This is a genomic window from Aquimarina besae, assembly GCF_042434905.1.
Lineage (GTDB): Bacteria > Bacteroidota > Bacteroidia > Flavobacteriales > Flavobacteriaceae > Aquimarina.
Genome location: NZ_CP170199.1, coordinates 694,557 through 925,242, shown reverse-complemented (window position 1 = coordinate 925,242; position 230,686 = coordinate 694,557). Strand labels below are relative to the sequence as shown.

The following is a 230,686-nucleotide window of genomic DNA, read 5'->3' as shown; positions in this document are numbered from 1 at the left end:
TCTGGAATAACCATATTAAAATTAAGATACCCATCCCGATCCACATAGATAAATATGTGCCATGAACGTTAGTCCACTCTTCAATGTGACTACGCAACTCCCAGGGAGATATGTCATTGTCGTTTATCTGGGCATAGAAGTTAAAATAAAGAAATAGCAAAAGAACAAACAGCGAGATTACGTAGACTAGAAGGATTTTATATAATTGGTCTATTTTCAATACCGCAGTTTTTTTAATTAATAAAACCAGCACTATCAAAATTACAGGCGATAAACGCAAAATGTATTTGAATCCTAGCCTTACGTCATTTGAATAAAACAAACTTAAAGAAGAGATAAAAAGGAGAGAACCAAGAACCATCAAAACTTTTGTTTTCTTAATACTCCAATACTTCTTGCCATCAATAAAAAAATAAATTATCGACAGAACACTCATTATGATAATTAATGTGCTTTGCACTCCTTTTGGAAGTATTGGAAAAGCAGCCAATACCATCAATAGTAAGAATTGAATATCACTATAATGATTAATAAATTTATGTTTCATTGTTTCCTGTAGTCGATCATCCTGTTTTCAGAAGATTTTTTCAATTTACTTAAGCATTCTTAGCTAGTTGGTTTAAAATCTTTATATGCTTTTGAATCGATTGTTCCCAACTAAAATTCTTAACGTGTTCAATTCCCTTTTTAATCATTTCTGATTGTAATTTCTTATCGTTAACCAGTAAAGTGATTTTTTCTTTTAATTCTGCAAAATTTGACGGGTCAAAGTACAACGATGCCGCGCCTCCTATTTCAGGTAAACTTGTTCTGTCTGAACTCAAAACAGGCACAGCGCAACTCATTGCTTCTAAAATAGGCAATCCAAAACCTTCATAGAGTGAAGGAAAAATAAACATTGTTGCTTGATGATACACAATCGGGACTTCTTGATCTTTTATACATCCCGTAAAATAAATGTCATTTTCCAGATTATGTTCTTTTATAAACTCAAAAACTTTATAATCATTAGTAATAAAACCTTCTTTTTTACCAAGGATCACCAATTTATATGTAGTTCTAACAGATTTATCAAGTTCTTTATATGCTTGCAATAACGTGATCAAATTTTTATGCGGTTTTACGTTTCCAACAAATAAAAAATACGATTTCGGTAAAGCCAACGAACAGTCTTCTGTATTTATTGATTTACCATAATTCTGTTTTACACCACAATGAACGACACTTAGTTTTTGTTTTTCTGCCTTAAAATGTCTTAAAATTTCTGATTTAGAAAACTCTGAAACCGTAATAATATAATCACTCTTCCTGACAGCATTCTGATATAAAACCTTTGCCCAAAGTCTTTTTATTCTACTAAAGTTAGAAGGGTTTGACATATGATTTACATCGTGGATGGTGACTATTCTTTTTTTTGATTTAATCGAAAATAAGGGAGCATTAAAATGGGGAGTCCAAAAAACATCGCATTCAGGAATTACCGAGGAATAGTATAACTGTTCTAGAAAACTATACGTTTTATATGGAAAAGTAATTACATGAACTCTATTCTTCCATTTGAATTCATCAATTCCTTCTTTATTCACCAAAACAATAACTTCATCAAATGAAGAAATGATGCCTGGTAATATATTTTTTATATACGTCCCAATCCCAGAATTATGAATTAATCGAATATCAACAACTAACCGCATCTATTTTATTTTCTTTCGTTAATATTAAACCAAATAATATCCAAGGATATAGAAAATATATCTGCACTCCAAAGCAGAATAACATAAGAAAGCCTACTAACAGTAATTTTAGGTGATTACGATGCTTTAATGTTTTATACCGATGCCAAATAATGAAGAAAAAAAACAATAGCCCAAGAAAACCATTGTCTACTAATATATCAATTAATCCGCCAAATCCGTGTGCATCTTTAATTCTAATCTCTTCTGGAGGTAGCGGAAAAAAACCTCGGTACTCTTTGTTGTTACGTAACAATGGGTAATTGCCTGTTCCAATTCCAAAAAACGGGTGATTTGCTACTATTTTTGGTACTATAAAAACTCCTGAAATTCTACCCATAATAAGGTTTGGATCGGTGGGCCGAATAATAACAGCCTGTTCCACTCTACCTATTTCGCGAACATACATACTCCCAATATTTATGAACAAAAAGTAAAAACCTATCGCTCCTATTATAACCAGGGGATAGACGAATGACTTTATTTTTTTTCTTAAAAAATCATAGTTTTCTATACCTATCCATAACACGGTACATAGAAATCCCGATTTCGACTGTGCCATAAATAATATCACTACAACTAAAAAAAGTCGTTTAATATCTCTTTTTTTTGACTTTTTAAAAAAGCTGGTCAATATAAAAATAAAACTAAGCATCAATCCGAAGGGTCCACCTTCAACAAAATATCCTCTTAGTCTTATATCATAATTATATACTAATCTAGTGTCATTTACGCTCAAAACATCAATCAAAACTAACACGTAAACTAGTGCAAAAATTACAGTAATGATTATGTTTAGATCAATAAACTTTAAAAGATAATAATGAAAGGTGTTCTTTTTCTTGAGTACTTCAAAATATAAAACAACAAAATTACAGAGTACCAAACAAGTTACTAACTCCACATATCTTCCTATAGTTATTAAATATGGTTGTTTAAGAAATGAATTTCCTAAGTGTTCGAAATCAGAGAAATAGGTAACACAGAGTGAAATAAGTGTTGTAACTGTAAAAAAGGCTAAAAGATATACTACATATTTATGGATCTTTTTTGAAAAAATAAAGGGAGCTAAACCTAACAATAGAAGCTCAGAAATCTTTATCAATCCAACTTTCACATCTGTAAATTGAACACAAAAAGTTAGAAATAACAGCAATAGAATGCTAAGTATCTTATCTTTACTTTTCAAAATATTTAAGTGGTAAGTACCAATTTTATAATCTTAGGAATACGATTAAAGTTGCCCGAAAGTAACCTCCTGAAAACTGTAACGGTCAAAATAAATAATTTTACTGACCAAAGGTAATTTTTATAATGTCTTTTTGAAAATAAGATTCTGCTTTGAAGGGAAGTCAAATCGATAAACTCAGGTTTTTCTTTTTTATCGGTAGCTAGTGTTGATTTTCCGTGCTTATGATAAACTCCTCGAACGTCTAGTATTTCTACTCTGCCCCCTACTCGCTTAGCATTTTCAGCCAAATCTATTTCTTCATAAAAGAGAAAATATGATTCGTTCATTAAACCCACTTCTTTTAAAAAATCATGGGAGAACATCATAGAAGCTCCAACAGGATAATCTAGTTGGAAAGATTTAAAATTTAAATCCTCTTTTATAGACGTATTACTTCCTATGTGATAAGTAATACCGGTAAACCTATTATATTTTCCACCAATTGCCTGCATTCTAGTGGGCTCGTAATATTCTATTAAAGGTGTTCCAAATAATATTTTATCAGTATCTGAAGTATATTTATTGAGTTCTGTTACTAAATTACTTGCGGTGTCAGGCCCTAATATTGTATCATTATTAAGTAGCCATATAAAATCTTCAGCTTTTCCAAATTTTTTCACATATCTCAATGCTATATTGTTCGCTGCAGCGAAGCCTTTGTTTTCTTCCGCTTTTATAATTAAAAGTTTGTTTGTATATTTTCTAATTATAGACTCTTTTTCTGAAACTAAGCTGTAATCAATTGGTTTAGCTGTTATTGGTAATACAATTTCAGAATAAAGCGTTTTTATTTGATTCTTAGAACTACCATCTGCCCAGCTACTTAATTGAATCACATCGTCATCTGAAGTACTATTATCTATCAAAAGTACTTGAAAGTTACTGCATCTTTGTTTAAGGATTGACTCCAAGCATTCAATTGTATCTTGATATCCGTTAAAGTTAATTAATACTATGTATAGCTTATTTATCAAATTATAAGGGTTTGCTTCATACTCTATAATTTTTTGCGCTTTTTGTAAAGTGAAATTAGTACCGTTGCTATTGTATTCTATAATATAAAATCATTCTTTCTCTGTATGATTGATGTTCAGTAAAAGATTAATTAAAGCCATATCCCAGTTACCATTAAATCTTACATGTTTTCAATTGTCAAATCGGCAATCAGAACATTTTTAGTTACATATATAATTTCAACATCGTATATACTTAAAAGTTTTTCTAAAATTAGAAATAGCTTATGATACGATTAATTTTCGTTATTAATTTACTTTTACAACTAATAAAAAATCACCCCAACAGAACTGTCTCGAGTATTACTTCTTCTGAACTTTTAACAAAAATTGAGTGGTAAAAAATTGAGTAAACATGCCTAATGTAAATTTATTTATAGTCGATGCTTTAGATTTTATAATTTTATTGTTGGGTATTATAGCTTCTATTTTCAAATCTTTATGTGAATCGAACAATGCTATCATATCCGATTTGCAAAAAAATCTAAAATGTGTACGATCAAAAATACCCTCATCTTCATATTTAAAGCTTCCTTTTATAAAAATTTTTATAAAAGCAGAATAATTTCTAATGTTTGGTAAACTTACCAAAAAACTCCCGCCATTTACTAAGTGTTCTTTTAATTGGTTAATTACTTGTTCTGGGGTTTTTAAATGTTCTAAGACATCTGCCAATATAATTATGTCGTATTTGACAGAGGTTTCAATTCTGGTTTCTTCAATATCAAGAATTTGAATAGAATCAAAATTTTCTTTACAATCAATAATGTCAATAATATCAATTAGATGTATTTCTGAGGCTATCCCTTTTTCTTTAAGATATAATAAAGTGTTGCCTTTTCCAGCGCCTATTTCAAGAATTTTTAAATTTTTGTGATCCTTAATAAAATCTACTATATCTATTCTAACATTAGAAAAATACTCATGCTCCTTTTCTAAATATATTTTTTCTAACATAAAATAATACGTTTAATGAGACTACATAACTAAATTCTACAAAAACAATTGTGTAAAACGCTCCTTTTGCTCCATAAAATTTTGATAAAGCTAAACAGGTAATAATCCCAACTACAGGAACAAACAGAAATGTTTTCATAATTGCCTTTCTTTGGTCCATTGCTACTAATAATAAATAAATAGGGCAATTGAAAAGAACGAGTATAATTCCAGCACAGGCTGTTTGAAGCAAATGTATGGATAAATCAAAGTAATCTTTTACAAAATATCTAACAATTTCTATCTGAAAATTGATAACAATTAGTGTTATAATCAATATAAAACCGACAACAAAGATATAAGTGTTTTTAATTGATACTATTGCTTCTTTCAGGGACTTTTCCACTTTAAATGAAATTCTAGGTAGCATTAGGTTAATATAAATAGAGAAAGGAGCCCGCATAACATTGTAGATCTTTTCTATTGCTGCAAAAACCCCCACTATTTCGGCAGAAACAAAAAAACCAAGAATGATAGGATATAAACTGGTGGAAACATAAATACTAATATTAGAAACAAAATAATGTATACTTTCATTGATTTCAGATATAAAATCAGAGAAAGTAAACTTAATAGCGGAAAGAGGAATTCTTCTTTTTATTAAGTATAATGAAAGTAATCCAGCTGCTATAGCTCCTAAACCAAAAACAAAATTGATGTAAATATAATCGCCAGTACTTTTAACGAATAACAATATTCCTATTAGATATATCGTTTTGTTCAAAATTGATACACCACATAGCGGTTTGATCATTTGAAGTCCCTGAAGGCCCCAATTCAAATTAAAAATAGACGACAATGGAATCGCCATAGAAAGGGAAAACAACACGCGATGCTCCCAAAGGTACGGAACCAATACAACTAGTAAACCAGATAGCAAAAGTAAGCCCAAAAAAAGTATCAACTTTGTATATAAAGCTTTACTTATAATTTTTCCTTTTTCGTCATCAGATTTACTTTTAGACAGACTATTAACTCCTGATATTGTATACCCATAATCAATGATCAATGATAAAAAAAAAGTAGCCGAAAATGCTATGACTGACAACCCATAATTATTCAACCCTACGGTCTTAATAATGTATGGAATAATCACTACAGGGACTAATAAAGAATATGCACTGCTAAATCCGAGAAAAACTGATCCTGATAGAAAATATGTAAGATCTTTGGATAGGGGTTTCATCGGTAATTATTGTTGGGTAGAATCTGAATAGCTATCTATCATCTGATTTTGTTTCTTTCTTTTTGAAAACATCATCCTTGATCTTATCAACTTTGCGCTTAAATAGAATTCTTCTTTTAATATTTGCGAAGCTATAATTAAAACGATAAAAAATGTATGCTAGAATTATAAAAAAACTTATTAAAAAAAGAGCTAAATAAAAATTATAAGAGGTGCTACCTAAAATAACCATTAATATGACAAAAATTAAATTAAAGCCTCCTATAATAAAACTAGCTTGCTTGTGAGAAAGTTTAAAGCTGTCGATTAAGATATGATGGGTATGATTTCTGTCTGGAGAAAAGGGACTTCGCTTATTGGATACTCTAATTGTAAAAACCCTTGCCGTATCGAACAATGGAACGATAAGAATACTTATTGCTATCAGCGGAACATTTTCTAATAAAAAAGGTAAGCTATCGTATGATTCTGGTGATAATGCTAGAAATTTCAGGGTGAGTATACTAATCATAAATCCTACAATTAATGAACCAGTATCTCCCATGAAAATTTTCTTTTTAGAAGACAAGTTATAGCTTAAAAATGCTATTAATGAACCGTTCAATGTAAGTGAAATGAGTGTGTAAAAATATTCTTTAGTTAAATAAAAAATTGTAGTATAAATAACCAAAATAACAATACCGACAACCGAAGCTAGTCCGTCTATCCCGTCGATTAAATTATAGGCATTTATTACAGTCAACATCATAAAACCACCGAGTAGATAATAAAGATAAACAGGAATTCCCTGAATCCCCAAAAACCCATTTAGCGATAATATTTGAAAGCTTTGATTACTCAGTATAAAAGCAATAGCCACTAATTGAGCTGCCAGTTTTGTATATGGAGAAAGCACAACAAGATCATCTTTTAGCCCGATTACCAGTAAAATTGTTAACCCAGGAATAATGTATATGGCTTCATCATATTTATCTAAAGTATGAAGAAAAAACAAACCAAAAACAAGACAATAAAAAAAAGCTATTCCTCCTAAAGTTGGTGTCCTTTTTACGTGCGAACTTCTAATGTTAGGATCATCCATTAAATTTTTATATTTAACTAAACCAATAATTTTTGGCATAGTAAAATATGTGAGGCAGTAAGCGCCTAAGAAAAATGCAAGAGGGAAATATAATTGCAACACTAAATCATTATAACATTCTTGACAAAAGTAGCAATTAATAATGTAGAGAACATCATCTTATTTGAATTTCCATTTAAAACTATATTTGACAAGAGAATCAATGTGAATAATCAAAAGTTTTAATCTTTTAGCTGAACCCTTTTCAAAATAATGTACAATCCTAACCAGAGGATTAAAACAAACTTCATATCCTTTTTTAATTGTTTTTCTGCAGATATCAATATCTTCAAGATACATGAAATACCTTTCGTCAAAACCTTTAATATCCAGTAAAACTTTGGTTCGAAACAACTGAAAGCAACCTGAAATTGAATCAACCAACATTGGCTCGTTCCATTCTTTATCTAAATAATGGTATCTATTATATCTTTTTAAAAAAAGCCGATTTAAAAAAGAAATTCTTCTTATAAAAAAGTCCTGAAATCGAGGAAACTTTCTTATGGAATGTTGCAGTCTTTTATCTGGATAAACAATTTTAGGACCAACAACTCCAACAGAAAGGTTGTTTTCCAGATAATCCATGAGATATGGTAATACATTACTATCAAAATAAACATCAGGATTAAGAATTAAATGATATTTTGAAATATCGGCAATATCCTTCATTATTATATTATGCCCTGCGCCAAAACCAAGATTTTTTCCAGCATGTATATAACTTACATTTTCGCCGTAGTTTAGTTCTTTAGATAAGCTTTTAGTTTCCGAGTTATCAATTAAATATAAATGTTTATCACAATCGGTTGCCAAAAAACTTTCAATTGCCTTTTTTAATTTTTTAATTTCGTTATTATATAGAACTATTGAGGCTGTAAGCATGTCTTTTTGTTTCAAAGTATTCTAAAAATAGCGTATTAAAAAAAGTAAAGAAAATAATTCCGACATTTCTACTAAATATATTCTCAAAAAATAATCCAATTACGATTATTAATACCAGGCAAATGTAAGGATAACAATTATATTCAAGTCCTTTCATTATAAAAAACAATATCATCGTTAACAGAGCTAGTAAACCAAAAATTCCCGTTACTAACATTGAATGAAAAAAATAATTGTGGGAGTTATATGTCCTGATTTCATAGGCATTGGTATCAAAATCAGAAAAGCAATAATCCAATTCATTTTGTGTATCTCCTATCCCAACTCCAAAAACAACATTTTCTTTAATAATTTTTAATGAACATTTATAAATCCCAATTCTGATATTAGTGGAATTATGATTTAATCCTACAGGAGGCTTAAACTCTGTATACTTGATTTCATCAATGAACCTTGAAGAAATATATGAAATCTTGGTTATTGAGATTACACTAATTCCAATAAAAAAAACAACTAAAGCCCATTTTATACTTTTGTTTTTTAAACGATATATATATATCATAACCGATAAAAATAAAGCCAAAATCCCAACTCTTGATGATAAAATTATAATAGTTGCTACCAACAAAATAATAAGGCCTACCCTCAACGAAAGAATTAAAACAGATCTAGCATTTAATTCAATTTTTTTTAAACCATCCAATAATAGGATTATTCCAAAGGCAAACCATAAAGAAACGTAGGTTGGATGTAATGACTCATATTCAAAATTTAAAATTGCATCTCTAAAAGGAAGGTCGTAGAATTTTGCATCTCTTAAATTTAAATAAAGTCCTAAATCATAAAAATTGTAATGTATATATATAACACAAAGAAAACAAGCTAGTAGATATGAATTAATCACATACTTTAGTTCTCTTCCGGAAAAATTCCCTGAAAGAAAAAAAAACGCAATTGGAAATAATACCAAAGGAAGCAAATGCTGTATACTCCTGATTCCATAGGATATATTTTCAGTATATAAAAAACTAAACAAAAAAGGGTAAATTAGGAAAGTTGTGACAAAGAAAATTTTACCTCTATTCTGGAATCTGCTCTTTAATTGTTTTCTACTTTCTCTACTGTTTAAAGATACAATTAAACCATAGATCAAAAATAGTATAAGCGAAATAGAATTGTAATTAAGCTTATAAAGAGGAAAAAAAGCAATGACACAAAGGAAAAATGTTCGCAATCCAAAATCCTTAAGTTTTATATTACTGATCATACAAAATCTTATTTAAAAGTTGTGTCCAACCTTTGGTAAATGGTTCCTTAATTCTTTCACTTTTATTTCCAGAAAATTCTATCGTTCGGTCAATAAAACTGATCATCAGATCCTTTAGTTCATCTGGTTTACTGCTGTCAAAAAAAGCTACACGCTCATAATCACCCAAAGTTTCTTTTGCGTATGATTCATTGGCTAATAACATCGGCTTTAAAGTTTCTTTGTATTCTGTGATTGGCAAACCCCATGTTTCTAATTTCGATGGAAATATCAAACAATCCGAATATTTGTAATATTCATAAACCTCTTCTCGAGAAAGCAATCCTAAAAAATTAATTCCTTTATGATTAGTATACTTATCATGGATTTCTTTAGAATATGTATTCAATGATCCATTTATTGTAATATGAATTTTACATTTCTTTTTATAGTTGGATGGAAGCAACCTATATGCTTCGCAAATAATTTCAAAATTCTTGAATGGCCTGGGAAAACTAGGGTAAAAAAAGTTAACCAAATTATTATCTAACTCTAAGTTAATTTCTTCAGTAGATTGATTTATAACTTGCTTAACATCCGGATACGCTACTAAAACATTTTTTAGATTCCAAAACTTTATAAATTCTTTTCTAATCCAGTTTTGTTGAACTATAACATATTTGTTCTTTTTAATACTTATTCTATACAGATGCTTATAAAAGCTGGAAAATAGAAAAGTTTTTGTGTTTTTTATAATGTCCTTTTTTTCTGTTGTATAAAATGGTGTTGGATTATGGCAATAAACAAATCTATTTTTGCATTTAACATTGGGGGTTATATCGTGCATAGATAACCAATAATCCGGTTTAAGTTTTTTAGAAAAGAAGTAAAAGTAAATATACTCATAAAATAACCTTATGAACCATGATTTTTTGGATAAAGGAAATTCGATGTAATGAATATTTGAAGAACTATACAGGCTTTTATTGTTGACTAAAGCAATGATCTCATAATCATCTGAGTAATTATTTGAAAGCTCTGCCAAACAATCATTCATAACAGACAATGGACCTCCGGAAACGAAATTTATTGCAGAAACAACTATTTTCTTTTTCAAAATCAAAATATTAAACGGTATTTATTTTTTTATTCCTTCCCATTTCTTCGTGCTATCATCATATCTTTTTATGGTCTTTGCAGGAGACCCCACTATAATCTGATTTTTTCCAAAATGTCCACTTACAACCGAATTAGCCCCAATAATACATCCTTCTTCAATGATTGTTCCTGGAAGGATTGCAACATTCTCAGCAATCCAGACATTTTTTCCGATTATAATATTATCCGCAATAGACTTACGTTCTTTTGGTATTGAATAAGGAGTGTCTTGATTTTCATTTTTATAATTTCCGTGATTGTGATCAATAATTACAACATTACTCCCTACTAAAACATTATCTCCAATCACTACACTTTTTATTACACCTACGTGTACATTGAAATTAAAGTTGACGTTATTGCCTATAATTAGTTCAGGGTCTCCATCAAATCCAACAATTGGGTGCCTAACAAAAGACTTGTCTAAAACCTCTATTCTAAGATTAATTCCTGCATTAAAATTTTTGCCAAAAATAACGTATTTCTTACCAACTATATAAGCTGGTTGACGAATTAATCTAATTTGCTTAGGAAAAAATATTTTGGTGATTATTATATCCCTAATTAATCTAAATACATCTAAAAAATAATATTGACTAAATAACCTTATTAGTTCTTTCATTGATTGTGTTTTCTTTTTTTGAAAAATAAAATACCATAAGAAACATTATAAAACCTAAAGATGTATAATGTCCTTGTCTTAATAATCTTAAAATTATCAAAACCAAAATACCATTATTAAATACCCATAAAAAACTTGGATTAAACTGTAAAGTGCAAAAACGAATTCTATTATGCAGAATAAAAAAAATAAATACCAATAATCCCGTTAAACCTGTTTCAGCCAAAAGTCTTAACAAAAGACTATTGGCGTCTTTTTTATTCAATTTATACATATCTCTTATTGAGGTTTTGGGAATAACCTTATTGATATATTGATTATAATTATTTTCATAGGTTCCTATCCCAGTCCCTAAAAGTAAATCATTCCTCAATGTTTCTTTCGTAACTCTATAATTGCTGTATAGAGCATATGTACTTAGATTAGTATTGTTAATATCTTGTTTTGATATATTTTCTGTTGCAAACAAATAATAGGTGTCATCTACCCTTCTCTTTACTTCTGGCATTTTATAGACAAAAAAGCCAATAACAGGTATTGATACAATTATGAATATTAAATAAACTGGTCGTTTTAAAATCGGGTATTTACTAAAAATTATAATACTTAAAGCAATCAAAATTCCTAAATATCCTATGGATGATTTTGATAATAAAAGAACAAACAATACTATAAAGCAAAGTCTTCTTGATATCATATTACCTATTCCAAAAATCCGAGCTAAAGCAGCAAAAACTGCTGGCATTATGACATAAGCTAAAAACGAAGGTTCCTCAAACCATGCTTGGATCCTTGCATTGTCTAAAGAATCAAAATTACCCAAATCAAAACCTAAAAAAGAAAAATCAGCTAAACTACTTAAACCAACTTTAATCAAAAAAAATTGTAGAAGAGCAATTATGCATATTAAAGAAGCAATGGATAAATAGTCCTTGAAAATTCTTTTAATATCAAATTTATAAGCATTGATTAAAAGATAACAAAATATTAATTGATAACTTATTAATATTAATTGTTTAAAAAAACCAAAGATGTATCCCCCTTTTAGTAAAGGAACCAAAAACAATAATCCCCATAAAAAAATTAATAATAAAAGCGTCTTTATATATATTCTTACTTTTCTGAAAGTAATTAAATAATATGTTATAAAACCTAAATATAATAAGTAGTTGAAGCGAAAATCGAAACCCAAATTAATTGGTAAATAAAGATTCTCCAAAAACAGAAATAGAAATCCAAGTTTATTTATGATCTGTTTCATAATACTTAAGATTAGGATCTCGCATTAACTTAAATACCATAGGAATTCGATCAAATTGCTTCCTTTTTATTCTATTCAACACAAAAAAGATAAACGATAGAAATAGTATCGGCAGCTTATATGGATAAAACTTTTTGGTGAATAAAATTTTACTTCTTATACCATAAAAATCTGCCATTTTACTTGTTCCGCCTCCAGAACTGCCTCCACCTTTATGATATACTATAGCCTCTGAAGAAAATACAGATTTGAAACCTCTTTTATTTCCTCTCAAGACCCAATCGTATTCTTCAAAATAAAGAAAATATCTTTCCTCCATTAATCCTACTTTTCTAATAAAATTCAAATTTAAAAACAAGGAAGCTCCAATTGGATAATCAAAACTCACCTCCTTATCAAAGACTTTATTTGCATCTTCTCCATTTTGCAAAATTGTAATTTTCCCAATCCAGTGATTATATTTACCTCCGATGGATTGTATTAATTCCGGTTTTTCATATTCTAAAAGTCTTGCACCAACAATTCCTGTATTAGTTTTATTATTAATAGTTTCTAATAGCTTAAATAGTGTGTTTTTAGGAACTACAGTGTCATTGTTCAATAACCATATTTTATCTTGTTCATCTGCAACTCTGTTAATATATTTTAATGCAACATTATTCCCTGCAGAAAAACCCTTGTTTTCTTTAGCTTTTACAAGAAGGAGTTTTTTATCCTCAAAAGAGTTTGGTTCAAGGTTCTTTTCTTCAATTAAAACATAGTTAATTGGCTTGCTTTCAAGCGGGTATACCAGTTCAGGAAATGATGTTTCAACATTAAAGTCATCACCATTTGCCCAAGAAGTTATCTGATCTAAAGATTCACTTGTGGGAGAATTATCAACCAGAATAATCTGGAAATTTGGATGATCTGTTTTTAGTACACTTTCAAGACATTCTATTGTATCTTTCCAGGATTTGTAATTGAGTATCACAATATATGTTTTGATGATCGACTCCGTCATTTAACTATTTTTCAAAAAATTATTAGTCAGCTATTCTTTTTCTTTTCCAAAGAACTCAAAGTCATCAGCATAGAAACCGTATATGTAGTCCATTTCATTTTCCAAAACATATTTTTCGTCTTTACCCTCATCAAAATTTACGTGATAGACATATGTTTTAATTCCGTTCTCTTTAACCCTTAGAAGAAAGTCTTTATTTGATGCTATATATCTTCTAGAAACAGCAATATCTTTAACCTCTAACCATCTTAACATTGAGATTTTATTTTCTCCCAAATTATTAATAACCGTTTGTGAAGGCATCGCAGATCTAATCCCGATGTTTTGAGCTTCTTTTACGGCTTCATATGTAAATAATTCCATCATTAATCTTTTTTTATCTATAAAAATCTCTGAAAATTCTTTAGGATTATTTACTTTATCGGTCACTAAAATTGCATCAGGATGGTCGGCAAACCACTTATTCACAATCTCCATGTTCATTGGAGAATATTTTTCTTTTATTCTCTGACTCATAAAATATTCTTCAGTTACATGGTCTTTCCCATTGTTGCCAGTTATTTTTGCCCAAAAAGCCCAGTCATGAGCAGCTACATATTTCCCATCAGAAGTTTTGATAAAATCTAACTCAAATAATCTTATCCCTTTACTATAACTTAGATTAAGTGCTTCTAAAGAGTTTGTATAAGTGTGACCGTCTATTTTTCCGCCAGCGTGGGCAATATATCTAGTCGTGTCTTTATAAATATTCTTTTGGTATTTTTGATTTTCAGTTATTCGTTGAAACACCTCGTTATCCTCTTTTTGTTTTTTAAGACCTGAAGTATTAATACTAGTTATTCCTGAAATATTATTCTTATCAGTAAGATAAGTTATTTTGTCTCCTTTTATATAATCTGTAAGAAAAGAAATATTATGCTTTACTGAAGCTCCTTCAAGCAATATTTTAGGAATGTCAATTTGGTAAAGGCTCTTAGAATTATCAAAACTTATTGAATTTTTTTTGGCATTTGTTAATAAAAACAATCCTCTTTCACCTGTCCCGTCAAAAACAGAAGGATCACCCATTTTTAAATGATCCGGATAAATATATACTATTGTGTTTTCTAAGAGTTCTTCTTGTTCCATGAATTTGATAAAGTCTCCGACCAAGTGGTCCGTAGCAGCGACCATAAACTCAAGGCTGGTATCCTTAGGCTCAATGAACTCTTCCATTCTCTTATCATATACACCATTGGGAAAATGAGTAGAAATAGTTGATATAAATAAACTATATGGTTTTTTCGTTTCTTTGAATGAAAGAAGAGTTTTTTTTGCCTCTTCGAACAAATCTTTGTCATTTATGTATTTAGTCGATAAATTCCTTCTATCAATTATATTATTGAATTTATAGGCTTTTAACAAATCTTCAGTTCCCGCAAACTTTGCATTTCCAATTAGGAAAGTGTCTGTATAGCCCGCTTTTTTCAGAACGTGATTAACACTTGAAATATCACTATCATAAGAGGTTTGAAAAATAGAATTTCCATGGATATTAAAATAAGCGGGGAAACCTGTTAAAGATGTATATAAAGAACCTAAGGTCCAACCACTGCCAGGTGTCTGTTCCATATCAAAATATGTCCATTTCTTCCTTAAATCACGTAAATTTGGCGTTAGATGTGATTTTTCTTTACTTAGATATCCTTTTTCAAAAGATTCCAAAGAAATTACAATTATATTTTTTCCCTTTTTTGCTTTTATGGCTTGGGGTATAATATAATGCTTTATATTAAGACTATTTAATGCACTATTGAACCCTTCATTCTCTACATTCAGTATCCGCGCCAGATTGATGGTACTGCACACCATACCTCCTTTAAAACTTAGAAGTGGTATGAAAAAAATCGCAAGTACAAGTTTTTTATAGTTGCTCAAATATTTGTTCATTTTACAAATCTTTCCATAAGAAAAATATAAAATACAACAAATAAAAATCAACATAATCAATGACAAAAGTAATTGAGATCCAAATAAGCTTTTCATTTCAGCAATATCATCATAATTAAAGTGTAAATAAAAACTATATCCTATGAAATCTCCAGTTATATAGACAGAAATCAATTGAAGCAAAATGAAACTACTTAATAAAAATGAAACCAGAATTCTTAAAATTACTACTTTTATAAAAGATACAATAATAAAAGATAATCCTAATAGAGCTATGAAGTTGATTATTGTGTAGATCATTTATTTATTCTTTTGAATAACATTTATTTAACTAAAAAGAATGCAAAGATAAATTGTTCTGTTCTTATTTTTCTCCGATTTTTATCTATGATTATGAGCACATATTGATTCTGAATTTAGTCTTCCCACTCAAATATTAAACCTTCTGAGGTTTTGACATAATAGCTATTTATCAATTCTGAATTATATGTAGGTTCAACATCAACAGTATAAATTGTTGCCTCCTCTGCTCTTTTATATAAGAATTCTATTTCCAATTTATCTCTGATTATACCTTCTTCTGATGCTATTTCAATATTAAGTTCCTCAGATGAAATTTTTAATTCGTCAAAAAAATTATCTCTCCTAATAAAGTCAGTTGAAAGTGAAACGTATGATTTCCTTAAAATATACTTAAAAAAACCTTTTCCGGAAAGAATAACTTTTTCGAAATCTCCATACTTGTCCATTTCAAAAGAAAAGTCACCTACATAATAAAAAGATGCACCTGTATGCCCTGCGGACGTGCTACCAAAATAGTCACCAATTATGTCGCCCGACCCTGAAGTAGTTCCAACGGTTTCTTCATATATTTCCACTGTTTCACAAACCTCAGGACATATATATCCATCGTACGAAGTTGCCTCATTCAAAAAATTCTCTTTCATTCTTTCAAATGACGCAACAACTTTCTGAACATCTTCTAAAGTTTCCAATTTGTACGTATCAATTTCTATTTCTTCTTTGATTCTATCATCAGAATAATCACAAGAATAGAAACTTAGAGCTGCTATAATTATTGCAATCAGTTTTTTCATGAAAATTATTAGTTAAACTGATTTTCCTCAAACGCTTTATAAGTAGCGTTGACAATCTCCATGGCTTTGGCATTTCCTTGGTTAATTCTATCTTGGTTTAATTTTCTATGAGCCAAAATGCTAGATATTTTTTCTAAAACTTTATCTAAATCCATGTTAGTTTTGAAATATGTTAATAAATCTAAATTGAAATCTCTCAGATTTAGAATTGAAAGCATATTTTCTATCTTATGTTCATAAGACAATGCATAAAATGGAACTTTATTGTTGATCGAAAAAACAATGGTATGATATCTAGCTCCTATTACGAATTGAGAGTTTGCAATAATCTCCTGCTGTATGTCTGAGTTGTAACGATCATCTATAATAGTTATCCTGTCACTATTTACTTCTTTTGCTAATCTTGTCATATATTTATGATCGTTCTCATCAGCAAACATTTGTGGTAATAGTACAACATCGAGATTTTCCTTATTTAAAATATGATCTATAATGCCTTTATATAGTTCATCCATCCTGTTTTTATCAATGGTTTTAAAATAGGTATGCCAGCGATATAGTTCATTAGGAACTACAACTACATATTGTTTTGTTTTTAAATTATCATATACTTTTGGGATTTCAACACTCTTTTTAACTAAATATGTTGTGTCTATTGCTTTGTTGTATGTTAATCCTATAGAGTCTGCAAAACCGTGACTTTTGTCATCCCTAAGTGATAAGAATTTTGCATATTTTAGTACTTCAATTGCTCTCTTTTGAAAGATATTAGGCAATCCATCTAACGGACCAAAAGAAATCGAATAAATTGATAGGGGCTTACCAGCTTTTTTTACCATCAATAACCTCCACAAATAGTACCAGTCTTGATAAGGGCCTAAATTAATTCCCCCCGGAGCACTAATGATCGAATCGTATGATTTAATCAAACTATTCTGCTTTCTAAGTGCATTACTGAACAGATGAAAAAAAGAACTAATTGATGGAATAAAAACGCTCATCCTAATCATTAGTTTGTCGATCTTTCCTAGAGGAAAATGAAAGTGATTTATATCCTTCAAATCTTCCATCCCATTTCCTATATGTGCATCTTGACTTAATTTAAAATACCAATTATATAAGATGTCAACCTTTACATTATTATGATTTTCCTTTATCTTTCTTATCAAAGCCATTCCTGCAGATTCATCTCCGTGGTTACAGGTATGTTGATTAAGTAATAATATTTTTTTCATCTTTTAAAGTTTTTATCTTGGTTATTTTTGATTTAAAGTTTCTCGTCTATGATGTTCTTTTATTCCAGATTTGAACATAAAAATTCTTATGGATATAATAAGTAAATCTACCATTAAAAGTGTAAATACAATTAGTAATACATTTTCAATTTTAATCACGATCAGCACTATTGATATTGTTATGTATAAAACAAGAGGATAAACCTGAGATAGTGCCAAATTTCTTGTTTTATTTATTACTAAAAGACCATTTAATCCTAATGCATTCAGAATTGTATATGTGATTATCAAAAAGCTCATTAAAAAATATAATGGGTTTGCAAAATCGAATTCCTTCAGTTCTGAGAAATATCCAAAAATTAAATCTTTTAATAAAAAAAGGAAAATTACAACGCTTATTCCAGCAAAAAGACTTAACAAACTGCTTTTTTTCCAAAGTTGAATAAATTTATTAAAATTCATTACAAAATATATAGCAAGCCTAGGATGAAAAACCTGGTTAATTATCATTACCATTTGTTTTCCAAACGATACTAATTTTTCAATTGAACTATACACTCCAACAATTTCATAAGGAAATAACATCTTCACAATTAATACAGGTGTATTTTGAAAAATATTTGATGCAATTGTTGAAATAAACACAGAGCTCCCTTCTTTTAGATAATAGGATATCTCTTTTAATTTAAATTCGAATTTTATATTAAAGAAAAATACCGCACAAAGCATAGACACTAAACCAGCTGTAATTACCCCTGAAGATTTAAATAGTGTTACATATTTGAAATCCAAGTTAATTTTAATAATTATAATAATTCCAACTACATAGATTGTGTTTGCAATAAGGTTTGTGATAGCTATAAATCGCATTTTCTCTTTTCCTTGAAAGAACCAATCAACATTTAAGATTCTAGCCAGTATCATCCCTGAGCTGTAAACAAAGATGATTTTATAATCCCGGTAACTTTCATTATAGTCTATTATAAAATAGAAAACTAATAACAGAATTATCGTAAGAACAGATTTTAGAAAAAAAATAGAAGAAAAAATAACATCCTTTTTTTCTTTATTCTGGGCAATAAATTTTACTCCAGAAATATTAAAGCCGAAATCTGCCAAAGAACAAAACAACAATGCCAATACGAATGCTGTTGAAATAATCCCATACTTTTCAACACCAAATTCACTCAAAAGTAATGGAAAGCTTATTAACGGACTTAAATAGTTAAAAAACTGCGCAAGGCCCAGTGAAAAAAGACTCTCAAATAAGCTTTTATCAAGTCTTATTTTATTTTTCATTTACAGATTTAAAAATAGATCTATACAAATCTTTGGTCCAGCTTGGAATTATTCCTCTAATACCATAAACCAAGTATTTATATCTTAATATTGGGAATGCAAGTTTTCTTTTGAAATGTTGAAAATTATTTTTTTCTAATGCTTCCGTAAAATATTTATCAACAACATCCAAAAACTTCATACGATAATTCTGAACTTTAATATATTTATGATCATCAAGTTTGGCATCTTGAGGATCCACTCTTTTTTGTGGCGCCCATATTCCTTCTTGGCGGAGTTTATGAAGTCGATATGCAAGTCCTTTTCTACGATGTCGAAAACTCCCTCCTTGCGATGCCATCACAATATCTTTATCTATTACGTCAAATTGAAGTTTTTTATCATTAATTCCTTTTTTAATAAGACTATCTATAGTTTCATTTCTCGTCAAAACTAGGTTGCTTCCCTTCCAGTCTTTTCTATACTTTGCGGCCCAGGCATCTCCAAACACTACATCAGATGTTTCTGCAAGTACGTCGTCACAATAATCGCAAGCCTTATACTTAAAGAATCCAAGTCCCCAATCTGTTCCATACAATTCGCTGGCTGTTTTAGAAACTTTTTGCAAAATCTTATCGCCCTTTTTGTAGGTTATTTTAATAGCATATAAAGCCGCTGAGGAAGATGGAACTTTATGCCTAAAATCTATATTAATAACATCTTTTGGGTGAATCCCCTGTTGCCACGCAAATAAAGAAGTAAAATTTTTACTCTTTAAATGCCCACATACGATCCCGATATAATAAACAATCCTCTTTTTGATTTCTTTATCATTTTCCGAAAGATTTCTTGCTGCTTTGATAAAACAAGGGACACCAACAATGGCATATCTTTTATCTGTGTTTTTAATCTTCTTCATTACCTCAGACATTTCCACAGGATAGTATCTAGATTTTGCTCCCTTTCTCATCTCCAGCAGGTTTTCAGAAATGGCAAATTCAAAAATAGTGTCATCCTTGCTGTTTGCCTCTTTGACATGAATAACAGCATCGATCAAATTTTCTTCCATAAGAATACTTAACAACCAAGATACTCCTCCTCCTGAACTACCTGCTTCTCTAAAGCTGCCTTCATCCACATAACCCGCATAGGAATTTAAATAATAGCCCAGCTCATTATCTTTTGTTATATCTTTTATTTCTGAAAAGTACTTATCGCCAAGTTCATCTTCATTCATTGAAGCCGATGTAAAAGGACATACTTTATCGGGAAGTTCGTCATTTGCATCTAAATTTGTGTTAACGGCCTTATATCTTCCTTCTTTTGTAGTTTCTATAGTATAGTTAGAATTATTTACTGCCGCACAAACTCCGCAACCTATACAATAATTTCCTTCTAATACTTTATCTATTGTTATCATCAAACTAATTTATCGATTAGGTGCATTGGGTGCCTAATTTTCTTTAGAAAATTTACTTAAGTTTTAACAAACACCTTCTTAAACTATCCCTCCAATGAGGAATTTCAATATCCATTTTATGCTTTATTTTGGATTTATCCAAAACACTGTAATGTGGTCTTTTAGCTGGAGTCGGATACTCTTCGCTTTTTATGGGGTTTACTTTAATTTTATTGTTTGCTTCTTCAAAGATTGCTTTTGCGAAATCGTACCAGCTGGCAACTCCTTCATTACTGAAATGATAGACTCCATAACAGCTGCTTTTACTTGTAATTATCTTTAAGATTGCCGTTGCCAGATCTCCTGCATAAGTAGGTGTTCCGATTTGGTCATAAACAACACTTAATTCTTCTCTTTCTTTTCCTATCTTGAGCATGGTTTTTAAAAAGTTATGGTTGTGCTCAGAATATAACCAAGAGGTTCTGATAACAAAATGCTCCTTAGTCATGATAGCTTCTTTTTCTCCATTTAATTTGGTCATCCCATAAATACCTAATGGATTGGTAACATCCTCTTCTTTATATGGAACTGACTGTTGGCCGTCAAAAACAAAATCCGTAGAAACCTGTATTAATATCGCTCTATGGTCTTTACAAAACTTAGCAAGATTTTTAGCTCCTTCTTCATTTACGTCTTTCGCCATTTGGGGTTCTGCCTCTGCTTTATCTACAGCAGTATAGGCTGCACAATTAACACAATACTCTATTTGATAAGTGCTAAAAAAATCTTTAACTTCATTTTCTTTAGTAATATCGAGCTTATCTGAATCAACAAATAAAAAATTAAAATCTTTTAGATCTTTAATAGCATCCCTAATACAAGAAGCTAATTGACCCTTACCTCCTGTAACCAAAACATTTTTCATATTCTAGCATTTTCAAATAGCGGTAACACTTTATCTTTATCGGATACTATCAATTGATCCATTGGGAGCTTCCAATCGATATTAAGAGATGTGTCATTATATATTATTCCTCCCTCTGCCGCTTTATTGTAAAAATTATCACACTTATAAAAAAAGTGAGCTATATCGCTTAATACCACAAAACCGTGTGCAAATCCCCTGGGAATAAACAGTTGTTTTTTGTTTTCTTCTGATAATTCTACAGCGATGTGTTCTTTAAAGGTTGGAGAGTTTTTGCGTAAATCTACAGCAATATCCAAAACTCTGCCTTGTAAAACCCTCACCAATTTTGCTTGAGCATATTCTCCAAGCTGATAATGAAGCGCTCTAACAACTCCTTTAGATGAAAATGATTGGTTATCTTGAACAAAATTCACTTCTTGCCCAATTAAATCATTAAACTTATTTTGATTATAACTTTCAAAAAAAAAGCCTCTATCGTCCTTAAAAACTGTAGGTTCTAAAATAAAACAACCTTTTAGTTTTGTCTCTTTTGCAATCATTTCTATTCTTCTAAAATACTAGTTAGGTGTTTTCCGTATCCACTTTTTATCAAAGGTTTAGCCAATTGCTCCAACCGCTTTTTTGATATATAATTCATTTTATAAGCTACTTCCTCTATAGAACCAATTTTTAACCCTTGTCTTTCTTCAATTACCTGAACAAACTGAGAAGCCTGCATTAAAGAATTGAAAGTTCCTGTGTCTAACCAAGCTGTTCCTCTGTCCAAAATACTTACGTTTAGTTTTCCTCTTCTCAGATATTCTAAATTAACATCGGTAATTTCAAGCTCTCCTCTATGACTTGGTTTAATATTTTTTGCTATGTCGATTACTTCATTATCATAGAAGTATATGCCTGGTACTGCAAAATTGGATTTTGGATTTTTAGGTTTTTCTTCAATTGAAATAACTTTATTTTCTTTTTCAAACTCTACTACACCATATCTTTCAGGGTCATGTACGTGATACGCATAGATTATACCTCCATCCGGATCATTGTTTCTCTGTAAAAGATCTGCCAAACCCGTGCCATAGAAAATATTATCTCCTAGAATTAAAGCTACTTTATCATCTCCAATAAAGTCTGCTCCAATTATAAATGCCTCTGCCAATCCATTAGGGTTTTCTTGAACTGCATATTCAAACCTACACCCATATTTTGAGCCATCTCCCAAAAGTTTTTCAAATAAAGGCAAGTCGAATGGCGTAGAAATAATCAAAATTTCCTTGATTCCGGACCACATCAACGTAGACAAGGGGTAATAGATCATTGGCTTGTCATAGATAGGCATTAACTGCTTACTGACTGCTAAGGTAAGTGGATGTAATCTTGTTCCAGAGCCTCCCGCTAGAATGATTCCTTTCATATACTATAATATTTTTTTAAGTACCAATCAATAGTTTTTTCGATACCGCTTTCAAAATTCTCATCTGCTTTCCATCCCAGTTGATTTTCTATCTTTGAGGCATCAATAGCATATCTCAAATCGTGACCTGGTCTATCTTTTACGTACGTAATTAGTTCTTGATAAGATTTTCCGCTATTTCTGGGTATCCTTTGATCTAACAATTCGCAAATCTTCTTCGCTATGTAATTGTTATTTCGTTCATTTCTTCCTCCTATATTATAGGTTTCTCCTGAAATTCCATTCTTATAGGCCAGTTCAATTCCTTTACAATGATCTAATACATATAACCAATCCCTTACATTAGTTCCATCACCGTAGATAGGAATATTCTCTCCAGAAACAGCCTTTCTGATAATTGTTGGTATCAGTTTTTCATCGTGCTGTTTTGGTCCATAGTTATTAGAGCAGTTTGTCGTAACCACGTTCATCCCATAAGTATGAAAATAGCTCCTAACAACCAAATCAGAAGAAGCCTTAGAGGCACTATAAGGACTATTTGGTGCATAAGGAGTAGTTTCAGTAAAAAGCCCTTCTTTACCTAGGGTTCCATAAACTTCATCTGTAGATACGTGATGAAAACGACAACTTTTAAAACCTTCTTTATATTGATGAGGAGCATTCATCCAATGATTTCTGGCAACATCGATTAAAGTAAAAGTACCAAATACATTTGTTCTTATGAACTCATCAGGATTAGATATCGAATTATCTACATGTGATTCTGCAGCAAAATGAATAACACCGCCAAATTCGTATTTTTTGAATAACTCTTCAATAAGGGGTCTATCACATATATCTCCCTTAACAAATATGTAATTTTCTGATTTTTTTAACTCTGATAGGTTTTCAGTATCTCCAGCATATGTTAGTTTGTCAATATTTACTATTACGGTATCATTATTACATTCTAAAAAAAAAGGAATAAAATTAGAGCCTATGAATCCCGCTCCTCCAGTAACTAATATTTTTTGCATATTATCTATTTTCTATTGATAAGAAGATTTATATTTTTTTAAATACTTATTCAACGCTAAAAGTATCAAGACTAAAAACACTAACAATATTAAGCCAATAGGCAATAAAACCTTCTTTTGTAATAATAAGTCATTTACCAATGCTCCTTTATTAGGAAAATCAGATATTACATTAATAATATTTTCTGAATCCGCTTTTTCTTGATTTAGTCTTATTATTGCTGTATTGAGTTGTTTAGCTTCATTTAATAATGCAATTTCTGAGCGATCTAAGTCATTGTTTTCTGAACTTAGATTAATACTGGTACCTGTCGAACTTTCAGGTTTCTTAATCTCTAGCAACTTTAAATTCTGATAAAACGTTTTAAGAGAGTCTACTTCAACCAATTGTTTTCTTGTTACAGAGTCACTAATTTTTAGATTTAAATCATTCGTTTTCTTTTGGACTTTAAAATAATTATTGTTTTCGATAGAACGAACTATCGCATTTTGACATTTTTTTGCTACTTCTGGATTAATGGCCCTTAATTCAATTTTATGAAATCTGGCGTTAATGTTATTAAAATTTTTCAAATAACTTTCATAACTCAAACTAGATCTAGAAACTGAGTCCAAGGTAGAAACAAAATCACTGAATTGTTTTAATTTTTGATTATCATCAGAAAATGCTTCAATTTCAATTTTTGTTATAGTTTCTGCCTCTTTGTCGGATATTTTTAAAGAAGCCGCTAATGTTTTAAACGCTTTTTCTTTTGCTAATTCGTTATAAAATTCAATATTATTATACAATTGTTGCGCACTATTAAAGTTAGGCTCCACAATCATCGAAGACCTGTATATAGGTTCAGAAACTGAATCCCAGAACCAGCCAACAGCTCCGCCTATGACGCCTGCTATTACAAATTTCAGAAAATGCTTCTGAATAAATAACAGAAAAAGTATTATTAAATGAAAAAGTCCTTTAAAAATAGTTCCAATAAATCTAAAAACCTTGCTAATTGCCTCTCCAACAAGTCTAAATAATTGTTGTAGGTCAATCTCTTCAGATATTTTTTCTTCGTTCGTACTCATAATAATAATGCAAGATTATAATAAAAGACTTTATTACGCCAGCGCAAAGGTAATGTCTTTTGAGAAATTATCGCAGTCGTCTTGAATTTAATTATGTTTGCTTTAATAATATACAAACCTCTTTAAAAAAATTACCGTTAATCCTCTTTATTCATTAATAAAACTATTTATTTTACGAGAAATACTCAAAAACAAAAATACTATTGAAGTTCCAATGCATAGTGTTATAGGTAATAACAATATTAATCTTCTATGCACACCAACTGGTCGAGGAATAATATTACCATACTCAATCACCTCAAAAAGTTCTTTATCCAATGTTAGGGTTCTTTCTTGTTGGCTAATTACGTTTAATAAATCATCCTTTCTTTTCAATAATGATGAAATAGTAGGGATTTCTGATTCTTCAGCGTACACCACGATTTCTTTCTCTTGCTTACCTTGATTTTTATTCAATTTATCCAAATATTCCTCTACGTAAAGTAAGGTCTCTTTATTTTTTTCTAAATTATACTTTGTCTGTTGGAGCCTTAACGATAACTGTTTATTATAATACTCATTTGAACGAATATAAGATAGTAATGCTTTTGAAACCTTTTTGTTATCAGGAGATTCGCTATTAAAATGAAATTTTAATTTGTGGTACTTGTAGAAGTCTCTATATTTTTCATCCTCTAAGGTTTTCTCATCATATTCTTCTATAATATGATGAAAATAATCCTGATCTCCATATTTTAAATGCAATCCATCCAACACGTCGGTTGCCTGAATTATTGGTTCTAATGTTATTTCTTTTATTCTGGATACCTGAGATGAATCTATTTGTAATCTTTCCAGAAAAGCCTTGTCTTTTAAATTCCTTTTTAAGCCGTCTATAAAACCGTAGATATATTTGTTGGTTTCGTATTTAGGTTCTATTATGACTTCTTGAGAAAATGTTTTGCTTATCTTCAGCTTTTTGTCTAGAAAATATCCTGCAATGGCTGCTGCAATGAATAAAACGGAAAACAAAACAAAGTTCCTTTTATAGAACAAGACAACTCCTACCAAACCTTTTAATATGCCTTTAAAAAAACTTTTAATAGCATTAAATAGTGGTTTAACATCTATTATTTCGTCATCGTTATTTAATTGTTCCTGAGTCATATTAATTAAGCTTCCTTAAAAATCTGTTCTAAAATTTTCTCCGTAATTAGATACGTTGGTTTTACTCCTGTGGTACCTAATCCTCCTGAGGCCAGTGTGCTTCCTGTTTCTAAGGGGTTGTCTGATGCGTAGTAGGCATAATTAACTTTAACATCCGCACTAATACTACCGCGTAGTTTTGACGCAGACTGAATCGCTTTTTGGTAATGAGCACCTTCCATTTCCAATCCAATTACATTCCAAGTAGAATCGTGAAAAAACTTCAATATGTCCCTGTTCTGTAGCGAAGTACCTAATACGGTTATCATAGATCCATCATAAATGTCAATCCCGTGCCCTTCTAAATCTTCTTTTTTTAAACCGTTATCAAAAGGATAGTTGTCTGCTGTTCCTTCGAACACGTGAGCAGAAGGTATCATAATATCGCCTTTACCTCCTTCCAGAATACCTGCTTTCCCCATTAGAGAAACAGATTTTACATCCAAATGTTTTCTTCCTTCAGTTTTAACATACGGTTTTAGAAGTTCATCCATAGTTTCATACGCTTGTTCTCCAAAAGCATAATCCATTACTATAATCACCGGTTTATCTTCGGTTTTTACATTCGATATAAGCGAAGCGTATGTGCCTTCTGTATATTTTGATATGTCAAATATTTGCACATTGATATTGGTTCCGCTTTGATCCTCAATGTAGGTCATCCCTTTTTGGAGGGCTATTTTTTCTACTTTTGCTCTTAATCTATCATTTTTACTCTCACTTAGCAGCTCATAAACTTCAAAGGTAGTTTTATTCTTAAGCTCTGCTTTAAGTGCTAAAGGAGTATACAGTGTATTCATTACACTATGCATATTCGCACTGATGATGTGTATTGGTCGATCAAGAAGGTTAAGATCTTCGAGTTTACTCTTAATCGTATTTGCCCACCGTTCTCCGTGAATATGATGACCCAAGCGTTCTCTTAAAACCGGGCTAAACGTCACAATTCTCTTGTTTCCGTTTACAAATTCATCAATTGCCAATTTACCAAGCCAGTAAATGATATGCAGAAATCTTTCTTTATTTTCAGGGCACGAAAAGCTATCATAAATAGAAGTAACTTCCTGAAAAGTTCTACCTAAAATATTTGCTGTGTGTGTCAATGCTACTTCTCTTTCGGCTTTGGTCAGCTCCTTTTTCGAGGTTACAGCATTTTCCAACTTATCCCAATCTCGTGTAACATTTCCTTCCTCATTGATCACCACTCGATTCATTATTTTATGAGATTCAATAAACAGAAAGGTGAGATGTGTAAGAATATCATAGATTTCAGATCGTCCTCGAGTAATCTCAATGTTCATCTGCTCTTCATCTATTCTGTAGCAATTTCTTCTTCTTTTTGGTGGAACAATTGCCTTAAAATGTGAGTTTTTATAACCTTCTTCACTGGTAAGGTTAATATAACGACATTCTTCTATTCCGATTGGTAATCGATCAATTACATACAACAAACCATCTAATTCTACTTTTTCTTCGGCCACAGAACCATAAATTTCGGGGCGCAGTGTAAGTAACCCTTCTCTTAAAGTATCTCCAGAAACTCCCATAGGTTTGTAAAAACCTCGATTGAATAGATGCCGCATTGTAATATACATACGTTCTATAGCGCTTGAGCTTTCCTGTGCTCTTGTTCTTCCTTGTAGTTTCAGATTTGTCATAAAATTTTTCCGAACAAAGATATAATTTATTTATCTATCGTAATTGATAAGGAATCTACAATCTTTCTGTCATTAGAAAGTCTTGGTAGTTTGTTTTGGCCCCCTAATTTTCCTATGGATTTCATATAACTGTTAAACCCATTAACAGGAACCTTTCTGACTTTTAGTGTTCTTAACACATTCCCCACAATCAAATCATCATAATATGTGTTTTGTTTTCGTAAAGAATTGTCAATCTGTAGTGCAAATTCTTCAAGATCCTGTGGGGATTCCTGAAACTCTACAAACCATTCGTGATAAGGTAATTCTGAGTCATCAGGATTAATTTGGGGTGCTACGGTAAACTCCTTGATCATAGTACCGGTCATCTCTGAGGCTTCTTTAATTGCTTGTTCTACTTCTTTACCAATTACATGTTCACCAAATGCAGAAATAAAATGTTTAATTCTACCTGAAACCACCAATCGATAAGGTGAGGTACTGGTAAACATGATTGTATCTCCAATATTATATGCCCATAATCCAGCGTTAGAGGAAATAAGCATCACATAGTTTACCCCGACTTCTACATCTCCAATGGTCAACCTTCTGGGATCTTCTTCAAAAAACTCTTCCGCCTTTACAAATTCATAAAACATTCCAGAATCCAACTGTAAAAGCATTCCTTTTTCATTTTGTTTATCCTGAAACGCAAAGAACCCTTCAGAAGCAGGATATAACTCAATACTGGCAACTTTTCTTCCTATCAGTTTCTCAAAAGTAGCTTTATAAGGTTCATAATTTACACCACCGTAAATAAATAATTCAAAATTCTTAAATAGTTCTCCTATTGGTTTTCCTGTCCTTTTCTTTAGTTTTTCAAAATACATTTGAACCCAAGGTGGAATTCCACTTATGATGGTCATATTTTCGTTTACCGTCTCCTCGACTATGGCATCCACTTTTGTCTCCCAATCATCGATACAATTTGTTTCCCAACTTGGTAATCTGTTTTTTTGAAGATACTTTGGAACATAGTGGGCCACGATCCCAGAGAGTCTCCCCAGGTTAATTCCGTTTTTTTCTATAAGCTCAGGGCTTCCCTGAAGAAATATCATTTTTCCATCTACAAATTTAGACTTTCCGCTTTCTGCAATGTAACACAAAATAGCATTTCGCGCAGCGCTAATATGAGTTGGCATAGACTCTGAAGTTAAAGGAATGTATTTGACGCCACTTGTAGTTCCAGAAGTTTTTGCAAAATAAATTGGTTTTCCGGGCCATAAAACATCACTTTCTCCTTTTACAACACGATCTACATAAGACCGTAGTTCTTCATAATCCCTGATGGGAACATTTTTTACAAAATCCTGATGAGTTTTTATGTTTTTAAAATGATGATCCTCTCCAAAAGCTGTATTCTGGGCGGATGTTATTAATTTATCAAAAACTTGTTTCTGGGTTTTTACCGGATTATTTGCCCATTTATTTATCTTTTTACGGATATGTTTTGCAAAAATCTTTGCCCCTAATGATTTAATAGACATTATATGTTGTTATTCAAAATCAATAAATTTTGATGGATCTGTAGGATATCCATCTCTCCATAACTCAAAATGTAAATGTGGTCCTGTCGAAAGTTCGCCCGTTGATCCTGCAGTTGCTATTACTTCTCCTGCCTTTACTAACTCTCCCTGCTGTTTTGTAAGAGAGGCATTGTGCTTATAAACCGTTAATAAGCTATTTCCGTGTTCCAATATGATCACATGACCCGTCTCCGAAGTCCATTCTGCAAAAATTACTGTTCCGGCAGCAGCGGCTTTGATTGGTGTGTCTTTAGGTACCGCAATATCAACCGCATAATGTCTTTTATTTACGTCATAAGTGTCTGTCACGCTTCCTTTCACTGGCGGAAATAAAGAGAAATCAGTACTCGACTTCTCACTCTCAAACAAGCTGTATTTATCTTCTCTGGAAACTTCTTCTCTAAGCTGCATATCCTGTTCTGACGGACTTAGATCAACTTCTTCCGGATTTAATTTTTGGGATTGTACGGCAGAATCAATATCAAATTCGACTGTTTTTACATCACCTGTAAGTACTTTTTTGATAGAACTATAATATTTCTCATTAATACTCAGCACCGTTTCTAAGGAATCTGCAGTAGAAACTAATCTCGTTGCTTTTTGATTCAATGAAGTAGAAGAATATCCGGGTATATATTCTCTTAATGGTGTAAAGGCAATCAATATGGTAGTACAAGAAATCAATACGATTGAAGTAATCATTACAAGAACAAAAACATTTAGCCGTGTTAGCTTAAAGGATATACGTTCTTCAAAAGTATCTTCATTGAGAATTACTAAGCGATACTTATTCAGCAGCTTTTTGGTAATTCTTTTTGGTTCTTTTTTCTTTTTAGCCATAGATTATACTATCAGGGCAATTGTGTTTGATACGCAAATATACATATTCTGTTTACGGATAAAAACGCTAAATATCATATTAGAACGTAAATTGAAAGTGAATAGTTTTGCATGAAGGTGTGAATATTCTCTTAAAAGCCGGATTTAGCAGTTCAAAAGTGCCTTTTTTAGCTAAATCTTGTTAACTTTGTAATCTAATTTTAAGAACATGATGTCATTAAGTGTATTTTTAGGAATGTTAGGACCTTGGCAAATCGCATTGATCGTGGCTGTGGTTTTACTTTTGTTTGGAGGTAAAAAAATTCCAGAATTGATGAGAGGTTTAGGAAGTGGAATCAAAGAGTTTAAAGATGCGTCTAAAGAAGATGAAGATCCTAATAAAATAGAAGAGAAAAAGTAATTTTCAACTTTTATATAATATTGAAAACCCATCCTTATAAAGTGGATGGGTTTTTTGTTTTTAATCAATCAGTGATAATTGAATTCTTTTTCTAGGTAAATCCACACTCATAACCGTAACCATTAAATGTTGGTTTAACTGTACTACCGCATTTACATCACTGATATATTCGTTAGCAAGTTTTGAAATATGTATCAGTCCACTTTCTTTAATTCCGATATCTACAAAACATCCAAAATTGGTAATGTTATTTACGATACCTGGTAATTTCATTCCGGCTTTTAAGTCTTCTATTGTTTTTACATTAGGATCAAATTCAAAAACAGTAGCTTTCTTTCTTGGGTCAACTCCTGGTTTTTCTAACTCTTTTACTATATCTGTTAATGTTGGCAATCCTACATCCTCGGTAATGTAATCTTGAAGTTTAATCTTGGTAATAGCTGTTTTGTTTCCTATTAGCTCTTTTAGAGGAACTCCAACATCTTTAGCCATTTTCGAGACTAATTGATATCTTTCAGGATGTACCGCAGAATTATCCAATGGGTTTTTAGGATCTGATATCCTTAAAAAAGCTGCGGCTTGTTCAAACGCTTTACCTCCTAATCGTGGAACTTTTTTTAATTCTTCTCTAGACTCGAGTGCACCATTTTCTGATCGATAGTTTACAATATTATCGGCAAGTTTATCTCCGATCCCAGACACGTAACTCAATAACGGAGCACTAGCTGTATTTACGTTAATTCCCACACTGTTTACACAGTTCATCACTACGGTATCAAGTTCGTTTTTTAATTTATTTTGATCTACATCGTGTTGATATTGCCCCACTCCAATTGATTTTGGGTCTATTTTTACCAGTTCTGCCAATGGATCTGCCAACCGCCTACCAATAGATACTGCTCCTCGAACCGTTACATCATAATTCGGAAATTCTGCTCTCGCAATTTTAGAAGCTGAATACACGGATGCACCACTTTCATTGACCATAAATACCTGGATTGAGGATTCGAATGGGATTTTTTTGACAAACGCTTCTGTTTCTCTGGCAGCGGTTCCATTCCCTACGGCAATCGCTTCAATTTTATAGGCATTTACCAAGGTTTTGATCTTTTTTATGGCATTGGTAGTCTCTCGTTGTGGTGGATGAGGATAGATATTTTCATTATGTAATAAATCGCCTTGTTCATCCAAGCATACCAATTTACATCCAGATTTAAATCCTGGATCTAAAGCTAATATTCGTTTTTGACCCAACGGTGAAGCCAGCAGCAATTGTTTTAGGTTTTGAGCGAATACCTTAATCGCATCATCATCTGCTTTTTCTTTAGTTTGATTTAGTACTTCTGTTGAAATTGCAGGTGCTAACAATCTTTTATAAGCATCTGCGATTGCCAAAAACATTTGATCCGTACATGCTTCTACGTTTGATTTGATCATAATATCATCAATAATATCTAAAGCATCATTTTCGGGAACAGTAATTTTTACTCGTACGATTTTTTCGTTTTCAGCCCTAAGAATTGCTAATAATCGATGTGAGGGACATTTGTGCAATGGTTCTTCCCAGTCAAAATATTGCTGATATTTCTGTGCATCTTCTTCGTCTTTCTTGGATTTAACCACGGTAGATGAAATGGCAGCTCTACGTTGATACAATCTGCGCAATCTATTTCTTACTTTTTCATCCTCATTGATCCATTCTGCAATAATATCTCTTGCTCCCTGTAGTGCCAGCTCTTCATTAATAATCGTATTATTAAGGTATTGAGAAGCTATAAACAGAATTTCTTCCTCTCGTTGTTGCATTATAATTTTAGCTAGTGGTTCTAGCCCTTGTTCTTTGGCAACTGTAGCTTTAGTCTTACGTTTTTTCTTATAAGGTAGATATAAATCCTCAACTTCTGAGACTGTTTGAGCAACTTCAATTCGTTTTTGCAGTTCTGGCGTTAATGCTTCTTGTTCTTGAATATTTGCAAGTACACTTTCTTTTCTTTTTTGTAAAGCTTCAAATGCGGTTTTATGCTTTACTATCTCACCAATCTCTACCTCATCGAGATTGCCGGTTATTTCTTTACGGTATCTGGATATAAAGGGAATAGTAGCACCATCATCCAAGAGCTCAATGGTTCTAGTAATTTGTTTTTCCGAAACGGGAACCTGTTTTGCAATAAAAGAAACAATATTCATTGGTTACATTTTTGAACCGCTAAATATATTATAAACCTCCTCCAAAATCAAAACATATTGGAATTGTCGTATAAAGAATTACTAATGAAATTCAATAGTTTTAATAATTGCTTCTAATTCGAACATGTAATTCCTTTTTCTCACAGAAGGAGCTAATACAAAACCTTCTATTACCAGTTGTCTGTTGTTTTCAACATCATCTATTACGTAGTTCACAAAAGGGCCGGCCATATATCGATCTTTGATTTCCCAGGTTCCTTTCGTTTCAAATGCAAATTTATTATCTAATGATGTTTCAAATAAATAGGGTGCGTAGGCTTCTTCTGTAATAAATTTGCCAGAATTGGTAGGTATTTTTAATACCCCTATAGAATCTCTTACCTTTATAATCTTTGCTACAGTATTGGAGTCTTTTGATATTGTTCCTAACGGAAGTTCATAAATCATAAGATTGGTATCCCCATTTTTAATATCCTTGCGTAACCAAAAGAATTTGTCCTCTTCTTTAGCGATTCGATACGCTGAAGGTATTTTGAGCGTAATGCCCATCTTTTCTTTTAGCTGGGGAATGTATTCTACTGATTTTTTAATTCTAAATTGTTTTTCTTTGGTTTCTACCTTTTTATATTTGGCAATCATTCCCTCTGATCTTTCTTGTATCAGTCTAATAATCTCATCATTATTCGTTCCGTTTATTACGTACCCTAATTGGGGAGTAGCATATTTATTAGTTGCAACGTATACTTTTGACTCGTCTCCTATCTGAATTTTAAGAAATAATCTATTTCTTCTAGAAATACCCGTAAAGCCTTCTGGAGGTAATTGCCTCATAGAAAACAACGGTTCTTCTTGTGGTAAGCCTGGCACCTCTGCTCCAAAATACTTGCGTATGGTATCGCCTAAACTACCTTTCCATAAATCATTCTCTATTACTACTGCTAGTTCATTAATTTTACCTACTGATTGAGCAAGGGAACCGTTTATTTTTTCGGAGGTGTCTTTTTTCTTTTCTGTACAACTAATTATACATAGAGATATAATAAAGACAAGTGTAAATTTTTTCATCTGTTTTTTTTTATTGCTTTTCTATCTGTCAGATGGAATTTGCCAACAATACTTTCGGTATATACAAACCGCGTTTTAAGGCTTATTTCATAATACAAATATACTTGGGATGAACTAATATTAAAATAATTATCTGCAGATTACAGATATCATACTGCCTATAACATCATAAACCGTTCCAATTGCACATTACAATGTAAAAAATTATGATTGTCTGCTTTTGCATCATTATTGCATTTTTAGCCAGTAAGTATTTGTTTTCAGAATCTCATTCTGCAATTAAACCTAATTTGTGATAGCACCTAAAATAACTTCAGGTTGCTATCGTAACTTATTATACGTTACGAATAATCGAATAAAATCAATACCTCTTGATTTAAAAAATTGGAAATTGACTTGGTGTTTTTCGGATTGTATAGGAGGGTATTTAGGACTTAGACAGCTTTAATTTCATACCCGGTTTGATTCCTGTGCCACTAATATTATTCCAGCTTCGTAAATTCTCGATAGAAACCCCTTTAAACTTTTGTGAAATACTCCATAAAGTGTCTCCAGCTTTTACTGTGTATGTTTCTGAGCTTCCTGTATCATTGCTTACAACAGCTTTTTGGGTGGTTTCTTTCTTTGGAGTTCTATCTACGACAGGACGTCTAGGATAAATAGTTAATCGCTGCCCTACTCTAAGATTATTGCTTCGTAAACCATTCCATCTTTTAATCTGACTTACCCTAACTCCATATCTTCTGGCTATTTTTCCTAAGAAATCTCCACTACGTACACGATACCGTATTTTATCATTTGCTTCAAAAAATTTGGGAAGTGGTTTCTCCCGCTTATTAAATTCTTCTTGTGCTAATGTATAAATTTGATTTTCATTTGCTACGAATTTACCAACCTGGTCCAGTGGTAAACGCAATACATAATTTTCGTCTTTAATATACGGAATGATATCCAGTTTATAAGATGGGTTTAAAAACTGTAATTCTTCAATATTAATATCCATCACTTCTGATACTTGATCCAACGTGATCATTTGCTTAACCTTTATGGTATCCGTCTCAAAATACGCAAACTCCGGTCTTCTTGGTTTAAATCCGTGTTCTTCTGCGTATTCAAAAATATACATGGTTGCCAAGAAGGCGGGTAAATATCCTGCGGTCTCTCTAGGCAGGTTATGTCTTATGTTCCAATAATTGGTGTATCCTCCACTACGTCTTATTGCTTTGGTTACATTTCCCGGTCCGGAATTGTACGATGCCAAAGCTAAATCCCAGTCACCAAATACACGATAAAGGCTAGCCAAATATTTGCATGCTGCTTGAGTAGCCATAATTGGATCCATGCGTTCATCTACATACGAACTTACCTCTAATCCAAACATTTTTCCGGTACCAAACATAAATTGCCAAAGTCCTGTAGCTCCAACTCTGGATTTGGCTCTAGGCTTTAAAGCAGATTCTACTATTGCTAAGTATTTTATCTCTAAGGGAATATTCTGATTATCTAATTCTTGTTCAAAGAGCGGAAAATAGAATTCGCTTAAGGCCATTAATCTTTCCAGATGTTCGTGACGATTTTTAAGGTAATTCTTAATCACACTTTCTAAAGAAGGATTATACTCAACATTAAAAGGTGTCCGTGCGTTAAGTTCTGCCAATCTTGCTTTTAGGGTGTCCGTAGGAAGATCTACATACTCCACCGGTTCGTATTCTAATTCAGTGACTGATTTGTAAATTGTATCAAAAAGACTGGAATTATATAATTCTTGTTTCCAGATGGAATCCAGTTGTGCTATTTCTGGGTGATCCTTTATGTCATATATAACACTATCTTTAATGCTTGTTTTGTTGAAAGTACTTGTTCTTAGTTCACCTACAGTGCTGATGACCTTAGTGGTATCCACTACTTGCACAGTATCCTTTTGAAGTGTTAGTTCTTTGTCCAGTGTCATTATTCCGGATGCTTTCGTTTCTTGGTTTGCGGGTGATGGGATCGTATCCTGCTGAGCTTGCAGCGTAACCATGTAAAAAAGAAAACTAAGACAGAACCAACAATTTTTACTCATTTCGGATATTGTATACATTTATTTCAACTAACGGATATTTTAGGACGATTAGTGTTGCAGTTATATGAGTTATCAACAACACTGCTGCGAAAATCGTGTTTTTTTTCTAAAATCCAAAAAATCAATTAGTTAAAAACACAAAAAAATCAGTCTAAACGACTGATTTTTAATAAATTTAGGTTTTATTAAGGGTTTTCTTACAGAAACTTATCTCTTTTGTTAATATCCAAGAATAAAAAAACCAATTCATCAAATCAGATTTCACTATTCATCTAGATAAATTCAGCAACTATTTTTTAGATTGTTACATACACATCTAAAAATAGCTTTTCAATTAATTTTCAATCGCGGCAATACCGGGAAGCGTTTTTCCTTCAAGACTTTCTAACATTGCTCCTCCACCTGTAGAAACATAACTTACTTTTTCACCAAATCCAAACTGCTTTACCGCAGCAACCGAATCTCCACCCCCGACGAGAGAGAATGCTCCCTTTTCAGTTGCTTCTGCAATCGAATGACCTAGTGTAATGGTTCCATTAGCAAAGTTTTCCATTTCAAAAACCCCTAATGGTCCATTCCAAAGGATGGTTTTCGAATTCAATATCACTTCGTGAAAATTCTTTAAAGTTTCTGGTCCCGCATCTAATCCTTGCCAACCATCAGGAATAGTATCTACGCTCATTGCTTTTGTGTTGGCATTGTTATCAAATGCATCTGCACCTATCACATCTACTGGTAAATGAACCTGTACTCCTTTTTCTGCTGCTTTTTTTAGAATTTCTAAAGCTAACTCTTGCTTATCATCTTCACATATAGAGTCTCCTATTTGACCTCCTTGTGCTTTAATAAATGTATAAGTCATTCCACCCCCTACGATTAGGTGATCAATTTTGTCTAAAATATTCTCTATAATAGTAATTTTAGAAGATACTTTAGAACCTCCTAAAACGGCTGTAACGGGCTTTTCTCCACTTCTTAATACTTTGTCAATGCTTTCGATTTCTTTTGCTAATAAACTTCCAAAACATTTGTTGTCAGGAAAGAACTGTGCTACAATCGTAGTAGAAGCGTGTGCTCTGTGCGCAGTACCGAACGCATCATTAACATAAATATCTCCCAATCTTGATAATTGTTCAGCAAAATCAGTGTCTCCGGCAGTCTCTTCTTGATGAAATCTTAGATTTTCAAGTAAAAGAACTTCGCCCGGATTTAGCTGTGCAACCGCGTCTTCAGCTTCTTGACCAACACAGTTCGATACAAACTTAACTTGCACACCGATTACGTCTGCTACCGTATCTACAATATGGTTTAATGAAAATTCTTGCTGCACTCCTTTCGGACGACCCAAGTGAGACATTAAAACTGCACTTCCGCCATCTTCTAAAATCTTAATAATTGTAGGTTTGGCAGCCTGAATTCTAGTATCATCAGTTACATTAAAATTTTCATCTAACGGAACATTAAAGTCTACTCTGATTAATGCTTTTTTATTTTCAAAATTAAAATCGTTGATTGTCTTCATCGGGTTGGTTTCATATTTCGCAAACGAAAATAATTCTATTTCATCAAAAACTAAATGAAAAAGGATCAATTTCTTTGGTAAAGTTTCACTTTTATTGATTTTTAACAAAAAGACAATATTAACTGATAAAATCTCATTGGGTTTATATCCGAATTCCGCTACCAATATTGTCCATTATTAATTTATATTTGCTTTATGCTTTTTTCAGAAATATTAGGGCTTACTCACATTAAAAGTTATTTAACCAACAGTGTAGAACGTGGTCGTATACCTCATGCGCAGCTTTTCGTTGGGCCTAATGGTAGTGGCACTTTACCAATGGCCATAGCATATGCCCAATATATTTTGTGTCAAAATAAAGATGGTGAAAATACTGGAGGTATTTCATCTTGTAATGTAAAATTTGATCACCTGGCACATCCTGATTTACATTTTGCGTATCCGGTTGCCACAAATGATAAGGTAAAAAAGCATCCAACAGCCAATCACTTTGCTGAAGAATGGAGAACTTTTGTTAAGGAAAATCCATACGGAAGTATTTTTGACTGGTATCTTCTATTAGGAATTGAGAAAAAACAAGGGCAGATAGGTGTGGATGAAGCATTAGATGTGGTAAAGAAACTATCCTTAAAAAGTTATGAAGGCGGCTACAAGGTAATGCTGATATGGATGGCTGATAAAATGAACATAGCCGCGTCTAATAAATTATTAAAACTTATAGAAGAGCCTCCGGAAAAAACAGTTTTTATTCTAATTACTGAAGATGAAGAGCAGCTTATACAAACTATAAGATCCAGATGTCAGGTTTTGCATTTTCCTCCACTTGGTGAACAAGTTATCAAAGATGCTATAAAAGAATCCGGAAACATTTCTGACGCAGAAGCTCTAAAAATTGCTCATCAGGCTAATGGTGATTTTAGTAAAGCGTTACATTTATTACATCACGATGGCGGCGATGAACAATTCGAAGATTGGTTTATTCAATGGGTTCGAACGGCTTTTAGAGCAAAAGGGAATAAATCTGCCGTCAATGATTTGATCAACTGGAGCGAGTCGATAGCGTGGTCTGGAAGAGAGACGCAAAAGAAATTTCTTAATTATTGCCTTGATTTTTTTCGACAAGCTTTATTGTTAAACTACGGCGCAGGGGACTTAGTGTTTTTAGAACCACAAACTAATGGTTTTAAACTTCAAAATTTTGCGCCTTTTATTCATGGAGGCAATATTATGGATATAAGTAATGAACTTCAAGATGCTATTTATCACATAGAACGTAATGGTAATGCGAAAATCATTTTGACCGACCTTTCTATCAAACTTACCCGATTACTTCATAAAAAAGCTGTTTAATGCTTTTTTGAATATTTTTTATTCTTGTTGTTTATTACGACTTTTAATATTCGTTATCACATTCTAAAACTAAACTCAACTTTATGGATAATTTTATGACTCACATTGTTTCGATAACAATCTTATTATTCTTGCTGATTACATTTCTACAATCTGGTATTGATAAAATCACTGATTGGAAAGGAAACCTAAGCTGGTTAAAAGATCACTTTTCGGAAACCTTCCTGGGCACGATAGTACCCCTTCTTTTAGGCACAATTTTGATTATTGAGATTATTACCGCTATTTTCTGTATTATGGGTGTCTATCACTTAATTGCGGATAATCATACCGGATTTGCATCCGGAGCTATGTTCTCTGCCTGTATCACTTTGCTTATGCTACTCTTTGGTCAGCGAGTTGCAAAAGACTACCAAGGTGCTTTAACCATCACCTGTTATTTTATCGTTGCTATTTTTGGGTTATATATCGTGAACTCATAAAAGTTAGAAAAACAAAAGAGCACTTAACAGTGCTCTTTTATTATACTTTAATAAGTACATCCACATTTACTTTGTCTACAACCAAAGTCTATTCCTAAGGTGATCATATGGGACCCTGCGGCATTACTTGCATCAAAAACTTCGTTTACATTTACTTGATATCCATAAGCAACATAAAAATTTGATTTCTTGATACCAATCATTGGTGATACAGAAAGTGGTTTAAAATCCTGATCTACCAAAGATCTCATACTTATTCCCGCCCAATAGTAATCACCGCGGTGTAGCTTTCTTACCTTTATATTTAAATCGGCTGTACTTCGACCGTCTCCGGCAAAATTTTGATACAATACGGATGGCTCAATTTCGATATCACTGAAGCGATCGTAAAAAGTATATCCCGAATACACATAGTAATTTTGAATCGAAGCTGGTTCTGTGGGATTAAAGTCATCTATTTCTTTACGCAAAAGATTTACCGCATTAGCACTTAAGAAAAACCTTCCCAATCGATACAACACTCCAATATCAAAGTTTGAATTGTTTACCGTAACATTTTCCAAAGATTGACTAGGCGGTTGATTAGGATCTCCGTCATTAAACTCTGATGTATCGATACCAAACTGAGTAAACTTATAACTGATTCCGAAGGATAAATATTGATTTGTATACTCATTTAGTGTCAGGTGATGCGCAAAGGAAAGCTGAACACCTTTTTGCGTGGTAAAACCATTTTGATCATTAAATAAGATCGCACCCACACCAGAACGATCCGATATACGACCATCTACAGAAATTGACTGAGTACCCGGAGCATCTGCAATATCAACCCATTGCTCAAATCCTGAAGCTCTAACCTGCCAGCAATCCCCAATACCCGCATAGGCACTAGAAATTAAATATGGATTATCAGCGATGTATTGATTCTGAACAGGTGCAAAAAACTCCTGAGCATAGCTTCTACCTCCTGCCATAGTTATTAATAAAACTATGGCACTTATCATATGTCTTGTGTACGTTCTCATACTTATTATCTGTATAAAGTAAAGTGACCTGTAAACTCTCTATTATCAATATCATTCAGGATAATCGTAAACCAATAATCTCCTGATGGCAACATACTGCCCTGATAAATACCATCCCAACCTTCTTGCTCTCCAACAAACTCGGCTAACAATCTACCGTATCTGTCAAATACTCTCACTTCCATATCGCTAAAGAAGAAAGGATCAGTGTTTGGATTAGCACTATCTTGTCTTGGATACCAAGTATCGTTTGTTCCATCTCCATCTGGAGTAAAGTAATTAGGGATTACGATATTGATGTACGTTAATTCCTGAACTGCTATTACCTCACAAGCCATATTATCAATTACCCGTAGCGCATAATCAGCTGTTTCGTCTATAGAGAAGGTATTATCATCTAATTCTCTATAGTCTGCATCAGTTAAATCATTAACCGTTAATCCATCCGGTACAATTGCAACGAAATATGTGTAATCTCCACTACCACCGGTTACGATGATTTCATACTCGTTAGGATCTTGTGGATTATTAGTCATCTGTGCAACTGGTGATGTCATCGGTACATATTCCTCTACTGTAATTGTTCCTAAATCCTCTACACATCCTGTTGGTGTATATGTCATAGTACCTTGATATTGTCCTGGTTGTACAATAAATGTCGGAGATAGACTATCACCAGGGCTAACTCCCCCGTCTAAGGAAACCAAATTATAAAGTATATCTGTGTCAACTGAATCCTCTCCTAGTATGAAGTCTATGTAGTATACCGGTGGCTGATTTATAGAGCCGTCAGTATTTATTACAGGACAATCAATTCTAGAACTCATTATACCGTTAAGAATAGCTCCCTCTGGTATATCTACAGGTAATTCAAGAGGACAGTTGTTTGCATCCAAAATGTAAATTGTGGTAGTTCCTCCCGGAAGATCCATATAGGTAAACATTCCTTCTACAAAATCTGCAGGATTGTTAGTGATACTTGTTCTGTATGGCGTTGTACCACCTGTTACCTCAATAGTTACAGCACCATCACTGTCACCAAAACAAGTCTCCGGCGTAACCGATCCAACAATGTTCGCCATTAGCTGATCAGGTTCTCCTATCGTCACATCATATACTTGTCCACATCCGTTAGAATCCTGTGCAAATACTTGATACACTCCCGGAACAAGATTTGTAAATGTATGCTGATTAGGTACATTATCAGAATCATCTCTAAAAAATTGATCAGGATCAGTACTTATAGCAAATGAATACAATCCTGTACCGCCTACAGCAAATACCACAACGGATCCATTATCCTCTCCGAAACATACTACATCATTTACCTCCGGTGGAATGTTTTCAAACTCCGCAGGATTGTCGATACTAAAGTCGGCCTGAGAAACACAATCTCTATCACTTCTTACTACATAGGTATAGTTTCCTGGAGGAAGATCAGTGAATTCACTATTATTCTGTGGCCCCCATGTCTGAGCAGTATCATTATTTGTCAACTCAAATATGTAGTCTCCAATACCGCCGGTTACCCTTGCGTCTATCACTCCCGTAGATTCATTAAAACAATTAATGTTTGCTGCAGAGGTATCCAATGTAATCGCTATCTGATTTATTGGTATCACAGGAACTGGTGAAGATAACTGAGATCTACAACCATTTACATCTTCTACAAAGAATTGATATTCTCCGGCTCCGAGACCTATGAAAACTCCAGATCCACCGTTTGCCACCTGGTTACCGTCTTGATCTATATAGTAGTACTCTGTTATAGCAACATCACTAGTTCCGCTAACTGTTACATCAATTGTGTTGATATTACAAGTAACTTCAGTAACATTATCAATACTTACAGTAACCTCATTAGGCTCATTAATTACAGCAGTAGTTGTTGCGGTACAGTTCAGGTTATCAGAAACTGTAACTGTATATGTTCCTGCACCTAAGTTATTAAATACATTCACAGACTGTGGACCACTGGTTGTTACACCATCAGGGAACGTCAATGTATATAAATACGTTCCAGGACCCTGACCTCCACTTGCAACTATAGTTATACTTCCGTCAGTATCTTCAAAACAAGTTACACTACTATCCGCAATTGGATCTACGATGATCGCATTTGGTGATTGTATAGTAAATTGTTCATCATCTGTACATCCCTGACTATCCTCGGCGGTAACCGTATATAATCCAGCAGTTAAGTTTTCAAACAAACCTGTAGTATTTGTTATAGCTCCGGGAGTTAACGTATACGTTACTGCTCCTTGAGCTCCTGTAACAGATGCCTGGAATGAACCATCGGCACCAGGAACACAAGATTCTACAACATTAATTGGAGAAATTGCAGTTACAATCGGTGCACCAGGCCCCATTACCGCAACAGCATTAGATCTCTCCGTACATAATGGATTTGCCGTCTCTGTTATCTCAACAATATACACTCCTTGTGGTAATGTTACCGGTAATATATAAGGATCGGGGTCTGTTGTCGTATCACCTGTTCCTGTAAATGCTGTTGGATTTCCATTTTCATCTAGGATGGTGAAGTTATATGGTCCAGAATAACCCGTTATCGAAATATTAATCGTACCATCTGCATCACCAAGACAAGATTCTGGTGTTTCTTGTGCTGCTACCAACTGAATAAAATCAAATTCATCAATTTCGTGTGTTACTGTAATAGTACAATTTGTAATTTGATCTGTTATTCTGAAAGTATAAATACCCAATGGTCTTGGTAATACAAAATTGGCGGTAAAAGTACCTGCCGGTGTATCGACAGGAGCTGGTGGATTTATTACTGTGCCTGCATTATCGATAAGTTCGAATAAGAAATCACCAGATCCTCCTTGTACTGACACCGTAACTTCTTCATCCACTGCGCACGTTATATCTGTAACAATAGTAACGGCTGGGTTTATCATTATTGGGAAAGGCGCTATAGTTTCAGTAATAGTAGTAGGAGCTGTCTCACAACCATTATTATCTGTAACAGAAATCAAATAATCACCCTCTTCATCAGCAGTGATTAGATATTGTACTCCGGCTGCAGTTCCATCCGCATCCGTAATATCCAGCTCAGTAACCGTAACTCCAGATGGTGTAACATAAGTAATACTGTAAGGTGCTGTACCATCAGTAATAGTTACTGTGATTATAGGGAATATCGAACTATTATCTGCAGCACAACCATAAGCACTTTGCGCTGTAGCCACAGCTACCTGAGTTGCATTAGCTACAGTAACCGGAATCTGACCGGAACAACTTCTATCCGAAGTTACCACCACAATATAATCTCCAAACGGTAAATCCGTAAATACAGGATTATCAACCTGATCAACTCCAACTTGAGCACCTGGTACACCTGCATTATCTACAAATATTTGATATGTATATGGACCATCTAAATCAGTGCCAGCCTGCAATGTGACTGTTACGGTTCCGTCTGTCGCTCCAATACAACTAACAGCAGTTGACACAGCTGAAGGAATTGGATCCAACGGAACAGTAAGTTCCGGTACATCAATTGTTATAGTACACGGAGCCGTAATCGTAGGAATATTAATATCTGTAATTTCCACTATATAATCGCCCGCTGCAACAGGGGTGAATATATTATTTCCTACCTGTGGTCCAGCTACAATTGCATTGGTAGCTTCATCCCTAAGCGTAAATGTAAAGTTACCTGGATTAACACTAAAGTCTGATCCACCGCTAACTGTTACTGTGATCGTACCATCCGTATCTCTACAAGTAGGATCCGCGGTAAAGTCAGCCGTTCCAGTTAATTCTGGTAAAATCGTAATGGTTTCCACGTTCGATGGACATCCGTTCTCATCATAAGCTGTCACCGAATACGTTCCCGGTGTTGAAACGGTAAACGTATGTGCTGTAATCCCATTATTCGCATCTTCGATTACACCTCCATCCAACTGGAATCTTAACTCTCCTGAACCTGGTGGCGAAGCCACATTGCTAGTTCCTGAAGCAGCTATCACATAGCTACCGTCGTGTGTACAAACATCATCTACTGTTAATGGATTTAAAACAGGGTTGTCTGTTCTATTCACCGTTTCTACAATAGAAGGAGGGTTAGAAATACAACCATTCGCATCCACTACACTAATCGTATAATCAGTACTGGCTCCAATAACTGGTAAGTCAAAGATTCCAGTTGTACTTGTAGTTGTAAATGTTCCACCGCTTGGTACATCTGTCGCTGTAAAAATATATGGAGGTGTTCCTCCTGATGCGGTTACTACAACTCTACCGTCATCGTTACAATTAGCATTGATATTTGAAGTCAGCGCCAATAATAGTTCCGCTGGCTGTGTGATCGTAACAACGTTAGACACATCATTACAAGTTGAAACAGGATCAACTACAGCAACCTCAATGTTTCCGGCTTCTAAGCTTCCTATTGATAAAGGATTCGCTACCGTGGTATCACCAGAGCCTGTGATTACTGTACCTGTAGTCGTATTTGTAACGGTATAATCATAAGGTCCGGTATGACCTGTTACCGTTAACTCTATGTTTCCTGTAGCATCCCCGAAACATAAAATATCAGGAGCAACTACGGCTATATTAGCCTCAATCGTATCATAAGGACCTATTTCATAAGGTAATGTTTCTATCGAACATTGAGTTCCTTGATCAAACACTCTGAACGTATAATTACCAACTCCAGGCAAAAAGAATGATGCACTGGTGGTAGTAGCGCCTCCAGAAGGGACTCCTAATTGAGACGGTACTGCTCCATTTACCTCTATGAAATCAAATGGCCCTGTTCCTCCAGTAACTGTTACTGTTACTTCTTCTGTATTGGTTGTACAGTTAATACCCGTAACTAGGTTTACAACCGCATCTGTCATGACAGGAAATGCCGGAATATTTAAAGGTGTTAATATTGTTGGACAATTGTTTACGTCAAACACGGTAAACGTATAGTTCCCAGCTTCATTTGCGATAATTTGAACACCAGCTAATCCGGTATCTGTATCTAAAGTTGTAGGATCTAAAGGACCAACTACATTTCCTGAAGGGTCTGTATACGATAAGGTATAAGGCGCATTACCTCCAGTAAAATTATCCACTGTTATGACGGGAAGATTAATATCAGCTCCTGTACATCCGTATGGTGTTTCTAAAACAACAGTTGCAGTAGGATCTGTTGGTTGATCTATTATATAATCAGCAGTATTTGTACAAATCACATCCAGGGATCCGTTAGGTTTTGTAACCGTAACCTGAACTGTATACGTTCCAATTCCTAAACCAGAGAAAACCGGGCTTGTCTGTAATGGTCTCGTAACAGGTCCTGCTATAATTTCGTACTGATAAGTCACGGCAGGATCCGCTTCTGTCGATGCAGCTGTTAATGCAGCTGTTATCACACCATCTGTATCACCTATACAAGTAACAAATGTAGTTTCTGGCACTAACACTGGTGGTGTTGGTGCATCTATGCTTACAGGAGCAGAGAACGAACAGAAAGGTGCTGTTCCTCGTCCATCATCGGTTGCCACAACGATATAATTTCCTGGTGCTACTCCTGTATAAATTCCGGTAGCATCACCTGTTGTGTTACCTGTTGGTGTTCCTGTTCCATCTTGTAGTACGTATGTAAGTGTACCTATTGCTGCACCAGAGGTAATTGTTGTCGTAATTTCACCAGTTGGGTTTTCACAATCAGGAGCAGCTGTAAATGCAGCACTAATTACTAATGCATCATATACTGTAGCAGTTGTGTTAACTGAACATCCAGATTCGTCTGTAATAGTAATTGTATAGGTTCCTGGAGTTGATACAATAAATTGGTGATTATTATTATCAATACTACCAGTTACAGCTGTTCCTCCGTTGATTTGATACAATAATGTTCCTAAACCTGTACCATCAACATCAATGATATTACTATTATCGTATGCACAATCGTCAATGAAATTTGCCACTACCGTTGGTAACGGATTTACTACTACAGTAACATCCACCGGACCAAAACTACATCCGTTAAGGTCTGCCACCCAAATGTCAAAATCACCGGCAACATTGCCAAGATCGATGACATTACTCGTTAAAGGATAAACACCCGGATCTCCTGCGCCGTCTGCAACTACAGCATACGTATATCCATCATCTGTTGGAGGTATTGTGAATTGAGTTCCTCCATCAGTATCCATAATTACTTGTGCGTTCGTTCCACAACTATTAGCTGCAGTAAGATTTGTTGCTACAGAAGTTAGTGGATCTGGAACTGTAATCTCAAAATTTCGTCTCGTTGAGCAACTAGTTCCATCTACTTCTTCTACGACTACATAATATCTTCCCGGAGGAAAATCGGTAATGGTTACAGGCACATTTGCACCTGTAAGTCCTGTTGCATTTCCAGAATACACTGTTGGTGCAAAGGTGACATCGAGTGAAATATTTGTAAACTGGTCAAAAACTTCCCAACGTACTTCGGTCACAGCCGATGCTGGAGGTTCCGGTGGAGAAGTTGTATATCCCGAAATATCAAAACTTATTGATCCGTTATTTAATGCCGGTGTCTCATTACAAGTAACATCTGTCTGAGTAAAATTGATAATATCAGGATCAGATATTGGGGCCACAGGAGATACTAATTCTTGATATAGACAATTTGTGAAATTATCCCGAACTTCTAAAATATAGGTTCGATTAAAATCTAATCCATTATAGACATGATCTCTTATTGGGGTATTAGCATCTACAGCTGTTGCTCCGCCAACAAGGTCATTTAACGGAACAAAATCTCCTAATCCCGGAGAAGGTTCTCCTACGATACGAATATCAAATCCTGGTGGTGGGTTTGCTGGAGGATTTATACCAGAACCTCCCTGCACATCTATTTCAAAAGTTACACCGCTGATACAATCACCAAATGTAACCACATTCTGTACTAAATCATTTGGTGGTGAAAAGATATTAAACGGTCCAATAGGATCCGGATTAGAAACACAACCATTTACGTCTTCTACAAAAATGAAATACTGTCCAAAGTCTAATCCTTCAAAACGAACGGTTGTTGATGCAATCGTTGTTGGATTAGGAGTCGAAGCAGCCGTAGCTGATGGAACAAGTGGTGTAACAGATACATTGCTTGCATCAACTAACGTATATGTATATGGTCCAGTTCCTCCGGTAATTGTCAGATCAATTGCTCCTAGCTGAGTAATTATTACCGATCCACCACAGGTAACTGGTGTTTCAACTCTGCTTACTTCCACAATTTCGGCTGGTTCAATAACATTCACTGTACCGATTCCCGTTGGTAACGGATATAAACATCCTCGGCTACTTCTTACCGTATAATTATATGCTCCAGCAGCTAGGTTTGGAAAACTAATCTGTGTACCAGTAATCGTAACAAAACCTGCGCCGTTAAAATCTATTTCATACGGTGTTTCCGTTCCAGTTACAGTTACAGTTACCGTTCCTGTATCTCCAAAACAATCTACTGTAACATCTGGTGCCGTAATGGTTGGTGGTACAGGATCTGTCACCGTAAACGGAGAGGTTGTAAACGTACATCCTCGATCATCTGTCACTCTGAACTCATACGTTCCTGCACCCGATGTAGCAATATAATCAGGGAAAGGAGCAACACCGTTAGTAACGTGATCTATAAAGGCTCCACCGTTAAATGAAACTGCTATATCGTAAGGCGTATAACCACCGTTCACCACAAATGAGAACGAAGCATCCTGAGGAACCCCTGCAGCATTACAAGTAATATCCGCTACCTGAGTAACATCAAGTGTCACTGCTTCTGCAATAGTTTCGGTAAGTATTACCGGACAACCATTACTATCTGTAATTGTTATCGTATATGTTCCTGCTTGTGTTAATGCGGGAGTTGTTGTAAAAGTTGTTAATGCCCCAACATTGGTGTCTGGAATAACAATAGTTCCACCAAGAGCAACATTATAAATGTAATCCGGGGTTCCGGAATTAGTACCATCGATATTGATGGTAAAACTTACAGTCCCATCATCCAAACAAAAATCTGAGCCTGGATCAATAGCTGCCGCTATCTGTGGAAGCTGATTAATGTCCAAATTCTGAGGCGCTGATACACAACCATTGCCATCTGTTACTATAATTTGATATCCAGTCCCATTAGGAACATTAATATAAGGGTCTGTAATTGGTTGACTAGGTCCTACGGGAGTCCCTCCAGAGTCATTTAGCACCCAAGTATAACCACTTCCGCTTCCTCCGGTAACATTATCTATTGTAACTGTGTTCGTGTTAGCAACACAATCCTGTATAACCGGATCAATGGTGAAAGTGATAACATCAGGTTCTCCTATAACCACTTGAGCTGTATCTGTACAACTCGTTCTTTCGTCTGTAACTAAAATGTCATATGTTCCTGCGGCTAAAATATCTCCGGTAACAATAGTTGCCGTATTTTGACCTGTGCCTTGAGCGACGATAGTAGCTCCAAGGGAAACTTCATATGCATACGTTTCTGTTGTTAAATCAATTCCGGAAACTGTTAATGATAACTCTCCGTTACTTTGACCATTACAAACTGGCTCATTAACAACGGTTGCATTTACCGCTATGAAATCTATATTTGGTACTGTGAAGGTTTCTGTGTATACACAACCATCAGTATCCGTTCTTGCCAGAAATGTATAGGTAACTCCTGAAGTTAAACCTGTGAACACATTAGATGGTTGAGGACCAACTGTTATTGGTGCTGTAATTTCGTACTCTACTGTGCTCGTACCATCCAAAGTGGCAGTAACAGTAACATCTGCAGTTAGTGCAGGACATTGAACCTGAGTAGCAGCAAATGAGAGATCAGTAACTTGTACTAGTGGATCTATGGTTAGCTGACCCAAATCTACCGGACAAGAAATAGTATTAGCATCTCTTATGTACAATGTATAGGTACCATCTGTTAAACCTGTAAATATTCCCGTGGTATTGCTATAATCCACTCCATCTATACTGTAAGCATATGGAGGGGTTCCGTTTGCCGGATTAGATACAGTAATGGTACCTAACTGAGGCGTTGTACTAGAACCCGTAGCATCACAACGATATTCCTGAGTGATTGCAATATCTGCTGTAATTGGAGTTGGTGCCGTAATCGTAGCATCTACATCTAATGTACAAGCTGGAGTTGCTCCAGATCCGTCTGTAATCGTAATTACGTGGTTTCCAACAGGAACATTATTAAATACAATAGGACCAGTACCTGTAGGTCCTTGTGTTGTAGTTACATCTCCATCCAAAATATAAGTAAATGGTCCTTCGCCAGCAGTAACCGTAATTTCTATGCTACCATTATCTGTAGGACAGTTTGGATTTGTAACTACAGGAGTGCTAGTGGCAATAGGCTCGTATGCTGTAACCGTAACTGGATTAGAAAATGCAGTACATCCTTGGTCATCGGTAACCTGAATTACATAATCACCAGGAGTATTTACCGAATGAGGAGATGTAATATTTGCTTGTACTAACGTAGGAGGTGTTCCTTGTGCATACAAATCAAATTGAGTATACACTGTGCTTCCTCCGGCAGGAGTAAAAGTTATACTAGCATCTTCGTTACAATTAATATCATTTGCCAAAGCCGCTGTAATCGTTAACTCTTGATTTATTGTGAAAGGTAATGCAGCTGTAGAACAATTTGTAGCTGTATTCGTTACAACCACCGTATAACTTCCAGGAGTTAAATTAGGAATTTCAAATGTATTTGCCGGTGCTCCTAAGAAGGTCACTGCGACACCTGTTCCTCCATTTAAACTATATTCGAAAGGACCTAAAGGTGCAGGTATACCCGGAGTGATGGTAATCCATTGCGTTGCTTGATCTGTTCCATCATAACATGGATCTCCTCCGGTTGCTAAAGCTATAGTTGGAGAAGCAGATTGCACTATTGTTTCGGTATTATTAATCTCACAGGCAGCTGCAGAATTCCCATCTCTAACAAAAATAGTGTAGGTATCCACTGCAAGTCCTGTAAAAATGTTACTAGTGTTAGGGTAATCTACAATTACTGTTCCACCACTATCTACTAGTCTGTATTGATAATTTCCTCTACCACCACTAGCTGTTACGGTAATAGTTCCTGTATTTGCCCCACAATTAGTCTCAGTGGCAGTAGTTGTAAAAGTAAGTGGTGTTGCTGGTTCGGTAACATCTACCGTAGCAGTATCAGAACAGTTTAAAGGGGATCCTGAACCTCCTGGATTATTATCTGTAACCGTTATCGTATAATTTCCTGCAGCAAGTCCTGTTACATTGATTGGACTTGCAGTAATCCCGGTTCCTGAATCAACAACAGTTCCTGTAGATGTAAGTGTGACTGTGTAATCAAATGATGTGCTGTTCGTTACATTGAAAGACAAAGCTCCATTACTTTCTCCAACGCAAACAACAGGAGTAGTTTCTACTGCATTTGTGATATCTATTGGATCTATAATATCTACCCTATAATCATCGACAAATGTACACTGATCATCACTTCTTCTTGCGGTAACAGTATATGTGATTCCTTGAGCTATTGTATAACTATTTGTTGTTAAGAAACCTGTATTTCCTGTTGCAGCAGTGCCTGTTGCAGGATCTGGGGATACGTCGTATTCATACACCACTCCTGCAGCTATATCAGCTGCTGATAATACCGGCTGTGCTTCAAAACTTACCAGAGAACTTTGACTATTACAATCACCGTCTCCCGGAGTAAAAGCAATTGCTGTAATTGGTACAAGTGCCGGCACATCTATAGTAAATGGCACAGCACAATCTCCACTACCTTGATTTCTTATATACACTGTGTAAGATCCGTCTGTGCTTACTGTTATGTTAAATGGGGTTGTTGTTATGTTCGTGAAGTTAACATTATCTAAGCTCCACTCATATGTACCAGAACCGCCGGCGATATTGTCTACCTGAATAATCGCATCCTCGCTTCCGACGATACAACTTAAAGGTCTGTCTAAAGTAACATCAGCTGTAATTCCTGTTGGAGAGTTTATAGAAAAGCCGTATTGTGTAACTGGGCATATTGTTGGCTCCGGTGCTGGGAACGTACAATCCGCATTAGTAATCGCCGGTGTAGTATTAGCGTGAACTACCTGTACTACATATGAATTGCCATCTGCTACTCCTGTAAAGGTTATTGATTGGCTATTTGATGTTACATCATCAACCAAAGTCCATAAACTTGGGTCTTCATCGTTTAAGGGATCTGCAGGATCACTGATGCCATTACCACAATTAGGATCTGCCGCACAATCCCATAATTGGTATGTATATACTCTTCCGGCAACAGTTGGTGAAACATCCACCCGGATCAAACCAGTGTCACCCGGACAAGCAGGTTGTGTTACTGTAACATTATCAATAACAATAGGTTCATACGGAGTAATGTTATCAATGCTTGCAGAAATAACACAGGAAGGTTCACCACTTGGAATATTTTGATCACTAACTCTAAACGTATAAGTTGTAGAAGGGTCAGCAGGAGAAGGAATCTCAAAAATATTACAGGGTATAAAATTCCCATCACCATTGTCAAATAGATAATTTCCAGAACCATTTAAAACATTTACCTGAACTAATGCTCCACTATCACAAGTTTCCGGAGCTATCAAAACTACCTCTGCATCAAATGCCGGTGCCGGATTAATTGTAACTGTAGCATCGAACACACACTCTGGTGTAGGTCTATTTGAGATTACCTCTACCGTATATGTTCCTGCTGGTAAATTATTCTGTGTATAATTACCATTATTAGCGCTACTATTGGGCACAATTATAGGATCTGCTGCTCCAAGTGCAGGGCTCGAAATTGTGTATTGATATTCAGGAATACCTCCTGTTACACTTATATTAATTCTACCAAAACCTGTTCCGTTATTATCATTTACACAGCTTGGATCAACACCAACTACGCTAAATGTAGGATCTATAGAAGGTACATTAATTGTTGCTGTATATTCACACCCTGGGAAAGTAGTGTCAATCGCATAAACCGTTACATCTCCTGCGGTAGAAATTGGAAAAACACCTGTGGTATTCGTATAAGGTCCACCAGAAGTTAAACTAAATGCAAAATTCGTTGGTACGTTCACCACACTCACGCTACCATCGTTACCACACTCTATTGGGTTCATAGTAAGTTGTGGCTGATAATCATTCTTAAATACACTAAAGTAGAATGGAATAATACATCCACCATCAAACTCGGCTAGAATTCTATAATCTCCAGCTTCAGAAACAGTATAGTTTGAAGTGTCCCCACCAGTAACTTCTACCCAATTAGTATCTGTACAATTTCCATCTAATAAAGAACACGGGTCATTTGGGTCTAGTACACAAGATCCTGATGGATTAAGTCGTTGCCAAGAGATATCATCCAAACTAGAAGGATCAAAGTTTGTTTCTAGCAATAAATCCTGATCACCACACAATAATATCTGTGGTATCGGAAGTCCACTACAATCTTCTGTAACTACAGTTGTTCCATTAACGTAATCCAAAATAGGATTAGTAATATCTCTAAAGTCTTCTACGTTGAATCGCTCTGTTAGCGTCATACACTGAGGTTCTACTCCGTCTGTATCCTCTTTAACTACGGTATATACACCTGTTTGAGGGTTAGGAACCTGAAAGAAGTTAACGGTTGTTACTACGGGTGTAGTAATTCCCGGACCTGTCCAAGTATACTGGTTATAACCAGTACCTGCTACTAATAATAAATCATCATTACAAAAAGTAACATCCAGTTCACAGGCCGGAACATTCACCAGAATATTAGTAGTTTCTCCGGGAGCCTCTCCACAGTCTCCTAATTCAGCGCTACTTAAGGTTGATCCATTAGTTCCAGATATCAATCCGGTATATGTAGCCGTAGCAGAATTGGTAATTTCATCAGAACAAGCGTCTCTAAGTTCTTCACAACTACTTACTAGTTGAGCTCTAAATCGAATAAAGATAGGTGCATCACCCTCTCCTATAGGTTCATCATTAGGGGTTTCTACAATGCTAGAAGGAATATTAAATTGCAATACTCCAGGCGTTATTTCGGTATAGGTAACTCCGGGAGGTAATGTGGCGTCTACAACTCCTAATAAGTTCGTGTTTGCGGGTAATACATCTGTAATTATTACAGATCCGTCTACGAAGTCCTCATTTCCTATATTTTCAATTTCCAAATCATAAAACAACTCATCACCTAGCTCTACGTTTTGACCGGTAATTTCTGTAACTCCATCGGTAGCAAATGCTCTTTTAATAATTCTTAATTCAGGTTCTATAATCGTTACAGAAAAAGAATTAAAGAACACACTATATCTATCTCTATCGGTGGTTAATTGAAAAGTTGCCGAGGTCTGGCCGTTTCCAATTAAGGAATTGTTATTGTTTGGCAAATCAAAAACATCAACATCAAATCCTTGTGTATTTTCTGAATTAGGCAATCTATCCGTAATATAGGCACCATCAACAGAAATCGATCCATTAAAAAAGTTTCCAGCCGGATTTACGTTCCCAGAACCCTGACCCAATGCTGTAAAGTTATTATTAGTATTTAATACTCTCAATCGATCTCCTCCTAAACTAGTGTCTCCTTCTAATGAGGCTACCGCATATCTCACTCCCACCGGTTGATTTCCTTGAAGGGTTGTAAAACCACTATACGTAAACTCTACCGGGTCATCACCTCTAAATATTTGAACAAACCCGTCACTTACACTTATATATTTCGCTTGATCTTCGGGATCTTCATATACAGCTACTAATAACCAACCCCCACAAGCACCATCTCCACCACTTGTAAAACCTTGGGTAGCATTCATATTCGCAACCGTGTACCTTCCGAAAGGATTAGCAGGATCCAAAAGATTGGTAACCTCAGCATAACAAACATATGGAACCTCATCGTTTGCAACATCACCTAATGGATTAGTACCATTAGTCCTATATCCGTCAAAACGAGTTACATCTGCAGTTACATCGACGTAATTACCACCCGGAACTTTAAATTTTATATCTCTGAAATCCGCAGGTGCAGGCCCATCTTTTCTTGGATCCGTAAGAGGTAAACCTGTTAATTGTGCGTTTCCTGTAGTAGATAGGGTAGCCAAAACTACGTGATTTTCTGCCTGTAATAAGGGTATTAAATCTCCATTATTAAAATTCGCATTGTCTATATCGTCATCACCTATGGAAACTGAAGGAATCACGATCTGAGTGGATCCATTTCCTGTCATTCTTGGTAAACGTCCTCCATCGTTAACAACGACAACCCCAACTGCACCAGCATTCTGAGCATTTACCACTTTTTCTCTCATAGAACAACTACCGCCCTCTCTTATTACTGCAATATTACCAGCTAATTCTGTCGCATTTGTAATACTACAACCGTTTACGGGTTGGGCAACTACCAAATATGAAGTAACTGGGCTTCTCTGTATATCAGAATTGTCATTATCAAACTCGCTATTTCTTGCAGTATACTCTTGCGCCAACGGCCCATTATTAATAATCAGTACCGTATTTGTATCCGAATTTGTTGAGATTTCATTATCGTTAAAATCATTAGGGCTATCTTGCCTGGCCATATAATAATTAGCGGACCAGTACAACCCTGCATAAATCAGCGTACTACATTCTTCTCTGGGAGCGGTTAAACCCGCTTCACTGGAGCTAAATGTTGTAGGGTCATTATCCACATCAATAAAAGCAGTGTAATAATTACCGTTATTGTCATTACCGTTGTAGTTTCTATTTGGATTGGTAAAGGTATTTCCACTAGCATCTTCTATAACTCCTACAATATCATTACCGGTAACAGTTAGGTTACCCCTGGTATTGTTAAATTCTATTCTCTCTTGAAATGGAACAGTTTCCTGTGCGTTCATCTTGCTTATGGCACCAATAACAATGATCATTATTATTAGTACAGCTTTTTTGGGTAATCGTGTTTTCATAAGCTGCTTATTTTGAGTTGTGTCGTTCATTCTAATACTATTTTGGGGTGCTTACTACTGTATTTTTAATATATAAAGATCTCCGTTATAGGTGTTGCCAACATTAGAGAACAGGCTTTGTTTTGCTTGATCTAATGTGTCAAATCTATCTAAATACACATATATATAATTATCTTTTGGATTCCTGAAAAACTTGGGCTCTAAACCTTGAGACTTAAGTCTATCCATTCCTCTTTCAAAATAATTCTCTCTCTTAAAAATGTTCGTAATCAAGTAGTAACCATTTTCTATATTATGACCTCCGATATACGATAGACTCTCTGTTAGTACAGTGTCATCTTTAACCGTGTCCTTAATCAATCTGGTTTCTTGCACTAATCGTTTTAAAGATTCTACCCTATTCTTAGCAATATTTAATATCCACATATCGCCAAAATATTTATTCCCGATATTATTTAAATAATTCTCGGCAGCATCGGTTTTGTTGTCATAATATTCTATCGCAACATATTGATACTGATTTTCAGGATTTAAAATGATTTGCGCATCGTTAAAACCAAGATCTTTTAACTTATTGGTAAAACTTTCTGCATACGTTCCTCCTCTAAATACGTTACCTATTAAATAGAATCCTTCCGGATATCCAGGGATAAATTTAGTGGCATATTTTGCTTCAGGTCTTGTTGCCTCTGCAAATTTGATAAACCTATTTTTAGAAGTAAGTCTTTTTGAACTCGTAGGATCATTAGAGTTTTTCACCTCCTCGGCTTCATTGTTCATGTTTACCAAGGACTCTAAAAGCTTATTAAACTCTCTTTTATCTAGATTTACCGAAGATGTTAATAAAGAATCCCTTGATGCTATTAACCTATCCGTAATTCTACTACTATTCTCTAATTCTTTTTGAATCTCTTCAAGGTCCTCACTACTTTCTTCTGATGCAGCCTCTGCTTCTTGGCGTTGTCTCTCTTCTTCAGCTAACCTTGCAGCTTCTGCTTCCTGACGTTGTCTCTCTTCTTCAGCTAATCTTGCAGCTTCAGCTTCCTGACGTTGTCTCTCTTCTTCAGCTAATCTTACAGCCTCAGCCTCCTGACGTAATCTCTCCTGTTCAGCTAATCTTGAAGCTTCAGCTTCTTGACGTAATCTCTCTTCCTCAGCCAATCTTGCAGCTTCTGCTTCCTGGCGTTGTCTCTCTTCTTCAGCTAATCTTGCAGCCTCTGCTTCCTGACGTAATCTCTCCTCTTCAGCTAATCTTGCAGCCTCAGCCTCCTGACGTAATCTCTCTTCCTCGGCCAATCTTGCAGCCTCAGCCTCCTGACGTAATCTCTCTTCCTCGGCCAATCTTGCAGCCTCAGCCTCCTGACGTAATCTCTCTTCCTCGGCCAATCTTGCAGCCTCAGCCTCCTGACGTAATCTCTCTTCCTCGGCCAATCTTGCAGCCTCAGCCTCCTGACGTAATCTCTCTTCCTCGGCCAATCTTGCAGCCTCAGCCTCCTGACGTAATCTCTCTTCTTCAGCTAATCTTGCAGCCTCAGCCTCCTGACGTAATCTCTCTTCTTCAGCTAATCTTGCAGCTTCTGCTTCCTGACGTTGTCTCTCCTCTTCAGCTAATCTTGCAGCCTCTGCTTCCTGACGTAATCTCTCCTCTTCAGCTAATCTTGCAGCTTCAGCTTCTTGACGTAATCTCTCTTCCTCAGCCAATCTTGCAGCCTCTGCTTCTTCGTCTTTTTGAACAGAAACTTCTCTTTCTAACGTTTTCTGAGATTCTTCTATTCTTCTTTGCTCTTCTATCTCTCGCTCCAGCTTTTTCTGAGAAGCTAATCTTTCTTCTTCAGCTTTTTGCTCAGCCATTTCAAGCTCTAATTTCTTCTGCGCAGCCAATCTTTCCTCTTCAGCTTTTTGCTCGGCCATCTCTAGTTCTAATTGCTTCTGAGCGGCTAATCTCTCTTCCTCTTGTCTTAACGCTTCCGCCTCTGCCTGTTTCTTTGCTTCTTCTGCCGCAGCAATTTGTTGCCTTTCAGTCTCAGCTTCTTGTTCTGCCAACCTGATCGCTTCTTGTTCTTGTCTTTTTGCTTCAGCTTCGGCTTCAGCAGCAGCTTCTTGTTGCTCTGCTTCAGCTTCTCTTGCAGCTTCTTCAGCAGCTATTCTAGCTTCTTCAGCTTGTCTTCCGGCCGCTTCTTCAGCATTTTTCTGCTCTTGCATTTCTAATGCTAACCTTTTCTCTGCAGCCAACCTTTCTTCTTCAGCTTTTTGCTCGGCCATCTCTAGTTCTAATTGCTTCTGAGCGGCCAGCTCTTCTCTTTGCTTGTTTAATAATTTTACTTCTTCTTCACGCTGTAAAGCCAATTGTCTTGCTTTTCTTGCTTCTTCTTCTTTCGCCTCCTGAATAGATCTTTCTAATTTATTCATAGATCTCTGGGCTTCAGTTAACGAATCACCTCTAGAGTTTTGTAATTCTCTAATTATTTTATTTTGATCTAAAATTTCTTTCTTCAGTCTTCTTATTTCAGAATCTCTTTGTAGTGAGCTCTTAGACGAGAAGTTTCTTCTCTTTTTTCTCTTTTCTTCTTGTCCGAAATTGTATGCCAAAGCAACCTCCCAAGAAGAACCAAATTCTGCGGTTGTTCCACTTCCACCAATACCGGGTTCTACAGAAAGTCCTACAGATACTACTTTTGATATATTTGCTCCAACTCCTATAGCACCTCCATAAAAACTGTTGTATCCTAATTGGGCCCACCCATACTTGGGTATCTCAAATAAAACGTTTCCTCCGTATCGTAAGTCGAGTTCTCCGGGTTTAGAAGCGTATACCATTCCTCTAAGTTCATTGTCTGTTCTCCAGTCCAATTCTGTGGTATACATTACGTGTCCTAAATATTCGAAATTGTCGGTTAATAACTCGCTTGCTGTAATGTTATAAGCGACTAGATTACCAACAGCGACACCGACATCAAAATTACCGTAATTAAAATTTACTCCTGGTTTTAATAAAAAGACAGAACTACTTTCAAAATTATCCGTAATAGGATCACTTATTTGTGCTTGATCTAATTTGCTCTTAAGCGAGGATTGTAGGTATTGTAGATTCACTCCAAAGGTGAAATTCATATCCCTGTTTAGTTCTAAATTATAGGCATAGTTTAAGGTACCTCCAAAATAACGTAACACACCTAGACTTTGTTGATAAAGACCAATTCCTATTCCGGTTTTTTCATCAAATCTGGCATTGTAATTTAAAACATATGTCTGCGGATTATCCTGAAAAGAAATTCGTTCATTACGGTTATATACATTTACCGAATTTTTATTTTCCCTAACCAAAGAAAATGTAGGATTAAACAAAAATCTATTGTACTTAATAGAATTGTGAAGAGGTACTTCGACAGGAAGTGCTTGCGACGTAATAGGGGTTGTTTCCTGACTGTAAATGAGATTTAAGCAGGTACTACATAGTATTATAAAAAGTATTTTTTTAATCATAAATTATCTCATTACAGTAATTGTTCCTTTTCTAACTACTTCGCTGTTTCTTTTAATAATGTAATAATAAATCAACTCATCAGCTCCTGATGCTGAGTTTGAAGGCCAATCAGCATTATATCCTCCGCTCTTTTGAAAATCCAACTTTCCATTAGAAGAATATATGCTCACCTCTACACCGCTTTCGCTAAACGAGTTTGGTAGCACCCAAACATCGCTGGATGAACCTCTACCTTGTGTTATAACGTTTGGAATTACCTCGGATTGTGCTCCAGGTCCTCTAACCGAAGCGATTAAAGTATCCGTGGTACATAAAGAAGAGCTTATTCTTGCAAAATAATCACCTTCTTCTGTAACTGTAAGGATATTTGTGGCTTCACCTTCTATTAAAGCTTCTTGCCCATTCTGAATCACATACCACTCATACGTAAAATTGTCACTAAATGGTGCTGTCAATACTACAGATTCTCCAGCTTCTAAAACAGGTGGTGTAATGTCCAAAATAATATTATTAGATAAGAAATCAATAGGCAACTGGTTGGAAGTCTGATCCGGCAATCCGGCGGGTCGATAACTAGCTCTAAGTTCAAAAATTCCTCCATTATCAGCACGGCTTACATCAAACGACAAAGAAGTCTCACCTGTGGAGACTCCATCCTGAAACCATTCAAAATCGAATAAACCAAGTTGTTCATCTGTGAGAGGAACCCGCCTATTACCTCCGATAATACCAACCATTTCCAGTAAAGATATTGTTATGACATCCTGATCACAATCCACGACCTCTTCGGGGGCAATTACAATCTCAAAAATCTCTGTAGAAAATATTTCGGTTTCCGTTACCAAAAAAGTATTACAGGGATCATCTGCTTCAATTTCTACTCTATATTCACCCAAGCTAGTAATACTATCAAAAGTGAGCGTTTGCTCTGTAAGTTGACTTTGTGTTAAAACATTTCCGTTTACAAGAAATCTGTATTGACTTCCTAATGGAGCATCAGTTTCTAAAGTAAGGGTTAATACTTGATTAGGTAGAAATATGAGTTCCTCCGGGAAAGGCACGGTTATATTTGAACCTTCATTGGTCACAGTAACAGGGTCAGTAGTAAAAGTACAATCTTCACTTAAAACAATTTCTAAGGTATACTCTCCTCCAAAATTATTGTTAGGTAAGGTAATCCTTGTACTTATTTCGCCTTCCAACGGAACACCATCCTTATACCATTGATGTCGTCTACGTTGATCTTCTTCACTAGCTCGTAATACCTTAACCTCTTCTGGACAGAATGAAAAGTCCGGAGCATCCGTAACTATACTAATATCTCCAGTGTTTACTATTTCAGCTCTTATTATATTAGATTTATTGAATCTAAAGGTATTATTACACAATCCAACAGGTACAACTGCTTGATATTGTCCCTCTTCTGTGATTAATAAAGTAGGACTATTTTCTCCCGGAATCACAATACCATCTTTTGTCCATTCCCAATTGAAATCATTGGGATCTAATGGATCATCATTTTCATCAAGTACTACGACTCCAATTTCTTTAGCAAAAGAAGCAACATCACAAAAAATAACACCCCTACCACCATTTAAACGGATTAAGAGATTATCATCATCAAAAAAATGAAATGGTATCGGTTCTGAAACTTGACCTATTATATCCGCTTCAGTGGCTATTACCCTTACTCTGTAATCGTCGCTATTTGCGTTGGTAGGTACCTCTACACCGGTAAAAAGAATTGTAGTGGCTCCTCCAGCCGCTTCATTAGGTCCCAAAATACGGCCCAATTCTATGATATCCGATTGATTAGCAAAAGAGCCTGAAGGATCCGACAATTCCAGTAAAAATTCATTATTTGATGGCAAAGCTGGCCCAGCACGTAACTGTGCCTCAAACTCAAAAGTGACACCTGGTTTTCCACATGTTTGCTGTGGATTTTCGGTAAGAGCAGGAGGACCAATAGTTCGTTGCGCCTGAAGAACTTGAAATCCAAGTAACAGGACTATGGCGACGACTGTGAGGTTAAGCTTTTTTTTCATGGGTATCACATCAGTTAAATTTATGTGAACATCTGCATCATCATCAAGCGATTTGGGGCGCATGTTAATAATGTTGTTAATATAATTATTGTAAAGTCATAAAAATATGAATTAAAAATTTATATCAAACCGATTTTTCGATTTTTTTTGTAATAATATTCTTACTTGTTTTTGAAGGGTATGATTACATGTCTAAAAAGCCTTATTTCATCGACGTCATATAACGTCTAAAAAACTACTAGTCAATACATTAAATATATAATAGGAGTCTTTATACTTCCAAAAAAAACGTCTGTTTTCAATGATTATTCGTCAAAAAAATCAGATTTTTCGATTAGAAAACTTTAAAAAAATATAAAAATGATACGTTTATTGATTGAAAAAAAACTCTGAAAAAGACAGTTTTTGCCGATTAAGTGTCCTCTTTTTATATATTATTCAAAAATTTTTTGTTGATGTTTTTTGGAGAAAATTCACCTTTTTTCTGATATATAGATCATGGAATATTCGTTCTCTTTTGGCGTATTTTATTAGCATATTCATCGCCGTGATAGAACTGTTCATAATTAGCGCTTAAAAGATCAGATAAACCAGTGCATTTCAAGGGAATTTTCCCGTGTTTAAATCATAAAAAAACCATTAAAATTAATTTTAATGGTTTCTTAAAATTTAATCTAATTCTTACTTTCCGTTGACTTCTCACCGTTTAATTCTTCAATAATCTTATCCGTTAAGTCCAATTCTTCTTTTGCATAAAAAATATTCTTCACCTCAGTTTCTCCATAGATGTACGTATATCCATTCTTTTTACCATAATCCTTGATAAAACTTTCTACTTTGGATATAATTGAATCTATTTCGACCTGACTTCCTTGCTGTATTTCTTGCATTCTGGTTTGTTGCTCTCTTTGCAGCGTCTGTTGTTTCACCATTAACTCTTGTTCCTTCTTTTCTCTATTGGCTTGAGACATTGATTTCATGATATTTTGATATCCCTGAACTTCAATCTGAAATTGCTTTGCTTTTTCCTCAAGCTCTGCTCTTACTTCATTATTCTTCTTGGTCCATTTCTCCTTAGCAGTTTTCATCTCATTAAAATCGGATACTACTTTGGTATTATTTACATAACCCGTTTTTTCAGTTTGCTGATTGCAAGAAGTCAATCCGATTAACGCGATTGCTATCCATATAAAATTTCTCATTTATTTAAAATTTAATTCTGCGCAAAAATATCAAAGTTCAGTTGATGTAATACACTTAACTACATCAAATTCTTCAGCTATAAGAAAAAACAATATTTTTTACTCTTTTAATAATTAAAATCAATTAAAATTGAATAAAAATAACTGCTTTTAACGTGTTTTAAGAAAAAATCCAGGATTATATACCTCAAAAGACCTTAAGGGCTCTAAAAAACGACGTAACGAAGAAATTACCCATTTTTCAGTATATAAATATGTGAGGAATACTGTTTTGATCTTTTTGCTTTTATATTTGAAAGCAAACCTATCCTAAAAGCATTCATAAAATTCATTCTTCCATTTTTATATTTTTCAGATAAAAGGGATACATAAAAAGAATCAAAAATTAAAGGAAGCGTTTTTTTCAATAGCATTCCCTCTTTACCAAAAAGCTGTTTTATAGAATTTTCTGAAAAATGCCATAAATGTCTAGGCACATCATAAGCTGCCCAATAAGATTGATAATACTTGGCATCATATGATTTAAAGTTAGGAACGGCAATAATTGCATATCCTCCAGGTTTTAGCAAGCGCTTTAATTCTTCTATTTGCTTTGGCACATTAGGAACATGCTCTAACACGTGCCACATAGTAATAATATCAAACGTATTTGACTCTAAATTTGCGGTATCTGATTGTAGTGTTATTCCTTTATCTTTTGCCAACGCTTTAGCCTCTTGATTGGGTTCAACACCAGCCACCTGCCACATTTTACTCTTGGCTTCGACCAGAAAGTCTCCAGTACCTGCTCCTATATCCAACAAGCTACCCACTCCACCGTTTAACTCCTCTATCAGCCTTACTTTTCTATTCAGCGCATATTTCTTTACCGTGTGGTATAATTTTTCAAAGAAGCTTCTCTTACCATCAGTATGAGAAATATAATCTTCGCTTTCATAATATTTTGCTAAATCTGATTCATCAGGTCTAGGACTTGTTATCAATAAATCAAGATTTTTGTCCTTGTATAAAACAAAACTTTCTTTTGATACAGTATGATCCTTACACTCTAAATAAAAATCCAATTCTTCTTTTTCCATTACCGATCCGACGATATATTAATATAATCCTGTTCTCTTATGTTATTCTTGATATTTAATAAAAAAGATTTTGTTTTACTAGAGAATAAAGATTTTCTTGAAAGACAATTTTCTCCATTAGGGTCGAACACTTCAATTTTTACGAAAGTCTCCAGTTTTCCGTTTTCTATTTTTGGATCATCACCATTCGTTATAGTTTTCGTAAAATCAACATACTTATTTCGATCTGTAGATATATCTACTTTAATATTGAAAATAATTTCGTGTTCATCAAACAGTTTTGTGTCAAAATTTGAGATTTTCTTATCTTCAGACACGCCTAATTGATTTCTTAATGACAGTTCGGTTTGTACAGGCGATAAATTAGATTTAAAAAGAAAATATTCCACTCCATGCCAATCCTCGGTTTCGATCCGGTAATTTTCCATTTGTGGAACGGTGTTAATGGAAATACAAGACGTAAAAAAAAGAACAGTTCCCATTGTCATTAATAAATACCTCATTTCTTAAAACTTATTTATCTTCTAAAACAAATTGTTCCACGTGGAACTATGACTTAGTTGCATCGTACATTTTAACACCTAAAAGATCACTTAATTCACTTGCTTTTTTTAACGCCTTAGTATAATTATTAGTACTAAAAACCGTTGTTTTTCTGTTTTCTGTAAAAAACCGGACAACCGTTTTTTCATGTCTTTCTTTTGTTCCTAATGCACTCACCGTAGCCCAATCATTATTTATACTAAAAGAACCAGAAAACACCGATATGTAATCTGGAAACTCAAAACTTAAATTAGACTCAAAAAGAACCAAACCAAAAACCGCATATAACTTTTTATTCTTAAAGTCTTTATTGATTTTATAAGAAACTGAAAAAACCATCATAATTAAAGAACCCAGAAAGAATACCACCCTCGGCAAAAGAGGTGTTGAACCAAAAAACAACATAACAGAAGCAACAATCAAAATTATCCCAGTCAACATCTTCGCCTTAAGTGCTCGTTCTTGTTTACAGATTACGCACTCCATTATCTACCCATATACACTAATAAAACCGAAATATCACTCGGGGAGACACCGCTGATTCTTGATGCTTGCGAAATCGTAGCTGGTTTAATTTTTGTCATTTTTTCGCAAGCTTCATACGAAAGTGATTTAAGTTTGGTATAATCAAAATCTTTAGGAATCTTTATATTCTCTAAACGATTTAATTTATCAGCATTATTTTTTTCCTTTTCAATATATCCTGAATACTTGACTTGTATTTCTGTTTGTTCTAAAACTTCTTTATCCAAATCATTTTCATTAATGTATGCATCCACCTTCTTAAATTTTTTCATATCCTCGAGTGTAATCTGAGGCCTTGCAAACAACTTAAACATTTTACCACTTTGATTTATTGGCGAAGATTCTTTTTCTTCTAAAACCGGATTTGCTTCTTGAGGTGCTACACTAGTTTCTTTAAAAAAGTCTACAAACGCTTGCGACTTTTCTTGCTTCTCCTCCATTCTTTTCATCCTCTGATCTGACGCTAATCCAATTTTATGAGCCATCGGTGTCAATCTGAAATCTGCATTATCTTGTCTCAGTAATGTTCTATATTCTGCTCTGGATGTGAACATACGGTATGGCTCTTCTGTACCCTTTGTGATCAAATCATCTATCAACACTCCGATATAAGCTTCACTCCTTTTAATAGTAAAAGGTTCTTGTTCCTTGACTTTTAACGCTGCGTTTATGCCCGCCATTAATCCTTGTGAAGCTGCTTCTTCGTAACCTGTTGTTCCATTAATCTGACCCGCAAAAAATAACCCTGATACCAATTTGGTCTCCAACGTATGCGTCAATTGTGTTGGAGGAAAATAATCGTACTCGATTGCATAACCCGGTCTAAAAAACTTTACGTTTTCAAAACCCACGACGGAACGTAGAGCTTTGAATTGTACATCCTCTGGCAAAGAGGTTGAAAAACCATTTACGTATACTTCGACTGTGTTCCAACCCTCAGGCTCAATAAACATCTGATGTCTGTCTTTATCAGCAAATCTGTTTATTTTATCCTCGATTGAAGGACAATATCTTGGACCAATACTCTTTATTCTACCATTAAACATAGGCGAACGATCAAAACCCTCTCTTAAAAGATCATGGACTTCAGGAGAGGTGTATGTCATATAACACGACCTCTGATTAGTCAAGGGCCTAGATAAATCAGAATAACTAAACTTTTCTGGATTTTCGTCTCCAGGTTGCTCCACCATTTTACTATAATCTAAAGACCTACCATCCACTCTAGGTGGAGTACCTGTTTTCATTCTTCCCGAATCAAAACCAAGATCCACTAATTGCTCTGTTATACCTGTTGCGGCACGTTCTCCAGCACGTCCTCCTCCAAACTGTTTTTCTCCTATATGAATCAAACCATTTAAGAACGTTCCATTGGTTAGCACTACTGATTTTCCTCTTACCTCTATACCCAAAGATGTTCGAACTCCCTTGATCTGATTATTTTCTACAATCAATCCACTTACCATCTCTTGATAAAAATCCAAATTTGGAGTCTGTTCTAACAACAACCTCCACTCTTCAGCAAATCGCATACGATCACTCTGAACCCTTGGGCTCCACATCGCAGGACCTTTTGACTTATTCAACATTTTAAACTGTATCGCTGTCCTGTCACTAACGATTCCACTATACCCTCCTAGCGCATCAATTTCTCTAACAATTTGCCCCTTTGCTATACCACCCATTGCAGGATTACAACTCATCTGCGCTATATTCTGCAGATTCATCGTGATTAATAATGTACTGCATCCTAAATTAGCGGCGGCGGCGGCTGCCTCGCTTCCAGCGTGTCCAGCACCCACGACTATAACATCATACTCTTTGTCAAACATATTCTTTAATCATTTGTTCCACGTGGAACGTCAATTTTATTAAAATTTGTTCCACGTGGAACAAATTAAGACAGAAAAACTATTAATGTTCCACGTGGAACATTAATAGTTTTTCGTCTTCCTTTTGTCTCATTAGAGTTTTATCCTCATCCGTCTTATCCTTGTAACCACACAAGTGCAACACGCCATGAATTATAACTCTTTTTAACTCCTCTTCGTCAGAAACTAAATATATACTAGCGTTTTCTTTAACCCTTTCTGTTGAAATAAATATATCTCCGTGCAACTCCTCTCCTAAACTATTGTCAAAACTTATGATATCCGTAAAGGTGTTGTGATTCAGGAATTCTTGATTAATTTTGAGTAAATAATTGTCATTACAAAAAATGAAACTAAGCTCCCCTTCTTTTCTAGATTCAGAGACAATTACCTTACGGATCCAACCGGCTAACGCCTTTTCATTAAGATCTAATTCTACTTCTTCATAAAAAAAATTAATCATAGCCTTTCTTAAAATATTCCTGAACCTTGCGTTTGTAATTTTGCCGCAAAGGTAATACTTGTCTGTTTAATATTTCTGTTGTATTGAAATATTGTTTTGCCTTGTTTAATTCTTCTATTTTATCATTTTCATAACGTCGTTTATTGCTTTTACTTTCTCTTCTTTCTTCCTCTCCCTGTTCTATTGTTGCATCCTCGAGTTTTAAAAGTTCATGCTTTAGATTTAGCATTTTGCTAAGTGTCCCTTCATTGAAACCTTTTTCTAAAAGTTCTTGTTCTACCTGTTCCATTCTTCTCAATAGATCACTACCAATCCTATTTCCTTTTCCAGCTCCTTTTAATTTCTCTTGCAAAGCATTTCTCAATTCCTGTTGTTGTTTATAAATTTCATATAGCTCTCCGTTCATCTCTTCTTTCTGAATTTCTGAATTTTTTTCACCATCCCCAGAGCCATTTCCATCTTTTCCTTCCTTACCACTTTTTTCTCCCTCGTTACCTTTTCCACTTTCCCCACTCTTGCCATCTTCGCCTGTCTTACCGCTATCTCCTTCACCCTTCTTTTCACCACTTTTTTCTCCCTTTCCTTTTTTTGAGCCTTCTTTCATTTTTTCATTCAACTCGCCTTGCTTTTTGATAATATCCGGTAATTGAAAGCCTCTAGATTTACTTCCTCCCTTTCCCTTTCCTTGTGACATGCTATTCTGCATATTGTCCAAAGCTTTGCTTAAAAAATATGCTAGATCATTCGCTCCTGTAACTACATATTGCTGATTCGCCACACCCTGAATCGATTGATTGTCTGCTAATCTCTCTAATGATTTATCAATATTAAATTCTATATCTGTTAACTTCTCAGTAACCTTGTCAGAAATTTTTGGTGTCCTTAATGCTAGCGAGTATAAACTATCATCTATATGGATAAAATTCTCACGCAATACACTTTGCTTTTTTAGCTTACTTGAATAAGTTGGATTATCAATACTTATTCCTTTAAAACCCTTCATTAGGTCCTCTTGTCCTATTGAAAAATCTACCAAATTATCCAAAATCTGACGAAGCATTTCTATATCTTCCTGTTGCTGTTCTCCTCCTCCCATTTCCATTTGCCTCTGCATTGCATCACTCATCTCCTTCATTTTTTGAGCCGCGCTTTTTTGGTTTTTCTTCGCCCCTTCCTTATTGTCTTTATTCAACTTATCACTAGCCTCCTCTTGTTCTTTCTTAATTTCCTCTTCATCACTTGGATCCTGATCTAAATTCATAGGTTTCTTTAGATCCTCATTTTCCTTGCGCAGTTCCTGCATTTCTTTTTGAAAATTCTCAAACTCTTTATTTAGCTCATCCTGCTTATCTTTCGTGTTTTGCTCATCTATTTTATCTGACAACGCCTCTTGTTCCTTAGACATCTCATTAAGCTTACTAGCCAACTTCTCATGCTTTTCTATTACATAATACCTTTTTGTAAGTTCCAATAATTGTTCTAAATTCTTCTTTAAATTTTTGTTCTCCTTGGACAATTCTTCCAACTTTTCTGTTAACTCTTCCTTTTGTATTTTTTCTGTTAGCTTCTCTATCTCCTCTAATAATTTCTCATTCTTCTTTAATCTTTCCTCATTCCGTTCCAGCATTTCTTTCAACGCATCCTTAAAAGGTTCTTCTTCTTTCTTTTCTTTGAATTGGTTCAAATTATCCTTTAATTGCTTTGAAAAATTCTGCATCATCTTCTCTTGTTCTTTCTGCCTTTTCAAATAATCCTCTAGCTTCTTTTTATCGTTGTAATCTAACTGCTTTTTTTCTTTCTGTAGCTTACTCAAGGTTTTAAGATCCTCTTCTTGATCTGTAAATTTTTTCAACGATTTATTTAAACCTGATATTGCTTCACTTTGCTGTTCTAACCTTTTGTTTTCTTCTTCCTTATTGGTTAACTTTCTAAAACTAAAAACTTGACTCTTTGTGCTTTTATACCCGTGAATAACATCATTGTCAAAAATTTCAAAATAGAAGCTGTAATCTACTCCATCCTGTAGACTAAGATCTCCTGGAAAAACATATACAAACTCGTCGAAAACCGAAGTGTTTACGTTCAAATCCTCTGTGTACTTCACATCCTCAAATTCCGAATTATAATAAACCAGTCGTAACCTACTTAGACCATAATCGTCGCTAACCCTTCCGTAAAAATATAGCGTACTGTTATCTAATGTGTCTTTTTCTGATGTTAGGTTAAGCTCTGGAAACTGATCTTTTATTACATTTAAATTGAACGATAAATTATCATAATTAGGAACATTGTTATTTGATGTTCTTATCTCATAATCCAAATCGCTATATACCTGTTTATCATAGAAAAAATCTGTTGATGTTTTATTGAAATCTATAACTGAATCTTTCACCACTAAATTGACCCGATCCGTATTCCTAGTTTTTACCTTCCACACCACTTTTGTTCCTTCAGGTACTGTAGCATTGCCCGAACTTTTCAACTCCTCATCCTTTTTGCCTGTATATTGAGGATAGTCTAAACTCATCACAAAATCCAAAAGCACAGGCACAGATACAACCTTAAGCTCAAGTTCTTTAGATGTAACCTCATTAGAAGACAATGTAAAACTAATTGTCTCTTTTGGCTGTACAAATACATGTTGAAACTCGCCCGTTCCCATATTCTTTAAAAAATATATCTCGTCATTATAAGTAATTGTTACATTCTCAGGCACTATATCGCCAAGGGTCTTAACCTTTAGAACATAATCCTTGCCTTCCAAGGCCTTTAATTCCTGATTGACCACCAGAAACTGAAATGGTGCTGGTGGTGTATATGCAGTTTCATAATTGATTACCCTTTGATAACTATCAGAAAACCAATTGTTATGATTAAATAAACTTACTAGTAAAAAAACTAGAGGAATCACGGCATACTTAATGTATTTCTTATTATTCCTAAAACTTACAGCAAGCTTAAATGGTATAGGTTTTAACTGTTCGGATCTTTGCTCAATACTAGCCACCAAAAGTGAAGAAGATGTATCACTCTTGCCAAGCTGTAATAAGTTTAATAGTTTATCATTTACATCGGGAAAATGATTTCCTATTATTTTTGAGGCACCGATATAATCAATGCCATTTGTTAATTTTAATAGTTTTCCTGTTGGAACAACAATAAATTTAAAAAACAGGGAAATTTCCACCACCACAAACATCCAGAACAATACCGTTCTCCAAGTACTATTCAACCATAAAAAATACTCTATCAACAGTGTAAATAAAAAATACAAAACGCCCGCCGAGAAAAAAAGGATAGCTCCTTTGATGAGCTCATTGAGGTAATATTTTTTTATAAACTTTTCTAATTTGTCTTTTATGACATCAAAATTATTCATTCCTCTTCTTTTCTTTTTTCAGTAATTTATAAAACTACAACTTTATTTCTTATAGATTTGTTATATTTATTATAATTCAAACCCCTAGCAATTAACTTATTATGAGAGATCTAAAATATATATCCGCTTACTCCATCCCTGTCGTTGCTTTTTTAAGTATTTGGTTGCAAGGAGTATATACATATTTGACACCAATATATGTCTTCGGCTTGATACCTATCATTGAACTCTTTACCCCTTCATCTGAAGAAAACCTAGATGATGACACCAAATTATCTAAATCCAAAAAACGTCTTTTTGACTGGTTGCTATACATCAACCTACCCATCATTTATTCAATATTATTCTATGCATTATATACGACTACCTCGTTTCATTTGGCTACCTATGAAATAGTTGGTATTGTAATTTCTACAGGTCTTGTTTTGGGAGCAAACGGAATTAACGTAGGACATGAACTCGGTCATCGTTTTTCTAAAGAACGTTTTATTGCAAAAGCACTTCTGCTTCCTTCTTTATATATGCATTTTTACGTGGAACATAATTTTGGCCATCACCAAAAGGCCGCGACTAATGAAGATCCGGCTACGGCACGATATAACCAACCCATTTATTTTTTCTGGTTTACCTCTGTCATTGGACAATATATAAGTGCTTGGAAAATACAAATCAATCTATTAAAACAAGACAGCCGATCCTTTATATCCTTAAAAAATGATATGTTTTGGTATCTTATCATTTATTCATTTTATTTAAGTGCCTTATTCATTGTTTTTGGTTTATCTGGAATGATCATTGCTATCTTGTCTGGTGTTGTAGGATTTTTATTACTTGAAACCATTAATTATATCGAACATTACGGTTTGTTAAGAAAGAAAAATAAAACGGGTAGATATGAACGTGTACGTGAAATTCATTCCTGGAATTCTAATCACTTGCTCGGACGAATATTACTTTTTGAACTTACCAGACATAGTGATCATCATTATAGAGCATCCAAAAAATATCAACTTCTTGATCATCATGAAGAAAGTCCTCAATTACCTTTTGGATATCCAACATCTATGGTCCTATCATTATTTCCGCCTCTTTGGTTTGTTTTAATGAATAAACGTGTGCCTGATGAAATGAAACCGCAGCGATAATGTTTTAATTTATTAAAACAATTCTTTTTATATCACTTATTTAAGATTGTATCTTTGTCGTCTCTTTTGTAAACCTTTTTTAGGTATAAAACACAAGATCATGACAAAAAATACTAGAGTAAGATTTGCACCCAGTCCAACAGGACCATTACATATTGGTGGTGTAAGAACCGCTTTGTTTAATTATCTTTTTACTAAAAAGAATCACGGGACATTTGTTCTTCGAATAGAAGATACTGATGAAAAAAGATTTGTTCCAGGGGCAGAAGATTACATTATAGAAGCACTACATTGGTGCAATATTCCTTTTGATGAAGGACCAGGAAAAGATGGTGGTTTTGGTCCCTATCGACAGAGCGAACGTAAACATTTGTATAAACAATATGCTGAACAATTAATCCAAAACGGTCACGCTTATTATGCATTTGATACTGCAGACGAACTTGATGCACACAGAAAGCATTACGAATCTGAAGGAAAAACTTTTATATACAACTGGCATAATAGAGAAAAATTAAATAATTCATTGTCTTTATCCGAAGATGAAGTTCATCAAAAAATCAACTCGGCTGACCCTTATGTAATCCGTTTTAAATCTCCAACAAACGAAACGTTGCACTTAAAAGATGAAATACGTGGTGACATTAAAATAGATACCAATGTTCTAGATGATAAAGTATTATTCAAAAGTGACGGTATGCCGACATATCATTTAGCAAACATTGTTGATGATCATCTAATGGAAATCACTCACGTTATTCGAGGTGAAGAATGGTTGCCTTCTCTTGCCTTACACGTATTGCTTTATCGATGTTTTAATTGGGAACCGCCTAGTTTCTCTCATTTACCCTTGATTTTAAAACCAAATGGAAAAGGAAAATTAGGGAAAAGAGACGGTATAGAAGGAGGATTTCCTGTATTTCCGTTGCAATGGACTGATCCTAAAAGTAATGAAATCGCATCCGGATATCGTGAAGATGGCTACCTGCCAGAAGCTGTTATTAATATGCTTGCCTTCTTGGGGTGGAATCCAGGAACAGAACAAGAACTCTTCTCTCTTGAAGAATTAACTAATGAATTTGATTTAGCAAGAGTTCATAAGGCAGGAGCTAAATTTGATCCGAATAAATCAAAATGGTTTCAACAACAGTATTTTCAACAACTCGATACTTCTGTACACGTCGAACACTTGAAAAAATTACTTTTGGATAAGAATATTTCTACTTCGTTTGATCTTGCAAAAATTGTTAATCTGGTTAAAGAAAGAGCGGTGTTTTCTAAAGATCTTTGGGATCTAAGCTCGTTTCTATTCATCGCACCCGTAACATATGACGAAAATGCTGTTAAAAAAGCATGGAAAGAAGATACTGCCAATTTAATGCAAGAACTCAATAGAGTAATTAATGACATTAATGATTTCTCTTCTGAAAATGTTTCAACTATTGTAAAAGGATGGATCAAAGCCAAAGAGATTGGTTTTGGAAAAATCATGATGCCACTACGAATTGCTCTGGTGGGATCGCTACAAGGGCCTGATCTTTTCGAAATTAGTAGTATTATCGGTAAAGAAGAAACCATAAAAAGAATAAAATTCGCTATTGAAACATTATAGTGTTTTTACTCGCAACTCATATCAAACCCCATTATCTAAGTTGAGATAGTGGGTTTTTTGTTTAAAATTCCCTGTAACATTTTATAACATTTAGATACTTATATCATATATAATCTAAATAATTTAAGCTATGGGAAAACAATATAAAGTTCTTAAAAGATCCAATCTATGGTCTACCGAAAAACTGCGTAAGGAAGTCGAAGAAACTTTAAACAAAGCTTCTCAGGAAGGCTGGGAAATTGTATCCGTAGCTTTTGGAACTTCCAGTAGTTCGGGAATGTCTACAGCTATGATAACTATTGCCAAATAAGATTGTTGAATGACTTTTTATCTTTACATTTAATACAAACTATTAACCTTATAATTTACTCAAATGAATTACTACATTATACCATTGGCTATAATAGGACTCTTCCTATTCTTCAAATTTTTCTTTGTCGTTAAACAACAAACATCAGCTATTATCGAAAGGTTTGGAAAATTTCATAGCATTCGTAACTCTGGGTTACAGATGAAAATTCCTCTTATTGATAACATAGCTGGACGAATCAATCTTAAAATTCAACAACTTGATGTTCTGGTAGAAACCAAAACGAAAGATGATGTATTTGTTCGTTTAAAAATTTCTGTACAATTTCAGGTTATCAAAGAAAAAGTATATGATGCTTTTTATAAACTAGAAAATCCACACGATCAGATTACTTCTTATGTATTTGATGTCGTTCGTGCAGAAGTTCCTAAAATGAAACTTGATGATGTTTTTGAAAGAAAGGATGATATTGCTATTGCTGTAAAACAAGAATTGAACGAAGCAATGATTAATTATGGATATGATATTATCAAAACCTTAGTTACTGATATCGATCCTGACTTACAGGTAAAAGAGGCAATGAATAGAATTAATGCAGCAGAAAGAGAAAAGGTTGCAGCAGAATATGAAGCAGAAGCAGAGCGTATCAAGATTGTTGCTAAAGCACGTGCGGAAGCAGAAAGTAAAAGATTACAAGGACAAGGTATTGCCGATCAAAGAAGGGAAATTGCCAGAGGTCTAGAAGAAAGTGTTGATGTTCTGAACAATGTAGGTATTAATTCTCAAGAAGCTTCTGCTCTTATTGTTGTAACACAACACTATGACACCTTACAATCTATAGGTGAAGAAACCAATAGCAATTTAATACTATTGCCAAACTCTCCACAGGCTGGCAGCGACATGCTAAATAATATGATCGCTTCGTTTACAGCTTCTAATCAAATAGGAGAAGAAATGAAAAGACAGAATGCAAAAAAAGGCTTGACTAAGAAAAAACCTGATACAGAAAATTAACTTATATTCTATTTAAACCCGGTCATATGTTCTGACCGGGTTTTTTTTCACTAATTTTGTCTCTAATTAAAATAAAACCTTTTAAGAGCTTTTTTTTATTTGAGACACAACATTATATACCGCAGTTTTTATCTTCTCTTAAAGTCTCTTATATAAATCTAATTTTAATAACAAAAAACAATTATAATTATAAAACAATAGTTATTCTTTATGGTTTAAAAAAGAGTAACTTTACAGAAATGAAAATGAAAATGAAAAATTACCTGCTTATATTTTTACTTGTGTCCGGAACCGTGTTTTCGCAAAATTTAAACGAGCTAAAAAAACAAGCATTAAGAGATGCTAAAATAGTTTCTAAAGCTTCTCTCAAAAAAGATGTAAATACTCTTTTAGAATATACGCATCCCAAAATTTCTAAAAAATACGGTCGAGAGCAACTTCAAAATGATATTAACCAAGTTTTCCAAACGATGACTGCTCAGAAAATAAAGATTGTAAGCTCTGAAATTGATGAGGTAGCAGACATAAAAAAAGAAAAAAAGGAATATCGTTGCCTTGTAAAAAACACCATTAAAATGGATTTTAATGGGCGGTTTATTACTTTAAAAAGTTCCTTATTTGGATTTTATGATAAAAAGAAAGAAAAGTGGTACTTTATAGAATCAAGAAAACTACTAGATAACGAAGAAACAAAGAAGATATTTAAGAATTTTGAGACAGAAATTGATATTCCACAGGATGAACAAATAGTTGATAACTAAAACTATTTGTCAATCTTTACAGTCAAAAACTGATTGCTGAACATCATATTCCTTTATATTGAAAATATCTAATACTGAATGGTATATTACATCGGTTGTGATGCTTTCATCTTCTCTTTCTATTAATATATCTATTTTGTTATTATAGTAATTTTTAAAAGAATCCGAGTACCATACTAACATAGCAGGATTGGTAAGACTCTTATAATGTGAATGTAACCATTTACCATCCTCTCCTAACGCTTCTCCGTGATCTGATATATATAGCATAACAGAGGGCTCTTTTTGATGCTGCAAAATCCCTATTACAGCATCCAAAAAATTATCAAGATACAGTATTGTATTATCATAAGAATTGATCATCTGATCCTTCGTCAAAGAAGGTATATATTTGCTATCCACTACGGGTCTATATTGCCTGTATTTATCTGTATACTTGTCTTCATACCACCAGTGACTTCCTATCATATGTAATGAAAATAAACCAGTATCACTTAATGAAATTTTTTCGCTTAATAATGGAAGTAAATCCAGATCCTGTTTTTTATTAAAACTCCAAAAAGATCTTAACTCGTCGATAATAAAAACCTCTTTATTGGTCTTTACAATTGGTTCATACGAACTTTCCAGAAGCTGATTTCCTATCCATTGCGTAGAAATATTCCTGGAATTGATCATATCGAAAAGAGACGTTATAGAATCTTGTGAATGATCATATATATTTCTGTTGGTTAAAATATAAGGTAAGCTTAAAGCCGTATTAGTTTTATTAGTAAATACCTTATCAAAACTAACAATATTGTTTCTGTTAGCTAATTTTGGCATTGTTTTTCTAAAATACCCATTTAATTGTAGATGGTCTGCTCTTACTGATTCTCCAATTATTAAAACAACTTTAATCTTATTCTGGTCAATATCATCAACTTTTTTAATTTTTTTAAGTGGTAACTCTTCTTGATTAAAATATGCAGCCAAACTATAAAATAATGAATATGGAAGTTTCGTACTAAAACTTTGAAGCCTGATCTGATCTACCCAGAAAAACATACAAACTAGCCCAACACTTATGGGTAAAAAGACCCTATAGCCCATTCTTTTTTCTAATCTATCATAAAACCTAAAAATTAGCACTAATACCGCTATTAAAAAGAGTATGTACAACACTAACTGCCAACTTATAAGATCTTTTACAATGTATGATTTTGTGGTAAACACAGCATTTATGAGTGCAGAAGAAACAGAAATATCGATACTATACACCCAAAAAGAAATAAATCCTAATATCAAAAACACCAAAGAAAAAACAACTTTAAAAAGTACTCTTGATAAAGAAAAAATATACAGTACGCCTGCAAATGTTGATTGAATTATTAATAAATGTATGAGATATGCAATAACATCCTTTCCTCCTTTAAGAGGAATGTGATAATATGACGAACACGTAATAAAAAGAGCAAAGATTATGTTTAAAAACAAATGAAAAATTATTACTTTCCTATGCTCTTTGACCATCATCACTATAATGTTATAATGAGAATTTAGAAGCTATGTCGCTCGCCTCTTTACTTAATAATTCGTTTGCATCTTGTTTACCCTTTATGATAAATTCTTTGGCTAGCTGGTCCGGCTCAATGTTTTTAGTTTCTAATGCAACTCCTAATGCAATAGTAGTTACGATACGAGTCCCTATTTTTTTTGCAGCAGTCCCATACAAAGGAACTAATTCCTCCAGATCAATTTCTTGAGCTGCTTCCATAATCTTCATTTTAAGCGCTTCTCTTTTCTTTTCTGGTAGGTTAGTATACTTCTTCCCTGCTCTTTTTATTTCGTCAATTGCAGCTATTCCCTGCTGCTTACTTGCTTGTTCTTTGTTGGTTGTTTGAATATTTTCTTTGGGCTTAACTTTAGCCCACGTATCTCGCAGACCCACTGTCTTATTAAAGACTAATGATTCTGATGTACTGTCAGGATCTACGTTAAAATAACCCAATCTTTGAAACTGAAATTGATCTAACGGTCTTGCATTTTTAAGACCCGGTTCTACATATCCTGTAATTACTTTTAAAGAATCAGGATTAAGAAATTCCATAAAATCTTTATCCTTATGACTATCTGGAGCTTCATCATTAAATAAACGATCATATAACCGTATCTCTGCGGGTAAGGCATGTTTAATAGAAACCCAATGTAATGTCCCTTTAACATTGCGCTTAGATTCTACCGTACCACTACCCGATCTGCTTTTTGGGTCATACGTACAACGTATTTCCATTATTTTGCCATTCTCGTCCTTTACAACACTTTCACCCTTAATTATATATGCATTTTTAAGACGCACTTCTTTACCTATTGTTAATCTAAAATACTTGCGCCCTGCTTCTTCTTTAAAGTCTTCTCTCTCTATAAATAATTCTTTAGAAAACGGAATTTCTCTAGATCCTGCGTCTTTATCTTCTGGGTTATTTTCTGCTTCTAACCACTCCTCTTTACCTTCAGGGTAATTTGTAATTACCAATTTCACCGGATCAATAACTGCCATTACTCTTGGAGCAGTCTTATTAAGATCTTCCCGTACACAAAACTCTAACAATGAAACATCAATTACATTTTCTCTCTTGGCCACACCTACAGTTTCTACAAACTTTCTTATTGAAGCTGGTGTATATCCTCTTCTTCGTAAACCGGAAATCGTAGGCATCCTGGGATCATCCCAGCCATTTACTATTCCTTCATTTACTAATCTGAGAAGTTTTCGCTTACTCATGATTGTATAACTAAGGTTTAACCGCGCAAATTCTCTTTGTTTAGGTCTTATATTATCCGTATAAATTTGATCTAAAAACCAGTCATATAGTTTTCTGTGGGGCTTAAATTCTAATGAACATAAAGAGTGTGAGATATTCTCTATATAATCACTTTCCCCGTGCGTCCAATCATACATAGGATATATACACCAAGTATCACCTGTTCTATGATGTGACTTTTTTAATATCCTATACATCAAAGGGTCACGCATCAACATATTGGGATCAGCCATATCTATCTTTGCCCTCACCACGTGCTCACCTTCATCAAACTCTCCAGCTCTCATTCTTTCAAATAAATCCAGATTTTCTGCTACTGATCTATCTCTATAAGGGCTATTAATACCAGGCTCTGTAGTGGTTCCTTTTTGTGCTGCAATTTCTTCAGAAGATTGACTATCTACATATGCTTTACCATCCTTGATTAATTGTACGGTCCAATCGTATAATTGCTGAAAATAATCAGAAGAATAACACTCTTTATCCCATTGATATCCTAACCAAGCAATATCTTCTTTAATTGCATCAACATATTCCTGCTCTTCTTTGGCCGGATTTGTATCATCAAATCGTAAATTTACAGGAGCATTATAGTCAAGTCCTAATCCAAAACTTATTCCGATTGCTTTTGTATGACCTATATGTAAATAACCATTAGGTTCAGGAGGAAATCTAAAACGTAGATCCTTTGGATCCATTCCATTTGCTAGATCTTCTTCTACAATATGCTCTAAAAAATTGAGTGATTTTCTTTCTTCTGTCATTGGTTAAAAATAAAATACAAAACTACCTAATATTTCTAATGATACACAACAATAATACGAGAACTCTTTAATTACAAAAATACTGATTTATAAAAGGGTTATTTTCCTTTACTACCTTCATAAAGATTCGGTACCTTTGTAAAAAAATCTGTGGGATTAATTACACTAAAAAATATCAAGATATACGCGTATCATGGATGTTTGGTAGAAGAAAAAAAAATAGGTTCTGATTATCGTGTAGATCTAAAAATAAAAGCAGATCTTAATCGGTCGGCACAAACAGATCGCCTTTCGGATACTGTTGATTATGTGCATCTTAATCATATTGTAAAAGAAGAAATGGCTATTCGTTCTAAATTACTTGAGCACGCAGCAGAACGTATTTTAAATCGTATAATCAAGGAGCTACCACTAGTTGATAAAGCTACTGTGGATGTTTCTAAGATCAACCCACCAATTGGAGGAAATGTACAAATGGTTACAATTACCAGAAGTAAAAAAAGGTAAATACATCTGAAGTATTCATAAATTTTTTTACATTTGCCCTCTAAGACAAAAAAGGGTGTCGTGGCCGAGTGGCTAGGCAGTGGTCTGCAACACCATCTACAGCGGTTCGAATCCGCTCGACACCTCAAAAAAAATCCTGTAAAATATTACAGGATTTTTTTATTCTATACTAGAGCCAGGTCTTATCTTTTCTATCTTATCTTGAATTTTCTTTTCCATCGTATCCGGTATCACTCCTTTTAAAATCAAGAATATTCCAAAAACCATCATAATCATGCTAATTCCCCTTTTGATTATATAGGTCCGTTTCGGGGTTAATTTCCTTTTTAATCGTTTAGCTAAAAGCATTTTAAGCACATCTACAAACAAATATGTACTTAAAACCATCACAAAAAACAGAATAATTCTATTGGTATCCATGTCCATTTGTGGTCCTGCAACGACAATGATTCCTATCCAAAATGCCAAGACACCAATATTTATAAAGTTTAGTAAAAACCCTTTAAAAAAGAGTACGATATAGTTGTGTTTATTAATAATTTCTACTGATGTATCTCGTAGTTTATTATAATTTTTTCTTTCTTTAACGAAAGAAATAATACCATATGTAGCCAAAAGCATCCCACCAAAAACAAATAAGGCGGGATCGTCTTTTATTTTTTCTAATATCTGATTGGTACTAAAATATGCTATTAAGATAAATACTATATCAGCAAAAATAACTCCAAGATCTACGGCTAAAGCAGCTCTAAACCCTTTTATAGCAGCTGTTTCAAGCAGGACAAAAAATACAGGCCCAATCAAAAAGGCTAGTATAAATCCTAAAAATATTGCTGCTTGAGCGTCTTGAAACATAGAGTGTATAAGCGTATTTCTTACAAAGTTAGAAAATACTGCTTAGTTTACCTCTATAATTTTGCCCCCAAAAACTTTTTTTCCATCAACTTCTTTTGGATTTCCATAGATTCTTATAGTTCCTCCAGCTGCTGTATTTGCTTTTACATAGTCACTTGCATATACATTTGCTCTTCCTCCTGCACTTATCTTTACCTCTGTTCTTTGCGTTTTAAGATCCTCTGACATATACTGACCGCCTGCTTTTACAATCACTTCTTGCTCATCTGCCGTTCCTTCTAAATGTAACTCTCCACCACTTACGGCTCTAGCAAATAATCTATTCGTTTTAATTTCTGCGTAAACATCGCCACCTTCTTGCGCTCTGATGTCTAAATTATTTGCTTCAATAGTTCCCTTAACTATAATCTTTGCTCCTTCATTAACATCTAGTTTAGATATGTCTGTATAGTAAACCGTCACCTTAGTATCGTTATCATCCCATGTATTGCTAAGAGACATCTTAATTTTTAATATATCATCTTTTAATACAACATCTACCTCTTTCCTGCTAATGCCGGAAATTTCTACCTTATTTTCTGATCCCTTTAAAAGTTTCACTTCTATTTTATCAAAAACCTTGAGCTCATTAAAATCTCCAACATTTTTTGTAATCACTTTTTGTGCATTTAATGCAGCTACAACAAAAAACAAAGAGAGAAATACTACTTTTTTCATTGCCTTCGTAAATTTAATTTTGATTTATGTTTATTTATTGATTAAAATAACGATAGAATACATCAAATATTCTATTACTCTTTACCTCCTAATAAAGTAAAATCTAAGTGTCGCTTCACAAGATCTGCGTTCTTTACTTTTACATATACCTCATCTCCCAACTGATATACTTTTTTAGAATGTTGTCCTATCACAGCATATTCATCTTGATCAAAAACATAATGATCATCATTCATATCTTTTAAGCGTATCATTCCTTCACATTTATTACTTATAATTTCTACATATATTCCCCATTCGGTTACACCAGAAATTACTCCTAAAAATTCCTCATCCTGATGATCCTTCATGAATTTAATCTGCATATATTTTATAGAATCCCTCTCAGCACTTGCTGCCAAATTTTCCATGGAGCTGCTATGATTACATCTTTCTTCATATTCTTCTTCTGATGCAGATTTTCCATTATCCAGATAATGTTGAAGCAAACGGTGTGCCATCACATCAGGATAACGTCTTATGGGAGAAGTAAAATGAGAATAATAGTCGAATGCTAACCCATAATGACCAATATTATGTGTAGTATACTCCGCTTTACTCATACTTCGTATGGCTAAAGTATCCACAAGATTCTGTTCCTTTTTTCCTTGAACATCCCTTAATAAACCATTTAGAGAGTTGGTTGTAGTTTTACGGTCTCGTAAATCCAATTTGTATCCAAAACGGCCAATAATATTTTGTAAAGCTGCTAGTTTTTCATCATTAGGCTCATCATGCACCCTATAAACAAATGTTTTCTTTGGATTTTGTTTTCCAATGAATTCTGCTACCTTTTTATTAGCGAGTAACATAAACTCCTCAATAAGTTTATTAGCATCTTTAGAAGTCTTAAAAAACACTCCTACAGGATTGTTTTCTTCGTTTAAATTAAACTTAACTTCTACTTTATCAAAAGAAATTGCTCCTTGTCTCATTCGTTTCGTACGCATGATCTTAGCTAATTCATCCAGTTTCAGTACTGCATCTGCTATTTTTTGATCTGTATTATATTCTTTTCCTGTCAAAGAAATTTCTTTAGGAATTGTAATTTCCTTATTTTCAATTATATGCTGAGCTTCTTCATAAGCAAAACGAGCATCAGAATAGGTAACTGTTCTACCAAACCATTGACTTTTAATTTCTGCTTTATGATTTATTTCAAAAACAGCTGAAAATGTGTACTTTTCTTCGTGTGGTCTTAGAGAACAAGCATTATTTGATAAAACTTCCGGAAGCATAGGAACTACTCTATCCACTAGATATACAGAAGTTGCTCTTTCATAAGCTTCTTCATCCAAAACTGTTCCTGGTTTTACATAATGTGATACATCTGCTATATGTATTCCTATTTCATAATTTCCATTTTCTAAAACCTCAAAAGATAATGCATCATCAAAATCCTTAGCATCTTTTGGATCAATAGTAAAAGTGAGCGTTTTACGCATATCCCTTCGACTTTTGATCTCAGATTCTTGGATAGAAGTATCTAATTCATTAGCAAAAGCTTCTACCTCTAGGGGGAACTCATACGGTAATCCGTATTGAGCTAAAATAGAATGAATTTCTGTATTGTGCTCGCCTGGTTTACCAAGTACTTTAATAACTTTTCCAAATGGGGAATCTGCTTTCTCTGGCCAGTCCTCTAATTTTACCAGTACCTTATCACCGTCTTCTGCCTTGTTTATTTTGTTTTTAGGAACAAAAATATCTGTATACATCCTGCTGTCTTGCATATTTACAAATGCATAGTTCTTTTGTATTTCGATAACTCCTACAAACTCATCTTTCTTCCTAGAAACCACTCTCGTAATTTCTCCTTCACTTTTACCCCTACGCTTTCTTTTGTATACATAAACTTCTACTTCATCCCCGTTCAATGCTTTATTTAGATTGTTATTAGGTATAAAGATATCCTCTTCAAGATCTTCTACAATTACATAACCCGTTCCTTTCGAGGTAATTTCTAATTTACCAGAATATGTATTAATATTTGGTACAATTTTAAATTTTCCTCTATCTGCTTCTTCTATCTGTTTTTTTGCAGCCAGCTGGGATAATTTTTTTATAATTTGATTCCGACTACTTGGATCATCAACTCCAAACTTTGCAGCAATTTGCTTATAGTTAAAAGTTTTAGTTGGTTCTGATTTAAGTATTTTGAGTATTCCTTGGGTAATATTTTCAATTTTAGGAGACTTTTTTCCTTTTCCTCTTCTTCTTTTTCTTTTCATTAATGTCTTTTAAATAAATACAATATAAAATTACAGCTTATCTTTTAACCTATGTTATTTTGGTTATAAACTTTTACTAAATATTGAATTTTATTCTTGTTTATAGTTAAAAAAATACATCATCTGTAAATCAATAACTTACAAATGACAATTATCAACAATTTTTCTTGTTTTTCTTAAAATTTACTTAATTTTAAAATACCAAGATTTGTTTTTCTTCGTTTGGTACTAGTATATGAATTATAAAGTCAAAAAAATCCATAAGATCATATTCTTATTTACCCTAATATTTTTATTAGGCCTCTATTACTCTACACTTTATATAGGAAACACAATGGATCAACAACCAGATACGGATAGAAAATCAGAAATAAATGGTGTGATCAATTCTGATAAGGAAGCTACACAGATTAACTAAATTTTCATATTATTTGTATATTTAGATAATCATCTATTATCTGGATTATTTCTATGAAAGATTTTATTACAATTGCCACCTTTACATATCCAAACGATTATGCAATATTACGACTTCTTTTGGAAAGAGAAGGTATTTCTTATTTTTTCGAGAATGAAACGATGATAGGAGTGTTTCCGTTTTACTCCAATGCTCTTGGAGGAATTAATCTAAAAGTACATCGCAAAGATCAAATTAGGGTTCAACAGATAATAGATGATCTTAACGCTAATTCACATCTTAGAATTATATAATATATAGATGATAGTTTTCAACATATATTACATATAAATATCTTTCTTTTTTAAATTTTAAAATAAATAATGATGATTATCATGTGATGTTGATAGCGGTATAACTTTATCTAATTTTATTTGTTTATTTACTTTAAGCAATTTTTCAGATTGATATCAACAGGATATGAATAACGTAAATGCTTGAAAATCTTATAAATTTTAAATTTAATTAACAGTTGTTGATATATTATAAACACAACTTTTTATTTATAATTTTACGGTAAAACCATAGTTAATAACAACAACTTTTTATTTCAAAACTCATCAATAGAAACTCATTAAAAAATTTTGATTTAAAGGTATTGATGGTGTATTGAAATTATAATTCATAACACCAAAAAAAGTTCCTCAATTTTAGCAACTATTTATTCACATCTGATGTTAACAGGAGGTAAGGGGTTATTAACATTAAGATAGCTTAGGTTTAATTTATTGATTTTTTGAAGTTTACTTTTTCTGATTAAAGTATCTTTGTAATTAACATATAAATAGAATCCTTAAATAATTTTAAAAGCATAAAGTTGTGAAAATAGCTATTGGAAATGACCACGCAGGAACCGAATATAAATTTGGAATAATATCGTACTTAAAGTCAGAAGGTATAGAGGTAGTAAACTATGGTACTGATGAAAATAGTAGTGTCGATTATCCAGACTTTGTTCATCCGGTAGCAAAGGATGTAGATACCAATGCTGTTGATTTTGGTATTCTTATTTGCGGAAGTGGAAACGGTGTTTCAATGACAGCAAATAAATATAAAAATGTACGTGCAGGATTATGTTGGACTAAAGAAATTACTGAATTAACAAGACAACATAACAATGCAAATATTATAAGTATTCCAGCGAGGTTTACATCATTACCACAGGCTATAGAAATGGTAAAAACGTTTTTGAATACTGGGTTTGAAGGCGGAAGACATCAAAATAGAGTAAATAAGATTTCTATGTGTTAATTAAAAGATAGATGGAAAAAAATCATGCTCATAACCACCAGTCGTATCCAAAACTAAGTGGGCGTAATTTATTAGTTTCCATTTTATTAAATATTATTATTACAGTCGCACAGGTTATAGGTGGTTTAGTTTCCGGAAGTCTTTCTTTATTATCGGATGCACTTCATAACTTTAGTGATGTACTTTCACTAGTCGTAAGCTTTTTTGCTAATAGATTAGCGAAAAAAGAAGCTTCTATACAAAGAACTTTTGGGTTTAAAAGAGCAGAAATAATGGCTGCGTTTGTAAATGCAGCAACCTTAATTATCGTAGCAATCTTTTTGGTCATTGAAGCCATAGAGCGATTACAAAATCCACAAGAAATTACTACACAAACTGTAATTATATTATCTTCTCTGGCTATTGTTGGTAACGGTATAAGTGTTTTATTATTGAAAAAGGATAGTAAAGTAAATATGAATATGAGATCAGCATATTTACACCTTATTACCGATATGATGGCTTCGGTAGCAGTTTTATTAGGAGGTTTATTAATGAAGTTTTATCAATTATTTTGGATAGATAGTGTACTTACTTTTATAATTGCTATATATTTAATAGTTGTAGGGTATGATTTACTAAAATCATCTTTTAAAATATTAATGTTATTTACTCCAGAAAATATTGCTGTAAAAGAGATTGTAAACGTTGTGAATAGTTTACCAGAAATTAAAAGTATACATCATGTCCACGTATGGCAACTTAATGAAGAAGAAACACACTTAGAGGCGCATATCGATTTTGAAAACGATATTCACGTATCTCGGTTTGGAGAAATACTCCATTTGGTTGAAGATGTGTTAGCGTCACGGTTTGGTATTAATCATGTTACTTTGCAACCTGAGTTTAATAAAAATGATAGTAAAGATATTATTGTGCAAGACTGATGTATGGATATAGATTTTAAAATTAAACGATTTAATGAATTAGAGCTGTTAGAGTTATATAAAATTCTGCGCTTACGCGCAGAAGTATTTGTAGTAGAGCAAGATTGTGTTTACCAAGATGTTGATGATAAAGATCAAAAAGCACTACATGTCATTGGATATAAAAACAATGAAATTATAGCATACACAAGAATATTTAATTCAGGAGATTATTTTGATAAAGCAAGTATTGGTCGAGTAGTGGTGTCAGAAAATCAGAGAAAATATGGTTATGGGCACGATTTGATAAAGAAAAGCATAGAAGGAATAAAAGAGCAATTTAGAACAGACCAAATTAAAATATCAGCTCAGTGTTATCTGAAGAAGTTTTACGAAAAACACAGTTTTAAACAAATAGGGAATGAATATTTAGAAGACGGTATTCCGCATATTGCGATGATAAGATCATAAACAACAAAAGCCAGCTAAATGTTGCCGGCTTTTGTTGTTCATTATTTTAAAATCTTTTCATATTTGGCGCTATTTCCAAGAATTTCCTTACTCTTCTCTATTTCGGGGTTATGCTTTATGTAATAGTCATAAAGTCCTTCTCTATAAGCATATCGTTTTACAATTTCATCAGTAAGTAGATTGGCTATTTCAGTTTTGTAGGTGTCCAGACCCTTCTCTTTTGATGCTTTTATAGAGGCTAGCAAAGCATCATAACTTTCTGAAATATCTTTATCCAGCTTGTCTCTTCTGGCCACTTCCAGGGATTTTTTAAGAGATTTCTCGGTAGCAGTTTCATAATCAAAACCATTTTGTTTTACAAAACTTTTAAAATCTTCATAATCTTTATCAGTCAATTTAAATTTTGAGATATCATCTATTTTATGAGAATAGTAGTATTTAGTGCCATAATCAAATATGGCGTCCGATTGTAGTAATGATGTTGTGATATTACTAAACTTTGATGTTTCCATTTCTATATCAGGCTGTATTCCACCTCCATCATAAACAGTTCTACCATTTTTAGTTTTAAAAGCTTTAAAATCTTTTTCGCTTATACGAACAGCTTTGTTATTTTCATCTCTATTCCAATAATCTAATGCTTGAATACATCTTCCACTAGGCGTGTAGTAGCGTGATATGGTTATTTTTAACTGTGTACCGTAAGTTAGTTTTTTTGGTCGTTGTACTAACCCTTTCCCAAAACTTCTGGCACCAATAACAATACCTCTATCTAAATCCTGAATACTTCCGGCAACAATTTCGCTTGCAGAAGCACTTCTACCATTTACCAATACCACCAATGGAATTTCTATATCTATTGGAGTTTTTTTAGTGAAGTATTCTTTGTTGTATTTCTTTACAACTGATTTAGTGGTAGTAATTAACTCTCCCTTTGGAACAAAAATATTGGTAACATTAATAGCTTCGCTTAGTAAACCTCCCGGATTTCCTCTTAGGTCAAGAATAATTTTATCTGCACCTTTGGCTTTTAGATCTTTTAAGGCTGAAACCGTTTCTGAAGATGCTTTATTATTGAATTTAGATAATACAATGTATCCTGTGTTATCATCCAACAGAGTAAAGAATGGAACCGCTTTTACCTCAATTTCTTCTCTGGTAAGAATGGTTGTTTTTGTCTGATTTTGTCTTTTGTAAGTAATTTCTACCTCAGTACCACTAGCCCCTTTTAGAAGTTCTCCCGCATCTTCTTCAAAATCTGAAACTACTACGTCACCAATCTGAATAATCTCATCTCCTGCTTTGAGACCTGCTTTGTCTGCAGGATAATCTTTATAAGGCTCTACAATAATTATTTTGTCTTTAACAGTCTTTACTGAAGCTCCAATACCAGTATATTCTCCTGCATTTCTAATTTTAGAGGCCTCAACATCTTGTTCGTTCCAATACTTAGTATAAGGATCCAGATCATCTAACATAGCTTTAATAGCAGTATCCATAAGTTCTGCAGGATTGGTTTCATCTACATAATTCATGTTTAGCTCTTTAAACATGGTTGTAAAAATTTCAATCTGTTTTGCAATTTCAAAAAAATCAGACTTGAAACTTACCGTAGATAGTAGAACAATAATTGCAATAGCAGGATAAAGGATTTTCTTTTTCATAGGTTTCATCTTTCTCATTTTCATTAATAACCATAACCCCACATTAAGGAGTTTTGATTTCTTTAGCGATAAACTGCTGTAATATTTCTTTTAATTTAGTTTCAATCAATTTATAATCAGGCATTTCTTTTCCTGTGTACAAAAACATAAAAGTAAACTGATGAGTAGTGTTGTCGATTACAATATACTTATTTTTTCTATAACTTTCACGTAGCAAACGTTTTATACGATTTCGATTTACAGCACTTTTAAAATTACGTTTACTAACCGATACTGCTGCCTGAATTGGAGTATCATTTTCTAGTGTTGTTTGGCGGTAAATTAAGCGAATAGGATATTTAGAAATACTTTTTCCTTCAGAAAAAAGAAGCTCTATTTCTTTTTTACTTTTTAGCTTTTCATTTCTACCAAAAGTTGTTTTCATATCAGGGTAAAAGTAGCATTAAGATTTTAGATATGTTATTCTTAAAATAAAAATCCATTGTCATGAAATTACAACAATGGATTTTATATCTAAAAGTAAAAGCTGTTTTATCGTTTATTAAAAACTATGGCTTTAGTTCTGGAAGCAGAATTTAATTGAAGGATATAATTCCCTTGATTTAAATCGCTTACGTTAACTTGTTTATTTGCGTTTAGCACACCGGTTTTAACTTTTTTACCGTCAATGCTAAATACTGAATAGTCTAAATCTCCTTGAACAAAGGAATCTTCTATTACAATATTGATCACATCATTTGCCGGTATTGGCCAGGCAACAAAGCTATCGTTGGAAGCATCAAATTCATCAACAGAAAGAGAGGCTTCTAAAGTTCCCTCATACATTCCATTTCCGTGAGTACCTATTAAAAGTTTATTATTAGATGGTTTATATGCTAAAGCGCTGACCACAGCAAAACCAATTTGATTAGGACCTTCTATTTCCCAATCAACATTAACTGGATCTGTAGAGCTGTATAATCCTCTAGCAGTTCCTACAAAATATCTTGTCTCATTATCTACTTCTGTGATTGCAGCAGATCGTATAGAGAATGCATCTAAGTTTCTTTCTGCTACAGTCCAGGTTGGTCTACCGGCAGTAGCATTGGTAGTTACATAAATATTAGTAACTCCATAATTAGAATAAGTAACCATCGCTATATCATTATTATTAGGGTGTACAGCAATACCACTAACTACGCCAGTAGCACCTGGAGGAGTAACATTTCTTAAAGAAGTAAGAGTTCTATTTAATGGATCATTTAACTTAAATAGAGAACCAGAATTAAGACCAATTAATAAAAAACTATCTGTACTATAAGCACCCCAATTAGCGACCATTTGTGTAATATTTTCTCCAGAACGTAAAGCGCCTAAATTTGTCCAAGTAGCAGATGTAACATCACTTGATGCGTTAGTTCTGTATAGATTATCTCTACCAGCATAGTATAATGCATTATTATTACTAGGATCTAAATAGAAATACGTAACGAATTGGCTATTTGATCCAGCTGGAGTAATCTCTTCTCCATTCGGACAATCTCTAAAAATTGAACCATTTTGAAAACCAAAAAAGAAAGGCACACATTCATTATCTCTTGATATTGCTACTGCTACACCATCTCCACCAGCGATACTAAACATACTATCATTATCTTGAAGCCCTAAACTTGTTCCTCCAGCAGTAGTTCCATTATCCTGTGCTCCACCAATAATAATGTCAGATTCTGCATTAGGATCTGTAGCCACGTGATAATATTGGTATGTTTGATAATTATTGTTTCTACTTCTCCACGAAATGATTTCTCTGTCTAGATCAGCGAAATGAATACCCCCATCTGTACCACTAAATAAAATATCGGGGCTGTTTGGGACAAACTCTAACGCATGAATATCAGGGTGGTGATTATCTCCTTGTCCTAGGTCATACAAATTGTAACTTTGATTATCTCTATAGCCACCAATTCTAATAAAACTTGGATCAGTGGTTATATTTTTTATTCTATAAGCATTTGTTCCTCCTATTATAACATAGTTTTCATTATCGGGTTTAACACTTACAACAAGGTCATAACCCCCTTGAATGGCTATCGGATCATTTCCAGCTAAGTCTCCTCCTGGCTCATCTGGCATTGTATATGTTCTATCTACCCAACTATTTGTGCTGTCGTTCCATTGCCATAGCCCAGCTTCAAATACCCCTCCATTAGTGGTAAAAAATGCATATAAAATATCTTCGTTTGAGGGAGCTATAGCCATTACTGTCCTTCCACTAGCTCCAAAACCAGGAGAAGTATTAGATCCAATTCTGGTATATGTATCAATTCCGTTATCGGATCGCCATATACCTCCAGTGGCCGTTGAAGCTCCAGAAAATGCAGCATACACAATACCGGTACTAGTAATCACTAAATCAGAAAAGAAGTTTCCACCCGAATCTAACTCAACAGTCCAAGTATTGCCATCAAATCTTCTAATTGCTCCGCCAGCACCGGCGTAGAGATCACCAGTAATTGGATGTACAGCAATTTTATACATAAAATCAAAAGGAGAGTCATTCTCTTCCTGTACAGAAGCAGTGCTTTGTATTTGACTCCAAGTTAAACCATTATCTACAGATTGCCATATTCCTTGACCTAAAAAAGTAGCACCAGAAGCAGAAGCAGAATTACCTTGACTCTCTCCTGTCCCATAGTACCAAATATTTTCAAAACCGCTTCTAGGATCTTGAGCTATTGTAGTTACATTATGGATTTCATTATTAGAAGAAACTTTCGTCCAATTTAATCCTCTATCTGTACTCCGAAAAACACCACTACTTACGCCTCCCGCAATTATGGTATTACCTGTTGCATCTGCTCTATCAAACACTAAAGAACGTGTTCTACCTCCAAGATTAGAAGGCCCTCTTGAAATATAAGAAGCGCTCGTTTTAGCATTAGAAGTTTTTGCATTAATCATCATATTATTTGAGGCAATTATTTCTGTATCTTTTTCTTCTTTAGGAATTTTTCCTGTAATTGGATTCACCTGAAGATTGAATTCGTGCTTCCATCTTTCTTCTGTAAAACGTCGACGATCTTCCATCGTTTTCATTTTTTTAGGCCCTTCTTTTTTTATAGGGACAAACACTTTACTAGTTTGATTAGTATCTATTTGATTTTTATTTAAATAATCAAATAGAACAATAAGAGAAATCAAAACTAGAGAAATGGGTATTAGTAATTTTACCTTTTTCATACGTAATAATTTAATTTATATTTACAATTTTTGTTTTTTGAAAATGAAGAACAAATTAATTTTTATTGATTTCCTACCTTCCTTTATAAGGAAAAGAAGAATTATTTTCCCAACTTTTGTATATAACAATTTATGTACTCAAAATCCTAAGAAGGATTAGAATTATTTTTTGGAACAAAAAAAACTAACATATAATTTTATATTTGCTTATTTGAAAGATGTTAGCACCAATTACTTTTATTGAGTAAAGTTATTATTTGCTCTATTTATATCTGCCATTCTGTTTGTTTTATCAATTACAATTGATTTTATGGCCGATTTAGGTTTAGGAATTTCAAAAGTATACGATGGGTTTGTCCAAGGCCAATCGGATAAAAGTGTTCGTTTTATTTGAGGAAATGGATTTTCTTTTTCTTTTCTCATCATTCTTATAGGAATGTAGAAATTTTCTTGAGTACCATCTGTATATTCTACATAAAGATCAATAGGCATAGGCATCAAACCAATGCGTTCTATTGTTATTGAAGTTTTATTTTCTTTTTCTGAAACTTCTTTAATACCATAATCGATGGTATTCGTGGTTTGCGTCCAATCGGTCAAATACCAATCTAGTTGCATTCCAGAAACTTTTTCGGCGACTCTTTTAAAATCGTTAGGAGTAGGATGTTTAAACTTCCATTCCTCGTAATATTTTTTGATGGTTTCTGTAAGGTTTTCCTCTCCGATAACGTATCCAAGTTGTGCCATAAAAACAGCTCCTTTTGCATATGCAGAAGCACCATACGCTCCATTTAGGTTGTATCGATCAGCGTGTGTGGATTGGGGTTGTTCTACTCCGGATGTTGCTAGTTGAAGATAACCCTGGTACATTCCTTCTAATGGATTAGGACTGTTTTGTTTCATTACTTCATCCATTGCCAAGGTAGAGATGTAACTAGTAAAACCTTCATCCATCCATTCGTGCTTAGCCTCATTTGTAGCGAGTATATGCTGGAACCAGGCATGTGCCATTTCGTGAGCTGTAACACCAACCAAACTTCCAAAGCTTCTTCCACCAGTAATCAAGGTACACATTGCATACTCCATCCCACCGTCTCCTCCTTGTATAATAGAGTACTGATCATACGGGTATTTACCTATGTTAGCGCTAAAATATTTCATTAACTCTACAGATTTAGGCTGTAGTTTTTTCCAGTTTTCAAGATATTCTTCTTTATTTTTATATAAAAAATGAAGTGTTGGTCCATCTGGAACTTGTACTGAATCATGAACATATTCTGGATCGGCAGCCCAAGTAAAATCATGGACATTGGGTGCAATAAAATGCCAAGAAAGTTTTTTACCCTTTCTTTTTACTTTTGTTCCAGGTTTTTCATATCCGTATCCTATTTCCTCTGGGTTTTGTAGGTATCCTGATCCTCCTAAAATATAATTCTTATCGATATTGATAGTCACATCAAAATTACCCCATACTCCGTGAAATTCTCTGGCAATGTAAGGATCTGCGTGCCAACCCTCAAAATCATACTCGGCCATTTTTGGATACCATTGAGTCATAGATAAGGCTACATCTTCTTTACTGTTACGTCCTGATCGGCGAATTTGATTTGGAACCTGTCCTTCAAAATCCATTAAAAAAGTTACTTTTTCACCCGGTGCAATAGGTTTATTCAAAGTCACCTCCAGAACAGTACCAGCTGTTTCGTATTGCACTTTTTTTCCATTTTGTTGTAAAGAGGAAACTTTTAAGTATCCGATTTCTTCTGGTGCAAGTTTACTTATTCGATCCATAACCCTAGGATCCGGATCTGCAATATTTCTCGAACGAATATCCATTTCACTTCCTGGTTGAAAAGCGTTGAAGTACAAATGATAAAACACCTGAAATAATGAATCAGGAGAATTATTGGTGTAAATTAATTCTTGTTTTCCGGTATATTGATAATTTTCAACATTCATATCCACGCTCATTTTATAATCAACGTGTTGTTGCCAATAACTTATACTGTTCTGTGCCGAAACACTTAAAAAGGAAAAAAGAAATCCTATTGAGACTATTTTAAACATATTGTACATTTCTTTTATTTAGATAATTTTTCGGCCAGAATAAGGGCATTATAAAGATTCACCATTTTACCGGATTTTGATAACTCGGTAAACTTATCAGATTTCGTTCCGTCTCCACCAACTACAACAGATGCTGTTGTGCTCAAACCACTGTCCATGAGTATTTGTTTTACCTGAGAGGCTTTTAATTTTGGATAATAAGAACGAATAAGTGCAGCAACACCGGCAACTGCTGGCGCGGCCATAGAGGTTCCTTGAAGATACTCGTAAGTATTGGATGGAGTAGTAGCCCATATTTTTACACCAGGAGCAAAAGCATCTACATTGTTCTTTCCATAATTAGAAAAATTTGCAACCAGATTAGAGCCGTATTCATAATTTAAAGCACCTATTGTAATAAAATTATCTGAAATTTCTGAAGAATTATCTGTTTGATCATTGGGATATACTGCTTTTTGATCTAAATCTATTCCTTCATTTCCGGCAGCATTAACAATTAGTACATCTTTTTCACCTGCATATTTTATAGCTTCTCTTACCCATTCAGGATGGGTAGAATAATATTTACCGAAACTAGTGTTTATAACTTTTGCACCATTATCCACTGCGTATCGAATGGCTAAGGCGATGTCCTTATCATATTCATCTCCGTTTGGGACGGCTCTAATAGCCATTATTTTTACGTTTTGTGCGATACCATTAACTCCTTTTCCATTATTTCGCTCTGCAGCAATAATACCTGCAACGTGAGTTCCATGTTTGATGCCTTCTTTTTCAGGATTAGGCCCCATAACTTTGTTGTTTCCATAGTCGGTATCCGTAATGTCGTCTACATTATCCCCAACCTTTTCTCTTCCATCAAAGTCCAGATTAAGATGGTAATTTAACTGTTCTGTAAAATGATCAATACCTTCTTTCAAGTTTTTGATTAAATCTGGAATAGTTTCGTCTTTTTCTAAAAATCCAAACATTTGTGAAAGAACAGCTACATATTGTTGCATTTCAGGGGTTTCTGCCTTTACAGATAATAATTCCTGCTGAGAATAATCTTCTTTCCCTAGAACTTCAGAAATTTTTTCATGAGAGAGTTGAACTTGCTGTAATATTTGTTCGTATCTCGTTTTATTGCTAAGAGCTTCTTGATATTCTTTTTCAAATTCTGCTTTTGCCTCTATGTATGTTTGATACTCCTCTTTATCGGAAGGATTAATAGAAGCTAAATTTTTTCCTTCATATTTCGGCTTCAGCTTTTTCACAATTCTGGTATACTCTAGATTTTCATTTTCAGAGTCACCTAAAAAGTTCCATCCATGGATATCGTCGACATATCCATTTTGATCATCATCTTTTCCGTTATTTTTGATTTCCTTTGGGTTTGTCCAAATAACACCATCAAGATCTTCGTGTTCTATATCTACTCCACTATCAATTACGCCAACAATAACCGTTTGGCCTTTTTTGTTTTTGATTATATCCGTGTATGCTCGGTTAACACTCATACCAGGAATTGTATCGATAGTCAAATCTGCAGCATTCCAGTTTTTTAACTGGGCTTCTGTTAATACCACCGTTTTTAAAGGAATAGTGTCAATATTTTCTATCGGAGTAGAAATTATAGTGGGTGCTCCACAACTGCTCAACAAAATAGATGAAGAAATTGAGGCAATAAGTAATTTATTCGATTTGGGAATCATAGCATTTTTAATTAAATATTTCATTACAAGTAAATGTTTCTTTATATCGTACACCTTTTTCGGTTTGTTGTACAGTTATAATTTCATTATGTGCATCGTGTTCCATAAAAAGGTACCAATTATTCATAGCCGCAGTTTCCAAAAATAATTTTTTTTCAGGTAGTGTTAATAAAGGTCTGGTATCATATCCCATAACGTATGGCAATGGAACATGTCCTGCAGTAGGCAATAAATCTGCCATAAACACGATCGTTTTTTCTTTATATTTTATATGAGGGATCATTTGTTTTTCTGTGTGTCCATCAACAAATAGCACGCCAAACCCTAATTCGGTATTTTTTTGGAATGTTTCTCCGGTTCTATGGATATAATTGAGATGCCCACTTTCTTGAATGGGCATAATATTTTCTTTCAAAAAAGACGCTTTTTCTCGGGCATTAGGCTCTGTGGCCCAGTGCCAATGATTTTTATTGCTCCAAATTTTAGCATTTTTAAAAGCTGGTTCATATCCTGTCTTACTCTGATTCCATTGAATTACTCCACCACAATGATCAAAATGTAAATGAGTTATAAAAACATCTGTTACATCATCTCTATGAAACCCTTTTTCTTTTAAAGATGTCTCTAAATTATCGTCTCCCCAAAGAGAATAATATCCAAAAAACTTCTCTGACTGTTTGTTCCCCATTCCAGTATCTATGAGAATTAACCGATCACCATCCTCAATTAGTAAACATCTCGCAGCGATATCAATCAGGTTATTGGCATCTGCAGGATTTGTTTTATTCCATAAAACTTTTGGCACTACACCAAACATAGCGCCACCATCTAGTTTAAAGTTTCCTGCTTTTACTGCATGTAATTTCATGTTTATGGTTTTAGATGTCGAATAGAACTCTCTGTAAGATTATTTACCATGAAAATCAATAGTTTTCTGTTGGTTTGTTTCGTGATAATTTAAAAATCTTTGCAAAATAGAAAAAATGGCAAGGATCAGGATTTAATTTGTAGACTTTTTAACAATATTTCAGTTTTAAAGAATGTAAGGATATGATTTTTGCGTCGGAAACGCTATATTATTCATTTCAAAGTTGATGAGGTGAAAGAAACCGATGTCATATGAATGAAAAGATACTTATATGCTTTTAATTTTTATTAGAAAGTATAAAATAATAGAAAACTGCCCTATACCGCATAGATTACAAAGTTTTGATAGAGCACAGAATTGTTCTCATAGAAAAGGATAAAATTAGGAAATGAAGATATATTTGTAAAAAAATCACGATATTTTGCTGCTTTAAGCAAACTAACTAAACAATATGGTAGAATTAGCAGGTATTATTATTTTAGGAATTTTAGCTCAATGGGTAGCTTGGAAGTTTAAGATTCCGGCAATTTTACCTTTAATTTTAATCGGACTTTTGGTAGGGCCTCTGGCTACTTTGTATACTGCAGACGGTACTAAATTAATTCAACCTATATATAATGGAGAAGAAGGTTTGTTTCCAGGAGAGAGCCTGTTCTATTTTGTTTCATTGGCAATAGGGATCATATTGTTTGAAGGAGGTTTAACGCTAAGAAGAAGTGAGATACTAAATGTAGCACCGGTAATTTTAAAACTTATTACACTAGGAGCTGCAGTAACCTTTTTTGGAGCGGGCTTTGCAGCTCATTTCGTATTTGATTTAAGCTGGCCTATTTCTTTTTTGTTTTCTTCGTTGATCATTGTTACCGGTCCAACTGTGATTACACCTATTTTGAGAAACATACCATTAAAAAAAGATTTATCTGCAGTCTTAAAATGGGAGGGTATTTTAATTGATCCGATAGGCGCTTTGGTAGCCGTATTAGTTTTTGAATTTATTAGTGTTGGAGAAGGAGAAACATATACTTTAACAGCGTTAATAGAGTTTGGAAAAGTGGTTTTATTTGGCTTTACTTTTGGTTTTACTTTTGCACATGCATTGGCTTTTGCCATTAAGAGAAAAGTAATACCCCATTATTTATTAAATGTTTTCACACTTGCAGCTGTGCTTGCGGTTTTTGTTCTATCCGATCTTTTTGCGCACGAATCCGGACTACTTTCTGTAGTAATTATGGGAATGGTTTTAGGAAACATAGAACTCCCGAATATTGATGAACTCCTTTATTTTAAGGAGTCACTTAGTGTTTTATTAATTTCTATACTTTTTATACTTCTTGCAGCAAATATTAATGTAGATGATTTGGAGTTGGTATTGAATTGGAACGAAGTTGCATTATTTGCCACTGTGGTTTTTATTATTAGGCCATTGGGTGTCTTTTTAAGTTCCATAAACTCTGGTCTAAAACTCAACGAGAAGTTGTTTATCAGCTGGGTAGGACCAAGGGGTATTGTTGCAGCTGGTATCGCATCTTTATTTGGTTTGAAGTTGGCAAGGCAGGGAGAACCTGGAGCAGAATACATAACACCATTGGTCTTTATGATTGTTTTAGGAACCGTTCTTCTAAACGCGACAACAGCAAGGGTATTTGCTAGAATGGTAGGGGTTTTTCTAAAAGAATCAGAAGCTATCCTGATCATTGGGGCGTCCAAAGTTTCCAGAATAATAGCAGCATACTTAAAAGAAAATAATCGTCAAGTAGTTGTGATAGATAGCAATAAAGGAAATATTAAAAAAGCTAAAAATCTGGGCTTAGAAGCCATTGAAGGAAACATTTATAGTGATAAACTTCAGAATGATATTGAGTTAAACGATGTAGGATATTTGATGGCGCTTACGGGAAACAGTGATATCAATAAATATGCGATTAATAAATTCAAAGATCAATTTGGAGAAAATGGCTCTTTCAGATTAGTAAGCTCTGAAGAAATGAATGATCCGGATAATAACCCAAATGAAGGTTTATTTTCTCATACAGGCGGATACAATAAACTGATAGATCTTGCGGAGAAATACCCTGAGATTAATGAAATAAAAGTTGATGATAAAGAGCATTATAAGAAGTTGATTAGTATTACAAAGAAAGACAATGAAATAGTACCTCTTTTTATTAAAGATCCTGAAAAAGGAATTCGAATCATATCAGCTTTCAGCGAAAAACTAGAAGATATTAAAGAAGGTAGTATATTAGCCTATTTAGGTAAATCAATTGATATAGAGGAGGTAAGTTAAACACGACAAAAAACACTTTTGTCCGTTAAACAACACAAAATTAACAGAATTTTTTGTTAATTATAAATTAATCTTCTATATTCGCCTTCGAAAAATTTAAATTTTTAAAACCCAAATTATGAAAAAACTTATGTTTGTTGCCGTTTTCGGTATGGCTTTAGGATTCACTTCTTGTGGAGCAGATGATGTAGTAGATTTTGCTTGTGACCAATTTAGAGATGAATTAAGAGAAAGCGTGCAGGCTGATATAGATGCATATAATGCTGATACGTCATCTACGGCATTATGCGAAGCTGCCAGAGATGCCATTGAATCTTATAGAAGCAATGAGTGTGGAGATAATGCATTTGATGCTGTTTTAAATGATCTTGATTGTACCAGTGGAAACTAATCAACAAAGATTATAATAAAAAGGTGATCATTTCGATCACCTTTTTTTATGTTCTAATCTGTCTCTTTAATCAGGTAAACATATACCGGAAAATGATCACTATATCCTCCTGTGTAGGCTCCATTGGCAAAACTCCTGTATGGATACCCTTTATATCTTCCTCGAGGATTAGCCAGGTAATTCTTATTAAAAACACCGGCTTTATAGTATTTATAGGAACTATAGTCTTTGTCTAAAAGTCCTTTAGAAACAATAATCTGATCAAAAAGGTTCCAACTATCTCTCCAGGCAAGAGAACCAATTCCTTTTTTAGCCATGTTGTACATTGGATTATACAACCCTTTTAATTTTACGTCTTCTTTTTCTGATTTTGCACCAAGTACCTTTTTAACGCTTTTGTTATTTGGATCATCATTCAGGTCACCCATGGTGATGATTTTAGCGTAGGGATCTATATCAAAAAGTGAGTCAATAATCTTTCGGTTCAAAGCTGCAGCTTTTTCTCTTTTGTAACGACTGCGAGCTTCACCACCGCTTCTGGATGGCCAGTGGTTAACAATGACATGAATCAGATCACCATCAAGATATCCACTGACTAATAATTGATCCCTGGTATAAACCCGTTTTTTTTCATCACCATTATTATAGATTAATAATTCGTGTACGCTAGTGTTTACTGGCCTAAACAATGATTTTTGATATAGTAAAGCTACATCAATTCCTCTTCGGTCGGGAGAATCAAATTGCACAATACCATAATCTTTTGGTAAAAGAACAGGTTCGTTGACTAAATCCTCAAGTACCTTTCTGTTTTCTGTTTCCGCCACCCCTATAAGAGCAGGAGCATTTTTAGCAACATCAGATCCAATTTCAGAAATGACCTCGGCCATGTTCTTTAATTTATCTTTATAGATTTCTTCTGTCCAGTGATCTTTTCCGTTCGGTGTCCTATCATCATCATATGTAATAGGGTCATCCTCAGTGTCAAAAAGATTTTCGACGTTATAAAAAGCAATTGTATTAACTTTATATGTTTTCTTTTCTTGCGAAAAAAGAAACATAACCGGGCTTAATACGAAAGCTATAGCAAGTAAATAATTAGATTTCATTATATAATTGAGTATTAACTTTTTGTAAAATGTGGTCAAACTTCACGCCAAAATTAGCTTTTCTATTTAAAAGATGTACTTTTGCGCGGCAGAAATGTTAAATTTTTAACTAAAACAACAATTAATGAAAGTGTCACAACTCAAAAAGAATCTATTCTTTTTAATGATTTTTTTAGGTTCTGTTGCCATGTCTTATGCTCAGCAGACAGGACTAAAAGGTAAAATTGTTGACGCATCTACAAATGAAAATCTTCCACTAGTAGCAATTACGATCGAGGGAACTTTGGTTTCTGCGACCACAAATGCTATGGGAGAATTTGATTTTGCAGGCGTACAACTACCATTAGGAGAACAAATAGCGGTAATATCCAAAGATGCGTATGTTACCAAACGTTATCCTATCGTAATTAATGAAGGAAGTGTACTGGATCTAGGCGCAATAGAACTGGATTATGATCTTACTCAAGAAGAAATTCAGTTAGGAACCATCAGTCTTACCGATAATGAACTTGATGATGGTGATGACGATGCCTCAGCAAATGTATCGGGATTACTACAGGCTTCTAGAGATGTATTTCTTAGTGCGGCAGCATTTGATTTTAGTGCTACCTTTTTTCGTCCAAGAGGTCTTGGTAACGAGAATGCAAAGGTGCTGATCAACGGTATGGAGATGAATAAACTAAATGATGGAAGACCACAATGGAGTAACTGGGGAGGATTGAACGATGTACAACGTAACCAGGAATTTTCTATGGGGATTTCTGCAAACGATTATACATTTGGAGATTTAGCCGGATCTACAAATATTATTATGAGAGCTTCCCAATTCCGTCAAGGAGGAAGATTATCTTATGCGGCTTCAAACAGGAGTTATACCGGTAGAGTAATGGGTAGTTATAGCTCTGGTTTAATGAGTAATGGCTGGGCTTACACTATTTCTTTGGCTCGTAGAATGGGTCAAGAGGGGTTTATCGATGGAACTTTATATGATGCCAATTCAATTTTTGCTTCAGTAGAAAAGAAGATTAATGATAAACACAGCCTTAATTTAACCAGTTTTTATACACCAAATAGAAGAGGAAGGTCAACTGCTATTACAGAAGAAGTTTTTAACCTTAAAGGAAGACAATATAATCCTAATTGGGGGTATTTTGATGGAGAAAAGAAAAACTCCCGAGTTCGTGAGATTGAAGAACCTGTATTTATGTTGAATCATTTCTGGAACCTTACAGATAAGACCACCCTTAACACGAATATTGGGTATCAAACAGGTAAAATAGGAAACAGTCGTATAGATAATGGAGGAACGGAATTAGTAAATTTCAACGGCGTAGAGTCTTTCAGAGGCGGAGGAGCAAGTAGAGATACCAATCCAATACACCCAAGTTTCTTACCTAGCTCTTTTCTAGATGATCCCAATCCTACACCGCTGGATTATCAGAATGCATTTTTAGCACAGCAAGAGTTTGTTAGAAATGGTCAGTTAAACTGGAACCAGTTAATTCAGGCGAATCAATTAAATGCCCGAAACGGCATTAATTCTACCTATATTCTATATGAAGATAGAATTGATGACACGCAGTGGACGTTTAACTCTATAGTTAATAGTCAGGTGTCAGATAATATCACAGTTAATGGATCGGTAAATTACAGAACATTAAAAAGTGAAAATTTTGCAGAGGTAACAGATTTGTTAGGAGGAAGAGGGTTTTTAGACGTGGATCTGTTTGGAGCACAACAAGATAATGATGTTCCTGAAGAGCAAAGATTGACAGGAGAACAGTTAGCAGACAGGGCACAGAGTGATTTAAGAAATCGCAATAGAGTGGTTGGTGTTGGTGATCGTTATGATTACAATTACGAAATTGATGCGGATGTGATCAGTGGTTTTGCACAAGCACAGTTTAAATACAACAGAGTAGATTTCTTCGTGGGAGCAAATGTTTCTCAGACGACTTATCAAAGAAATGGTTTGTTCGAAAACGGATATTTTCCGGGTGAAGGGCGATTAGGGTCTTTTGGTAAAAGCGATAAGTTAGAGTTTACCAATTATGGAGCTAAAGGAGGATTTACTTATAAAATAAATGGACGTAATTTAATCGATGTTAATGGAACGTATTTTACAAAAGCACCAACTATTCGTAACTCTTTTGCCAACTCAAGACAGAACAATAGAACAATTGATCAGTTAATTAGAGCAGAAAGAGCTTTTGAGGAAGCACAAGTAGCTTCTGGTCAGTTGGAAAACATTAATATAGGTTCTTCTGAGCAAGAAAGCGAAAAAGTACAGTCTGTAGATGCTAGTTATATTCTAAGAACACCAAAATTAAAAGCAAGATTAACGGGTTATTATACAAAAATAGAAGACGCAACAGAGTTATCTTTCTTCTTTACACAGGCGATTTCAGGATCGGATGTTGGATTTGTACAGGAGATTCTTACTGGAGTAGACAGACAACACATCGGTGCAGAATTGGGTATTGAATATCAAATTACTCCAACCATCAAATTAAAAGGTGCAGCTGCTTTAGGGCAATTTACCTATGCCAACAATCCTGATTTATTTATTGCAAGTACTAGTAGTGACTTCTTAGGTGAGTCTGCAGGAGATTTAGATCGTGTAAAATATGTAGGTAAATCTTCTTTAAAAGATTACCGTATTGCAGGAGGACCACAAAACGCAGCACAACTAGGTTTTGAGTATAGAGATCCTAATTTCTGGTGGTTTGGTACAACGGCAAATTACTTCTCGAATGCATATATTGATGTAAGTCCTTTTGCAAGATCATCAAACTTTGGTGAGGATGTAGATGGTTTGCCATTTAATGATTATGATGAAAATATTGCCAGAGAATTATTAAGACAAGAGCAATTTGATGATTACGTATTGGTGAATGTTGTAGGAGGTAAGTCTTGGAGAGTAAAAGACTATTATATAGGATTCTTTGCAACTATCAATAACGTTTTTGATAAACAATACGTAACAGGAGGTTTTGAACAAGCTAGAAATGCTAACTATAGATTAGCACTTGAAGAATCACAGAGGGATACTCCTGTTTTTGGTCCAAGGTATTTTTACGGATTTGGTACTTCGTATTACCTTAACGTATATGTAAGATTTTAATGATGAACACAACAAAAAAAAGTATAAAATGAATTCAATTAATTTAAAAAAACTAATAAGCGTTTTGGTTTTGGCAGTTACATTTACTGCGTGTGTACAAGACGATGATTTTAAAACTCCTGTGTTGGCTATAGAGGAGCCAAATATTAATCCAAATTTAATCGTAGAGTTAGATGGTATACTAGGAGAAATAGCACAAGCCGATGGAGATCCTGTTAATTTTGAAGATTCTGATAAATTCGTAGCAGGATATGTAGTATCTACTGATAAGGCGGGTAACTTTTTTGAAGAATTAGTAATCCAGGACAGACCAGAAAACCCAACAGCAGGGATCAGAGTATTGATAGATGTAAATCCCTTATTTACAACTTATGAGTTTGGAAGAAAAGTATATATAAAATTAGAAGGATTGTCTGCCGGTATCGAAAATGGAGTTGCCACCTTAGGAGTGCTTTCTGGTGATGAGGTAGAACAGATCCCTTCCTTTTCTCAAGAAGAGATAATTTTAAGATCTGCAGAGGTTGCAACGATCACCCCTTTAGAAATTACTTTTGAGGATTTTTCTGACGAGTTAACCAATTTATTTGTGAAGATTAACAATGTTCAGTTCAATAGAAATGATGTTTTAGGAGAAGACACACTTACTTTTGCCGGAGAACCAAGTGATAATTTCGATGGAGAGAGAAATTTAGAAAGTTGCGATAGTGGAGCTACTGCTATTTTAAGCACCAGTACGTTTGCGGATTTTAAATCATTAGCGTTACCAGCACAGCAAGGAAGTTTTGAGGGGGTTTTAACTAAAAACTTTTTTGGAGACACGTTTAATCTGGTACTAAATGATGTAACCGGTTTAGTGTTTGATAATGAAAACCGTTGTGACCCTAATGTATTAGAATGTGACGGACCGAGCGGTGGATCGAATATTATATTTGAAGAAGATTTTACTGGTTTAAGTATTAGTGATTTAGAAAACTCAGGTTGGTTGAACGTAAATGTTACCGGAGGAGACTTGGATTATGTTATAGGAAGTTTTAGTGGTAATCAATACGCTCAGATTTCAGGGTTTAACTCTGACGAAAATCCATTCGAGGTTTGGTTAGTAACACCAGAGATAGATTTAACAGCCTCTACGGCAGAAGAATTGTCTTTTGATATTCAGGCTAATTTTGATAATGGAAATATTCTTACCGCTTTTATCACTAATAATTTTACTGGAGATATCACTACTACAGAGTGGTCTCAGTTAGACGCTACTATCCCTAACGGTAATCCTAGCGGATTTGGAAGTTTTGAATCTGTAGGACCTGTTAACATTTCTTGTATTGAGGGTAATGTTCGTATTGCTTTTCGTTATGCAGGAGCAGATCCGGGACCAACTACGAGATATCATATAGATAATATCGAGATTTCAGGAAATTAAGAATAATTTCTGGTCTTTTAATAAAACAGTAAAACTCCTTGAAAAAGATATTTCAAGGAGTTTTTTTTGGTTTTAGGGTAGTATGCTAATAGTCGAAAGTAACAGTGTAAGCACTGTTGTTTTTTGTTTTTACTCGCATTCTAAATTGATAACAAGGGTTTTTAGTATGTGAAAAACTCTGATTGTTCGAAATTGACTTCCATTCATTCTGTATGGTTGCCCAACTGCTGTTGCTGTATGCTTTATACTTTAGGCCATAATATACTCTTCTCCAGAAATTATGTCTGGCAATCTCAGCGATCTGAGCTTCCCCAACAGAGCTGTAGTGTGTGTAATATTGCCAGCTGGCTTTTGCTACATTGTTTTGAGGATGATCAAAATTGATAGCATATTTTGAGCTAGGATTGGCTTTTATAAGCTGTATTAATTCAAAAGCAATGTCATTTCCGGTTTCTTCAATTTCGCTTTCTTTTTCATCACTTAGATCCACAGATTTATCAGGCTGTGTTGCGTCAAGTTTATTATGACGCTCTAAACTTTGCTGTAACGTTTCATCCTGACTAATTTCCGTCAAGGTTAGATTAGCATTAGAGTAATTGATCAAGGCGTTTTTGTTGTTTGCATAAATTCTTACAATCCCTGTACTCCCTTCTTCAGAAGTAATACTTACATCTTTATAAAAATCATAAATATTCTTTAAAGAAAACTCAGATGTTATAGCTGATTCGTCTATAACGTCGTTAGATTCATCTTGGTCACAAGAAGCAAAGAACAATAAACCGATGATGGGTAATGCATAAAATAATTTTTTCATTTGTTTGGTTTTTTAGAATAATTAAATTGATGTTTAGTGTTTGGGTACTGATATACCCGCTTTTTCACAGAATCAAACAAGAGGATTACATATTCAGAAACTTTTTTGGCGCCAATTATGTTTCTAACCTAATAGATGGTTGATCATTGTAAACCTTATCATCATACAAGTGAAATAAAAACTATAAGTACTTCCTTATAGATTCTGAATCAAAAGTAGAATCAGGTTCGTAATTACCAAAGATGAATTTTCAACAAAGGGAAATTTCCGCTTATCAAAACACTGAATCACAAGCTTTTAGTGTTTTTGATAGGGTTGGATACCTATGTAAAAAGGGTTGAACAACCCATATCTACCCAAGCTAAAACCCTTTACAAAAAAGAGGTATTCGTTAGCTATTTTTATGAGGGAAGAACGTATTTGAGTAAAAAAGAAAACGCCTAATGTTGTTTAAGACATACATAGACAGGAAAATGGTCACTATACCCTCCTTTGTATTTTCCTCCAGCGTAAGTTCTAAAAGGATTTCCTTTGTATCTACCCTTATAAATCTTTAGAAAGCTATCATCAAAGATATTAGCTTCAGAAAAATTGTGAGTGGATTTTTCGTATTTATGAAAGTTATTACTAAAAATGATCTGGTCAAATAAGTTCCACTGACTTCTATAATTTAGTGTTCCGCGGTAGCGTGTATGTAATTTTTCCATAGGATTATAAAAATCATCCATCACCAAATGTTGTTTTACACTTTCCCTATTGGGATCATCGTTAAAATCACCCATAATGATAATTTTTGCCTCAGGATCGTGATCTGTAATCTGGTTGATAATTTCGCGGTTTCTATCAGCAGCAGCAATACGTTTATATGAGGTTAGCTCTGCACCGTCTCTGCGAGAAGGCCAGTGATTTACCAAAATGTGAATTTGTTCTTCGTGTAAAGTTCCTGTAACCCATAAGATATCGCGAGTAAAATCACGTTCGCCAAATTCATTATGAACCAAGACTTGTACACTTTCTGAATTTATGACAGTAAAGCTGTCTTTTTGATAGAGGAGACCTACATCGATTCCACGTTCGTCTGGTGATTCGTGATGTATAACACCATAGTTTTTATGGATTAAATGTTTGGTGCGTACCAAATCTTCTAAAACTGCTTTATTTTCTACTTCTGCAACTCCTAATATTACAGGAGCCTTTCCTGTTTTTGCGAATCCGATATTAGAAATCACAGTTCCTAGCTTGAATATCTTTTTATGATATCTTTTTTTGTTCCATCGCTTTTCCGAATCAGGTAAAAAGTCGTCATCCAATGTGTTGGGATCATCTTTGGTATCAAAAAGGTTTTCCAGATTATAAAAACCGATGGTATGCAGATTGGTATGTTTCTTTTTAAAATAAAGCTTTGAAGACATTCAATAAAAATTTGTTGTAAACATCTAATGTACAAATTCAAATGCATACAATATTGTACCTTTGTATATAATAAACGAAACGATATTTAAAATTATTAGTTGGAGTTTATGTTGCCTAGGGCAAAAGAGAGTTTTATAAGAATTGTACCATTAAAGTTTGAAGCAGGTATAGCATATGTTAGAAAAGGAAGAAACAGTATACGAAAAAGCAATTTTAATAGGAATTATCACTAAGAATCAGGATGAAGATAAACTGACCGAATTTTTGGATGAATTAGAGTTCCTAACCTATACAGCAGGGGGTGAAGTAGTAAAACGCTTTACCCAGAAAATGGAGGTGCCTAATTCTAAGACGTTTATTGGATCAGGTAAAATGGAAGAAGTGCTTGCTTATGTAGAACAGCATGATATAGGAACCGTAGTTTTTGATGACGAACTAACGCCTGCACAACAACGGAACATAGAACGAATTTTGAAGGCAAAAATCATTGATAGAACGAATCTGATTCTTGATATTTTTGCACAGAGAGCACAAACGAGTTATGCCCGAACTCAGGTAGAATTAGCTCAATATCAGTATCTATTACCACGATTAACGGGATTATGGACGCATTTAGAACGTCAGCGAGGAGGTATTGGTATGCGTGGTCCTGGGGAAACTGAGATCGAGACCGACCGACGGATTGTTAGAGATCGAATTTCTTTGTTAAAGAAAAAACTACTTACCATTGATAAACAAATGGCAACGCAACGAGGCAATCGCGGTCAATTAGTACGAGTTGCTTTAGTTGGATATACAAACGTTGGTAAATCTACATTGATGAACGTAATTGCTAAAAGTGACGTATTTGCGGAGAATAAACTGTTTGCTACTTTGGATACTACGGTAAGAAAAGTGGTTATCGGCAATCTTCCGTTTTTACTTAGTGATACTGTTGGATTTATAAGAAAGTTACCCACACAGTTAGTAGAAAGTTTTAAAAGCACCTTAGATGAGGTGAGAGAGGCAGATTTACTGCTTCATGTAGTAGATATATCACATCCTCAATTTGAGGATCATATTGAGTCTGTAAATAAAATTTTAGACGAAATAGATAGTGCAGATAAGCCCGCAATTATGGTTTTTAATAAAATTGATGCATATCAACACGAAACTATTGATGAAGATGATCTAACTACAGAAAGAACCAAAGCACACTATACACTTGAGGAGTGGAAACAAACCTGGATGAGTAAAATAGGAAACAACGCCTTGTTTATCTCTGCAATGAATAAAGAGAATATGGATACTTTTAGAAAAAGAGTATATCAAGAAGTAAGAGACATACACGTAACCCGTTTTCCTTATAATAACTTTTTATATCCGGAGTTTGTAGAGGAGTAGAGGTCGTTAAAACTCATAATTAAGTCCCATTCCGATGACTTCACGTATCTGAAATCCACTGGTGGCATTATCGTCATAGATTGCCTGAAATGCGAAATTTCCGGAAATATACTTGTTTACTACAAGATTCAGGTTTAGCGTATAATCAATATCTACATTATAAGGATCCTCAATATAATTAGTATATAAATTGAGGATATTTTCCATAGTGATATTTTTGATGATCTCAAATTTTGCATAAGCTGCTAAAGATCCACCAAATTCAAATCTGGAATTCTCACCGGCATCTACCCCAAAATAATCCCCATCTTCGTAATCAGGAACCGATGTAAATTTATCATTTACAAAAATCATTCTGGAAGTAACCGGTGCTATGTTGATGTTAAAGTCATCGCTTTTTTTCCAAAGTAATCCAGGCCCTATTTGTATAAAGGCTGGAGAAAAGAAATGAGTTTCTTCTGTTCGAATGGTTTCATCGGTATCCGGATCTTTACTAAAACTATATCCTGTGGCAAATTGAGATCTAAAATTAACAAATAACGAATAGTTCCAGAAGCCTTCTCCAATTCGCTGTCCCAATCGCGAATTAAATTCTAATCTATCATTGGTTTTGCGGGCAAAGTTTTCTCCTTTTAAAAATGTAATTCCATAATCAGCAAGAATTCTATTATCCCAGGTCAGACTGTTTTTTTTATAGTTGAACTCATAATTAAGAGCAATGTTACTGGCTATATTAGAAGTTCCTCCTCCTTGCCAGTCATTATTAAAAGCTGATTGATTAAAGAAAAAAGCAAACTTACCGATAGATTTCCATCCGATATGAGGTTTTTTGACGGGTTTCGGACTTCGCTTTTTCAAAAGACTTTTTAAAACGATCACATTGAGTTCTCTGGGGGTGTACTGAAGTAAACTATCTAATGATCGGGTTAATCGAACCTGAATAGAGTCTAATTGTTTGACTTCTTTCTTTTCTTGGCCGGTAATCTTTGGCATAGCAATGAATAAAAAAAGAAATAAAACAATCTTTCGCATAATATAAACAATGGATTTTCGCACAAATATACTTTATGAGAACAGCTTATTCAAATACGGCTACATTGAGCCAAAATGGTATTAAATGAAGAGTGATTGTTTTAATAAAAAGAACTTAAATTTTTTAAAAATAGTATATCATATTTATAAAATTATATCAGTAAAAAGAAGATGTATATAAAATTAGTCAATGTAAAAGATACAGATATCGTGGTTTAATGAAGCTAAGAAAATTAATAATCGTTAAACATTTAGAAAAAGCAAGGTTGCATTTATGAGATGATCAGCACTTATCCAAAGCAAAAAACCATTTTAATAAAGCTTATGTAGTAAAGCAATTTGATCAAAGAATTGGTTTATTAAAGTATATTGAAAGTAGTGATGCAATAGAAATACTTCAGTTTCAGATACTGCCCAATTATCAAGGGAAAGGATTGGGCACTTATCTTTTAAATCATCTTAACAATTATCCACAACTCTGAATAAAAAATTGATTCTTAAGGTACTAAAAGAAAACTTGGTCAGGTATTTATACGAGAAAACAGGTTTTAAAACTGTTAAAGAGGATGAACGGGAATTCTATATGGAATTAAGAAATAATATAAAAAGAGTATTCAGAAACCTGAATACTCTTTTTATAATTGATGTTATGTTTTCTTATTAGAAAGCGTAGCTCAATCCAAGATTCCAGAACGATTGTAATTCATTATCCGTATTTTCCAAAGTTGGGGTAGGTACAATTGCAGGATCCTGTGCTAATAAAAAATTAAATGCCTCTTGCTTATTACTTCTTAGACCAAAATCAAAACCTACACCAATGGCTTTCCATAAAGTATAAGAAAAAGAATTGGTCCAGGTCCAGTTAGAATAATCAGTGTCTTCATAACTTACAAAAGCAGATAGATTTGTCTTAAAATTGATAGCTCCAATTTTACGCGTATAATCTGCTACAATTTTTGCACCTAATGAAGACTCATATTCCGCAGCTCCTTCACTAAAAACAAAGTTATAGTTGAGAGGGTGTACCACTACGATCAAGTTATTAATTGGTGTCCAAGTCATACCCACACCAAGATCTAAATACCCTGGATCATTAAAATTGTTTAATAGCGTAGTTCTATATTCCCCTAAGGTTGAAACCGCTAATGTCTTAGTTAATTTATACCCAAATAAGGAAGAAATATTGAAAACATCTGTTGACTCTCTGAAACTGTCATCGTCATTAGGATCATCGCGATCGTCTAATTTTACCCAGGCAAGATTAATATTAGCACTATTTCTCCAAAAGTATTTATCCTCTAATAAGTTGGCATATCCATTTACTGTAATACCAATAGTTCCGGCATCGTTATTTGGAATCCCTTGAGCGAACCAATTATTAAATCCAGAAAGGCTTCCTCCGATAGTACCAAAAGCACCAATTTTCCATCCGGGTAAAGCATCTATCTGTGATTGAATTGCGTTTGCTCTTCCTTGTATTGCAGCAATTGAATCTTTTTTTGCAGCTAACGTAGCTTTTAATTCTTCCTCTGTTTGCGCAAGCCCAATTTGAATGCCTGCTAACATGAAAACAAAAATGAATGCGATTTTTTTCATAATTAATAGTTTTAAGTAGTTTATTTTTACATCTAACAAGCCTCTAAAAAGAAAGTTGCTGTAAAAACAAGTTCAAGATTTATGTAAAATTTTGCGTTGGCAAATATAATTGAAGTAACGTTTTTCAATTTAAATCAAACTAATTACATATTAGATTTTCGACAAAAAACAGCTTTATAGGATAAAATGAGCTATTTTCTCTTAAATAGAGGAACTGAAGAGCATGCTTCTCCGTACATGATGCTTTTGGCAATAGGCTGTAATTTTTGGATTAGTTCTACATAGGCACTTTCAGGAACCGGTTTGTTAGAGCACCCTTTAATAATCAAAAGTTTATCCTGGTAGTCAGAAACATCGAGTTTATTAATAATTTGCGCGTATAGAATTGTCTCTAAGTCTTCCAAAGAACCAACCGCTACTTTTTTTGCAAAAGGGATGAGTGCACTGGTGAGTAGTAAATAGGCCCAACCAGGTATAATTGCATCCGAGGAGCAGCTTAAAGCAACAAATTTGTCCTGATACAGACTCCAATCGTGGTCAGAAACGTGTTTTCTAAAGTCTTTTTCACGCAGTATAAAGCCTTCATAAAGCCAATCTTTTATATCAAACAACACGCGCTCTCCTTTAGGATAGTAGTCTTCCAGATCAAAGGTGATCAGGTTTTTGTTATTAGCAACTCTATTAATAATTTCTTCTTCCATAAGTACCAAGAAGGTTTTGTAATTAAAGCATTCCTAGTTCTAGTTTAGCTTCTTCACTCATCAAATCCTGTGTCCAGGTCGGCTCAAAGGTAAGCTCCAACTCTACATCATTTACGGCATCCAGAGATTTTACTTTTTCTCTCACCTCTTCAGGTAAAGATTCTGCAACCGGACAATTAGGGGATGTAAGGGTCATCAGGATCTTTACATCATAATCCTCATTTACAAAAACATCATATATCAACCCAAGTTCGTATATATCAACTGGAATTTCTGGATCATAAATTGTTTTTAATACTCTTACAATTTTTTCTCCAAGTTCTGTAGTGTCTATGTTAGTCTCGCTCATAGTATATTTTTGGTCGACTTCGACAGGCTCAGCCTGACATTGAACGACAAATTAATTTAGTTGTGTTTGGTATGCGATGGCATACATTTTTAATTGTTTGATCATACTCACCAATCCATTGGCTCTGGTTGGAGATAAATGTTCTTTTAGACCAATTTCATCAATAAAATCGGTGTTCGCTTCTATAATATCTTTTGGGTGTTGTCCAGAAAATACTCTGATAAGGATAGCAATAATACCTTTTGTAATAATAGCATCACTATCTGCGGTAAATTCAATTTTATCATCTTTCATTTCTGCATGCACCCATACCTTGCTTTGACAACCTTTGATAATGTTCTCATCAATCTTATATTTCTCATCAATTAAAGGAAGCGATTTACCGAGATCAATCATGTATTCATAGCGCTGCATCCAATCATCAAACATGCTGAATTCATCAACAATCTCTTCCTGTAGTTCCTGTATAGACATATGCTTACAATTTTTGACAAAAATACAACATGAATCTTTGCTATTCAATACTTTCTGTTAATGATAAGATAGTATTAACTAATGGTTTTAATTCTTGAGGAGGATTACCGTCGTCAAAACTAGTGGAAGTATATGTTTCTTTAGTAGTGGTGATTTTTAGCTGCGCATGTGCCGCACCATCAAAGGTACGCTTGTCACTCGGTGCTTTTAGATCTGAAATTTTTTCTAATTCTAATTTTTTTAGAGACGAAATAATTTCACTCCAACCCTTTTTTGAACAAGGTTTAGAAACAGACTCTTGTTTACTCCTGTCTTTGAATTTAGTAATCGAATCATTAGTAATCTTAACAGCAAAAAAATAACCTCTGGATATAGCGTCGTATTCAACAAGTAAGATGTTTTCCTGATTAGCAAAAGTGTTTTGGGCAATCACTTGGGTTTCTTTACAAGATCCTAAAAAGACAACAAGCGAAATAGAAAAAAGAATTCTTTGCATAGTTTCGAGGCTTTTAGCTCAACATCATTTTAGCTTTTTTTATTGCTTCGACCAGAATATCAATCTCCTCTTTGGTATTATAAAATGAAAAAGAGGCACGAATTGTTCCCGGAATTTTATAAAAATCCATAATAGGTTGTGCACAATGGTGACCGGTACGAACAGCTACACCTAATTTATCTACGATCGAACCAACATCATAAGGATGAATACCTTTTAAGTTAAAAGATATCACAGAAGTTTTGTTTTTAGAAGTTCCGTAGATTTTCAAACCCTCGATTTCTAAAAGTTTTTGAGTTCCGTAGTCCAGCAATTCTTTTTCATATTGAGCGATATTATCAAAACCAATACTATTCATATAGTCTAAAGCTACTCCAAAGGCAATACCACCACAAATATTGGGTGTTCCGGCTTCAAATTTATGAGGAAGACCGGCGTAGGTAGTTTTTTCGAATGTTACCTGGTCTATCATTTCTCCACCGCCCTGATACGGAGGTAATTTATTCAACCATTCCTCTTTTCCGTATAATAAGCCAACCCCGGTAGGTCCACAAAGTTTGTGTGCAGAAGCTACATAAAAGTCTACATCAAGATCCTGAACATTGGGTTTTATATGCGGACACGATTGTGCTCCGTCAATTAAAACAGCGGCTCCTATCTGATGTGCTTTTTGTATGATTTCTTCAATTGGGTTAATCGTTCCTAATGCATTCGAGATATGATTGGTAAAGACCAATTTTGTTTTATCAGAAAGTAGTTGATCATAGACATCCATTAAGAGTTCTCCTTCTTCATTCATCGGAATCACTTTAAGAATTGCACCTGTTCTTTCACAAAGCATTTGCCAGGGAACGATGTTGGAGTGGTGTTCTAAAGCAGAAACGATTATTTCATCTCCTTTAGCCAATAAATTAGTGAAACCTGTAGCTACAATGTTGATACTGTGTGTTGTTCCCGAAGTTAATATGATCTCGTGTGAGTGTTTAGCATTAAAATGTTGCTGTATTTTTTTACGAGCAATTTCATAGGCATCTGTAGCTTCTTGTGATAGGGTATGCACACCACGATGAATATTGGCATTATAATTACTATAGTAATCCACAATAGCATCAATTACAACTTGTGGAGTCTGTGAAGTGGCAGCATTATCAAAATACACTAAAGGTTTTCCGTTTACTTTTCTCTTAAGAATTGGAAAATCTTCTCGTATTTTCTGTACATCTAGCATATCAATTTCTTTCTGCAAAAATAGGAACTATTTCTAAGTGATATTGTTTATTTTTAAAAGGATTTAACTCTTTAGACAATGAAGCGATTTAAAAAGATTTTAGGGTATGGATTCATAGGAATTATAGGGCTAATATTGGTATCCGCGTTTTGGAATTATCCAAAGCTTACAATAGTATCGGGATATTCTGCCAAGAACATGGCTTCTTCTGTTTTTATTGCAAATCGTACGGCAAAATTTACGGATGCACACGACAATAATTTTGCTCCGGTTCATTTGGCGGAGGATGAGGTCAATATGAACGAAAAATCTGCTGTTGCTTCCGTTTTTGGACTTAACGAACGAAAAGCACTGTATAGAGAAGGTCTAGGGAGTGTATTGATTAATGATGAATTTGATGAAAAAGCATCGTATCTAAAACCAAACCGAAATAAGACTAAAAAAAATCTGCCTTTTCCGTATGGAGATCTTCCTCAAAAAGACACAGTTTTTGAAAACGTTTATTATCAAAAAATAAAAACTACAGTTTCTTCGATTTTTGATGGGGAAGGAGAAAGTATACAAAAAACGCGAGCGGTATTGGTCATTTATAAAGATCAGATAATAGCAGAAAAATATGCGGATGGTTTAGACCAGAATTCTATTCTGTTAGGATGGTCTATGACTAAAAGTATATTGGCAACAAGCTATGGAGTGCTGCAGAAACAAGGAAAAATCAATGTTAATCAAAGAGCTCCAATTGAAGAATGGCAGCGGGACGAAAGAAGAGAGATTACCATAAATAACTTATTGCAGATGAATTGTGGATTGGCTTGGGATGAAGATTATGGATCGATCTCTGATGCAACGTCAATGTTATATTTAGATGAAGATATGACCAAAGCGCAGATACATAAGGAAGCAATTTATAAACCGAATGAATATTGGTACTACTCATCTGGTGTTTCTAATCTGTTATCTGGAATTCTGAGAAAACAGTTTGATAGTTATCAGGAGTATCTTGATTTTCCGTATCGAGAGTTTATTGATAAAATCGGGATGCATTCTATGCTTATAGAAACCGATATGGCTGGTAATTATGTAGGTTCTTCTTATGCCTGGGGAACGGTTAGAGATTGGGCAAAATTTGGATTGTTGTATTTGCATAAAGGTAATTGGAATGGAGAGCAAATTTTCAATGCTGATTGGGTGGACTATGTAATTACACCAAGCCCAACATCAGAAGGCGATTATGGTGGTCATTTTTGGCTCAATGCGGGAGGTTTTTATCCCGATGCTCCCAGAGATATGTATTCTGCCAATGGTTTCCAAGGGCAACGAGTGTTTATCATCCCATCAAAAGATTTGGTCGTTGTCCGTTTTGGACTGATAGGAGATGCCGGTGTGGATTTTAATACATTTTTAAAAGATTTAGTTAATGCGATACAGTAAGTAATAGACCTCACAGGTTTCTAAAACCTGTGAGGTCTGGAAGTTCAATTACCTTCCAAAATAGTCATAATAACGTTCTGCGTGTTGCTCGTAACGTTTAATCAAATCGATATTTTTCTTTTCGAGATCGGTTAATTGATTTCTAATATCTGTAGAAACCGGAATGTACCAATCAATGTGACTGTCAAAAAAATAACGCATTCTTCGATTTTTAAAAGAGTATCCATGCCTGGCATAAATTGAATTTCGAATAATTTCTAAATCTCCTTTGTGTAGGTTTTCTAGGTCTTCATTAGTTAATTTTGTGTTTGAAGCATTGATTTTTAATGCTTCAATAGTTGCGTATTCGCTTTCTGGGCCATCATTATTTGAATCAAAAACACCATTATATAATTCTGCGAAAACATCCCCCATATAATAACCATCCTCTTCATCATCATTAAACTTTATAAGGTCTTGATCGGGTTTGTATAAAAACTTATTTTTTAAAAGTTCATATTTTCTTTCTGACACAGCTAATTTAGTATCGTTTGCAACCCAAATCCCTTTGATAAATTTTAACGTAGGATTGAATTTAAATTCAAAAACGCCATCATATTTATCATCACCAGGTTCAACAACTTTTGCTTTATAAGTTGTGGTGTCAATAACACCTTGAAAAGGACGGGCGTTACCCGCTACTACCGAATGACCAAAAATGGAATCTTTCGTAATATGATTGATTGATATATTTATTTTGTTACTGTATGAAGGTTTTTTTTCAGGATCATATTTTACTGCCTTAAATTCTCCAACATAAAACCCTAATAGGTTTTGATGATCGGAGGCTTCTTTAAAAAACCGTGGTGTGAAAGGAACCATCACATTTTCTAGAATTGTATTTTTATGGGAATACTCTTCGATTATTTTTTCATCTTGTTTTTCAGGTTTAGGAGTACTTGCTTCTGTTTTAGACTCTATTATAGTAGGGTTTTGATTTTCTGTTTTTTGAATTTTCTGTTTGCAAGAAGACATAAAAGCTAATAACAATAAGAAGATGATATTTTTCATGAATGGTTTTTATTATTTAGGTATTTAAAGATAATAACTTCAGCAATAATAAGATTTAATACCCAACCTAGCCATGCTACAATTTGATATACATCCATAGGTCTTGGCTGAAAAACCAGAACAATTAGGTATTTCCATAAGCGTAAAGTTATAGCAGATAACGTTAAAGCAAAACTTCTGATCATAAAAATTTGATGTTTTTGATAGTCTTTTTGTTTAATTGCTAAAAACGCTTTTAAAGTAAACCAAAACCAACCAATAGCTAATAAACAAAAGGCAAGCTGAGACCAGAAACCACCATTGGCATAATATCCAATAACCAGTCCCGATGGTGCAGCAAGCAGTAGCACGGATACTAAATACATCCAGCCAACAATTTTATGAACTTTGGCGTACTTTGTTCTTACCTTTTTAGAAAATTGTGTAAATCCTGCAAATAAGGAAAAAACAGAGAATGTTACGTGAACATAAAAGGCAATTTTATAATGTGTAAAATGAATATACTGTTGCTTGATTCTTAAAAATGCCACATCAAAGTCAATAGGAAAGTATTGAAGTGTAATCTGAAACATCAATATACAAAAGAAGGTATACAGTATCAGGAGCACTATTTGATATATGGTAACTTTCTGCATAAAAATAAAAAAACCTCAACAAATATATGAAGAGGTTTAGTATATGTTACGATTATTTGTTTCTACAAATCAAATCCAATGTTTACACCAAGCTTGTTGGCAATTAACTTGTTGATTCGTTGTTTTAGCTGAGGTATTTTTACACTTTCCAATACGTTATTCGCAAAAGCATACATTAATAAGGCTCTTGCTTCTTTTTCTCCAATTCCTCTGGATCTCATATAGAACAAAGCTTGTTCGTCTAACTGACCGATGGTACAGCCGTGAGAACACTTTACATCGTCTGCAAAAATTTCTAACTGAGGTTTAGAGTTAATTGTTGCTTTGTCACTTAATAGGATATTGTTATTAGATTGAAAAGCATTGGTTTTTTGTGCTTCTTTATTAACAATAATTTTACCATTAAATACACCGGTAGCTCTTTCGTCAAAAATACCTTTGTAGTCTTGGTGACTTTCGCAATTAGGTTCTGTATGATGAACCAACGTATTATGATCCACGTGTTGTTTGCCTTCTATAATGGTAACACCATTTAATATGGAGTCAATACCTTCACCTTTTTGATAAAAATTTAAGTTGTTTCTGGTAAGGTTTCCTCCAAAAGCAAAAGTATGCACAGAAGCCACACTTTGAGCCTGTTGTTGTATAAAGGTATTATCGATCAGGGAAGCCACCTCGTTATCATTCTGAATTTTGTAATAATCTACAAACGCACGTTTATCAGTAAAAATTTCTGTTACTGAGTTGGTTAACACCGGATTTTCTGTCAAACTTTGATGACGCTCAATGATCTGTACGTGTGCATTTTTTTCTACCACAATAAGATTTCGAGGTTGTAAAAGTTGTATAGATTCTTTTCCTGTAGAAAAGTGGATAATCTGTATTGGCTTATCTGCTACTTTATTTTTAGGAATATAAATATAAGCGCCTTCTTTGGAGAAAGCAGTATTTAATGAAGTCAATCCGTCCTGCTTAGCGATTTTGTTAAAATATTTATCTATAACCGTCTTATACTTAGGACTATTTAAAGCAGAAGACATCAAACACACATCAATTTTGTCGTGAGTGGTTTCTGATAAATGCGAAGAATATTTGCCGTCAATAAATACAATTTTATAGGTGTCTAAATCGTGTATAAAGTACTTTTTAACATCTTTGAACTCCAGGGCATTTTCTTCTTTAGGGAAAATACTGTAATCGTGTTTTAGTACTGCATTTAGTGAAGTATATTTCCAGGCTTCTTCTTTTTTAGAAGGAAACCCCTTCTCTTCAAAGACTTTTATTGCTTGACTTCTGATATCATGAACAGGAGCGTCTACATCTACTGTATTTTCAAAAGCAAGAAAAGAAGACACTAATTTTTCTTTTAGCTCCATAACTATGCGTTTATCTCTTCTTTAATCCAATCGTATCCTTTTTCTTCCAATTCTAAAGCGAGTTCTTTTGTGCCGGATTTTACAATTTTGCCATCATATAATACATGTACATAATCTGGTACGATGTAATCCAGTAATCTTTGGTAATGTGTTATTACGATAATAGCATTTTCGCTACTTTTCAGTTTATTCACTCCGTTTGCCACGATCCTCAATGCATCAATATCTAAACCTGAGTCGGTTTCATCTAGAATGGCTAATTTTGGTTCCATCATGGCCATCTGGAATATTTCGTTACGTTTTTTCTCTCCTCCAGAAAATCCTTGGTTAAGAGAACGAGACAAGAATTTACGATCGATATCTAATAATTCAGATTTTTCACGGATCTTTTTCAACATATCTTTTGCCGGCATCTCTTCAAGACCTTGCGCTTTTCTGGTTTCATTGATGGCGGTTTTCATAAAATTGGTAACAGTAACACCAGGAATTTCGACTGGATATTGAAACGAAAGAAAAACTCCTTTATGAGCACGTTCTTCTGCTGCTAATTCTTCAATATCTTCGCCATTTAACAGGATGTTACCCTCAGTTACTTCATATTCTTCTTTTCCTGCAACAATGCTGGCCAAAGTACTTTTTCCTGCACCATTAGGACCCATTATTGCGTGAACTTCTCCTGCTTTTACGTGTAGGTTAAGACCTTTTAAAATTTCTTTGTCTTCAACACTAGCGTGTAAATCCTTAATTTCTAACATCTTGTAGTTTTATATCTTTGTAAATAAAATTTTAGTGATTATGCCCTTCATGTCCGGCATCACCAGCTTCTTGTAGTGTGTCGGATGATTTTATTTTTGTTGGTAATGCTTCGGTTGGTTCACTTACACCAACAATTTCTTTTATTTCTACAACCTGTGGCCAGCCATCTTCTGTATTATCCTTAATGATACCATTAATAACTACGGGTACCATATCGTATTCTTCTCGTTGTAGTGGTTTTATTTTTTGAGCTAATTTTTGAGCCATGTCATCTACGACAACTCCGTAGATAAAATCTTTACCCTTAAGCACGCCGGCATTATCAATCAAAATATATTCTCCACGAATCAGTGTTGAATCAGTATTAGATGATTCTTTTTTTTCATTTTTACAGGAAAAAATTAATAGGCTTACGATGATAAGAAGAGCTGATTTTTTCATTTATGCGAATTTGTTGGTTATACACTTTATCCTACAGAACCTTCTAGAGAAATTTCTAAAAGTTTTTGAGCTTCTACCGCAAATTCCATCGGAAGTTTGTTCAACACCTCTTTACTAAAACCATTAACAATCAATGCAATTGCTTTTTCGGTATCAATACCTCTTTGGTTACAATAAAATATTTGATCTTCTCCAATTTTACTGGTAGTTGCTTCGTGTTCTATTTGAGCAGTTTTATTTTTTGCTTCAATATAAGGAAACGTATGAGCGCCACATTCATTGCCCATTAACAAAGAATCACATTGTGAAAAATTACGAGCATTGGTAGCCCGACTATTAATTTGTACTAATCCTCTGTAGCTGTTTTGGGATTTTCCGGCAGAAATTCCTTTAGAAATAATAGTACTTTTGGTGTTTTTTCCTAAGTGAATCATTTTGGTACCTGTATCCGCTTGCTGAAAATTATTTGTGACTGCAATAGAGTAAAACTCACCAACAGAATTGTCTCCTTTAAGTATGCAGGATGGATATTTCCAGGTAACCGCAGAGCCTGTTTCGACCTGAGTCCAAGAAATTTTGGCATTTGCCTCACAAATTCCACGTTTTGTTACAAAATTATATACACCACCTTTTCCTTCGGCGTTACCGGGATACCAGTTTTGTACGGTTGAATATTTAATTTCTGCTTGATCCAATGCTATTAATTCTACGACTGCAGCGTGCAATTGATTTTCATCTCGAGAAGGAGCTGTACACCCTTCCAAATAACTTACATAACTACCTTCGTCGGCAATGACCAGTGTTCTCTCAAACTGACCTGTACCTGCTTGGTTAATTCTAAAATAGGTAGATAGCTCCATAGGGCATTTAACTCCTTTTGGAATATAACAAAAGGAACCATCACTAAATACTGCCGAGTTTAAGGCCGCGTAGAAATTATCTTTTTGTGGTACCACAGATCCTATATGTTTTCTTACCAGCTCTGGGTGCTCTTGGATAGCTTCAGAAATAGAACAGAAAATAATTCCTTTTTCTGCTAGGGTATCTTTAAAAGTTGTTGCTACAGAAACAGAATCCATTACAATATCTACCGCAACACCTGCTAATTTTTTTTGTTCATCTAAAGAAATACCCAACCTTTTGAACGTATCCAATAATTCTGGATCTACTTCATCAAGACTGTCGTATTTTGGCTTTTTATTGGGAGCTGAATAATATGAGATATCTTGAAAATTAGGTTTTTCATAATTTACGTTAGCCCATTCCGGCTCTTCCATTTGTTCCCAAGCTCTGAATGCTTCTAATCTCCAGTTTGTCATCCATTCTGGCTCATTTTTCTTCTTAGAAATCGCACGAACAATATCTTCATTTAGACCCACAGGAAAGGTATCAGATTCTATATCTGTATAAAATCCATACTCGTATTCTTTGGTCTCTAATTCTTTTTTTAAGTCGTCTTCAGTATATGCCATCTTATGAAGTCCTACATATTTCTATAGGATCTTTTTTTAATTTTTAAAGGGAAAAACTCTCTCCGCAACCACAAGTTCTATTTGCGTTGGGATTATTAAAAACGAAACCGGTTCCATTTAATCCTCCGGAATATTCTAGGGTAGTGCCGATGAGGTATAAAAAGCTTTTCTTATCGACAATAATTTTTACACCATTGTCTTCAAAAACTTTATCTCCTTCTTCTTGGTTTTTATCAAATTTCAAGTCATAAGACAAACCTGAACAACCTCCGCTTTTTACACCCACGCGAATATAGTCTGATGAAGCGTCATATCCGTCGTCACTCATCAATTCTATGACTTTCTTTTTAGCTGTATCTGATACCTTAATCATACTATTATAAAATAGATTAATTCTAAATTGATTGCAAATATACTACATATGTAGGTTTTATTTACATAACCTAACATTTATCTAACATATATGAGTATAGGGATCATCTATCATAAATAAGGGAGAGGACTATAAAAATTCTGAAAAGCGATTATCATTTACGAAGTCATCATCTGTGAGCGTTTTAAGAAAAGAAATAATCTGTTGTTTTTCGTCTTCGGTCATCGGAATTCCTACCACATCACCATTAAAATTTTTGAAAATAGGATCCAAGGTTTCAGAATCAACCATACCACCACTATAATGATCTAAAACGTCTTTTAAAGTTTGTAATCTTCCATCGTGCATATAAGGAAAGGTAAGTTCAATGTTTCTTAGATTAGGCACTTTAAATTTATAGATGTCGGAAGCCAGACCAGTTACCCGGCTTCTACCGATGTCATTGTATTGTGGATCTATTGGCAATCCGTTATTTCGGTACGATTGATCGGTAAATAAAGTCCCCGCGTGACAAGAAGCACATTTTGATGTAAATAGTTCAAAACCAGCTGCCTCATCTGTTGTAAAAACGGAGCCTTCATTTCTTTCTATTTTATCATATTTAGAGTTTGATGAAATCATCATAATCGTAAATTGTGCTAATGCTTTGAGGATATTTTCGGAGTTGATCCTTTGATCTTCAAAAGCTTCAGCAAAGAGGGTTACATATTCCGGTTGTTCTTCGAGTTTTTTAATAATGTTTCCAAAAGACTCATTCATCTCCACTTCTGCAGTGATCGGTATAATCGGTTGTAAATCCAGGTGTATAGCAGCACCATCCCAGGTAAACTCGTTCATAAAAGCCAAATTATGCAGGGGTTGTGCATTTCTTGTTCCTAATGCTCCATCCACTCCGTGGCTTACAATATGAGTATGATGTGTAAAAGCAAAATCCTGAATATGACAGAACCCACAAGAGATAACACCATCTGAAGATAGCCGACCGTCATAGAATAGTTTTTTGCCTAATTCGAATCCTTTTTCTGTAGGTGGATTAAGGGATACGTTATAACTAGGCTCCGGAAAATTGGAAGGAACCGTAAATTCTAGTTTTTTATTTTGATCAATAGGTACATATTCGTCTTTCTCAGAGCTGCACGCAACTCCGAAAAGAATAAGTATGGTATACCCGATGTTTTTAATCATTTAATTAGGATTGTCGTTTATTATAAACATAGCACTTACGTTTTCTGCCAATATTGGTGCGTTTACAGGATCTACCTGAACATCGCTTTTTTGCTCCAAAGAGTACGTGCTGACGCTATCAAAAATTTTAGCTATATCTGCATCAATAGACAAGTCGGAAGAGGCTTGGTCCTCAAAACTTAGGCTGTTGGGCAGGTCTAATGTAATTTCTTTATAATTATCTAATGCTGTTCCGTGGCTTCCTATATGCAAAAGGAAATCTTCGGATGTACCACCTTGAGGAGTAAAAGAACCTTCAAATTTTAAAAATTTATATCCGGCAGACCAAGACCAAAGCATTCCATTTTCCTCGGCAGTAGGAATAAAATTAGCAACACCATTAAGAGGATAGTTAGATTGATCCACTCCAAATCCGAATTTAATTTTGTTATAAACACCGGTATCTATATTATTAAGTGTAATTCGTTTACTGGAGGGAATTTCTTCATTAATTAAAAAATAACTATCCTCAACCGGATAGATGAATTCTTCTCCATTTTCTTTGATCAGAACAATATTGCTAATGATATATTTTAGTTCTGTTATAGTATAAGACTCGTTACTTTGATTTGTATAAGAAGCAGTATTTAAACCAATCAGATCAGTGCCGACCTTATTTGTAAAATTTATTTCCAAGGTTCCAAATGTAGGGGCATCATCATTTTTACAAGATATTACCGCCATTAGAACAAATACTATGAACGTAAACTTTTTCATGTTTATTGATATTTTATGATGATAACGTCTTTACCACCTCGATTATTAGGAACATTTATGTCATTACTTTCAGAACTCCCGGCTATTACAATTTTTTTATCCCGAGTTTCTATGCATCCTACGCCAAACTCCTCGGCACTGCCACCTAGAGTAGATTTCCATTTCACACCACCAGTATTATCAATCATCACATTCCAGATGTCACTTTGACCTTGGTTTTCTGTGATATCCCCATTGTCACTTCTGGAGTTACCGGTAATGATAAAACCTCCGTCTTGTGTTTTGTGGATTCCCCTTCCGGTATCAAACTCGGTACCACCTAGCGATTTTTCCCATATGAGATTTCCATTTCCATCAATTTGAATCATCCAGAGATCTGCATTGCCTCTGGACTCTGAGATGTCTCCGTCATTACTTCTAGAATCCCCAATAATAGTATATTTTCCATCTCCTGATGTTGCAATGGCATATCCTACATCAATTTCAGAACCACCATAGGTTTCTTCCCAGACTAGGGTTCCTTCTGCATTTACTTTTACTACCCAAAAATCGTAACTTCCGTTACTGTTAGATACATCAAAATCATTACTTTCTGAGGATCCGATCATTAAAAAGCCGTCATCTTCGGTTTGTACAACATCATAGCTTCTGTCGTTATTGCTTCCGCCAAAATAACGCCTCCATTCTTTTTCACCTGTTGCGTTTAATTTAATTCCCCAAAATTCACCAACTCCGTGTTTCTGAGAAATGCTTTTATTGTCATTTCCTTCTCCATTGCTAGCGGAGACATCCAGAAATCCTGTGATAAAATATCCGCCATCGGTTGTTTGTACGATTGAAAAAGCACGATCTATACCTGAGAACCCGAATGATTTTTCCCATTGAATATCACCCGTAGCATTAATCTTAACGATCCAATAATCCTGAAGACCTTCATTTAAGCTAACATCTCCATCATTGCTTCGGCTATATCCAACGATAGCATAACCACCGTCATTTGTTTTAATTATTTTTTGGCCTCTGTCATCTCCGGTACCACCATATGTTTTGCTCCAAATGACACTTCCATCAGTGGATATTTTTAGCGCCCAATAATCACTATCTGTTGCAGTTTTATCTGCAATATCTCCATCTATGCTTTGTGTATAACCAAAAACAACATAACCTCCGTCTTCTGATTCCACAATAGATAACGCATCGTCTTCACCGCTGCCACCAAAGGTTTTAACCCAAGCTACTTCACCTTGAAAACCTTCTGTTGGTGTAGGATTGTCTGGTCCATCAGGTGTATCATCGCTGCTACATGCTATTAAGGATAGCAGCAAAAAAACGGCAATGAAAACCAGAAAGGAATGGGGTCTTTTATTCATATTCTTAATTAATAATTAGTTTTTTGGTTGAATCATTTATTCTTACCAGATAAATTCCCGGTGGATAATTAAGTGCTAATTTGATGCTTTGAGAATTGTCAAATTTTGTAATTTCTTTTATCTTTTTTCCTAAAACATTAAAGATCTGGATTTTTCTTAAATCCGATGTATTGATTCCATCAATTGTAATTTCAGACTTTGCCGGGTTTGGGTACATAGTGAACACCGATTTCTGTGTAAAGTCGTTTACGCTTAAGGTATTACTTTCTCTAACGAGCAAAAATCCTCTTTCGATATCGCTGATGACAATATTTCCACTGTTAAAATATGGATATACATTCCAGGCACCATTAAATCCTGCACTATCATTTGATGGATAACTATCAAAAGAACCAACTTCTGTTATATTTTTATTTGCAATATCCGAAATATCAACCACACGTAAACCAGCTCGGTAGTTAGCAAGATAAAACTTATTACCTTTAACATACCCATTGTGATCTATTGCCGGTGTTGGACCATTGTAGCTCATATGAAATTTTGGGTTATCTAAATCTTCGAAGTCAAAAATAATCGTTCGAGTATTGAAACCAACATTTCTTTCATCAGTCTCATCACCCAACAAAAAATAACGTTGATCTTCTGTGAACCAGCCTTGATGTGTATAACCTATGTTAGTATATCCAATTGTCGAAATAGTTACCGGATTATTTTTATCGGTTATATCGGCAATTACAACTTCAATTTCATTACTTCCAATCAATATTTCACGACCTGTATAATCGGTGTCTGGTCCATTATAGTTAACTACCTGAGCATCGTGACTATAAGCTTGCCCCCCATTAGATAAGAAACCACCGGCATCGACAGGGTTTTTAGGATCTCGTATATCAATAAATAATGGCCCTCCCCGATAGGTTCCGGACCTACTTGTCCCTACTGCATATGCGAACCCAGTATCTTCATTGATTACAATATTATGAGCATTGCCAAAACCTGTATATCTAGTATCGGCAGTAAAAATTTGCGGCGGATTGGTAACATTTCTTAATCTGGTTAAATCAAAGACCTGCATTCCGTGATTAGATGCTTCACTAACGATAAACGCATGATTTTGATATACTTTTACATCTCTCCAAGAACTATTGGTTGTTGCTGTTGGTAACTTCCCTAAATATAAAGGATTTAAGGGATCTGAAATATCGATAAAAGCAGTTCCGTTATTCAGACCGATAAGTGCATATTCATTTCCTGTAGATTCGTCTGTCCAGCCCCAGCTATCATTTCCTTCTCCAGCACTCATTGTTGTCAAGGAAATCTGAGACATAAGGTCGTAATTATCGCAAGGAAAAGAGCCGGCCATTCCATTATCACAGACGGTTTGAGAAGAAATGCTTAACGATAGGAACAGTAGGCTTAGTGTGAATAAATACTTCATTGGTTTAAGGTATTAAGAGTTTATAGGATGAGTATTGAGTTGTTTAAATATGATGGAGTTAATTGGAAGTACTTTCCTTTACCAAGAGAAAACCTGCATTGATATCACTTATGACAAGGTTTCCACTTTCGAAATATGGATACACATTCCAGGCTCCATCAAAAGAGGCTGCATTACTAGACGGGAATGTATCAAAATACCCTATTTCACTAATAGATTTTAACTCGATATCCGAAATATCAATAATTCTGATTCCGGCTCTATAATTAGCTAAATAGAATTTGTTTCCTTTTACATACCCATTGTGATCTATTGCCGGTGTTGGACCTGTATAGTCCATATGAAATTTTGGATTATCGAGATCTTCAAAATCTAGTATAATTGTTCGTGTATTAAAACCTACACGTGATTCATCCAATTCATCTCCTAACAAGAAAAATCTTTGATCTTCTGTAAACCATCCTTGATGCGTATATCCTACATTGGCGTAACTAAGGGTAGCGATTGTTTTGGGATCATTTTTATCAGTGATATCTGCAATCACGATTTCAATTTGATTGCTCCCTATCAATATTTCTCTTCCTGTGTAATCCGAATCCGGACCATTATAGGTAACAACCTGTGCATCGTGGCTGTAATCATCCCCTCCGTCAGAAACAAAACCTCCTGCTGCTACAGGGTTTATTGGATCTTGTATATTTATAAAATGAGGACCACCACCAAAAGTAGATGTGCCTACGGCATATGCAAATCCGGTGTTTTCGTTGATGACAATGTTATGCGCACTGCCAAAATCAGCGTATGTGGTTGTTGCAGTAAAAGTTTGTGGAGGGTTTGTTACGTTTCTTAAGCTGGTTAAGTCAAACACCTGCATACCGTGACCGGGTGCTTCACTAACGATAAACGCATGATTTTGATATACTTTGATATCACGCCAAGAACTGCTGGTTGTAGCGGTTGGTAATTTTCCTAAATAAATTGGGTTTTCAGGAGTAGAGATGTCAATAAAAGCAGTACCGTTATCAAGGCCCATGATTGCATATTCTTTACCATCAGTGGGATCCGTCCATCCCCAACTATCATTTCCTGAAGACGCACCCATTTCTGAAAGTGATATGGAAGCAATGAAATCAACACCACAACTTGTGTAAATTCCTCCTTCAACTTGTGTTGAACAAGCATTTGGGTTGTCATTGATATTTTCATCATCATTACTACAATTAAGAAAGAACAAAAGGCTAAAAATGCATGCGATACTACTCAGATTTTTCTTCATATTTTAAATACAGATTTTTATTAATGGGTTTCAGGGTATATATATAACAAGTAAACAAAGAAATACCCTACAGTTCTAAGGAACGAAAGATAACCAAAAGTACGCTTAACACATAGTAAGGGCGTAAAACTTGTTGGTTTTTTGATAAATGTCCATATAAAAGGTAACAAAATTCTTTAATGGACGAAGAAGTTAGTCTAGGAAATATTTTGTTACCCAAAGATGCAACTTATTACATTGTGGTTGCAAGAGATTGAAGACTGAGTGCAGGTGAGAATGGCAGTTATAAGCTGATGATAATTTCAGACACCCCGTTTTTAGAAGAAGAAATTATAAATGATTCTACCGTTGTGAATCATGAACTAAAATGTATTTAAAATAAACAAATGAATCCTAGATTTTTTAGGGATTTTTATACAATGAAATCAGCTTGTTCGCTACCTTTGCAATTATGATTGAAGATAAAAATACATCAAGAACATCCTTATCAGAACTAGGAGAATTTGGTCTTATAGACCACTTAAGTAAGAATTTTGAAATCAAACAGGAATCTACTATTCGAGGAATCGGTGACGATGCGGCGGTTTTGGATTTTAAAAATAAGAAATGTGTCCTAACCACAGATCTGTTGATTGAAGGAGTGCATTTTGATTTATCTTATGTTCCACTAAAGCATTTAGGTTACAAAGCGGTAATGGTAAACCTTTCTGATGTGTATGCAATGAATGCTACTGCAACTCAGATTACGGTATCTATTGCGGTATCTAACAGATTTCCTTTAGAAGCACTAGAAGAATTGTATCTAGGAATTCAAACAGCTGCCAAAATCTATGATATAGATGTGGTTGGTGGAGATACTACATCTTCTACAACCGGATTGATGATTAGTATTACTGCAGTTGGTCAAGCCGAAGAAGCAAATTTAGTATATCGTGATGGAGCCAAAGAAAATGATCTTTTGGTGGTTACAGGGGATTTGGGAGCCGCGTATTTAGGACTTCAAATATTAGAAAGAGAAAAGCAAGTATACAAAGCAAATCCCAATTCACAACCGGATCTGGACCAGTATTCCTATTTGATTGAGCGACAGTTAAAACCTGAAGCAAGAAAAGATATTCTTGAACTTCTTAAAGCTTTAGATGTAAAACCTACAAGCATGATAGATATCAGTGACGGATTATCTTCAGAGGTGATTCATTTATGTAAAAAATCAAAAGTAGGAGTAAATCTGTATGAAGAAAAGATACCTCTGGATCCTGCAGTTATTTCAACATGTGAGGAATTTAAGTTAAATAGTACAACTGTTGCTTTAAGCGGAGGGGAAGATTATGAGTTATTATTTACAATTAAGCAAGAAGATTTTCCGAAGATCAAAGCAAATCCTAATCTTACGGTAATTGGTCATATGACCGATGAGAAAAGTGGAATTGGATTAGTTACAAGGGCAAATGAAAAAATCGAACTAATTGCACAAGGCTGGAATCCAATAAAAGAATAATTTATGAGGCAGTCTGAAGGTTAATTTTACCTTTATTTCTTGCAATTTTTTTGGCGTGCACAGAAGCTAAAGCATCATTTATTTCTTTCAGTTTTGGTGTCATTACTTCTAATCTACCTCTGCTATTCGTTGTGGCCTGTTCGCCGCAATGTGAACACGTATATTCTTTAATGTGATGCGTAACCTGTTTAGAAGTAACATAATCATGACCGAATAAAGCACAGTATATTTTTGAAATAGAAAATGACGAATGTGGGGTATTTTTCTTCATCTTTGAGGGGGTTAAAAGTTCATTATCAATACAATAATAACATTTTTTTAGTTATTAACAATGATTTGTAAGAAAAATTTTTAGAAAAAATTCTAAAATCGCTTATAAATTATATATTATAGTGTTTTTGGCTGTTAAAAATGCATTTTATCGGATAATTAAGGTATTAACGCGGTCTGTTTTTATGATGAATATGATCCTGAACAAGACAAAAATAGCTTAGGATTTTGTTAAAAATTTTTGCAATGATTCTAGAAACTCTTCTCGATTTTCAATATAGGACATATGACCTCCATCAAAAGAAACCAAGCAGGTTTCACATAGCTTTGATTCTTCTATGTTTTGTTGATAGGATAGCACAGGATCTTTTTCTCCTGAAAGAATTATTTTAGGTTTTTTAAATTTTAACAATACTGAAGAACGATCTTTTCTAATTTTCATTCCCTCTAAGGCAGAGATGATCCCTTGTAACGGAGTTTTGGAAGCCTCATTTTTTATGGTTTCAATTTGATCTCTATATTTTGTTTGGTTTTCTTCAGCAAAAAGATTGGCTATTGCCATGCTTGTATATGCATTAGGGTTTTTTTTGACGATATCTATTGCTCTGCTTCGGTTTATCTTTCTTTCTTCATTATCCGGAAAAGAGGTAGAATTTAGCAAAACAAGTCTGGAAACCATTTCTGGACAGGCATCCAGATATGCTAATGCGACATATCCGCCCATAGAGTGACCGATAAAGGTAGCGTTATCAATTTTAATATGATCTAAAACAGCTTTAACAGCTTCTGCCATATCTTCCATACGGTGAATATAGCCTTTGCAATCTGTTTTTCCGTGCCCTAATAGGTCAACAGTAATGCAGGTATACGTATTGGTGAAATGAAGAATAATCTCATTCCACATGGTTGAATTTTCTAAAAAGCCATGTAAAAAAACTAAGGGCTCTCCTTTTCCGAATATGTTATAATGAATTTTTAGGCCTTTGTGCTTTAATGTCATTTTGAAATTTTATATTTCGACTTTTTTGATAAGATCAGTTTAATACCACTTGTTGTTTGAATTTACTTTTCCAATAATTTCAAATGGCAAACGGTATAAGTAATATAAACGTAACCAAATGCGATTTAATAAAGAAACTTTTATCACAGGATTTGCTTTGTTCTCTATGTTTTTTGGAGCAGGTAACTTGATTTTACCTCCTAATCTTGGCTTCAAAGCAGGCGATATGTGGTTATGGGTAGCTATCGGTTTTGTGATCTCAGCAGTGGTGCTTCCGCTACTTGGAATTTTTGCGCACGCACGACTACAAGGCACTATGCTGGATTTCGGAAAAAAGGTTTCGCCGGTATTTAGTCTAGTCTATTGTGTGATAGTATATGCGATTTCAATTACGTTACCATCACCAAGAACAGCTTCAGTTACTCACGAGATGGCGATACAACCTTTTTTTGGTACGGGGTCTTTGCTAACCAGTGGTATATATTTTGGTCTGGTATTATTTTTTGTACTGAATCGGTCAAAGATCCTAAATATTATAGGAAAGTTTCTTACCCCTATAATTTTTATGGTAATCCTAAGTATCATTTGCATTGGGGTTTTTGCGACACATCCTCCAATGAATAGTTCTGTTTTTGATACTCCCATTATTGATGGTTTGTTAGAGGGGTATCAAACATTTGATGCAATCGGAGCTGTGGTAGTTGGAGGTGTGATTATCATTTCGCTTCAATTAAAAGGGAAAAAAGATTTTGAAGAAAATAAAACACTTATACGTAATTCTGGAATTATTGCCGGGATAGGACTGTTTATAGTATATGCAGGGTTAATCTATACTGGAGCATTATATAATGCTGATTTTGAAAGAAGTATAAGCAGAACCGGATTATTATCCGGATTAAGTCTGAAAACTTTAGGAAACATCGGAAGCACTTTTTTAAGTGTACTAGTTTCTTTAGCGTGCTTTACCACTGCAGTCGGCATCGTGACCGGAACATCCGATTTTATAAAAGGTTTATTAAGAAATTCTCAACAAGCTTATGTGATTACGGCTGTTGTTGGTTGTGTTTTGGGCGTAGCAATGGGGCAATTAGATGTACACGATATCATTGTAGTGGCAGTACCTGCTTTGATGTTTATTTATCCAATTACGATTATATTGATCATACTTAATGTTTTACCAGAAAAATTTACTTCTTCATTCGTTTTTAGAACTGTTGTAATCATTACGGTATTATTTAGTTTTCCGGATTTTTTAGCATCTATTGGTTTTGGGAGTCAAGTAGAACCGATTTTAGCGCAGATTCCTTTAGGAAAACATAGTTTAGCGTGGGTACTTCCGGCTGTTTTTGGATTTATTTCTAGTAATATTTTTATTAAATTCTTTAAATCTAAATAGATTTTGATGTTTTTAAAGAGTAAAAATTGTATGGTATAACCTTTTTTTGCTAAATTCGCATTTTAACATTTTGTTAAGAGTGTTAAATTTTGGGATTTTATGAACAACGGGAAAACAACGCCAATGAAAAAACTATTACTAACAGCAATTACAGGGATTTTACTAATTTCCTGTACTAAGGACGATTATATTCCGATTACTTCTGATTTAGATGCAGAATTATTGGGTGTATTAGATGCATCATCTAATGGAGAAGGAGCAGCATTTTTTGTATTACCAGAAAGTGATGACTTTCTTAGTATTCCACAAGATCCGTTAAATCCAATTACGGCAGAAAAAGTTACTTTAGGAAAATTATTGTTACACGAGACAGCTACAGGTGGAAATCCAAAAATAGCTGAGATGAATAACACATATTCTTGTGCCTCTTGTCATCAGGCAGCAGCTGGTTTTGCTGCTGGAGTACGACAAGGAATTGGAGAGTGTGGTATTGGTTTTGGAATACGAGGAGAAGAAAGAATCGTAAACGCTTCAGTTCCTAGAGATTCTGTAGATGTACAACCTATAAAATCACCAACTATCTTAAACGTTGCCTACCAGGATGTGATGCTTTGGAACGGACAATTTGGAGGAACAGGAACCAATGCCGGAACAGAATCCAGTTGGACCAATATTCAGGAAAACTTTTTAGGATTTCAAGGAATAGAGGTGCAAGCTATTAAAGGACAAGGCGTACACAGATTACAAATAGATGCAGAGTTTGTGAATAGGTTTGGATATAAAGCACTGTTTGATGCTGCATTTCCTGATGTTGCAGAAAATGAGAGATATACAAAAAATAATGCGGCTTTGGCAATTGCGGCTTACGAGAGAACATTATTGGCCAATAGATCTCCTTGGCAGAATTGGTTAAAAGGAAATAACAATGCATTAAGCGATGTAGAGAAAAAAGGAGCGATTGCTTTCTTTGGAAAAGGAAAATGTTATGAATGTCATACAGGACCTGCATTAAATGATACTGGATTTTATGCTTTTGGCATGGGAGATTTTAATGACACTAATGATGCTATGCTGCTATCTGATGTCAATATGGAAAATGTCAAGAGAGGTAGAGGTGCCTTTACTAATAATCCAGCGGATAATTTTAAGTTTAAAACACCAACATTATATAACTTGGTAGATAGTGGTTTTTACGGTCACGGAGGAACATTTACTTCGGTAAAAGAGGTGATATCCTATAAAAATCAGGGAACTCCTCAAAACACGGAAGTACCAGTCGGAAATCTGGCGTCCCAATTCGGAACGATTAATCTAACAGAAGAAGAAATAGACAATATGACTTCTTTTATTGAGAAAAGTTTAAGGGATCCCGAATTAACAAGATATGTACCTGGGGCTATCAATTCCGGAAATTGTTTCCCAAATAACGACGATACATCCAGAGCGGATTTAGGATGTGATTAATGTAAGGTTGCGATCCACCACGTATTCCCATAAGGATCTTTAAAACCGGCGGCGCGAGCCCCATCATCCTCATTTATGGGTTGCATAAGTGATATGGCTCCTGCATCTAGCGCATCATAATAGGTTTGATCGGTATCTTTTACATATACATACATAGAGGTAGGTTGAGCTGGATACGTTTTGGAGGCTTCTGTTATCATTATAGTGGCGTCTCCTATCATTACCTCAGAGTGTTCAATTTTATAGGTAGTATCCACCTTACGGATCATTTCTTGTGCGTTGAATATTTTTCTTATAAAATCAATAAAATCCTCTGCGTTTTTGACAACCAAATAAGGCATTGCTTGTTGGTGGCCTGCTGTAATTTTCATTCGCTGCATTACAATTCTTTAACGTTTTGCTATGCAACGATAAAAAGATGATAAATATTCTATAAAATTTCTGAAAATGGTCATAAAAAAACCTGATACTTTTTAAAGTTATCAGGTTTTTTTATCACTTACGTATATGAAATTGGTCTATGACTGGTTCATTAATTCTTCTATTTCTTCTGCTTCAATAGGAATATTTGCCATAAGATTAAAGGGCGCTCCTTTTTCTTGTATGACTACATCATCTTCTAGTCTGATTCCAAATCCCTCATCGGGAATATAAATTCCTGGCTCTACAGTAAAGACCATATTGGCTTGTATCGGTTCTGTAAGGATACCATAATCGTGTGTATCCAACCCGATATGATGAGAGGTACCGTGCATAAAATACTTTTTATAAGCCGGCCAGTCGGGATCTTCATTTTGAATATCGGCTTTATCGATAAGTCCAAGCCCCAATAGTTCTGAGGTCATTATTTTGCCAACTTCTACGTGATACTCCGCCCAAAGGGTTCCAGGCACTAGCATTTTGGTTGCTTCATTTTTCACTCGTAAAACCGCATCATAAACTGCTCGTTGTCGATCGCTAAATCTACCGGATACCGGTATAGTCCTGCTTAAGTCGCTAGAGTAATTGGCATATTCTGCAGCAACATCCATTAGTATTAATTCTCCTTCTTTACATTGTTGATTATTTTCTACATAATGCAATACATTGGCATTAGCACCACTGGCAATAATAGGTGTATAAGCAAAACCTTTAGAGCGATTATTGATGAACTCGTGTAATAACTCTGCTTCAATATTATATTCCCAAACACCAGGTTTTACAAAACCAAGCAACCTTCTAAATCCTTTTTCGGTGATATTACAAGCAGTTTGCATCAGATCAATTTCTATTGGATCCTTTACAGAACGGAGTCTTTGTAATATAGGATTGCTTTTGGCTACAGAATGAGCAGGGTATTTGGCTTTCCACCACTTGGTAAAACGATCTTCTCTGGTTTCTGTTTCCACACGTGATCTATAGTGTTCATTGGTATTTACATAAACCGTATCACACTGCGTCATAATCTCAAAAAATATTTTCTCCAGATCTTGCAACCAGTACACTGTTTTGATTCCAGAAGTTTCGAAAGCTTTTTCTTTGGTCAACTTTTCGCCTTCCCAAATAGCAATTAATTCACTAGTTTCTTTTAAAAATAATATTTCACGATGTTTTTTATTAGGAGCATCAGGAAACAACACCAATATACTTTCTTCTTGATCTACACCACTTAGATAAAAAATATCTCTATGCTGCTCAAACGGCATCGTGCTATCAGCACTAATAGGGTAGATATCATTACTATTGAAAACCGCAATGCTACTAGGCTTCATTTTAGCCATAAAGTTTTTTCGATTCTTTATGAAAAGATTTTTATCTATCGGTTGATATTTCATGGATTCTCGGTATTAGATGTGAATTATAGGATTCCAAAAATACTAAAGCTAAAAGGATGTATTGTTAAACAATATCTAAAAATTTTGACACTATTTTAGCATTCTATACTTTCAGCCAACTAAATTTCCATCGTAATGAAAATATACATCTCAACTTTTCTATTAGTATTTATTAATATTTCGATTTTTTCACAACAATCGGCGACTTCTGCTGAAGAAGTTCAAAAAGCATTATTACAAAAAGCACAACTAGAAAAATCATCTTTGGTAAAGAATGTTCCTTTTAAGAATATCGGACCCTCGGTGATGAGCGGACGTGTAGTAGATGTGGATGTAAATCCTGAAAACTCTACAGAATTTTATGTAGGATATGCTTCAGGGGGGTTGTGGTACACCAATAATAATGGAACCACTTTTGAATCGATATTAGACAATGCTGAAACGATCAATGTAGGGGATATTGCGGTTGATTGGAAAAACGAAACGATTTGGGTGGGTACCGGAGAAAATAATTCATCTAGATCGTCCTATCCAGGAACGGGAATTTTAAAGTCTAAAGATAAGGGTAAAAGATGGCAAAATATTGGATTAATTGATTCACACCATATTGGACGTATCATTATGAACCCTAATAATCCAGATGAGGTTGTAGTAGGGGTTACGGGTCATTTGTATTCTAAAAACGAGGAGAGAGGTGTGTATAAAACCACTAATGGAGGAGCAACTTGGGAAAAGACATTATTTATCAACAATGAAACAGGAATTATCGATGTTGCCTTTTCACCTGGCAATTTTAATATTATGTATGCTGCCGCTTGGGATAAGGACCGTAAAGCCTGGAATTTTGAGGGGAATGGATCGGGATCAGGTATATATAAAAGCACCGATGCAGGAAATACCTGGTCAAAGATTTCATTAGAAGGGAGTGGTTTTCCAACAGGAAATGGAGTTGGTAGAATAGGATTGGCGGTTTTTGATGAAAATACTGTATACGCTGTTCACGATAGCCAATTTAGAAGAGAAGAAAGTAAAAAAACAGAAAAAGGTACTGGGCTTACAAAAGATGATTTTAAGACTATGTCTGTTGACACGTTTCTGAATCTAGAAGACAAAAAATTGAACCGATATTTAAAAACCAACGGGTTTCAGGAAAAATATCGTGCTGAGAATGTGAAGCAAATGGTTAGAAGTGGTTCTGTAAAACCTATCGATCTTGCCAAGTATTTAGAAAATGCAAATGCAGCACTTTTTGACACTCCGGTAATTGGTGCAGAAGTGTATCGAAGTGACGACGGAGGAAAGAGTTGGAAAAAAACACACAAAGAATATTTGGATGACATCTTTTACAGTTACGGATATTATTTTGCTCAGATACAGGTTAATCCTGCTAACAAAGACCATATTTACATATCTGGGGTGCCTATTCTTAAATCAAAAGACGGTGGAAAAACATATAAAAGTATTAGTGCAGAAAATGTGCATGCAGATCATCACGCGCTTTGGATCAATCCTAAAAACCCAAATCATTTGATAAATGGTAACGATGGTGGTGTGAATATTACTTATGATGATGGTGAAAACTGGATCAAAGCGAATCAACCAAGTGTAGGGCAGTTTTATGCTATCAATGTAGATCATGAGAAACCTTATAATGTGTATGGAGGATTACAAGACAATGGAGTGTGGGTTGGTTCTGTAAATGCTAAAGAAGATGTGTCTTGGCATCAAAGCGGTCATTATCCCTGGGAAAGTATCATGGGAGGTGATGGGATGCAAGTGCAGATTGATAATCGGGATAGTAATATTGTATATACCGGGTTTCAGTTTGGAAATTATTTTAGATTGGATCGATCAACCGATGAGCAGACGTATATTCAACCAAAACACGAATTAGGAGAATCTCCATACCGATTTAATTGGCAAACACCTATTTTGTTATCTCCACATAATCAGGATATTTTGTATCTAGGAGGTAATAAATTAATGCGATCTATGAACCAAGGTGATGAGTGGACTGCAATTTCTGGGGATCTTACTAACGGAGGTAAAAAAGGTAATGTGGCATACGGTACATTGACTTCAATTTCTGAGTCAGTTTTTCAGTTTGGATTAATATATACGGGGAGTGACGATGGCTTGGTATATGTTACCAAAAATGCCGGGGGAGACTGGAGAAAGATTTCCGACAGTTTTCCAAAAGATCTCTGGGTATCTAGAGTTATCGCATCTACACACAGAAAAGAAAGAGTATATGTGAGCCTCAACGGATATCGACAAGATGAATTTACTCCTTATATCTATATGAGTGATGATTATGGACAAACCTGGGTTAATATTGGAAAAGGGTTACCAATATCTGCAGTCAATGTAATCAAAGAAGATCCCAAAAATGAAAATGTATTATACGTAGGAACGGATAATGGTGCATATGTTTCGTTAGATAGAGGGAAAAGCTGGCAAGCATTCTCTAAGGGAATACCTAATGTTGCAGTGCACGATATTGTTGTTCAACCCGAAGCCAATGATTTGTTATTAGGAACTCACGGTAGAAGTATTTATATAACCAACATTAAGCCTATACAAGATTTAAATGAAAAAGTACTTGCTTCTGGGTTATATTTATATGCATTGGAACCTATAAAAGCTTCACCTCGTTGGGGAAATTCCTGGAGCAAATGGCTAGATGCCTATGAACCATCAACAGAAATTAAATATTATGCTAAAAACTCTGGAGAAATATCTGTAAAGATTGTCACAGAAAGTGGAAAAACGCTTCAGGAGTTTACTACAGATGCTGATAAAGGATTGAATTACACTCCATATGATCTTACCATTTCTGATAAAGGTAGGAAAGCATTGTTAAAAGAATTTCCGGATGAGGATATTACAGAAAAGAAAAATGGTAAATATTATCTTCCTGTTGGAACATACGAAGTGCTTATTTCTGATGGCAAATTAACCGAAAAAGTTCCTTTAGAAATAAAATAAAGCATAAATCAAAATTTATTGCGTTTAGGATTAATGTACCTTTATGTAGACACAATCAATCTTTTTGTGTTACTTTATATAAAGTTTATTAACCAACGTAATGAAAATCAACCCATACAATACGGTGATCTTTCTAGGATGCCTGACGCTTGTTGTCATCGCATTGTGGAAGCTCTTTGTGTATTGGAAAAAAGATAAAACGTATCGGTTTTTTTATGGTTTTTTAGCAACCTCTAATCTTGTAATCATACAAGTATTGCTAATGGATTTTGGGTTTCATAAAACCCACTCCTGGATACTAGCATTTTTTATTCCTTTTCAATTTTTGGCACCGGTTTATTTTACAGCGTTTATTTGCTATTACTTAAAAAAGGAAGCAATCTACGATAGCAATAGAAATTACTTATTCCTGCCATTTATAGGTTTTTTCGTGCTATATACCATACTCAAAATCAACGTATTTTTGGATTATGCCTGGATTTCTAAAGAAGTTTTTACCATAATTCACACTGAAGTTGATGAGAACTCTGCACTCACTTTTAATATTATTCTTAGTATTTGGAACCTGATGATCATTCATAAATATGAAAGCACCATAGGCAGATTATCTTTTAATCAGGTAAAGAAAAAGACACATTGGATCAAGACGATTGTTGCTGTTTTTATTACGTTTAATATCATTTGGTTATTAACTATTATACTGTTTTTTATCAGAGAAGATATCAGTGGACATTTCCCATACTATCCCTACTGGATCTTATACGTATTGTTTTACTTTACCTTTTTATATTTAGGTTCAAAACATCTTAATGAAGTGGCAGAAAGAAAAGAATCCGAGGGAGATGCTGTTCAAAAAGCTATTGAAAATTTCAGAATGTCCGGACTGAATCATATGTTTTCTGAAGAAGAGTTAGAGTTAATTCATTACGACAAACCATCTCAGATTACAGGCATACTCAGCTATTTTTCTACTTCTTTATTCGACAAAAATAAACTTGAAGATGTGTTATGGGATATTGTAGAGAATTGCATAGCATATTTACAATTAGAAGATTGTATTATATATATTGTAGACGATGTAAAAAATGTGCTTGTTCAGAAAGCGGCTTTTGGTAATAAAAACCTTGGCGAGCGAAGTATACTAAGTCCGATAGAAATTTCTATGGGAGAAGGTATTGTTGGACAGGTTGCCGAGTCTGGAGAATACGAATGTGTTTATGATGTTACGTATGATGAGCGATATGTTGTGGATGATATTAGTAGAAAATCAGAATTAGCGGTTCCGATAATGATTGATGATAAGGTGATCGGAGTATTAGATTCTGAACACTCACAAGAAGGTTTTTTTAATGAACATCATATCCTGTTGTTTCAACTCATTGCTAAACTGACGGCCAAAAAACTGGCACAGATTAATATCAAGAATACAACAAACATCACCAATGACAATTTGTATTTTAAAGAACTTCATTTTTTGATGAAAGAAGCAAAGATATACAGGGATTCTAGTTTGGGACTGGAAAGTATATCCAAAATGCTTAAAATCAGCAGTAATTATTTATCTCAAATGATTAATAAATTAAGCGGAACAAATTTTTCGGATTACGTAAATAGTTTTCGTGTTGAAGACGCCAAGTCTAAACTAAAAAACCCCGAATTTGCAAATTACACGGTATTAGCTATTGGTTTAGAGGCTGGCTTTAATTCTAAATCTACTTTTTATAGCGCTTTTAAAAAACACACAGGTATTTCACCCAAAGAATATAGGGAATCCACTTAAATACTGTCCGGATTCTTTGAAATTCAAATTTTTCGGACATTTTCATTACGGCCAATTTCTAGGTTTGTTGTATTAATTTTTAAATCGTAAAAAAATGAACACAATGACAAATTTAGTGAGGCTTATTACTGTAGTAGTTTTATCTACAGTTATATTTTCTTGCGAAGGAGAAGATGGAGCTATTGGACCACAAGGAGAACAGGGGGAACAAGGCCCGCAAGGCGAGCAAGGAGAACCCGGAACAGCTAACGTAATGTATTCTGATTGGATAGACTCAGGATTTGAGAACAACATTACTGATGGTTTCGATGCATTTAATATCGACGCTCCAGAAATCACACAAGAAATTCTGGATACAGGTACTATTCTAGTATATGCCAGGAGTACAACCAATACAGTTTATCAGGTACCGGTTACATTTTATGGATCTTTAAATGAAAGCTATTTCTTTAGAGTTATTAACCCTGGAACACTGAATATCGGTGTAGAAGGAATAGATAGCAATAATATTGGCGAACCTTTCTTAAATAATGTTTTCAGATACATTATCATTCCAGGAGGAGTGGCCTTGAATAATGCACGTTCGACTGAAGATTTGGCAAATATGGGTTACAAAGAAATAATGACACTCTTTAATATTTCAGAATAACCCCTGGCATATACTTTTTATTATTTAGGATTTGTAGTAGTGAACAAGCTTGCCTTGTTCACTACTTTACTTTAGAATCTAAAGATTATGAAAAATAATTAATACATTATTTATTAGTAGGAAAGGAATCAAAGTATAAGTTTTACAGTAAATTAGTGTTCATAAAAAGTTTTCTATGACACTTACTATGAGCATTCCGGCATTGCTTTTTCCTGCAATATCATTGACTATGTTGGCATATAATGCAAGATATTTGGCGATTGCTGGCTTAATACGTCAATTGCATAAGGAGTATTTGAATACGCCATCAAAAAACACAGTGTTGCAAATCAAAAACTTAAGAAAGCGATTATGGTTGATAAGAAACATGCAAGCAATTGCAATTGTAAGTTTTCTTACCAGCGTAATCACTATGTTTTTGTTATATGTTGAGGAAAATGGTCTAGCAAATTTAATATTTGGAATAAGTTTGTTTGCACTAATGATTTCGCTGTGTTTGTCATTTGTTGAGGTTCAGATTTCTACAAAAGCACTTTCTATAAGGTTAGACAGAATTGAGGAAAACAATTAGAAATTCTTATATTGTTAGAATCATTTATTTTAACCAACTTTAAATGCTTAAGAATGAACTCTATAGTAATGTTCTGCAAGACTTCAATACAGGTTACTGGCAGTTACACAAAAACCCTTACAAAGAGGATTGGTCTGATAAGTTCTATGAGAATCTGGGATATACAAAAAAGGACATTCCATCCAATTTAGATTATTTTTTAGACGAGCTTGTTCATAAAGATGATGTAGATGTTTTTAGAGATAATTTCCTCAATTATCGTATAAATGGTTTAAACTTTAAGCAACATATTAGGATACTTAAAAAAAATGGAGAGTATCAATTGTTTCGATGCGCAACCAATGATGAATTGCGGGTAAATATCAAAATAGAAGGATATTTTCTGTTTTTCTTCGAAATAAAGCATGATCAAGAAGGAACACTCAAAAAAGATAATTTCTACTATCAAGAGACAGCTCAAATGACTTCTACAGGCAGTTGGCATGTAGATTTCCAAAAAAAAGAAAGTTATTGGGATTTCGAAACCTACAGAATATTAGAGTATCCGGAGGATTATAAGCCCTCTTTAAAACATTCAGCAAATTATTACGCAGAAGATTGTAGGCAACTGGCCGTAGATTGTTTTTTGAATTGCGCCATGATAGGCACACCATTTAATACCGAAATAAAAATGGTGACTGCAAACAACAGAGAGTTTTGGGCTCGAGCAATCGGAAAACCCATATATAATGAAGCTAAGGAGATTATAGGGATCAGAGGTGTTTTTCAGGATATTGATGATCTTAAAAGAAAAGAAATTAGGTTACAAAAATCAGTAGATATTATTGCAGCTCAAAACTCCAGACTGTTCAATTTTGCACATATCGTATCTCATAATCTTAGATCACACACCAGTAATTTGTCGCTTTTAGTTCAGCTTATAGAAGATGTTAATGATCCACAAGAAAAAGAAGAACTTATAAATGAGGTAAAGACAATTTCTGACAACTTAAATACCACAATAGAACATCTTAATGAAGTTGTAACCATACAAACCAACAATAAACAACAAAAAATTCCGGTAAAATTTAAAGATGCTTTACATCTGGTTGTGAATGGGATTAGTCATATGGTTAGTAATAGCAATTGCCAAATACGTTCGGATTTCACAGCACTAGAAGAGATTCGTTATATACCTGCCTATTTGGAAAGTATATTATTAAATTTAATTACCAATGCTATAAAGTACAAACATTCAGACAGGGATCCCATCATTAATATCAAATCCTACATAGACAAAGACAAGAAGTATCTAAAAGTTTCAGATAATGGAAGAGGAATTGATTTGACACTTTTTAAAGATAAAGTGTTCGGTATGTACAAGACTTTTCACTACAATGAAGATGCAGTGGGCATCGGATTGTTCTTAACAAAAAACCAGGTTGAATCTATGGGAGGTACCATCTCTATAGAGAGTGAAGTTCAAGTTGGGAGTACATTTACGATCGAATTTTGAATATTCAAAAAAGGCCAGATAAAATCCGGCCTGCTGTTTTGTCAATATTTTGATAAATAAATGTTTATGTTAGTGAAACTCTTAAGGTGTTAACCATTCCTTTTTCGGCTACGGGCATAGCAGCAAGGTTAATCAACATATCACCTTTTTCTACAAACCCACGTTCTAGTGCGAGATTATTAACGTCTTCCACGGTTTGGTCGGTACTAACGTATTTGTCATAATAAAATGCCTTAACACCCCAGAGAAGACTAAGCTGCGAAAGAATTCTTTTATTACTGGTAAAAACTAAAATATGTGCTCCCGGTCTCCAAGCTGATATTTGAAAAGCCGTATATCCACTATTGGTTAAAGTACAAATAGCTTTAGCATTGATATCATTGGCCATATGAGCAGCGTGATAACAAATTGATTTTGTAATAAACCGATTCGTTCTGATATGAGGAGGATTTTGGGGAACCTTTATCAAATCAGAATTCTCTACACTATTAATTATTTTGGTCATGGTTTCAATAACCTGCACAGGATATTTACCTACAGAGGTTTCTCCAGATAGCATCACGGCATCGGCTCCGTCCATTACTGAGTTGGCTACATCATTAACCTCTGCACGAGTAGGTGTTAAACTGTCGATCATAGTTTCCATCATTTGTGTAGCTATAATCACAGGTATTCTGGCTGTTTTAGCTTTTAAAACCAGTTTCTTTTGGATGAGTGGTACTTCCTGGGCAGGAATTTCTACTCCAAGGTCTCCTCTGGCTACCATTAAACCATCACAATACGCAACAATTTTATCGATATTTTCTACACCTTCCGGTTTTTCGATTTTCGCAACGATCGGGATTTTATGTTCACTATGCTCCTTGATCAAATCCTGTAATCCAATAAGATCCTGTGCGTGACGAACAAAAGACAATGCGATCCAGTCCACTTGTAAGCTACAAGCAAAAATTGCATCCTTCACGTCTTTTTCTGTAAGTGCGGGTAAAGAAATATTAGTATTTGGAAGATTCACCCCTTTTTTTGATCGCAGAGGTCCTCCTTGAATTACTTTGGCCTTAACCGTATCTTTATTATTAGATGAAACCACTTCAAAAATTAACTTTCCATCATCGAGTAAAACCCGTTCTCCTGATTTTACATCTTTTGGAAAATTAGTGTAGTTCATGTATACTTTTTCTGATGTACCTTCAAAAGGTTTACCGGTAACAAAATTAATAAGATCCCCGTCATTGACAATAATATCCCCTTTCATCACACCAACTCTTAATTTTGGCCCTTGCAAATCTGCTAAAATAGCCGCATTGTAACCGTGCGTTTCACTTAAATCACGTATCATTTTTACACGCTCTTTAACATCTTCATAGTCTGCGTGAGAAAAGTTAATTCTAAAAACATTTACACCTGCATCGAGCATATTCTTCAGCACTTCTTTGGTACTGGTAGCAGGGCCAAGTGTCGCCACTATTTTAGTTTTTTTGGTTTTAGGCATTATTCAAATATTAAATTATTCTTTGATTTAAGCTGCGTATAATCTACAACATACGCTGTAATGATTTGTGGAATAGCTAGCAACTTTGCAGTTAAGGATTTACCAGAAAATTGAGAAGTTTCAGTCTCTATCTTCAGGAAATAATCCACATTTTTCAATTCTGGGATTAAATGTCTGGTAACATAACTATCTTCTTCTTCTGCAAATAAACTGGCAGACGGTGAAGGCATGTTTTCAGTTTTTGTCCTATACTTATTTCCCAAAAGACTATACGTATTATATTGGAAATGATCGTGATACTGAAACAGCGGAAAACTTGCTGAATAGGTATCATATTCACATTTTATATCTTGTTTTTTTCTGAAAAGTCTAAGATCTACATATTTGTTTAACACAAAAGCCAATCGATAAGATGCTAATGAACAATGAATGGCAATGAGGTCATAATCATCATCCATTATAGTGTCTAAAACTAACCTTTGGATCGCCATCAGAAATTACATTTTTCCAGAATTATCGAGAAATATACAAATAAAATCTCCTTAGAAGTTTAATAAAACATAAAGATATTATACGAAAACGATTGAGTTAGTATCTTTTAGGACAGCTAAAACCAAAGAGCCAAGAAATTAACAATTTTTCAATCTATTAACACCTTTTTAGAGTAGATATAAAAGAAGGTTGATGATTTATGGGAAATTTATTTTTGACTGAAAAGCGAAATAAGCTCTTTTCGATGCCTTTTCTTCTGCCTTTTTCTTTGATGTTGCTCTTGCTTTTGCTACTACCTTTTCATCAATCCAAAGTTTTACCGCAAAATGCTTCATTTCGTCTTTTCCAGTATCCTCATAGATTTCATAATTAAAGTTCTTTTTCACTTTCTGACACCATTCTATTAATAAACTTTTGTAACTAATAATCTGTCCTTCTAAACTATCTATATCAACGTATGGATTGATAACTGCCTCGTGTATAAAGCGTTCACAATAAACAAAACCTCTGTCCAGATATATTGCTCCTATGAGAGCTTCAAATAAGTTTCCGTGGATATTGATCCCAAATTGAGATTTTGGGATGTTGGTGCGAACCAGATCAATCAACTTTAGATCTTTTCCTAGTTCGTTTAAATGCTTTCTACTAACTACCTTAGCACGCATTTTGGTAAGATATCCTTCGTTACCCTCAGGAACTTCTTTAAACAAATGCGCAGCAATAACGCTGCTTAGCATAGCATCACCAAGAAATTCCAATCTTTCGTAATTAACGGCATTTCCTTTTTTATCCTTTAGATTAAGAGATCTATGCGTAAAAGCTTTTTCGTAAGGAGCAATACTCTTTGGTTTAAACCCAAGAATATTTTGAATTTTGGAAAAAAAATTCCCGTTCTTTTCAGAGCGGGAATTTAATATGTTGCGAATAACACTCATTATTATTCGTCTAGTTTCTTAAATAATACACAAGCATTATGACCTCCGAAGCCAAATGTGTTACTCATCGCGTACGTAATATCACGTTTCTGAGCTTTGTTTAAAGTCAAATTTAACGTTGGATCTATGTTTTCATCCACTGTAGTGTGGTTAATTGTAGGGGGCACTAAACTATGCTGCATCGCCAAGATAGAAGCAATAGCTTCAATGGCTCCTGCAGCACCTAGCAGGTGTCCCGTCATAGATTTTGTTGAATTTATATTAATGTTAGGTGCGTGATCTCCAAAAACTTTGGTAATTGCTTTCAATTCTGCAACATCTCCTAATGGCGTAGATGTTCCATGAGTGTTTATAGCGTCTACTTGTTCTGGAGCTACACCTGCATCTTTTAAACAGTTAAGCATTACACGTTCTACACCTATCCCATCTGGATGTGGGGCCGTCATGTGATATGCATCACTAGACATTCCGCCTCCGACAACTTCAGCATAGATTTTAGCACCGCGAGCTTTCGCATGTTCATATTCTTCAAGAATAAGGGCTCCACCACCTTCTCCTAATACAAAACCATCTCTGGTTGCATCAAAAGGTCTGGAAGCGGATTCCGGACTTTCATTTCTTGTAGATAAGGCATGCATTGCATTAAATCCACCCATACCAGCAATGGTTACTGCTGCTTCACTTCCTCCGGTAACAATGATATCACAATGCCCTAAACGTATGTAGTTTAGCGCGTCAATCATAGAATTAGCTGATGAAGCACAAGCGGAAACCGTGGTATAGTTAGGTCCCATAAAACCATTTCTTATAGAAATATGACCAGGAGCGATATCTGCGATCATTTTAGGAATAAAGAATGGATTGAAACGTGGTGTTCCATTCCCATTGGCATAACCAATTACTTCTTCCTGAAAAGTTTCTAATCCACCGATACCAGCACCCCAGATTACACCAACTCTAAATTTGTCTACCTTTTCAAGGTCGAATCCAGCATCTTTTATTGCTTCTTCTGAAGAGACAATGGCATACTGCGCAAATTTATCAAGTTTACGTGCTTCTTTTCTATCAAAAAAGTCTTCGGGATTATAATTTTTGACTTCGCAAGCAAATTTAGTCTTGAAATGTTCGGTGTCAAAATAAGTAATGGGAGCGCAACCGCTCTTTCCATTTGCTAATCCATCCCAATATTCTTCAATATTGTTACCGATGGGCGTTAATGCCCCTAGTCCTGTGACTACAACTCGCTTAAGATTCATATTGTGTTGTGAAGTTATTACTTTGCGTCTTCAATATAAGATATTGCTTGACCAACTGTTGCAATGTTTTCAGCTTGATCATCTGGAATCTGAATATCGAATTCTTTTTCGAATTCCATAATCAATTCTACAGTGTCTAACGAATCAGCGCCTAGGTCATTTGTGAAGCTAGCTTCAGTTACAACCTCATTTTCGTCTACTCCTAATTTGTCAACGATTATCGCTTTTACTCTTGATGCAATGTCTGACATAATGTTTAATTTTAATTTTTTAATTAGGTCGCAAAAATAAAAAACTTTATTTTAAAACCCCACAATCCTCTAAAAATGTATTTGTATTTTATCAAATATATGGAAGTATTGGCTTTTTGCTGCCTAAAAATGGATAATAATTATTTTTTTTGTGCTCTCTAAATTAACAACTCTATCTATGAAGCGTATCATAATTTTTGCTTCCGGTTCTGGTACCAACGCCGAAAATATAATCAAATACTTTCAAAAACGAAAAAATGCAGAGGTAACACACGTGTTCTCTAACAACCTGCGTGCCAAAGTTTTAAAACGTGCTCATGACTTGAAAGTAAAGGCTTTACACTTTGATAAGGAATCTTTTTATCACTCTAACGATGTATTAAATATTTTGAAAGATGCACAACCAGATATCATAGTTTTGGCTGGATTCTTATGGATTTTCCCTAAAAAGATCATTGATGCTTTTCCTGACAAAGTAATTAATGTACATCCTGCATTGCTACCGAAATATGGTGGGAAAGGAATGTACGGAATGAATGTTCACGAAGCTGTGGTGCGTAATAAGGAAAAAGAAACGGGCATTACCATCCATTATGTGAACGAACATTACGATGAAGGAGCCATTATATTTCAGGCAAAAACACAAGTCTTTGATGATGACGCTGCAGACGATGTTGCAAAGGCTATTCATGAATTAGAATATAAACATTTTCCTGTCGTTATAGAAAAAGTATTGGGATTGAGAGATGAGATTTGAGAAAGTAAGTGAGTTTTTGCGAGGTTGAACAGTGAGAATTATTAGGGCGTTCGAGCGGGCTATACGCTATATCTTTTTATGTGTACCCTTCGAGAGCCTCAGGGCACACATAAAAAGGATGCCGCTACTATCCCTAACGCAAAACCATACATAGATCAATACCAACGATAAACGATTAACTAATAAGAATGGCTAAAAAGGAAAAATTTTATGTTGTCTGGGAAGGTCACAGACCGGGAATTTATACCAAATGGGATGATTGCAATGCAGCAGTAAAAGGATATGCGAACGCAAAATATAAGTCTTTTGAATCTTTTGATGTAGCAAAGAAAGCCTATAATGGAGATTATGAAGATTATAAAGGAAAAAGTAAATCAAAACCTTCTCTTACCAAAGAACAATTAGAAAAAATAGGAGAACCTAATTTATATTCTATCGCTGTAGATGCAGCTTCTAGTGGAAATCCGGGTAAAATGGAATATAGAGGTGTAGATACCCAGACAGAAAAACAGCTTTTTCATCAAGGGCCTTTTCCGCAAGGAACCAATAATATAGGTGAATTTTTAGCTTTGGTGCACGGATTAGCGTATCTAAAAAAGAAAGGTAGCGATAGAATTTTATATACAGATTCTAAAATTGCTATGGGTTGGGTTAGACAAAAAAACTGCAAAACCAAACTACAGCGCAACCCCAAAAACAAAGAAATGTTTGATCTTGTAGATCGGGCAATCATTTGGCTCAAGGAGAATAAATACACTACTAAAATAGTTAAATGGGAAACCAAAGCCTGGGGGGAAATCCCGGCGGATTTTGGCAGGAAATAAAATTGTGCTTCATACTAAGATGACGATATTGTTTACAAAAAAATGCCCTGGCTTTAGTCCAAGGCATTTTTAATCTATCTAATTTTAATTTATTACTTTTTTAAGCACCGCAAGCACCTAGATTACTCCATCCAGAGGCAGTTCTCTGATATAATGTTCCGTTATAAGTAACTTGATCTCCAACAGAATAAGAAGTGCTACCATTATATGATGCTACACCATCACATGGGTCAGTACTAACAGGGCCACAAGCTCCTAGATTGCTCCATCCTGTAGAAGTTCTTTGATATAAATCTCCATTGTAAGTAACTTGATCTCCAACAGAATATGATGTACTACCACTATATGGTGCTACACCAGCACATGGATCACCACTAGTATCAGGAAAAGGATAAATAGAACCAATAAATTCTTTGTCGGTTGCAGATAACTGACTATTAGAACCTACTCCAACGCCATCTAACGTATGCTCTGCAGGAATAGGATAGTGCATAATTGATAAAGGATCGTATTGACTATAATTAGTTATACTAGCTTCATAACGTCTAAAAAGGTTGTTGTCAACCTGTGCTCTTGTCCAATTATTTGGTGGTCCCGCATAATATGCATAAACAGCCTCTTTGTCCCAGTTGATTCCTGCTACTGGATTTTGGTGTTCGTGAATTAAACCAAGCGCATGTCCGAATTCGTGAATAGTAGTTCTTCTAAATTCTGAATCAGTGGTATTATCATTAAACCATCCAAAATGCATACTATGTGCATAATCATTAGAATCAGTTCCTAAATAGGACCATGAACCGGTTTCATTTGCATATTGACCTTCTCTAAAAGCAATTTTAATATTCGCACTGCTATTAGAAGAAACCCATTGAAATTTTAGATTAGCGTAATTTTCCCATTCTGCTGCATATTGTCTAACTTTAGATTGAACAAAGCTGCTTCCATTTAAAAATTTTATACGAATCGTTTGACCAGGATCCCATTGTACATCCTTAACACTGGTTGCTTTTGCTCCATAGGGCGAATCCCATTTTGCTATACATACATGAGCAACTTTTGCATGATCAATCTGATTCGATTCTAACACATCTTCTGTATCCTTTTCACAATTTGTAAGAGAAAACGAAACTAGGGTAGCCAGGGCAAGTCTAGCTAGCTTACTTTTTTTCATAATAGTTGAGTTTTGTTAAATATTTCATAAAATTAACAAAAATTTAATAGGAATGCAAGTTTTTAATAAAAAAAGTAAGGTTAAAGCATTTTGTAATTACGGTTTTTAGGTAATAAAATAGTATAGCTTCTTATCTAATTGTACGTGCAATGAGATTAAAATACCCTGAAGATGTTTTCTCAGGGTATTTTATTTTTCATTTAAATCAATTAATTGTCGTCAACTATCCGTTTGGGCATATTAGGCACCACAGGCTCCCAGATTACTCCAACTTCCGTTAGCTTCTAATTGGTATAGATTACCTTGGTACGTTACTTTATCTCCAGTAGAATAAGAAGCATTACCATTATATGGTGCTACACTAGCACAAGGGTCAGTATTAATAGAACTACATGCTCCCAGATTACTCCAACTTCCATTAGCTCCTAATTGGTATAGGTTACCTTGGTATGTTACTTTATCTCCAGCAGAATAAGAAACATTGTTATTATATTCCGAAACTCCATCACAGTTTCCTCCACCTGCTGTGGTACCTGGATAAATAGTAGCGATGAAAGATTTATCCGTTGCGGATAATTGAGTATTGTTACCTACGGCTATACCATCTAAAGTGTGTTCTGCAGGAATAGGGTAATGCATAATGGATAATGGATCATATTCACTATAGTTAGAAATATTGGCTTCATATCGTCTAAATAAATTGTGATCAACTTGTTCTCTTGACCAGTTATTTGGAGGTCCCGCGTAATATGCATAAACCGCTTCTTTGTCCCAATTGATACCTGCTACAGGATTTTGATGTTCGTGAATTAATCCAAGTGCGTGTCCAAATTCGTGTATGGTAGTTCTCCTAAATTCAGTATCACTTGTATTATCGTTAAACCAGCCAAAATGCATACTGTGAGGGTGGTTGTTAGAATCGGTTCCTAAATAAGACCAAGAACCGGTTTCATTGGCATATTGACCTTCTCTAAAAGCAATTTTAATGTTAGCACTGCTGTTAGAAGAAACCCATTCGAACTTTAGGTTTGCGTAGTTTTCCCATTCTACAGCATACTGCCTAACCTTAGATTGAACGAAGTTGCTTCCATTTAAGAATTTTATACGAATAGTTTGACCAGGTTCCCACTGTACATCCTTCACACTAGCTGCTTTCGAGTTATTTCCATCGGTGTTCCACTTTTCAATACATACATGAGGAGTTTTTGATGTCAGTTCTTGATTTGTGTCGAGGATGTCTTCATGGTCTTTTTCACAGTTAAATAAGGAAAGTGAAATTAAAGAGACCAAAACTAATTTAGTTAATTTGGATTGTTTCATAATTATGTTGAGTTTGCTATTATGTTATGTATAAACAGCTTGTATTGAATAAACCCTACTTTTTAAGCTATTTTAATGAAATGTGTTTATAACATTAACTAAAACATTAAATTTTATTTATTATAATTTTGTTTAAAAAATAGCTAGGATAGACTATTTTACTGGGTCTTTGTTAACAGGTCATATCTGTAAATTTTAGAACATAAGATCTAATAAATTCATAACAGTTTAAGTAGATGGTAAGTTTCTATTAATCTCTTTACTACTCAAAAGTAAAGCGTATATTTGCAAAAAAATTATACGCTATTTTTATGAGCAAATTATTGATTGTAGGCACTGTAGCCTTTGATGCTATTGAAACACCTTTTGGCAAAACAGACAAGATTTTAGGTGGAGCCGCAACGTACATAGGTCTTTCTGCAGCAAATTTTAATATCCATTCAGCCATAGTTTCTGTTGTAGGAGAAGACTTTCCAAAAGACTATCTTAAGATGCTTCAGGACAAGAACATAGACACTTCTGCCGTTGAGATTGTGAAAGGAGGAAAAACATTTTTCTGGAGTGGTAGATACCATAATGATCTGAATTCTAGAGACACCTTAGATACACAGTTGAATGTGCTAGCTGATTTTAATCCTGTAGTTCCTAATGAATATAAAGACGCAGAAATCGTAATGCTAGGAAATTTACATCCTTTGGTACAGTTGAGTGTTCTAGAACAAATGTCATCTAAACCAAAACTTGCTGTTTTGGATACGATGAATTTTTGGATGGATAATGCATTAGAAGACCTTATGAAAATTATTGCTAAGGTAGATGTCATAACCATCAATGATGAAGAAGCAAGACAGTTAAGTGGAGAGTATTCATTAGTCAAAGCTGCAAGAGCTATAGAAAAAATGGGTCCCAAATATATTGTGATTAAGAAGGGAGAACACGGAGCATTGTTATTTCATAATGGTCAGATTTTCTTTGCTCCTGCATTACCATTAGAAGAAGTATTTGATCCTACCGGAGCCGGAGACACTTTTGCAGGAGGATTTGCCGGATATTTAACAAAAACAGGAGACCTTTCTTTTGAGAATATGAAGAAAGCGATCATTCACGCTTCCAATCTAGCTTCTTTTTGTGTAGAAAAATTTGGAACAGAAAGAATGGAAAATCTAAAACGGGAAGAAGTTCAGAAAAGACTTCAGCAGTTCAGGGAACTAACCCAATTTGAAATTGAATTAACATAATAATAAATAATCAGCCCTGCTCGTTTTGAGTTAGGGCTTTTTTAATTAGCTATTATAAATTATACCTACGATAACACAACAATAGAATTTTTGGAATACAATGAGTGATGCCTTAAAACATGAATGCGGAATAGCATTTATAAGACTACTAAAACCACTGGACTATTATAAAGAGAAATACGGAAGTGCATTTTATGGAGTAAATAAAATGTACTTAATGATGGAAAAGCAGCACAATCGTGGACAGGATGGAGCTGGATTTGCAAGTATTAAATTAGATAGACCACCTGGAGAAAGATATATAAGTAGAGTTCGTTCAAGTGATTCTCAACCAATTCAGGATATATTTTCTCAAATTAATGATAGAATTAATAAGGAGTTGACTGAACATCCAGAATATGCAGATGATGTGGATTTACAGAAAAAACATATCCCATATATAGGAGAAGTTCTTTTAGGGCACGTTCGTTATGGTACATTTGGAAAGAATAGTGTAGAAAGCGTTCATCCGTTTTTGAGGCAAAATAACTGGATGCACCGTAATTTAATCGTAGCGGGTAACTTTAATATGACTAACAATGATGTACTGTTTGATAATTTAGTTCGATTGGGTCAGCACCCAAAGGATCATGTGGATACTGTTACTGTAATGGAAAAAATTGGTCATTTCTTAGATTCCGAAGTTGCTAAACTTTATAAAAAACTTAAAAAAGAAGGCTACAGTAAGGTAAATGCATCACCGCAGATAGTAGAAAGATTAAATGTTGCTAAAATTCTAAAGAAATCTTCAAAAGACTGGGACGGTGGATATGCCATGGCTGGAATGTTAGGGCACGGAGATGCTTTTGTGCTTAGAGATCCTGCGGGAATAAGGCCTGCGTATTACTATCATGATGATGAAGTGGTTGTGGTCGCTTCAGAAAGACCTGTAATACAAACAGTGTTTAATGTTCCTTTTGACAAAGTGATAGAATTGGACCCTGGAAAAGCTATAATCATTAAAAAAGATGGAAAGACATCTATACAAAGAATTATAGAGCCTTTAGAAAGAAAAGCATGTTCTTTTGAGCGTATATATTTTTCCAGAGGAAGTGATGCAGAAATTTATGAAGAACGAAAGAATCTTGGCAAGTTGATTATGCCACAGGTTTTAAAAGAAATTGATCACGACACTGTCAATACAGTATTTTCTTTTATACCTAATACAGCTGAAACTTCTTTTTATGGAATGGTAGAGGCAGCTCAGGACGAGCTAAACAAACAAAAAAATGAAACCATACTTTCTGAGAAAGAATCATTAACCGATGAGCGCTTATCAGAAATACTATCTGTCAGGCTTAGAACAGAAAAACTGGCAATAAAGGATGCTAAACTACGTACCTTTATTACAGAAGATAGTAGTAGAGATGATTTGGTAGCGCACGTATACGATGTTACCTATGGAGTAGTAAAGCCAGAAGATAATCTTGTGATTATAGATGATAGCATAGTAAGAGGAACTACTTTAAAAAAGAGTATCATAAAGATGCTCGATAGATTAAAACCAAAAAAGATAATTGTTGTTTCTTCGGCACCTCAGATTAGATATCCTGATTGTTATGGTATTGATATGGCAAGATTAGAAGGGCTTATTGCTTTTAAGGCATCTTTAGAACTACTAAAAGAGAATGGAAATTATGATTTAGTAGAACAGGTATATGAGAAATGTAAAGCACAAGAAAATCTTGCAGATGAAGAGGTTCAGAATTTTGTAAAAGAAATTTATGAAGGATTCACTGATCAGGAAATAAGTGATAAAATTGCAGAACTGTTAAGTGATGATACGGTGAATGCAGAGATAAAAATAATTTATCAAACCGTAGACAACTTGCATGTTGCTTGTCCTAAAAACTTGGGCGACTGGTACTTTACAGGGGATTATCCCACTGTAGGAGGAAACAGAGTAGTAAATAAAGCATTTATAAACTTTTTCGAAGGAAAAGATGAACGTGCATACTAAAAAACTAAAAATTTAGGTTGTTAAAATCAGTTAATTTGTGTATTTCAACAAGTATTTTAGCTTTTCATCTAAAACATTTTTACACAATGAAATAACGCATTATATTAGCAGAGCCATAGCATAAGTAGGTTAAGTTCATGGTAGATTTGGGGCAAAAAAAGGTGGACTTTCCACCTTTTTTTATTTTATGACATTTCCTAAAAAAAAGATATAAAAAAAGAGTCGCACCATAGTACGACTCTTTTTACTTTATTTAATACTGTACGCTATTATTTTCCTTGCGCGTATCTTTTAGAAACTTCATCCCAATTAATGACATTAAAAAATGCAGAAATATAATCCGGGCGGCGGTTTTGATAATTCAGATAATATGCATGTTCCCAAACATCCAGACCTAATATAGGAGTTCCACCGCAGCCAACACCTGGCATTAACGGATTGTCTTGATTAGGGGTAGCACATACTTCTAATTTACCTCCTTCATGAACACATAACCAAGCCCATCCAGAACCAAATTGAGTTGCAGCTGCTTTAGAAAAAGCTTCTTTAAACGCATCAAATGAACCAAAAGCTGCATTAATGGCGTCTGAAAGATCTCCAGAAGGAGCACCACCACCATTAGGAGACATAATTTCCCAGAACAAACTGTGGTTATAATATCCCCCTCCATTATTTCTAACAGCACTATTTGTCTTATCCAGATTAATAAGAATGTTTTCTATAGTTTTACCTTCCAGATCAGTTCCTGAAATAGCATCGTTTAGTTTATTTGTATATCCAGCATGATGTTTATCATGATGAATTTCCATAGTACGAGCATCTATATTAGGTTCTAATGCGTCAAAGGCATAGTTTAATTTTGGTAATTCAAAAGACATAATCTATTTTTTTAGTTAATAAGAAAAAAATGAAACCAAATTTAGGAATAAGAGCGATGAATAAAAATTAATAATTGTTATAAATTAATTAAATTCAGATTTTGAAATGCCTTTTTTCACTAAAAATAGGATCCACTTATTTTTAATTATGAATACTGCACAAAAACTAGGCTTTTTTGATACTTTAGTAAAAAAACAAACTTGAAAGTTCAATCGCCATTTACAATATACAATGCGGCAGCAGGAGCCGGGAAAACGTATACACTGGTTAAAACGTATTTAATTGCCTTACTAACTGGAGAGTATAGAGATGCTTATAAAAACATTTTGGCGATTACCTTTACCAATAAGGCGGTTGCAGAAATGAAGACAAGAGTTTTAGAAAATCTTGTTGGTATTAGCGAGAAAGAGATTTCTTCAAAATATAAAACTTTATTACAGGATATTATTGCGGAAACCGGATTAGAAGAACCTATCATAAAACAGAAGGCAGATAGGGTTCTCAAAAACATTCTTCATAATTATGCTGCTTTTGATATTGTTACTATAGATACATTTACACATAGGGTTATACGAACATTTGCTCGTGATTTGGGGATACCGATGAATTTCGAAATCGAAATGGATACAGAAGCATTAATAGAAGAATCAGTAGATGCAGTAATAGCAAAGATTGGAGAAGACGAAGGACTTACCAAAACAATTATAGATTTTGCGTTAAGTAAACTAGAAGATGATAAAAGTTGGGATATTACAATAGAACTAAATAAAATTGCACGACTTTTGTTTAGTGAAAATGACCGAACACATTTGGATAATCTATCCGAGAAGACAACAGAAGATTTTAAAAATTTTAAAACTCATCTAAATGGTAAGATTTCACAAAGTAAAAAGAAAATTGTTTCCGGATCAGAGGAAATTTTAGATTTCATTAAAAATGAAGGAATTGATGTTAAGGATTTTACTCGCGGATCAATACCTAATCATTTTCAAAAGATGGCGGATGGTGAAACAACATTGGACTTCAAAGCTGCTTGGAAACAAAATATTGAGACAGCTTCCTTCTATAGTGCAAAAATAGAGGCTCATAAAAAGGAAGCTATAGATCGAATACGACCTAAGATCGAAGAGATATTTCTCTTCACAAAAGAGGAATTACTAAACTTAATATTATTTAAAAACATCATCAGTAACTTAGTTCCTCTTTCTGTTTTGAATATAATTCATAAACAATTACTTGAAATCAAAAAAGAAAGAAGTATTCTGTTAATTTCAGAATTTAATAAAATTATCAGTGATGCTATTCGGGATCAACCGGCTCCGTTTATTTATGAACGATTGGGAGAGCGATATAAGGATTATTTCATAGATGAATTTCAGGATACTTCTGAGCTTCAATGGAAAAACATTATCCCTTTGATTGAAAATGCGCTAACATCTGAGACTTTGTCAGGTAAGCAAGGAAAATTAACGATCGTAGGAGACGCCAAACAAGCAATTTACAGATGGCGTGGCGGAAAAGCTGAACAATTTATCAACCTTTGTTTAAATACTAACCCATTTCCGGTAAAAAAGGAGGTGCTTAACTTGCCAAGGAACTATCGAAGCTGCCAAGAGATTATTAAGTTCAATAATAATTTATTTACATTTTTGTCGAACGATTTCAGTAGCGATTTACATAAGAAATTGTACTTGCTTGGTAATAACCAAGAATATAATAATAAAAAAGGTGGTTATGTAAAAGTCTCTTTTTTAGAGCCTAAAAATGCCACTGAAGAAAATGAGCTATATCCAGAAAAAGTATATGAATCTATTGTTGAACTAAAGGAAAAAGGATATCCTCTCAATGAAATATGTATTCTTACCAGAAAACTAAAAGAAGGAGCGGTTATAGCAGATTTTCTTACTGAAAAAGGATTGCCTATTATTTCATCAGAGACATTGTTACTTAAAAATGACCCCAGAGTTGGTTTTATAATGAATGTACTTACCTGGTTTGTTTATCCAGATGAGCTAATAGCAAAATCAAATGTTTTACACTTTATAACCGAACAATTTTCGATAGGTGATAAACACGCTTTTCTAAAAAAACTTGTATTTGCAGATAAAAAAGTATTTTCTTCTGAGTTACAATCGTTAGGTATTGAATTTAATTTTGATAGATTAGATGTAAAACCGTTTTATGAAGGAGTAGAATATATTATAAATAGTTTTCATCTTGCAGCTACCTCACCAGCGTATCTACAATTTCTTTTAGATACTGTATTTGGATACACCCAGAAACATGCTGAAGGAATTATTGGTTTTTTATCTTACTGGGAACACAAAAAAGACAAACTTAGCATTATCGCTCCAGAGGGAGAAGAGGCAATTCGGATAATGACCATTCATAAATCCAAAGGATTAGAATTTCCTTGTGTAATTTACCCCTTTGCAAATATGGATATATACAGAGAAATCGAACCTAAGACCTGGCTACCTGTATCAAAAAAGGATTTTGCTGGTTTTGAAGAGGTGTTCATAAATTACAATAAAGATTTATCTAATTATGGGCAGCACGGATCCAGAATTGTAGAAGAACGTCAATCTCAATTAGAGCTAGATGCTTTTAATCTTTTATACGTTGCATTAACAAGAGCAAAAGAACAACTGTATATTATTTCTAAAGCAGAAGTAAATAGTAAGGGTGAAAGTAATTCTAACAAGTTTTCGGGCAAGCTTATTAATTATCTTACGCATATAGGGCGATGGAATGGGCAACAACTAACGTATGATTTTGGAACTCCTTATAAACCGTTTAAGGAAATTGAAAATACGGATTCCAAAATAAAAAACATCACAATTACCAAATTCGATGCAATGAAGGAAAAGAGTAAAGTGTATATCGTTACCAATTCAGGAAAGCTCTGGGATACATCACAGGCTGCGGCAATAGAAAAAGGAAATCTCATACACGAATTGATGTCACACATTTACACGTATCAGGATCTGGATATTGTAATAGAAAATGCCTTTGAAACTGGAAAAATTAACCTTTCGGATAAGGAAATACTGTATAACGAACTCAAAAAGATACTATATCACCCGGAATTATCCATATATTTTACTGAGAATAATAAGGTCCTTAACGAAAGAGATATTATGTCAAATGGTAACTTATATAGACCAGATCGAGTTACGATCGATCCAGATGGATTAGCAACTATAATTGACTACAAAACAGGAGAGCACAGTGCATCGCACACTGCTCAACTAGAACAGTATGGCTTACTTTTACAGAAGATAGGATATAAACTTAAAAACAAAATACTTGTATATTTTAACAGTGAACTCACTTTAAAATACATATAAATAAGAACTATTTTCGTAATTACTAGTAGAAATTTACTGATAAAAAATATTTTTATCTTATAATTGTACCGTAATTAAAAAAATTATTACATTAAATATCATCTTAGTACGTCATTTTTTTCACATTTGAGGGGGGCCTAAAGTTTAAAAATAGGATTTTAAAAACTTCGCAAAGGTCGATATACACTGGCCTATTAAGAAAAATTTATTAGTTTTGTCTTTGACAGTAATTTTTAACATATTACATTTGCTCTAATTAACACTTAAAAATTAAATTATTGAATATGAAACATCTTAGCAGATTTTTAGTGGCTTCGTTATTAGTACTTGGGTTTAGTACTGCGAATGCACAGGATGAAAACAACCCTTGGGCGGTATCGATTGGCGTTAATGCTGTTGATATTTATCCTACCGGAGGAGATTTACCTATTCAAGGAGAAATCTTTGACGAGTTTTTTAACGCTAGTGACCACTGGAACATTCTTCCGTCTGTATCTAAGCTGTCAGTTGGTAGATATATAGGAGATGGGTTTACTTTTACCGTTGCTGGTACAGTAAATAAAATAGATAAATTAGGAGAAGATCCTGTAACAGGTGAAACCATACCTGCAAATGACTTGTCTTACTACGCTGCAGATGCAAGAATAAGCTATAGCTTTAAAAATGCATTAAAATCAAAATGGTTCGACCCTTACTTAGGAGTAGGTGGTGGTTATACTTGGGTTGATGAAATTGGTGCTGGTACTTTAAATGGTTCTTTAGGACTTAATTTCTGGTTAACTGAAAATTTAGCTTTCAACGTACAGTCTACGTATAAGCACGTTTTCGAAGATTATGCAGCAAGCAATTATCCTCCAACACACTTCCAACATTCTGCTGGAATTACGTTCGCTTTTGGTGGTAAAGATACTGACGGTGACGGTGTATTTGATAAAGACGATGAGTGTATTGACGTTCCTGGTTTAGCAGAATTTAATGGATGTCCTGATACTGACGGTGATGGAATCACTGACGCTAAAGACGATTGTCCTGATGTTGCTGGTACTGCAGAATTTAATGGATGTCCTGATACTGACGGTGATGGAATCGCAGATCCTAAAGATGAGTGTCCTACAGTTGCTGGTTTAGCAAACTTAAATGGATGTCCAGATGCTGACGGTGACGGAATCACTGACTCTAAAGATGGTTGTCCTGACGAAGCAGGTCCTGCTGCTAACAATGGTTGTCCTTACCAAGACAAAGACGGTGACGGTGTATTAGATAAAGATGATAACTGTCCAGACGTTGCAGGTACTGTTGCTAACAATGGATGTCCTGAAGTTACTGAAGAAATCCAGAAAACTTTGAATGAGTACGCTGCACAAGTATTATTTGATTCAGGTAAATCAACTATTAAAGCTCAGTCTACTAAAGTATTAAATGACATCATCGCTATTCTTAACGAGTATCCAACTGCTAAGTTTACAGTAGAAGGACACACTGATAGCCAAGGTGCTGCTAAATTAAATCAAAGACTTTCTGATTCTAGAGCTAACGCTGTGAAAATCTTCTTAGTTGAAAATGGAATCGATCAGTTTAGATTATCTGCTGTTGGTTATGGAGAAGATAGACCAATCGCTTCTAACAAAACAAGAGCTGGTAGAGCACAAAACAGACGTGTAGAAATTAACTTAGTGAAGTAATTATTGTTCACTAAATAATAATAGATTGACAAAACGTCCCGATTTATTCGGGACGTTTTTTATTTTTAATGGGTGGATAGTTTTTTAAAAGAAGTTATAGATGAAGTAGAGAACAAAGGTCACAATATTAGTGAGCTTATTTTTATACTTCCTAGTAAAAGAGCAGGACTTTTTCTTAAAAGAGAATTACTGCACAAGTATAAGAATCAAACAATACTTGCGCCTGTCATTCTTAGTATTGAGGAGTTTATTACCGAATTGTCAGGACTACGGCAAATTGATCCTGTACAAACGCTATTTGAGTTTTATGAAACCTATCTCAATACGCATAAAAATTTAGATAAAGAAAATCTGGATACATTTAGTAGCTGGGCGCAAACACTTATCTATGATTTTAACGAAATCGATCGATACTGTATTGACAACAACAGCTTCTTTTCATATCTATCAGGAATTCAGGATCTTAATCATTGGTATCTTCAAAAAGAAAAGACAGCCCTTATAGAGAGATATATCAGTTTCTGGAATAATCTATCTGACTACTATACAAATTTTAAAACGAAACTCTTAGATAAGAAGATAGGTTATCAGGGCTTATTATACAGGAAAGCCTCGGAGAATATTTTGAGCTATATAGAAAAGAACCAACAGAAACATATTTTGGTTGGATTTAATGCACTGAATAACGCAGAGCAAAATATTTTTCAATCACTTTTGGAAGCCGATATGGCAGAGGTATATTGGGATGCAGATACTTTTTTTATGGAGAACAAATACCACGAAGCGTCATTGTTTCTTAGGAGCTACAAAGATCAATGGAGCTTTTATAAAGAACACCAATTCAATTGGATAAAAAATAATTTTTCTACTCCAAAAGATATAAAACTAATTGGAGTTCCCAAAAATATCGGACAAGCAAAGCTGGCGGGTCAGATACTTAAATCTATTCCTTTAGAAAGTATTGAAAACACAGCATTAGTTCTTGCAGATGAGTCATTATTATTACCTGTGTTAAACTCATTGCCAGAATCCATAGGTTCTCTCAATATTACAATGGGATTACCTCTTAAAGATATTCCTGTGACTTCATTTTTTGAACTATTATTTGCACTACATAAGACCAAAAATTCTAAAGGATTGTATTATAAGTCTGTTCTGGAGATATTAAATAGCCAACCAGCACATTGGATGCTGGGCTCATTAGCGAATCAATTAATCACAATGATTACTAAAGAGAACTTGATCTTTGTATCTCTAGAAAAATTACAAAATGAAACAGTACATTCAAAAAAAGAAGTTCTTGAAATATTATTTTCACCTTGGAAAAATGCCAAGATAGCTATTGACCAATGCAGTAGGATTGTACATTTGTTAAAAGAGAGTTTAGATATAGATAATGACGCATTAGAATTAGAATACGTATATCATTTTCATTTGATATTTAATAAATTATGGACACTGAGTAATAAGTATGAATATCTAACATCTGTTTCTTCTTTATATCACTTGTACAAGGACTTGGTTAGAGCAGAAACATTGGATTTTAGAGGAGAGCCTTTTAGAGGACTGCAGCTAATGGGAATGTTAGAATCTCGGTGTTTGGATTTTGAAACAGTGATTATCACTTCTGTTAATGAAGGAATATTACCCGCAGGAAAAAGTATGAATTCTTTTATACCCTATGATTTAAAGCGAGCGTATAACCTTCCTACGTATAAAGAAAAAGACGCTATTTATACGTATCATTTTTATCGTTTGATTCAAAGAGCAAAAAACGTATATCTTATCTATAATACAGAGGATGAAGGGGTTGGTGGCGGAGAGAAAAGCCGATTTTTACATCAGCTAGAAATAGACAATATAGCGACACATCGACTATCTAAATATATAGCATCTGCCGAAGTACCGACACTAGAAAGTACCCCGGTAGTTATTGATAAAGATGATGCAATACTCAAAAAAATAAAGGAGCTGGCCGCAAATGGATTGTCTCCTTCTGCACTAACATCCTATATTAGAAATCCAATCGATTTTTACTATAAATACATTTTAGGAGTCAGAGAATCAGATCAGGTAGAAGAAACTATCGCTGCAAATACCTTAGGAACCGTTATTCATAACACCCTTGAAAATTTATACAAACCTTTTGAGAACAAATTTGTAATCCTAGAGGATATCAATAAGATGTATGCTAAAATTGATACTGAGATCAAATATCATTTCAGAAAAGAATATTCTAAATTAGATATTACTCAAGGAAAAAACCTCCTTATTTTTGAAGTGGCGAAAAGATATATTTATAATTTTTTAAAAGCTGAAGAGAAGATATTACGATCCGGCTCAGAACTAAAAATTATCGCTATAGAGAGTAATCTAAAAACCGAATTAAAAATACCAGAGCTGAATGTTCCAATTTTCATTAAAGGAAAAGTTGATCGAATAGATGAACTAGATGGACAACTTCGAATTATAGATTATAAAACGGGTAAAGTGGATAAAAATGATGTGCTTATAACCGAGTGGGATACAATTACAGAAGATTATAAGTTCAGCAAAGTAATACAGGTATTAGCCTACGGGTATATGTATTATAATGAAGAAGCTATTTCAGACACTTTTCAAGCAGGAATCATTTCTTTTAAAAACCTCCAAGAAAGTTTTATGGCTTTTGGAATAAGAGATGGGAGAAAAAAAGATTATGATATCACCAAAGAAGTATTTGACACATATTTATTACAGCTTAAAAAACTAATTTTAGAAATTTTTAATTTAGAGATTCCCTTTACAGAGAAAGAAGTATAAGCATGATTGAGGAGAAAAAAAATTTAATTGTTGATGGTAAACATCAGAAACCAATTCTTATAGACTGTTTCTACGATGATCAGAGAGGGTCGAAACCTATTATTATTTTTTGTCACGGTTATAAGGGATTCAAAGATTGGGGAGCCTGGGACCTGGTTGGAAAATCATTTGCCAAATCGGGATTTTTCTTCATAAAGTTTAACTTTTCACATAACGGAGGGACTATAGAACAACCTATTGATTTTCCGGATCTTGAAGCATTTGGTAGTAACAACTATTTGATAGAATTGGATGATTTGAAAACGGTTTTGGATTGGGCTACAGCTTCAGACTTTACATATAAATCGCATATTAACTCAAACCAAATAACACTGATCGGGCATTCTCGTGCAGGAGGAATTACAACTATTAAGGCTTCAGAAGACCCTAGGATATCAAAATTAATTACTTGGGCAGGTGTTTCTGATTATGAAACTCGCTTTCCAAAAGGAGAAGCATTCCAAAAATGGAAGGAAAAAGGAGTATTCTATGTCGAGAACGGAAGAACGAAACAACAAATGCCACATTATTTTCAGTTTTATACATCTTTTATAGAAAATAAAGAAAGACTTACTATTTACGAAGCAACAAAGAAAATTGAAATTCCGCACCTAATTATTCATGGAACAGATGACCCTACGGTGGATATGATAGAAGCTAAAAACATACATAAATGGAATCCGGAAAGTGAATTGTTTTTATTAAAAGGAGCAGATCATGTTTTTGGAGCAAAACATCCTTGGGAAAAAGAAGAAATGCCCAAAAATCTCTCAACAATAACTGAAAAATCCATAGAATTTGCAATACTTTAACACACTTTGGTTGGTGAAATCGTAAGGATTTTGATTTTTTTTTGTTTATTTGTGAACATGATTTCTAACAATAGACATATCATTGCTTCGATATTTCTGATACTATTCAGTTTTATGCAACTAGCAGATTTGCACGTGGTGAGCCACGATGTAAATGATGTGGATTGTGAACTATGTCTAATTGCTTCAGAAAATTTAGAGGATAACTTTATTCCGGTGAATTCAATAGAAATTCCAAAAGAAGTTATCGTTCCTGTAGATCATATTCAGATCACGTACACAAAAGTTAATTATGGAATAAATACACATTATTCCTTTCTCAACAAGGCACCACCGGTAGCCTAATTTACTTATTTATCACATTGGTTATATACCAAATACCGATCTCACTATTACTTTTATAGTAATTATATCTTTTTATTTAGAATGAAACCGAACACATTATGTATTGTGTTTCTTCTGGCAATTACTCCTCTATTCGCTCAGGATTGTAATAAAACACTTTCCGGTCGAGTAATCGATTTTCACGATGGAGTTCCGCTAGAAGGGGCAACAATCACTTTCAATAGTACAACTATTAAAACAGACAGCAACGGGATGTATAATATCACAGGGCTTTGTGCTACTTCTTATGCTTTTACCATTTCCCACGAGGATTGTAATTCTCAGGTGGTCACTATTGATATGGATGAAGTTTCTAAAAAAGATTTTTATTTAGAACATCATTTTACTAATCTAGAGGCAGTGGATATAGCATCATCTGCTCAGAAAAAAACTACGAATAGCGCTACAGAAGATAGGCTTAGTCGGAATCAACTAGATCAATATAGCAGCTTGTCGATTGGGGATGCGTTAAAAGAAATATCGGGTGTTAATAGTTTAACTTCTGGTAATACGATTGTAAAACCTGTGATACAAGGCTTGCATAGTAGTAGAATTGTGATCATTAATAATGGAGTGCGACAAGAAGATCAGGAATGGGGAGAAGAACACGCTCCAAATCTTGACATTAACGCCTTTAATACGTTAAAAGTTATCAAGGGAGCAGGAGCTTTACAATATGGAGGAAATGCCATTGGAGGAGTGATCATAGCAGAAAATAAATTGACAACATTACAGGATACGATTTTTGGAAAAGCTCAAATAGCTTTAGGAAGTAATGGAAGAGGTGGTGGAATTAATTCAGCGTTAAATCTTGGTTTTAAGAACGGATGGGGTGCTAAATTTCAAGGTACATTGAAACATTTTGGAGATAGCAAAGCGCCAGATTATGTTCTAAGCAATACAGGACATAGAGAGCAGAGTTTCTCAACAGGATTTGGATATACACAATTTGCATTTGGATTTGAAGGGTACTATAGTTTTTATAATACAACTCAAGGAATTCTAAGAGCATCGCATATCGGTAATGTCGGAGATTTGGTGAGAGCTATAAATAGTCCGTCACCATTGATAATTAATGATTTTACATATGATATTAATGCACCTAAGCAAGAGACACAACATCATTTGGCAAAGTTGAAAGCTTACAAAAGATTTCAAAATCTTGGTAAATTAAATGTTCAATATGCTTTTCAATATAATAATAGAAAGGAATTTGATATTAGAAGAGGTGATGATCGGGATAAAGCAAGTTTAGATCTAGAATTAATTACGCATAATTTAGAAAGTTCTTTTTTATTTGATTCTAATGATAACTTCACGAAAAATGTAGGCTTCCAATATGTATATCAGATAAATACTCCTAATCCTGAAACCGGAATACGGAGACTGATACCGGATTATAATAAAACGACTGCCGGAATTTTTGCAATTACAGAGTTTAAAATATCAGATAATTTAACAGCAGATGCAGGGGTGAGATATGATTTTGTGAACGTTGACGCTAAAAAGTTCTATAGCAAAGACTTCTGGGATGAACGTGGTTATGATACAGAATTTGCTAATCTTATTATTGAGGATGCAGGTGATCAATGGTTAACAAATCCTAATTTTGATTATCATAGCGTGTCTGCATCGGCAGGGATCAATTATACCTATGGAAATCAAAACGGATTATTATTTAATGTTTCTCTGGCAAATCGGGCACCCAATCCTGTAGAGTTATTTAGTGACGGATTGCATCACAGCGCTGCCATTATAGAGTTTGGTGATATACGATTTGATCAGGAAAAAGCATTAAAAATTTCAATTAGCAGCGAGCATTCGGATCTATTTGGTTTCGGAAGTCTAACGATTTCTCCTCATCTAAGTATTATTAACGACTTTATCCTTTTGGAGCCAACAGGTATCGAGTTTACGATAAGAGGATCTTTTCCGGTTTGGGAGTATAAGCAAACGAATGCTTTATTGTATGGGATAGATATCGATTATGGAGTGGCCATTGCAGACAACCTTAGATTTAATACTGTGTTTTCTTATATATACGGTCAAGACACTGCTGCCGATGAGCCTTTAATCAATATGCCAGCACCTAATTTTAGATCAGAATTGATATACGAAAAGGAAAATTGGAATGTAAAACTAAGTAATACTTCAGTGCTAAGACAGACCAGGTTTCCTGATAATAATTTTACTACCGATTTTATTGAAAATGGAGTAGAGCAAACAGCTTTGGTAGATATTTCTACCCCGCCACCAGGCTATAGTATTTTTGATATATCGGGAGCATATATTTTTGACATTTGGAATCCAAAAGACTTAACTCTAGGGATGAGTATTACCAATATAATGGATACCAATTATAGAGATTATCTTAATAGACAACGATTTTATGCTGATAACGTTGGCAGAAACTTCACACTTAACTTAAATTTTAAATTTTAAAAAATGAAAACAACAATTAAAAAATTGACCGCATTATTTTTATTCGCAATTGCATTTACAGCCTGTAGTAGTGATGATGATAATCCACTAGTAATTAATGAAGAAGAAACAATAACCACCGTAAGATTGACAGTTTTAGAATCTGGTATGAGTACACCAGAAATATATACCTGGACAGAGAGTAGTCAGGATGATATTACATTATCTGCAAATTCGTCGTATAATTTCAAAATCGAGTTTCTTGACGAATCAGATCCGAACGATGTAGAGGATATTACAGCAGAAGTAATCGATGAAAGAGATGAGCATTTTGTTTACTATGAAACTACGGTAAATGGTTTGTCATTTACCAATGCATCTGATGATACTATCGATAGTAATAATACAGGAATCAATATTTCTACAGATTGGTCTTCTACAGATGCCGCTACAGGTATCATAAGAGCATTCTTAATTCATGAACCAACGACCAAAACAGGAGACTCTAGAGATGATTTTGGAGGAGAAACAGATGTTGAAGTGAGTTTTAATATAACAGTACAATAAAACCGATCTATAAAGTATTACAGTAAGTTGAGTTTGTTTCAAAGCAAACTATTTTTTCAGTGACAAGGCTCTTGAGAAGTAGTTACCTCAAGGGTCTTGTATTTAAGCCATTAAGAAGGAGAAATAATTTTAGAATTGGTACGAACTTTGATTACTATTTAGAAAATTATTAGCCAAATAATTATTTTTTGAATAAAAACTATTAATAATATGGTAACAAATCAATGAGAAATGACACTAATATATAAGAAACGTTCATTTTTAGTGAGTTAATCTCAACAATTTTAATCAGATATTAAGGCATTGTTAAATGTGCATTATCACTAGAAATTCGTTTAAATATTTGAAGATTAGATCTTATATTCGCGGCGTAAAAACCTAACCAAAAAACAGCAAAATTGAAACAATCATAATTATGTATAAGTTGAGTTTGTGTTAAATATTATAATTTAGTTTCAATTCAGACCCTCAGGAGTAGTTAACCTGAGGGTTGTTTTTTTTTTAATACTTTCTGAATTAGTTTTTATGGTACTAATAACCAAAGTTCGATTAATTCAAAATATGTCGGTTAGAGTGAAATCCTGATGAGAATTTTGTGTCGAAAACAAGGATTTTGGATTCAAAATTTTATTATTCTTATACACTTCTTTAGTCAAAATATTCGAATTGACGGTTTTTATAGTCTATGATGGCAATCGAACTTAGGTTACTTTTTATTTCAGAAAATTTCCATATATGATTTTGGACAGCTTTTTTAAAAAATTCTAGGCATAATTTTGCTCTTCAACGTAAAGACTTACTTCATGTACACAGCAATTTCTGCAGAGGATGCAGTTAAGGTGATAAAAAATAACGACAGAGTTTATATCCAAGCTGCAGCAGCTGCACCACAGGCACTTATCAAAGCAATGACAAATAGGCATCAGGAACTTAAGAATGTAGAAGTATGTCATTTACACATAGAAGGGGAAGCACCGTATGCAAACCCTGATTTTAGAGAAAGTTTTCACGTAAATTCTTTTTTTCTGGGAAAAAATGTAAGACATACGCTAGCAGCCGGAAACGGCTCGTATACCCCGGTATTTTTAAGTGAAGTTCCTCTTTTGTTTAAAAGAAATATTTTACCTGTGGATGTAGCTTTGATACAAGTTTCTCCTCCGGATCATCATGGATACTGCTCCTTGGGAGTTTCTGTAGAGGCAACTTTGGCTGCCATAGAAAATGCGAAAAATGTTATCGCGCAGATAAACCCAAAAATGCCAAGAACCCACGGAGAAGGAATCATTCATATATCAGAGCTGGATGCCTTTATCGAGGAGGAGGCAGAAATTCCGGAATTATTTATTCCTGATCCTTCTGAAATTGAGAATAAAATTGGAGGTTTTGTTGCAGAGTTGATAGACGACGGTAGTACGTTACAAATGGGTATTGGAACTATACCAAATGCGGTATTAGGATTATTAACTAATCATAAAAATCTTGGTATTCATACCGAAATGTTTTCTGATGGTGTGATCGATTTAATTCTGAAAGATGTCATAAACTCTAATAAGAAAGGTATCAATGAAGGTAGAGCATTGACTACTTTTTTGATGGGTACGAAGCGATTGTATGATTATGTAGATGATAATCCATTTATAGAAATGAGAAGTGCAGATTATGTCAATGATGTTTCCAATATTAGAATGAATTCTAAAATGGTTGCTATTAATTCTGCAGTAGAGGTAGATCTCACGGGTCAGGTATGTGCTGACTCTATAGGTTCCAGAATGTACTCAGGCGTTGGTGGCCAAATGGATTTTATCAGAGGAGCCTCTCTGAGCGATGGAGGTAAAGCCATCATTGCATTGCCATCAATTACAAAAAATGGCCTGAGTAAGATTGTGCCTTGTTTAAAGAGAGGAGCTGGTGTGGTAACTACTAGAGCACACGTTCATTATATAGTAACAGAATATGGGGTAGTTAATCTGTACGGAAAGTCATTAAAACAACGAGCAAAAGCACTTATTGATATTGCGCACCCTTCTCATAGAGAAGAATTAGAGCGCGCTTTTTTTGAACAAATGGAGATTAACTCTTGTACCACTGTTCCCGCTGCATTCTAAAAATCATTCCTTGTCATTTAAAGAAACTTAAGGAAAATTTTACAGTAAGATCACAAGATTTTGGTAATCTTAGAGACTTTATTTGACACAAACATATTCTGGTTTTGGGGTAAAGCTGTTTACTGAACTCTAAATAAGTTTTTATTTTATAGTGTCGCTAGCGTGTTTTATGATTTATTTTTTACGAAAACTTATTAAAGAGTTTTCGTTTATATGTAAAATTTGCCAATGGTAATCAGGATAGATTTTAGACTTTTATAGCAAACAACGAAGTAACGTTAATGTATTATATAGGCTTTGATATAGGAAGCTCATCGGTAAAAGCAGCATTGATTCATTCTGATAACGGAAAAAGTATTGCTGTTATCAATGAACCTCAAGAAGAAATGAAGATCATTTCTGTAAACAGAGACTGGGCAGAACAAGATCCTAATTTCTGGTGGGAAAACGTCTGCATTGCCAGTAAACGATTATTAAAGGAAAATGCTGTTGCTCCAGAGTTAGTTTTGGGCATTGGGATATCGTATCAAATGCACGGTCTTGTTCTAGTAGATGATAATGGAGAATTATTGAGAAACTCAATTATATGGTGTGATAGTAGAGCAATTAACATCGGAAATAAAGCTTTTATCGAGCTAGGAGAAGAAAGGTGTAAAAGCCATCTTCTTAATTCTCCGGCAAATTTTACCGCTTCAAAACTAAAATGGGTACGAGACAATGAACCACAGGTTTATGAAAAGACTTATAAATTTATGTTACCAGGGGATTATATTGCTTATAGATTCACCGGGAGCATTACTACTACTAAATCAGGATTGTCTGAAGGTATCGTATGGGATTTCAAAAAACAAGAACCCGCAAAATGGCTGTTAGAGCATTACGATATTGATCCGAGCCTTATTCCAAATATTGTTGAGACGTTTTCTAATCAGGGAGAGCTTAGTGATAAGGGAGCCAAGGAAAGTGGTTTAAAAACAGGAACTCCTATCTTTTATCGTGCGGGTGACCAACCTAATAATGCATTATCACTAAATGTTCTGAATCCGGGAGAAGTCGCATTAACGGGTGGAACTTCTGGTGTTATTTATGCGGTAACCGATACCCTATCCGGAAAAGAACCTGTTAAGTATAACAATTTTGCACACGTAAATTACAGCGAACAGGAACCAATAATTGGTAAGTTACTATGTATTAACGGCGCAGGGATTCAGTATAGATGGTTGAAGGATAATCTTAATCTGGAGACCAATTCTTATCAAGCTATGAATGAACTTGCATCAAAAATTCCTGTAGGATCCGATGACCTTCAGGTAATACCTTTTGGTAATGGTGCAGAGCGAATGTTTGAAAACAAAACGATAGGAACACATATCTGTAATATCAACTTAAACAAACACGACCGATCTCATATATGCAGAGCAGCATTAGAAGGAATTGCATTTTCTTTTGTACACGGTATGGAGATATTAAGAAATAATGGAGCTCATACGAAAGTGCTAAGAGCAGGAAATGATAATTTATTTAGATCCAAAATATTTTCGGAAACTGTTGCTACATTGATAGATCAGGAAATTGAAATTTACAATACTACAGGTGCTATAGGCGCTGCTAGAGCGGCAGGATGGACTCAGGGAGCCTTTAATGATTTAGGAAAAATTATTACTGAAAATGATAAGGTAATGACCTTTAATCCACTACAAAACAAAGATCATTACCAGTTAGCGTATCAAAGGTGGAAAAATGAACTCAAGAGAATTTTAAAAGATAAAAAATGATTGTATTAGGAAATCAGGAATACTTTAAAGGGATTGATAAAATTAAATTTGAAGGAAAAGAATCAGATAATCCCTTGGCATTTAAATATTATGATCCGGAAAAGGTCGTTGCAGGCAAAAGATTGAAAGACCATTTTAGATTTGCTATAGCTTATTGGCATACCTTCTGTGGTCAGGGTGCTGATCCATTTGGATGGGGAACACAAAACTTTGCTTGGGATGAGTCTTCAGACCCAATCCAGGCAGCTAAAGATAAAGCTGATGCAGCATTCGAGTTTATTAGTAAAATGGGTTTTGACTACTTTTGTTTTCATGATTTTGATTTGGTACAAGAAGCTCCCTCATTATTAGAATCAGAGAAAAGATTAGCGACAATTGTTGATTATGTAAAGGATAAGAAAAAGGAATCGGGGATTAAGCTTTTGTGGGGTACAGCGAATTGTTTTTCCAATCCAAGATATATGAATGGTGCGGCCACTAATCCTGATTTTAATGTGTTAGCCAGAGCAGGTGCGCAGGTTAAATTAGCATTGGACGCTACGATGACTTTAGATGGCGAAAATTACGTGTTTTGGGGAGGAAGAGAAGGTTATATGTCATTACTTAACACCGATATGAAGAGAGAGTTAGATCATTTAGCTCAGTTTTTAACAATGGCTAGAGATTATGCAAGAGCACAAGGATTTAAAGGAACGTTTTTTATAGAACCAAAACCTATGGAGCCAACCAAGCATCAGTATGATTTTGACACAGCTACATCTATAGGTTTTTTGAGAGAGTATGGATTAGAGAAAGATTTTAAAATCAACATAGAGGTAAATCATGCTACGTTAGCGCAGCATACCTTTCAGCATGAATTGGAAGTGGCAGCAAGCGCCGGAATGTTGGGAAGTATAGATGCTAATAGAGGAGATTACCAAAATGGATGGGATACAGATCAGTTTCCCAATAATATTTTAGAAGTTACCGAGGCCATGTTAGTCTTCCTAAAAGCTGGTGGTTTGCAGGGAGGAGGTGTTAATTTTGATGCCAAAATAAGAAGGAATTCTACCGATATAGAAGATGTGTTTTTAGCGCACATTGGCGGAGCAGATACATTTGCAAGAGCATTGATTACTGCTGATAAAATTATTACTTCATCACCATATGAAAAGTTAAGAAATGAAAGGTATATGTCATTCGATTCAGGAAAAGGGATGCAATTTGAAAAAGGTGAATTAAAGCTGAAAGACCTTTATGAAATAGCATCAGAAAATGGTGAACTTTCGCTACAAAGCGGAAAGCAAGAATTATTTGAAAATATCATTAACCAATATATTTGATAACCACAAGAATCCATTGTGCATTTAGAATAAAAAAGTCTAAATGTGCAAGGGATTATACCATCTTTTCTAGCTACAAATGACCCAAGAAATCTCAAATAAGAATCATGTTTTACAATGTGTTTCCATAAAGTTAACAAATAATAATGGTACCAAGTTAACAGTAACTAATTATGGTGCATCTATTGTAGGTTTTGAAATTCTAAACAAAAAAGGAGAGCTCGTAAATGTTATTGTTGGTCTGGATATTGTCGAAGATTATCAAGAAGCGGCATATCATTCCAGTGCCAAGTTTTTGGGTGCCTCAATCGGAAGGTATGCCGGTAGAATTAGCAAAGGGAGTTTTGAGTTAAATAATCAGAAATACAAGTTGTATCAAAACTCCGGTGTTCATTTGCATGGAGGAAAAGAGGGTTTTGATAAGAAACTCTGGAAAATTGATTCAATTAATCGAGATCAAAATATGGTTGTTTTTTCTTATGATAGTAAGCATATGGAAGAAGGTTATCCAGGGAATCTGCAGGTCAAAGCAACCTATCAGCTATCAGAAGATGATGAGCTCAAGATTACCTATACCGCTGTATCAGATCAAGATACCGCTATAAATCTTACGAATCATGGGTATTTCAATCTGAACGGTTACGGCAGTATTTTGGATCATTTATTGTCTTTGGATTGCCCCGATTATTTAGAGGTTGATGAAAAACAATTACCAACAGGAAATATAAGATCTGTCACTAACTCCAGGTTTGATTTTCTAGAGCTAAAAAAGTTAAAATCCCTAGAGAATGATGGACTTATAGATGATACTTTCATTTATAGCAACAAACAACCGGCCATAGAGGATGTAAAAATAAGATTGATCACACCGCTAAGTGGTTTACAAATGGAAATCAAAACTAATCAACCTGCAGTAGTAATTTATACTCCTGAAAATTTCCCTAAATGGAAGTTTAAAAATCAGGTAAACTATACTCGGTTTCCAGCTATTTGTTTCGAAAATCAAAATTACCCTGACGCACCCAATCATAATCACTTTCCATCTTCTTTATTGAAAGCTGGAGAGGAATATAAGAATACAAGCATATTCCGCTTTTCCGCTATTTAAAGTTTGCTTCATTCTCTCCCACTCTTTTACTTAAGATGTTTCGTGGAGGCTCTTTCAATTAGATTGGTTTTGATCACCTTTGTGGTATACGAAGTTTCTATTTTTTCGTTTTCAATTTTATCAATGAGGATTTTAGCAGCCGCTTCTCCAAGATAAATGCTATGTTGACTTACTGTAGTAATGGATGGCGTTACATGCCGAGGCAGCACACCATTGGTAAAGCCTATTATTGAAATATCTTCTGGTACGCTGTAACCCTTTGATACTACCATTTTTAGCGTACTAACAGCAGAGTCTTCCTCTAAACACAATATAGCATCTACTTTTTTTGAGTCAAGCATAGTTTTTAGTAACGTATTAATGTCATTAAATTCATCAACCTTCAGGATCAAATCTTCATCAATTGAAATACCAGCTTTGGTAAGAGCTTTTTTATAACCTTTAAGTCTAAGTTTTCCAACACTAAGCTGATAAATGTTAGAGACGATAGCAATATTTTTACAGCCAGTTTTGATAAAAAAATTAACTGCATTATATGCACCTTCTTCGTCATTCACAATAACTTTATCGCATTCTATTTCATCTGTTACGCGATCGATCATTACAATCGGGATACCTTGATTTATGGCATTCTGAAAATGACTAAAGTCTTTTTTTACCTGTGTTTCCTCTGCAATAGAGAGGATATACCCGTCCAAATCAGCGTTTTTTAATAGCTCCATAGCTGTCACTTCTTTTTCTCTGGATTCGTTAGAAATGCAAGTGATCACGCTATACCCTTTTTCTGTAGCAATCCTTTCGATACCCACAAAAACCTTTGTGAAGAAATGATTTAGCATATTAGGTATAATAACTCCAATAGTCTTGGTGTTTTTATGTTTTACATTTGTTATGGTAGTAGAAGATTTATATTGCAGCTCTTTTGCATATTCCTGAATCATAGATTTGGTACTACCACTAATTTCATAACTATCATTGAGTGCCTTGGAAACAGTGGCAATAGAAACATTGAATTTTTTCGCAATATCCTTTAAAGTAATTCTCTTTTTCTTCATACACTACGTATTCTTAAAAAATTAATAAAGACAAAAAGTGCTTTTAAATACAGATCTGGTCATCGTAATATAGGGTTTAATAGCTTTTGTAATTAACGGTACGATTGAAGCAAATACATCTTTTTGTAAAGTAATTCTAATAATTTAATTAGTGAAAATATGCAATTGTAATTGCAACAAAACTAATACAGATTGCTTCAAATATTCTATCAGAGAAGACTGATTTTCTAAAAATCTCATTTCTGAAACTAATGCTAAGTCAATTCGTGAAAATTTTAGGAAATACATTGTTGATATCTAATGCCTTATACGTTTACGAAAACTTTTCGTAAAATTTAATTCAAAAACATCCTATTTAACTATTGTTTTAACGCAAACGTTATAGTTTTGATTATTGATTAAATTTTAACACAAATTCATCTATATCCACAATTATCTGATATTGAAACACTGATATTAATAATTGGTGTGGATTTTTGAATGATTCTAACTTAAACACCTTTAATTATGAAAAATTTTTTAAGCATTTTGGTGTGCTGTTTGTTTTTTTTAACAAACTGCTCAGATGATCTAAATTCTGACAATCTTCCTGAAGCATCAGAAACTAACCAAAAATCAATAGATAGTAATGGTTATATCAGTGACAACCGAACGGATGGAAACAACAAAGGATATTTTTGGACCATCTATAAAGAAGGAGGATGGGGTAAATTAACGTTCCCATATGCCAATCAATACAGTGGTAATTTTGAAATTGAATACAAGGACAATCGCGATATCGTAGGAGGTAAAGGTTGGTCTACAGGTAACGGAAGAAGAATAAATTATAATATAGGTACTTTGCAAGGATCTTATAATTTTGTAGGGGTATATGGATGGACTCAAACCCCACTGGTAGAATATTATGTAGTAGAGAAAGGCAGTATTACTGGTCAAAACCAAAACAGGAATTATACGGTAAACGGAAAGAGGTATAAATTCAAAAAACAATTAAGATCTAACGCACCTTCTATTTTAGGAACCAAAACATTTTATCAGTATATCAGTGAACACGGCAATGCTCCAACAGGTTCTAATCAGCAAGTTCACATGCAAGCTCATATTAACCATTGGAATAAATATGGAGGTCATCAATCTGAATGGGGTAACCTGAGAAATTTTGATTATCAGGTTTTTGGTATAGAATCTTACACTGGTAATTGGGGAAAAATCAACGCCAGTATTTGGTAATTAATACGCACAAAATTAAAAACAACAAGACCGATACATTGTTTCGGTCTTGTTGAGTTTTATGCCCTTATTAATTAATGAAAAGGGTTAATTCCTTACTTAACTATGAAAAAAGGTTTGTTTTATTTTTTAGTTGGATTCGTAATGATATTCTATTCCTGTAACAAGAAAGAAACAAAAAGAGTTATCAATGATAATCTGATTTTTGTCAAAGGAGGAACCTTTATTAACAAGCAATCCAATTTGTATGGAAAAAATGCCCGTGTAAATGATTTTTATATGGCTAAAAGCGAAGTTACCCAGAGAGAATGGATCAAGATTATGGGTAGTAATCCATCCAGATTTAAAGGAGACAGTCTGCCCGTAGAAATGGTAAGCTGGTATGATTGTGTGGAGTTTTGTATCAAAAAAAGTATAAAAGAGAGGCTAATCCCTTATTATAAAATTTACAAAGATTCTATAGACGATTTTAATAATTCTGAGTTTGATAGTATCAAATGGCTAGTTAAGAAAAATCCGAAGGCTAATGGATATCGTTTACCTACAGAAATTGAATGGGAGTATGTTGCTGGAGGCGGTCAGTTAAGTAAACATTATGCTTACAGCGGAAGTAATAATATTGATGAAATAGCCTGGTACTGGAGAAATAGTGGAGATTCGATATTAACGGGACAATGGGATTATAGTGTTCTAGAAAAAAATCAATGCAGGACACGTCTCGTGTGCACCAAAATGCCTAATGAACTTGGTTTATATGATCTGACAGGAAATGTTAGAGAATGGTGTGATGATTGGTATGAAGATGAGCGTACACCTCGTGGACATTTTCGTTCACAAAGAGGCGGCGGATGGATCGGACTTGAAATTTACGCAAAAATTAATGACAGGGATTATTTCGAGGCGAATGGTATAGGTCCGGATCAAGGTTTTCGTATTTGTAGAAATAAGGATTAATCCTCAAAAAAGAATCATTGTTTAGGGAGTTAATTCTTATTAAAATAATCAATTTACCAGCGCAAGAAATATTTCTTTAGTTTTTCGGTAAAGTACTTTCATGATACTAAAAAAAATGTTTGAGTAAATCCAAAATTACACCACATAATGCATCATAATTTATAACATTCGCTTCAAATCTTCCACCTGATTGAGGAGTCACACAATAGTTTTGATTTTAATAAAATTTTAAGTAAAAATTAAACGATCTGTTAAACCTGATTTTGAAAAATTATGAATCAAATAACAAATAAGGGAATGTTTTTTAATCGGGTGAAAAAATCATTTACTAACAACTAGCAAAATCATTAACCAACACAAATTATATAATAAACCAAAAAGGATTTATGGAATCAGTTTTAGAACAATTGGATTGGATAGTATTAGGTGTCTACTTTTTAGCACTTATTGGAGTAGCCGTCTGGGTAATATTACAAAGAAATAAGGATACAGCAGATTATTTTTTGGCAGGACGAAATGTAGGTTGGTTTGTTATTGGAGCTTCGATATTCGCCTCTAATATTGGGTCGGAACACGTTGTAGGTCTTGCAGGTACAGGTGCAGAGTCCGGAATGCCAATGGCGCATTACGAATTGCACGCATGGATTGTACTGTTATTAGGTTGGCTATTCTTACCATTTTACATGAGAAGCAAAGTGTTTACCATGCCAGAGTTTTTAGAGAAAAGATTTGATAGTAGATCACGGTGGTTCTTATCGGTTTTTTCACTAGCAGGATATGTAATCACTAAGGTTTCTGTAACCATATATGCCGGAGGAATCGTGGTCTCCGAATTATTGGGTATACCTTTTTGGTATGGAGCTATTGGTATTGTTGTCTTTACCGGCGCGTATACGATCATAGGAGGTATGAAAGCTGTAATTTATACAGAAACACTACAAACTGTAGTTTTGATTGCTGGCTCTATTATCATTACATATTTAGGTTTACAAGAAGTGGGTGGCTGGGAAAACCTAAAGGATACTGCAGGATCTGATCATTTTAATATGTGGAGACCTATGTCTGATCCAGAGTTTCCCTGGACAGGGTTATTGTTTGGTGGAACTATTGTAGGTATCTGGTATTGGTGTACGGATCAATATATTGTACAACGTACGTTGGCCGCAAACAATATAAAAATCGGAAGACGTGGAGCTATTTTTGGAGCATATCTTAAGATTTTGCCAATTTTTATCTTTTTAATTCCAGGAATTATAGCTTTTGCTCTGGCAAAACAAGGTGTTTTATCGTATGAAAAAGCAGATGAGGTGTTTCCTGTTTTAGTAAAGACCCTATTGCCAACAGGGCTAAAAGGATTAGTTGCTGGTGGACTAATGGCGGCTTTAATGAGTTCCTTGGCATCAGTATTTAATTCTTGTTCAACCATATTTACAATAGATATTTACAAAAAACTGAAACCAACGACGCCAGAAAAGAAGTTATTAAATATAGGAAGAGTAGCAACAGCATTAGTAGTAGTTTTGGGTATTATATGGATTCCTATTATGAACAAAATCGGCGGAGGTGTTTTATATCAATATTTACAGAGCGTACAGTCCTACATCGCACCACCAATTACTGCTGTGTTTATTTTAGGTATCATTTGGAAAAGAGTAAACTCGAAAGCTGCAATTGTGACATTATTTTCAGGACTTTTAGTAGCAGCATTAAGAATTACCTCAGAAATTGTAAAGGACAGTTTGTCTGGTTTTGCTTATGAGTTTGCTACTATAAACTTTGCGCATATGGCGATATTTATGTTTATATTTTCTGTAATCGTATGTGTAACAACTAGTCTGGTTACAACAGCACCGGATTATGCTATTATTAAAGGACTTGCTTTTGGAACTTTATCACCAGAACAAAAAGAAGAAACTAAAAATAGTTATAGTCCAATTGATGTTGCCTTGTCAATATTATTAGTGGTTGTGGTTGTTTGTATTCTAACATATTTTACAGGATGATGGTAGCCTGATAATTCTTTTACAAAACACTGATTTTTATTTAATTATTACGGAGTGGTGAAAGCAAGGTATTGCTGTCCTTAAGAAAAATAGAGGGAATGTTAATGGATTTAAACAAAAGATGCTACCTTTATTATTCAGTAATGGAATACAAGCTTATGAATATGAAAAGAATTATAGTATACGTACTATTTTTCTGTTGTTGTGTCAATTGCCAATGGGCTCAACAGAAATCAGATGATTTTAATTTTGTAAATATAGAGGATGGTATTTCGAAGATAGCAGTACCAGTAATTGTCCAAGATCACAATGGTTTTATATGGATTGGTACAAGCGGAGCAGGTATACACAGATACGATGGCATAGAATTTAAATCTTACAAGCATAAACTACAGGACACTACTTCTTTAAGTAGTAGTTCGATCTACTGTGCGTTTGTAGATAAAAAAAATAGACTTTGGGTAGGTACAGAAAACGGATTGGACCTATATGATCGGGAACTGGATCAATTTAAACGAATTGATATAATTTCTCAGTTAAAAAATTTCTACCAATCTGAAATTGCAGTTAATTCCATTATAGAAGATGATAGCGGCGATATTTTTGTTGGAACGTACACTAGGGGCTTACTTAAAATAGATTCAGAAACTTATAAAATAGAACAGGTTGCCAATGTAAATAAAGGAACTAACCAAGGATTTGTAGATGTTCACGATCTTCAGATAAATTCTGAAGGAAAAATGTATGCTGCAACCAATTATGGATTGAAAATATATGACCCTGAAACAAATACATTACGTCTTTCGATTTTTGAAACAGAAAAAGGTTTGCAATCTGTTCAAACTCCAATTAAATCTTTATTGATTGACACAAATAATAACATTTGGTTAGGTAGCTTTTCTCAAGGAATATACAGAATTGAAAAAAGATCAGATGAAGTATTCAATATTAAGAATCTTCAATTTACAAATAAGAGAATCTTTTCATTAATCTCTAATGCAGATGGATCCATCCTTTGTGGTACCGAGAATGATGGTTTGTTTCATATCCAAGCCGATGGAAAGCTCATAAAAAATTATCTTTTTGATAAAAATAATAAGAATAGTATACGATCTAATTCCATATGGTCTCTGTTTCTGGATAACAATGAAAGGATATGGATGGGTTATTATAACAAAGGTATAGCAGTACACGATAAATTGTACGATAAGTTTAACAATATTGAAAGTCTGGCTAGTAATCCAAATTCTTTAGAAGCAGGTTCTGTTACCGGTATTGTTCAGGATAAATCCGGTTTACTATGGATCAGTACAGACGGAGGAGGTATAGACGTTTATGACCCAAATAGTCAAAAATTTATTCACATTAATAAATATAGCACTAAAGAATTTTCAAATCTTACTGCATATGATATTCAAACGATATTTATAGATAGTAATGAAAACGTTTGGGCAGGAAGTTGGAGTGGAGGTGTTTTTTTGCTCAAGAATGGGTCTAAAAAATTTATTAACTATACAGTAGAAAATACCAAAGGCAGGCTATCTTCTAATAGTATATTAAGTTTTGCAGAAGACGCGGATGGCATCATCTGGATAGGAACTTTTTTTGGAGGAATTGTTTCGTATGATCCTATTAGTAATGAGTTTACTCATTATAGATCTAAAGAATTCACTACATATGGAATTCCAACAAGTGATGTTCGAAAGGTACTAATTGATTCTGATAACAATTTATGGATAGGCACGGCCACCGGATTGTATAAAGTGAGGAAAAGCAAAACTGATCAATTTTCTGTTGTTTCATTAAGAGAGAAAATGAACAGTAAATATCAGAACAAATCAGATACAAATCATATACTTTCAATATATGAAGGTACCGATGGATCTATCTGGATTGGTACAAAAGGAGCCGGTTTATGTCGATATAACCCAGAAACAGATAATTTTATATGGTATAATGAATTATACGAATTAAAAGATGAAAATGTTTCTGCTATTATAGAGGATGAACAAAATAATATTTGGATTAGTGGTAATAATGGGATTCATAAACTGGATCTTGTAAAAGGAACGATTAAGAACTATAATAGTAATGATGGTTTATTATCCAACGATTTCAATTTTAATGCAGTATTTAGAGATAAAAAGGGAACCATATATTTCGGTAATTATGAAGGGATAGACTATTTTAATCTTAAAAACATAAAGACTAACAATAGTGTTACAAACTTATTTCTTACAGATTTTAAAATATTCAACAAAAAAGTATATCCCAATCAAGAAGGATCTCCATTAAGCAAGGTTATTTCTGAGACTGATAGTATATCCTTAAGTAATGAACAATCGGTTTTCACAATAGAATATACTGGTGTCAATTATACTCGTCCAGAGAAAAATCAATATGCATATTATTTAGAGGGATTAGAAGATTCTTGGAACTATGTTGAGAATACTAGAAGTGCTACCTATACAAATTTAGATCCCGGAAATTATATTTTTAAGTTAAAAGTAGCCAATAATGACGGTAAATGGGATGAAAACCCATTACATCTACATATAAAAATTTTACCTCCCTGGTGGAAGACAACTTGGGCAATGACATCTTACATATTATTATTCTTATTAGGGATATATCTTTTAAATAAAGTTACACAAAAAAGAATCAAAGAAAAGCAGCAGATACGATACGAAAGAGAAAAAAGAATCAAAGAAGAAGAGCTTCATCATAAGAAGCTACAATTTTTTACTAATATATCCCACGAGTTTCGAACCCCACTAACGCTGATTTTGAATCCTCTAGAAGATATACTTAAAAACAAAGAATTAAATCTACCAAAAGAGGTAAACGAAAAGCATCTGGTAATTCACAAAAATACAGACAGGCTGTATAGATTAATCAATGAGTTGATGGATTATCGAAAGCTTGAACTTAATAAGCTTAGTATCAAGGCAAGAGAACTTGACATCATAAATTTTGTTCGAGATGTAGTAAGCCATTTTGTAGTAGAAGCGTCACAAAAAAAAATAGACCTTACCGTACATCACGATTTACCAGAATTAAAAGTATGGGTAGACATTGGTATGCTGGAGAAGATTATTTTTAATTTATTATCCAATGCATTTAAAGTTACCAAAGAGGGAGGAAAAATAACCATTTCGATAAAAAAAATAGGACAAAGGCTTGCTGAAAAAACAGGTAATTTTGGATTATCAGAATCATTCGAAATTAGTGTGTCCGATACGGGACCAGGGCTCAAAAAAGAACAACTTGATCAAATATTTGAACGTTTCTATCAAGTAGACAACCTTAACAAATCATATTATGGCGGAACTGGAATTGGCTTGGCGGTTGTAAGAAGTTTTGTCGAATTACATAAAGGCATAGTAGAAGTTGATAGCGAGGTGGATCAAGGAACTACATTTTCAGTAATCTTGCCATTAGGAAAAGACCACTTTGAAGATAATGAAATAATTGTAAATGATGAAGAATCTGAGGTTCTTAGAAAAACTAAATTTATAGGAAATGTTCATAATCAAAGTTTGGAAAATCAAATCGAAGAAGAACAAAAAACTAATAGGTTATTAATTGTCGAAGATAATACTGAGTTACGAAGTTATTTAAGACAGGAGTTAAGTAATACGTATAAGGTTTATGATGCCAAAAATGGTAGCGAAGGTCTGGAAATTGCTAAAAAAGAAGTACCCGATATAATCATTACTGATGTAATTATGCCAGAAATGGATGGTTTCGAATTCTGCTCAAGGATTAAAAAGGAGATCAAAACAAGCCATATTCCAATAATGATGCTTACTGCAAAAACAATGGCCGATGATCGGTTAAAAGGAATTGAGTCCGGAGCTGATGTATATCTAAATAAACCGTTTGATATGAGAATGTTAAAATCGTATTTAACTCAAATGCTTACGATAAGACAAATGGTATTTAATAAGTACTTTAGTGATGTTAGTGATGCCCAAATAAATGAAAATAACACATCACTGGATAAAGAATTCATTAAAAAAGTATTAAATCATATCTATGAAAATCTTAGTGATCCGGATTTAAATGTTGAATCTCTTTCTTCAGAATTACATCTTAGTAGAAGTCAATTTTATAGAAAGATTAAAACGCTTACTGGTCAAACAGCTAACCAATTCTTGAGAAATATCAGATTGCAAAAGGCGAAACAGATATTAGAAAGTGGTTCTACCAATATCAGCGAGGTATGTTATAAGGTAGGATTTTCTTCTCCCTCCTATTTTACAAAGTGCTTTAAAACGCATTTTGGAATACTGCCTACAGAAGTAGCAATTAATGAAACTTAAGATTTCTAATGAACGCATTTCATAAAATAATGGTTATATAGTGCATAAAAATTCATCAGATTTTCAATTTTTTCTATATCTCATAACAAAATTTCAAAATCATGGCTTCGGTGTAATGTAAGACGAGCACCATTAACAACCTTAGCAGTCATTTATCAATACCATTAGATTTATAATTTATTCAATTTGTAACCAATTTTATTGAAAAAATATCATCAAAACAACCTGTAAAATAGGTTCTTCACATTTTACTGGCTCAATCACCACATCTAACTATAACAATTGTTGCTTCAACTGTTTGATATGTTGTGAAAACCTTATATGTAGCGTGTATGCAACAAATGTTTTATCATATGCTCTATCTGTTGCATCGTTTTTTTAATCCTGTACATAAATTGTTAAAAATTTGTGAATAAGTCAAATGAACATGAATAACAAATACTCGAAAATTAAGATTTTGGGAGAGATATTCCTGATAGCTATAGTGCTCGGATTATTTGTTTTCATACTTGACCTCATATCATAAAAAACCAGATTTAACCAATAAAAATGATAAAAAGAGAAACCAATAATATATTTAAAATACTTTTCAGAAGTAGCGCTGTGGTCGTTTTTTCGATTGTTCTTCAATTAAACATCGGCTGTGAGTCAAAAAAGGAAACTGAATATAAATTTAAAAACCCGGAGTTACCCGTTAGTGAAAGAGTTGGTGATCTCATCAGTCACATGACACTTGCCGAAAAAGTATCTCAGATGCGGTATGATGCACCGGCTATAGACCGTTTAGGTGTGCCGGCGTATAATTGGTGGAATGAATGTTTGCACGGCGTAGCAAGGGCTGGTGAAGCAACTGTTTTTCCGCAGGCGATAGGAATGGGTGCTACTTGGAATGCTCCTTTGTTATTTGATGTAGGGACCGTAATTTCCGACGAAGCAAGGGCTAAGCACCATCGTTTTATAAAAGAAAATAAAAGAGGGATATACCAAGGACTTACTTTTTGGACTCCCAATATCAATATCTTTAGAGATCCCAGATGGGGAAGAGGTCAGGAAACCTATGGAGAAGATCCATATCTAACAAGTAGAATGGGTGTTAATTTTATTAAAGGATTACAAGGCGACGATCCAAACTATCTCAAAGTGGTTGCTACAGCAAAGCATTTTGCAGTACATAGTGGTCCTGAAAAGTCAAGACACGAAGATAATTATCACACCTCTGATAAAGATTTAAAAGAAACATATTTGCCTGCCTTTGAAGCAGCTATTAAAGAAGCGAACGTGCAATCGGTAATGTGCGCGTACAATAGATATAGAGATGAAGCTTGCTGCGGAAGTAATTTATTATTAAATGATATACTTCGAAAAGAGTGGGGGTTTGATGGTTATGTGGTTTCAGATTGTTGGGCAATTAACGATTTCTGGGAACCAAATAAGCATGAATTAGTCGAAACCCCTGCTGAGGCTTCAGCTTTAGCAGTAAGCAGAGGTACAGACTTAAATTGTGGCGATGTCTACGACCCAAATCTAAGCGAAGCGGTTCTAAAAGGATTGGTGGACGAAGATAAAGTCGATCAAGCATTATCTAGATTGATGGAAGCTCGCTTTAAGCTAGGGATGTTTGATCCTGAAGAAATGGTTTCCTGGTCAAAAATACCATACGATGTTGTATGCAGTGATAAGCATTATGAGTTATCAGAAAAGACAGCCAGAGAATCAATGGTATTGTTAAAAAATGAAGATAAACTACTTCCATTAAAAAAAGAGATAAAATCTATTGCTGTTATAGGTCCAAATGCAAACGCGAAGCAGGTATTGTTAGGAAATTATCACGGAACACCTCTTAATAATATTACTCCATTAAAAGCGATCCAGGAAAAATTACCTAATACAAAAGTAAACTATGCTAAAGGTAGCCATATTGCAAATGGATGGCCATTATTAGAGCCTATTCCGGCTTCCATGTTGCAAAACGGAGAAGGCACTGGATTGAAAGGAGAATACTTTGATAATAAAGAGTGGAAAGGAGAACCGAAAGTGACCCGAATTGATAGTGTTGTTGATTTTATTTGGGTCTCTAAAAAGCCATTTGAAAATGCAGTTTCAGATAATTTTTCTGTGAGATGGACAGGAAAAATTGTTCCGAAGGAAAGTGGAGAATATCGCATAGGGTTAAGAGCAAGTAGCGCGGGTAAATTATACATAAATGATTCTCTCAGTGTTGATTTTAAGGATGATCACGAACCAAAAATGAGGTATGTTGACATGCCTTTGGAAGCTGGGAAATCATATGACGTTAAAATTAAATATTACAACTATCATACCGATCCTCAGGCACAATTGTTATGGTCCAAATTAGATGAAGATCTTTTATCTCCTGCAGTTCAGGCAGCTAAAAATTCTGAGGTGGTAGTACTTTGTTTAGGATTATCACCGGACATAGAAGGTGAAGAAATGCCAGTTGTTTTGGACGGTTTTGATAAAGGTGATAGATCAGAAATTTCTTTACCGCAATCTCAGATTACTTTATTAAAAGAAATACATGCTACAGGAAAACCAATAGTATTAGTATTGATGAATGGAAGTGCACTTGCCATCAATTGGGCAGATGATCACGTTCCAGCCATACTTGAAGCCTGGTATCCTGGAGAATTTGGTGGAAGAGCTATTGCAGATGTTCTTTTTGGAGATTACAATCCGGCAGGAAGATTGCCTGTTACCTTCTATAAATCAGTTAAAGACCTTCCTGATTTTAAATCCTACGATATGACGAATCGTACGTATAAATATTTTAAAGGAGAGCCTCTGTATCCATTTGGACACGGATTATCATATACCAACTTTACCTATTCAGCACTAGAGATACCTGAGTCTATATCAAAAAATGATAACATTCCTATCGAAGTGCAGGTTACAAATGCCGGAGATGTAAAAGGAGACGAAGTAGTTCAATTATATATATCCTACAATGAAAAAGAAAATAATGAAGGTGCAAAGCATTCATTAATTGGATTTAAAAGAATCAACTTGGAAGCTGGTGAGACAAAACAAGTAAGTTTTTCAGTGACTCCAAAACAATATGCAAGCATTACTACTGATGGGAAACGAGAAATTAAGTCAGGACCCATCCAATTCCATATTGGAGGAAAACAACCAAATAGTAAAAACCATAAAACAACACAACTTATAACTAAAACAATTATGATTAATGATAAATAACAAACAAGAAACAGTACATAGCTAGCTAATTTCTAAAAGGCTATGGTATTTAGGGAATCTTAATTAGCAGAACAAAAATTGTAATACGAATATAATTAACAACTAAAAAAACAATATCATATGATAAAGCTTAAACTCGCAATTATTGGATTGTTTATAATTGGGACACAGCATGTTTTTTCGCAAGAAAACACTATTAGTGGAACAGTCACAGATGAAAGCGGTTTGCCGCTACCCGGGGTAACGGTAGCGGTAAAAGGAACCACAAAGGGAGCCTTAACCGATTTTGACGGTAAGTACGAATTAGAAGGATTATCAAACGGTGAGATTTTGGTATTTTCTTATGTCGGAATGCAAACCGTACAAAAAACCGTTACTGGATCAGACCAGATTAATGTGGTACTGATGCAGGAAACAACGGATTTAGAACAGGTAGTTGTCATTGGATACGGGCAAAGCAGGAAAAAAGATCTTACTTCCGCCGTCTCAGTGATTAGTGGTGAAGCGCTAGAAAAGCAACCTGTTGCTAATATCGATCAGGGTATTCAAGGATTAGTATCGGGTGTAACCGTTACGAGAAGTACCGGTAGACCAGGTGGCGCGGTATCAGTAAGGATCCGGGGAACTACTTCTGTAACAGGGTCAAATGAACCTTTATATATCATTGACGGAGTAAACGTTCAGAATTCTGAAAATAACTCCTTTAATTTCTCGCGTTTTGGAGGAACCGGTGGACAGACTGCTACAAGTCCGCTTTCTGCCTTAAACCCTAATGATATAGAATCTATTACCGTTTTAAAAGATGCTTCTGCAGCTGCTATTTATGGTGCTCAATCTTCTAATGGTGTAATATTGATTACTACAAAAAAAGGTAAAGCAGGTAAAGCAAAAATAAGCTATGAAACTTATGGAGGGATACAAACGGCTCCTAAATTATTAGATATGATGAATCTAAGAGAATTTGCAGCATATTCCAACGAAGTTAGACAAAGCCCATCAACCAACTTACCTCCTGCTCCACAGTTTGAAGATCCAAGTATTTTAGGTGAAGGAACTGATTGGCAGAGAGCAATTTTTAGGGCGGCACCAATTCAGAATCATCAGTTATCAATTTCAGGCGGAAAAGAAAACACTAAATTTTATGCTTCAGCCAATTATTTTGAACAGGAAGGTATTATTATCAACTCTGGTATGAGAAGATATGGTTTACGATTAAATCTTGATCATAAGTACAACAATTGGATTAGTTTTGGTCACAATATCAATATGAGTAGTTCCTTAGAGGAAATAGGATTAAACGATTCTCGTAATGGAACCATCACTTCAGCGCTTAGACAAACACCAGATGTACCCGTTAGAAATCCTGATGGAAGTTTTGGTTCTCCTCAAAATAATCTAGGTAATACAGGTGCTCTTAATCCGGTAGCCGCGTCAGAAATAAGAAATAGTACTTTAGAAAGATTTAAAGTAAACGGAAATATCTACTTAGACTTGAAATTGGCGAATAACCTGAAGTTTAGATCAGATTTAGGATATGATTATAATACGGCTAAAACGGAAAGTTTTTTTCCAACTTTTGATTTTGGCTCCATTTCAAACAATTTGAATTCAGCGTTCAAAGGTGCAAATGAAGGATTGTATTATCTCTTTAAAAATTACCTGACCTATACTCCTCAACTTGGAGATCATGGATTGGATATTTTATTAGGAACAGAAGCACAAAAAGTTCAGTTCCAGGGATTAACCGGACAACGATCTAATTTTCCTAGCAATGACATTCCTGGTTTAAATACAGGTGATGCAGAAACTTCACTATCAGAATCTTTTGAAGGAGCGGCTTCATTACTCTCGTATTTTGGTAGAATAAATTATGACTATAAAGGCAAATACCTGCTTTCTGCTTCCTTAAGATATGATGGTTCCTCAAAGTTTGGACCTAATAATCGATGGGGATTATTTCCTTCTGCTTCTGCAGCTTGGGTAGTGAGTGATGAGCCGTTTATGGAAGGAATTTCAAGAGCTTGGAGTTATTTTAAAATTCGAGCAGGATACGGTACCAGTGGAAACCAGGATATTGATAACTTCCTGTATTTAAGCTTTCTTAGAAATCAGAATACAGCACTGGGGAGCGGATTTAGTTTAGCTAATTTTGCTAATCCAAATGTACAGTGGGAATCATTGATTTCTCCCAATGTAGGGGTTGAACTTGGCTTCGCGGATAATAACATTAGACTGGATGTGGATGTATATAGAAAAACATCTAAGGATTTTCTTGCTACCAGACCGGTTCCCGGATTTTTGGGTAGCTTAAATACCTTATCTTTTATTGGTGTAAATGCTCCCGTAGAAAACTTTGGTGAAATGATTAATGATGGTATTGATGTTACTTTAAATACCAAAAATGTGAGTAATGATAAGTTTAGCTGGGATACTAATATCATATTTTCTATGTACCGAAATGAAATCACTGAACTATCTGGAGATAACGATGCGATTATCGGAACCTTAAGAGATGAAGAAATCATAGCGGATTTAACCAGGTCTGAGGTTGGACAACCGATTGGGATGTTCTATGGTTTTGTAACCGATGGTTTGTTTAGAACACAAGAAGAATTGGATAATGGAGTAATCCCTGCAGAAAGTACCCGTGACGAAGCTACAGGGACCTGGATAGGAGATGTGCGTTTTGTAGATCTTAATGGAGATGGAACTATAGACGATAACGATAGAACTTTTATCGGTAATCCACACCCGGATTTCACATATAGTATCACAAATAATTTCCGATACGGAATGTTTGATTTGTCGATATTCCTTCAGGGGTCTTACGGTAATGATATTTACAATTATACAAGAACCTACATAGAAGGTGTAAACCGTTTCAATTCAAACCAGGCGACTTCTGTAATCGATAGATTCACTGCTACCAATACGGATGGAAGTTTGCCTAGATATTCTGATGGAGACAAAAATGGAAACAACAGAGTGTCGGATAGATTTATTGAAGATGGTTCTTACTTAAGGATTCAAAACGTGACGTTTGGATGCACATTGCCTAAAGACACATTTGGAAAAGCCAATTTTTTTGACCAAATTAGAGTATACGCAACCATCCAAAATTTATACACTTTTACAAACTATTCTGGTTACGATCCAGAAGTTGGTTCACTAAACCAAAGTGCTCTTTTTAAAGGAATTGACTTTGGTAGATATCCGGTTCCAAGAACAATGACGCTTGGACTAAATGTACAGTTTTAAAACAATGAAAAAGAAATAATATGTTTGGTATGAAAAGTAGTAAGAAGTTTTTTAAGTATTTAATTGCATTGACCTTTTTAACCTCGTGTGGTGATGACTTTTTAGATATAGACGTTGTAGACTCTATCACAGAGGATAATTTTTATCAAACCGATGATCAATTATTAGCAGGTGCAAATTCTTTGTACGGACAATCCTTTTTTACAACAAACGATAAGTTTATGTATTCTTTGGATATGTTAGCAGGTAACTCTATTGGTTTTGAAGGAGATGCTCCTTGGAGATTATTCTCTATAGGAGTTAATAATGGAACCCTTTTAGAAGGATGGGAAGGGTTTTATAAGGGCATTGCAGATGCCAACCAACTCATAAAAGTTACGAGTGGTGAACTTAACCCTGAAATTTCAGAAGAGGTTAAAAACCAGGTAGAAGGTGAAGCACGTTTTATAAGAGCGTTCTCGTATTTTTATTTGGTACGATTATGGGGAGAAATTCCCGTTATTGACGAAGTGACTTCAGATACGTCTTCCTTGTATCCTCTTAATACCGTTTCCAGTATTTATGCTTTTATAGAAAGTGATTTGCTTAAAGCAGCAGAATTGTTACCGTTAGGTTCTTCTGGAAACATAAGAGTTGGTAAAACAGCAGCTTGGGCATATCTGGCAGAAATGTATTTAACCCTTAAGGATTATGCAAAATCCAGAGAGTATGCAGAGTTGGTTATCAATAGCGGGTTACACAGCTTACAACCTAATTATCAAGATCAGTTCATAGATCCATCGGCTAGTATTAATAGTGAAGGTATTTACAGATGGGTTTGGACATCTATCAATGGATTATGGGGTATACAAAATACAAACCAAGCTTATTTGATTGCTAACGACGATGTTATTGGTAATGATGGTTCATTTGGTTCTGTAGCTCCAAGTATTGATTTATACCTTGCGTTTGATAAAATAACGCAGCCCGGAGAAGAAGATCTAAGAAGACAATGGATCATTTGTGAACCAGGAAGAGTATATCCTGAATTATTAACCAGTGAAGGAGGATGGACTTTTCCAGAGAATGGAGATGAATCTGCAACCAAGCTACGATATAGAAAGTATGTGGTAGGATCATTGAATGAACATCCAAATGTGTTTTTTATGAGAACCGAAATGAGCACACAATTGATGCGATATGCCGATGTCCTTATGATTTATGCAGAAGCTATTTTAGGAGATGCTGATTCAACAGGAGATGTATTAGCATTGGATGCTTTCAATCAAATTCGAAGAAGAGCAGGACTTTCTGAGAAAACTTTGTTGACCAGAGAAGCACTTATGGATGAAAGAAGAATCGAATTTGCATTTGAGGCCGGAAAGTTTTGGCTTGATTTGATAAGAATGGATAGAGAAACAGCAAAGTCTATTATTAGAAGTCAGGATAGAGGTACGGTTAACACACTAGTGCCATTTGATGTTTCATCGTTTTTCATAGAGAATGTAGATGACAACGGATTTTTATTACCAATACCATCCGCAGAATTATCATTTATAGATACTGCAAACCCAGCAGTAGATTATGTAATTAATGACTAATAATTAAGTAATGATGAAAAATATTAAATTAATGTACCTCCATAAGAGATTACTTGTTTTATGCTCAATAGCCGGTTTGTTAACCTGTATATCTTCTTGTGAAGACGATGGTGATACAAGTAGATTCGGTAATCCGCAAATAGTAAATCTTATTTCTTTAGGAGACGAACCCACCATCAATGAAGGGTTTCCCGAAGAATTGGTGAGAGTTGAAGGAACAGGACTAGGTAGTATGAAAGAAATAGTTTTTGATGGAACTATAAATACGTTTTTCAATACAGCGCTGAACTCTGATGTAGCATTGTTTTTTAATGTACCATTCGATGCCGATGCTGGAAGCCGATTTGGTAATCAAACGGTAAGATTTACCAATCAGTTTGGCGAATCGGTATCCTCTCAATTTGAGATTAAGCAACCCGCACCTACTTTAACGGTAGAAGGAACTTTTTCTCCACCTAAAGGTGAAGGTGGTATAGAGATTAGAGCCTTTGGTAATTGGTTTTTCAACGTAGAGGATGTTCTAATCGATGGAGAATCTGTGGGTGATTTTACAGTGGTTTCTCCACAAGAATTACTATTTACTTTTCCTGAAGGTAAAACTCAAACAACCGAGTTTACAGTGGTAACTGCTGCCGGTATGGTTTCTAAAGATTTACCTATCGAAGGTGGTTTTGTAGAATATCTTATTACAGATTTTGATGGAAACGGAGTAATTCCTGGTGATTGGTTTTCTTATGGAGATCGAATATTTCAGGTTGCATCAGGTATCGGTACTGACGGTAGTATAGGAGCAGAAATTATTTGGGATGATACGGGTACAGATCCTTTTACAGGATGTTCTCACAATTCAATAGCCCCGGTAACCACTGGAACAGATGCAGAAAATGCATTTTTAATAGTTGACGTAAATAATAATGGAGCAATCGGTACAATCTCAGAGTTTATTTTAGAAGATGATAGGAGTAACTGGTTAATTCAAATCCCATTACAAGAAACTGGATGGCAAACCCTAAGAATTAAAATGTCAGATTTTGGATTTGGTTTCGATCCAAGTAACCAAGGTAACGGAGATGTAGATCCATCAAAAATATTCGCTGTTAAAGCAGGCGTAAGTCACGCAGGCGTAATCCCATCTGTTTTACGTTTCGACAATATAAAGTTCGAAGTTTTAGAGTTGGATTAATTTCAGAGGTATTAATTATTAAGATCGTCCCAAGTTTTTTCTCTGAAAAGAGGAGTAGATTACCATTTCAAGGAGGAAATAATTCAAGTTATAATTGAGTAGATCCTCCTTGTTTTGTTTAAATAAAAAATAAATGTTATGAAAATATGGAAAAATTGTAAATCGGTATTTTATGCCGTATGGTGTTTTGCTTTGGTAGCATTTGCATCCTGTTCTAGTGATGATAGTGGGGGAAATAATCCAAGGGCAATTGCCCCGGTAGCCAATGAAGCTTCAGAAGTTTCTTTCACAAGTTTTAGAGCGAGCTGGAATAGTGTATTCCTTTCCCAAGAGTATCGATTAGACGTTGCTACAGATGCAGGATTTACCTCATTTGTTAATGGTTATCAGGACTTGGTTGTCAACCAATTATCCCAGGCAGTATCAGGATTAGTACAAGACACTGAATATTTTTACAGAGTCCGATCCGTAGTACAAGGAGTAGTTTCAGAAAACTCTAATACTATAACAGTAAAAACAAGTACGCAATTTCCTGATGACACTACTCTAAAAAGTGCCACAGAAAACAATTTTTTTGTTGGCGTAGCAGTATCTGAAACCAGAACCAACTTACCTGCTTACGATGAAGTATACAAAAGGGAGTTTAGTAGTATTACAGCAGAAAATGACATGAAAATGGCCTCTATATTTACAGGTATAGATGGCTCAGGAAATATCATGTATGATTGGAGTAAAGTTGATGGCCTGATCGCATATGCCGAGGCAAATAACCTCAACGTACATGGTCATACGCTTATCTGGCATAGAAGTTTACCCCAAGCTCTGGAAAATTTTAGCGGTACAGATCAGGAATTTGAAGATCTGATCGAACAATATATAACAGATGTACTCACAAGATATCAAGGTAAAATAAATTCCTGGGATGTAGTGAATGAAGCAATAGATGATAATCCTAATGTCCAATGGAGAAACACAATATTTTTGCAAAGAATGGGTGTAGATTATGTTGAAAAATGTTTTGCATTTGCCAGGGCGGCAGATCCTAATGTTAAGTTGTTCTATAATGATTACAATATGACTTTTGACGCTACAAAAAGAGGAAAAGTTCTAAATTTAACCGATGACTTGTTAGCAGCTAACCTTATTGATGGTGTGGGTTATCAAATGCACATAGACTATAACTTTCCTACTAGGCAACAAATACAAGATGCAACAGATGAATTAGTAGCAAAAGATGTGTTAATTCATTTTGCCGAGCTGGATGTAAAAGTAAATGCAGCCAATGATTTAACAGAATTCACCGATGAAAGAGCCCTTGCTCAGGCACAAAGAGTGAAAGAAGTAGTTGAGATTTTTAATGCTATACCACAAAATAAAAAATATGCGATTACACTTTGGGGATTAAAAGACAATGACACTTGGTTAATTCCGGAAAACAATGGTAGACCTGAGTGGCCACTTTTATTTGATGCTTCTTTTAACAAAAAACCTGCTTATTTTGGGTTTTTAGAAGGACTCTAATAGATTTTATCATCTAACATAAATCGTCATATAAAACCCTGTAAATTGATTTTTAATTTACAGGGTTTTTTAGAATTATGGATAATAATTGTAAATAATGTAAGTTTATATTGAGCATAATTCAGCTATTTTAGGGATAGATCTAAGTTCATCAATCCTTCTCAATCAAATACTGATAATCTTCAAAATCAATATTTCCACTAAATATTTTAATCGATTTCTGGATTACTTCTTTGGCCTTCGTTTCAGAACATCCTAAACCAATTGCATATTTATAAAGAAGTTTTGATTCTGGCTCATCAATTTCATGGTCAGCATAAATCATTCTGAACAGATCAAAAATGTGCTGTAAACGTTCTTCTTTAGAACTAACAAAGGCAACCGGATAAGTATCTGATTTTTTGATTATTTGTTCATACTCTTCTTCTCCAATATTTAGCTTGTTCGCAAATTTGGATAACATTTTTTTCTCCTCATCATTAAGCGCTCCATCAATAGAAGCTATATTAAAGATAGCTGCAAAATGAATTATATTGCTTTTTTGATTCTCTGATTGATATATTTTCGATATTGACATGCTACTAGTAAATTTAAATTGTGTATTGTTAGACACGTCTTTGGCATTAGGGTCACAATTTTATATATTTAATCGCTAGTAGAGCTTTATCCAACCCACTTAATTGATGAACAATTTATATATATTTTTGACTCACGTATCTTCTAATAGTTCGAAAAGAGAACAAAAACCAATTACAGATGAAGAGCTAGTTCAACAAATTCTGGAAAAAAATGACGCTGTACTGTTTGGAAAACTGTATGATCGATACAGTAAAAAGATTTACAATAAGTGTTATAGCTTTGCCAAAAATGAGGGTGAGGCCCAAGATCTTACACAAGATCTATTTTTAAAGCTTTTTACTAAGCTGAATAGTTATAAGGGTAGATCTAAATTTTCGACTTGGTTGTATAGCTTTACCTATAATTTTTTGGTGAATTATAAAAAAAGAGATCATTCTAAGAAGTTAAGTGAGCGTTGGGAAAGGTTAAATAAGAATGACCATCATTTGGCTTCAGAAGAAGACATTGATGAAGAAGACCTCTTCGAGCTAAAATCGTCAAATCTTGAAAAAGCCTTAGAGCTCATTGAGCCTGCCGATAAAGCAATTTTATTATTGAAATACCAAGATGATATATCTGTTAAAGAGATTCAAGCAATACTAAATATAGGTGAAAGCGCTGTAAAAATGAGGTTGAAAAGAGCTAAAATAAAACTCGTAGAAGCGCATAATATATTTCAAAAAAATGACTAAGAAAAATCCATTTAAAACTATTGAGCCTACCGAACCTCTACCCGAAAAATTAAAAGAAAATATACTTCAAAATCTTGAAGAAATTATTGATGAGAATACTGAAGAATCCAATCATGAAGACGATGGTAAAGGTTCAAATGAGAATAGTAAATAGTTTTATGTTATCAGTGCTACTTGTTGATAATAAAAGAATTGAGAAAATGGTATATACCGTTTATCCTCTTATGTAATTATTATTTAAAATCTTTTAATTCAAAAGAAATTTCACTGGAGAAAGTGACTTTTTTTCTAAAGCAGGGTCTCATATTCTAAATTGAAATACATTAAGAATATACGAAACAGGAGTCTTTATATTTATGATTGATTTTTACGAATCTAAAAATAGCAGCGCATTATTGTTTTGAAGTAATTTTTGAACAATACTTAACTCCAGTTTTAAGATATAATAGATGTAGCAAAAGCAATAGCATTTATGGAAAAAGAAAATCCTTTTAAGAAATTAGGTAAGCCGGCAAAAGAGGTGCCTAAAGGACTTAAACAAAAAGTGATCTCTAGTATAAAATCAACAGAAATGCTTAAGAATGTCGTAAAAGATACAGATGAAATGGAGAATATTTGTTTTAATTTATTCAACAAGATTGAAGACAATTCTTCAGAAAAGGAGTAGAACGTATCATCCCGTTTTTGCAGAATTTTATTTGCCGATAACGACCATACAAATAGCATACGACAAGTTGTTATTGACGCAGCTCAGGTTTCGAAATATGCATATCTTAATAAGTCTATATCCGTACTTTTTTTAACGAGGTAAAAGAAAGAAGATCTTACCTTAAAATGCGCTTAAAAGCCTATGTGCTGGATATACGTTATGAGTTTGCCTTCAAAAGTGATATGACCGAAATAGTAATGAAACAGTTATTAGAAGAAAAACTTATAGATCCGGAGGATTTAAGATAGGTTGCTTAAAAGAAATTAGACAGTTTGACTCTGGATAGGATGACTCCTTTAGCTTCTATCTGATTCGTGGAATGATCTATAATATATTCGCTAAGTTGATTTTATACAGCTTAACCTTCTTATAGCGCGTCTTGTAAGATAAATAGCTGAAAACATTAACCAGGTTAGTTGCTGTGGTTGTAGTAACTCTCGATTCTTAGTTAGCATATATTCAAATTTTATTATTTTCTATGAAAGATTAAAATTTTGATCAATGTGACCATTTCATCAAAACGGTGTCAAAAAAGTATAGAAATTGGTTTTCGTTTATACACGAATTACAAACCATTTTCGGATGCCTCCAAATTCGGAGGCATTTTTGTTAGAAAACTATATGTGATACGTGGTATCAGAATTTTGACGTCAAAATACTACCTTTAGGTTTTTTAAGATCCAAATCGGTAAACAACAGAAATGATAAAAGGAACTACAAGATTCGAGTATTGTAAAAATATCCTTCAACAAAATCCAATTTTTCGAAATCTTGAAGAGAGCACACTTGATTCGCTGTTATCAGGTGTTAAGTTCAAGAAGTGGAAAAAAGGTGCAGAATTTCATCATCACGAAACCTTAAATAATTTTCACGTTATTTTGTCGGGAAGGTTAAAAATTTATCAAATAAATCCAGAGAACGGAAGAGAACTTACAGTGTTTCTTTTATCAAGGCACGATGTATTTGATATCATTTCACTTTTAGATGAGCAAAAAAGAACTACAAATTTTAAAACTTTGGACACTGTGGAGCTATTAAGTGCTCCAGTCGATAATGTAAAATCTTGGATTGAATCTAATCCAGAAATTAATAAAACTCTATTACCTTATTTAGGTAAACGCATGCGTATGTTGGAAGAAAACCTAACTGATGCAGTTTTGTCAGATATTCCCACGAGATTGGCAAAATTAATTCTTAAAAATATAGATGAATCTTCAAAAAAACTACAACTCATAAATGATCTGTCAAATAATGAGATTGCCAGTTTAATAGGTTCAACTAGAGCTGTGGTAAATAGACACATTCAGAATTTTAAGGAAGATGGAATTCTAGATGTTCAGCGAAAAAATACACAAATAAAAAACATCAAAAAACTTCTGGAAAAAATAGAAGATAGCCTCTAATCATAAAATTTCATTGAGGGTATAGGCTTTCTTTAATAAAACTCTGAAACTGCTACTTAGGTAGCAGTTTTTGTTTCCTGTCATCTGTACATTTGAATATCTAAATTGAATAAATACCAATCATAGATATTCATTAAAAAAGCATGAATTTAACAAGAAATTTTTTATTAATTCTTATTGTTAGACCCATTAGAAAAACGAATTCGTTAGATAAAGTATCTGATGAGGATTTGATTCTTCGAATTTTAGAAAAAAATGATACATGTCTTTTTAGCGTTATTTATGATAGATACTCCAAAAAAGTATACAATAAATGCTATGGATTCTCTAGGAGTCAACAAGAAGCTGAAGACTTAACACAAGATGTTTTTATAAAGTTGTTTACAAAGTTAAGCGCATTCGGCGGGAATTCTAAATTCTCAACTTGGCTTTACGCTTTTACCTATAATTTTTGCGTTAATTATGTAAATCGAGATAAAATAAGAAGAATACAGGATTTTTCAAGTTCAATAGACAATCACAAATACTATTTATCGTCACTTGATGAGGTAAATGATGATAAACTACTTGAATTGAATGTGGATAAACTCAAAAAAGCATTAAATCAAATAGACCCTAAAGATAAAGCTATTTTACTACTTAAATATCAGGATGACGCTACCATTAAAGAACTTCAATCAATACTAAAAATTGGTAAAAGTGCTGTAAAAATGAGGTTAAATAGGGCCAAAATAAAGGTATTAGATGAATATTATAAATTAAAGGATATGTAATTCGGGTAGAATTAATAAAGGCACCGGACTGCTAAAACTTATTTTATCTACCACATCTTCTTCAACCAATTTCTGAAAAAAATTGTACTTATGATGTACTAAGGCGATTAAATCACATTCAGTTTGCCTTGCAAAATCTTTAAGAGCCTCGGTTTCTGAAGTTTCTACATCTATTTTAGTAAAGGTAAAATTGAATTCGTTGAAAATGGTTTTCAAGGTTTCCTGGTTTGTTTTTTGTTTATCAGTCAAGTATTTCTCTTGCATGATTCGTGTAATATGTATTTTTGAACCATTAGACTTCACAATTGATAAAAACGGATCGACTTCTCTTTTAAAAAAAGTACGGTTGAAATTCGTAGAAAAGGCAATGAGAGAAGGTTTTTTAGGGTTATACCCATTTGGTACAACCAGTATCGGGCAATTGTCTATTTCATTAATGGTTTTAACGGTATTGCTGCCTAGAAAAATTTCTTTAATCCCACTAGCGCCCTTTGTTCCCATCACGATGTAGTCTATTTCTTTGGAAATGACTATACCCTTTATAGCATTAATCAGAGAATCTATTTTACACAACCCTTCAAACTGATGATTGGGGTTCTTATTTTCTTTTTCGATCTCGTCTATTTTAAACATAAGATCTTCTTCACGCTCATCAGACATTTTGGTGAGAAATCCTTCACTATATTCATCATTTAAGAGATTTGAGGGGTGACTCACATATACATACAGCAAAATAAAGGTGCATTTTTCGTTATGGAATACTAGTCTGGCATAGGCAAGTGCATTATAGGAATGATCCGAAAAGTCAATAGGTATTAGAATATATTGCATTATGTAAAAGGTTATATCTGAAATTGCCTTCTATTAAAAGTAGTAAAATATCTTTTAAAAACAGAAGCTTTTTTTAAATCCAATAATTCTAAAGAATTAATTTTTAGATGTAAGAGTTACATTTCGATTGAGCGCATGTGACCTTTATTATTTTTAGTGTCTTACTAATGAAGAAAAACTAAAATTCTTTTTACGAATAATTATGATATTAAGAGATGGTGTTACCTCTGTAGAAATAAAAGTTTCTTCAGAAACGAGACGTTTAAGTGATTTCGTGAAAGACAAAAGCAAGTCGCTGATTGATCGTTTAGAAAGTTTTGAAGATATTATTAACTTGGAAGTGGGAGATACCGGATTGTCACGCGCAAAAACTATCGAACGAGAGTTTGATATCAGACAGCTTTACATTAAATATGAAGGGGATAATCCTACAGGTACGCAAAAAGATCGTATAGCATTTGCTCAGGTATATGATGCGTTGCGAAGAGATTTTGAAACAATTTCCTTAGCCACGTGTGGTAACTATGGTGTAGCTGTAGCTCTGGCAGCAGACTTAGCGGGTCTAAATTGTAAAATTTTTATTCCATCTAGTTATCATACAGAACGTATTAAAGAGATGGAAGCACTCAATGCAGAAATTATTAGGCTAGATGGCAGTTACGAAGATGTAGTAAAATCAAGTACTGATTACGCGTTTGAATATGATTGGTATGATGCAAATCCAGGGGGAGCAAACACTCCTTTACAAATTACAGCTTACGCGCAAATTGCATATGAAATAGTAGATGAATTAGGCGATGCACCAAAATATTGTGCAGCTCCAGTTTCTAATGGGACACTTTTTGCAGGAATTTACCGAGGTTTTGTTACCCTTTATAAACGAGGTAAAACCTCTAGAATCCCAAAGATGATCGCTGCATCCTCTACTAGAAAGAACCCTATAATCAGTTCTTTTAAGGCAGGTCTTTCAGCATGCAAAGACTTAGACCCAAAAGTGATAAAGGAAACCTTGTATAACGAGCCTCTAATTAACTGGCATAGCTTTGATGGTGATGAAGCGTTATACGCGCTTAGAGAGTCTCAAGGTGATGCCTTTCACGTAAGTGATAAAAAACTTAAAGAAATGGCATCCTTTATTCTGAAGAAAGAAGGAATGAAAATATTACCGGCCTCCACAGCAGGTCTTATTGGACTGCTCGAACTAGATGAACAATTAAATTTTGAACCAGACAGATTTGTAGCTGTATTAACAGCAAAACATTAATTAGAATATATAAAATGAAAAAAAAGATAGACGGACGCGCACTTGTTTATTGCCAAGGTGCTTTTAATACTCCCGAAGGAAAAACAGCTCACGGTCTTGTGCGTTTTACAGAGCGCTACGATATTGTTGGTGTTATTGATAGTAACTATGCAGGGAAAGATGCAGGAAAAGTCTTGGATGCTAAAAATAACGGTATTCCAATTTTCAGTGACCTAACAACTGCCGTTAAAGAACTACGAGAAAAAGGCGCGATGCCAAAATCACTTGTTATTGGTTTGGCACCAGACGGCGGACGTTTACCTAAAGAAGCAAAAGCGACTATAAAACAAGCCTTAACCATGGGGTGGAATGTTGATAGCGGATTACACGATTTCTTGACAAATGATAAGGAACTTGTTGAAATAGCAGAAACTAACAAATGCCGTATACGCGATGTACGTAAAACACCAGACCGCGATGCACTGCACTTCTTTACAGGGGATATAGAAAAGGTAGATAGTCTAAAACTTGCTGTTTTAGGAACCGACTCTGCCATAGGTAAGCGTACTACCGCCTGGTTAGTTGTACAAGGACTTCGTAAAGCCAACCGAACTGCCGAAATGATCGGTACAGGACAAACCGCCTGGATGCAGGGTGCAAAATACAGTATGATTATGGATAGCTGTATCAACGATTTTGTTTCCGGTGAAATTGAGCACGCTGTGGTGAGTGCTTATAAAAATGAAAAACCAGATGTCATCGTTATCGAAGGACAAGGTAGTTTAATGAATCCTGCTTATCCCGGTGGATTTGAAATTCTTGCAGCAGGACGTCCAGATTATGTAATTTTACAACACGCACCTACTCGAAAAGAATATGATGGATTTCCTGGTTATAAACTACATCCTTTAAAAAAGCAAATACAGGCGATTGAAATGATTTCAGGAGTAAAAGTGATGGCAATTACTGTTAATCACGAAGGAATGAAACCAGAAGAGATTCAGCCAGCTTGTGAGGCGATTACAAAACAAACAGACTTACCTGCATTTGATGTATTAGCGCACGGCGCGGATAAATTAGTAAAATTAATTGCAACAAAACTATAATGACCAAGATTCGATCATTAGTTGTATTCAAAACTTTAAAAATTCACGCTCTGGTTATTGAACCAAAACGTGTCAAAGCAACCTATACAATCACCAAACAAGATGATAGTGAGGTTCAAAATGAACTTATCTATTCATATAACGATGTATATTTCAATAAGAAAAATGCAGACGATGTTAATCTGGCTTCGATGATGGCGGTACAGGTAGCCCTCAACTACGGATTGTTTTTTGAAAGTATCGTGTTTGATGGACTTTTTGATGCTACAGACAAACGTTTCCTCATAGATATGATGGAGAATACGTCACGTGAGATTTTAGTGCTCAAATTCTTTGGCAAAAATGAGTTTTTAAAGCCTCCGTTTGATTCTATCGAGCCAGAAACATTAGCTCGCTACACTGCTTCTGAAGTAGAATTTGTAAATACACAATTTTCTCATTTGAAACTTGAAAAGGAAAAGGCTATAACAAACAAAGATGCGTATGCTATTTTAAGCAGTGGTGGTAAAGATAGTTTACTTACCTACGGGCTGGTCAAAGAACTAGGCGAAGCACATCCGGTATTTATCAACGAGAGCGGGCGACACTGGTTTACAGCTGTAAATGCGCATAATCGTTTTCGCGAAATAGAACCTAATACTGTAAAACCTTGGTGCAATAGCGACCGTATTTTTAATTGGATGGTAAAGCAAATGCCGTTCATCAAAGAAAACTTTCAGAACATACGAGCTGATATTTATCCCATACGGCTGTGGACAGTAAGTGTCTTTTTATTTGGCGTTCTACCTGTAGCTCGAAAGCGTCGAATTGGAAACATTTTAATAGGTAATGAGTATGACACTTCGGTAAAGTCAAATTATAAAGGCATTACGCATTACAATGGCTTATACGACCAGAGCAAGTATTTTGATAATGCGCTCACCCGATATTACCATAAAAAAGGCTGGGATATGTATCAGTTTTCACTGCTGCGTAGCCTATCGGAATTATCTATACTTAAAATTTTAGTGAAGCGTTATCCAGACCTGCAAAAATTGCAAGTGTCTTGTCACGCGGCTCACGAGGAAAATGGTACTATGCTACCCTGTGGAAACTGCGAGAAATGCAGACGTATTGTTGGAATGCTTAAAGCACTGGACGAAGACCCAAAACGCTGTGGCTATACTGATACACAGATTGAAAAAGCATTAACGGCATTATCCAAACAAAGCGTAAAACAAATAGGTAGTGATGCTGCACAACTCTATTATTTACTGCTCAGCAAGGGGCTTATAGAACATAACGAGCACACCGCCAAACTTGCTAAAGAACATAAAGAAATTACAATGCTTCGCTTTGATAAAGAGCGCAGCAATTTAATGGATATTCCGAAATATCTTAGAAAGCCATTATTAGAGATCTATTCAAAATATACAGATGGGATGGTACAAATGGCAAATAGAAAATGGCAACATTATAAACCAACTATGGAGCACATAGAGGCACCATATTTTTTACATCAAGACAATGAAGCAACCATATAAAAAAGTAGATTTCCTTTGGGAACAAAAAACGTGGCCAGAACTAGAAGCGTATTTAAAAATAGTAGACACCGTGATTTTACCCTGCGGAGCCATAGAGCAGCACGGGCCTCACTTGCCTGTAGATATTGATTATTACGATGCAAACTATATGGCCTTTAAAGTGGCCGAAGCTTGTCAAGAACCAAGACCATTAGTACTTCCTCCTATACCTTTTGGAGTGAGTTATCATCACGAAGATTTTAAAGGTACATTAAGTGTCACCAATGAGGCACTTTCTAAGTTTGTGTACGACTTAGGAATAAGTCTTGCTAAAAATGGTGTGAAGAAAATTATTATTCTAAACGGTCACGGAGACAATGCTCCTACATTAAGCTATGCAGCACAAATGATTAACCGTGATGCAAAAATCTTTGTTTGTGTAGATACTGGCGAAACAAGTGATGTAGATTTGCTTAATCTTATTGACACGCCTAACGATGCACACGCTGGTGAAATTGAAACCAGTACAAGTCTTGCTCTGCGTCCAGAAATGGTACAAATGGATAAGGCGGTAGATGCAACGCTGTCTTTTGGCAGCAACTTTTTGGATTTTGATGATGAACGGAGTGTGAGTTGGTACGTGCGGACAAACAAAATTTCAGAAAGTGGAGTAATGGGAGATGCTACCAAAGCGACCGCCGAAAAAGGTAATAAAATGTGGGAAGTAATGATACGCAATATGGTCGAGTTTGTAGAAAGTATCAAAAACACACCATTAGACGATTTATACCAAAAAAGGTACTAAGTACCAAACCATTATAATTTCAATACAAATGAAAATAACAAACATATCTTATGAGCGACTTGATTTGCAATTATCGGAGCCTTACACCATAGCGTATGAAACTGTTTCAAAGGCGATTAATTTCATTTTAAAGATTGAGACAGATAAAAATGTTGTAGGATATGGATGTGCAGCTCCGGATATGGTTGTTACAGGCGAAACACCAGAAGATGTCGAACAAGACATTCGCGGTGTTATTATCCCTTATTTAAAAGGAAAAAATGCGTTTATGTCTTCTGAGATATTAGCTGAGCTTAAATTGTTACTTAAGAAAAAATCATCTGCATTGGCAATCGTAGATATAGCCCTTTTGGACATTGCAGCTCGTAAACTAAATATCCCTTTATATCAGTTTTTAGGAGGTTATCGCCATAGCATCTCTACAAGCATTACCATCGGGATTTTACCTTTAGAAGACACTTTAAAAACGGCAGCTGAATTTGTAACACAAGGCTTTAACATTATAAAAGTAAAAGGAGGCCTTTCTCTAAAAGAAGACATTGAAAAAATGATACGTTTACGCGAAAACTTCCCAGCTGTAGAATTACGCTTCGATGGAAATCAAGGATATACCGCAGAACAGGCTATCGAATTCTATAAAAGAACTAAAGAGGTAAACATCGAGTTTTTTGAACAACCTACAAAAGTAGGATTTGATGAACGGATGGGTGTAGTAACAGATGGGACGAGCATTCCTGTTATGGCTGACGAGAGTATTAAAAGTGTAAAAGATACCTTTAGATTAGCACAAGGTGAATTTATAGATATGGTGAATATCAAAATCCAAAAAGTGGGTGGAATTCGGGAAGCAATGCACATAAATGCGGTGGCACAAAGTGCTGGATTAGAAACAATGGTAGGTTGTATTGATGAATGTAGTTTAGGGATATCTGCAGGATTACATTTTGCCTTATCTCGAAAGAATATCCAATATGCAGATCTAGACGGACATTTAGATATTGTAAACGACCCTTTTAAAGGGCTCTTCAGGCTTGAAAAGGGAGTTTTGTATCCATCAACTGATGCAGGACTGGGAAAAATTGAAAATTAGTGGTGACTAATACAATCATTTGGTGTCTCATTATCAAAATTTAAATTAATTGGAATTACTAATAATTTATCTGGGATTTATCATTACCGCTTACGCTGTAATTGCCAATGATGTTATACAAACACTCGGGACTTTTATAGCCTCTAACAAAAAAAGGCAGTGGTGGGTTTTATGGAGTTTTGCGGCTCTTATCTTATCTGCAACACTATTGTACGGATGGTCTATAAATGCTGGTGATGTATCCTTTGGAAGATTAAACAAAATACCATTGCCAGAATCCTTAGAATGGTGGTATTTACTCGCACCTGTTTCGTTATTAATTATCACGCGATTTGGGATTCCTGTGAGTACTACGTTTATGATATTGAGCGTGTTCTCTACAGGACAAATCATTGAAAAAATGATTCTCAAATCTCTCTTAGGCTATTCCATAGCTTTTGTTTCTGCGATTGTTATTTATTGGTTTATTTCAAAAAAACTAGAATCAACGGCTTCCCTACGTTTAATGACTATTAAAAACCAGCATAAGTACTGGCTCATTGCGCAATGGTTTTCTACTGGATTCCTTTGGTCGCAATGGCTCATACAAGATTTTGCAAACATTTTTGTTTTTTTACCTCGCAAGGTATCAATTACAGAATTGCTTCTTGCAATGGGTGTTATCCTTTTGATAATGGCATATATTTTTAAAAACAAAGGAGGCAGCATTCAGGATATTGTCAATAAAAAATCAAATACAGCAAACATCCGTTCGGCAACGATTATCGATTTGTATTACGGGATATTATTATTCGTTTTAGGAACTATCAGTACAATTCCTATGAGTACTACGTGGGCATTTATTGGCATCCTAGCCGGTAGAGAAATTGCCATCAATTATCGTAATCAAAAAGGACAGCTTAATAACTCATACAAACTTATTGTCAAAGATTTGGCAAAAGTAAACCTTGGTTTAATCATTAGCGTGCTTATTGCATTTGCTATTCAATCACTAAAAAATTAAATGAAAAACATACCTAAATTTATGTTCACTCTGGTGTTGATGCTTTCATTAAACGCCTGTGACGCACAAGAATCAAAGCAAAAAGATATCGCTTTGGTGAACCCGCCTTCTCAGCCGGCAGGAGCACAACTCCTTTTTGAACAAGTGGAGTTACCACTTCGTATACCCAATGATTCAATACCATTACGCGGCCTTATTGATAGTACTCTTCAGAAAAAACTAGAACAAGAAATCAATAAAAAGCCAAGATGGAAAAAACTTATAGCCAATAAAAAAATGGCTGTAGGTGTAGTGGATCTTTCAAATACACAGCAAATCCGTTTTGCCCGCATCAATGGAAATCATATGATGTATGCTGCCAGTTTACCAAAAATCGCAGTATTGCTAGCGGCAACAGATGCGATTGAAAATGGTGAACTTAAAGAAACTCAGGAAGTAAAAACTGATATGAAAATAATGATCAGTAAATCGAACAATGCTGCTACAACCCGAATGATTAATCGTATAGGATACGACAAAATTGAAACAGTGTTAACCAGTGAAAGATATAACCTATATGATGAGGAATTCGGTGGTGGTTTATGGGTAGGTAAACGTTACGGTGGTGGTGGGGATACCAACAGAGACCCTTTAAAGAATTTAAGTCACGCTGCAAGTGTGACACAAGTTTGTAGGTTCTATTATTTGCTTGTACAAGGAAAATTAGTTACCGAAGCTAGATCTAAACAAATGCTGGACATTATGGAAGACCCTGCATTACATCACAAGTTTGTAAATACATTGGACAAAATTGCACCTGATGCACGCTTGTTTAGAAAATCCGGTTCCTGGAAAACATATCATTCAGATTCTGTTTTGGTTTGGGGGAAGGATCCTAAGAGAAGATATATTCTGGTTGCATTAATAGACGATCTAAATGGAGAACAAATAATTAGAAATTTAGTTAGACCTATAGAAAAGGTGTTGAACGAAAGTTAAAACTCATAGTGACTTTCTGAAACAATCGGTGTCTAACAAATACACGTTTTAATTTTAAATATAGAATATTTGATGGTTACCGTTTTAGTTGTTTCATCAGGTTGCTTCAGCGGACTTGCTCTAAGTTTTTTTAGCTTCAACATAACTTCTTTAGAATAAAAAATAAGTGAGGAGATGAAAGAGTAGTTAAGGTATATCCAATCGGAAAAAGAGGGGATCTGTTTTTGTGCACTCTTTTTATTGGTAACGTCGCAGTGAATTCTGTACCTCCCATATTATTAGCAGAAATTGCAATTGGTGTCGTTGCAGGAATTATATATGCAAATGATCTTATTCTACTATGGATAGGAATAGAATCGTAGCCGATTTTATAAATGATAAAAAAACCTATATTAGTTAAAAGATAGTGTACTACTTTAGTATATAACTCCTTCGGGAAATTTATTGGAGTGGCAACGTTTCAAGATATCATCAAAATAGAAATTATGGGTGAAGTTGATGCAATTGACATTGCGCAAAATATTGATATTGAGTAATTAAAGGTAAATATACTAGAATACTAATACATGATTAAAACCACCCTAAAGAAGATTTTTGACATACGGGATGGCGAGCTAAAAGTTTCGTTTTTTATGCTTGCATACATTTTTTTAATCATCGCTACATTGTTAATTATTAAACCTGTGGTAAACTCGCTTTTTATCTCTGAATTGGGAGTAGAGAGTTTGCCATTTGCGTATTTATTAGTTGCGGTATTTGCAATTGTTTCTTCTTATTTCTATACTCGGGCTACAGAGCGTTTTTCACTTCAACAGGTGATCCGTTCTACATTAATTATTACCATTATAAGTCTCGTAGTCATGGCGGGCTTGTTGTATTTGCAAATACTAAGGGGGTGGTTATTGTATTTTTTTTATGTGGGAGTAGCTATCTATGCTGTTTTAACCACTTCGCAGTTTTGGGTACTTGCTAATTTGGTTTTCAACGTACGAGAGGCAAAACGCCTTTTTGGATTTATAGGAGCCGGAGCTATAACAGGAGGTATTTTTGGAGGATATCTTACCACAATTCTCGCTCCAGTTATAGGTAATGAAAATCTTATCATCGTTGCTGGCTTATTTTTGTTGTGTGGTGTTCCTATTGTATCTTATATCTGGAAAAATAGGGTAGGAAAACTAAACACCTTTAAGCAAAAAAAGAGGTTGCCAGTTAAAATTGGACACCCTTTTAGACTAATAAAAAAATCCCGTCACCTCACTTATCTTGCCGGGATTATTGGTATCGGAGTGGTTACTGCAAGACTGGTTGATTATCAATTTAGTGATATTGCTGCCAAAAAGATTACAGACAGCGATGAATTAACTTCATTTTTTGGATTTTGGTTATCTACATTCAATGTACTATCGTTATTGATACAACTTTTATTGACCAGAAAAATAGTTGGTGTTTGGGGAGTTGGATTTTCTTTATTAATATTACCCGTATTAATATTCGCTGGAGCATTGCTGTTTTTTATTTTCCCCGAGTTATGGGTTGTGATTTTACTCAAAGCTACGGATGGAAGTTTAAAACAGTCTGTAAACAAATCTGCAGTAGAACTGTTAGCACTTCCTTTACCATTTGAACTTAAAAATAAAACTAAATCCTTTATTGATGTTGTGGTGGATAGTATCGCAACAGGTATTGCAGGTTGTGTTCTAATCTTGTTTGTTAAGGGATTAGATGTTCCAGACTATTATATAACTTCTTGTATTATAGTCTTTACAATTATTTGGGTGTATTTTGTCATTCAAGTTCGTAAAGAATATTTCATTTCCTTTCGTAAAAATTTGTACAATTTAACCGCCAAACCTGAAAAAAAAGTCAAATCTATATCTCAATCATCTTTTTTGAAAGGAATGGCTACCGTTTTTAAAGAAGGTACAGAAAAAGAAATTCTTTTTATGCTCAACAAAACCAAGGAAATCAATGATCCTAGATTTAAAAAATCAATCACTAATTTATTAAATCATCCGTCTAATGCGGTGAAGGCAGAAGCGCTAAGAAATTTATATTTTCTTAATACAAAAAGTATCAATCTTGAGATTATAGAGTTGCTAAAAACAGATGATTCTGAAGTGGTTCTTGCTGCGTTAGAGTATTTACTACTGCACGCCAGTAAAGATGAAAATATAGTTTTTGACATATACCTCGATCACGCTAGCAAATTCATATCAGATGCAGCATTATTGTGTCTGGCGAAAGAAAGCAGAGGAAACTATTCATTAAAGCAAAGATATCAGTTTAAAGAACGAATTGAAGAGAAAAGGAAACTCGTAGAGACACTTTCTCCTGTAGCAAAAGAAAATGAACTGATAAAACTTATTTCAATCATCGGACATGCAGATTATAAAGATGGATATAAATATATAAACGAAGGACTAAAACATACCAATCCACTAATAGTAAAGACAGCGATAAAAGCTGCCGGAAATTCTTTAAATCCGATGTTTGTGGATCATTTATTAGAATTGATAGAAAATAAAGTATATCGCCAAGAAGTAACATCCGCCTTGGTGTTTTACGGAAAAGGAATCATTGATGAACTAAACAAAAGTATTCAAAATGATCGTATTTCTCTTTCAATCAAACGATTACTGCCTCAGGTGATTTCAAATTTTAAAATCCAGGAATCTGTGAGCGTATTACTAAATGTTTTCAAAAATGCTGAAGATCTTGCGATTAGGTTGGAGTGTATCAGAGCATTATCTAATTTGAAAGCGGAAGTTCCAGAGTTATATTTTGATAAGAATCAAGTGGCTAAACTAATTTTAGAGGAGTGTCAACTTTATGATCGCACATTGAACGCAATGCATACTCAGATTATTATCCACTACTTGAAACGGAAAAAATTAAAACAACAAATATCCGATGAAGAAATGGAAGCCAGAGAAAGTTTGATGGAATTATTAGAACGTAGGTTAGATGCAGGCCTGGAACGTATTTTTAAGTTGTTAGAATTGCATTATTCTCAAAAAGATGTACAAATAGCATATCAGGGTATTTTAAGTCAAGAACAGGAAAAGAGAACCAATGCTATTGAGTTTTTAGACCTTATACTAAATCCAAATTTGAAAAACGTACTCATCCCTATAGTAGAGGCAACGGTTCTTGATACTTCTTCTGAAGAAGTAATCCAGATGATCAGTAAAAACAGACTCACAGAGTATGAATGTTTTTCTACAATTTTAAAAGGAAAAGACTTAAAGCTAAAACTGGCCATCCTTTATTTAATAAGACATAAAAAAGATCCAAAATATTTATTACTAATCGAGCCTTTACTGCAAAATGAGGATATAAAAATAAAAACATTTGCGCAAAAAGCGTTTTCCACAATGGCTTCTTGATATGATAATTCGGATATGTACTTTGATTTGAAACAGAGTTCAAATGTTTATAGAACCTCGATGTGCAAATTCGTATTCAACTCTGATACTGCATCTCCTCTGACAGTACCAGTAACCGTCATTGTATTTTTATAATGTGCACTAGATGCAAGAGGGATATGGGTATTTCCGGTAACGATTCCATAACTGGGATCAAGTCCTATCCATCCTGCTCCTGGTATGAATACCTCTGTCCACGCGTGTAATTCATAGCTCGGGTTCTCTACCTCAATATAATAATAGCCACTGACAAAGCGAGCAGCAACATTAATATTTCGCAATATCTGTATCTGCATCCAGGCAAGATCTCGGCAAGATCCTTTTTTTAATGTAAAGGTTTTATTTGGTTCGAAAGGAGAACCTTCATGACGATAATACAAATCAAAATCACTATGAATTTCTTTCGTAAGATTTATAAGAAAATCAAGAGTAGTATTTGATTTTTTAAGAATTTTATCTGTATAGTCTTTCAGCCCTTGATCAATAGTAGTTTTTTGTAAGGAAGCGTGTAATAAAAGACTCAACTCTTTGTCGTACTGAAATGGTATCGTAAAATAATCTGATGGATAAATAATGAAACTAAATGGATTGTAATCAGAAATAGTAATTATTGAACTAGCTCGTATAGTAAGTTCTTTGGTTTTGCTATCAAACCAAGTAAAACAAATTGTATTATTTTCGGCATCCATTTGTTCACGGATTCCAGAAGGCTTTGGAAAAATTTGCAAATTAAAAGAATCTAAAAAACAAAAAGATGTCGATTTCGGTTTTAATCGCAATAGATGAGGCTCTAAATAAACTTCAGTACTAAAAGTATAATTGGATTCATGTATAATTTTAAATTTCATTTTCTTTAATTAAATCAGAATAGTCTTCCTTAGTTTCCTCGTTTTCTACCCTAACATTCAAGGTTAGTTTATCCATCCAATCTTCCGGTAGACAATTGATGGATTGCTGTAAACCCTCATCCCAAAGTTTCGATATGGGTTGAAGTTCATTCTTTCTATAACGTTTTTCTATGATATTAAAGGAATCTTTATCATACCAAATTACATCGATCGGATAATCTACGTCATTGGCACTTATACGCGTGGCATCAAAGGAGAGAAATCCTGCTCGTAATGCAAATTTCATAGATGAATCATATCTTATAGTTCGATCCAGAATAGGTTTACCATACCCATTATTACCAATTATAACAAAGGGTGAACCTTCGACAACTTCTACCCAGTTCCCTTCCGGGTATAATAAATAGATTTTGTGTTCGTCATCATCTTGCAGCTGTCCTCCAATTATAGAAAATAGATTAAAACTAAGTCCGGACTCTTTTAAAGATGCTTTATCTTCATTAGCGGCTTGTTTTACCTGAGCAGCAAAAGCATTAACGAGTTTATATAATTTATTATAAGAATCATCATTTTTTTCTAAATCTTCTTTGAAATAGGTCATTGCCTTATCTCTAACAGATCGCAATCCGGAAGTCATTATAAAGAAAGAATGATTTTTCTTATTTACCGTATACACTTTTTTCGCTTTAGCCGTTTCACTTCCCGAGGTGATTCGGGTATCTGATATACCGACAAAACCAGATTTTAATTTTATTCCTAAACAATATGTCATTTTACTGTTGTGAGTTTTGAGTTTGATTTATAATATTTTCTGCACAGAAAAAAGAGTCGTAGAAAGCAGTAGATACTTCGTTTAATTCTTTTTGAAATGAATCCAAATATTCGTGTAATCCTGCTTGAAATATATCGTTAATATCAGCATAATTTAGTTTGGACGATAGTTTTTTTAATTTTTTTTCTGCCTCATTAGAAAACCCCTCGTCCTGCCCGGTTATTTTATATAGCGATTGCTCTGCGCGTAACAAACATTGCATTATTGACCTAGGGAATTCTCTATCCAAAATCAAAAATTCTGAAATTCCTATTGGTGTTAGTTTTCCGTTCTTTTTTCGGTACATATCATAAGCACTTACAGATTTTAATAATGCAGTCCATTGAATCAAATCCAAAGGAGAACCTACACTTTCTTGTGTTGGTAAAATGATATGATATTTTACATCTAATACTCTAGATGTTTTATCAGCTCTTTCTATCAATTGTCCGATGCGTCCAAAATGCCACCCGTCGTTTCTGGAAATTGTAGTATCTAAGATACCATAAAGCAATTGACACCCCTTTCTTATCTCTAGAAAGAATTTTCTGGGATCATTTTTTTTCCACAGTTTTTTTGTGGATCCTTCCTTTACCAAAAAATATAAGAAATTAATTTGTTCCCATACTTCCTTAGTAATCTCTGGTCGGATGGCGCGTGCGTTTTCTCTCGCTTTTAAAATACTGTTAAATATCGAATTTTGATTTTCTTTATCGAATCCCAAAAAGTAGATAATATTATTTTTTTCTGCTTTTCCGTACCTTGATTCATACAGAGCCCAATCTCCTGTAGCCTCTACCAATGGTTTCCATTGTTCAGATATATCCGGAGGTAATTCCAGAGAAAGATTAAAATTAACATCCATAAAACGAGCGTAATTTTCTGCTCTTTCGATATATCTATTCATCCAATAAATGGTGTCTGCTACTCTGCTTATCATACGCTGTAATTTTTAGGTCAGAACCCATGTGTCTTTACTCCCTCCACCTTGCGATGAATTCACCACAATCGATCCTTTTTTCAATGCTACTCTGGTTAATGCTCCAGGAATGATTTTTATTTCTTTACCATACAAAATATAGGGTCTCAAATCCACGTGTCTGCCTTCAATAGTATCATCTGTAAGCGTAGGCACTCTTGATAAGTTGATCATTGGTTGAGCAATATAATTTCTGGGATTATTTTTTATTTTTGAGATAAAATTATCCTGTTCTGCTTTTGTGGATTTGGGACCAATCAGCATTCCGTAACCTCCGGATGCATCTGTCTGCTTTACTACTAATTTGTCAATATTTTGGAGAACATATTTCAAATCATCCTCCTCGGCACAGATATAGGTTGGTACATTCGATAGCAAAGCCTCTTCCCCTAAATAATACTTTATAATTCTAGGAATATATGCGTATACTGCTTTATCATCTACTACTCCGGTTCCGGGAGCATTAACAAGTACAACATTTCCTTTCTTATAGGCTCTAAACAGTCCCGGAGTTCCGAGTAATGAGTTTTTATTAAAAACTAAGGGATCAATAAAATCATCATCTAACCTCCTATAAATTACATCAACCCTTTGCAATCCTCTAGTGGTAATTTTGTATACAAAGTCATCTTTAACCACAAGGTCTCTACCTTCTACCAAATCTGCTCCCATTTGTTGAGCCAGATAAGAATGCTCAAAATAAGCAGCGTTATAAATACCAGGCGTAAGGACAACGATAGAGGCTGGTGTATTTTTAGTCAAAGATTCTAGCATGTCTCTTAGCTCGTGTGAGTAATTAGAAACAGGTCTTACCTTGAGTTTTTCAAATAGTTCAGGAAATGTCCGCTTCAATATTTCCCGGTTTTCCAACATATAAGATACTCCGGATGGACAACGTAAGTTATCTTCAAGAACATAGAATTTTCCGTCTGCTCCTCTAATCATATCACTACCTGTAATATGACACCAGACACCTTCAGCAGGTTTTAGTCCAATACATTCTTTTAGATATGATGCACTAGAAAGTACTAATTCTCGAGGGATAATATTATCTTTTAATACTTTTTGATCATTGTAGATATCATCAATGAACATATTTAAAGCTGTTACTCTTTGCTTTAATCCTTTTTCTAAAAACTTCCATTCTTCACTACTGATGATCCTAGGGAGGATATCCAAATGTAATATTCTTTCTACTCCTTGATTATCACTATACACATTAAAAGTCATTCCTAACGAAAGCTGAGCTCTATCTGTAGCGTGTTGAAGGAAGTTTAGTTTCTTCCAACCGATTTTTTGTACTCGTTCCAAAAATAGTTTATAATGAGGTCGTATACTTCCGTCTTCATCAAACATTTCATCATAAAAACCACTGGTTTCATAGTTTTCAAAATTTATTTTTCCCATTTTACTAGTTTTGGTTTTTATATGTTTTGCAGTATTAATCTTTGGAGATTCAGAGTCTTATAAGATAATTAAAATATTATCTATTACATCTTTTTTTCTATTGAATTAACGCTTTTTTTACTTGAAACTTCGTATGGTTTGATCTATTCTGCTTGCCAAAGCCAAGTGATCTCCGGCAGAATTTTTGCGTAATACATTAGTCATCAAACAAACCATATATTTGGTTCCATCGGTATGCTCGACGATGGCTACAGAATTCATATAATTATATACATTTCCTTTATATTTCCCGCAGGTTTCACCCTTTGTTTTATCACATTTATACAAGCTTCCTGATTTGAAATATACCGCTGCATCCCGCAATTCAGGGGCTTGTGCATAGCGGATTCTACGATCAGTCATATACATCAGGCGCTTAATCTCCAGACTCGATTTTTCATCTACTATTTTTCCTTGTTCCAATTGAACCATCCATTTCATTAAACCCAATGGCGATCCTATACTACCACCTTTACTACCTACATAGGGATTTACGCCTCTGGTAAAAAATGTTCCTAAACGCCATTCATCTTCAGTAATCCCAAGATTTCGTAGAGGTTGATGAACTACTTCAATTGCCAAATCGGTTATCTCATTTTTAGGACCTTTGGCAAAATAAGCATCAGCATCTTCTTGCGTCATTGTTGGATATTTATCACCAAAAGCAGCCATCAACAGAGCTTCTCGCCATACCACGCTGGCAGCACCATTATTACTAACGGACAACATATGATCTGCCCATTCAAATATTGAAAACACATCGCTAGCTGCCGCCTGCCGTTTTATTAATTTATTCGTGTTTATATCAAAAACCGGAATTGTATGCTCATCCGTTAACACCCAATTCCCGCCTTTTACCATTTTGGTTTTTAAGAGTGCTACTCGTTTGTCATAATCATTAGGATATATCTTTGCCAATTGAGTAAATAATGCAGTAACTACCACCAACTTTCCTACACTACCCGGTTGGTAACCCCTTGTTTCGTTTTGCTGAGCATAACGTAAACTATCTGGTTTTGTAATGTCCAGAATAGTAACTGAATAGCTTTTGTCCAAACGAGGAAAAAGTGCATCTATCTTTTTTTGTAATGCTACATTTTCTACTAGGACATCCTGCGTAGCCGCTTGTTTTCTGGATAGTAAATTTAATTGTATGTCGTTAATTCCTTTATAGGCTCCTGCGGGTAATTTTACCTCTGGTAAATCCCCGAACATGGCTAACTGTAAGTGCTTTAATCTTCGTATCCCAGAATATGAATATCCATCAATCGGGTATATGGTATGCCCAGTAGGAACCGTAAACGCCATACAACAGATGGCTAAAAGGATGAGTTTTATAGTTTTGGTCATGGTATTATCTTTTTGTATTCAACGGAATTTGTTTTTTAATATCAATTTTGGGAGTTATAGATTGTAGATATTCAGATCCTAGTGCATTTTTGTTCTCAACAAAAGGCCTTACCTGAAACAACCATAATGTATCATTTTTAAAACCTAGTTCAATATCGTATGCTCCTTTATAATTGGACTTTGTTTTCTTTGCCAATGTTTTACGAATAGTACCAGCAAGTTCATAGATTTCTGAAATATGATTTTTTGTAAGAATTGGTTTTTCGAAAGTAGCTACTTGTTTACCAGTTCCACCAGTTGCTGGCAAAACATTATGATACGGTTCTCGTGAAGGAGATAATAGATAAGCCGTTCCGTTAGTTCCTATAAGATAAGACTCAGCTGCTTGTCCATCTACAGCGCCACCAGCACCACGGCTAAAGGCAATGGTAAGATCATCTTCATTTCCGGAGGAAATGCCTTTGGTTATTAACACTCCTGAAAAATCGACGTCTACAGTAGGAATGACCAGTATAGAGGGGAATACATTTTCCGGATTGAGCAAGTATTTTTGCCTCCATTTAAAGCTTCGCTCTGTATATGGAGAGGCCCAAACATCTCTTATTCCTTGGATGATTTTCTCTTTTTCAACGGCATTAAAAATAGTTAAGTTCAATCCTGCTCCTGTAAAATCTTTTAGATCTTCCATATTGGTATCACTCCGTAAAAATACGGGTACATTTCCAATGGATTTTCCAAAAATCGATTGAAACGAATTATTTATTTCTGATAAAAATTCAGCTTTTAGTGGCATTGTTTTAATAGCAGCTCTTAAAATTTCTAACTGGCGTAATTGAAAGTTTTCTACTTCTTGTTCTGAAATATCCTGAGCTCTTTTTTGATCTGCTTCTTCAAACATTTGGATCAAAAATTTCCAATAGGACTTATTTTGACCAGGCATTTCCTGATCCATATGAGTTCTGAAAATTCCGAAAGGGATTACAAAACCTTCTACAACTTTATCAGGAAATAACAGTTTCAATTGCCCCAGATTCGCTGCTTTTGGACCACATAATTTACCGGAGTCTTTTGCATCTACATCACGTAGATTTATTATTTTACTTTGCTCCAATCGAATTTCGCTTATTGGCACTTCGATTTTATCTTCTTTTCGTACTTTTTTGGCAAAGAGCGCTTTTTCTCCTGCGGTCATTTGATTTTCGTCTTTTAAAATGACTGTACCGCTGTTCGAAACAGCATAAAACACCTTTTTACCATTAAAAGCGATTAAATCTTTAAGATTCTCATCGGATAGAGCGGCATTCGGAATTCCTAAATTTCTTGCCAGTAATTGTACGTGAGAAACCAAATTACCTTCAGAAACAGTTGCAATACCTGCCACAGGTTTTAGATCTGCCGGGGCTCTTTCAAAAATGTAGATCTTGTTACTTGATACTTCTATTGCTTCCGGGTTTCCGGTAACCACGACTAACTCTCCATACGCATACCCGGGATTTAATCCTCGTATACTACTCTGGTTAGAAAGATCCATTACTTTGTTAGACAATGATGATTCTTTGGCTATAAAGATCCCTAAATCTCCTACAGTTTTACCTAACTGTAAGGCGGTAGAAGAACGAATTCTATCATCGATAAAACTATAAGCATCCGGTTCAAAAGCAGTATACAAATTTACTACGTCTTGATAGGTAGCTTTTACCATTGCAGCACTCCATTCTACCACACTTCTTGCTGTTTCGAGCTTTTGCTTTAATTCTCCAAGGGTGATAGCCATCTCTTGTTTGGGTTGCAAGGTCTCTTTTACGGCTTCCCATTCCCATAACTCTATACTTCCGCTACCGGCGGTAGCCATTGCAAGTGCATACACTTTCGTAAGTTGTTCATCTAATGAGTTTGGTTCCCAAAGAGCTGCGGTTTTAAAAATGATAGTTTGCAGTTGGTTTGCGATATCTAACAGTAATAACCGTTGGCTGGATTTACTTTCTTTGGTTATATTCTTTCTGATATTTAGCAATAACAGTGCTGTTTCTTCGGTTAGTTTTTTAGCATCACCGGTGTTATTATCCTGCGCATATCTTTTTATGACATTCGTTACTGGGCCGGCAGTAGATAATTTTCCTGCCTTTGCCAATATAGCTTGTAAGTCCACGGGTTTGTGAAATTTTTCCATGGTAATTATCAATTCATCAAACTTTTTGATCAATCCTGGAGTTAGCTTAGATATATTGTCCTTCTTAAAGGAAATAGTCTTATCAATATCTTCAGTTTCGGGATTGCTGTGAATTTTTACACGCAAATCCATAAACTTAGTATATTGGTCGGATATGACCTTTGATTGTGTACGCATTAACTGAGAAACATCATCATCGCCCTTATGAGGAACATCTTTTAAGGATTGTAAAATCAAATAGTAATTTTTTAAAAGAATATCATCTTTAGCCAATAACCATCGATAGAAATCGACACCCCACTCTTCCTCATCTTCTATTTGAATTGCACCCCTGTAATATTGTCCTTTGCGGTTAATCCAACCATCATCTATTCGGGCTAAATATTTACCTAACTGGTATTGTTTTAACCGAGAATGATTTTTCGAGGCATCCCAAAAATCTGTCTTATCTGTGTACGCTAAAATCTGTCCTAAGTAAATATGGTTAGACTTACCTAATGTGATTACTGCATCTTTATAAGTAGCATGCTGGATTCCTCCAATAGCATCTGGGCAAGGGTCTTTTGGTCCACGTATGGTACCGTCCTTACAAAACCATTGTATACTTTTGTAGGGGCCTCTGATGTCCTTTTTATAATTATCAATTTGACCTTTGATCTTTTCTAAAGGTATTTCTTGAGCTATTACAAATTGGTTTATAAAAAAAATAGCCAGTACTGATAAATAGGATGTTGTTTTAAACGTCATTATTGGTGTTGAGTTATTTATTCAGATAAGTTAGCTAAAATTTGCAATTAAATATGTGCAAAAACGAGTATCACTTACCATATTTTTATTTCTATGTGACAAGAATTTTCTATTGTCTCACACATCCTTTCTAATATGAAAGTATTATTAGGACACACCAATAATTAATGGGTCACATCGATTGACAAGTTTTTTGTCTAACCCCCGCAAAACTAAGTAAATGGCAAAGTGACTTTTATTTGGAATAGGTGTCATATAGATAATTAAATAAATATCAGATGATGAAAACGGTTTTTAATATTAAGCTAATAAAGTTTAAAACCATTGAAGAATTACCGAACTATTGGAATATCAAAAAATATGGAGAATTATTAGAGATCATGGAGTTTGGTGAAATCAAGGATATTTCAACCGAGGATTTAAAAGAAATGTGCCTTCTATCCATTACCGATTATGAGCCAGAAGAAGCAGCTAAAATGGTTTTGGAATATGTGTTTAAAGAAAAGCTAAGTAAAGGTCAATTGGATAATCTTTCTCACGAAATGATTGACGAAAAACTGTGGGAGGAATATGCGGATTTATCAATGCACGAGGAATTTTTTAATGTAACTCAATTGTTATACAAAGCCTTTAATGGTAAATTCCCTCACCCTGAAGCTGTTCAATTTCAGGTTCAGATAAGTTCAAAGCATGTTGAGGATTTGAAAATTTTCTCTACAAAGAATGAAGCGATACTTATACGATTGTTATGCAAAGGAATGCCTGAGAATACCTTAATTAAAAGACTTTTTAATAAACAAATAGAAAGTAGAGAATTTGAAGAAGCCAAAGACATTATATGGCAGTATAGAGAAATTGAAAGAGAAAAAGATTCAATTACTTTCGAAATCATATCCTCTGCCTACTGGTTTAAAGACTTTAAACATGCAGAATCATTTACGGCAGAAATAAACGTCGATACGGTTTTAATTTAATTAGAACAACCATCATTGTAACTTTTATAAATGAAAGTAAAAACCCCCAAAAACTTTAGGCTTACATATCACAATGATTCTGAATTAGAAATGAATACTAATTTTTATCAAGAAGATATTACGTCAATTATTAAAAATATGAATGCCATAAAAGTAAAGCTTCAAAAAAACTAGTTCCATAACTATAATTTAATTTTTAACGGTAATGAGAGAAAAGAACATGCAAAGGTTAGGAAAGCAGAGAGACGCTTTCAAACCTTATGTTGATGTGATACCAATTAGAGAAGTGAAAAAAAGATTAAGGGCTAATATTTCAGCCTCCCATCAAGACAGTTTGTTAGATGAACTGATGTATAGGTCTCATCTTTTTTATTTAAACCTGATGGATAAAATCAAACGTAGATTGGTGATGATATTTTCAGTCATACTTTTTTCGATGATTTTGTTCCTTGTAATTTGGTTTATCAAAAACGTTTAAACGTTTATTAAAACCGAGATGCTCCATCTCGGTTTTATTGTTTTCAATCGAAAAATATGATAGAATTATTCGTAAATAAGGAGTAAATTAAGTATTCAACAGAAGAAATAGATTTTAGATAACATGTTAAAGTTAACTTCAAGATTTTGTTTTCACTCAAACAGTGACTTTATACTAAATTCGTGTCTAAAATTATTAATTCATTTCGGGTTTTGCCTAAATAGTATAAAAAAAATCGTAATATATAGAACTGTCTAATAGTTAGTAGAGGCAGTTGTTTTTTCATTTTAAAAATTAAAAAAAAATAGTGTAATGAAAATAGTAATTCTTTCACAAAACCCTAATTTATATTCAACCAAAAGGCTGGTAGAAGCTGGTGAGAATAAAGGTCATGAAATGGTGGTTGTTGACCATACCAAATGTAATCTTGTTATTGAAAAAAAAAGACCAAGTATTATTTACAAGGGAAAAGAAATAACAGATGTGGATGGTGTAATTCCAAGAGTCGGGGCATCAGTTACATTTTACGGTACTGCCGTTGTAAGACAATTCGAGATGATGAAAGTGTTTACCGCTACCGAATCTCAAGCTTTAGTTAGATCAAGAGACAAGTTAAGAAGTTTACAGATACTATCACGTGCAGGTTTGGGACTGCCAAAAACGGTATTTAGTAATTATTCCAAAGATGTAGGTCAAATTGTTGATCGCGTTGGAGGCGCCCCACTTGTTATAAAATTATTAGAAGGAACACAAGGATTAGGGGTTGTCCTTGCTGACAATCAAAATTCTGCCGAATCGATTCTGGAAGCTTTTAACGGACTACAAGCTCGCGTAATTGTGCAGGAATTTATAAAAGAAGCTAAAGGAGCCGATCTTCGTGCATTTATTGTTGATGGGGTTGTGGTAGGAGCAATGAAAAGACAGGGTAAAGAAGGCGAGTTTAGATCCAACTTGCACCGGGGAGGTAGTGCCCAAATAGTTGAACTGTCAGAAGAAGAAGAAAACGCCGCATTAAAAGCGGCAAAAGTAATGGGTCTTGGTATAGCCGGTGTAGATATGTTACAATCAGAAAGAGGTCCCTTAATCCTGGAAGTAAACTCTTCACCAGGTCTGGAAGGTATAGAAGCTGCGACGGGAAGAAATATTGCTAATTATATTATACGATACGTAGAGAGAAATGCGGAATAAAAATATCAAAATATTAGGTACCGCAGTGTCTAAAGGAAAAGGACTGCAACTAAATCTGGATATCGCTAAATTACATACCAGAACTAAAATTGAAGTTCCTATTATTATTGAACGTGCCGAAAAAGATGGACCTTGTATATTAATCACAGGAGGTATCCACGGAGATGAACTAAATGGTGTAGAAATCGTTAGACAAATCATTTCTAAAAAGTTTAATAAACCAGAAAAAGGTACGGTCATCTGTATCCCTGTAGTTAACATATTTGGATTTTTAAATCAAACTAGAGAGTTTCCTGACGGGAGAGATCTGAACAGGGTATTTCCTGGAAGTAAAAGAGGCTCTCTTGCAAGTAGGTTTGCTTACCATCTGATGACCGAAATAGTTCCACATGTTGATTATTGCATTGACTATCATACAGGTGGTGGAGAACGATTTAACATTCCTCAGGTAAGAATTAACGATGATGAAGAAAGCCTAGAACTTGCAAAAATCTTTAAAGCACCTTTTATAATTAAAGCCAAAAACAGAGAAAAATCCTTTAGGGATTCCTGTGTGAAGAGAGGGAAAAAAGTACTGCTTTTTGAAGGTGGAAAATCCTTATCCTTACAAAAGGAAATTACCGATAGCGGCGTATCAGGAGCCTTAAGAGTAATGCATCATTTAGGAATTAGAAACTTTGAGAAAGAACTAAAGGATTACAAAAACTCGAACACTGAGGATCCTGTACTTATCAACAATTCCTTTTGGATTAGAGCTAAGTACTCCGGAATGTATCATCCCTATGTTAAAACGGGAACTTTTATCAATAAAGGAAAAGTTATCGGAAATATTTCGGATCCGTTTGGAGATTTTGAAAAACAAATAAAAGCACCATTTTCAGGCTATGTAATCTGTTCTAATCACGCCCCGATTGTAAATCAGGGAGATGCATTGATACATATTTCAACATAAAACGAGCATTTTTTAAAAAAATAATTTGGTGGATTTTTTTATTGTAAGTTAAGTTAGATGCAGATGTTTCCAGTTTCAAAATTAGAACTCCAGAGAGTAAAAGCTAAAGAATTTAAGTAATTATTGAAAACCGACAAGTTATGTTTGATAGATTTGATTCTGATGGCGATAATTTTTTACATTCAATTTCATAAATGAGAATAGAGATAAATCTGTAATAATTTTTCAGCATAACAGATGATAGTTAGGCTTGTAAAAATTTGAGATAACATACTAAGTAGAAGAAAAACCTGAAATGGATCCGGATCGAGAAGCTATATATAAAAGGATTAAAAGGATTGTTGCTTTGAAGCTTTTAGATTAAAAATAAATCATAAAAATAACTGCTATTTTTTGTGACTAAAAATAATTTTGTGTGTCTAAAAGTAAAGAAGAGATTATAGGAATATACATCAACCTAAATTTGAATTAAATGAAAGATTTAAAAACTGTAGTATTAGTATTAACAACCTTATTCTTATGTAATCTAACAGCGATTTCACAAGAAGTGGAAGAAGTGGAAGAAGAGGAAGAAGTAATCGAAGAGACTGAAATTACTCAGGAATCAGAAACCATAGAAGCTGTGTTCGATGGATACGAAGAAGAGATTTATAGCTTTAATTTTACGAACGAAGATGGAGATAGTGATTCCATATTTTTTAACAAAATAACTCCTGAAGCTCTCAGCCTTTATAATTTAAAGGATAAGAAATTTATAGGAAAAACTTTTGAAATTACTTTTAGTGAAGAAACAGAAACCGAAATCGATGATGATGGTGATGAGCAAGAGTTAATAATAAGAACAATTACTAATTTAAAACCAAAAAAATAGAACAATGAAAAAATATAATCTAACTATAATTGCTTTTCTTTTTAGCATGTTATTTTTTACAGCTTGTAAGGAGATAAAAAAAGAAGAATCTCAAGAGGCTGAAACAGAAGAAGTAACTACACCAGCTGAAGATGTAAACACAGATGAGTCTACTGATGAATCTGAAGAAGACTACAAAGAAGAGGAGGATGAAATAAAAGAATCCGAAGAAGAGATTGACACTCTAACTAGTAATGCTGAATAACGCAAACTAAATTTTTAACAGAGGCTGTCTAAATTTTATAAGACAGCCTTTTTGATAATCTAGTGGAGAAGATGGGACTCGAACCCACGACCTCTTGACTGCCAGTCAAGCACTCTAGCCAGCTGAGCTACATCCCCATTTTTATTTACTAATTAGCACCCTTAAGTACTAGTAAAGGAATTCTACTTTCGAAATCTTTTTTCAGAACCTTATTTTCTTCCCAAAGTTTACCAAAGAACCCTCTTTTGCGCCTAAAAACACATAAAAGATCGGGATCATTCTCATTAAGATGTTCCAGAACTCCCTGAAATAAAGTTGCATTTTCTGAAGATTTATACGAGCTTATCAGCTCTGCTAAATCCTTTTGAAACTCCAAATCTTCTGATAAGAAATCTGCTGTTTTTACCTGAAGAAGCTTCACTTCGGCTGTAAATGTACTTAAAATTTCTTTGATCGGGGTCAAAGCATCTTGCTTTTTGACAATACCCGATTTTACAGCCATTAGAATTTTAGTTATTGGTTTAAAAGAATAGTTTTCTGGAATAATTAACACTGGTATTTCGGTTTTTTTTACCAAACTACCAGAGATTTCTCCAAGAAAATAAGGATCCTTAATATCATCACTTTCTGATCCCAGAACGATTAAATCAATAGAGTGTTTGAGATTAAATTCAGGAATAGCATCCAATAAATTACCTTCTAAAGGAAGCGCAATGAGATCAACACCTTTTGGATCAATTTGAGCAAACTTTTCTTCGATATTAGTAGCAGAAATATCTTTTAGCGTTTCATTTACAGAAGGTAGACTGCCGGATCTTGGTAATTCTCTAAAAACTTGTACAGCATAAACCGTTCCTCCCAATTCTTTCGCAAAATCAATCGCATACTGTAATCGATTGATACTAACAGAATTTTCTGAAAGTCCTACAGGAACAAGAATATTTTTCATTGCTAAGCTTGATTTGTGTTTCGAGACGCAAAATTACAATTTTTGAATGCGCATTATGTATCCATGAAGCTTTCTTTTCTTAAAGTTTATATAAAATCAAGTTATGATGTTCTGCAAGTTCTTTTCTGAGAAAGAATAGTTTGTATTTTTGGCATTTGCAAAATGTTATGATTCGTAAAGCAGACTTTTCTGATATTGATCCTATCCATAAATTAACGCGGGCTTGTGCCAAAGCAATGATAGCCAAAGGAATTTTTCAATGGAATGAGCACTATCCTAATCGATTTCGATTTCAGAAAGATATCGAATTAGAAGAATTGTATGTTCTGGAAGAAGAGAATATGATCAAAGGGATTATTGTGCTTACCGAGCTGATGGATGATGAATACCTACCAATAGAATGGCTTACCGATAACACTAACAACTTATACATACACCGATTAGCAGTTCATCCGGATCATTGGGGCAATGGATATGCACAACTACTAATGAGCTGGGCCGAAGCCAATGCATTAAAAAACGGATATCAATCGATACGATTGGACACTTTTAGCCAGAATAAGAGAAATCAAAAATTTTACGAAACTAGAGGATATAAGAAGCTTGGAGATATTTTTTTCCCAAAACAAAGCGAGTATCCTTTTCATTGTTATGAACTTGTATTGTGAGCAGTGTCATAAGCTTTAAAAATATAAATCGATTAGCGATTCCGGCAATAATTGCAGGTATTGCCGAACCTGTATTGTCGGCAACTGATACAGCGATTGTAGGTAATATCCCTGTAATCGGTACAGAATCTTTGGCGGCCGTAGGGATTGTGGGATCCTTTTTGTCTATGCTTATATGGGTATTGGCACAAACTCGTGCAGCTATCTCTGCAATTATTTCACAATATTTAGGTGCAGGGAAACTAGATGAAGTAAAGACACTACCTGCACAAGCAATATTATTTAATATAGGGTTAAGTATTACAATTCTGCTGATCACCGTGCCTTTTATTAAGGAAATTTTCATACTCTTAAAAGCAGAAGGTCGGGTACTGGAGTATTGTATTTCATATTATGGAATTCGGGTTTGGGGATTTCCGTTATCATTATTTGTATTTGCGATTTTTGGAATTTTTCGAGGACTGCAAAATACATTTTGGCCAATGATTATTGCGCTTATCGGAGTAGTCGCAAATATTTTTTTAGATGTTGTTTTGGTGTATGGAATTGAGGGTGTTTTAGAGCCCATGTATTTGGAGGGAGCTGCTTGGGCTAGTCTGTTTTCTCAAATTTTGATGGCTGTATTATCACTGATTTTATTGCTCAAAAAAACAGAAGTTTCATTGCGATTGGAAAAGCTTTGGCATCCGGAAATGAAACGTTTTTTAGTGATGAGTGGAAATCTCTTTATTCGATCACTAGCACTAAATACAACTTTACTTTTGGCAGTAAGAGAAGCAACTAGTATAGGAACTAATTATATTGCAGCTCATAGTATCGCTATACAACTGTGGTTATTTTTTGCCTTCTTCATTGATGGATATGGCGGAGCTGGTAACATATTAGGCGGACGATTATTAGGAGCCAAGGATTACAAAAATTTAGTGGCAATGTCAAAAAAAGTAAACCTTTACGGTATTGCGGTAGCTTGTATTCTTGGAGGTTTTTCTTTGTTGATTCCGGAACAGCTAGGAGCTATCTTCACGAAAGATCCAGAGGTGATAAACATATTTACAGGCTTTTTCTATTTGGTAATTCTTGCATTACCAATTAATGCGTTAGCTTTTGTGGGCGATGGAATTTTTAAGGGACTTGGCGAGACTGGTTTTTTACGTAATGTGCTATTGGGATCTACTTTTCTAGGCTTTATTCCTGTCTTACTATTAGCAAGATATCTTGATTGGAAACTCCACGGGATATGGATTGCGATTAGTGTTTGGATGTTAATCAGGGGATTAGCCTTAGTGGTAAAATTCAGAAAAAAGTACTACCCTTTAGCAATTTCTTAGAATATGATTCTAATAATCACCATCGCAATAATGACATATAAACAAACCAATACGGTCACTAATCTAAATTTTTCCACAAACTTTTTTTCCATAAATCAAATGTAAAGGAGATATAAAAAAATAAGAATACGTGGAAATACGGGTTTATCCTGAGCGATGATATCTCGTTTTTAGTCTAAAATATTGTCTATTTTTAACAAAAATATAATAGTATGGCTACAACTCGAACGAATGGCAGTTTATATACACATTCAGAAAATCATATTGCAACGATAGAATTTGGACACCCTTCCGGCAATTCTTTTTCGTCTGAGTTATTAAATAGATTAGCCAATACATTTGAAACTTTATCTAATGAAGCTTCTATATATGTTATTATTTTAAAATCAGAAGGAGAAAAAGCTTTTTGTGCAGGGGCTTCTTTTGACGAACTGATATCGGTTACTAATCTGGAAGAAGGACAAAAATTCTTTTCGGGATTTGCCAATGTAATCAACGCTATGCGCAATTGTAAAAAGCCAATTATAGGAAGAATACAAGGAAAAACTGTTGGTGGAGGAGTTGGGTTAGCATCAGCTTGTGATTACTGTATGGCAACAGAAGCAGCTTCTATCAAATTAAGTGAGCTAACCATTGGCATAGGACCATTCGTCATAGAGCCGGCAGTTTCCAGAAAAATTGGTTTGGCGGCATTTGAAGCATTGGCGTGGGATGCATCGCAATGGAAAAACGCTTATTGGGCAAAAGAACAGGGATTATATACTCGAGTATTTGAAACTATTGCAGAGTTGGATAAAGAAATTCAGTTATTTGCAGAGAAATTAGCAAGTTATAATCCTGAGGCAGTACAGGCAATGAAAAAAGTAAATTGGAAAGGAACAGAGCATTGGAATCAATTATTAACAGAAAGAGCAGCAATTTCTGGAGAATTGGTACTCTCGACCTTTACCAAAGAAGCATTAAAAAAATTTAAAAAATAGGATATGGAGATACTCAATTTTTTTGGAGGAAATGGATTATTTCTGATTCTCGGAATCGTATTGGTCGTAGTTTATTTTTATAATAAAAGAAAGAGAAAGTAATATTTATCTCGTTTTGAGCCATCCCGTAATACTTAATCTTTCAGAATAAAGTACAGGTTTTACCTCGTGTTCTAAAAACTGACTTTCAAAAATAACAACTCTTCCTGATAAAGGATAAATAACCTTTGGGATTTCTTTTCCTTCTTTAGTAAGATAGAGTACTAATTCTCCGCCATTTGTATCTTTCCAACTATTATCATTTAAATAACAAACAAACGATAGTTTCCTTCTGTCATCATTCATAAAAGTATCCAAATGTTTTTTATAAAATGTTCCTTGAGGATAAATCGCATAATGAAACTCTTTATTTAATATACCCAAAAAACAGGTTTTGTTTAAGTATTTAACAAGGTCATTCATTTTAGCAAAGAAAACTGATTCTGCATTATTTGATTCTTTTTCATTAATCCAATAAATAAAATCACCTCGAACTGATTTTACGATATTTTCATTTACACGATTTCCTATAGCTGCTTTTTTAAACTTTTCATCCTCGTATTTTTGCAAAAGAGAGTTCCTTAGAAGATTCACTTCTTTGGCATCGAAAAAAGATTCGACAACACTATATTTAAAATGAAGTAAATCATTTATGATCCCTTCATAGAGCGGATTTTCATCAAAATCAAGCTGCTCAAAAATTTCTCCGTTTGCCATTCAAAACTAATAAAAACGCGCAAAGATAATCTACAATTGCATAGGTTGTATTTAAAAAAACCATAATAAATAAATTATCTTTGTAGCCATAAATTTTATTCGGAATGTCGAAGATCAGAATCACAAAACAGTTTTCCTTTGAAACCGGTCACGCACTATACGGTTATGATGGTAAGTGTAAAAATGTCCATGGACACAGTTATAAGTTAAGCGTTACGGTTATCGGAAGTCCGATTACTGACACATCTCACGTAAAATTAGGAATGGTCATTGATTTTGGAGACTTGAAGAAGATTGTAAAGGAAGACATTGAAGATGTCTTTGATCATGCTACTGTTTTCAATAAAAACACGCCACATGTAGAATTGGCAAAAGAACTGGAACAAAGAGGTCATAATGTGATTTTGGTTGACTATCAGCCCACCAGTGAAAATATGGTGATTGATTTTGCTAAAAAGATAAAGGCCAGACTTCCCAAAAATATTTTTCTTCATTCTCTGAAGCTTCAGGAAACCGAAACTTCTTTTGCAGAATGGTATGCATCTGATAATGATTAGTAATAAGTTTTTATACCTTTTTAGCATTTAATTTGATATAAATGAAATCGATACATCTTCCAGAAGGTAAAAAGATATATTTTGCATCCGATAATCACTTAGGTGCTCCAACAGCAGAGAAAAGCTTTCCAAGAGAGCAAAAGTTTGTACAATGGTTAGATGAGGTTAAAAAAGATGCCGCAGCAATTTTTTTATTAGGTGATCTTTTTGATTTTTGGTTTGAATATAAAACAGTGGTGCCTAAAGGGTTTATCAGAACTCTGGGAAAACTGGCAGAGATAACCGATGCAGGAATACCTGTATATTATTTTGTAGGAAATCATGATCTCTGGATGAATGGATATTTCGAAGAAGAATTAAATATTCCTGTATTTCATAAACCACAAGAATTTAGCTTTAATCAAACTACATTTCTTATTGGTCACGGAGACGGACTAGGACCTGGAGATAAAGGATACAAAAGAATGAAAAAGGTGTTTACGAATCCAGTTGCCAAATGGTTTTTTAGATGGTTACATCCTGATTTGGGAGTAAAACTAGCACAATACCTTTCTGTAAAAAACAAACTTATTTCTGGAGATGAAGATGTTACTTTTCTAGGAGAAGATAACGAATGGCTTGTACAATACTGCAAAAGAAAACTAGAAACAAAACATATTGATTACTTTGTTTTTGGTCATAGACATTTACCGATGGAAATTAAGTTGAACGACACTTCTAGATATACTAACCTCGGAGATTGGATCATACATTATACGTATGCTGTTTTTGATGGAAAATCTTTAAAATTAAATAAGTATACAGAAAAATAAAAAGTGGAGAATCTTTTTAGATTCTCCACTTTTTTATTGGGTAGCTCTGTCTAGGAACAAATTATTGTTTTGCTATCTTTTTAGTAATGACCGTGTTATCCAGCCTTACTTTAATGATGTAAAGACCACTAGAATGCATAGCTTGTTTCATTTCATTTAATGAAATTGATTTGATCCCTGAATCCATAGCGCCGATGTTTTTCTTTGCTATAATATTTCCTTTTAGATCGATAATCTCAATAGAAGAATACATTACTTTCTTAGACATAGAAATGGAAATACTAACATCATCAGAAGTAATGGGCATTGGATACACACCAATAGAATATTCTTCGGTATTGTTTTTAACCAATTCATTTAACCTGTTTAGATCTAATCCTTTGATTATAAATCTTTCCCAGGATCCAATGGCATTTCTATTACAGTTGATAGCCTTACTCCCATTTTCGTGACTAACATACTTTCCGTTATTTCCTTTTATGGCATAAAGATCGCCACCAAGAGATTCTAGCGTAAATCTTTCCCAGGATCCCACAGCATTTCTATTACAGTTCATAGGTTTATTACCATTTTCAGAACTTACGTATTTCCCATTACTTCCTTTAAAACTTACGGTGCCATTCCCTGCGGATTCTACAATAAATTCCTCGTCTGTGCCAGCACTATTACGATTTGCTTGCATGGTTCTAGTTCCACCTTCAGAACTTACATATTTATTAATACTTTGCCCTAATATGGTCACTAAACCGTTATTTCCTCCACCATCTCCATTTCCTACCGTAAATGAAATGGTTTTTATAGTTGTAGCTCCTTTACTATCAGTAGCTTCTGCTCTTAAGGTGTAATTTCCTTCAGATAAATTTTTAAGAGCATCATCTTGATTGTTTTGATTCCAATTATAAGGAGAATAGTTTTCTTGTCTTACAAAAGAATTATTCAGATATAGGCGTACATTACTAACCCCGTCGCTATCTGTTGCAGAAACTGTAACTTCCAACGTGGCAGGAGCAGAAAAAGTAGCGTTGTTTGACGGTGTGGTAAACGAGGTATTAGGTCCAGTGTTATTTCCGCCACCATTATCTCCTCCAAAACGAGGTCTGGATCTTAACCAATCCATATCAAATCTTGGTCCTATTTGATTACATCCGGCCGGTCCCAGATCAACTCTTCCAGGACATCCGGCCTCATCAGGGGCATCATTAACAGGTCCGTTACCACATTGGATATCATTATATGGTGGGTCTCCTTGTCTATATGTTCTGTGAAGTGGATGTTTTTTTAATTCATCACAGACATCTTTAATATTGTAATCTGTACCATTAATTCTCAAAGTTTTACTACCTAGATTATGATCAAAATTAGAAGAATCACACCAGCAAAATCCATTGGCTTCAAAACTGTCTTTCCAGCCGGGTCTTGGATTCCATTGTTGTGCGAGCATTAAGTTAGCAGTAAAGAAAATTACCAAAATGTTTAAAATAGATAATTTACGTTTCATAGTTGTTGGTTTTAAAAGTTAGTATTCATTAATGAGGTTTACTGAATCTACCAACTACAAAAGTATTTCAATGAAGTGAATTGGATGAAGAAGAAATAGAATCCGTAAAGGATGAATGAGCTTTCGTGCAATCTGATAAAATAACTTTCTAGAAGTAATAGTTTATTACCTTGTAAATGGTAATATATTACCTTTGCAGGTTAAATTCTTGAAGTAATTATTTCTTTAAAAACGTGTATTCCTATTTCTTCAGAATCTGCTAGAGCGTGAGAATGTTCAATAAAGATCACTTGGTTATTAAACACTGCTTCAATTAAAAAATGGTTTCCGTTAAAATATGATTTCTTTACGATAGCTTTTAGGTTAGAGCTTGCATCTATGTACAATTCATGTGGGTATAATAAAACCTTTTGATTACTTGCAGTATCTGATAAAAATATAGAAACCGGTAACTCATTTACTTCGCCAAAAAGTGATGCGATGTAGTAATTTTTTGGGGTTTTATAAATATGATGGGTATTTCCTTTTGTAACGATTTCCCCCTGATGAATCACTATAGTTTCTTCTGCAAAAGAGAGGATGTCTGTTTTATCATGGGTTGCTGTTATACTGGTAATCTTATTTCTTTTAAGATAAGAAAAGAGGTTTCTGCGCAAAGAACTACGCCTGAAATTATCAATATTACCAAAGGGTTCGTCTAGCAATAACAATTCAGGTCTTTTTGCTAGTGCTTTTGCTAATGCGACTCTTTGTTTTTGACCACCACTTAGGTTCTCCACCTTGATGTCAGCAAAAGGTGTCATTTCTACTATTTCCAGAAGTTCATTAACTCTACCAGCTTTTAACTCTGGTTCGAAATTGGATAGAAATTGACCTATGTTTTCTGCTACAGTTCTGTAAGATTGCAATTCAAATCCTTGAGAAAGATATTTCATGTTTTCTTGTCCGGGAACCAAATTATAAGCAGGGCCTAATATTTTTTGATCATCCCAAAACAGTGTTCCCTGATCTACATCCAAAAGTCCATAAATGATTTTAAGTAAGGTGCTTTTCCCACAGCCACTGGCTCCAATAAGTGCAATGTGCTGTCCTTTTTCAATTGTAAAATTGATGTTTTTTAAAACCGGAACGGTTTCATAGGCGAAGGAAACATTTTGGACTGTAAGCATATTTCAAATATAAATAACTTCAACAAAAAAATCCGTCTCTTTTCAGAAA

General features: G+C 34.3%; 175 protein-coding genes, 2 tRNA genes and 1 pseudogene (1 of these 178 running past the window's edge). 77 read left to right on the top strand and 101 right to left on the bottom strand.

Annotation, left to right across the window (positions count from 1 at the left end; genetic code table 11):
* The 27 genes from ACE94K_RS03965 to ACE94K_RS03835 all read right to left on the bottom strand — a co-directional run.
* On the bottom strand, window positions 1-547 hold the start of the coding sequence (locus ACE94K_RS03965; protein WP_378180264.1) for an O-antigen ligase family protein. It extends 698 nt beyond the left edge of the window; the window shows 547 of its 1,245 coding nt (coding positions 1-547); its start codon is at window positions 545-547; the stop codon falls past the left edge of the window.
* 49 nt (window positions 548-596) lie between these two features.
* The gene (locus tag ACE94K_RS03960) at window positions 597-1,694 is read right to left on the bottom strand and encodes a glycosyltransferase family 4 protein (RefSeq protein ID WP_378180262.1); all 1,098 of its coding nucleotides are present in this window, start codon (window positions 1,692-1,694) and stop codon (window positions 597-599) included.
* Window positions 1,678-2,922, bottom strand: coding sequence for an O-antigen ligase family protein (locus tag ACE94K_RS03955; RefSeq protein WP_378180260.1), 1,245 nt, complete (start codon window positions 2,920-2,922; stop codon window positions 1,678-1,680). The genes ACE94K_RS03960 and ACE94K_RS03955 overlap by 17 nt, the downstream gene beginning before the upstream one ends.
* Window positions 2,923-2,927: 5 nt before the next feature.
* The gene (locus ACE94K_RS03950; RefSeq protein ID WP_378180258.1) at window positions 2,928-3,938 is read right to left on the bottom strand and encodes a glycosyltransferase family 2 protein; all 1,011 of its coding nucleotides are present in this window, start codon (window positions 3,936-3,938) and stop codon (window positions 2,928-2,930) included.
* Window positions 3,939-4,280: 342 nt separating this feature from the next.
* The gene (locus tag ACE94K_RS03945; protein WP_378180256.1) at window positions 4,281-4,934 is read right to left on the bottom strand and encodes a class I SAM-dependent methyltransferase; all 654 of its coding nucleotides are present in this window, start codon (window positions 4,932-4,934) and stop codon (window positions 4,281-4,283) included.
* Window positions 4,900-6,159: an oligosaccharide flippase family protein gene (locus tag ACE94K_RS03940; protein WP_378180253.1), complete on the bottom strand. Its 1,260-nt coding sequence runs from the start codon at window positions 6,157-6,159 to the stop codon at window positions 4,900-4,902. The genes ACE94K_RS03945 and ACE94K_RS03940 overlap by 35 nt, the downstream gene beginning before the upstream one ends.
* 31 nt (window positions 6,160-6,190) lie before the next feature.
* The gene (locus ACE94K_RS03935; RefSeq protein ID WP_378180251.1) at window positions 6,191-7,279 is read right to left on the bottom strand and encodes an MraY family glycosyltransferase; all 1,089 of its coding nucleotides are present in this window, start codon (window positions 7,277-7,279) and stop codon (window positions 6,191-6,193) included.
* 120 nt (window positions 7,280-7,399) lie between these two features.
* Complete coding sequence (locus ACE94K_RS03930; protein WP_378180249.1) at window positions 7,400-8,176, bottom strand: glycosyltransferase family 2 protein; 777 nt, start codon at window positions 8,174-8,176, stop codon at window positions 7,400-7,402.
* Entirely contained in the window at window positions 8,133-9,065 is a 933-nt protein-coding gene (locus ACE94K_RS03925; RefSeq protein ID WP_378180247.1) for an O-antigen ligase family protein, read from the bottom strand. The genes ACE94K_RS03930 and ACE94K_RS03925 overlap by 44 nt, the downstream gene beginning before the upstream one ends.
* 352 nt (window positions 9,066-9,417) lie before the next feature.
* Complete coding sequence (locus ACE94K_RS03920) at window positions 9,418-10,524, bottom strand: glycosyltransferase (RefSeq protein WP_378180245.1); 1,107 nt, start codon at window positions 10,522-10,524, stop codon at window positions 9,418-9,420.
* Between the two features lie 21 nt (window positions 10,525-10,545).
* Window positions 10,546-11,187 (bottom strand): acetyltransferase, encoded by a 642-nt coding sequence (locus ACE94K_RS03915; protein WP_378180243.1) that lies wholly within the window; start codon window positions 11,185-11,187, stop codon window positions 10,546-10,548.
* Window positions 11,162-12,448, bottom strand: coding sequence for an O-antigen ligase family protein (locus ACE94K_RS03910; RefSeq protein WP_378180242.1), 1,287 nt, complete (start codon window positions 12,446-12,448; stop codon window positions 11,162-11,164). Before ACE94K_RS03910 ends, ACE94K_RS03915 begins: the two co-directional genes overlap by 26 nt.
* Window positions 12,429-13,451, bottom strand: a complete 1,023-nt coding sequence (locus tag ACE94K_RS03905) for a glycosyltransferase (protein WP_378180240.1) — start codon at window positions 13,449-13,451, stop codon at window positions 12,429-12,431. The genes ACE94K_RS03910 and ACE94K_RS03905 overlap by 20 nt, the downstream gene beginning before the upstream one ends.
* A gap of 30 nt (window positions 13,452-13,481) precedes the next feature.
* Complete coding sequence (locus ACE94K_RS03900) at window positions 13,482-15,680, bottom strand: sulfatase-like hydrolase/transferase (protein WP_378180238.1); 2,199 nt, start codon at window positions 15,678-15,680, stop codon at window positions 13,482-13,484.
* 116 nt (window positions 15,681-15,796) lie between these two features.
* Entirely contained in the window at window positions 15,797-16,477 is a 681-nt protein-coding gene (locus ACE94K_RS03895; protein ID WP_378180236.1) for a hypothetical protein, read from the bottom strand.
* Between the two features lie 8 nt (window positions 16,478-16,485).
* A complete protein-coding gene (locus ACE94K_RS03890) occupies window positions 16,486-17,712 on the bottom strand; it encodes a polysaccharide pyruvyl transferase family protein (RefSeq protein WP_378180233.1) in 1,227 nt (408 codons plus the stop codon).
* A 21-nt stretch (window positions 17,713-17,733) separates the two neighbouring features.
* Complete coding sequence (locus ACE94K_RS03885; RefSeq protein WP_378180230.1) at window positions 17,734-19,011, bottom strand: oligosaccharide flippase family protein; 1,278 nt, start codon at window positions 19,009-19,011, stop codon at window positions 17,734-17,736.
* Window positions 19,001-20,410, bottom strand: a complete 1,410-nt coding sequence (locus ACE94K_RS03880; protein WP_378180226.1) for a Coenzyme F420 hydrogenase/dehydrogenase, beta subunit C-terminal domain — start codon at window positions 20,408-20,410, stop codon at window positions 19,001-19,003. The genes ACE94K_RS03885 and ACE94K_RS03880 overlap by 11 nt, the downstream gene beginning before the upstream one ends.
* A gap of 52 nt (window positions 20,411-20,462) precedes the next feature.
* Window positions 20,463-21,314 carry a dTDP-4-dehydrorhamnose reductase gene (gene rfbD, locus ACE94K_RS03875; protein WP_378180223.1) on the bottom strand — a complete coding sequence of 284 codons (852 nt, stop codon included), beginning with the start codon at window positions 21,312-21,314 and terminating at the stop codon, window positions 20,463-20,465.
* Window positions 21,311-21,856 (bottom strand): dTDP-4-dehydrorhamnose 3,5-epimerase, encoded by a 546-nt coding sequence (gene rfbC / locus ACE94K_RS03870; protein WP_378180220.1) that lies wholly within the window; start codon window positions 21,854-21,856, stop codon window positions 21,311-21,313. The genes rfbD and rfbC overlap by 4 nt, the downstream gene beginning before the upstream one ends.
* 2 nt (window positions 21,857-21,858) lie before the next feature.
* Window positions 21,859-22,722: a glucose-1-phosphate thymidylyltransferase RfbA gene (gene rfbA, locus ACE94K_RS03865; protein WP_378180217.1), complete on the bottom strand. Its 864-nt coding sequence runs from the start codon at window positions 22,720-22,722 to the stop codon at window positions 21,859-21,861.
* A complete protein-coding gene (gene rfbB / locus ACE94K_RS03860) occupies window positions 22,719-23,738 on the bottom strand; it encodes a dTDP-glucose 4,6-dehydratase (protein ID WP_378180214.1) in 1,020 nt (339 codons plus the stop codon). The genes rfbA and rfbB overlap by 4 nt, the downstream gene beginning before the upstream one ends.
* Before the next feature lie 12 nt (window positions 23,739-23,750).
* Window positions 23,751-24,809, bottom strand: coding sequence for a hypothetical protein (locus ACE94K_RS03855; RefSeq protein ID WP_378180211.1), 1,059 nt, complete (start codon window positions 24,807-24,809; stop codon window positions 23,751-23,753).
* 147 nt (window positions 24,810-24,956) lie between these two features.
* The gene (locus tag ACE94K_RS03850) at window positions 24,957-25,955 is read right to left on the bottom strand and encodes a hypothetical protein (protein ID WP_378180208.1); all 999 of its coding nucleotides are present in this window, start codon (window positions 25,953-25,955) and stop codon (window positions 24,957-24,959) included.
* A 5-nt stretch (window positions 25,956-25,960) separates the two neighbouring features.
* Window positions 25,961-27,652: a DUF6909 family protein gene (locus tag ACE94K_RS03845; RefSeq protein ID WP_378180205.1), complete on the bottom strand. Its 1,692-nt coding sequence runs from the start codon at window positions 27,650-27,652 to the stop codon at window positions 25,961-25,963.
* Between the two features lie 26 nt (window positions 27,653-27,678).
* Entirely contained in the window at window positions 27,679-29,178 is a 1,500-nt protein-coding gene (locus ACE94K_RS03840; protein ID WP_378180202.1) for a GH3 auxin-responsive promoter family protein, read from the bottom strand.
* 9 nt (window positions 29,179-29,187) lie between these two features.
* A complete protein-coding gene (locus ACE94K_RS03835; RefSeq protein WP_378180199.1) occupies window positions 29,188-30,057 on the bottom strand; it encodes a M23 family metallopeptidase in 870 nt (289 codons plus the stop codon).
* A gap of 208 nt (window positions 30,058-30,265) precedes the next feature.
* Here ACE94K_RS03835 and ACE94K_RS03830 point away from each other — a divergent pair, with 208 nt between their 5' ends.
* A complete protein-coding gene (locus tag ACE94K_RS03830; protein ID WP_378180196.1) occupies window positions 30,266-30,457 on the top strand; it encodes a twin-arginine translocase TatA/TatE family subunit in 192 nt (63 codons plus the stop codon).
* A 60-nt stretch (window positions 30,458-30,517) separates the two neighbouring features.
* Here ACE94K_RS03830 and ACE94K_RS03825 read toward each other — a convergent pair whose 3' ends face one another.
* From ACE94K_RS03825 to ACE94K_RS03810, 4 genes are all read right to left on the bottom strand, one after another.
* Window positions 30,518-32,644 carry a Tex family protein gene (locus ACE94K_RS03825; protein ID WP_378180193.1) on the bottom strand — a complete coding sequence of 709 codons (2,127 nt, stop codon included), beginning with the start codon at window positions 32,642-32,644 and terminating at the stop codon, window positions 30,518-30,520.
* Window positions 32,645-32,725: 81 nt separating this feature from the next.
* Window positions 32,726-33,709 (bottom strand): DUF4837 family protein, encoded by a 984-nt coding sequence (locus tag ACE94K_RS03820; RefSeq protein ID WP_378180191.1) that lies wholly within the window; start codon window positions 33,707-33,709, stop codon window positions 32,726-32,728.
* A gap of 427 nt (window positions 33,710-34,136) precedes the next feature.
* On the bottom strand, window positions 34,137-35,774 hold the full coding sequence (locus ACE94K_RS03815; RefSeq protein WP_378180188.1) for a LysM peptidoglycan-binding domain-containing protein: 1,638 nt from the start codon (window positions 35,772-35,774) through the stop codon (window positions 34,137-34,139).
* 334 nt (window positions 35,775-36,108) lie between these two features.
* Window positions 36,109-37,296, bottom strand: coding sequence for a phosphoglycerate kinase (locus ACE94K_RS03810; RefSeq protein ID WP_378180185.1), 1,188 nt, complete (start codon window positions 37,294-37,296; stop codon window positions 36,109-36,111).
* Between the two features lie 195 nt (window positions 37,297-37,491).
* Between ACE94K_RS03810 and ACE94K_RS03805 the strand changes: the two genes are divergently transcribed.
* Together ACE94K_RS03805 and ACE94K_RS03800 are read left to right on the top strand one after the other, a co-directional pair.
* Window positions 37,492-38,646 (top strand): ATP-binding protein, encoded by a 1,155-nt coding sequence (locus tag ACE94K_RS03805; RefSeq protein ID WP_378180182.1) that lies wholly within the window; start codon window positions 37,492-37,494, stop codon window positions 38,644-38,646.
* 83 nt (window positions 38,647-38,729) lie between these two features.
* Entirely contained in the window at window positions 38,730-39,128 is a 399-nt protein-coding gene (locus ACE94K_RS03800) for a DoxX family protein (RefSeq protein ID WP_378180179.1), read from the top strand.
* Window positions 39,129-39,175: 47 nt separating this feature from the next.
* Here ACE94K_RS03800 and ACE94K_RS03795 read toward each other — a convergent pair whose 3' ends face one another.
* The 11 genes from ACE94K_RS03795 to ACE94K_RS03745 all read right to left on the bottom strand — a co-directional run bounded on the left by ACE94K_RS03795 (window position 39,176) and on the right by ACE94K_RS03745 (window position 69,722).
* Window positions 39,176-40,153 carry a type IX secretion system membrane protein PorP/SprF gene (locus ACE94K_RS03795; protein WP_378180176.1) on the bottom strand — a complete coding sequence of 326 codons (978 nt, stop codon included), beginning with the start codon at window positions 40,151-40,153 and terminating at the stop codon, window positions 39,176-39,178.
* 5 nt (window positions 40,154-40,158) lie between these two features.
* A complete protein-coding gene (locus ACE94K_RS03790) occupies window positions 40,159-55,131 on the bottom strand; it encodes a T9SS type B sorting domain-containing protein (protein ID WP_378180173.1) in 14,973 nt (4,990 codons plus the stop codon).
* Between the two features lie 54 nt (window positions 55,132-55,185).
* Entirely contained in the window at window positions 55,186-58,614 is a 3,429-nt protein-coding gene (locus ACE94K_RS03785; RefSeq protein WP_378180170.1) for a PorP/SprF family type IX secretion system membrane protein, read from the bottom strand.
* A gap of 3 nt (window positions 58,615-58,617) precedes the next feature.
* Window positions 58,618-60,723 (bottom strand): hypothetical protein, encoded by a 2,106-nt coding sequence (locus ACE94K_RS03780; protein ID WP_378180167.1) that lies wholly within the window; start codon window positions 60,721-60,723, stop codon window positions 58,618-58,620.
* 611 nt (window positions 60,724-61,334) lie between these two features.
* Complete coding sequence (locus ACE94K_RS03775) at window positions 61,335-61,862, bottom strand: OmpH family outer membrane protein (RefSeq protein ID WP_378180164.1); 528 nt, start codon at window positions 61,860-61,862, stop codon at window positions 61,335-61,337.
* A gap of 230 nt (window positions 61,863-62,092) precedes the next feature.
* Entirely contained in the window at window positions 62,093-62,941 is an 849-nt protein-coding gene (locus tag ACE94K_RS03770; protein ID WP_378180161.1) for a class I SAM-dependent methyltransferase, read from the bottom strand.
* Window positions 62,941-63,444: a hypothetical protein gene (locus tag ACE94K_RS03765; protein ID WP_378180158.1), complete on the bottom strand. Its 504-nt coding sequence runs from the start codon at window positions 63,442-63,444 to the stop codon at window positions 62,941-62,943. The genes ACE94K_RS03770 and ACE94K_RS03765 overlap by 1 nt, the downstream gene beginning before the upstream one ends.
* Window positions 63,445-63,490: 46 nt before the next feature.
* The gene (locus ACE94K_RS03760) at window positions 63,491-63,826 is read right to left on the bottom strand and encodes a hypothetical protein (RefSeq protein ID WP_378180155.1); all 336 of its coding nucleotides are present in this window, start codon (window positions 63,824-63,826) and stop codon (window positions 63,491-63,493) included.
* Window positions 63,827-63,969: 143 nt separating this feature from the next.
* Window positions 63,970-65,841, bottom strand: a complete 1,872-nt coding sequence (gene mnmG / locus ACE94K_RS03755; protein WP_378180152.1) for a tRNA uridine-5-carboxymethylaminomethyl(34) synthesis enzyme MnmG — start codon at window positions 65,839-65,841, stop codon at window positions 63,970-63,972.
* Between the two features lie 82 nt (window positions 65,842-65,923).
* Complete coding sequence (gene ybeY / locus ACE94K_RS03750) at window positions 65,924-66,343, bottom strand: rRNA maturation RNase YbeY (RefSeq protein ID WP_378180149.1); 420 nt, start codon at window positions 66,341-66,343, stop codon at window positions 65,924-65,926.
* Entirely contained in the window at window positions 66,336-69,722 is a 3,387-nt protein-coding gene (locus ACE94K_RS03745; protein ID WP_378180146.1) for a DUF4175 family protein, read from the bottom strand. Before ACE94K_RS03745 ends, ybeY begins: the two co-directional genes overlap by 8 nt.
* 101 nt (window positions 69,723-69,823) lie before the next feature.
* On the opposite strand from ACE94K_RS03745, the gene ACE94K_RS03740 reads away from it, so the two are divergent.
* The 5 genes from ACE94K_RS03740 to ACE94K_RS03720 all read left to right on the top strand — a co-directional run bounded on the left by ACE94K_RS03740 (window position 69,824) and on the right by ACE94K_RS03720 (window position 74,564).
* The gene (locus ACE94K_RS03740; protein WP_378180143.1) at window positions 69,824-70,867 is read left to right on the top strand and encodes an alkane 1-monooxygenase; all 1,044 of its coding nucleotides are present in this window, start codon (window positions 69,824-69,826) and stop codon (window positions 70,865-70,867) included.
* Between the two features lie 100 nt (window positions 70,868-70,967).
* On the top strand, window positions 70,968-72,479 hold the full coding sequence (gltX, locus tag ACE94K_RS03735; RefSeq protein WP_378180140.1) for a glutamate--tRNA ligase: 1,512 nt from the start codon (window positions 70,968-70,970) through the stop codon (window positions 72,477-72,479).
* 130 nt (window positions 72,480-72,609) lie between these two features.
* A complete protein-coding gene (locus tag ACE94K_RS03730; RefSeq protein WP_378180137.1) occupies window positions 72,610-72,789 on the top strand; it encodes a DUF4177 domain-containing protein in 180 nt (59 codons plus the stop codon).
* 63 nt (window positions 72,790-72,852) lie between these two features.
* Window positions 72,853-73,803 (top strand): SPFH domain-containing protein, encoded by a 951-nt coding sequence (locus tag ACE94K_RS03725; protein WP_378180134.1) that lies wholly within the window; start codon window positions 72,853-72,855, stop codon window positions 73,801-73,803.
* A gap of 251 nt (window positions 73,804-74,054) precedes the next feature.
* Window positions 74,055-74,564, top strand: a complete 510-nt coding sequence (locus ACE94K_RS03720) for a hypothetical protein (protein ID WP_378180131.1) — start codon at window positions 74,055-74,057, stop codon at window positions 74,562-74,564.
* A 9-nt stretch (window positions 74,565-74,573) separates the two neighbouring features.
* On the opposite strand, the gene ACE94K_RS03715 is transcribed toward ACE94K_RS03720, so the two are convergent.
* Together ACE94K_RS03715 and ACE94K_RS03710 are read right to left on the bottom strand one after the other, a co-directional pair.
* Entirely contained in the window at window positions 74,574-76,040 is a 1,467-nt protein-coding gene (locus tag ACE94K_RS03715) for a phosphoethanolamine transferase (RefSeq protein ID WP_378180128.1), read from the bottom strand.
* A gap of 49 nt (window positions 76,041-76,089) precedes the next feature.
* Window positions 76,090-78,132 (bottom strand): glutamine--tRNA ligase/YqeY domain fusion protein, encoded by a 2,043-nt coding sequence (locus ACE94K_RS03710; RefSeq protein ID WP_378180125.1) that lies wholly within the window; start codon window positions 78,130-78,132, stop codon window positions 76,090-76,092.
* Between the two features lie 150 nt (window positions 78,133-78,282).
* On the opposite strand from ACE94K_RS03710, the gene folB reads away from it, so the two are divergent.
* Entirely contained in the window at window positions 78,283-78,639 is a 357-nt protein-coding gene (gene folB / locus ACE94K_RS03705; protein WP_378180122.1) for a dihydroneopterin aldolase, read from the top strand.
* Window positions 78,640-78,693: 54 nt separating this feature from the next.
* Window positions 78,694-78,764: transfer RNA gene (locus tag ACE94K_RS03700), tRNA-Cys, on the top strand.
* 34 nt (window positions 78,765-78,798) lie between these two features.
* Here the strand turns inward: ACE94K_RS03700 and ACE94K_RS03695 are convergent.
* The 3 genes from ACE94K_RS03695 to rnr all read right to left on the bottom strand — a co-directional run bounded on the left by ACE94K_RS03695 (window position 78,799) and on the right by rnr (window position 82,481).
* On the bottom strand, window positions 78,799-79,494 hold the full coding sequence (locus ACE94K_RS03695; protein ID WP_378180120.1) for a LysE family translocator: 696 nt from the start codon (window positions 79,492-79,494) through the stop codon (window positions 78,799-78,801).
* Window positions 79,495-79,536: 42 nt separating this feature from the next.
* Entirely contained in the window at window positions 79,537-80,211 is a 675-nt protein-coding gene (locus tag ACE94K_RS03690; RefSeq protein WP_378180119.1) for a head GIN domain-containing protein, read from the bottom strand.
* A 74-nt stretch (window positions 80,212-80,285) separates the two neighbouring features.
* A complete protein-coding gene (gene rnr, locus ACE94K_RS03685; RefSeq protein ID WP_378180116.1) occupies window positions 80,286-82,481 on the bottom strand; it encodes a ribonuclease R in 2,196 nt (731 codons plus the stop codon).
* A 471-nt stretch (window positions 82,482-82,952) separates the two neighbouring features.
* Between rnr and ACE94K_RS03680 the strand changes: the two genes are divergently transcribed.
* From ACE94K_RS03680 to ACE94K_RS03665, 4 genes are all read left to right on the top strand, one after another.
* A complete protein-coding gene (locus ACE94K_RS03680; protein WP_378180113.1) occupies window positions 82,953-83,192 on the top strand; it encodes a DUF2007 domain-containing protein in 240 nt (79 codons plus the stop codon).
* A gap of 565 nt (window positions 83,193-83,757) precedes the next feature.
* Complete coding sequence (rpiB, locus tag ACE94K_RS03675) at window positions 83,758-84,189, top strand: ribose 5-phosphate isomerase B (protein ID WP_378180110.1); 432 nt, start codon at window positions 83,758-83,760, stop codon at window positions 84,187-84,189.
* 11 nt (window positions 84,190-84,200) lie between these two features.
* Complete coding sequence (locus ACE94K_RS03670) at window positions 84,201-85,115, top strand: cation diffusion facilitator family transporter (protein ID WP_378180107.1); 915 nt, start codon at window positions 84,201-84,203, stop codon at window positions 85,113-85,115.
* A gap of 3 nt (window positions 85,116-85,118) precedes the next feature.
* On the top strand, window positions 85,119-85,565 hold the full coding sequence (locus ACE94K_RS03665) for a GNAT family N-acetyltransferase (protein WP_378180104.1): 447 nt from the start codon (window positions 85,119-85,121) through the stop codon (window positions 85,563-85,565).
* 41 nt (window positions 85,566-85,606) lie between these two features.
* Here ACE94K_RS03665 and ACE94K_RS03660 read toward each other — a convergent pair whose 3' ends face one another.
* The 6 genes from ACE94K_RS03660 to ACE94K_RS03635 form a co-directional block, all read right to left on the bottom strand.
* Window positions 85,607-87,229, bottom strand: a complete 1,623-nt coding sequence (locus ACE94K_RS03660) for a S41 family peptidase (protein WP_378180101.1) — start codon at window positions 87,227-87,229, stop codon at window positions 85,607-85,609.
* A 43-nt stretch (window positions 87,230-87,272) separates the two neighbouring features.
* Complete coding sequence (gene rnpA / locus ACE94K_RS03655) at window positions 87,273-87,653, bottom strand: ribonuclease P protein component (RefSeq protein ID WP_378180098.1); 381 nt, start codon at window positions 87,651-87,653, stop codon at window positions 87,273-87,275.
* Between the two features lie 107 nt (window positions 87,654-87,760).
* On the bottom strand, window positions 87,761-90,448 hold the full coding sequence (locus ACE94K_RS03650) for a T9SS type A sorting domain-containing protein (protein ID WP_378180095.1): 2,688 nt from the start codon (window positions 90,446-90,448) through the stop codon (window positions 87,761-87,763).
* Between the two features lie 237 nt (window positions 90,449-90,685).
* Complete coding sequence (locus ACE94K_RS03645) at window positions 90,686-92,515, bottom strand: M1 family metallopeptidase (RefSeq protein ID WP_378180092.1); 1,830 nt, start codon at window positions 92,513-92,515, stop codon at window positions 90,686-90,688.
* Window positions 92,516-92,529: 14 nt separating this feature from the next.
* Window positions 92,530-94,233: a S8 family serine peptidase gene (locus ACE94K_RS03640; RefSeq protein ID WP_378180089.1), complete on the bottom strand. Its 1,704-nt coding sequence runs from the start codon at window positions 94,231-94,233 to the stop codon at window positions 92,530-92,532.
* Window positions 94,217-95,077 (bottom strand): MBL fold metallo-hydrolase, encoded by an 861-nt coding sequence (locus ACE94K_RS03635; RefSeq protein WP_378180086.1) that lies wholly within the window; start codon window positions 95,075-95,077, stop codon window positions 94,217-94,219. Before ACE94K_RS03635 ends, ACE94K_RS03640 begins: the two co-directional genes overlap by 17 nt.
* A 451-nt stretch (window positions 95,078-95,528) precedes the next feature.
* Between ACE94K_RS03635 and ACE94K_RS03630 the strand changes: the two genes are divergently transcribed.
* A complete protein-coding gene (locus ACE94K_RS03630) occupies window positions 95,529-97,364 on the top strand; it encodes a cation:proton antiporter (RefSeq protein ID WP_378180083.1) in 1,836 nt (611 codons plus the stop codon).
* 118 nt (window positions 97,365-97,482) lie between these two features.
* Window positions 97,483-97,755 (top strand): hypothetical protein, encoded by a 273-nt coding sequence (locus ACE94K_RS03625; protein ID WP_378180081.1) that lies wholly within the window; start codon window positions 97,483-97,485, stop codon window positions 97,753-97,755.
* Window positions 97,756-97,808: 53 nt separating this feature from the next.
* On the opposite strand, the gene ACE94K_RS03620 is transcribed toward ACE94K_RS03625, so the two are convergent.
* On the bottom strand, window positions 97,809-98,864 hold the full coding sequence (locus tag ACE94K_RS03620) for an endonuclease/exonuclease/phosphatase family protein (protein WP_378180078.1): 1,056 nt from the start codon (window positions 98,862-98,864) through the stop codon (window positions 97,809-97,811).
* A gap of 124 nt (window positions 98,865-98,988) precedes the next feature.
* On the opposite strand from ACE94K_RS03620, the gene ACE94K_RS03615 reads away from it, so the two are divergent.
* Window positions 98,989-101,988 carry a TonB-dependent receptor gene (locus ACE94K_RS03615; protein ID WP_378180075.1) on the top strand — a complete coding sequence of 1,000 codons (3,000 nt, stop codon included), beginning with the start codon at window positions 98,989-98,991 and terminating at the stop codon, window positions 101,986-101,988.
* A 28-nt stretch (window positions 101,989-102,016) separates the two neighbouring features.
* A complete protein-coding gene (locus ACE94K_RS03610; protein WP_378180072.1) occupies window positions 102,017-103,408 on the top strand; it encodes a DUF5689 domain-containing protein in 1,392 nt (463 codons plus the stop codon).
* A gap of 85 nt (window positions 103,409-103,493) precedes the next feature.
* Here the strand turns inward: ACE94K_RS03610 and ACE94K_RS03605 are convergent, their stop codons facing one another.
* Window positions 103,494-104,222 carry a hypothetical protein gene (locus ACE94K_RS03605; protein ID WP_378180069.1) on the bottom strand — a complete coding sequence of 243 codons (729 nt, stop codon included), beginning with the start codon at window positions 104,220-104,222 and terminating at the stop codon, window positions 103,494-103,496.
* A gap of 440 nt (window positions 104,223-104,662) precedes the next feature.
* Window positions 104,663-105,634, bottom strand: coding sequence for an endonuclease (locus ACE94K_RS03600; RefSeq protein ID WP_378180066.1), 972 nt, complete (start codon window positions 105,632-105,634; stop codon window positions 104,663-104,665).
* Window positions 105,635-105,809: 175 nt separating this feature from the next.
* Here ACE94K_RS03600 and hflX point away from each other — a divergent pair, with 175 nt between their 5' ends.
* Complete coding sequence (gene hflX / locus ACE94K_RS03595) at window positions 105,810-107,018, top strand: GTPase HflX (protein WP_378180063.1); 1,209 nt, start codon at window positions 105,810-105,812, stop codon at window positions 107,016-107,018.
* Window positions 107,019-107,024: 6 nt separating this feature from the next.
* Here hflX and ACE94K_RS03590 read toward each other — a convergent pair whose 3' ends face one another.
* Window positions 107,025-108,050, bottom strand: coding sequence for a DUF3078 domain-containing protein (locus tag ACE94K_RS03590; RefSeq protein WP_378180060.1), 1,026 nt, complete (start codon window positions 108,048-108,050; stop codon window positions 107,025-107,027).
* A 326-nt stretch (window positions 108,051-108,376) separates the two neighbouring features.
* Here ACE94K_RS03590 and ACE94K_RS03585 point away from each other — a divergent pair.
* Window positions 108,377-108,532, top strand: a pseudogene (locus ACE94K_RS03585) (GNAT family N-acetyltransferase); the annotation flags it as partial.
* Window positions 108,533-108,710: 178 nt separating this feature from the next.
* Here the strand turns inward: ACE94K_RS03585 and ACE94K_RS03580 are convergent.
* From ACE94K_RS03580 to ACE94K_RS03555, 6 genes are all read right to left on the bottom strand, one after another.
* Window positions 108,711-109,646, bottom strand: a complete 936-nt coding sequence (locus ACE94K_RS03580; protein ID WP_378180057.1) for a DUF3078 domain-containing protein — start codon at window positions 109,644-109,646, stop codon at window positions 108,711-108,713.
* Between the two features lie 191 nt (window positions 109,647-109,837).
* Window positions 109,838-110,347: a DUF2480 family protein gene (locus tag ACE94K_RS03575; RefSeq protein ID WP_378180054.1), complete on the bottom strand. Its 510-nt coding sequence runs from the start codon at window positions 110,345-110,347 to the stop codon at window positions 109,838-109,840.
* A 22-nt stretch (window positions 110,348-110,369) separates the two neighbouring features.
* On the bottom strand, window positions 110,370-110,696 hold the full coding sequence (locus tag ACE94K_RS03570; protein WP_280933872.1) for a DUF59 domain-containing protein: 327 nt from the start codon (window positions 110,694-110,696) through the stop codon (window positions 110,370-110,372).
* A gap of 51 nt (window positions 110,697-110,747) precedes the next feature.
* Window positions 110,748-111,170: a SufE family protein gene (locus tag ACE94K_RS03565; protein ID WP_378180051.1), complete on the bottom strand. Its 423-nt coding sequence runs from the start codon at window positions 111,168-111,170 to the stop codon at window positions 110,748-110,750.
* A 40-nt stretch (window positions 111,171-111,210) separates the two neighbouring features.
* Window positions 111,211-111,666 carry a hypothetical protein gene (locus tag ACE94K_RS03560; protein ID WP_378180048.1) on the bottom strand — a complete coding sequence of 152 codons (456 nt, stop codon included), beginning with the start codon at window positions 111,664-111,666 and terminating at the stop codon, window positions 111,211-111,213.
* A 13-nt stretch (window positions 111,667-111,679) separates the two neighbouring features.
* Window positions 111,680-112,894, bottom strand: coding sequence for an aminotransferase class V-fold PLP-dependent enzyme (locus ACE94K_RS03555; RefSeq protein ID WP_378180045.1), 1,215 nt, complete (start codon window positions 112,892-112,894; stop codon window positions 111,680-111,682).
* Between the two features lie 78 nt (window positions 112,895-112,972).
* Here ACE94K_RS03555 and ACE94K_RS03550 point away from each other — a divergent pair, with 78 nt between their 5' ends.
* Window positions 112,973-114,325 carry a serine hydrolase domain-containing protein gene (locus tag ACE94K_RS03550; protein WP_378180042.1) on the top strand — a complete coding sequence of 451 codons (1,353 nt, stop codon included), beginning with the start codon at window positions 112,973-112,975 and terminating at the stop codon, window positions 114,323-114,325.
* 48 nt (window positions 114,326-114,373) lie between these two features.
* On the opposite strand, the gene ACE94K_RS03545 is transcribed toward ACE94K_RS03550, so the two are convergent.
* The 12 genes from ACE94K_RS03545 to ACE94K_RS03490 form a co-directional block, all read right to left on the bottom strand.
* Complete coding sequence (locus ACE94K_RS03545; RefSeq protein WP_378180039.1) at window positions 114,374-115,375, bottom strand: YARHG domain-containing protein; 1,002 nt, start codon at window positions 115,373-115,375, stop codon at window positions 114,374-114,376.
* Entirely contained in the window at window positions 115,372-115,947 is a 576-nt protein-coding gene (locus ACE94K_RS03540) for a DUF2306 domain-containing protein (RefSeq protein WP_378180036.1), read from the bottom strand. The genes ACE94K_RS03545 and ACE94K_RS03540 overlap by 4 nt, the downstream gene beginning before the upstream one ends.
* A 125-nt stretch (window positions 115,948-116,072) precedes the next feature.
* Window positions 116,073-117,386, bottom strand: a complete 1,314-nt coding sequence (gene sufD, locus ACE94K_RS03535; RefSeq protein ID WP_378180033.1) for a Fe-S cluster assembly protein SufD — start codon at window positions 117,384-117,386, stop codon at window positions 116,073-116,075.
* 2 nt (window positions 117,387-117,388) lie between these two features.
* A complete protein-coding gene (sufC, locus tag ACE94K_RS03530; RefSeq protein ID WP_378180030.1) occupies window positions 117,389-118,141 on the bottom strand; it encodes a Fe-S cluster assembly ATPase SufC in 753 nt (250 codons plus the stop codon).
* Between the two features lie 31 nt (window positions 118,142-118,172).
* Window positions 118,173-118,583, bottom strand: coding sequence for a hypothetical protein (locus ACE94K_RS03525; protein WP_378180027.1), 411 nt, complete (start codon window positions 118,581-118,583; stop codon window positions 118,173-118,175).
* A 26-nt stretch (window positions 118,584-118,609) separates the two neighbouring features.
* Complete coding sequence (gene sufB / locus ACE94K_RS03520; RefSeq protein WP_378180025.1) at window positions 118,610-120,055, bottom strand: Fe-S cluster assembly protein SufB; 1,446 nt, start codon at window positions 120,053-120,055, stop codon at window positions 118,610-118,612.
* A gap of 43 nt (window positions 120,056-120,098) precedes the next feature.
* A complete protein-coding gene (locus ACE94K_RS03515) occupies window positions 120,099-120,428 on the bottom strand; it encodes a HesB/IscA family protein (protein WP_378180022.1) in 330 nt (109 codons plus the stop codon).
* Window positions 120,429-120,557: 129 nt separating this feature from the next.
* Complete coding sequence (locus ACE94K_RS03510) at window positions 120,558-121,613, bottom strand: cytochrome-c peroxidase (protein ID WP_378180019.1); 1,056 nt, start codon at window positions 121,611-121,613, stop codon at window positions 120,558-120,560.
* A complete protein-coding gene (locus tag ACE94K_RS03505; RefSeq protein ID WP_378180017.1) occupies window positions 121,614-122,369 on the bottom strand; it encodes an MbnP family protein in 756 nt (251 codons plus the stop codon). It lies immediately after the preceding gene.
* Between the two features lie 2 nt (window positions 122,370-122,371).
* Window positions 122,372-123,739 (bottom strand): hypothetical protein, encoded by a 1,368-nt coding sequence (locus tag ACE94K_RS03500; protein WP_378180014.1) that lies wholly within the window; start codon window positions 123,737-123,739, stop codon window positions 122,372-122,374.
* 4 nt (window positions 123,740-123,743) lie between these two features.
* Window positions 123,744-125,177 carry a choice-of-anchor B family protein gene (locus tag ACE94K_RS03495; protein ID WP_378180011.1) on the bottom strand — a complete coding sequence of 478 codons (1,434 nt, stop codon included), beginning with the start codon at window positions 125,175-125,177 and terminating at the stop codon, window positions 123,744-123,746.
* Window positions 125,178-125,235: 58 nt separating this feature from the next.
* Complete coding sequence (locus ACE94K_RS03490; protein WP_378180008.1) at window positions 125,236-126,453, bottom strand: choice-of-anchor B family protein; 1,218 nt, start codon at window positions 126,451-126,453, stop codon at window positions 125,236-125,238.
* Between the two features lie 451 nt (window positions 126,454-126,904).
* Between ACE94K_RS03490 and thiL the strand changes: the two genes are divergently transcribed.
* Window positions 126,905-127,951 (top strand): thiamine-phosphate kinase, encoded by a 1,047-nt coding sequence (gene thiL / locus ACE94K_RS03485; protein WP_378180005.1) that lies wholly within the window; start codon window positions 126,905-126,907, stop codon window positions 127,949-127,951.
* 1 nt (window position 127,952) lies between these two features.
* Here thiL and ACE94K_RS03480 read toward each other — a convergent pair whose 3' ends face one another.
* The gene (locus ACE94K_RS03480; protein WP_378180002.1) at window positions 127,953-128,222 is read right to left on the bottom strand and encodes a hypothetical protein; all 270 of its coding nucleotides are present in this window, start codon (window positions 128,220-128,222) and stop codon (window positions 127,953-127,955) included.
* Window positions 128,223-128,441: 219 nt separating this feature from the next.
* Window positions 128,442-129,221, bottom strand: coding sequence for an alpha/beta fold hydrolase (locus tag ACE94K_RS03475; RefSeq protein WP_378179999.1), 780 nt, complete (start codon window positions 129,219-129,221; stop codon window positions 128,442-128,444).
* 118 nt (window positions 129,222-129,339) lie between these two features.
* On the opposite strand from ACE94K_RS03475, the gene brnQ reads away from it, so the two are divergent.
* On the top strand, window positions 129,340-130,617 hold the full coding sequence (gene brnQ, locus ACE94K_RS03470; RefSeq protein WP_378179996.1) for a branched-chain amino acid transport system II carrier protein: 1,278 nt from the start codon (window positions 129,340-129,342) through the stop codon (window positions 130,615-130,617).
* Between the two features lie 123 nt (window positions 130,618-130,740).
* Window positions 130,741-132,081, top strand: coding sequence for a cytochrome-c peroxidase (locus ACE94K_RS03465; RefSeq protein WP_378179994.1), 1,341 nt, complete (start codon window positions 130,741-130,743; stop codon window positions 132,079-132,081).
* Here ACE94K_RS03465 and ACE94K_RS03460 read toward each other — a convergent pair.
* The gene (locus ACE94K_RS03460) at window positions 132,078-132,461 is read right to left on the bottom strand and encodes a VOC family protein (protein ID WP_378179991.1); all 384 of its coding nucleotides are present in this window, start codon (window positions 132,459-132,461) and stop codon (window positions 132,078-132,080) included. The genes ACE94K_RS03465 and ACE94K_RS03460 overlap by 4 nt on opposite strands.
* 138 nt (window positions 132,462-132,599) lie before the next feature.
* Entirely contained in the window at window positions 132,600-133,895 is a 1,296-nt protein-coding gene (locus ACE94K_RS03455; protein WP_378179988.1) for an aminopeptidase P N-terminal domain-containing protein, read from the bottom strand.
* Window positions 133,896-134,030: 135 nt separating this feature from the next.
* Here ACE94K_RS03455 and ACE94K_RS03450 point away from each other — a divergent pair, with 135 nt between their 5' ends.
* The 5 genes from ACE94K_RS03450 (at window position 134,031) to ACE94K_RS03430 (ending at window position 141,378) form a co-directional block, all read left to right on the top strand.
* On the top strand, window positions 134,031-136,883 hold the full coding sequence (locus ACE94K_RS03450) for a glycosyl hydrolase (protein ID WP_378179985.1): 2,853 nt from the start codon (window positions 134,031-134,033) through the stop codon (window positions 136,881-136,883).
* Between the two features lie 100 nt (window positions 136,884-136,983).
* Window positions 136,984-138,663: a helix-turn-helix domain-containing protein gene (locus tag ACE94K_RS03445; RefSeq protein WP_378179983.1), complete on the top strand. Its 1,680-nt coding sequence runs from the start codon at window positions 136,984-136,986 to the stop codon at window positions 138,661-138,663.
* Window positions 138,664-138,757: 94 nt separating this feature from the next.
* Window positions 138,758-139,312 carry a hypothetical protein gene (locus ACE94K_RS03440; protein ID WP_378179980.1) on the top strand — a complete coding sequence of 185 codons (555 nt, stop codon included), beginning with the start codon at window positions 138,758-138,760 and terminating at the stop codon, window positions 139,310-139,312.
* A gap of 175 nt (window positions 139,313-139,487) precedes the next feature.
* Window positions 139,488-139,883, top strand: coding sequence for a DUF2721 domain-containing protein (locus tag ACE94K_RS03435; protein ID WP_378179977.1), 396 nt, complete (start codon window positions 139,488-139,490; stop codon window positions 139,881-139,883).
* Window positions 139,884-139,926: 43 nt separating this feature from the next.
* Window positions 139,927-141,378: a PAS domain-containing protein gene (locus ACE94K_RS03430; protein ID WP_378179973.1), complete on the top strand. Its 1,452-nt coding sequence runs from the start codon at window positions 139,927-139,929 to the stop codon at window positions 141,376-141,378.
* A 64-nt stretch (window positions 141,379-141,442) separates the two neighbouring features.
* Here ACE94K_RS03430 and pyk read toward each other — a convergent pair whose 3' ends face one another.
* The 5 genes from pyk to ACE94K_RS03405 form a co-directional block, all read right to left on the bottom strand.
* Complete coding sequence (pyk, locus tag ACE94K_RS03425; RefSeq protein ID WP_378179970.1) at window positions 141,443-142,870, bottom strand: pyruvate kinase; 1,428 nt, start codon at window positions 142,868-142,870, stop codon at window positions 141,443-141,445.
* Complete coding sequence (locus ACE94K_RS03420) at window positions 142,870-143,361, bottom strand: IPExxxVDY family protein (protein WP_378179967.1); 492 nt, start codon at window positions 143,359-143,361, stop codon at window positions 142,870-142,872. Before ACE94K_RS03420 ends, pyk begins: the two co-directional genes overlap by 1 nt.
* A 198-nt stretch (window positions 143,362-143,559) precedes the next feature.
* Window positions 143,560-144,297: a ribonuclease III gene (rnc, locus tag ACE94K_RS03415; RefSeq protein ID WP_378179964.1), complete on the bottom strand. Its 738-nt coding sequence runs from the start codon at window positions 144,295-144,297 to the stop codon at window positions 143,560-143,562.
* Between the two features lie 2 nt (window positions 144,298-144,299).
* Window positions 144,300-145,553, bottom strand: a complete 1,254-nt coding sequence (gene fabF / locus ACE94K_RS03410) for a beta-ketoacyl-ACP synthase II (protein WP_378179961.1) — start codon at window positions 145,551-145,553, stop codon at window positions 144,300-144,302.
* Window positions 145,554-145,570: 17 nt separating this feature from the next.
* Window positions 145,571-145,804: an acyl carrier protein gene (locus ACE94K_RS03405; protein WP_027394586.1), complete on the bottom strand. Its 234-nt coding sequence runs from the start codon at window positions 145,802-145,804 to the stop codon at window positions 145,571-145,573.
* Between the two features lie 178 nt (window positions 145,805-145,982).
* Here ACE94K_RS03405 and purN point away from each other — a divergent pair, with 178 nt between their 5' ends.
* Window positions 145,983-146,561 carry a phosphoribosylglycinamide formyltransferase gene (gene purN / locus ACE94K_RS03400; RefSeq protein WP_378179957.1) on the top strand — a complete coding sequence of 193 codons (579 nt, stop codon included), beginning with the start codon at window positions 145,983-145,985 and terminating at the stop codon, window positions 146,559-146,561.
* A gap of 188 nt (window positions 146,562-146,749) precedes the next feature.
* Window positions 146,750-147,385, top strand: coding sequence for a viroplasmin family protein (locus ACE94K_RS03395; RefSeq protein ID WP_378179954.1), 636 nt, complete (start codon window positions 146,750-146,752; stop codon window positions 147,383-147,385).
* 100 nt (window positions 147,386-147,485) lie between these two features.
* On the opposite strand, the gene ACE94K_RS03390 is transcribed toward ACE94K_RS03395, so the two are convergent.
* Together ACE94K_RS03390 and ACE94K_RS03385 are read right to left on the bottom strand one after the other, a co-directional pair.
* Window positions 147,486-148,556 carry a matrixin family metalloprotease gene (locus ACE94K_RS03390; protein WP_378179949.1) on the bottom strand — a complete coding sequence of 357 codons (1,071 nt, stop codon included), beginning with the start codon at window positions 148,554-148,556 and terminating at the stop codon, window positions 147,486-147,488.
* A 240-nt stretch (window positions 148,557-148,796) separates the two neighbouring features.
* Window positions 148,797-149,876, bottom strand: coding sequence for a matrixin family metalloprotease (locus ACE94K_RS03385; protein WP_378179945.1), 1,080 nt, complete (start codon window positions 149,874-149,876; stop codon window positions 148,797-148,799).
* A 311-nt stretch (window positions 149,877-150,187) separates the two neighbouring features.
* Between ACE94K_RS03385 and ACE94K_RS03380 the strand changes: the two genes are divergently transcribed.
* Entirely contained in the window at window positions 150,188-151,114 is a 927-nt protein-coding gene (locus tag ACE94K_RS03380; protein ID WP_378179942.1) for a PfkB family carbohydrate kinase, read from the top strand.
* 100 nt (window positions 151,115-151,214) lie between these two features.
* Window positions 151,215-153,113 (top strand): amidophosphoribosyltransferase, encoded by a 1,899-nt coding sequence (locus ACE94K_RS03375; protein WP_378179939.1) that lies wholly within the window; start codon window positions 151,215-151,217, stop codon window positions 153,111-153,113.
* A 269-nt stretch (window positions 153,114-153,382) separates the two neighbouring features.
* Here the strand turns inward: ACE94K_RS03375 and ACE94K_RS03370 are convergent, their stop codons facing one another.
* Entirely contained in the window at window positions 153,383-153,991 is a 609-nt protein-coding gene (locus ACE94K_RS03370; RefSeq protein ID WP_378179935.1) for a superoxide dismutase, read from the bottom strand.
* A 201-nt stretch (window positions 153,992-154,192) separates the two neighbouring features.
* Between ACE94K_RS03370 and ACE94K_RS03365 the strand changes: the two genes are divergently transcribed.
* The 11 genes from ACE94K_RS03365 to ACE94K_RS03315 all read left to right on the top strand — a co-directional run bounded on the left by ACE94K_RS03365 (window position 154,193) and on the right by ACE94K_RS03315 (window position 172,359).
* Entirely contained in the window at window positions 154,193-157,342 is a 3,150-nt protein-coding gene (locus ACE94K_RS03365) for a UvrD-helicase domain-containing protein (RefSeq protein ID WP_378179932.1), read from the top strand.
* 284 nt (window positions 157,343-157,626) lie between these two features.
* The gene (locus tag ACE94K_RS03360) at window positions 157,627-159,024 is read left to right on the top strand and encodes an OmpA family protein (RefSeq protein WP_378179929.1); all 1,398 of its coding nucleotides are present in this window, start codon (window positions 157,627-157,629) and stop codon (window positions 159,022-159,024) included.
* Window positions 159,025-159,096: 72 nt separating this feature from the next.
* Window positions 159,097-161,826 (top strand): PD-(D/E)XK nuclease family protein, encoded by a 2,730-nt coding sequence (locus ACE94K_RS03355; protein ID WP_378179926.1) that lies wholly within the window; start codon window positions 159,097-159,099, stop codon window positions 161,824-161,826.
* 2 nt (window positions 161,827-161,828) lie between these two features.
* Window positions 161,829-162,677: an alpha/beta hydrolase family protein gene (locus ACE94K_RS03350; RefSeq protein ID WP_378179923.1), complete on the top strand. Its 849-nt coding sequence runs from the start codon at window positions 161,829-161,831 to the stop codon at window positions 162,675-162,677.
* A gap of 57 nt (window positions 162,678-162,734) precedes the next feature.
* Window positions 162,735-163,022 (top strand): hypothetical protein, encoded by a 288-nt coding sequence (locus tag ACE94K_RS03345; RefSeq protein ID WP_378179920.1) that lies wholly within the window; start codon window positions 162,735-162,737, stop codon window positions 163,020-163,022.
* An 81-nt stretch (window positions 163,023-163,103) separates the two neighbouring features.
* Complete coding sequence (locus ACE94K_RS03340; RefSeq protein ID WP_378179917.1) at window positions 163,104-165,503, top strand: TonB-dependent receptor; 2,400 nt, start codon at window positions 163,104-163,106, stop codon at window positions 165,501-165,503.
* A gap of 3 nt (window positions 165,504-165,506) precedes the next feature.
* Window positions 165,507-166,049 (top strand): type 1 periplasmic binding fold superfamily protein, encoded by a 543-nt coding sequence (locus tag ACE94K_RS03335; protein ID WP_378179914.1) that lies wholly within the window; start codon window positions 165,507-165,509, stop codon window positions 166,047-166,049.
* 803 nt (window positions 166,050-166,852) lie between these two features.
* The gene (locus tag ACE94K_RS03330) at window positions 166,853-168,154 is read left to right on the top strand and encodes an acetyl-CoA hydrolase/transferase family protein (RefSeq protein WP_378179911.1); all 1,302 of its coding nucleotides are present in this window, start codon (window positions 166,853-166,855) and stop codon (window positions 168,152-168,154) included.
* 281 nt (window positions 168,155-168,435) lie between these two features.
* Window positions 168,436-169,929, top strand: coding sequence for a xylulokinase (locus ACE94K_RS03325; RefSeq protein ID WP_378179908.1), 1,494 nt, complete (start codon window positions 168,436-168,438; stop codon window positions 169,927-169,929).
* Window positions 169,926-171,251 (top strand): xylose isomerase, encoded by a 1,326-nt coding sequence (xylA, locus tag ACE94K_RS03320; RefSeq protein WP_378179905.1) that lies wholly within the window; start codon window positions 169,926-169,928, stop codon window positions 171,249-171,251. Before ACE94K_RS03325 ends, xylA begins: the two co-directional genes overlap by 4 nt.
* A 79-nt stretch (window positions 171,252-171,330) precedes the next feature.
* Window positions 171,331-172,359, top strand: a complete 1,029-nt coding sequence (locus ACE94K_RS03315) for an aldose epimerase family protein (RefSeq protein ID WP_378179902.1) — start codon at window positions 171,331-171,333, stop codon at window positions 172,357-172,359.
* 26 nt (window positions 172,360-172,385) lie between these two features.
* On the opposite strand, the gene ACE94K_RS03310 is transcribed toward ACE94K_RS03315, so the two are convergent.
* The gene (locus ACE94K_RS03310) at window positions 172,386-173,414 is read right to left on the bottom strand and encodes a LacI family DNA-binding transcriptional regulator (protein ID WP_378179899.1); all 1,029 of its coding nucleotides are present in this window, start codon (window positions 173,412-173,414) and stop codon (window positions 172,386-172,388) included.
* Window positions 173,415-173,921: 507 nt separating this feature from the next.
* Between ACE94K_RS03310 and ACE94K_RS03305 the strand changes: the two genes are divergently transcribed.
* The 9 genes from ACE94K_RS03305 to ACE94K_RS03265 all read left to right on the top strand — a co-directional run bounded on the left by ACE94K_RS03305 (window position 173,922) and on the right by ACE94K_RS03265 (window position 192,684).
* The gene (locus tag ACE94K_RS03305) at window positions 173,922-174,644 is read left to right on the top strand and encodes a glycoside hydrolase family 11 protein (RefSeq protein WP_378179896.1); all 723 of its coding nucleotides are present in this window, start codon (window positions 173,922-173,924) and stop codon (window positions 174,642-174,644) included.
* A gap of 105 nt (window positions 174,645-174,749) precedes the next feature.
* Window positions 174,750-175,598: a formylglycine-generating enzyme family protein gene (locus tag ACE94K_RS03300; protein WP_378179893.1), complete on the top strand. Its 849-nt coding sequence runs from the start codon at window positions 174,750-174,752 to the stop codon at window positions 175,596-175,598.
* 386 nt (window positions 175,599-175,984) lie between these two features.
* Complete coding sequence (locus tag ACE94K_RS03295) at window positions 175,985-177,601, top strand: sodium:solute symporter (RefSeq protein ID WP_378179890.1); 1,617 nt, start codon at window positions 175,985-175,987, stop codon at window positions 177,599-177,601.
* A gap of 164 nt (window positions 177,602-177,765) precedes the next feature.
* On the top strand, window positions 177,766-181,926 hold the full coding sequence (locus ACE94K_RS03290) for a two-component regulator propeller domain-containing protein (protein ID WP_378179887.1): 4,161 nt from the start codon (window positions 177,766-177,768) through the stop codon (window positions 181,924-181,926).
* 549 nt (window positions 181,927-182,475) lie between these two features.
* A complete protein-coding gene (locus ACE94K_RS03285) occupies window positions 182,476-185,142 on the top strand; it encodes a glycoside hydrolase family 3 C-terminal domain-containing protein (protein ID WP_378179884.1) in 2,667 nt (888 codons plus the stop codon).
* Between the two features lie 120 nt (window positions 185,143-185,262).
* Entirely contained in the window at window positions 185,263-188,400 is a 3,138-nt protein-coding gene (locus ACE94K_RS03280) for a SusC/RagA family TonB-linked outer membrane protein (RefSeq protein ID WP_378179881.1), read from the top strand.
* A gap of 29 nt (window positions 188,401-188,429) precedes the next feature.
* On the top strand, window positions 188,430-189,980 hold the full coding sequence (locus ACE94K_RS03275) for a RagB/SusD family nutrient uptake outer membrane protein (protein ID WP_378179878.1): 1,551 nt from the start codon (window positions 188,430-188,432) through the stop codon (window positions 189,978-189,980).
* 10 nt (window positions 189,981-189,990) lie between these two features.
* The gene (locus tag ACE94K_RS03270) at window positions 189,991-191,163 is read left to right on the top strand and encodes a hypothetical protein (protein ID WP_378179875.1); all 1,173 of its coding nucleotides are present in this window, start codon (window positions 189,991-189,993) and stop codon (window positions 191,161-191,163) included.
* A gap of 138 nt (window positions 191,164-191,301) precedes the next feature.
* Window positions 191,302-192,684: an endo-1,4-beta-xylanase gene (locus tag ACE94K_RS03265; RefSeq protein WP_378179872.1), complete on the top strand. Its 1,383-nt coding sequence runs from the start codon at window positions 191,302-191,304 to the stop codon at window positions 192,682-192,684.
* Between the two features lie 151 nt (window positions 192,685-192,835).
* Here ACE94K_RS03265 and ACE94K_RS03260 read toward each other — a convergent pair whose 3' ends face one another.
* Window positions 192,836-193,261 carry a TerB family tellurite resistance protein gene (locus tag ACE94K_RS03260; protein WP_378179869.1) on the bottom strand — a complete coding sequence of 142 codons (426 nt, stop codon included), beginning with the start codon at window positions 193,259-193,261 and terminating at the stop codon, window positions 192,836-192,838.
* Between the two features lie 106 nt (window positions 193,262-193,367).
* Here ACE94K_RS03260 and ACE94K_RS03255 point away from each other — a divergent pair, with 106 nt between their 5' ends.
* The 6 genes from ACE94K_RS03255 to ACE94K_RS03230 all read left to right on the top strand — a co-directional run bounded on the left by ACE94K_RS03255 (window position 193,368) and on the right by ACE94K_RS03230 (window position 196,879).
* Window positions 193,368-193,994, top strand: a complete 627-nt coding sequence (locus tag ACE94K_RS03255) for an RNA polymerase sigma factor (RefSeq protein ID WP_378179866.1) — start codon at window positions 193,368-193,370, stop codon at window positions 193,992-193,994.
* Window positions 193,987-194,148, top strand: a complete 162-nt coding sequence (locus ACE94K_RS03250; RefSeq protein WP_378179863.1) for a hypothetical protein — start codon at window positions 193,987-193,989, stop codon at window positions 194,146-194,148. Before ACE94K_RS03255 ends, ACE94K_RS03250 begins: the two co-directional genes overlap by 8 nt.
* A 318-nt stretch (window positions 194,149-194,466) precedes the next feature.
* Window positions 194,467-194,661, top strand: a complete 195-nt coding sequence (locus ACE94K_RS03245) for a hypothetical protein (RefSeq protein WP_378179860.1) — start codon at window positions 194,467-194,469, stop codon at window positions 194,659-194,661.
* 167 nt (window positions 194,662-194,828) lie between these two features.
* Window positions 194,829-194,951, top strand: coding sequence for a hypothetical protein (locus tag ACE94K_RS03240; RefSeq protein ID WP_378179857.1), 123 nt, complete (start codon window positions 194,829-194,831; stop codon window positions 194,949-194,951).
* A 453-nt stretch (window positions 194,952-195,404) separates the two neighbouring features.
* The gene (locus ACE94K_RS03235) at window positions 195,405-196,106 is read left to right on the top strand and encodes a Crp/Fnr family transcriptional regulator (RefSeq protein WP_378179854.1); all 702 of its coding nucleotides are present in this window, start codon (window positions 195,405-195,407) and stop codon (window positions 196,104-196,106) included.
* Between the two features lie 143 nt (window positions 196,107-196,249).
* The gene (locus ACE94K_RS03230) at window positions 196,250-196,879 is read left to right on the top strand and encodes an RNA polymerase sigma factor (protein ID WP_378179851.1); all 630 of its coding nucleotides are present in this window, start codon (window positions 196,250-196,252) and stop codon (window positions 196,877-196,879) included.
* Here the strand turns inward: ACE94K_RS03230 and ACE94K_RS03225 are convergent.
* Entirely contained in the window at window positions 196,865-197,710 is an 846-nt protein-coding gene (locus ACE94K_RS03225) for a universal stress protein (RefSeq protein WP_378179848.1), read from the bottom strand. The genes ACE94K_RS03230 and ACE94K_RS03225 overlap by 15 nt on opposite strands.
* Window positions 197,711-197,912: 202 nt before the next feature.
* Here ACE94K_RS03225 and ACE94K_RS03220 point away from each other — a divergent pair, with 202 nt between their 5' ends.
* The 8 genes from ACE94K_RS03220 (at window position 197,913) to ACE94K_RS03185 (ending at window position 208,823) form a co-directional block, all read left to right on the top strand.
* Entirely contained in the window at window positions 197,913-198,974 is a 1,062-nt protein-coding gene (locus ACE94K_RS03220; RefSeq protein ID WP_378179846.1) for a pyridoxal-phosphate dependent enzyme, read from the top strand.
* A gap of 14 nt (window positions 198,975-198,988) precedes the next feature.
* Window positions 198,989-200,059 (top strand): DUF1611 domain-containing protein, encoded by a 1,071-nt coding sequence (locus tag ACE94K_RS03215; RefSeq protein ID WP_378179843.1) that lies wholly within the window; start codon window positions 198,989-198,991, stop codon window positions 200,057-200,059.
* Window positions 200,059-201,582, top strand: coding sequence for a hypothetical protein (locus ACE94K_RS03210; RefSeq protein WP_378179840.1), 1,524 nt, complete (start codon window positions 200,059-200,061; stop codon window positions 201,580-201,582). Before ACE94K_RS03215 ends, ACE94K_RS03210 begins: the two co-directional genes overlap by 1 nt.
* Entirely contained in the window at window positions 201,566-202,366 is an 801-nt protein-coding gene (locus ACE94K_RS03205) for a creatininase family protein (protein ID WP_378179837.1), read from the top strand. The genes ACE94K_RS03210 and ACE94K_RS03205 overlap by 17 nt, the downstream gene beginning before the upstream one ends.
* 28 nt (window positions 202,367-202,394) lie before the next feature.
* Entirely contained in the window at window positions 202,395-203,456 is a 1,062-nt protein-coding gene (locus ACE94K_RS03200) for a mandelate racemase/muconate lactonizing enzyme family protein (RefSeq protein WP_378179835.1), read from the top strand.
* 49 nt (window positions 203,457-203,505) lie between these two features.
* Window positions 203,506-204,459, top strand: coding sequence for a hypothetical protein (locus ACE94K_RS03195; RefSeq protein WP_378179832.1), 954 nt, complete (start codon window positions 203,506-203,508; stop codon window positions 204,457-204,459).
* A gap of 9 nt (window positions 204,460-204,468) precedes the next feature.
* Window positions 204,469-205,437: a serine hydrolase gene (locus tag ACE94K_RS03190; RefSeq protein WP_378184212.1), complete on the top strand. Its 969-nt coding sequence runs from the start codon at window positions 204,469-204,471 to the stop codon at window positions 205,435-205,437.
* Window positions 205,438-206,003: 566 nt separating this feature from the next.
* Window positions 206,004-208,823 (top strand): hypothetical protein, encoded by a 2,820-nt coding sequence (locus tag ACE94K_RS03185; protein ID WP_378179829.1) that lies wholly within the window; start codon window positions 206,004-206,006, stop codon window positions 208,821-208,823.
* Window positions 208,824-208,870: 47 nt separating this feature from the next.
* Here the strand turns inward: ACE94K_RS03185 and ACE94K_RS03180 are convergent, their stop codons facing one another.
* The 6 genes from ACE94K_RS03180 to ACE94K_RS03155 all read right to left on the bottom strand — a co-directional run bounded on the left by ACE94K_RS03180 (window position 208,871) and on the right by ACE94K_RS03155 (window position 217,213).
* Complete coding sequence (locus tag ACE94K_RS03180; RefSeq protein WP_378179826.1) at window positions 208,871-209,710, bottom strand: transglutaminase N-terminal domain-containing protein; 840 nt, start codon at window positions 209,708-209,710, stop codon at window positions 208,871-208,873.
* Entirely contained in the window at window positions 209,700-210,482 is a 783-nt protein-coding gene (locus tag ACE94K_RS03175) for a hypothetical protein (protein ID WP_378179823.1), read from the bottom strand. The genes ACE94K_RS03180 and ACE94K_RS03175 overlap by 11 nt, the downstream gene beginning before the upstream one ends.
* Window position 210,483: 1 nt before the next feature.
* A complete protein-coding gene (locus ACE94K_RS03170; protein ID WP_378179820.1) occupies window positions 210,484-211,461 on the bottom strand; it encodes an alpha-E domain-containing protein in 978 nt (325 codons plus the stop codon).
* A 12-nt stretch (window positions 211,462-211,473) separates the two neighbouring features.
* Window positions 211,474-212,907 carry a circularly permuted type 2 ATP-grasp protein gene (locus ACE94K_RS03165; RefSeq protein ID WP_378179817.1) on the bottom strand — a complete coding sequence of 478 codons (1,434 nt, stop codon included), beginning with the start codon at window positions 212,905-212,907 and terminating at the stop codon, window positions 211,474-211,476.
* Between the two features lie 117 nt (window positions 212,908-213,024).
* Window positions 213,025-214,296 (bottom strand): serine hydrolase, encoded by a 1,272-nt coding sequence (locus ACE94K_RS03160; RefSeq protein WP_378179814.1) that lies wholly within the window; start codon window positions 214,294-214,296, stop codon window positions 213,025-213,027.
* 4 nt (window positions 214,297-214,300) lie between these two features.
* Window positions 214,301-217,213, bottom strand: coding sequence for a PEP/pyruvate-binding domain-containing protein (locus ACE94K_RS03155; RefSeq protein ID WP_378179811.1), 2,913 nt, complete (start codon window positions 217,211-217,213; stop codon window positions 214,301-214,303).
* 278 nt (window positions 217,214-217,491) lie between these two features.
* Here ACE94K_RS03155 and ACE94K_RS03150 point away from each other — a divergent pair, with 278 nt between their 5' ends.
* The 5 genes from ACE94K_RS03150 to ACE94K_RS03130 all read left to right on the top strand — a co-directional run bounded on the left by ACE94K_RS03150 (window position 217,492) and on the right by ACE94K_RS03130 (window position 221,920).
* Window positions 217,492-218,187: a hypothetical protein gene (locus ACE94K_RS03150; protein ID WP_378179808.1), complete on the top strand. Its 696-nt coding sequence runs from the start codon at window positions 217,492-217,494 to the stop codon at window positions 218,185-218,187.
* A 790-nt stretch (window positions 218,188-218,977) separates the two neighbouring features.
* Window positions 218,978-219,853 (top strand): 30S ribosomal protein S6--L-glutamate ligase, encoded by an 876-nt coding sequence (rimK, locus tag ACE94K_RS03145; protein ID WP_378179805.1) that lies wholly within the window; start codon window positions 218,978-218,980, stop codon window positions 219,851-219,853.
* Complete coding sequence (locus ACE94K_RS03140; protein WP_378179802.1) at window positions 219,843-220,805, top strand: succinylglutamate desuccinylase/aspartoacylase family protein; 963 nt, start codon at window positions 219,843-219,845, stop codon at window positions 220,803-220,805. The genes rimK and ACE94K_RS03140 overlap by 11 nt, the downstream gene beginning before the upstream one ends.
* 472 nt (window positions 220,806-221,277) lie before the next feature.
* Entirely contained in the window at window positions 221,278-221,676 is a 399-nt protein-coding gene (locus ACE94K_RS03135; protein WP_378179799.1) for a hypothetical protein, read from the top strand.
* 4 nt (window positions 221,677-221,680) lie between these two features.
* Window positions 221,681-221,920 carry a hypothetical protein gene (locus tag ACE94K_RS03130; RefSeq protein WP_378179796.1) on the top strand — a complete coding sequence of 80 codons (240 nt, stop codon included), beginning with the start codon at window positions 221,681-221,683 and terminating at the stop codon, window positions 221,918-221,920.
* Between the two features lie 63 nt (window positions 221,921-221,983).
* Here ACE94K_RS03130 and ACE94K_RS03125 read toward each other — a convergent pair.
* Window positions 221,984-222,057, bottom strand: a tRNA-Ala gene (locus tag ACE94K_RS03125).
* A gap of 11 nt (window positions 222,058-222,068) precedes the next feature.
* Complete coding sequence (locus ACE94K_RS03120) at window positions 222,069-222,869, bottom strand: universal stress protein (protein WP_378179793.1); 801 nt, start codon at window positions 222,867-222,869, stop codon at window positions 222,069-222,071.
* A gap of 167 nt (window positions 222,870-223,036) precedes the next feature.
* On the opposite strand from ACE94K_RS03120, the gene ACE94K_RS03115 reads away from it, so the two are divergent.
* The 3 genes from ACE94K_RS03115 to ACE94K_RS03105 all read left to right on the top strand — a co-directional run bounded on the left by ACE94K_RS03115 (window position 223,037) and on the right by ACE94K_RS03105 (window position 225,845).
* Window positions 223,037-223,537, top strand: a complete 501-nt coding sequence (locus ACE94K_RS03115) for a GNAT family N-acetyltransferase (RefSeq protein WP_378179790.1) — start codon at window positions 223,037-223,039, stop codon at window positions 223,535-223,537.
* Entirely contained in the window at window positions 223,534-224,865 is a 1,332-nt protein-coding gene (locus ACE94K_RS03110; RefSeq protein WP_378179787.1) for an MATE family efflux transporter, read from the top strand. The genes ACE94K_RS03115 and ACE94K_RS03110 overlap by 4 nt, the downstream gene beginning before the upstream one ends.
* A gap of 212 nt (window positions 224,866-225,077) precedes the next feature.
* Window positions 225,078-225,845: an enoyl-CoA hydratase/isomerase family protein gene (locus tag ACE94K_RS03105; protein WP_378179785.1), complete on the top strand. Its 768-nt coding sequence runs from the start codon at window positions 225,078-225,080 to the stop codon at window positions 225,843-225,845.
* Window positions 225,846-225,950: 105 nt separating this feature from the next.
* Here ACE94K_RS03105 and ACE94K_RS03100 read toward each other — a convergent pair whose 3' ends face one another.
* Window positions 225,951-226,601 carry a 2OG-Fe(II) oxygenase gene (locus tag ACE94K_RS03100; RefSeq protein ID WP_378179782.1) on the bottom strand — a complete coding sequence of 217 codons (651 nt, stop codon included), beginning with the start codon at window positions 226,599-226,601 and terminating at the stop codon, window positions 225,951-225,953.
* Between the two features lie 104 nt (window positions 226,602-226,705).
* Between ACE94K_RS03100 and ACE94K_RS03095 the strand changes: the two genes are divergently transcribed.
* Window positions 226,706-227,158 (top strand): 6-pyruvoyl tetrahydropterin synthase family protein, encoded by a 453-nt coding sequence (locus ACE94K_RS03095; RefSeq protein WP_378179779.1) that lies wholly within the window; start codon window positions 226,706-226,708, stop codon window positions 227,156-227,158.
* A gap of 50 nt (window positions 227,159-227,208) precedes the next feature.
* On the top strand, window positions 227,209-227,970 hold the full coding sequence (locus tag ACE94K_RS03090) for a UDP-2,3-diacylglucosamine diphosphatase (RefSeq protein WP_378184210.1): 762 nt from the start codon (window positions 227,209-227,211) through the stop codon (window positions 227,968-227,970).
* Between the two features lie 61 nt (window positions 227,971-228,031).
* Here ACE94K_RS03090 and ACE94K_RS03085 read toward each other — a convergent pair whose 3' ends face one another.
* Both ACE94K_RS03085 and ACE94K_RS03080 read right to left on the bottom strand, forming a co-directional pair.
* Window positions 228,032-229,468 (bottom strand): Ig-like domain-containing protein, encoded by a 1,437-nt coding sequence (locus ACE94K_RS03085; protein WP_378179776.1) that lies wholly within the window; start codon window positions 229,466-229,468, stop codon window positions 228,032-228,034.
* A gap of 200 nt (window positions 229,469-229,668) precedes the next feature.
* On the bottom strand, window positions 229,669-230,637 hold the full coding sequence (locus ACE94K_RS03080) for an ABC transporter ATP-binding protein (RefSeq protein ID WP_378179773.1): 969 nt from the start codon (window positions 230,635-230,637) through the stop codon (window positions 229,669-229,671).
* Window positions 230,638-230,686: the final 49 nt, after the last annotated feature.

Excerpts from the sequence above, each read along its gene's own strand:
- ACE94K_RS03490 (WP_378180008.1), bottom strand. The coding sequence starts at position 126,453 with ATGAAGAAAAATCTGAGTAGTATCGCATGCATTTTTAGCCTTTTGTTC.
- ACE94K_RS03315 (WP_378179902.1), top strand. The coding sequence starts at position 171,331 with ATGACCCAAGAAATCTCAAATAAGAATCATGTTTTACAATGTGTTTCC.
- hflX (WP_378180063.1), top strand. The coding sequence starts at position 105,810 with ATGTTAGAAAAGGAAGAAACAGTATACGAAAAAGCAATTTTAATAGGA.
- ACE94K_RS03745 (WP_378180146.1), bottom strand. The coding sequence starts at position 69,722 with ATGAATAATTTTGATGTCATAAAAGACAAATTAGAAAAGTTTATAAAA.
- ACE94K_RS03600 (WP_378180066.1), bottom strand. The coding sequence starts at position 105,634 with ATGTCTTCAAAGCTTTATTTTAAAAAGAAACATACCAATCTGCATACC.
- ACE94K_RS03170 (WP_378179820.1), bottom strand. The coding sequence starts at position 211,461 with ATGATAAGCAGAGTAGCAGACACCATTTATTGGATGAATAGATATATC.
- ACE94K_RS03240 (WP_378179857.1), top strand. The coding sequence starts at position 194,829 with ATGCGCTTAAAAGCCTATGTGCTGGATATACGTTATGAGTTTGCCTTC.
- ACE94K_RS03540 (WP_378180036.1), bottom strand. The coding sequence starts at position 115,947 with ATGTTTCAGATTACACTTCAATACTTTCCTATTGACTTTGATGTGGCA.
- ACE94K_RS03785 (WP_378180170.1), bottom strand. The coding sequence starts at position 58,614 with ATGATTAAAAAAATACTTTTTATAATACTATGTAGTACCTGCTTAAAT.
- ACE94K_RS03590 (WP_378180060.1), bottom strand. The coding sequence starts at position 108,050 with ATGCGAAAGATTGTTTTATTTCTTTTTTTATTCATTGCTATGCCAAAG.
- ACE94K_RS03805 (WP_378180182.1), top strand. The coding sequence starts at position 37,492 with ATGCTTTTTTCAGAAATATTAGGGCTTACTCACATTAAAAGTTATTTA.
- ACE94K_RS03625 (WP_378180081.1), top strand. The coding sequence starts at position 97,483 with ATGAAAAAACTTATGTTTGTTGCCGTTTTCGGTATGGCTTTAGGATTC.
- ACE94K_RS03670 (WP_378180107.1), top strand. The coding sequence starts at position 84,201 with ATGGAAAAAAATCATGCTCATAACCACCAGTCGTATCCAAAACTAAGT.
- ACE94K_RS03100 (WP_378179782.1), bottom strand. The coding sequence starts at position 226,601 with ATGGCAAACGGAGAAATTTTTGAGCAGCTTGATTTTGATGAAAATCCG.
- ACE94K_RS03085 (WP_378179776.1), bottom strand. The coding sequence starts at position 229,468 with ATGAAACGTAAATTATCTATTTTAAACATTTTGGTAATTTTCTTTACT.
- ACE94K_RS03695 (WP_378180120.1), bottom strand. The coding sequence starts at position 79,494 with ATGTTTCAAGACGCTCAAGCAGCAATATTTTTAGGATTTATACTAGCC.
- ACE94K_RS03815 (WP_378180188.1), bottom strand. The coding sequence starts at position 35,774 with ATGAGTAAAAATTGTTGGTTCTGTCTTAGTTTTCTTTTTTACATGGTT.
- ACE94K_RS03690 (WP_378180119.1), bottom strand. The coding sequence starts at position 80,211 with ATGAAAAAAGTAGTATTTCTCTCTTTGTTTTTTGTTGTAGCTGCATTA.
- sufB (WP_378180025.1), bottom strand. The coding sequence starts at position 120,055 with ATGGCATATACTGAAGACGACTTAAAAAAAGAATTAGAGACCAAAGAA.
- rnc (WP_378179964.1), bottom strand. The coding sequence starts at position 144,297 with ATGAGTGTTATTCGCAACATATTAAATTCCCGCTCTGAAAAGAACGGG.
- ACE94K_RS03345 (WP_378179920.1), top strand. The coding sequence starts at position 162,735 with ATGATTTCTAACAATAGACATATCATTGCTTCGATATTTCTGATACTA.
- ACE94K_RS03850 (WP_378180208.1), bottom strand. The coding sequence starts at position 25,955 with ATGACTCAGGAACAATTAAATAACGATGACGAAATAATAGATGTTAAA.
- ACE94K_RS03555 (WP_378180045.1), bottom strand. The coding sequence starts at position 112,894 with ATGCTAGATGTACAGAAAATACGAGAAGATTTTCCAATTCTTAAGAGA.
- ACE94K_RS03445 (WP_378179983.1), top strand. The coding sequence starts at position 136,984 with ATGAAAATCAACCCATACAATACGGTGATCTTTCTAGGATGCCTGACG.
- rfbD (WP_378180223.1), bottom strand. The coding sequence starts at position 21,314 with ATGAAAAATGTTTTGGTTACAGGAGGTAAGGGTCAATTAGCTTCTTGT.
- ACE94K_RS03960 (WP_378180262.1), bottom strand. The coding sequence starts at position 1,694 with ATGCGGTTAGTTGTTGATATTCGATTAATTCATAATTCTGGGATTGGG.
- ACE94K_RS03605 (WP_378180069.1), bottom strand. The coding sequence starts at position 104,222 with ATGAAAAAATTATTTTATGCATTACCCATCATCGGTTTATTGTTCTTT.
- ACE94K_RS03450 (WP_378179985.1), top strand. The coding sequence starts at position 134,031 with ATGAAAATATACATCTCAACTTTTCTATTAGTATTTATTAATATTTCG.
- ACE94K_RS03105 (WP_378179785.1), top strand. The coding sequence starts at position 225,078 with ATGGCTACAACTCGAACGAATGGCAGTTTATATACACATTCAGAAAAT.
- ACE94K_RS03165 (WP_378179817.1), bottom strand. The coding sequence starts at position 212,907 with ATGGGAAAAATAAATTTTGAAAACTATGAAACCAGTGGTTTTTATGAT.
- thiL (WP_378180005.1), top strand. The coding sequence starts at position 126,905 with ATGATTGAAGATAAAAATACATCAAGAACATCCTTATCAGAACTAGGA.
- ACE94K_RS03560 (WP_378180048.1), bottom strand. The coding sequence starts at position 111,666 with ATGCAAAGAATTCTTTTTTCTATTTCGCTTGTTGTCTTTTTAGGATCT.
- ACE94K_RS03810 (WP_378180185.1), bottom strand. The coding sequence starts at position 37,296 with ATGAAGACAATCAACGATTTTAATTTTGAAAATAAAAAAGCATTAATC.
- ACE94K_RS03280 (WP_378179881.1), top strand. The coding sequence starts at position 185,263 with ATGATAAAGCTTAAACTCGCAATTATTGGATTGTTTATAATTGGGACA.
- ACE94K_RS03330 (WP_378179911.1), top strand. The coding sequence starts at position 166,853 with ATGTACACAGCAATTTCTGCAGAGGATGCAGTTAAGGTGATAAAAAAT.
- ACE94K_RS03460 (WP_378179991.1), bottom strand. The coding sequence starts at position 132,461 with ATGCAGCGAATGAAAATTACAGCAGGCCACCAACAAGCAATGCCTTAT.
- ACE94K_RS03245 (WP_378179860.1), top strand. The coding sequence starts at position 194,467 with ATGGAAAAAGAAAATCCTTTTAAGAAATTAGGTAAGCCGGCAAAAGAG.
- ACE94K_RS03890 (WP_378180233.1), bottom strand. The coding sequence starts at position 17,712 with ATGAAAAAAATATTATTACTTAATCAACATACCTGTAACCACGGAGAT.
- ACE94K_RS03205 (WP_378179837.1), top strand. The coding sequence starts at position 201,566 with ATGAAGCAACCATATAAAAAAGTAGATTTCCTTTGGGAACAAAAAACG.
- ACE94K_RS03570 (WP_280933872.1), bottom strand. The coding sequence starts at position 110,696 with ATGAGCGAGACTAACATAGACACTACAGAACTTGGAGAAAAAATTGTA.
- ACE94K_RS03510 (WP_378180019.1), bottom strand. The coding sequence starts at position 121,613 with ATGATTAAAAACATCGGGTATACCATACTTATTCTTTTCGGAGTTGCG.
- sufC (WP_378180030.1), bottom strand. The coding sequence starts at position 118,141 with ATGTTAGAAATTAAGGATTTACACGCTAGTGTTGAAGACAAAGAAATT.
- ACE94K_RS03775 (WP_378180164.1), bottom strand. The coding sequence starts at position 61,862 with ATGAGAAATTTTATATGGATAGCAATCGCGTTAATCGGATTGACTTCT.
- ACE94K_RS03730 (WP_378180137.1), top strand. The coding sequence starts at position 72,610 with ATGGGAAAACAATATAAAGTTCTTAAAAGATCCAATCTATGGTCTACC.
- rfbA (WP_378180217.1), bottom strand. The coding sequence starts at position 22,722 with ATGAAAGGAATCATTCTAGCGGGAGGCTCTGGAACAAGATTACATCCA.
- ACE94K_RS03160 (WP_378179814.1), bottom strand. The coding sequence starts at position 214,296 with ATGACCAAAACTATAAAACTCATCCTTTTAGCCATCTGTTGTATGGCG.
- ACE94K_RS03620 (WP_378180078.1), bottom strand. The coding sequence starts at position 98,864 with ATGAAATCTAATTATTTACTTGCTATAGCTTTCGTATTAAGCCCGGTT.
- ACE94K_RS03265 (WP_378179872.1), top strand. The coding sequence starts at position 191,302 with ATGAAAATATGGAAAAATTGTAAATCGGTATTTTATGCCGTATGGTGT.
- ACE94K_RS03140 (WP_378179802.1), top strand. The coding sequence starts at position 219,843 with ATGCGGAATAAAAATATCAAAATATTAGGTACCGCAGTGTCTAAAGGA.
- ACE94K_RS03350 (WP_378179923.1), top strand. The coding sequence starts at position 161,829 with ATGATTGAGGAGAAAAAAAATTTAATTGTTGATGGTAAACATCAGAAA.
- ACE94K_RS03260 (WP_378179869.1), bottom strand. The coding sequence starts at position 193,261 with ATGTCAATATCGAAAATATATCAATCAGAGAATCAAAAAAGCAATATA.
- ACE94K_RS03475 (WP_378179999.1), bottom strand. The coding sequence starts at position 129,221 with ATGACATTAAAGCACAAAGGCCTAAAAATTCATTATAACATATTCGGA.
- rnr (WP_378180116.1), bottom strand. The coding sequence starts at position 82,481 with ATGAAAAGAAAAAGAAGAAGAGGAAAAGGAAAAAAGTCTCCTAAAATT.
- ACE94K_RS03405 (WP_027394586.1), bottom strand. The coding sequence starts at position 145,804 with ATGTCAGACATTGCATCAAGAGTAAAAGCGATAATCGTTGACAAATTA.
- fabF (WP_378179961.1), bottom strand. The coding sequence starts at position 145,553 with ATGAATCTTAAGCGAGTTGTAGTCACAGGACTAGGGGCATTAACGCCC.
- ACE94K_RS03550 (WP_378180042.1), top strand. The coding sequence starts at position 112,973 with ATGAAGCGATTTAAAAAGATTTTAGGGTATGGATTCATAGGAATTATA.
- ACE94K_RS03200 (WP_378179835.1), top strand. The coding sequence starts at position 202,395 with ATGAAAATAACAAACATATCTTATGAGCGACTTGATTTGCAATTATCG.
- ACE94K_RS03325 (WP_378179908.1), top strand. The coding sequence starts at position 168,436 with ATGTATTATATAGGCTTTGATATAGGAAGCTCATCGGTAAAAGCAGCA.
- ACE94K_RS03765 (WP_378180158.1), bottom strand. The coding sequence starts at position 63,444 with ATGAGGTATTTATTAATGACAATGGGAACTGTTCTTTTTTTTACGTCT.
- ACE94K_RS03385 (WP_378179945.1), bottom strand. The coding sequence starts at position 149,876 with ATGAAACAATCCAAATTAACTAAATTAGTTTTGGTCTCTTTAATTTCA.
- ACE94K_RS03380 (WP_378179942.1), top strand. The coding sequence starts at position 150,188 with ATGAGCAAATTATTGATTGTAGGCACTGTAGCCTTTGATGCTATTGAA.
- ACE94K_RS03335 (WP_378179914.1), top strand. The coding sequence starts at position 165,507 with ATGAAAACAACAATTAAAAAATTGACCGCATTATTTTTATTCGCAATT.
- ACE94K_RS03180 (WP_378179826.1), bottom strand. The coding sequence starts at position 209,710 with ATGAAATTTAAAATTATACATGAATCCAATTATACTTTTAGTACTGAA.
- ACE94K_RS03855 (WP_378180211.1), bottom strand. The coding sequence starts at position 24,809 with ATGAGTACGAACGAAGAAAAAATATCTGAAGAGATTGACCTACAACAA.
- ACE94K_RS03155 (WP_378179811.1), bottom strand. The coding sequence starts at position 217,213 with ATGACGTTTAAAACAACATCCTATTTATCAGTACTGGCTATTTTTTTT.
- sufD (WP_378180033.1), bottom strand. The coding sequence starts at position 117,386 with ATGGAGCTAAAAGAAAAATTAGTGTCTTCTTTTCTTGCTTTTGAAAAT.
- ACE94K_RS03710 (WP_378180125.1), bottom strand. The coding sequence starts at position 78,132 with ATGACAGAAGAAAGAAAATCACTCAATTTTTTAGAGCATATTGTAGAA.
- ACE94K_RS03800 (WP_378180179.1), top strand. The coding sequence starts at position 38,730 with ATGGATAATTTTATGACTCACATTGTTTCGATAACAATCTTATTATTC.
- ACE94K_RS03845 (WP_378180205.1), bottom strand. The coding sequence starts at position 27,652 with ATGACAAATCTGAAACTACAAGGAAGAACAAGAGCACAGGAAAGCTCA.
- ACE94K_RS03610 (WP_378180072.1), top strand. The coding sequence starts at position 102,017 with ATGAATTCAATTAATTTAAAAAAACTAATAAGCGTTTTGGTTTTGGCA.
- ACE94K_RS03295 (WP_378179890.1), top strand. The coding sequence starts at position 175,985 with ATGGAATCAGTTTTAGAACAATTGGATTGGATAGTATTAGGTGTCTAC.
- ACE94K_RS03185 (WP_378179829.1), top strand. The coding sequence starts at position 206,004 with ATGATTAAAACCACCCTAAAGAAGATTTTTGACATACGGGATGGCGAG.
- ACE94K_RS03225 (WP_378179848.1), bottom strand. The coding sequence starts at position 197,710 with ATGCAATATATTCTAATACCTATTGACTTTTCGGATCATTCCTATAAT.
- ACE94K_RS03945 (WP_378180256.1), bottom strand. The coding sequence starts at position 4,934 with ATGTTAGAAAAAATATATTTAGAAAAGGAGCATGAGTATTTTTCTAAT.
- mnmG (WP_378180152.1), bottom strand. The coding sequence starts at position 65,841 with ATGTTTGACAAAGAGTATGATGTTATAGTCGTGGGTGCTGGACACGCT.
- ACE94K_RS03545 (WP_378180039.1), bottom strand. The coding sequence starts at position 115,375 with ATGAAAAATATCATCTTCTTATTGTTATTAGCTTTTATGTCTTCTTGC.
- ACE94K_RS03660 (WP_378180101.1), bottom strand. The coding sequence starts at position 87,229 with ATGAAAAAGAAAATCCTTTATCCTGCTATTGCAATTATTGTTCTACTA.
- ACE94K_RS03150 (WP_378179808.1), top strand. The coding sequence starts at position 217,492 with ATGATGAAAACGGTTTTTAATATTAAGCTAATAAAGTTTAAAACCATT.
- ACE94K_RS03130 (WP_378179796.1), top strand. The coding sequence starts at position 221,681 with ATGAAAAAATATAATCTAACTATAATTGCTTTTCTTTTTAGCATGTTA.
- purN (WP_378179957.1), top strand. The coding sequence starts at position 145,983 with ATGAAGCGTATCATAATTTTTGCTTCCGGTTCTGGTACCAACGCCGAA.
- ACE94K_RS03580 (WP_378180057.1), bottom strand. The coding sequence starts at position 109,646 with ATGAAAAAAATCGCATTCATTTTTGTTTTCATGTTAGCAGGCATTCAA.
- ACE94K_RS03780 (WP_378180167.1), bottom strand. The coding sequence starts at position 60,723 with ATGCGCCCCAAATCGCTTGATGATGATGCAGATGTTCACATAAATTTA.
- ACE94K_RS03910 (WP_378180242.1), bottom strand. The coding sequence starts at position 12,448 with ATGAAACAGATCATAAATAAACTTGGATTTCTATTTCTGTTTTTGGAG.
- ACE94K_RS03650 (WP_378180095.1), bottom strand. The coding sequence starts at position 90,448 with ATGAAAAAGGTAAAATTACTAATACCCATTTCTCTAGTTTTGATTTCT.
- ACE94K_RS03435 (WP_378179977.1), top strand. The coding sequence starts at position 139,488 with ATGACACTTACTATGAGCATTCCGGCATTGCTTTTTCCTGCAATATCA.
- ACE94K_RS03285 (WP_378179884.1), top strand. The coding sequence starts at position 182,476 with ATGATAAAAAGAGAAACCAATAATATATTTAAAATACTTTTCAGAAGT.
- ACE94K_RS03500 (WP_378180014.1), bottom strand. The coding sequence starts at position 123,739 with ATGAATAAAAGACCCCATTCCTTTCTGGTTTTCATTGCCGTTTTTTTG.
- ACE94K_RS03270 (WP_378179875.1), top strand. The coding sequence starts at position 189,991 with ATGATGAAAAATATTAAATTAATGTACCTCCATAAGAGATTACTTGTT.
- rfbB (WP_378180214.1), bottom strand. The coding sequence starts at position 23,738 with ATGCAAAAAATATTAGTTACTGGAGGAGCGGGATTCATAGGCTCTAAT.
- pyk (WP_378179970.1), bottom strand. The coding sequence starts at position 142,870 with ATGCCTAAAACCAAAAAAACTAAAATAGTGGCGACACTTGGCCCTGCT.
- ACE94K_RS03635 (WP_378180086.1), bottom strand. The coding sequence starts at position 95,077 with ATGAAATTACATGCAGTAAAAGCAGGAAACTTTAAACTAGATGGTGGC.
- ACE94K_RS03565 (WP_378180051.1), bottom strand. The coding sequence starts at position 111,170 with ATGTCTATACAGGAACTACAGGAAGAGATTGTTGATGAATTCAGCATG.
- ACE94K_RS03120 (WP_378179793.1), bottom strand. The coding sequence starts at position 222,869 with ATGAAAAATATTCTTGTTCCTGTAGGACTTTCAGAAAATTCTGTTAGT.
- ACE94K_RS03880 (WP_378180226.1), bottom strand. The coding sequence starts at position 20,410 with ATGATAACAATAGATAAAGTATTAGAAGGAAATTATTGTATAGGTTGC.
- ACE94K_RS03900 (WP_378180238.1), bottom strand. The coding sequence starts at position 15,680 with ATGATCTACACAATAATCAACTTCATAGCTCTATTAGGATTATCTTTT.
- ACE94K_RS03440 (WP_378179980.1), top strand. The coding sequence starts at position 138,758 with ATGAACACAATGACAAATTTAGTGAGGCTTATTACTGTAGTAGTTTTA.
- ACE94K_RS03770 (WP_378180161.1), bottom strand. The coding sequence starts at position 62,941 with ATGGAAAAAGAAGAATTGGATTTTTATTTAGAGTGTAAGGATCATACT.
- ACE94K_RS03760 (WP_378180155.1), bottom strand. The coding sequence starts at position 63,826 with ATGATGGTTTTTTCAGTTTCTTATAAAATCAATAAAGACTTTAAGAAT.
- ybeY (WP_378180149.1), bottom strand. The coding sequence starts at position 66,343 with ATGATTAATTTTTTTTATGAAGAAGTAGAATTAGATCTTAATGAAAAG.
- ACE94K_RS03830 (WP_378180196.1), top strand. The coding sequence starts at position 30,266 with ATGATGTCATTAAGTGTATTTTTAGGAATGTTAGGACCTTGGCAAATC.
- ACE94K_RS03135 (WP_378179799.1), top strand. The coding sequence starts at position 221,278 with ATGAAAGATTTAAAAACTGTAGTATTAGTATTAACAACCTTATTCTTA.
- ACE94K_RS03300 (WP_378179893.1), top strand. The coding sequence starts at position 174,750 with ATGAAAAAAGGTTTGTTTTATTTTTTAGTTGGATTCGTAATGATATTC.
- ACE94K_RS03795 (WP_378180176.1), bottom strand. The coding sequence starts at position 40,153 with ATGAGAACGTACACAAGACATATGATAAGTGCCATAGTTTTATTAATA.
- ACE94K_RS03915 (WP_378180243.1), bottom strand. The coding sequence starts at position 11,187 with ATGAAAGAACTAATAAGGTTATTTAGTCAATATTATTTTTTAGATGTA.
- ACE94K_RS03215 (WP_378179843.1), top strand. The coding sequence starts at position 198,989 with ATGAAAAAAAAGATAGACGGACGCGCACTTGTTTATTGCCAAGGTGCT.
- ACE94K_RS03115 (WP_378179790.1), top strand. The coding sequence starts at position 223,037 with ATGATTCGTAAAGCAGACTTTTCTGATATTGATCCTATCCATAAATTA.
- ACE94K_RS03220 (WP_378179846.1), top strand. The coding sequence starts at position 197,913 with ATGATATTAAGAGATGGTGTTACCTCTGTAGAAATAAAAGTTTCTTCA.
- ACE94K_RS03080 (WP_378179773.1), bottom strand. The coding sequence starts at position 230,637 with ATGCTTACAGTCCAAAATGTTTCCTTCGCCTATGAAACCGTTCCGGTT.
- ACE94K_RS03895 (WP_378180236.1), bottom strand. The coding sequence starts at position 16,477 with ATGAAAAAACTGATTGCAATAATTATAGCAGCTCTAAGTTTCTATTCT.
- xylA (WP_378179905.1), top strand. The coding sequence starts at position 169,926 with ATGATTGTATTAGGAAATCAGGAATACTTTAAAGGGATTGATAAAATT.
- ACE94K_RS03375 (WP_378179939.1), top strand. The coding sequence starts at position 151,215 with ATGAGTGATGCCTTAAAACATGAATGCGGAATAGCATTTATAAGACTA.
- ACE94K_RS03525 (WP_378180027.1), bottom strand. The coding sequence starts at position 118,583 with ATGAAAAAATCAGCTCTTCTTATCATCGTAAGCCTATTAATTTTTTCC.
- ACE94K_RS03305 (WP_378179896.1), top strand. The coding sequence starts at position 173,922 with ATGAAAAATTTTTTAAGCATTTTGGTGTGCTGTTTGTTTTTTTTAACA.
- ACE94K_RS03360 (WP_378179929.1), top strand. The coding sequence starts at position 157,627 with ATGAAACATCTTAGCAGATTTTTAGTGGCTTCGTTATTAGTACTTGGG.
- ACE94K_RS03720 (WP_378180131.1), top strand. The coding sequence starts at position 74,055 with ATGAAAAATTACCTGCTTATATTTTTACTTGTGTCCGGAACCGTGTTT.
- rimK (WP_378179805.1), top strand. The coding sequence starts at position 218,978 with ATGAAAATAGTAATTCTTTCACAAAACCCTAATTTATATTCAACCAAA.
- ACE94K_RS03455 (WP_378179988.1), bottom strand. The coding sequence starts at position 133,895 with ATGAAATATCAACCGATAGATAAAAATCTTTTCATAAAGAATCGAAAA.
- ACE94K_RS03255 (WP_378179866.1), top strand. The coding sequence starts at position 193,368 with ATGAACAATTTATATATATTTTTGACTCACGTATCTTCTAATAGTTCG.
- gltX (WP_378180140.1), top strand. The coding sequence starts at position 70,968 with ATGACAAAAAATACTAGAGTAAGATTTGCACCCAGTCCAACAGGACCA.
- ACE94K_RS03825 (WP_378180193.1), bottom strand. The coding sequence starts at position 32,644 with ATGAATATTGTTTCTTTTATTGCAAAACAGGTTCCCGTTTCGGAAAAA.
- ACE94K_RS03230 (WP_378179851.1), top strand. The coding sequence starts at position 196,250 with ATGAATTTAACAAGAAATTTTTTATTAATTCTTATTGTTAGACCCATT.
- ACE94K_RS03835 (WP_378180199.1), bottom strand. The coding sequence starts at position 30,057 with ATGGCTAAAAAGAAAAAAGAACCAAAAAGAATTACCAAAAAGCTGCTG.
- ACE94K_RS03395 (WP_378179954.1), top strand. The coding sequence starts at position 146,750 with ATGGCTAAAAAGGAAAAATTTTATGTTGTCTGGGAAGGTCACAGACCG.
- ACE94K_RS03820 (WP_378180191.1), bottom strand. The coding sequence starts at position 33,709 with ATGAAAAAATTTACACTTGTCTTTATTATATCTCTATGTATAATTAGT.
- ACE94K_RS03370 (WP_378179935.1), bottom strand. The coding sequence starts at position 153,991 with ATGTCTTTTGAATTACCAAAATTAAACTATGCCTTTGACGCATTAGAA.
- ACE94K_RS03210 (WP_378179840.1), top strand. The coding sequence starts at position 200,059 with ATGACCAAGATTCGATCATTAGTTGTATTCAAAACTTTAAAAATTCAC.
- ACE94K_RS03630 (WP_378180083.1), top strand. The coding sequence starts at position 95,529 with ATGGTAGAATTAGCAGGTATTATTATTTTAGGAATTTTAGCTCAATGG.
- rnpA (WP_378180098.1), bottom strand. The coding sequence starts at position 87,653 with ATGAAAACAACTTTTGGTAGAAATGAAAAGCTAAAAAGTAAAAAAGAA.
- ACE94K_RS03480 (WP_378180002.1), bottom strand. The coding sequence starts at position 128,222 with ATGAAGAAAAATACCCCACATTCGTCATTTTCTATTTCAAAAATATAC.
- ACE94K_RS03175 (WP_378179823.1), bottom strand. The coding sequence starts at position 210,482 with ATGACATATTGTTTAGGAATAAAATTAAAATCTGGTTTTGTCGGTATA.
- ACE94K_RS03515 (WP_378180022.1), bottom strand. The coding sequence starts at position 120,428 with ATGATTAAGGTATCAGATACAGCTAAAAAGAAAGTCATAGAATTGATG.
- ACE94K_RS03680 (WP_378180113.1), top strand. The coding sequence starts at position 82,953 with ATGAAAGATTTTATTACAATTGCCACCTTTACATATCCAAACGATTAT.
- ACE94K_RS03275 (WP_378179878.1), top strand. The coding sequence starts at position 188,430 with ATGAAAAGTAGTAAGAAGTTTTTTAAGTATTTAATTGCATTGACCTTT.
- ACE94K_RS03465 (WP_378179994.1), top strand. The coding sequence starts at position 130,741 with ATGAAAAAACTATTACTAACAGCAATTACAGGGATTTTACTAATTTCC.
- ACE94K_RS03290 (WP_378179887.1), top strand. The coding sequence starts at position 177,766 with ATGAAAAGAATTATAGTATACGTACTATTTTTCTGTTGTTGTGTCAAT.
- ACE94K_RS03645 (WP_378180092.1), bottom strand. The coding sequence starts at position 92,515 with ATGTTTAAAATAGTCTCAATAGGATTTCTTTTTTCCTTTTTAAGTGTT.
- ACE94K_RS03095 (WP_378179779.1), top strand. The coding sequence starts at position 226,706 with ATGTCGAAGATCAGAATCACAAAACAGTTTTCCTTTGAAACCGGTCAC.
- ACE94K_RS03790 (WP_378180173.1), bottom strand. The coding sequence starts at position 55,131 with ATGAAAACACGATTACCCAAAAAAGCTGTACTAATAATAATGATCATT.
- ACE94K_RS03615 (WP_378180075.1), top strand. The coding sequence starts at position 98,989 with ATGAAAGTGTCACAACTCAAAAAGAATCTATTCTTTTTAATGATTTTT.
- brnQ (WP_378179996.1), top strand. The coding sequence starts at position 129,340 with ATGCGATTTAATAAAGAAACTTTTATCACAGGATTTGCTTTGTTCTCT.
- rfbC (WP_378180220.1), bottom strand. The coding sequence starts at position 21,856 with ATGATTGCAAAAGAGACAAAACTAAAAGGTTGTTTTATTTTAGAACCT.
- ACE94K_RS03575 (WP_378180054.1), bottom strand. The coding sequence starts at position 110,347 with ATGGAAGAAGAAATTATTAATAGAGTTGCTAATAACAAAAACCTGATC.
- ACE94K_RS03340 (WP_378179917.1), top strand. The coding sequence starts at position 163,104 with ATGAAACCGAACACATTATGTATTGTGTTTCTTCTGGCAATTACTCCT.
- ACE94K_RS03235 (WP_378179854.1), top strand. The coding sequence starts at position 195,405 with ATGATAAAAGGAACTACAAGATTCGAGTATTGTAAAAATATCCTTCAA.
- ACE94K_RS03250 (WP_378179863.1), top strand. The coding sequence starts at position 193,987 with ATGACTAAGAAAAATCCATTTAAAACTATTGAGCCTACCGAACCTCTA.
- ACE94K_RS03420 (WP_378179967.1), bottom strand. The coding sequence starts at position 143,361 with ATGGCGATCCAAAGGTTAGTTTTAGACACTATAATGGATGATGATTAT.
- ACE94K_RS03430 (WP_378179973.1), top strand. The coding sequence starts at position 139,927 with ATGCTTAAGAATGAACTCTATAGTAATGTTCTGCAAGACTTCAATACA.
- ACE94K_RS03725 (WP_378180134.1), top strand. The coding sequence starts at position 72,853 with ATGAATTACTACATTATACCATTGGCTATAATAGGACTCTTCCTATTC.
- ACE94K_RS03885 (WP_378180230.1), bottom strand. The coding sequence starts at position 19,011 with ATGAAAAATAAAATAAGACTTGATAAAAGCTTATTTGAGAGTCTTTTT.
- ACE94K_RS03640 (WP_378180089.1), bottom strand. The coding sequence starts at position 94,233 with ATGAAATATTTAATTAAAAATGCTATGATTCCCAAATCGAATAAATTA.
- ACE94K_RS03905 (WP_378180240.1), bottom strand. The coding sequence starts at position 13,451 with ATGACGGAGTCGATCATCAAAACATATATTGTGATACTCAATTACAAA.
- ACE94K_RS03390 (WP_378179949.1), bottom strand. The coding sequence starts at position 148,556 with ATGAAAAAAAGTAAGCTAGCTAGACTTGCCCTGGCTACCCTAGTTTCG.
- ACE94K_RS03840 (WP_378180202.1), bottom strand. The coding sequence starts at position 29,178 with ATGTCTATTAAATCATTAGGGGCAAAGATTTTTGCAAAACATATCCGT.
- ACE94K_RS03505 (WP_378180017.1), bottom strand. The coding sequence starts at position 122,369 with ATGAAAAAGTTTACGTTCATAGTATTTGTTCTAATGGCGGTAATATCT.
- ACE94K_RS03665 (WP_378180104.1), top strand. The coding sequence starts at position 85,119 with ATGGATATAGATTTTAAAATTAAACGATTTAATGAATTAGAGCTGTTA.
- ACE94K_RS03740 (WP_378180143.1), top strand. The coding sequence starts at position 69,824 with ATGAGAGATCTAAAATATATATCCGCTTACTCCATCCCTGTCGTTGCT.
- ACE94K_RS03310 (WP_378179899.1), bottom strand. The coding sequence starts at position 173,414 with ATGAAGAAAAAGAGAATTACTTTAAAGGATATTGCGAAAAAATTCAAT.
- ACE94K_RS03940 (WP_378180253.1), bottom strand. The coding sequence starts at position 6,159 with ATGAAACCCCTATCCAAAGATCTTACATATTTTCTATCAGGATCAGTT.
- ACE94K_RS03935 (WP_378180251.1), bottom strand. The coding sequence starts at position 7,279 with ATGCCAAAAATTATTGGTTTAGTTAAATATAAAAATTTAATGGATGAT.
- ACE94K_RS03495 (WP_378180011.1), bottom strand. The coding sequence starts at position 125,177 with ATGAAGTATTTATTCACACTAAGCCTACTGTTCCTATCGTTAAGCATT.